The sequence below is a fragment of the Pseudomonas sp. B707 genome, from assembly GCF_022496685.1.
Lineage (GTDB): Bacteria > Pseudomonadota > Gammaproteobacteria > Pseudomonadales > Pseudomonadaceae > Aquipseudomonas > Aquipseudomonas paraglycinae.
The window spans coordinates 1-225316 of record NZ_WTVE01000025.1 but is presented as its reverse complement, the minus strand read 5'-3'; the positions used below and the strand labels follow the sequence as shown (position 1 = coordinate 225316).

Here is a 225316-nt window from a genome sequence, read left to right as displayed (position 1 = left end):
ATGACCTGACCCTGGAAGCCGACGTCGCCATTATCGGCAGCGGCGCCGGTGGTGGCACCACCGCGGAAATCCTCAGCGCCGCCGGCTATAAAGTGCTGCTGATCGAAGAAGGCCCGCTCAAGACCAGCAGCGATTTCAAACTGCTGGAAGACCAGGCCTACAGCAGCCTCTATCAGGAAGGTATCGGCCGCATGAGCAAGGATGGCGCGATCACCATCCTTCAGGGCCGCGCGGTCGGCGGCACCACGCTGATCAACTGGACATCGAGTTTTCGCACGCCCGAGCCGACCCTCGAACACTGGGCCAAAGAACACAACGTCAAAGGCCACAGCCCCGCCGACATGGCGCCGTGGTTCGAAAAAATGGAGCAGCGTCTCGGCGTCGCCCCGTGGATGGTGCCGCCCAACGCCAACAACGACGTGATCCGCAAAGGCTGCGAACAGCTCGGCTACAGCTGGCACGTGATCCCGCGCAACGTGCGCGGCTGCTGGAATCTCGGCTACTGCGGCATGGGCTGCCCGACCAACGCCAAGCAATCGATGATGGTCACGACCATTCCGGCAACGTTGGAAAAGGGTGGTGAGCTGCTTTATCTGGCCCGGGCCGAAAAGCTGTTGATCAGCGGCGAAAAGGTCACCGGCCTGCAATGCATGGCGATGGACGAACGTTGCGTCGAGCCGACTGGACGCACGATCACCGTCAAGGCGCGGCATTACGTGCTGGCCGGCGGCGGGATCAACAGCCCGGCGCTGCTGATGCGTTCGGATGCACCGGATCCGCACAAACGGCTGGGCAAGCGCACTTTCCTGCATCTGGTGAACATGTCCGCAGGGCGTTTCGACGAAGTCATCAACCCGTTCTACGGCGCGCCGCAGTCGATCTATTCAGATCATTTCCAGTGGAAGGACGGCACCACTGGCCCGATGGCCTACAAACTCGAAGTGCCGCCGCTGCACCCGGCGCTGGCCGCCACGTTGCTCGGTGGTTTCGGTCAGGAAAGCGCACAACACATGGCGAACCTGCCGCATACCCACGCGATGCTCGCACTGCTGCGCGACGGTTTTCACCCGGATAGCCAGGGCGGCAGCGTCGAATTGCGCGGTGACGGCTCGCCGGTGCTCGACTATCAGGTGTCGCCTTACACCTGGGAGGGTTTGCGCCGATCGTTCCACAGCATGGCCGAGATCCAGTTCGCCGGCGGCGCCAAAGCGGTGATGCCGATGCACGCCGATGCCCGCTACGTGAGCAGCCTGGCCGAAGCCCGCTCGTTGATCGACAGCCTGAGTCTGGAGCTGTATCGCACCCGCCTGGGCAGCGCTCACGTCATGGGCGGTTGCGCCATGGGCGAGGACCCGAAAACAGCCGTCACCGACAGCCTCGGCCGCCATCATCAACTGAGCAATCTGTCGATTCATGACGGCTCTTTGTTCCCCACCAGCATCGGCGCCAACCCGCAGTTGTCGGTGTACGGTCTGACGGCGCAACTGGCGACATCCCTCGGCGAACGGTTGAGAAACCCGTGAAAAAGGCGAAAATTCCGATCGTCTATAGTGCTTTCTTACCCAACAGGCGACTTTCCCGACCGGGACGGCTGCGATACCATCCGACTCCCCAACGGATTCCCGCCAGGACGACGCGATGAACCGAGTGTTGTACCCAGGTACCTTCGACCCTATTACCAAGGGCCATGGCGATCTGGTCGAACGCGCCTCGCGCCTGTTCGACCACGTGATCATCGCCGTCGCCGCCAGCCCCAAGAAGAATCCGCTGTTCCCGCTGGAACAACGGGTCGAGCTGGCCCGCGAGGTCACCAAACACCTGCCGAACGTGGAAGTGGTCGGCTTCTCGACGCTGCTGGCGCATTTCGCCAAAGAGCAGAACGCCAACGTGTTCCTGCGTGGCCTGCGCGCGGTGTCGGACTTCGAATACGAATTCCAGCTGGCCAACATGAACCGCCAGTTGGCCCCGGATGTGGAGAGCCTGTTTCTCACCCCGTCCGAGCGTTATTCGTTCATTTCCTCGACCCTGGTGCGGGAAATCGCGGCCCTGGGCGGCGATATCAGCAAGTTCGTCCACCCGGCGGTGGCCGAAGCTCTGACCCTGCGCTTCAAGAAGTAACGACCGTTCAAACGGCGCCCGCGTGCACTACGGGCGCCAATGCGGCACAATTGCGCGCATTGATTCATAGCGCCCGGGCTCCCCGCCCCGGCTGGAGTTAGCATGTCCCTGATCATCACCGACGATTGCATCAACTGCGACGTCTGCGAACCCGAGTGCCCGAACGCCGCCATTTCCCAAGGCGAAGAGATCTACGTGATCGACCCGAACCTGTGCACCCAGTGCGTCGGCCACTACGACGAGCCGCAGTGCCAGCAGGTCTGCCCGGTGGATTGCATTCCACTGGACGAAGCTCATCCGGAGACTGAAGAACAGTTGATGGAGAAGTACCGCAAGATCACCGGCAAGGCTTGAGCCACTGAATACGATCGCAGCTCCCGGCTGCGATCGCGTCATTCGCGCTGCTCGAATCCCTCCCCTGTGCAGCCCAGGCATCGCACGAACGCCGCTTTCGCCGGCGCCACCACCAGCGCCTCCCCCGCATCGCCAATCCCGCCACCCAGCGCGGTGAACGGCAACGACACCACGAACGCCCCGGCACCGATCACCGTTGCCACCACCAGCAATGGTCGGGCAATCAGCAGATCGCCGAGCATGGCGTAGGCCGGTGGATTCTGGATGGCGTAACGCGGATCACCGCTGCCGCCTTCCGTGGCCTGAACGGTCAGGCTGAAGCACAGCAGCAGGGCGACGATGAGGGTTTGCAAGGACTTCATGGCACGATCCTTCGAGCTGAACAGTGAGACAACTCACTATAGACCGTAGGACTTTTTCGGAGTCTTTGCTCAGCTCTGGCAGCGCGGGCACCAGACGCTCGCGCGCTGACCGAGCTTCATTTCCCGCAGGCCCGTTCCGCAGACCTTGCAGTGCTCGCCGCCGCGACCGTAGACAAACAGTTCCTGCTGGAAATACCCCGGCTGCCCGTCGCCACCGATGAAATCACGCAACGTGGTGCCGCCGCGCTCGATGGCGGCAGCGAGGATGCGTTTGATCTCGATCGCCAGCTTCAAATAGCGCGCCCGGGAAATGCCTTTGGATTCACGGCGCGGATCAATACCGGCGGCGAACAGCGCTTCGGTCGCGTAGATATTGCCAACCCCCACCACCACGGCGTTGTCCATGATGAACGGCTTGACCGCCATAGAGCGCCCGCGCGACAGCTGATACAAGCGCTCGCCATCGAACAGATCGGTCAACGGCTCAGGCCCCAGGCGGATCAGCAATTCGTGATTGAGCGGGTCGGTGCTCCAGAGCATCGCCCCGAAGCGCCGCGGATCGGTGTAGCGCAGGGCCAGGCCCGACTCCAGTTCGATATCGACATGCTCATGCTTGGCCGCCGGCATCCCGACCTCAACCAGCCGCAAGTTACCCGACATGCCCAAGTGGCTGATCAGCGTGCCGACTTCGGCGTTGATCAGCAGATACTTGGCGCGCCGCTCGACCAGCACGATGCGCTGCCCGGACAGGCGCACATCGAGGTCTTCGGGAATCGGCCAGCGCAGCCGCCGGTCACGCACGATCACCCGGCTGACTTGCTGGCCTTCCAGGTGCGGGGCGATGCCGCGGCGGGTGGTTTCGACTTCCGGCAATTCAGGCATGGGGGTCTCGAATCAGGTTGCTAAATCAGTGCGCGCCAAGTTCGCGGATGGTTTGCTTCAACGTTTCGAAGTCGTAATCCGAGAGGCCGATGTATTCCAGCACCAGCGGCCCGACGGCCTGCCATTCGAAGTCTTCGGTCTGATTGCCCAGCACCCGGTAAGACGCGCAGATGTGCTCGGCCATCTTCAGGATCGCCAGCAGGTTTTTCATCTGGCTGTTGCGCGAGGTCTCGTCGTTGAAGATCGCCAAGGCATTGTGATGGTTGGCGATCGCAGCGCTGACGTGTTCCGGGAGGCGCCACGACTTGGCGGTGTAGTAACCGACCACCGAGTGATTGGTGTTGTAGACGTCGTTCTCGGTGTCCACGACCCGGCGCTCGGCACTCGCATTGGCATAGGCCGTCTCCAGCGTGGTCATGTAGTCGGGGAAACGCTGAAGCATCAGCGGCACGCCGCAATCATGGAAAAGACCCAAGGCATAAGCCTCGTCGCTCGCCTCGGTGCCAACGCGCTTGGCCAGGGTCAGGCAGGTCATGGCCACGTCCTGGGCGGTGTCCCAGAAACGGTTGAGGGTGACGATGGTGTCATCGTTCATTTCGCCCTTGATCGACATCGCGTTGATCAGATTGATGATCGAGCGACTGCCCAACAGATTCACCGCGCGCTTGATCGAGGTGATCTTGTTGCTCAGGCCGTAATAGGGCGAATTGACGATTTTCAGCAGCGAGCCGGACAGGCCAGGATCCTGGGAGATCAGCTTGGCGATCGTCTCCAGGTCGGGGTCGGGCATGTACTGCTCCATTTGCAGATCCACCATGATCTGCGGCTGCGCGGGCACGCTGATGCCTTGCAGGGACTGTTGAATCTGTTCGGTGGTCAGCTCTTGGGACATAAGTACACACTCTGGGACAGGCCGCGATTCTAACCTCTAAAAACCGACGGACGACACACCAGTGGGCAATTCGCAGGAACTTTCACTTTCCACCAGCCTTCGGAATCTGTAGTGCCCGGAGCAGTTCCCCATCTGTCGCGGGCAGTAATTCCAACAGACTCAGGAGCTTAACGATGGCGACTTCTCTCAGCGGCAAGCGCGTCGCTTTTCTGGTAACCGACGGTTTCGAGCAGGTTGAACTGACTGGCCCCAAAAAGGCACTGGAGCAGGCGGGAGCGCAGGTTGACATCCTCTCCGCCGAAGCCGGCAGCGTCAAAGGCTGGAATCACGATAAACCTGCGGACGACTTCAAGGTCGACCAGACCTTCCAGGGCGCAAGCATCGATCAATACGATGCCGTGGTGCTCCCGGGCGGTGTGCAGAACTCTGACACCATCCGCATCGACCAGGACGCCCAGCACCTGGTCAAGACCGGTGCGTCCGCCGGCAAGCCGATCGCAGTGATCTGTCATGGCAGCTGGCTGCTGATTTCGGCAGGGCTGGTCAATGGCAAGACCATGACCAGCTACAAGACCGTCAAGGACGATCTGGTGAATGCGGGGGCGAACTGGGTTGATCAGGAGGTAGTGAAAGACGGCCACCTGATCAGCAGCCGCCAACCGGACGATATTCCGGCGTTCAGCAATGCGCTGATCGACGCGCTGTCGGCATAGAGCATAAGCGTATGGATACGGGGCGGGCCTGCTCGTGATGAGGTCAGCCGCGTTTCATCGCTCGCCAAACACGGCATAAGGCGCAACACGGTATACTCCCGCTCTTTTTTCCGGAGCGACGTCATGTCCCTGCCTAGCTTGCGCCTCAAAGCCAACGCCGACCGTCGCCTGCGCGCCGGTCACCTGTGGATCTACAGCAACGAAATCGACGTGGCCGCGACCCCGTTGCACGGCTTCAAGGCCGGCGACCAGGCGATCCTCGAAGCCGCCGGCGGCAAGCCGCTGGGCATCGTCGCCATGAGCCCGAATAACCTGATCTGCGCACGTCTGCTGTCGCGCGACATCAAGCTGCCACTGGACAAGTCGCTGCTGGTGCATCGACTGAACGTGGCCCTGTCGCTGCGCGAGCGCCTGTTCGACAAGCCATTCTATCGTCTGGTCTACGGCGATTCCGACCTGCTGCCGGGTCTGGTGGTCGACCGTTTCGGCGACATCCTCGTGGTCCAGCTCGCCTCGGCGACCATGGAAGCCCATAAAGATGACGTGATCGCGGCGCTGACCCAAGTGCTCAAGCCCAGCGGCATTCTGTTCAAGAACGACTCCGCCGCGCGCGATGCCGAAGGCCTCGAGCGTTACACCGAAACCGTGTTCGGCGTGGTGCCGGAATGGGTGGCGCTGGAAGAGAACGGCGTGAAATTCGAAGCGCCAGTGGTTCAAGGTCAGAAAACCGGCTGGTTCTACGACCACCGCATGAACCGCGCGCGCCTGGCCCCTTACGCCAAGGGCAAACGCGTGCTGGACCTGTACAGCTATATCGGTGGCTGGGGTGTGCAGGCCGCCGCATTCGGCGCCAGCGAAGTGTTCTGCGTCGACGCATCGGGCTTCGCCCTCGACGGCGTTGAGCGTAACGCCGCATTGAACGGCTTCGCCGACAAGATGACCTGCATCGAAGGCGACGTGTTCGAAGCCCTGAAAGAACTCAAGGCCAGCGAAGAGCGCTTCGACGTGATCGTTGCCGACCCGCCGGCGTTCATCAAGCGCAAGAAAGACCTGAAGAACGGTGAAGGCGCCTACCGTCGCCTGAACGAGCAAGCCATGCGCCTGCTCACCAAGGACGGCATCCTGTTCAGCGCTTCGTGCTCGATGCACCTGCCGGAAGACGACCTGCAGAACATCCTGCTGACCAGCGCCCGTCACCTGGATCGCAACATCCAGCTGCTGGAGCGCGGCGGTCAGGGTCCGGATCACCCGGTACACCCGGCCATCCCGGAAACCCGCTACATCAAGAGCATCACCTGCCGCCTCCTGCCTAACAGCTAACGGTATCGATGCGTATAAGAAGGGGGAACCACGGGTTCCCCCTTCTTTTTGCCATTAACTTGCGTTCCTACATTTATTGTCCTGCCGACTTGCAGGATATTTCCGCAAATACTTTATTTACTGAAATTTAACTTACACACTCACTTCCAGCCAAAGATCACTCCGACAAAAATACTGGATTATTCCTACTTAATATTTGCTTGCGATTAATCCATTACAAACTATTATTAAGTCGTCACCACGGAGGTGGCACCAACTAACCACGAAGCACCAATGAACAAGGAGTTCAATCATGAAAGCAATTACTCTGGAATCCCGCACCCTCGCAAACCTGGCTTTTCTTGTTGCACCTAAAGCCCGTTAAGTAAGGTGGGCGCTGGGCATGGCCGGCTACCCAGCGCCTCTGACAAAGCACCTATCCAGAGCAGCGTGCCCCAACATGTATATAAACCCTTATTTATTCATACTGCCGCGAACGCCCGGCCAGATCGTCTGGAACTATAAAGACCATACTCAACATGAACTTGATCTTGAATATGCGTCCCGACTGGCGCAACTCGTTCACGATCCTGACTTATATGACAACAGCAACATAATAGACACACAGTTATTAAATGCCGGAATACTGACTTCTTCAAAAATCTCAGCGCCTGCCTGGGGCTGGGATGAACTGTCCAGGATCTACCATATCGGGACTCGGGATATTCCTTGCGAACACACTCCACGAAACATTCAGGAATGGTCCAGGCAATACCTCGAACACTGCAACACAGTGCTTGCCACCCCACCGCCGGCCGACATCCCTGCGGATAAACGCCCGAACGCACTCATCGCCCTGCCCGAGCCGATGGCACTGAATGACGACAGCCTGTCGAGCTCACTGACCCGGCGAAAGACCTGCCGATCCTTCACCGGCGCCGCCGTGTCGCTGGGCCATGTGGGCACCTTGCTTTACCTGTCTCTCGGTTACCTGCGAGAACGCGAAGCCGATTGCGACGACAGCATCGCCGATGGACTCGGCGCGCGGCGCAGCAGCCCTTCCGGCGGCGGCCTCAATGCCTGCACCGGGTTCGTGTTTGTACAGAACGTCGACGGACTGGCACCCGGCGTTTATGCCTACCACCCCGCCGAACACGCCCTGAGCTTCATCAACCCTTTGCCCGACACCGCGCCCGGCAATTTGCTGGGGGGCCAGCATTTCATCAATAACCTGCCATTGGGGTTGTTCTTCACCGCCCGTTTCGACCGGCTCTGGTGGAAATACCCGCACTCGCGCGCCTATCGAATGGCGTTCGTCGAAGCCGGGCATCTGTCGCAGACGTTTCAACTGGTGGCGACAGCGCTCGGCATGAACACCTGGCTCACAGGCGCGTTTTCCGATGAGCAGGTCGAAGCGTTGCTGAAGCTCGAGAACAGTGCGGAACAACCCTTGTTCTTTGTCGGTTGCGGGGAAAGCGACGGCCAGGCGATGTGTCAGGAAATGCGCGACCTGTTGCGTGAGGCACAATCATGAGTGCCCTCGTCCCGGAACCGGTCTTTCAGTTCACCCTGAGCGACTGGAACAGCCGCGCCTCCGTTCGCGCCAGCCCCCACGATTACCGCTTGCCGGACAACGTGCAGGAGCAACTGGAGACCCGGCACTGGTTTCCGCCGGCATTCCTTCCTTACCTGGCCCACCCGGTGATTGAGGCCGCGGGCCGCTCGATGCTGCACCGGCTTACGGCCCGGCATCTGGTGCATTTTCTCGACTACACCACGTTGCTCGAACACCGGATCGTCAATCGCGCCGTCGAAACCATCGTGCATGGCGAACTGCCGGTCGAGGTTCCGACGTCGATGAAAACCGCCGCGCTCCAGCTCTACACCGACGAGGGCTATCACGCCCTGTTTTCCAGTCAGGTGGCGGAGCAGATCGCCAGCCTCTACGCCATCACCGGGCGCCCGGTCATGCCCAGACGGATCACCCGGATGAACCTGCTGATTGCGCGCACCGCACAGGAGCAACGGCCGCTGGCGTGCTTTCTTCTGGGCTTCGTTTCGGAAACGATCATCGCCCGTGAACTGCTGGATGTCTGTCGCGACAGCCTGGTGTCCGGCGTCAACGACATGTTGCGCGATCACCTCACCGATGAAGCGCGTCACAGCCGCTATTTCACCGAAGTGTTCCACTACCTCTGGTTGCACCTGAACCCGCGACAGCGAACGTTCACCGCGACGACCTTGCTCGACATTCTGGAAATCTTCTTCGAAGTGGATGAGCACTGGCTGCAGGAAAGCCTCTGTGGCGCGGGCATTGCAAATACGACGGTGACGGACATTCTCGGCACGATGACATCGACCCAGGCCAGTCGACGGCGGGCACGCGCCGGCAGCCTCGCTACGTTGAACGCATTGAAGAAAGCCGGATTTTTCGCCGAACCTCAAAACCAGACACTATTTGCCAGGGCGGGACTGATCGATGGATGACGGACAATCTGTGGTGACCCGACGACAGCGGCGCGGGGCTGTCAGTCTTTTGCTGGCAATGGTGTTGCTCGGCGTCTTTCCACTGGATGTCCTGCTGCCTTCGTTCCCGGCACTGGCCGAACACTTTCGCCGCACCCCGGCGGACATCGCCCTGTCGATCAGCCTGTTTGCGGTCGGAATTGCCTTCGCCCAGTTGCTGATCGGGCCGCTGTCGGATGTGATCGGACGCAAGGGGCTGCTGCTCGCCGGCATGAGCGTTTCCATACTCGGCGCCCTCGGTTGCGTGATGACCTCGGACTATTCGCTGTTTCTGATGTTCCGGGTGTTGCAGGCGCTGGGCTGCGGTTGCTTCGTGCTGTCACAGGCGCTGGTGCAGGACCTGTTCGAAGGCGAAGAACGTGACCGCCTACGGATTTTAATGGTCACCGCCGGCGGGATTTTCATCTCGATATCGCCGCTGGCTGGCACCTTTCTTCAGGCGACGCTGGGCTGGCGCGGCAGCTTCTGGGTGTTCATCGCATTATCAGCCGCAGTGCTGCTCAAGGCCTGGCTGTTTCTGGAGAACACCCGACCTACCGCCACTGGCACACGTACGAACTTCCTCACGGCCTATCGACGGGTTCTGGGAGATTTCGACTTCGTCGGTTACTGGCTGATTTCAGCGTTTGCATTCGCCTGCCATTTCTCATTCATCGTGATCTCGCCGCTGATCTTCATGGATCGGCTGCAACTGTCCGCTTACGAATTTTCGTTGATCCTGCTGATCTACGGTGCGGCTTACGTCACCGGGGGGATCCTCGCCAGCGTGCTGAGCAGGCGCATCAACAGCGGCCAGCAGATGGTCGTCGGCCTGAGCCTGATCCTGTTCGCCGGCGTGACCATGCTGTACCTGTCGTCGAACTTTGCACTGGCTCCGGCGACCGTGCTGATCCCGATGCTGATCTGCACCGCCGGCACCACCATTGCCCGGCCGGCCGCCACGTCCCGGGCCATGAGTCTGTTTCCGGAAAACGCCGGCACGTCGGCCTCGGCCGGCAGCACGATCATTTTCATCTGCGGCGGCTTGATCAGTGCCTTGATCAGCCTGAGCCCGACCAATCTGCAATCCACGCTGGGCTACAGCTTTGTGATACTCAGCGGGGTGGCACTGGCGTTGAACGCGCGGATCAGTCGCCGCAGCGATCTCGTGGGGCAACCGGACAGCGATTAATCCTGCCGGTCGTCATCCCGCACGCTTCGTCAGCACTGGAACAACGCTTTGCGCCATTCCCTCCTGACGCCAGCGGTGTAGAATCGCGAGATTCATCGCCATTCATCCCCGGCGGGTTTATGAGCTCAGGCTGAGACCAGCGGCGATCCCGCAACGTCATCGGCAACATCAGGACACACGGCCATTTCTGAGTGTTCCAGACGTCAATAGAAGCTCACTCCCTTTTGATACCTGATTAGCCGCCCGGAGTGCTCCATGCCAGATTACCGCTCGAAAACATCCACCCACGGCCGCAACATGGCCGGCGCCCGCGCACTGTGGCGCGCCACCGGGATGAAAGATGACGACTTCAAGAAGCCGATCATCGCCATTGCCAACTCCTTCACCCAGTTCGTACCGGGCCACGTTCACCTGAAGGACCTGGGCCAACTGGTTGCCCGTGAGATCGAACGCGCTGGCGGCGTTGCAAAAGAATTCAACACCATCGCCGTTGACGACGGCATCGCCATGGGCCACGACGGCATGCTCTATTCGCTGCCGAGCCGCGAGATCATCGCCGACTCCGTCGAGTACATGGTCAACGCCCACTGCGCCGACGCCATCGTCTGCATCTCGAACTGCGACAAGATCACCCCCGGCATGCTGATGGCCGCCCTGCGCCTGAACATCCCGGTGATCTTCGTCTCCGGCGGCCCGATGGAAGCCGGCAAGACCAAACTGGCCAGCCACGGTCTCGACCTCGTCGACGCCATGGTGATCGCCGCCGACTCCAGCGCTTCTGACGAGAAGGTTGCCGAGTACGAGCGCAGCGCCTGCCCGACCTGCGGTTCGTGCTCCGGCATGTTCACCGCCAACTCGATGAACTGCCTGACCGAAGCCCTGGGCCTCGCACTGCCGGGCAACGGTTCGACCCTGGCCACCCACAGCGATCGCGAGCAGCTGTTCCTGCAGGCCGGCCGCACCATCGTCGAACTGTGCAAACGCTACTACGGCGAGAACGACGAGTCGGTACTGCCGCGCAACATCGCCAACTTCAAGGCGTTCGAGAACGCGATGATGCTCGACATCGCCATGGGCGGTTCGACCAACACCATCCTGCACTTGCTGGCCGCGGCCCAGGAAGCCGAGATCAACTTCGACCTGCGCGACATCGATCGTCTGTCGCGCAAGGTGCCGCAGCTGTGCAAGGTCGCGCCGAACATCCAGAAGTACCACATGGAAGACGTGCACCGCGCCGGCGGCATCTTCAGCATCCTCGGTTCGCTGGCCCGTGGCGGCCTGCTGCACACCGACCTGCCGACCGTGCACAGCCGCAGCATGGAAGAAGCCATCGCCAAGTGGGACATCACCCAGACCGACGATGAAGCCGTGCACCATTTCTTCAAGGCAGGCCCGGCCGGCATTCCGACGCAAACCGCGTTCAGCCAGTCGACCCGTTGGGAAACCCTGGACGACGACCGTGAAAACGGTTGCATCCGCAGCTTTGAACACGCCTATTCGAAAGAAGGCGGCCTGGCCGTGCTGTACGGCAACATCGCCCTGGACGGCTGCGTGGTGAAAACCGCCGGTGTTGACGAGTCGATCCACGTGTTCGAAGGCAACGCCAAGATCTTCGAAAGCCAGGACAGCGCCGTGCGCGGCATCCTCGCCGACGAAGTGAAGGAAGGCGACATCGTCATCATTCGCTACGAAGGCCCGAAAGGCGGCCCGGGCATGCAGGAAATGCTCTACCCGACCTCGTACCTGAAATCCAAAGGCCTGGGCAAAGCCTGCGCCCTGCTGACCGATGGCCGTTTCTCCGGCGGTACTTCCGGTCTGTCCATCGGCCACGCTTCGCCAGAGGCTGCGGCCGGCGGCGCGATCGGTCTGGTGCAGGACGGCGACAAGGTGCTGATCGACATTCCAAACCGCTCGATCAACCTGTTGATCAGCGACGAAGAACTGGCGGCACGCCGGGTCGAACAGGACAAGAAAGGCTGGAAACCGGTCGAACAGCGTCCACGCAAAGTGACCACCGCCCTCAAGGCCTACGCCCTGCTGGCGACCAGCGCCGACAAGGGTGCCGTGCGCAACAAGGCGATGCTCGACGGGCTGTGATGCTTAACCGTCGCGCATAAAAATGCCCCGCCAAGTGCGGGGCATTTTTTTGCCTTCAGGTTTTGATCGTTCCCACGCTCCCGCGTGGGAATGCCTCAAGGGACGCTCTGCGTCCAGTGACGCGGAGCGTCACGGGCTGCATTCCCACGCGGACGGTTCGACGCCTCGACGTGGGAACGATCATCGCGCTCTGCTCGGGAGCAATCACCGTAGCAATTACTGGATTTCTTCAGGTTTGACGATCACCCAGTTCTTGTCCGCCGTCACCGGCAAACCTTCTTTCGCCTGGGCCGCCGCGTGCTTGGCCATCATGCCCTGAATCTGGGTCATGTACTTGTCCTTGCGGTTGACCCACAGGTGAATGCCGCCCTTGGCCACGTCCACATCGTGGAACAGCATGTAGCCGTCGCTGGTCGGCGTGTCGCCACCCACCAGTACCGGTTTTTTCCACTCGTCGATGTAGGTCAGGATCGCCGCGTGCTTGCCGGCCATCCAGGTCGCCGGGGTCCACAGGTACGGAGTCAGTTCGAGGCCGAGGTTGGCCTTCTCGTCATATTTGCCGGCGGTGATCTGCTTGCGCGCGGTGGTCAGCTCGCCGGTCTCGCGGTTCTTCAGCAACGTGGTCACGCCGATCACGTTCTGCGGTTTGACGTTGTAGCCGTACTTCGGATCGGCCGCGACCATGCGCACCAGTTCTTCGGAGGCGGCGGTCATCACGTAGACCTCGATGCCGTTCTCCATCAGCTTGTTGTACAGCTCTTTCTGGCCAGTGAAGATCTTCGGCGGATTCACATCCAGATTCTTGACCACGTCACCTTCGTAATAGGTCGCAGGCACCGGTTTGCCCGAGGCCATCAGCTCATCGACGTAGCCCTTGAGTTCCTTGAGGGTGAAGCCGGAAAACACCTGCGCGACCCATGGATAGCAGACCATGTCGTCGACTTCGCAGAGGCGGTAGTAGTAACTGAACAGGCTTTCCTTGTGGTCGGCGGTGTCCTTGAACGGCATCAGTTTCAGGGAGGGGTCGAGCTTGTCCCGGGTGATCAGGCCCTTGTTTTCCATGAACGGCAGCAACGACTCTTCGAGGTCGTAGCGGTAACTGGTGTTGTCCATGTCGAACACCGCGTAGTTACCTTTGTTGGCGTTGGCGGCGATCATCGCGTCCAGTGCCTTGGCCTGATCCGCGGGCCAGTGTTTCAGGTCGGTGGCGAACGCCTGAGTGGCCAGGCCCATCCCCACAGTCAGTGCGACAGCCAGAAATTTCGGTGCAAACTTCATTGGCGCTTCTCCCTGGGTCAAAGAAATCGACGCTAACAAATAAATGTGACAGTCCCCGTCTGTCAGCGACCGTCCACGTCCGTTTCGCGCCAGTTGCATCCCCGAGAACGACACCCGCTTATTCCAAAAACGACGGACGACCTTTGATTTCGGTATTAAATCATTGGAAATCAAACTGTTAGGCTTGCCGGTTCGCAACAGCCCCGGAAGGTTGTTGGCACAGTCTTTTCTGGAGTCCTCATGAATCTGCCCCTGATTCTCAACTTGCTGGTGTTCCTCGCCCTGCTCTTCGGCCTGGCGCAAACCCGTCACACCTCGTGGAGCCTGGCGAAAAAAGTCCTGCTCGCACTGGTGCTGGGCGTGGCATTCGGCGTCGCGCTGCACACGATTTACGGTGCCGGCAACCCGGTGTTGAAAGCCTCGATCGGCTGGTTCGATCTGGTCGGCAACGGTTACGTGCAACTGCTGCAAATGATCGTTATCCCGCTTGTGTTCGCCTCGATCCTCAGCGCCGTGGCCCGTCTGCACAACGCTTCGTCGCTGGGCAAGATCAGCTTCCTGACCATCGGCACGCTGCTGTTCACCACCGCAATTGCGGCGCTGATCGGCATCGGCCTGACCAACCTGTTCGGCCTGACCGCCGAAGGCCTGGTCGCCGGTACGCAGGAAATGGCCCGTCTGCAAACCATTCAGACCGACTACGCCGGCAAGGTCGCCGACCTGAATGTGCCGCAACTGCTGCTGTCGTTCATCCCGCAGAACCCGTTCGCCGACCTGGCGCGGGCCAAGCCGACCTCGATCATCAGCGTGGTGATTTTCGCTGCGTTCCTGGGGGTTGCCGCGCTGCAACTGCTCAAGGATGACGTCGAGAAAGGTCAGAAAGTGATCAACGCCATCGACACCCTGCAAGCCTGGGTGATGCGTCTGGTGCGTCTGGTGATGAAGCTGACCCCGTACGGCGTGCTGGCGCTGATGACCAAAGTGGTCGCCGGTTCCAACCTGCAGGACATCATCAAGCTCGGCAGTTTCGTGGTGGTGTCGTACCTCGGTCTGGGCCTGATGTTCGTGGTACACGGTCTGCTGGTGTCGGCGGCCGGGATCAACCCGCTGCGCTTCTTCCGCAAGATCTGGCCGGTGCTGACCTTCGCGTTCACCAGCCGCTCCAGCGCCGCGAGCATCCCGCTGAGCATCGAAGCGCAGACCCGTCGTCTGGGCATTCCGCAATCGGTGGCAAGCTTCGCTGCTTCGTTCGGCGCGACCATCGGCCAGAACGGCTGCGCCGGTCTGTACCCGGCGATGTTGGCGGTGATGGTTGCGCCAACCGTCGGCATCAACCCGCTGGATCCGCTGTGGATCGCGACGCTGGTGGCGATCGTGACCCTGAGTTCGGCTGGTGTGGCGGGCGTGGGTGGCGGTGCGACCTTCGCCGCGCTGATCGTGCTGCCGGCCATGGGCTTGCCGGTTTCGCTGGTGGCGTTGCTGATTTCGGTCGAGCCGCTGATCGACATGGGTCGCACGGCGCTGAACGTGAGCGGTTCGATCACCGCTGGCGCGATTACCAGCCAGGTGATGCAGCAGACCGACAAGGCACTGCTGGATGCCGATGAGCATGCGCAGCTAGCGAGCTAGCCAGCTGCAAGCTGCAAGCTGCAAGCTGCAAGCTGCAAGCTGCAAGAAGAGCATTCCAGCTTTTACTTGCGGCTTGCAGCTCGAAGCTTGTAGCTATCTTCTTTCCCAGACTTCGAAGTTGTAAGCCGGTTTGTCGCCTTCAGCCGGATTCGGCACGTTCGACACCAGTGTCCACTGGTTCAGATCGAACTCCGGAAACCACGCATCGCCTTCCGGGCTCAGTGCCACACGGGTCAGATACAGACGATCCGCCTGCGCCAGCCCCTGCGCATACAACTGCGCCCCGCCAATCAGCATCAACTCGTCGACGCCCTGCTCTTTCGCCCACGCTTCGGCGCGAACCACGGCGGCTTCCAGCGACGGATAGACTTCCGCGCCCTCCAGCACCAGACCGGCCTGACGGCTGACCACGATGTTCAAGCGGCCCGGCAACGGACGACCCAGCGAATCCCAGGTCTTGCGGCCCATGATGATCGGCTTGCCGAGCGTCGTGGCCTTGAAGTATTTGAAGTCTCCGGGCAGGTGCCAGGGCATGCTGTTGTCGACGCCGATCACACGGTTTTCACCGAGGGCTGCAATCAGGCTGAGGGAGAGTGATTTAGTCATGCCGGCGAGGATACCAGAGCCGCCCTTACCCCGATAAGCGCCACAGCGGTTATGCTCACGGCTCAATCAAGCAACGGGATGCCGCGTGACTGAACTGACTCCACTGCAAAACCTCTGGCTCACCGAAACCGTGCGCCTGCGCGAAGAACACGCAGGCCCGCTGGAGGATCTGGAAGCCAATCGCCTGGCCCGCGCGGCCGGCGGCGATCTGCCGGGACGCATTCAACGCCGGGCCTTGTGGCTGGCCGAGCGCGACGGCCTGACCTCGGCGCTCAAGCACTGGCTGCAAGGCGCGCGCCTGGCGCTGGTGCTGCTGGCGATCTTCGCCATATTGAGCGGCGCAGGGCTGGCCTTCGCCGCACTGGGCCAGACGCCGGTCAATGTGTTCTGGGCGCTGGGCAGTCTGCTCGGGCTGAATCTGATTCTGCTGTTGAGCTGGGCGCTGGGGCTGATCTTCGCTGGCGAACATGGCGCCACCCTCGGCCGCTTGTGGCTATGGCTCAGTGAAAAACTCGCCCGCGACGCCAAGGCGGCACAACTGGCGCCAGCCCTGCTGTTGATGCTGCAACGCAAGAGGCTCAATCGCTGGGCACTCGGTACGCTGGTCAATGGCCTGTGGTTGCTGGCGATGCTCAGCGCGCTGGTTTTGCTGTTGACGCTGATGGCGACCCGGCGCTACGGCTTTGTCTGGGAAACCACGATTCTCAGCGCCGACACGTTCATCAACATGACTCAGGCCCTCGGCGCCTTGCCGGCGCTGCTGGGCTTCAACGTGCCAACCGTGGACATGATCCGCGCCAGCGGCGACACCGCACTGAATATCGAAAGCGCCCGTCAGGCCTGGGCGACCTGGCTGGTCGGTGTACTGGTAGTTTATGGCGTGCTGCCGCGTCTGCTATTGGCGCTGTTCTGCTTCTGGCGCTGGAACAGTGGCAAAGCTGCGCTGCGTCTTGACCTGAACCTGCCCGGTTACGCCCAATTGCGCGAACGCCTGATGCCGACCAGCGAACGCCTCGGCATCACCGACCCGGAACCTGCGCAATTGCACCGCGTCGAAAGTACCGTCGGCGAACACGCCAGCGACGGGGCGTTGCTGGTGGCGATCGAACTCGATGATCAACACTCATGGCCGCCGACGCTGCCGAAAAACGTCAGCAACGCCGGCATCCTCGACAGCCGTGAATCGCGCAACAAACTGCTCGAACAACTCAGCCGCTTCCCGCCGGCGCGCCTCGCGATTGCCTGCGACCCACGGCGCTCGCCGGATCGCGGCAGCCTGGCGCTGATCGCCGAGCTGGCGCGCAATGCCGCCGCGACCCGCGTCTGGCTATTGCAGGCGCCGCAAGGTCAGGCGCTGGACGCCGAACGCCTCGGTGACTGGCACGTGGCGCTGCAACAGCTGGAGCTGCCGTTCGCCGATTGCGCCCCGTTGAACTGGCTGGAGCACGGACATGACTGATGCCTGGAAAGCGCCGCTGAAACTGGCGGTGGTCGGCCACACCAACGTCGGCAAGACTTCGCTGTTGCGCACCCTGACCCGCGACGTCAGCTTCGGCGAAGTCTCCCATCGCCCGAGCACCACGCGGCATGTCGAAGGTGCGCGGTTGTCGGTGGATGGCGAACCGTTGCTCGACCTCTACGACACGCCCGGTCTGGAGGACGCCATCGCCCTGCTGGATTTTCTCGAGCGTCTGGAACGCCCCGGCGAACGCCTCGACGGCCCGGCACGGCTGGCGCGGTTTCTCGATGGCAGTGAAGCGCGCCAGCGTTTCGAACAGGAAGCCAAGGTGCTGCGGCAACTGCTCGATTCCGATGCCGGCCTGTACGTGATCGACGCCCGCGAACCGGTGCTGGCCAAGTACCGCGATGAGCTGGAAGTGCTGGCCAGTTGCGGCAAGCCGCTGCTGCCGGTGCTGAATTTCGTCAGCAGCGCCAACCACCGCGAGCCGGACTGGCGCGAAGCACTGGCGCGTCTCGGCCTGCATGCATTGGTGCGTTTCGACAGCGTCGCCCCGCCCGAGGACGGTGAGCGGCGGCTGTATGAAAGCCTCGCACTGTTGCTGGAAAACGCCCGCCCACAACTTGAACGCCTGATCGCCGATCAACAGGCCCAGCGCCTCGCCCGCGAGCAAAGCGCCGCACGCCTGATTGCCGAATTGCTGATCGACTGCGCTGCGTGCCGACGCAGTGTGGCGAGCAACGCCGAGCAGGAACAACAGGCCATCAGCGAACTGCGCAAAGCCGTGCGTCAACGCGAACAGAAGTGCGTCGAGGCGCTGCTGAAGCTCTACGCCTTCCGCCCGCAGGACGCCGCCGCCAGCGATCTACCGTTGCTCGACGGACGTTGGGGCGATGACCTGTTCAACCCGGAAACCCTCAAGCAACTCGGCGTGCGGGTCGGCGGCGGGATTGCGGCCGGTGCAGCGGCCGGTGCGGGTGTGGATTTGCTGGTCGGCGGCATCACCCTAGGCGCCGCCGCGCTGGCCGGCGCCATTGCCGGCGGCGCCCTGCAAACCGCCCGCAGCTATGGCAACCGCTTGATCGGCAAGATCAAGGGGCAGCGGGAGCTGACGGTCGACGACAACGTGTTGCGCCTGTTGGCCCTGCGTCAGCGGCAACTGTTGCAAGCGCTGAATGCCCGCGGCCATGCGGCGATGGATGCCGTTCAGGTGGCGACGCCGCAGGACAAGACCTGGCGCGAGGGCAAGTTGCCGGAAGCACTGAACAAGGCGCGGGCGCATCCGCAATGGTCTTCGCTGAATCCGCATCCGAAGCTGAATCAGGCGGAGCGGCAGGAGCAGATTGAGTCGTTGGTCGGGAAGGTGCTTGAGCTTTAGATCCGCGCCCTCACCCGGTCGACAACAAAACTTCAGCCTTGCGCTTGAGAACGGCAAGATCCATCACCGGCACCGCCATTTCCTTCGCCAGTTCATCCCACTGGCGCATTCGCAGGCTGACGGCGCACAACGGATCCTGCTCGAACGCATCCGCTTCAGCCTCGGTCATCACCCCGCCCTGATATTCCAGGGTGCGGCGGCTGGCTTCGCTCAAGCGGTCGTAATAGCCCGACTCCCTGAGCGTCAGATAGCGCTTGGCCTGGACGTGATATTCCACCAGTCGCGCCAGGCGTTCGCTGAAGCCGGCCTCACGCAAGTAATCCGCGCCGAGGCGTTCGTGGCTGACCACGCCGTAACCGCCCATGTTCTCTGCGCCTTCGGCACACAAGTGGCCGATGTCGTGGAAGAACGCGGCAAGCACCACTTCGTCGTCGAAGCCTTCGACGATGGCCAGTTGCGCCGCCTGGGACATGTGCTCGATCTGCGACACCGGTTCGCCGATGTAGTCGCTGGCGCCGAAGCGCTCATAGAGGCCGAACACCCGGTCGATGACTTGCTCGTGACTCAACATCAGTGCTCTCCAAAAAGCTGTGCAACATTGCGCTCGGCCATGGCCGGGCCGACGCTCATGCCGACGCCGCTGTGCATCAGCGCCACACTCAGCCCCGGCGCCGGACGCAGGAACGAAAACGGCCCCGGACCCCGGGAACCATAGACGCCCTGCCAGCGCTCGAACACCTGCACCTTGCAACCGAGAGTCTGTTCGGCCAGTTCGAGCATCCAGTTGTCGACCTGCTCGGCGTTGAACGGTGATGGATCGCTGCCGTAATGGTGCGAGTCGCCGATGATCAGTTCGCCATACGGCGTCGGGCTGATCAGCAGGTGAATGCCGTTTTCCTGCAAGTGCGGTTGCTCGCGCAGGATTTGCGCCTGCACTGCGGCCGCTTCCGGCAGATCGGCGAAGGCGCCGTAATGCACGCAGCTGAGGCCGGTGAGCAAGGCGTGTTGCAGGTTCAGGTCGATCTGCGGCCGGGCGCGGAGCATTTGCAGTCGGCAGATTTGCGGGTCGAGGGCGGCAATCGGCTCGGCCAGCAAGGTCTGATAATCGTGGCCGGAGCAGACGATGATCTGCTTGGCGGAGAATGTGCCGGCAGTACTTTGCAGGCGCCCAGGCTCGACGTCGCGAACCAGCGTCGAGAAGTGAAACTCGACGTCGAGCTCGCGGCGCAGGTATTCGATCAGCGCCGGAATCGCTTCCCGGGAATACAGCTGTTGGTCGTCCATACCGTGCAGCGCGGCGCGGTGATGGCTGAACTGGCCGCCGTACAGATCGCGCAGTGCGGCACCGCGCAGCAGTTCGACGCGGTAGTCGTGCTCGACGGCGCGTCCGGCGCAGAAGGCTTCGAGCAAGTGCTCTTCGGCTTCGGTGCGGGCGAACAGGTACGAGCCGTTGCGCTTGAGTTGCAGGCCGGCGAGCTGCGCCCACTGGCCCCAGATTTCGCGGCTGGCCTTGGCCAGTTCGAGCATCGGACCCGGTGGCTGGCCGGTGACCAGGGCCTGGCCGAAGTTGCGTACCGAGGCGCCAATGGGCGTGGCGGTGCGCTCGAAAACCGTGACCTTGAGACCGCGCCGGGCGGCGGCCCAGGCGTGGGACAGACCCAGGATGCCGGCGCCGACGATCAGCAAGTCTTTGTGTTGTGTCATGCAGCTACCTCAATGATCGTTCCCACGCTCTGCGTGGGAATGAATACCGTGACGCTCTGCGTCACAGAGGACGCGGAGCGTCCTTGGCTGCATTCCCACGCGGAGCGTGGGAACGATCGGGTAAAAAGATTTACTTGGCAGCGACTTTCTCGGACTTGCCGTCATAACGCTTGCGCCATTCGGTCAGGATCTCGTCGCGGTTCTTCGAGGCCCAGGCGAAGTCGTTCTTGATCAGGCGCTGCTCGTAGTCAGCTGGCAGTTCGGTCTGCGGCTTGGCGATGCCCGGTTGGGCGAGGACGGCGAAGTTTTCCTTGTACAGATCCATCGCCGGGGCGCTGGCGGAGAAGTCGGCCAGTTTCTTCGCGGCTTCTTCGTGCGGCGTGCCTTTGATCACGGCGGTGGCTTCGATCTCCCAGCCGAGGCCTTCCTTCGGCAGGATGATGTCCAGCGGCGCGCCCTGACGCTTCAGCTGAACGGCCGGGTATTCGAAGGAAATCCCGATCGGGAATTCGCCCGCTGCCGCCAGTTTGCAAGGCTTGGAACCGGAGTGAACGTACTGGCCGATGTTCTGGTGCAGACCGTCCATGTAGGCCCAGCCCTGTTTCTCGCCGAAGGTTTGCAGCCAGGCGCTGACGTCGAGGAAACCGGTGCCGGACGAGGCCGGGTTCGGCATCACGATCTTGCCCTTGTACTCAGGCTTGGTCAGATCCTGCCAGCTCACCGGTTTGCTCAGGCCCTGCTTTTCGGCTTCGACGGTGTTGAAGCAAATCGTCGCGGCCCAGACGTCCATGCCGACCCAGGCTGGCGGGTTGGCGGCGTCGCGGTAGTTCGCGCCGATCTTGCCCAGATCCTTCGGCGCATAGCTTTGCAGCATGCCTTGCTGATCGAGGATCGCCAGGCTCGACGCCGCCAGGCCCCAGACCGCGTCAGCCTGCGGGCGATCCTTTTCGGCCAGCAGTTTGGCGGTGATGATCCCGGTGGAGTCGCGCACCCACTTGATCTCGACGTCCGGGTTGGCCTTTTCGAAGGCCTCTTTGTAGGACTTCAACTGCTCGGCTTCGAGGGCGGTGTACACCATCAACTCGGTTTTTGCCGCGAAGGCATTCAGGCTGAAAGTAGCGAGCACAGCAGCGGCCAGGGCCATAGGCTTGAACATGATCGTTTTCCTGTCGGTGAGTTGAGGCTGAAGGGATAAGTCGTGGATCAGTGGCCGGGCGCCGTTTGCCGCCAGGCCTGGGAACGGCGCAGCAAGCCGCGCGAAGCCCACGCCAGCAGCAAGGACACGCCCGCCGAGGTGAACAGAATCAGGGTCGACATCGCCGCAGCCCCGCCGACGTTGCCGGCGTCATCCATGTTCAGCACCGCCACCGCCGCGAGGATGGTGTCGGGGCTGTAGAGGAAGATCGCGGCGGACACGGTGGTCATGGCCGAGACGAACAGGTAGCGCACGATGTCCAGCAGCGCCGGCAGGCAGATCGGCACGGTGACCCGCAGGTAATGCCGGTACAGCGGCGCCTTGAGCGACAGCGCGGCAGCTTCGAACTCGGCGTCGAGCTGGCGCAGCGCGGTGGTGGCGGTCATCTGCGCGGTGGTCAGATAGTGAGCAATGGTGCAGACGATCAGCAGGGTCATGGTCCCGTACAGCACGTGCAGCGGGTTGCCGGTCAGGTTGAAGAAGAAGACGTAACCCAGACCCAGCACCAGCCCCGGCACCGCCATCGGTACGAAACTGAGCATTCGCAGTGTCAGATTCAGCCCGCGCTGGCTGCGGGTCTTTTCCATCAGGTAGGCGCCGGTGAAGATCAGCACGCTGCCAATCAGCGCCGTGCCCAGCGCCATCTTCAAACTGTTGCCGTAGGCCAGCCAGCCACCGCCGGCAGTTTCGTTGAACTGATAGTGGTTGAGTGACAGCGACAGGTTGTACGGCCAGAATTTCACCAGCGACGAGAATACCGCCATACCGAACACCAGCAGCAACGCGGCGCTGATCAGCAGCACAACGCTGAAATAAAAGGCGTCGCGCTTCTTCGACGGTGCCGGTTTGAACACCTGGGCGCGACCGCTCATGGAGTCGCCGTGACGCCGACGCAGCCAGGCATCGACGCCAAAACTGAACAGCGCTGGCAGCAGCAGAACCATGCCGATCAACGCGCCGCGACCGAATTGCTGCTGGCCGACCACCGCTTTGTAGGCTTCCAGCGCCAGCACCTGATAGTCGCCACCGACCACCACCGGCACACCGAAATCGGTGATGGTCAGGGTGAACACCAGACAGAACGCGGCGAACACGGCCTGGCGGGTCGCCGGCCAGGTAATGCTACGAAAGGCCTTTGCCGGACTGGCACCCATGCTCGACGCGGCGTCGAACAATCGCGCATCCGCCAGCGACAGGGCTGACAGCAAAATCATCAAGGCGTGTGGGAAGGTGTAGATCACCTCACCCAGAACAATCCCCCAGAAACCGTAGATGTTGTCCGACAGCAGCCCGCGCAACAGGCCCTGATTGCCGAACAGATAGACCAGCGCAATCCCCGGCAGCATCGACGGCGCCATCAGCGGCAGCAGGGAAATCCCACGCCAGATGCCTTTGCCGGAAATCAACGTGCGCTGCAAGGCGTAGGCAAACAGGTAGGCCAGCGGTACGACGATCGCCGCGACGCTGAGGGAAACTTTCAGGCTGTTACCGAGCAACCAGTGGAAATTGTCGCTGGTCACCAACTCCTTGGCGGCGAGCCAGCCACCGCCCTGCCCGGCTTCGCTGCTGAAGCCGCGCCAGAAGATCGCCAGCAATGGCAACAGCACCGCCACACCGAGCAGCACCAGCAGCAGAAGTTTGCCGCCGAGGACGAAGATCCGGTCGCCGACCTCGGCCCCGGACATCTGCCGCGCCTGCTTTTGCGGTAGCGGCAGTGCGAGGTTGCTGTTCATCAGGCAAACACCTGCAGGCTGCGTGGCGGCAAGGCGACCATGATCTGCTGGGCGCCGAGGCGTGGCATGGCTTCCGGTGCCAGTTCGGCGAGCAAGGGGTGGCCGGGCAACTGATCGAGTTCGAAGCTCATGCGGCAGCGGTTGCCGAGGAAAGTGATCTCGCGAACCTTGGCCGGGAACAGGTTTTCCTCGTGTACCAGCGGATTGACGTTGATCGCTTCCGGGCGGCAGAACAGCCGGCCCGACGCACTGTGGACGCTGCCGTCGGCCAGGCGCAGGTTCATCCCGCCGACCTTGGCGTGGCTGTCGCTGCTGCGCTGGAATGGCAACCAGTTGCCTTGGCCGACGAACTCGGCCACGAACGGCGTGGCCGGGCGGTTGTAGATTTCCTGCGGGGTGGCGTACTGCTCGACCTTGCCGTTGTTCATCACGGCAATGCGGTCGGCCATCAGCATGGCCTCGTCCTGATTGTGGGTGACCATCAAGGTGGTGATGCCGAGGTTGCGTTGCAGTTGACGCAGCTCGGTGCACAGATGCTCGCGAACCCGGGCATCGAGGGCCGACATCGGTTCGTCGAGCAACAGCAGCGACGGCGCCGGTGCCAGAGCCCGGGCCAGTGCCACCCGTTGCTGCTGGCCGCCGGACAACTGGCCCGGGTACTTTTTCTCACTGCCGGTGAGGCCGACCAGTTCCAGCATCTGACCGACGCGACGGCGCACTTCATCGCGACCGCTGCCGGCGAGGCCGTAGGCAATGTTCGCTTCGACGGTCAGATTGGGAAACAGCGCGTAGGACTGGAACAGGATGCCGTAGTCGCGGGCCTGCGGCGCGAGGTGGGAAACATCGCGCTCGCCCAGGTACAGCTCGCCGCTGTCCTGCTTCTCCAGACCGGCGATGCAACGCAGCAACGTGGTCTTGCCGCAGCCCGACGGGCCGAGCAGGCACACCAGTTCACCGGCCGCGACATCGAGGGAGACGTTATCCAGCGCAGTGAATGCGCCGAAGCGCTTCTGCACGCCGCGCACTTTCATCGGTGCGCCGGGGTTGGTCAGGGCAGTTGCGATTGCAGGGTTCATGGACAGGCCTCATCAAGCAGATGAGACGAATCCTAGAGTTGTAATGCGTCGGTCATATGGCAACAAGGCAAAATCGACCGATAGTGGTATTCAGGGATTTTGGTTCCCCGCAGAGCGTGGGAACGATCATTACGATCAGGCCGGGGACATTTCCTGCGCCAGTCCGAGAAACGCTGCCGGCAAGCGGGCGTTCTTGCGTTCCTTGAGGCAGTAGAGGTATTCGGGAATCTGCGGCGCATTTTCGAGGGTCAGCACCCGCAACTGCGGATCGTGCGGCACTTCCTGACGTGCAATGATGCTGATGCCGATGTTGCGCAGCACCGCCTCGCGAATCGATTCGCGGCTGCCGATCTCCAGCAACGGGCCGAAACTGACGCCGGCGCTGGCCAGCAATTCTTCGGTGAGGCGACGGGTAGTTGAGCCGGATTCACGCATCAACAAGGTATGCCCGGCCAGCGCACTCAGCGTCACATGCTCGTGCGCCGCCAGCGGATGATTGCGATGCACCGCCAGCACCAGCGGATCGCTGCCTAGCACTCTACGGATCAGCCGCGCATCGTCGAGCAATTGAGACGAGGCCGCGACATCCACCCGATAATCCTCCAGCGCTTCGAGCACCTGCTGCGAGTTGCCGATTTCCACCGACACTTCTACCTGTGGCAAACGCTCGCGGAACGTCTTAACCAGATCAAGGATGTAATACGGCGCGGTGGCGGCAATGCGCAGCGTGCCCTGCACCTGGCCGCTGTTGCGCAGGAAGAACTCGATATCGGCTTCCTGCTGCAACAAGGCTTTGACCATCGGCAACAGTCGCGCACCTTCGTCGCTGACACTCAAGCGCCGGCCGCCACGGTAGAACAACTCCACCGAATACTGGCTTTCCAGATTGCGGATCTGAGTGGTCACGGTCGGTTGGCTGAGGCCGAGCTTTTTCGCCGCCAGCGTGATGCTGCCCAGGCGGGCCACCATGTAAAACGCTTTCAGCTCGGCACTCAGCACAACCGTCCCTCTTCCTCTATTTGCGCAACAGGCGCAAACCGTTGAACACCACCAGCAGGCTCACGCCCATGTCGGCAAACACCGCCATCCACATGGTGGCGAGCCCGGCGAAGGTTACCCCAAGAAAGATCGCTTTGATCACCAGCGCCAGCGCGATGTTCTGTTTGAGGATAGTGGCGGTATGGCGCGACAGGCTGATGAAGGCCGGAATCTTGCGCAGATCGTCGTCCATCAGGGCGACATCGGCGGTTTCGATCGCGGTGTCGGTGCCGGCCGCCGCCATCGCAAACCCGATCTCGGCCCGAGCCAGTGCCGGTGCGTCGTTGATGCCGTCGCCGACCATGCCGACTCGACGGCCCTGCGCGTACAGTTCTTCGATGGCTTGCAGTTTGTCGGTTGGCAGCAAGTCGCCCTTGGCCTGATCGATCCCGACCTGCGCCGCAATCGCCTGCGCGGTGTGGACGTTGTCGCCGGTGAGCATCAGGGTTTTCACGCCCAGTTCGTGCAGTTGGCGGATCGCTTCGCGGCTGGTTTCCTTGACCGTGTCGGCCACGGCGAACAATGCCAGCGGGCCGGAACGGTCGAGCAGCAACACCACGGACTTGCCCTGTTTCTCCAGCGCGAACAGCTTTTCTTCCAGCTGCGGCGAGCACAGGCCCAGTTCTTCGACCAGACGATGGTTGCCCAAGTGGTAGACCTGACCGTTGACCTCGCCTTTTACCCCACGACCGGCCAGCGCTTCGAAGTTATCCACAACCAGAGCCGCGAACCCTTTATCCACAGCCGCATTGGCGATGGCCAGCGACACCGGGTGATCGGAACGCCCGGCCAGCGCGGCGGCAATCGCCGGGGCCGTGGCGTCGGCGGTCGGCTCGAGGGACAGGTAATCGGTCTGCACCGGTTTGCCGTGGGTGAGGGTGCCGGTCTTGTCGAGGGCCAGATAGTCGAGCTTGAAACCGCCCTCCAGGTACACGCCACCCTTGACCAGAATGCCTTTGCGCGCCGCAGCCGCGAGGCCGCTGACGATGGTCACCGGGGTGGAAATCACCAGTGCGCAAGGGCACGCGACCACTAGCAGCACCAAGGCGCGGTAGATCCAGTCGAACCACGCGGCGCCCATGAACAGCGGCGGGATGATCGCCACGGCCAGCGCCAGGACGAAGACCACCGGGGTGTAGATTTTCGAAAACTGATCGACGAAGCGCTGAGTCGGCGCTCGCGCGCCTTGCGCCTGTTCCACGGCGTGGATGATCCGCGCCAGAGTCGAATTGTTCGCCGCTGCCGTTACCGCGTATTCCAGCGAACCGGCCTGGTTGATGGTGCCCGCAAAGACCTTGTCGCCGACGGTTTTCTCCACCGGCAGGCTCTCACCGGTAATCGGCGCTTGATCGATAGTCGAACTGCCACTGACGACTTCACCGTCCAGCGCAATGCGCTCACCGGGTTTAACCCGCACGCGGGCGCCGAGATCGATGCTTTTGACGTCCAGTTCGACCCAGTTACCGTCCGCCTGCAACACCGTCGCCTGCTCCGGCGTCATCTGCATCAGGCCGCTGATGGCGTTGCGTGCGCGATCCAGCGAGCGCGCTTCGATCAGCTCGGCCACGGTGAACAGGAACATCACCATCGCCGCTTCCGGCCACTGGCCGATCAACACGGCGCCGGTCACGGCGATGCTCATCAAGGCGTTGATGTTGAGGTTGCGGTTCTTCAGGGCGATCCAGCCCTTCTTGTAGGTGGTGAGGCCGCCGCTGAGGATGGAAATCAGCGCAATGATCGCCACCACCCAGGTCGGGGCGGCGCTGGTGAAGTGGATCACTTCGGCAGCGAGCGCACCGACGCCGGACAGCGCCAGCGGCCACCAGTGTTTTTTCACCGGCGCCGTCGTTGGCGCTTCGACGCCCGCCTCCAGCGGCTCGGCCTGCATGCCCAGGGATTTGATCGCGTCGATGATCGGCGCGGTGTCCGGCAGATTGTGTGTCACACCGAGCACGCGGTTGATCAGGTTGAATTCCAGTTGCTGGATCCCGGCCAGTTTGCCGAGCTTGTTCTGGATCAGCGTCTGCTCCGTCGGGCAGTCCATCGCCTCGATGCGGAAGCTGCTCAGCCGGGCGTCAGCGCTTTTTGCCTCGCTCAGTTTCACCAGTGACGGCGCGGTGGCTTTCGACGAGCAGCACGAGTCTTCACTCGAATGAACCGGCGCAGGCGCAACGGTTTTCGACCCGCAGCAGGAGTCGCCGGCGTGGGCATGTTTATGCACAGGCTGCAGTTTGTGACTGTGATCGTGCCCGTCGCCGGGCTTGTGGGTGTGCAGGGAATCGCTCATTGGTCGCGTCCATGAAGGTGCCTGTTGCCAAGTAAAGACCCTGTAGCCACTATAGGGTCAAGCACCCTTTTGGAGATTGCCGTCATGAAGATCGGAGAACTGGCGAAACAAACCGATTGCGCCGTGGAAACCATTCGCTACTACGAACGCGAAAACCTGCTGCCGGAACCGGCCCGCAGCGACGGCAACTACCGCGTCTACACTCAGGCCCACGCCGAGCGCCTGACCTTCATCCGCAACTGCCGCACCCTCGACATGACCCTCGAAGAAATCCGCAGCCTGCTCGCCTTGCGCGACAGCCCGCAGGATCAGTGCGAAAGCGTGAATGCGCTGATCGACGAGCACATCCAGCATGTCAAGGCGCGGATCGATGGCTTACTGGCGTTGCAGACGCAATTGCTCGACCTGCGCCAGCGCTGTGGCGAAGGGCCGGAGGCGGATCAGTGCGGGATCCTGCAACGGCTGGAGGTGAGTGGCGGGGTTGTGGCAACCGAAGTCGAACATTCCCATGTGGGCAGAAGCCACGGCCACTAACGATTGACGCTCGTTCCCATGCTCCGCGTGGGAACGATCCTGCCGACTAGACCGCCATCGGCGCGGTCATCGGCGCATGGTGCTCGTAGCCTTCCAGCGAAAAATCACTCGGCTCAACCAGCTCCAGCCACTCCGGCTGATAAACACCGGTCTTGGCAAACTCCGGCACGCGATCCGAAATCTTCAGTTTCGGCATGGCGAACGGCTCGCGCTTGAGCTGTTCGTTGAGCATGTCCAGGTGGTTTTCGTAGACGTGGGCGTCACCGATGAAATAGGTGAACCAGCGCGGCGTGTAGCCGGTCAGGCGACCGATCAGGCTCAGCAGCGCGGCGCCTTCGGTGAGGTTGAACGGCGTGCCCAGGCCCAGGTCGTTGGAGCGGATGTAGAGGGTCAGAGAAATTTCCTTGGTCTCGACATTCGGGTGGAACTGGTACAGCAGATGGCACGGCGGCAGGGCCATTTCATCGAGCTGGGCGCAGTTCCAGCCGTGGAACAGGATGCGGCGGCTGCCCGGGTCCTTGATGATCGTGTCGACGCACTGGCGCACTTGATCGATGGCTTTGTACAAGACCACATAGGCCTGGCCGTCTTCTTCGCCTTGGGCAATCTGCTTGTAGCCGTTGCTCAGGGTTTGTTCGATGGCGGCGGTGTTGCTCAACGGGATCTGCTTGTACGCCGGCCATTTGCGCCATTGCACGCCGTAGATTTCGCCGAGGTCGTCTTCGCCCTGACGGAACGGATTGGCGAGCCACTGGGCGTTTTCGTTGGCGTTCTGATCCCAGACCTTGCAGCCCAGCGCACGGAATTCGGCGGCGTTGTTCACGCCACGCAGAAAGCCGCACATCTCGCCGATGGCCGATTTGAAGGCCATCTTGCGGGTGGTGATCGCCGGGAAACCTTCCTGCAGATCGAAGCGCAGCATGGCGCCCGGAAAGCTGATGGTGTTCACGCCGGTACGGTTGGCCTGTTTGGTGCCGTTGTTGATGACGTGTGACACCAGATCGAGATATTGCTTCATGAGTTACCTGTGTCCTTGAGCCCCGGCAAACGTCGCCGGGGTTCGAATATTTAAGCTGTCGGTGCAACCGGCGCCGCCGGGGCGCGGTGGTAGGCCAGCCAGATCAGGAACAGCCCGCCGATGATCATCGGTACGCAGAGTACCTGACCCATGGTCAGCCAGTTCCAGGCCAGGTAGCCCAGTTGCGCGTCCGGCACGCGGACGAATTCGACGATGAAACGGAAGATGCCATAAAACAGCGCGAACATGCCGGAGACCGCCATGGTTGGCCGTGGCTTGCGCGAGAACAGCCAGAGGATCAGGAACAGCGCCACGCCTTCCAGTGCGAACTGATACAGCTGCGACGGGTGACGCGGCAGTTGCGCCGGGTCGCTGAACGGCGGGAACACCATGGCCCACGGCACGTCGGTGGCCTTGCCCCACAGCTCGGCATTGATGAAGTTGCCGATACGCCCGGCACCCAGACCGATCGGCACCATCGGCGCCACGAAGTCCATCAGCTGGAAGAACGACTTGCCGTTACGCTTGCCGAACCACAACGCGGCCAGCATCACGCCGATGAAACCGCCGTGGAACGACATGCCGCCCTTCCACACTTCGAAAATCAGCGTCGGGTTGGCCAGGTAAGCGCTCAGGTCGTAGAACAACACATAGCCCAGACGCCCGCCGACAATCACACCCATCGACAGCCAGAACACCAGGTCGGACAGCTTTTCCTTGGTCCAGGTCGGGTCGAAACGGTTGAGCCGGCGCGATGCCAGCAGCCACGCGCCGCCGATGCCGACCAGGTACATCAGGCCGTACCAGTGGATTTTCAGCGGACCGATGGCCAGGGCCACCGGATCGATCTGCGGGTAAGGCAGCATTGCGACTCCTCGTTAGCATTCAAATCTTCAAAAATTCCCGGGCGACGCTGTCACCTCAGGATTAAGCCAGGATTGCGACCTGCCAAAACACACGGCTCAGAACAGAAAGCTCAGGCCCACGCAAAACAGCAAAGCCGCGAACAGCCGTTTCAGCAACTTCGGCGACAACCTGTGCGCCAGCCGCGCGCCGAGCCGGGCGAACACCATGCTCGTCAGGGCAATGCCCAAAAGCGCCGGCAAGTACACAAAACCGAGACTATGGGCCGGCAGCAACGGATCATGCCAGCCCAGAATCATGAAACTTATTGCACTGGCCACAGCAATCGGCAGACCGCAGGCCGACGAGGTCGCCACCGCCTGCTGCATCGGCACGCTGCGCCAGGTCAGGAACGGCACGGTCAGCGAGCCGCCGCCAATCCCGAAAATCGCCGATGCCCAGCCGATCACACTGCCGGCCACGGTCAGACCGAGTTTACCCGGCACCGTTCGGCTGGCCTTGGGTTTGACGTCCAGCGCCAGCTGCGCCGCGATCACCAGGGCGAACACACCGATGATCTTTTGCAGGTTGGGCCCGGAGATCGCTTCGGCGGTCAGCGCTCCGAAACCCGCGCCGAGCAGAATGCCAACGGTCATCCACTTGAAGATCGGCCAGCGCACCGCGCCGCGTCGATGATGCTCGCGCACCGCGTTGACCGACGTGAAGATGATCGTCGCCAGGGACGTGCCGACCGCCAGATGGGTCAGGATCGACGGATCGAAGCCCTGCAAGGTGAAACTGAACACCAGCACCGGGACGATGATGATCCCGCCGCCCACCCCGAACAGCCCGGCCAGTACGCCCGCACAGGCGCCCAGCGCCAGATAGAGCAGAAATTCCATGACTGCCTCCCAAGGCGCGTCCCCAAAACCGGAGCGGCATGGTAACGGATGGATACCCTTCGGCTCCACTGGCGATGGATGCACGGACGATGTCTGCGTAGAGTGGGCAAAAAACACACAAGGACCACCTTATGTGCCTGATTGTTTTCGCCTGGCGGCCGGGGCATGCCCAGCCGCTGATCGTCGCGGCCAACCGTGACGAGTTCTACGCCCGGCCCAGCCTGCCGCTGGCCCAGTGGCCCGAGTCGCCGCATGTTCATGCCGGTCGCGATCTTGAGGCCGGGGGCACCTGGCTCGGTCTGGGCGCCAACGGTCGTTTTGCGGCGCTGACCAACATTCGCGATCCGCATCAGCCGCCGGCCCGGCGCTCCCGGGGTGAACTGGTGGCGGGTTTTCTGACCGGAAACCTGTCGATCGATGACTATTTGTCCGACGTTGTCGCCCGTTCGCCGGACTATGCCGGCTTCAACCTGCTGCTGGGCAATGCCAACGAGCTGTGGCACTTCAATGCGCGGTCTTCGGAACCGGTGATGTTGCAGCCCGGGGTCTATGGTCTGTCCAACGCCGGGCTGGATACACCGTGGCCGAAACTGCTCAAGGCCAAGGCGGCATTGAGTGCGGTGCTGGATGATCCGCAGCCCGAGCGGTTGTTGGCATTGTTGGGGGATGCGCAAACGGCGCCGTTTGCCGAGCTGCCGGATACCGGCGTGGGGCTGGCGACCGAGTCGTTGTTGTCGAGTGTGTTTATTGCCAGCCAGAGTTACGGGACGCGGGCGAGTACGGCGTTGATCGTGCAGGCGGACGGGACGCGGCGGATGGTGGAGCGCAGTTTCGGGCCGTATGGCGGGCACTTGGGGGAAGTGGAGATCAAAATTTAAAAGCTACCCTCACCCCAGCCCTCTCCCGGAGGGAGAGGGGGCCGACCGAGGTGTCTTGAGCCTTACATCGACCTGAAAGATCGAGTCGATTATGGATTCAATACAACTCGTTCAAGTCGATGCATATCTGCAACATCCCGCGATCAGTCCCCTCTCCCTGCGGGAGAGGGTTAGGGTGAGGGTAAGCTTTTGATCTCAGGCTTTTGACTTCAGACCTTGACCGCCGCCGGATTGACCATCTTCGCCAACCCAAGATTCTTCAACGCCAGTTGCAGCGAGCTGTGGATCACCTGCGGGTTGTCGATGGTCATCAGTTCCGCCAGCAGATCCTTGGCCTTGCTCAGGTTGATCTGACGCAGCATCCATTTCACCTTCGGCAGGTTGGTGGCGTTCATCGACAGGCTGTCGAAACCCATCGCCATCAACAGCACCGCTGCCGCCGGGTCACCGGCCATCTCGCCGCAGATACTCACCGGTTTGCCTTCGGCATGGGCGTCGCGCACTACGGTTTGCAGGGCTTGCAGCACCGCGGGGTGCAGGTAGTCGTAGAGATCGGCCACCCGCGGGTTGTTGCGGTCCACCGCCAGCAGGTACTGGGTCAGGTCGTTGGAGCCGACCGACAGGAAGTCCACCATCCGCGCCAGCTCTTTGGTCTGGTAGACCGCCGCAGGAATTTCGATCATCACGCCTACCGGCGGCATCGGCACGTCGGTGCCTTCGTCGCGCACTTCGCCCCAGGCCCGGTGAATCAGGTGCAGCGCCTCTTCGAGCTCGTGGATGCCGGAGATCATCGGCAGCAGGATCCGCAGGTTGTTCAGGCCTTCGCTGGCCTTGAGCATCGCACGGGTCTGCACCAGGAAGATTTCCGGGTGGTCGAGAGTGACGCGGATCCCGCGCCAGCCGAGGAACGGGTTGTCTTCCTTGATCGGGAAGTACGACAGCGACTTGTCGCCGCCGATGTCCAGGCTGCGCATGGTCACCGGTTGCGGATGGAACGCGGCGAGCTGCTCGCGGTAGATCGCCAGTTGTTCCTTCTCGCTCGGGAAGCGCTGGTTGATCATGAACGGCACTTCGGTGCGGTACAGACCGACACCTTCGGCGCCGCGCTTCTGCGCTCGCGCCACGTCCGCCAGCAGGCCGGTGTTGACCCACAGTGGCATGCGGTGGCCGTCCAGGGTCACACACGGCAGGTCGCGCAGGGTATCGAGCCCCAGCGCCAGTTGCTTCTCTTCCTCCACCACCTCGGTGAACTGCTTGCGCAGCACTTCGCTGGGGTTGGTGTAAACCTCGCCCCGTGTGCCGTCGACGATCATTTCGATGCCGTCGACCTTGGCGTACGGCAGATCGACCAGACCCATTACAGTCGGGATACCCATGGCCCGGGCCAGGATCGCGACGTGGGAGTTGCCCGAACCGAGTACCGACACCAGACCGACCAGCGTGCCTTCCGGCACCTCGCCGAGCATCGCCGGCGTCAGTTCTTCGCTGACCAGAATGGTTTTTTCCGGGTAAACCAGGTTCTGCTGACGCTCTTCCTGCAAGTAGGCGAGCAGGCGTCGGCCCAGGTCCTTGACGTCCGACGCCCGCTCACGCAGGTACTCGTCGTCCATCAAATCGAAACGGTTGACGTGATCGGTCACGACCTGACGCAACGCGCCCTGGGCCCACTGGCCGGTCTTGATCACGTTGGTGATTTCGCTGCCCAGCGAGGCATCGTCGAGCATCATCAGGTAGACGTCGAACAGCGCACGCTCTTCCGGGCGCAGCTGGGTCGCCAGTTTGGCCGACAACGCACGCATGTCGGCGCGCACGCCTTCGATGGCGGTCTTGAACAGCGCCAGTTCGGCGTCGATGTCGGTGATGGTCTTGTCCGGCACCACGTCCAGATCCGCCGGTGGCAGCATGACCACCGCGGTACCGACCGCTGCGCCCGGCGAACCCGGGACGCCGACGAACTTGGCTTCCTGGATGCCCTTGCCCTGACGGCCCAGGCCACGGATGGAACCGGTGGCCTCGGCGTGGGCGATTACGCCCGCGAGCTGCGCGCTCATGGTCACGAGGAAGGCTTCTTCACCTTCATCGAACTGGCGGCGTTCTTTCTGCTGGATGACCAACACGCCGACGACGCGGCGGTGGTGAATGATCGGCGCCCCGAGGAACGAGGCGTAGCGCTCCTCGCCGGTTTCGGCAAAGTAGCGGTAGCGCGGGTGATCCGCGGCGTTTTCGAGGTTCAGGGGTTCTTCACGCGTGCCGACCAGGCCGACCAGACCTTCGTTGGGTGCCATGCTGACCTTGCCGATCGAGCGCTTGTTCAAGCCCTCGGTGGCCATCAGCACGAAGCGGTTGGTCTCCGGATCAAGCAGGTAGACCGAGCAGACCTGGCTGCCCATGGCCTCTTTGACGCGCAACACAATAATCCCCAACGCCGCCTTGAGATCCTTGGCGGAGTTAACTTCCTGGACGATCTTGCGCAGCGTATTGAGCATGGCTCGGGGTCGAACTCCGTCGTCAGTCGCGCGCTAAAAGGCGCGGGGCAAGCTCTTTGAGAGCGCGGCGATACACTTCGCGCTTGAATGTCACCACCTGGCCCAACGGATACCAATAACTGACCCAGCGCCAGCCATCGAACTCCGGTTTACCGGTCAAATCCATCCGCACCCGCTGCTCGTTGGAGATCAGGCGCAGGAGAAACCATTTCTGTTTCTGGCCGATGCACAGCGGTTGGCTGTGGGTTCGCACCAGACGTTGCGGCAAACGATAGCGCAACCAGCCCCGGGTGCAGGCCAGTATTTCAACATCTTCGCGTTCCAGGCCAACTTCTTCGTTCAGCTCGCGGTACAAGGCGTCTTCCGGCGTCTCCTCGGGATTGATTCCCCCTTGTGGAAACTGCCAGGCATCTTGATTGATACGGCGAGCCCATAGCACCTGGCCGGCGTCATTCGTCAGAATGATCCCGACATTAGGGCGGAAACCATCGGGGTCGATCACGGCAACAACCTCGCAAACGCATGTCGCCGCATTGTTCCACAAAGGTTGTGAAGGCGGCAACGAGGGTTCCGAGCTTATGTGCACTCTTGTGAAAAGACCGTATTCTTGTGGCCTTTTTACTGACTTTTCAGCGGGTAACTGCAATGCGCCTGGCTTTATTCGATTTGGACAACACCCTTCTGGGCGGCGACAGCGATCACGCCTGGGGCGATTATCTGTGCGAACGCGGCTTCCTCGACCCGATCGCGTACAAAGCGCGCAACGACGAGTTCTATCAGGATTACCTGGCCGGCAAACTGGATAACGCTGCCTACCTGAACTTCTGCCTGGAAATCCTCGGCCGCACCGAGATGGCCGTGCTTGAGCAGTGGCACAACGATTACATGCGCGACTGCATCGAGCCGATCATGCTGCCGAAAGCGCTTGAGTTGCTGAAAAAGCACCGCGACGCCGGCGACAAACTGGTGATCATCACCGCCACCAACCGCTTCGTCACCGCACCGATCGCCGTGCGCCTGGGCGTCGAAACCCTGATCGCTACCGAGTGCGAGATGCAGGACGGTCGCTACACCGGGCGCAGCACCGATGTGCCGTGCTTCCGCGAAGGCAAGGTGACACGCCTGAACCGCTGGCTGGAAGAAACCGGGCATTCGCTGGAAGGCAGCTATTTCTACAGCGACTCGATGAATGACCTGCCGCTGCTGGAGCAGGTGGCGAATCCGGTGGCGGTCGACCCGGATCCGAACCTGCGGGCCGAAGCCGAGAAACGTGGCTGGCCCGTCATAAGCCTTCGCGGCTGATACCGCCATCGCTGGCAAGGCCAGCTCCCACAAAGAATTTGTGAACGCGTCAGATCAATGTGGGAGCGAGCCTGCTCGCGAACGGGGTCGACGCGGTCCCAAGCCTTAAACCGGCTTCGCCCCCATCAACGCCGCAATGGCCAGAAATCCGACGCCGCTGACAATGGCCAGCGCCAGATTGAATTTCCGGTTGCCGACCCCGCTGGTCCATAGCCGATTAAGCCGAACAAGCAGCCAGACCGCGCTGAATGTGGCCACGGCATAGATCACGCTAGACCCCAGAATCCAGAACTGTCCCAACGGCCAGCCAATCAGGTGCACCAACCACCAGCCGGTGAAAGGCATGCTGAGCACGCCGATCAGCATCAGACACCAGACGAACAACCAGGGTCGCTGCATCGTGCTGGCCGGCCCCTCGCTGCGATTACGCCAGGAAACAGCGGCGAGCCCCAGCCCGCTCGCCAGTATCACCACGGTCGCCGCGACGTGAAGGACTTTCAGGGTGGTCAGGGTTTCCATGAATTTCTCTTTCCTTGTGCCATACCCATCAGCGTAGCCGTTCAGCCAAGAAACAGCTGATAGGCCGGGTTGTCGCTTTCGTCCCAGTACGGGTAGCCGATTTCCTCAAGGGCTGCGGGCACCAGATGACGTTCGTCGTGGGGCACTTGCAGGCCTGCGACCACACGGCCATCCGCCGCACCGTGGTTGCGGTAGTGGAACATCGAGATGTTCCAGCGACCGCCGAGCTTGTTGAGGAAGTTGAACAGCGCGCCCGGACGCTCCGGGAACTCGAAGCGCAGCACCACTTCATCGACCACGTGCGCCGCGCGACCGCCGACCATGTGACGGATGTGCAGCTTGGCCAGTTCGTTGTCGGTCAGGTCGAGCACCGGGAACCCCTGTTCGGTCAGGCTCGCCAGCAGTGCGCTACGCGGGTCGTTGTCCGGGTGGGTCTGCACGCCGACAAAGATGTGCGCTTCGCTGCCATTGTTGTAGCGGTAGTTGAATTCAGTGATCTGGCGCTTGCCGATGGCCTCGCAGAAGGCCTTGAAGCTGCCGGCCTTCTCGGGGATGGTCACGGCGATGATCGCTTCGCGGCCTTCACCCAGTTCGGCGCGCTCGGCGACGTGGCGCAAGCGGTCGAAGTTGACGTTGGCCCCGGAGTCGATGGCCACGAAGGTCTGGCCGCTGACGCCGCGCTGCTCGACGTACTTCTTGATCCCGGCCACGCCCAGGGCGCCGGCCGGCTCGGTGATCGAACGGGTGTCGTCGTAGATGTCCTTGATCGCCGCGCAGATTTCGTCGGTGCTGACGGTGATCACTTCGTCGACGTAATCCTTGCAGATGTCGAAGGTGTGCTGGCCGATCTGCGCCACCGCCACGCCGTCGGCGAAGATGCCTACAGTCGGCAGCACCACGCGTTCGCCCGCCGCCATCGCCGCTTGCAGGCAGTTGGAGTCATCGGGCTCGACGCCGATGACCTTGATGTCCGGCCGCAGGTATTTCACGTACGCCGCGATGCCGGCGATCAGACCGCCGCCGCCCACCGGAACGAAGATCGCATCCAGCGGCTGCGGGTGCTGGCGCAGGATTTCCATCGCCACGGTGCCCTGCCCGGCAATGGTGTGCGGATCGTCGTACGGGTGGATGTAGACGTAGCCTTTTTCATCGACCAGTTTCAGCGAGTAGGCCAGGGCTTCCGGGAAGGAATCGCCGTGCAGCACCACCTTGCCGCCACGGGAGCGCACGCCTTCGACCTTGATCTCCGGGGTGGTCTTGGGCATCACGATGGTCGCTTTCACGCCCAGCACTTTCGCCGCCAGGGCCAGGCCTTGCGCATGGTTGCCCGCCGACGCGGTGACCACGCCGCGAGCGCGCTCTTCGTCGCTCAACTGGGTCAGCTTGTTGTAGGCGCCGCGAATCTTGAACGAGAACACCGGCTGCAAGTCTTCGCGCTTGAGCCAGATGTCGTTGCCCAGCCGCTCGGAGAGCTGGCGGGCGTTCTGCAGCGGGGTTTCTACGGCAACGTCATAAACGCGCGAGGTGAGGATCTTCTTGACGTACTGTTCGAGCATCGGAAAGCATCACTGGCGATTGGGCGGGACCAGCGAGTCTAACCCGGCTTTCGGCCGGACGACCACACGAATGCAGAGGTTTTAGCCCGGCTTGAGGCTATAATGCCGGCCTTTCCGTTCTTACCTTGCCCGCTTCCGGAGCCCGCATGACCCAGGATCAACTCAAACAGGCCGTGGCCCAGGCCGCCGTCGACTTCATCCTTCCGAAACTCGACGACAAGAGCATCGTCGGCGTCGGCACCGGCTCCACCGCCAACTGCTTCATCGACGCCCTGGCCCAGCACAAAGGCGCGTTCGACGGCGCGGTCGCGAGCTCCGAAGCCACCGCCGCGCGCCTCAAGGGCCACGGGATTCCGGTGTATGAGCTGAACACCGTGAGCAACCTGGAGTTCTACGTCGACGGCGCCGATGAAAGCGACGAGCACCTGAACCTGATCAAGGGCGGCGGCGCAGCCCTGACCCGCGAGAAGATCGTCGCGGCTGTGGCCCAGACATTCATCTGCATCGCCGACGCCAGCAAACTGGTGCCGGTGCTGGGCGCGTTCCCGCTGCCGGTGGAAGTGATCCCGATGGCCCGCAGCCACGTGGCCCGCCAGTTGGTGAAGCTGGGCGGCGACCCGGTCTACCGCGAAGGCGTGCTGACCGACAACGGCAACATCATCCTCGACGTGCACAACCTGCAGATCACCGACCCGGTAGAGCTGGAAGCGCAGATCAACGCGATCGTCGGCGTGGTCACCAACGGTTTGTTCGCGGCGCGTCCGGCGGATCTGCTGTTGCTGGGTACCAGCGAAGGTGTGAAGACCCTGAAGGCTGAGTAACCTCAGGCTGCCTGCAAATTCGCGGGCAGACGACTAAACCCGTGGGAGCGAGCCTGCTCGCGAAAGCGCCAATTCAGCCAACATCTTCATTGGCTGACGCGACGCCATCGCGAGCAGGCTCGCTCCCACAGTGTTTTGCGGCGCGAATTATTTCTGCGCAGGCTTCCTGAAGACATAAAACAGATTCGGCTCGCTCACCAGATACAACGTCCCGTCGTCATCCATCGCGATACCTTCCGCCTGCGGCACGGTTTTCTTCAGGCCCTGCCGGCCACCGCTCAACGACATGGTGCTCAACGGGCGCCCGTCCACATCCAGTTCCAGAATCAGCCGTGACTCGTCGGACAGCGCCAGTAAATGGCCGCTGCGCTCGTCGTATTGCAGGCTCGACAGATCGCGCACGAACATCCCGGCATCGCGCTTGGGATTGTTGATCACGTGTACCGCGTAGGATTTTTCCGGATTGAAGTGCGGGAAACCGTGCACTTCATAGATCAGCATCGGATCCCGTTCCTTGGCCACGAACAGGCGCTTGCCCACCGAGTCGTAAGCCAGGCCTTCAAAGCCCTTGTTGCCGCTCATGTGCACACCGAGGGTCATTTGCTCGGCGTCCGCTGCATCGAGGAACGTGGTGCCGTGTTCCAGATGGATCTTGATCAGGCGTTGCTGGCGTTCATCGGTGATCACGTAGGTGTCGGCGCTGATGAACTCCACCGCCTCCGGATCACCGAAGCCGATCAAGGCGACACGGCGCAGGATCGTGCCATCCAGCGACAGCTCGACCAGTTCGGCATTCTTGTTGGTCACGGTGAACAGGCTCTTGCGCACCGGATCGTAGGTCAGCGCCGAGACATCGTCGTTCAGCCCGCCGATGACCTTCGCTTCAATCTCCACCCGGTATTGATCCAGCCCGATGGCCTCGCTGCTCATCGGCTGCCATAGCGTATGCAGGTTGAACCAGGCACGCTCGAACAGGCGCATGTATTGGCCGATCGCAATCAACGCGATCAGGGCAATCACCGACAGGATGATGAACAGAGGCTTGGGACGGGCAAGTCGACGCATTCGGGCAGGCTCGGAGTCAAAACAGGCGGATGAAATATCACGCCTGTCTGAACTGAAGCTTAATGGCCACTTGCCTCAGGCCACAACTGCACAGATCTGCAATTGCTGCAGGAGTCGTTACTTCTGCTTTTCGAAGCGGTAGAACAGGTTCGGCTCGCTGACCATGTACAGCGTGCCCGCCTCGTCCATGGTCACGCCTTCGGCGCGGGGAATGGTTTTCTTCAAGCCGTTGAAACCGCCGAGCAGGGTCATGAAGCTGACCTGCTCGCCCTTCTCGTCCAGCTCCAACAGTAAATGCGAATCGGCGGACAACACCAGGGTGTGGCCGGTGCGCGGGTCGATCGACAGAGCCGAAAGGTTGCGCAGGTCCAGTTCGTCGCTGTCGAGTTTCTGCTTGTCGCCCTTGAGCGTCTGGCTGCCGTCGCTTTTCCAGGTGAACAGCGCAGGCGGACGCTCTTCGCCCAGTAGCAGTTGCTGGTTGCGGGCGTCCCAGGTGATGGCTTCAAAAGCCTTGTTCTGGTCTTTCGACGGCCCCAAGTCGTATTTCGGGAAATCGTCGCGCTTGAGTTCGCGGGTCTCGGCATCGACCTTGACGATGGAGAGCAGGTGCTCGCGCTCATCGACAATCGCCATCAAGCCGTTTTCCATCACCGTCAGGCCTTCGGGATTGCTCCAGCCCACCAGCGGCATCTTGCGCAGCACGTCACCCTGCAGGGTCAGCTCGACCAGGAACGGATTCTTGCCCATCACCGAAAACAGGGTTTTGGTCTGCGGGTTATAGGACAGGTCCGAAGCTTCGTCCTTTTCCATCCCCGGCAGCAGCTTGGCGTCGATCACCACGCGGTAGTCCGGAAGCCAGACGCTTTCCTGTTTCTCGGCCGGGCTTTCAAAACGCTCCAGCACCCACAACAGGCCACGGTCATCCCAATGCATGGCAAACGCCAGCCCGTACGCAGCGACGGCTGCCAACACAATCCAGGAATACCAGCGCAGGGCGAAGCGCGAACGGCGGGCGGGTTTGAGCTGAGTTTGAGATGACATCAAAGGACGCGTTCCGAAAATTCAGGCTACGGGTAATAGCACAAAGAGGCCGGCTCAGACGCCAGAATGACCGGAATTATCCGGACAGAATGTGAAAAAAACGGCAAATGGCCGGAATGCCCTGCGTCTTTGCAGGTCGCATCACAAAACGAAAACGGGAGACTGCAGACTTGAGAGCTGAGCTCAAATCTGCAATCTCCCGCTCGGGAACGCGATATACGGATCAGCGGACGCTGCTGGTGAAGCGACTGGCGCCCGGCAGCTCCAGCACGATCTCATCACCAACGTTCAGCGGGCCGACGCCCACCGGCGTGCCGGTCAGGATCACGTCACCGGCCTGCAGCGAAAAGCAGCCGGCCATGTGCTGGATCATCGGCACGATCGGATTGAGCATCGCGCTGCTGTTGCCGTCCTGGCGCACTTCGCCGTTGATGGTCAGGCGGATGCCGATGTCGGTCAGGTCGGCGAAAGTGCTGCCGACCACGAACGGCGCAATCACCGCCGCGCCGTCGAACGACTTGGCGATTTCCCACGGCAGGCCCTTGGACTTGAGCTCGGCCTGCTTGTCGCGCAGGGTCAGGTCCAGCGCCGGGGCGAAACCGGAGATCGCGTCCAGCACTTCTTCACGGCTCGGCTTGGTCGACAGCGGCTTGCCGATCAACACGGCGATTTCCGCCTCGTAATGCACGGAGCCACGCTCGGTCGGAATGCTGAAACCGCCTTCCAGCGGCACCACGCAACTGCCCGGCTTGATGAACAGCAACGGCTCGGTAGGCACCGGGTTGTCCAGTTCCTTGGCGTGTTCGGCGTAGTTACGCCCGATGCACACCACTTTCCCCAGCGGAAAATGAATCCGCGTACCGTCGACATACTGGTGCTGATAGCTCATTACCGACTCCTGCCTTCATTGATTCATCAGGGATTGCCAATCAAACCGCGAAGATCTTGCCCGGGTTCATGATGCCGTTCGGGTCGAACACCGCCTTGACCGCTTTCATGTATTCGATTTCCACCGGTGAGCGGCTGTAGGTCAAGTAGTCGCGCTTGGTCATGCCCACGCCGTGTTCGGCGGAAATCGAGCCGTTGTACTTCTCGACGGTTTCGAACACCCACTTGTTGACGGTGGCGCACTTGGCGAAAAACTCGTCCTTGCTCAGGTTGTCCGGCTTGAGGATGTTCAGGTGCAAGTTGCCGTCGCCGATATGGCCGAACCAGACGATTTCGAAATCCGGATAGTGTTCGCCGACGATCGCGTCGATTTCCTGCAGGAAAGCCGGGACTTTCGAGACGGTGACCGAGATGTCGTTCTTGTACGGCGTCCAGTGGGAGATGGTTTCGGAGATGTACTCGCGCAGCTTCCACAGGTTCTGCAACTGGGTTTCGCTCTGGCTCATGACACCGTCCAGCACCCAGCCCTGTTCCACGCAATGCTCGAAGGTTTCCAATGCAGTGTTGGCCACTTCTTCGGTGGTCGCCTCGAATTCCAGCAAGGCATAGAAGGGGCAATCGGTTTCGAACGGCGCCGGGACATCGCCACGCCCCATGACTTTGGCCAGAGCCTTGTCGGAGAAAAATTCGAACGCAGTCAGGTCGAGGCGGCCCTGAAAGGCGTGCAGCACCGGCATGATCGAATCGAAATCGGCGGTGCCGAGGACCATCGCAGTCAGGTTTTTCGGCGAACGATCCAGGCGCATGGTGGCCTCGACCACAAAACCGAGAGTGCCTTCAGCGCCGATGAACAGCTGGCGCAGGTCATAACCGGTGGCGTTCTTGATCAGGTCCTTGTTCAGTTCCAGCACATCGCCCTTGCCGGTCACCACTTTCATGCCCGCCACCCAGTTGCGGGTCATCCCATAACGAATGACCTTGATCCCGCCGGCATTGGTGCCGATATTGCCGCCAATCTGGCTGGAACCGGCCGAAGCGAAGTCCACCGGGTAGTACAAGTCATGTTCTTCGGCGGCGTTCTGCAATTGCTCGGTGACCACGCCCGGCTGACAGACGGCGGTGCGGTCGGTCAGGTTGATATCCAGAATCTGATTCATGTAGTCGAACGACACGACCACTTCGCCATTGGCGGCCACGGCCGCGGCGGAAAGTCCGGTACGCCCGCCCGACGGCACCAGCGCCACTTTATGTTCGTTGGCCCAGCGGACGACGGCCTGCACCTGCTCGATGGTCTTGGGGAACACGATGGCGCTGGGCGCCGGGGCGAAGTGCTTGGTCCAGTCCTTGCCGTAAGCGTTCAGGGAGTCGGCATCGGTCAGGACTTTGCCAGGATCGACCAGGGTCTTCAGTTCATCAATCAGGGCAGGATTGGTCATCGACGGAACTCTCGAACAATTCATGGTCATCCTGAGAACGCTTCACGTCGCAGGAATGAGTGTTTAGCGGGGTGGCTATGCTAGCATACCGACCCCGCAGGCCAGTGCCCAAGGCCGGTTCTGCGGTGACGGCTTTCTTGTCGTCCAGGTCAATGTCTGTTGACCATTTCCTGCCATTTTTCTCCGGGATACAGGTTTACGCAGATGAGCAAGACTTCTCTCGATAAGAGCAAGATCAAGTTCCTTCTTCTCGAAGGCGTCCACCAATCGGCTGTCGACGTCCTCAAGGCGGCGGGCTACACCAGCATCGAATACCTGACAGGCTCCCTGCCGGAAGCCCAGCTCAAGGAAAAGATCGCTGACGCTCACTTCATCGGCATTCGTTCGCGCACCCAGCTGACCGAAGAGATCTTCGATCACGCGAAGAAGCTGGTCGCGGTCGGCTGTTTCTGCATCGGCACCAACCAGGTTGACCTGGAAGCGGCCCGCGAGCGCGGCATCGCCGTGTTCAACGCGCCGTACTCCAATACCCGCTCCGTGGCCGAGCTGGTGCTGGCCGAAGCGATCCTGCTGCTGCGCGGCATCCCTGAGAAAAACGCTTCCTGCCACCGTGGCGGCTGGATCAAGTCCGCAGCCAACTCTTTCGAGATCCGTGGCAAGAAACTGGGCATCGTCGGCTACGGCTCCATCGGTACTCAGCTGTCGGTCCTGGCTGAAGGTCTGGGCATGCAGGTGTTCTTCTACGACACCGTGACCAAGCTGCCACTGGGTAATGCCACCCAAGTCGGCAACCTGCACGAGCTGCTGGGCATGTCCGACATCGTCACCCTGCACGTTCCGGAAACCGCTGCGACCCAGTGGATGATCGGCGAGAAGGAAATCCGCGCCATCAAGAAGGGCGGCATCCTGATCAACGCTGCACGCGGCACCGTGGTCGAGCTGGATCACCTGGCTGCTGCGATCAAGGACAAGCACCTGATCGGCGCCGCCATCGACGTGTTCCCGGTCGAGCCGCGCTCCAACGACGAGGAGTTCGAAAGCCCGCTGCGTGGCCTGGATAACGTGATCCTGACCCCGCACATCGGCGGTTCCACCGCTGAAGCGCAGGCCAACATCGGTCTGGAAGTGGCAGAAAAACTGGTCAAGTACAGCGACAACGGTACTTCGGTATCGTCGGTGAACTTCCCGGAAGTGGCCCTGCCGGCTCACCCTGGCAAGCACCGCCTGCTGCACATCCACGAGAACATCCCGGGTGTGATGAGCGAGATCAACAAGGTCTTCGCCGAAAACGGCATCAACATCTCCGGTCAGTTCCTGCAGACCAACGAGAAGGTCGGCTACGTGGTGATCGACGTCGACGCCGAGTACTCGGAGCTGGCGCAAGAGAAGCTGCAACACGTCAACGGCACCATCCGTAGCCGCGTGTTGTTCTGATCCGACGCTGAGCGACAAAAAAGGGAGCCTTCGGGCTCCCTTTTTCATGCACGCGAAAACGTCATTCGACGTTGACGGTGATCTTCTTCGACACGATCGGTGGATCGAACGCCATGTGGCCGCTGTCACCCAGCTCCAGCTGCAGGGTGTGCTTGCCCGGCGCGAGCTTGATGTCGGCCTGGGTCTGCGCCTTGCCGAAGTGCATGTGGTTGGCGTCGGTCGGCACGACGGAGCCGGCCGGAACGATTTCCTTGGCATCGATCAGCAGATGGTGATGACCGGTGTTCTTGGTGACATCACCGGCCGGTGCCAGCGCGATGTCCTTTACACCGAACTTGACCGTGAAGGTCTGCGAAACCGTGGCTCCGTCCTCGGGAGAAACGATGAACACTTCGGCGCCCTTCGGTGCCGGTGTGGCCGCACTGGCCAGTACCGAAACACCCATCAGCACACCGGCCAACGCTGCACGTGACATAAAGCTTTTCATTTTCTTCTCCAGTTTTTCCGTAAAATCCGCACGGTCATGACAACTTCATGACCATTCGTTGTCGAAGGCACTCGACAACCATAGCAAAGCGAGCCTGGAAAACAGGCCGATATCGATTTCAAAGGAGTGACCATGCGTTTTCTGCCTGGCCTGATCTGCCTGCTTCCCCTTCTGAGCCCTCTGGCTCACGCCGAACTGATTGATGACGTCTACGACCGTGGCGAGTTGCGCATAGCCCTTGAGGCTAATACACCGCCCTTCAATTTCAAGGACGGCGACACGCTCACGGGGTTCGAGGTCGAGCTTGGGCAACTGCTGGCCAACGAACTGGATGTGCGCGCCGACTTCATCGTCACTGACGAAGCCGATCTGCTCCAGGGCGTTGAAAGCGGCAAGTACGACGTCGCGCTCAACCACATAGCACTGACACCCGAGCTCAAGGATCGTTTCGACGTGAGCGAGCCTTACACGCAGGTCAATGCGCAGTTGCTGGCGAAAAAGGACGAGCAACCTCGGCCGATGGTGCTGGTGCAGACGCTGACCGAGGAGAAACCGAAGGTCGGGCCGCCGGTGGATCTGGCGATTCCGTTTCAGAAGGGCAACCCGGCGTTTCACGCGAGTCTGGAAAATGCCTTGCAGCGGATCAGGGCGGATGGGCGGCTGGAGGCGTTGTCGAAGAAGTGGTTGAGTGTGCAGGCTACGGAAAACTGAAGTGAACGTGACTAGTCGAGCAAGCTGAGGGCCTGTGCGGCTTGCGGCAGTTCGAGTTCGCTGAAGACCTGCACCCCATGGCGCTTCAGCAACGCGGCGGTAACGCCCTCGCCACTCACCTTCACCCCACTGAACGTCCCGTCATAGGTCAACAGATTCCCGCACGAAGGGCTGTTGGCCTTGAGCACCGCCACCCGAATCCCGTGCTTCTGCACAAGCGCCAGCGCCTGCCGCGCACCATCCAGAAACTGCGCACTGACGTCTTCGCCCTCGGTGGTGATCACCGAGGCGAGTCCGTCCAGCACTTCGCTGCCCTGCCCGCCCGGAATCTCTGCCGCTGCCCGTGGCGTCGGCAAACCACCGGCGACTTCCGGGCACAGCGGCACTACCCGGCCTTCGCTGATCCACTGCTCCAGCAGATCGAACGGCCCGCTGGCTCCACCGTCATAACGCACGCGATGGCCAAGCAGGCAGCGGCTCACAAGAATCCTGTGCATCTCAGAACGGCTCGTTGCCACGGCGGCGGAACCAGCCTGTCAGCGACAGCCGCTCGCGATTGGCCGGCAACACTTCATGAGGGACTTCGCCGGAGAGAAACACCACCAGACACCCGCCTGTAGGCTGTACGTCGTGAACACGCTCATTCTCCAGGTACATGCGCAGTTGCCCGCCATCCTCCGGCAGCCAGCCGTCATTGAGGTAGATCACCGCCGAGACCATGCGCCGGTCATCGTCGCGGAAACGGTCGACGTGCTTGCGGTAGAACGCACCCGGCGGGTACAGGGCGAAGTGGCACTCGAAGTCTTCAAGCCCGAGGAACAGGCCCCGGTTGAGCGCTTCGCGCAAGCTGTCCATCAGGTTCAGGTAGCGGTCACTGGCCTCGGCCTGACCGGGGTCGATCCACTGAATATGGTCGCCACGAATCCCCTCGCGGATCTCCGAAAACGGGCCACGTCCGACCCCCGCCGGCGCCAGTTCACCTTCGGCGTCACGTTTGCGGCACTCGGCCGCCAGTGCGCGGGTCAAATCCGCAGGCAGGAAAATGTTCTGCTGCGACCAGCCGCGCTCGGCCAGGTCGTCGACGATACGTAACAGCAGCGGGTGATCAGAGGATATTTGCATGGCGCGCATAGTATGCCTGCGGCAAGAAATCCGACAGAGCCACGCGGCGGCTTGATACGAATTCTCGACAAGTACTGGCACCGCACGGAGAATAGTCGGCTGCCGACAGGAGTCCTTATGCGCCGTTTGCTTTTTTCACTGTTGATGTTCTGCGTTTTGCCCGCCTGGGCGGACGGCCACGACCAGTTGTATAAGGTCGCCGGCTGGCCAGAACAACGCGCGCATTTCAACGACGCCCTGAGTGCCGCGCAGCAGCGTTACCAGAACAGCCTGCCGCCGGCGGTGTTTCAGGCGCTGGTGAACAACAGCAACCAGCGCTTCGCCCCTCAGGCCGTGGATCAACGCGCCGAAGCGCAGCTGCGCAAGAACCTCGCCGATCCGAAACCGGCCCTGTCGTTCTTTCAGTCACCGCTGGGCAAGAAGATCGTCGCCGCCGAACTGCTGGCGACCCGTCGCGATCAATTGGCAAAGAACGCCAAGGGCCTGCCGAAGATGCCGGCCAGCGACAGTCGCCTGCTGATCATCGGCCACCTCGCCCAGGCCCTGCCCGCCCGTGAAGCCGGTGCCGAAGTCAGCCTGGCGATTGCCGGCGTGGCGGCGGACAGCCTGAGCTCGATGATCCCCGGCCTGCTCGGCGGCGGTCAGGCCCAAGGCATGTTGAACGGTCAACGCCAGCGCCTGATGGATCAGATCGGCGCCGACCTGAACAACACGCTGCTGTACGTCTATCGCGACCTGTCGGATGAAGAACTGGAAGAGTTCGCGACCTTTGCCGAATCCACCGAAGGCAAAGCCTACTATCAGGCCGCGCTGGCCGCGATTCGCGCCGGGCTGGCCGTCGGCCAGAGCACCTCGAACCTCAGTCAGTGATCTAGGGGTTGCGGCCCTTGATCCGCTTGCTCAGGAACTCGAAATACTCCTCGCGCATTTCCGCCGTCTCGTTGGCCAGGTGATGCCGCGCCTCGGCCAGCAACAGAATCTGCGGCCGGTCGAACTTCCACTTCATCACTTGCAGGTTGTGCTGCCAGTCCACGGTCATGTCCGCCTGGCCCTGAACGATCAGTGGCCGGCGTGGACTTTTCTTCGCGTATTCGACCCGGTTGATCCAGCGTGACAACGCCCCGACCCAGGCAGTCGGCAAGCGTTTGGGCTGCAACGGATCGGCCTGCAGGAACGGCAGGAAATCCGGATCGTTGGAGTTCTCGCTGAAACGTCGGGCGATGCCCCTGACAAAGGGCCGCAGCAGGTAATAACTGAACTGCGACCAGCCCCAGGCACGCGGACGCACCAACGGCGCCAGCAGAATCAACTGCCCCTGCGCCGGGCTGTTTTCACCATGATTGAGCACGTGATCGACAATGATCGCCCCGCCGGTGCTTTGCCCGCACAAGTGCCACGGCTGCGGCAGGGCAATCGAGCGCGCCTCGGCGAACAGGCCTTGCAGCGCATCCTGATACTCGGAGAAGTCGCGGATGCTCGCCCGCTCGCCGCTGGACAGACCATGCCCCGGCAGATCGCAGGCAATCACCGCGAAGCCCTGATCCAGCGCCCACTCGATCACATGCCGGTAAAGACCGGTGTGATCATAAAAACCGTGCACCAGGAACAGCGTGGCCCTGGCGGTTTCTGCCGGCCACCAGCAATGACTGACCAGTTGATAGCCATCGATGTCGAACCGGCCCATCCCACGCCAGACATCGCGCTCCGGAAAGTCAGTCTTGTAGAACCGCTGATACGCCTTCGCCTCCTCGGACAACGGCTGCCACTCGGCCAAAGGCTTGAGGCTCGCACGCAGATGATCGGGATCGAAGGCAACAGACATGGGCAATTCCAGAACGGTAAACGGACTTTATCGGCCTGCGATATTCATCTGTCGCGGCAAGCATGGCAAGCTAGCGCGCCTCTGAGGATCGAAAACCATGCGTTCGCCCTACCGCACCGCACTGTTTGCCAGCCTGCTCGCCATCGTGTGTGCCGGCGTGCTGTGGGCCGCGTACGACTGGTTTCAGGGCCGCTACTTGCGGGCGTTCAGCGAACACACCGCTGTGTTTTCCGGCGACCCGTTGCGCCTGCCCGACGACCTCGCCGGCCCCGGCAATATCCGTCTGGTGCACTTCTGGGATCCCGCCTGCCCGTGCAACGTCGGCAATCAACAGCACCTGAGCGAGATGGTCGAACAGTTCGGCCCCAAGGGCGTGGAATTATTCGCGGTGCAGAAGGCCGGCAGCCACGGCCAGTTGCCCGCCACCCTCAGCAATCTCAAAACCATCACGGTCCTGCCCGGCTCCGAACAGATTCCCGCCAGCCCGGCCGTGGCGATCTGGGACCGCAGCGGCAGACTGGCGTACTTCGGCCCCTACAGCGAAGGCCTGACGTGCAACTCCAGCAACAGTTTTATCGAACCGATCCTGCAAGCCTTGAGTGATGATCGTCCGGTCAATGCGACTCATACGCTGGCGGTCGGTTGTTACTGCCCGTGGCCGGCCGAGACGAAGTAAGGCATTCCGGACATTTCAAGGACGGCGATGCGCAGCACACGAGGCGTGTGCTAATTGTTTGCAGCCCGCACGGGCGGCAACCCCGAATGCACAAGGAGTCACCATGAAACGCGTCTTCACCGTTCTTGCCTTGCTCATCGTTGTCCTGCTCGCCGCCGGCGGGTGGTATGTCTACAGCAAGCAACCGACGCGTCAGGGCCAGGTGGAGTTGCGCAACCTGCAAGGCTCGGTGACCGTGCGTTATGACGAGCGCGGTGTGCCGCACATCCGTGCCGAAAACGAGACCGACCTCTACCGCGCCCTCGGATATGTGCACGCCCAGGATCGCCTGTTTCAGATGGAAGCCATGCGCCGTCTGGCCCGGGGCGAACTGGCCGAAGTGCTCGGGCCGAAACTGCTCGACACCGACAAGCTGTTCCGCAGCCTGCGCATCCGCGAGCGGGCCGCCAGTTACGTGGCCGGCCTCGACAAGCAGTCACCGGCGTGGAAGGCCCTGCAAGCCTATCTGGACGGCATCAATCAATATCAGGACTCGCACGCCGCCCCTGTCGAGTTCGACGTGCTGGGCATCCCCAAGCGGCCGTTCACCGCCGAGGACAGCATCAGCGTCGCCGGCTACATGGCCTACAGCTTTGCCGCCGCGTTTCGCACCGAACCGTTGCTGACCTACGTGCGCGATCAACTGGGCGCCGATTACCTCAACGTCTTCGACCTCGACTGGCAGCCCAAGGGCGTGCTCGCCAAAGGTCACGCCAGCAGCGCACCGGCCCTCGCCGCCGAAGACTGGAAAGACCTGAACACCCTCGCCCGCGTCAGCGAACAGGCATTGATCGACAACGGTCTGCCGCAGTTCGAAGGCAGCAACGCCTGGGTGATCGCCGGCAGCCACAGCAAGAGCACCAAGCCGTTGCTGGCGGGCGATCCGCACATTCGTTTTTCGGTGCCGTCGGTGTGGTACGAGGCGCAGCTGTCGGCGCCGGGTTTTGAACTCTACGGCCATCATCAGGCGCTGGTGCCGTTTGCGTTTCTCGGCCACAACCTGGATTTCGGCTGGAGCCTGACCATGTTTCAGAACGATGATCTGGACCTGATCGCCGAGAAGGTCAATCCGGACAACCCGGATCAGGTCTGGTATCGCGGCCAGTGGACCGACATGGTCAAGACCGAGCAGCAGATCGCCGTGAAAGGCCAGACGCCGGTGACCATAACCCTGCGCCAGTCGCCCCACGGGCCGATCGTCAACGACGCCCTCGGTACAGCCGCAGGGAAAACTCCGATTGCGATGTGGTGGGCGTTCCTCGAAACACCGAACCCGATCCTCGAAGGTTTCTACCAGCTTAACCGCGCCGACACCTTGGCCAAGGCTCGTGCCGCAGCCGCCAAGGTGCAGGCGCCGGGGCTGAACATCGTTTATGCCAACGCCAAGGGCGATATCGCCTGGTGGGCCTCGGCGCTATTGCCCAAGCGGCCGGCCGGGGTGAAGCCTGGCTTCATTCTCGACGGCAACAGCAATCAGGCGGACAAGGACGGCTACTTCCCGTTCAGCGCCAACCCGCAGGAGGAGAACCCGGCGCGGGGCTATATCGTCTCGGCCAACTTCCAGCCCGTGTCGCCGACCGGCATGGAGATTCCCGGTTACTACAACCTCGCCGACCGTGGCCAGCAGCTCAACCGCCAGCTCGCCGACAAGAGCGTGAAGTGGGACAACGAGGCCAACCAGAAACTGCAACTGGGCACCACCACCGGTTATGGCCCGCGTCTGCTGGCGCCGTTGCTGCCGGTACTGCGTGAAGTGGCGGGCAATCCCGCCGAGCAGAAGCTGATCGAACAATTGGCCCAATGGCAAGGCGACTATCCGCTGGATTCGGTCAGTGCGACGGTGTTCAACCAGTTCCTCTACGACCTCGCCTACGCGACAATGCGCGATGAGCTGGGCAATGATTTCTTCGAAACCCTGCTGTCGACCCGAGTGATCGATGCAGCCCTTCCTAGGCTCGCGGCGAATGCTGATTCACCGTGGTGGGACAACCGCAGCACGCCGAACAAGGAGACCCGCGTCGACACCGTGCGCGCCGCGTGGCAAGCGAGCATGGCGCACCTGAAGTCGACCCTCGGCGACGACGCTTCCGGCTGGCAATGGGGCAAGGCGCACACGCTCACCCATGGTCATCCGCTGGGTCAGCAGAAACCGCTGGACCGCATTTTCAACGTCGGTCCGTTCGCCGCACCGGGCTCACATGAAGTGCCGAACAACCTCTCGGCGAAGATCGGCCCCGCGCCGTGGCCGGTGACCTACGGCCCGTCGACCCGTCGGCTGGTGGACTTCGCCGACCCGGCTCACAGCCTGACCATCAACCCGGTCGGCCAGAGCGGCGTGCCGTTCGACAGTCACTATGACGATCAGGCGGAAGCGTATGTGGACGGGATGTATGTGCAGGCGCATTTCAGTGAGGAAGAGGTGACGGCGAATACGCGGAGTACGCTGAAGCTGCTGCCAAAGCGGGCTGAGCCATAAAAGCCGCCCTCACCCCAGCCCTCTCCCCGAGGGAGAGGGAGCCAACCGAGGTGTCTTGCGTCATACATCGACCTGAAAGATCGGAGTCGATTATGGATTCACAGCAGATCGTTCAGGTCGGCGTATCTCTCCAATATCCCCCAATCGGCCCCCTCTCCCTCGGGGAGAGGGCTGGGGTGAGGGGGTAGCGGTCTCAAGCCAACCTCGGCTCAAAGCATCGCCGCAAAATTCAACCGAAACTGCTGCGGCGTCACCCCCAGCCGCCGGTTGAACACGCTGCGCATGTGTTGCGCATCGCGAAACCCGCACTGATAGGCCACGGTCTTCAGCGGCGCCGTGGTGCTTTCAAGCATCACCCGCGCCGCATCCACCCGCGCCCGCTCGACGAATTCCGCCGGGGTGACCTTCGCTTCGCGGGCAAACACCCGAGAGAAATTTCGCGCACTCATGTTCGCCGCGTTCGCCAGATCGGCGATGGTCAGGTCGCCCGTGAGATTGGCCAGCACATACAGCTGCACCATCGCCACCGCTGACGTCGGTTCGGCATGAGGCGTAAGGAACGGGCTGAACTGCGACTGCCCGCCCGAGCGCTGGGTGAACACCACCAGCCGCTTGGCCACGCTCAGCGCCACCTCGGCCCCGTGATCTCGCGCCAGCAGGTACAGCGACAGATCGATCCCCGCCGTCACCCCCGCCGAGGTGTAGAGCTGGCCGTCCTCGACATACAACCGATCAGCCTCGACCCGGCTCGACGGGCACAACTGCGCCAGCGCCTCGGCGTCGTTCCAGTGGGTGGTGACCGTACGCCCGTCCAGCAATCCTGCACGGGCGAGCATGAACGCGCCGTTGCAGATCGAGCCGAATCGCCGCGCCCGTCCACAGGCCTCGCGCAGCCAGACATCGAACGCCTCGCCGAAATCCAGGAACGGCAACTGCGGCCCACCCGCCACCAGCAGCAAATCGTAAACCTGCAACGCTTCGCTGAAATGCCGATGCGCACTCAGGGTCAGCCCGTTGGAACACGCCATCGACCCGCGCTCGACACCGATCACGTCGAGCCGGTAATGATCCTCCGGCGCCAGGAAGCGGTTGGCCTCGGCGAACACATCCATCGGCCCGCTGACGTCCAGCGCCTGCACGCCGGGGAACACCACGATGGCGACGGTTCTGTTCATGGCGATGTCGGCTCCCGGGGAATGGCGGATCAGCGCCAACCCTAGCCAATCCTCGCCGCAGAAGCGAGCTGGCACGATTTGCAGGTGGAATGGCAAGGATCGCAGCCATGGATCGATTGTCCGGTTTTGCCCCCGGGAACAGACTTTCCCCATCAGCGCCGCGACGGCGTTTTCGACGAGGAAGCTCAACATGACCACGACCATCGCCGGTATCCGGATCCCCGACAGCGCCCTCGCCCGGGCCACCACCGAGTACATCCGCGACATCGAATCCGACCTGCTTTACCACCACTCGCGCCGGGTATTTCTGTTCGGCGCCTTGAGCGGTGAGCGCCAGCAACTGGCCTACGATCCGGAACTGCTGTACGTCGGCGCGATGTTCCACGACCTGGGTCTGGTCGAAGGTCACCGCAGCGATGACGAGCGCTTCGAAGTCGATGGCGCCAACGCAGCCGCCGCGTTTCTCAAGCCGTACGGGTTGAGCGATGACGACATCGAGCAGGTCTGGTTGTCGATCGCCCTGCACACCACGCCGGGGGTGCCGAAGCATCTGCGCCCGACCGTGGCGCTGGTGACCGCAGGCGTCGAGATGGACGTGCTGGGCATGGACTACGCGGCGTTCACCACGGTGCAGCGCGAGGCGGTGGTGCATGCGCATCCACGGGGCGAAGGTTTCAAGGAGTGCATCATCTGCGCGTTCGCCGATGGCTTGCGTCATCGCCCGCAGACGACGTTCGGCAATGTGAAGACCGATGTGTTGAAGGATCAAGCGCCGGGATTCAAGCCGATGAACTTCGTCGAAGTGATTCGCCAGTCGCCCTGGGTTTCCTGACGGGCATAAAAAAACCTCGCGACCGTTATCGGTCGCGAGGTTTTTTTGTACCGGGAGGCTTACGCCGCTTCCGGCGTCGGCGCCCGGCGCACGTCCGGTTGCTTCCACGAATCCGCAGCGCCTTCTTCGATGGCCTGCTGAATCGCTTTCTTGCGAGCTTCTTCGGCACGGCGGCTGAAGAACCAGACCAGGAAGGTCACCAGCGACACCGCCAGCAGAATCAGACTGGCCACGGCGTTGATCTCAGGCTTCACGCCCAGACGCACCGCCGAGAACACTTCCATCGGCAGGGTCGTCGAACCCGGGCCGGAGACGAAGCTCGCCAATACCAGGTCGTCCAGCGACAGCGCGAACGACATCATGCCGCCCGCTGCCAGCGACGGCGCGATCATCGGGATGGTGATCAGGAAGAACACCTTCCACGGACGCGCGCCGAGGTCCATCGCCGCTTCTTCGATCGACAGGTCCAGCTCGCGCAGACGCGCCGACACCACGACCGCCACATACGCCGCGCAGAACGTGGTGTGAGCGATCCAGATGGTGACGATGCCCCGCTCCTGCGGCCAGCCGATCATCTGCGCCATCGCCACGAACAGCAGCAACAGTGACAGACCGGTAATCACCTCAGGCATGACCAGCGGCGCGGTCACCAGGCCGCCGAACAGCGTGCGGCCCTTGAAACGGGTGATGCGGGTCAGCACGAAGGCTGCCAGCGTACCCAGCGCCACGGCGGCAATCGCGGTGTAGCAGGCGATTTCCAGCGAGCGCACCACCGAGCCCATCAGTTGCGAGTTGTCGAGCAGGCCGACGTACCACTTCACCGACCAGCCGCCCCACACCGTTACCAGTTTCGAGGCGTTGAACGAGTAGATCACCAGAATCAGCATCGGCAGATAGATGAACAACAGGCCGAGCACCAGCATCAGGCTGGAGAAACGGAAGCGCTTCATTCTTTACCCTCCATTTCCTTGGCCTGACTGCGGTTGAACAGGATGATCGGCACGATCAGGATCGCCAGCATCACGACCGCCAGGGCGGACGCCACCGGCCAGTCACGGTTGTTGAAGAACTCTTGCCAGAGCACTTTACCGATCATCAGGGTTTCCGGACCGCCCAGCAGTTCCGGGATCACGAACTCGCCCACCACCGGGATGAACACCAGCATGCAGCCGGCGATAATGCCGTTCTTGGACAGCGGCACGGTGATTTTCCAGAAGCTGTTGAAGGTGCTCGAACCCAGGTCGGAAGCGGCCTCCAGCAGGCTGGTGTCGTGCTTCACCAGGTTGGCGTACAGCGGCAGAATCATGAACGGCAGGTACGAGTAGACGACGCCGATGTACACCGCCAGGTTGGTGTTGAGGATCTGCAGCGGCTCGTCGATCAAGCCCATGCTCATCAGGAAACCGTTGAGCAGGCCGTTGTTGCTGAGGATGCCCATCCAGGCATAGACGCGGATCAGGATCGCGGTCCAGGTCGGCATCATGATCAGCAGCACCAGCACCGTTTGCAGCTCTTTGCGGGCGCTGGCGATGGCGTAGGCCATCGGGTAACCGATCAACAGGCACAGCAGCGTGCTGAAAAACGCCATCTTCAGCGAGCCGAGGTAGGCGGCGATGTACAGTTCGTCGTCGCCGAGCATTGCGTAGTTGCCCAGGTTCAGCAGCAGTTGCAGCTTCTGCTCGGCGTAGGTGTAGATCTCGGTGTACGGCGGGATGGCCACGTCCGCTTCGGCGAAGCTGATCTTCAAAACGATGAAGAACGGCAGCATGAAGAACAGGAACAGCCAGATGAACGGAACCCCGATGACCAACTGGCGGCCACCGGGAATTATTCGATTGAGCCGGCGTTTGAATTTGCGCATGTTCATGAGCGAAGTACCACGCCGCTGTCGTCTTCCCACCACACGTAAACCTGATCGCCCCAGGTCGGACGTGCGCCACGGCGTTCGGCGTTGGCCACGAACGACTGCACCAGCTTGCCGCTCGGCAATTCGACGTAGAACACCGAGTGACCGCCGAGGTAGGCGATGTCATGCACCTTGCCGCTCGACCAGTTGTATTCGCAGGTCGGCTGGTCGGCGGTGACCAGCAGTTTTTCCGGACGGATCGCGTAGGTCACGGACTTGTCCTGCACCGAGGTGCTGATGCCGTGGCCGACGTAGATCTGCCGGTCGAGGTCCTTGCAGGTGATGGTCGCGTGGCCTTCGGCGTCGTCGATCACTTCGCCTTCGAAGATGTTCACGTTGCCGATGAATTCGCAGACCAGACGGCTGGTCGGGGTTTCGTAGATGTCGATCGGGCTGCCGATCTGGGCGATCCAGCCCAGGTGCATGATCGCGATGCGCTCGGCCATGGTCATGGCCTCTTCCTGGTCGTGGGTCACCATCACGCAGGTCACGCCTACGCGCTCGATGATCTCAACCAGCTCGAGCTGCATCTGCGAACGCAGTTTCTTGTCCAGTGCGCCCATCGGCTCGTCGAGCAGCAACAGCTTCGGCCGCTTGGCCAGAGAACGCGCCAGCGCCACACGCTGACGCTGGCCGCCGGACAATTGGTGCGGCTTGCGCTTGGCGTACTGGCTCATCTGCACCAGCTTGAGCATCTCGGCCACACGGGCGTCGATCTCGGCCTTGGGAATCTTGTCCTGTTGCAGGCCGAACGCGATGTTCTGCGCCACGGTCATGTGCGGGAACAGGGCGTAGGACTGGAACATCATGTTGATCGGTCGCTCGTACGGCGGCATGTCGGTGATGTCGACGCCGTCGAGGAAAATGCGCCCCTCCGTGGGCCGTTCAAACCCTGCCAGCATCCGCAACAGAGTGGATTTGCCCGATCCCGAACCGCCGAGCAGGGCGAAGATCTCGCCCTTCTTGATTTCCAGGGACACATCGTCCACGGCAACCGTCTCGTCGAACTTCTTCGTGACCCGGTCGATTTTGACCAGCACCTGTTTCGGTGTCTGGTCGCCCTCGAGGGCTTTCTTATAGGCGCCGGAGGCAACTGCCATTTACAAAACTCCCAGAAAAAAAGAGTGCAGTTCGCCCACGCAAGACGAACCCAGGATAGTTTGTACGTTGAAGCTATTTACCCGACTTGACCTTGGTCCAGCTGCGGGTCATCAAACGCTGAATGTTCGGCGGCAACTCGATCGACACATAGGTCTTGTCGAGCACGGCCTGCGGTGGATAAACCGACTCGTCGGTGCGGATGGACTGCTCCATCAGCTTGTCCGAACCCGGGTTGGGGTTGGCGTAACCGACGTAATCACTGACCTGGGCGATCACCTCAGGTTTCAGCAAATAGTTGATGAAGGCGTGGGCCTCTTTGACGTTGGCCGAATCCTTCGGAATCGCCAGCATGTCGAACCACAGCGCGCCGCCCTCTTTCGGGATCGAGTAGGCGATGTTCACGCCCTTCTTGGCTTCTTCGGCGCGATTCTTGGCCTGGAAGATGTCGCCGGAGAAACCGATGGCCACGCAGATGTCGCCGTTGGCCAGATCGCCGATGTATTTCGAGGAATGGAAGTAGGTCACGTAAGGACGCACCGCCAGCAACTTGGCCGTGGCCCTCTCGTAATCCTTGGGATTGGTGCTGTTGGCGTTCAGGCCCATGTAGTTGAGCACGGTCGGCATCATTTCATCGGCCGAATCGAGGAACGCCACGCCGCAGCTGTGCAGCTTCTTGATGTTCTCCGGCTCGAACAGCACGCTCCAGGAATCGATCTTGTCGACGCCGAGCACGGCCTTCACTTTATCGACGTTGTAGCCGATGCCGTTGGTGCCCCACAGGTACGGCACCGCGTACAGGTTGCCCGGATCGTTCTGTTCCAGGCGCTTGAGCAGCACCGGATCGAGGTTGGAATAGTTCGGCAGTTGCGCCTTGTCGAGCTTCTGGAACGCGCCCGCCTTGATCTGCTTGCCGAGGAAGTGGTTCGACGGCACGACCACGTCGTAACCGGTACGCCCGGCGAGCAGTTTGCCTTCCAGGGTTTCGTTGGAATCGAACACGTCGTAGACCGGTTTGATCCCGGTTTCTTTCTGGAAATCGGCCAGAGTGGTCTCGCCGATGTAATCCGACCAGTTATAAATATGCACAGTACCGGCGGCTTGGGCACCGACAGCGAACGTCAGGCCGGCAGCGGCCAGCAGGGCATTGCGCAAAGAAGAAAAAATAGGCAAGTGGAGGTCCTCTAATTTAGTTGGGCCCAAGTTGCCCCGTGCTGCATGACAGTCACGGTTGCCCGGCAACAAAACCGGCGCGCAACTTACCTTCGAAAAACCGTTCCAGCAAAACTTTCTGTCATTTAATTGCACCACTGACCGCCCAGATGAAGGCGACGGCCAGCGGTGACTGCTTCAAACCGGCTTATTTACCGGATTTGATCTTGGTCCAGCTGCGAGTGATCAGGCGCAGGGTAGGTGCGTCCAGATCGCTGATCGCATAGAGCTGCTTCTTCACTTCAGCCGAAGGGTAGATGCTCGGATCGCTGGTGATTTCCTTGTCCACCAGGGCGGTGGCCGCCTTGTTGCCGTTCGGGAAACGCACGGCGTTGGTGATTTCGGCCATCACTTTCGGCTCGAGCAGGTAGTTCATGAACTTGTAGGCGGCTTCGACGTTTTCGGCATCCTTGGGAATGGCGACCATGTCGTAGAAAGTACCGGCACCTTCTTTCGGAATGGTGTAGGCCAGTTTGACCTTGTCACCGGCTTCCTTGGCGCGGGTCTTGGATTGTTCCAGGTCACCCGAGTAGCCGACCGCCACGCAGATGTTGCCGTTGGCCAGGTCCGAGATGTACTTCGAGGAGTGGAAGTAAGCCACCGAAGGACGGATCTTGAGGAACAGGTCTTCGGCGGCTTTCAGGTCAGCCTTGTCCTTGCTGTTGGTGGGCTTGCCCAGATAGTGCAGAGCCGCGGGAATCATTTCGGTCGGCGCGTCGAGGAAGCTCACACCGCAGCTTTTCAGCTTCTCGATGTTTTCAGGCTTGAACACGATGTCCCAGGAATCGATCTTGTCGATGCCCAGTGCAGCCTTGACCTTGGCCGGGTTGTAGCCGATGCCGATCGAACCCCACATGTACGGGAACGCGTGCTTGTTGCCCGGGTCGCTGGCGTCGCCAACGGCCTTGAGCAGGTCTTCGTCGAGGTTCTTCCAGTTCGTCAGCTTGGACTTGTCCAGTTCCTGATAAACGCCGGCCTTGATCTGCTTGGCCAGGAAGTTGTTGGAAGGCACCACGATGTCGTAACCGGATTTGCCGGCCAGCAGCTTGGCTTCCAGGGTTTCGTTGCTGTCGAAAACGTCATAGACGACCTTGATGCCCGTCTCTTTTTCGAAATTGGCAACCGTGTCCGGCGCGATGTAGTCGGACCAGTTGTAAACGTGCAACACCTTGTCGTCCGCCTGAACCGCACCCGCCATCACGCCCATCAGGGACATGGCGAGCAGAGTCTTGCCAGCGAGCTTTTTGCCTAATGCCTTCATGCGTTAATGCTCCAAATTTTTCTTTTTTGAACCACTTTGTTCAGCGGCCGAACCCGGACAACTGGAACCGCGGCTAGTCTGGCAAGATCCGAGGCGGTCTTTCAAGAAAAGACCAGCCTTTCTGACAGCTCCGAGCGACAGCGCAACAGCTCCATCGCTCAGAGCCTAGCACTTAGCCCTGCAACGCACTCAGGGTCAGGTCCAGGCACTTGCGTGCCTTTGTCACCAGCTCGTCGATCTCCGCCTTGCTGATCACCAGCGGCGGCGCGATGATCATGGTGTCGCCCACGGCACGCATGATCAGCCCGTTGTCGAAGCAGAACTGGCGGCAGATCATGCCCACACCCTTGCCTTCGTAACGCTTGCGAGTGGCCTTGTCCTGCACCAGCTCGATGGCCCCCAGCAGACCGACTCCGCGCACTTCACCCACCAACGGGTGATCGTTCAGTTCGCGCAGACGTTTCTGCAAATACGGTGCCGTTTCTTCATGGGCGCGTTCGATGATTTTTTCTTCGCGCAGAATCCGGATGTTTTCCAGCCCCACCGCCGCCGCCACTGGGTGACCGGAGTAGGTGAAGCCGTGGTTGAAATCGCCGCCCTCGTTGAGCACCGCCACCACTTCGTCGCGCACGATCAGGCCACCCATCGGGATGTAGCCGGACGTCAGGCCTTTGGCGATGGTCATCATGTGTGGCTTGAGGTCGTAGAAATCGCTGCCGAACCACTGGCCGGTACGGCCGAAACCGCAGATCACTTCATCGGCCACGAACAGGATGTCGTACTTGGCGAGGATTTCCTTGATGCGCGGCCAGTAGGTGTCTGGCGGAATGATCACGCCGCCGGCGCCCTGGATCGGCTCGGCAATAAAGGCACCGACGTTGTCCACGCCGACTTCCAGAATCTTTTCTTCCAGCTGATTGGCCGCCCAGATCCCGAACTCTTCCGGGGTCATGTCGCCGCCTTCGGCGAACCAGTACGGCTGGGCGATGTGGACGATGCCCGGAATCGGCAGGTCGCCCTGTTCGTGCATGTAGGTCATGCCGCCCAGGCTTGCGCCGGCCACGGTGGAACCGTGGTAGCCGTTCTTGCGGCTGATGATGACTTTCTTGTTCGGCTGGCCCTTGATCGCCCAGTAGTGGCGAACCATGCGCAGCATGGTGTCGTTGCCTTCGGAACCGGAGCCGGTGAAGAACACGTGGTTCATGCCTTCTGGCGCCACGTCGGCGATGGCCTTGGCCAGTTCCAGCGCCGGCGGGTGCGCGGTCTGGAAGAACAGGTTGTAGTAAGGCAGTTCGCGCATCTGTTTGGCGGCAGCATCCGCCAGCTCATCGCGTCCATAACCGATCGCCACACACCACAGACCCGCCATGCCGTCGAGGATCTTGTTGCCCTCGCTGTCCCACAGGTACACGCCCTTGGCGTTGGTGATGATCCGTGGACCCTTTTCTTTCAGCTGCTTGAAGTCGCTGAACGGGGCCAGGTGGTGATCGCTGCTGAGGGCTTGCCACTCACGGGTTTGCGGGTTGTTGCTGGTCATGCCAATTCTCCTTGTTATCGGTGAAGGCGCGGCGGCTGGCCACCGCGCCCGGCGTATCAGACGGCGAAGAGCAGGTACTCACGCTCCCAGGAACTGATCACGCGCTTGAAGTTTTCATGCTCGGCCCGCTTCACCGCGACGTAGCCGGTGATGAAGGTCTTGCCCAGGTATTTCTCGATGGTCGCGCTGTTTTCCATGCGCTCCAGGGCGTCCTCGATGGTCAGCGGCAGGCGCAGGTTGCGGCGCTCGTAACCACGGCCCACGACCGGCGCGCTCGGGTTGATCCCTTCGACCATGCCGATGTAGCCGCAGAGCAGGCTCGCGGCAATCGCCAGGTACGGGTTGGCGTCGGCGCCCGGCAGGCGGTTTTCCACCCGGCGGTTCTGCGGGCCGGCATCCGGGACGCGCAGGCCCACGGTGCGGTTTTCTTCGCCCCACTCAACGTTCACCGGTGCCGAGGTGTCCGGCAGGAAGCGGCGGAACGAGTTGACGTTCGGTGCGAATAGCGGCAGCAATTCCGGGATCAGTTTCTGCAGGCCACCGATGTGGTGCAGGAACAGCTGGCTCATGGTCCCGTCGTCATTGGAGAACACGTTCTTGCCAGTCTCGATGTCGATGATGCTCTGGTGCAGGTGCATCGCACTGCCCGGCTCGCCGGTCATCGGCTTGGCCATGAAGGTCGCGGCCACGTTGTGCTTGAGGGCGGCCTCGCGCATGGTGCGTTTGAACACCAGAATCTGGTCGGCCAGGGACAGGGCATCGCCGTGACGGAAGTTGATTTCCATCTGCGCCGTGCCGTCCTCATGGATCAGCGTGTCGAGGTCCAGCTCCTGCAATTCGCACCAGTCGTAGACGTCTTCGAACAGCGGATCGAATTCGTTCGCCGCTTCGATGGAGAACGACTGGCGACCGATCTCCGGACGCCCGGAACGGCCAACTGGCGGCTGCAACGGATAGTCAGGGTCGTCGCTGCGCTTGGTCAGGTAGAACTCCATTTCCGGCGCAACGATCGGCTGCCAGCCCTTGTCGGCATAGAGTTTCAGGACTTTCTTGAGGACGTTGCGCGGCGACAGCTCGATCGGGTTGCCTTGCTTGTCGTAGGTGTCGTGGATCACCTGGGCGGTCGGCTCGATGGCCCATGGCACCAGGTACACGGCGTTCTGGTCGGGACGGCAGATCATGTCGATGTCGGCCGGGTCGAGCAGTTCGTAATAGATGTCGTCTTCGACGTAGTCGCCGGTCACGGTCTGCAACAGAACGCTCTCTGGCAGGCGCATGCCTTTTTCGGCGATGAACTTGTTGGTCGGCGAGATCTTGCCCCGGGTGATGCCGGTCAAGTCGCCGATCATGCATTCGACTTCTGTGATCTTGTGGTCTTTCAACCAATCGGTGAGCTGGTCGAGGTTGTTACTCATAAATGCCTCTGGGCTGAGTCTCCTGACAGATGTCAGGCAATGTTTGACGCACCAGGCGTCGCGTTAAAGGGCCTTGCTTGCGCGCAGTGCCGGCTTACGCCCGGCACCGCGCATAGACAATGAAGGAGGAGCTTACCTGCCCTTTACGCTGGCGTTGCATTTCCTGTGCACATCCCGGGCGTGCAGAATCACGGGCACGGCGACGGACGCGGTGCAGGCCGGGAGCAGGAAAGAGATCTATATTGAAAGGAGAACCGCTAAAGAGGATGCCCTCGCACACGTCCAGAATATCGGACGCTGGCGCTCGATCTGCCATGGGCTGGGAGATCGCTGGCACGTTGCAGGCCTTGCTGGCCGCGCTGCGGACGGACGTGTCGCCACTGATGTGATAAGCATGCAGACCGGACTGCAAAGAGCAGTCGGTGACGCCGATTAACGGCAGGCGAGACATGAAGCACCCCGGTATTATTGCTGTTATGGGTTTGATCCGAGCTTAGCCTTGTTCATTTTTTTACACAACACCCCCGTAAAAAATACAACACGGCCTGCTCAAGCCTGCGGGTGGCGCGTCCTTCACGGATAAAAAAATGCCCCAAAGTGCCCCATAAATGCCCTCGTGGCGCTTTTTCAGGGCAGAAAAGGCCTCGCTTGACTTCGGCAGGCCGTTCGGGTTGACTGAAACCAGAAAAGATCAATGATTGATATTTTTAACAACAAAGGTGTTGCATCATGTCGGTACCCCCGCGTGCCGTTCAGCTTAACGAAGCGAACGCGTTCCTTAAGGAACATCCTGAGGTTCTGTACGTTGACCTTCTGATTGCGGATATGAATGGTGTGGTGCGCGGCAAGCGCATCGAACGCACCAGCCTCCACAAGGTTTACGAGAAAGGCATCAACCTGCCGGCCTCTCTATTTGCTCTGGATATCAATGGTTCGACGGTGGAAAGCACCGGCCTGGGCCTGGACATCGGCGACGCCGACCGTATCTGCTATCCAATCCCCGATACCCTGTGCAACGAGCCATGGCAGAAGCGCCCGACCGCGCAACTGTTGATGACCATGCACGAACTCGAAGGTGACCCTTTCTTCGCCGACCCGCGCGAAGTGCTCCGTCAAGTTGTTGCAAAGTTTGACGAGCTGGGCTTGACCATCTGCGCCGCGTTCGAACTCGAGTTCTACCTGATCGACCAGGAAAACGTGAACGGCCGCCCTCAGCCGCCACGCTCGCCGATCTCCGGCAAACGCCCGCATTCGACCCAGGTTTACCTGATCGACGACCTCGACGAATACGTCGACTGCCTCCAGGACATTCTGGAAGGCGCCAAAGAGCAAGGCATCCCGGCCGACGCCATCGTCAAGGAAAGCGCCCCGGCGCAGTTCGAAGTGAACCTGCACCACGTCGCCGACCCGATCAAGGCGTGCGACTACGCGGTCCTGCTCAAGCGTCTGATCAAGAACATCGCCTACGACCATGAAATGGACACCACTTTCATGGCCAAGCCGTACCCGGGCCAGGCAGGCAACGGTCTGCACGTCCACATTTCGGTTCTCGACAAAGAAGGCAAAAACATTTTTGCCAGCGAGGATCCCGAGCAGAACGCCGCGCTGCGTCACGCGATCGGCGGTGTGCTCGAGACCCTGCCCGCGCAGATGGCTTTCCTCTGCCCGAACGTCAACTCCTACCGCCGTTTCGGCGCACAGTTCTACGTGCCGAACTCGCCGAGCTGGGGCCTGGACAACCGCACCGTGGCCCTGCGCGTACCGACCGGCTCCGCCGACGCGGTCCGCCTGGAACACCGCGTTGCCGGCGCCGACGCCAACCCGTACCTGCTGATGGCTTCGGTCCTGGCGGGCGTGCACCACGGCCTGACCAACAAGATCGAGCCACCGGCTCCGACCGAAGGCAACAGCTACGAGCAGAACGAGCAGAGCCTGCCGAACAACCTGCGCGATGCCCTGCGCGAGCTGGACGACAGCGAAGTGATGGCCAAGTACATCGATCCGAAATACATCGATATCTTCGTCGCCTGCAAAGAGAGCGAGCTGGAGGAGTTCGAACACTCCATCTCCGACCTCGAGTACAACTGGTACCTGCACACCGTTTAAGCGGACTGCAGCAAAGGAAAACGCCGTTGGCTTCTCAGCCAGCGGCGTTTTTTTATTGGCCTCTGTGGCAGACATTCAAGCTCTGCGTACAATGCCCGCTGCCCCGCAGGAGACTTTCATGACGCGTCCCGCCCCCGTCCGCAAACCCCGTGCCCGCAGTCAGGCACGGATCGATTCGATACTCGACGCCGCGCGCACGCTGCTGGCCGCCGAGGGCGTGGCGAGCCTGTCGATCTACAGCGTTGCCGAGCGCGCACAGATTCCGCCCTCCTCGGTCTACCACTTCTTCGCCAGCGTCCCGGCGCTGCTCGAAGCCCTGACGGCCGATGTACACGCAGCCTTCCGCGCCTGCCTGCAAGCGCCGATCGATCACGATGCCCTGCGCGACTGGCGTGACCTGTCGCGGCTGGTCGAGGAGCGGATGCTGGAGATCTACGGCGAGGATGCCGCCGCCCGCCAGCTGATCCTCGCGCAGCACGGCCTCACCGAAGTCACTCAGGCCGACCGCCAGCACGACCTCGAACTCGGCGACCTGATGCACAAGCTGTTCGACCATCACTTCGAACTGCCGCGACTGCCGGATGACGTCGACGTGTTCGCGCTGGCCATGGAACTGGGCGACCGCGTCTATGCCCGTTCGGTGCAGCAGCACGGACAGATCACCCCGCGCATGGCCGAGGAAGGCATGCGGGTGTTCGATGCCTATATCGGGCTGTATCTGCCGCCCTATCTGCCCAAGCGGGTTCTCTAGCGCGGCACGCGACAGGCACAAAAAACCCCGAAGGGCTCACACCCTTCGGGGTTGTTTTTGTCCCACGCCCTTACAACTTGGCGATGGACACCTCGGTGGATTTCACGAAGGCGATCACTTCGCTGCCGACCTCCAGTTCCAGCTCCTTGACCGAACGGGTGGTGATCACCGACGTGACGATGCCGGAAGCGGTCTGCACGTCGATTTCCGACAGCACGTCGCCGAGAACGATCTCCTTGATCGCGCCTTTGAACTGGTTGCGTACGTTGATGGCTTTGATAGTCATGGCATTGATTCCTGTCGTTTGCTTGAGTTATTGAGCCCAACGCAGTTGCGTAGGCAAGGGTGAAACGGGTTCCGGCGCCGGCGGTTCGCCGGGCAGGGACAACACACGGTTGAGCACTTCGGTTTCCAGCGCCGCCAGGCGATGGGAGCCACGCACCCGAGGGCGCGGCAGCTCCACTTGCAGGTCGAGACCGACTTCGCCGTCCTCGATCAGAATCACCCGGTCGGCAATCGCCACCGCTTCGCTGACGTCGTGGGTCACCAGCAGCACGGTGAAACCATGCTGTTGCCAGAGACGCTCGATCAGTTGCTGCATCTCGATCCGGGTCAGCGCATCCAGCGCGCCCAGCGGCTCGTCGAGCAGCAACAGACGCGGTTGATGGATCAGCGCCCGGGCCAACGCCACACGCTGCTTCTGCCCGCCGGACAATGCCGCCGGCCATTCATTGGCGCGATCGGCGAGGCCGACTGCATCCAGCGCCTGCAAGGCTTGCGGACGCCAGTCGCCCTTGAGACCGAGACCGACGTTGTCGATGATCTTTTTCCACGGCAGCAGCCGCGCTTCCTGGAACATCAACCGGGTGTCATCCCGCGCATCGCTAAGCGGTGCAGCCCCGGCCAGCAAATCGCCGCCGGTGGGTTGATCGAGACCGGCGAGCAGGCGCAGCAAAGTACTTTTGCCGCATCCGCTGCGCCCGACCACAGCGACGAATTGCCCCGCCGGAATGTGCAGATCGATGTCACGCAGCACTTGCCGCGAGCCGAAGGTCTTTTGCAGGTTGCGCACCGCCAGCGGAATCCCGCGCAGCAGGCGTGGAGGTTGTTGAGCGGTCATGCCGCACCTCCTTTCGCCACTTGATACGCCGGATGCCAGCGCAGCCACACACGCTCAAGGCCACGGGCCGCGAGGTCGGCCAGCTTGCCGAGCACCGCGTACAGCAGAATCGCCAGCACCACCACGTCGGTCTGCAGGAACTCGCGGGCGTTCATCGCCAGGTAACCGATGCCGGAGCTGGCAGAGATGGTTTCCGCCACGATCAGGGTCAGCCACATGAAGCCCAGAGCGAAACGCACGCCGACCAGAATCGAAGGCAACGCACCCGGCAGAATCACCTGCCAGAACAGGCTGAAACCGGACAGGCCATAACTACGCGCCATCTCAACCAACGCCGGGTCGACGTTGCGGATGCCGTGATAGGTGTTGAGGTAGATCGGGAACAGCGTGCCCAATGCCACCAGGAAAATCTTCGCCGACTCATCGATGCCGAACCACAGGATCACCAGCGGAATCAGCGCCAGGTGCGGCACGTTGCGGATCATCTGCACCGAGCTGTCGAGCAGGCGTTCGCCCCACTTCGACAGGCCGGTGATGAAGCCCAGCACCAGACCGATGCTGCCACCGATGGTGAAGCCCAGCGCGGCGCGCCAGCCGCTGATCGCCAGGTGCGTCCAGATTTCGCCGCTGCGCACCAGGCTCACGCCGGCTTCGATCACCGCCACCGGCGCCGGCAGAATCCGTGTCGACAACCAGCCTGCCGACACCGACAACTGCCACACCGCCAGCAACAACACCGGCAACGCCCAGGGCGCGAGGCTGTGGATAAATTTCTTCATGGCAGCGCCTCAGCTCTGGGACGCGGCTTTGGGGAGAATGTCGTTGGCCACCATCTCGCCGAACGGGCTGACGTAACCTGCGCTTTTCGGCAGTTCCGGACGCTCGACGTCAAGGTGCGGGAACAGCAGCTCGGCCACCCGATACGATTCTTCGAGGTGTGGATAACCGGAGAAGATGAAGGTATCGATGCCCAGATCCGCGTATTCCTTCACGCGCGCCGCCACGGTCGGGCCATCGCCGACCAGCGCCGTACCGGCACCGCCGCGCACCAGGCCGACGCCGGCCCACAGGTTCGGGCTGACTTCGAGGTTGTCGCGGCTGCCACCGTGCAGCGCAGCCATGCGTTGCTGGCCGACCGAATCGAACCGCGCCAGCGAAGCCTGGGCACGTTTGATGGTGTCGTCGTCCAGATGCGAGATCAGGCGATCCGCCGCCTGCCAGGCTTCAGCGTTGGTTTCCCGCACGATCACATGCAGACGAATGCCGAAGCGTACGGTGCGCCCGAGCTTGGCTGCTTTGGCGCGAACCTGTTCGATCTTTTCCGCCACTGCCGCCGGCGGCTCGCCCCAGGTCAAGACCATTTCCACTTGTTCGGCGGCCAGATCCTGCGCCGCTTCCGACGAACCGCCGAAATACAGCGGCGGACGCGGCTGCTGGATCGGCGGATAGAGCAATTTGGCGCCCTTCACACTGATGTGCTCGCCGTCGTAATCCACGGTTTCGCCTTCCAGCACCCGACGCCAGATCCGGGTGAATTCCACCGAGGCCTGATAGCGCGCTTCGTGATCGAGGAACAGACCGTCGCCGGCCAACTCTTCCGGATCGCCACCGGTTACCAGGTTGAACAGCGCACGACCGCCGGACAGGCGATCCAGCGTTGCCGCCTGACGCGCCGCCACCGTCGGGGAAATGATCCCGGGGCGCAGTGCGACCAGAAACTTCAGACGCTGGGTCACCGGGATCAGCGATGCCGCCACCAGCCACGAGTCCTCGCAGGAGCGGCCGGTGGGAATCAGCACGCCGCCAAAACCCAGTCGATCCGCCGCTTGCGCGACCTGTTGCAGATAGCCGTGGTCGACGGCGCGGGCGCCTTCGGCGGTGCCAAGGTAATGGCCGTCGCCGTGGGTAGGCAGGAACCAGAAGATGTTGAGGCTCATGGAGTGGTCTCCTTGGGGATTCGATTTACTGGGCTTGGGTGACCGAGCTTTGGGCCACAGCGGCCGGTGGGGTCCAGATCACGTCCTTGATGCTCAACGGCTTGGGAATCAACTTGAGCTGGTAGAAGGTGTCGGCGATTTTCTGTTGTGCGGCGACCACTTCCGGGGTCAGGAACAACGCGCCGTAGCCCTGGCGTTTCACCGAGGTCAGGGTGATGTCTGCCGGCAGGCCGAGCAGCGGCGACACCTGTTGGGTCACGTCTTCCGGGTTGGCCTTGGACCACTCGCCGACGGCGCGCACTTCTTCCACGAGGGTCTTGATCACCTCTGGATTTTTCTGTGCGTAGGGTTTGGTCGCCAGGTAGAACTGGTGGTTGTCGACGATGCCTTTGCCGTCACGCAGCGTGTGCGCTTGCAGCTGTTTCTCGGCGGCGGCCTGGTACGGGTCCCAGATGACCCAGGCGTCGACGCTGCCACGTTCGAACGCGGCGCGGGCATCGGCCGGCGGCAGGAATACGGTTTGAATGTCGGTGTACTTGAGGCCGGCGTCTTCCAGCGCACGCACCAGCAGGTAGTGAACGTTGGAGCCTTTGTTCAGGGCGACTTTCTTGCCCTTGAGATCCGCCACCGATTTGATCGGCGAGTCTTTCGGCACGAGGATCGCTTCGCTGTTCGGCGCTGGTGGCTCGTAAGCGACGTAGAGCAGATCGGCACCGGCAGCCTGGGCGAAAACCGGCGGGGTTTCGCCAGTGACGCCGAAGTCGATCGAGCCGACGTTCAGGCCTTCCAGCAGTTGCGGGCCGCCGGGGAATTCAGTCCATTGCACGTCGACGCCTTGGGCGGCGAGACGCTTTTCCAGCGTGCCTTTGGCTTTGAGCAGCACCAGCGTGCCGTATTTCTGATAACCGATCCGTAGCGTCTCGGCTTGAGCTTGAGTGATGGCGCCGAAGGACACAGCCGCAGCAAACAGAGCGACCAGACCACGACGCAAAAATACAGTGCGCATAGCGCTCTCCTTTTTGCTGTTGGGTTTTGGCTGCACCTGCTTGGCCGTTGGCGGCTGAGTAAGGTGAGTACTTCAAGTTTCGGTGTGGTTCAAATGCTCCAGCGAGCACTCAACAAACGTTCGTTCAACAGCCCCGGCTCCAGCGGCTTCGGCCGGCGGGCCATGGCGCTGACAAACTGGTCCAGCGCTTCATGCAACCGCTGCTCCAGCGCCGGCGCCAACTGCGCCTGGGCACTGCCTTCGCCGTAGGCGATCTGGCTGTCCTCGGCAAAAATCCCTTGCAGCATTTCCTGGGCCTTCAACGCCGACAGCACAGGCTTGAGGGCGTAATCGACCACCAGCATGTGGGCGATGCTGCCGCCGGTGGCCATCGGCAAAACGATCTTGTGGTTCAGCGCACGCTCGGGCAGCAGATCCAGCACGGTCTTCAGGGCGCCGGAAAACGACGCCTTGTACACCGGCGTGGCGATCAGCAGGCCATCGGCGTTTTCAATCTGTTGCAGCAGGTCGAGCACCTTCGGGCTGTCGAAGCGGGCGTGGAGCAGGTCTTCGGCCGGGAAGTCCCGCACCTGATAACTCACCACTTCCACCCCTTGCTGCTGCAACCAGCGTTGCGAGCGCTCCAGCAACACCCCGGAGCGGGAACGTTGACTGGGACTGCCACCGAGTGAGACGACCAGCATTCAGACGATTCCTTGCGCGTTACAGGCGATTCGCGGGTTGCGATCTCGCTTCGATGTCAGTGACCTTACCAGTTGATTCATATATCCATAAATCATATTTATTCATTTGGTTATTCTTTATGGAGATATGCATTTCATTTTCTTGCGGCAAAAAAACAGGCCGTCAAAGCGGCCTGAAACCCTGCATCGTGGTTACAAATTGGATGCGCGCGGCGCATTCGACGCCGCCATCGCCAGCAGGCTGGCTCCCACATGGAATGCCCACTTGTGGGAGCCAGCCTGCTGGCGATTGGACTTTATTTGTTCGGCTGTGGGGTGAGGCGCAGGTACGGTTTCACCGCGCGATAGCCCTTCGGAAAGCGCTGCTTGATTTCGTCTTCGTCCTTGAGCGACGGCACGATCACCACTTCTTCACCGTCCTGCCAGTTGGCCGGGGTGGCCACCTTGTAGTTGTCGGTGAGCTGCAGCGAATCGATCACCCGCAGGATCTCGTGGAAGTTGCGCCCGGTGCTCGCCGGGTAGGTGATGGTCAGGCGGATCTTCTTGTTCGGATCGATCACGAACAGCGAACGCACGGTCAGGGTGTCGTTGGCGTTCGGGTGGATCAGATCGTACAGATCGGACACCTTGCGATCGGCATCGGCCAGGATCGGGAAGTTGACGATGGTGTTCTGGGTTTCGTTGATGTCCTCGATCCACTTGTGGTGCGAGTCCACCGGGTCGACCGACAGGGCAATGGCTTTCACGCCGCGCTTGCTGAACTCGTCCTTGAGCTTGGCAGTGAAGCCCAGCTCGGTGGTGCAGACCGGGGTGAAGTCCGCCGGGTGGGAAAACAGCACGCCCCAGCTATCGCCCAGCCATTCGTGGAAACGAATCTTGCCGGCGCTGGAATCCTGTTCGAAATCGGGGGCGATATCGCCAAGTCTGAGGCTCATGGTGCGGCTCCTGATGAGTGGTTGGAGACCTCAACTGTAGCTCGGGATTCGATCTTCTGAAAAAGAATAAATAACTAGATATTTATATCTTTATAGAATATTAAACATCTGTTCACTGGACGTCCCGCAGCATCGCGACGAACATCGCCCTCAAGGTTCGAGAAGGCCTTGAGTTGCTGTAAAGAGGGGAACATCGGGAAAGGCTTACGGGGGTGAGCCGGACCCGAAAACGCAAAAGCCCCGTCCGGCGCGATGCCGGACGGGGCTTTTTTTACATCAGGCTTTTTACATCAGTACAGGAGCGCGCTATTACAGCAGCGGGATCGAGTAGCTGACGATCAGACGGTTTTCGTCCTGGTCGCGTTGACCCGGAATGTCGTTGCGCCAAGTAGCGTTTTTCCACATCAAGCCCAGATTCTTCAGCGGACCTTCTGGAACGACGTAACCAACGGTCAGGTCGCGTTCCCACTCGGAGCGGCCAGTGGCGTTGACACTGACCTGGTTGAAACCGACGCGGCCGGTGGTGTCGATATTATCGCCACGCAGGTAAACCACACCGGCGGTCAGGCCAGGCAGGCCGACTTTGGCGAAATCATACGAGTAGCGAGCCTGCCAGGTACGCTCGCCAGCACGACCGAACTTCTGGATTTGCATGTCAGTGATGGTGTAGTTCGAAGAACCGTCACCCTGGTTCAGCCACGGGAAGTCGCTGTTGCCGTTGCTGACCTGATAACCGCCACCGAAGGTGTGACCTGCAACGGTGTACAGGAACAGACCGCTGTACAGGTTGTTGTCGACTTTACCTTTGGTGATGCCAGTGCCGTAGTCACCGGAGGTGTAGTAGTTGGCATCGGTGCCATTTTTACCGTCGTCACGGCTGTTGAAGTAACGGAGATCAGACTTCAACACGCCCGGGCCGATTGCCCAGTTGTGCACCAGACCCAGGAAGTGTTGCTTGTAGAACTGGTCCAGATTGCCGTAGTAGTACTGGGCAGTGAGGTCTTTGGTGATTTTGTAGTCACCGCCAGCATAGATGAACTTGTTGCTGTCACGGCCATTCGCAGTACGACCGTTGGCGCCAGCGATCGACAGTTCTTCGTTGTTGCTGGAGTTACGACCTTTGACGTGCTCGATCTGACCGCCAACGAGGGTCAGGTCCTTGATGTCGCCCGAAGTGATCTGACCACCTTGGAAAGTTTGCGGCAGCAGACGACCATCGTTTGTAACGATAACCGGGTTTTTAGGCTGCAGAGTACCCAGCTTCAGTTCGGTCTGGGAGATCTTGGCCTTGGCAGTCAGACCCAGGCTGGAGAAGTTATCAACCGCTTCGCCATTGGATTTGCTCGGGAAAACAGTGCCGCCGTAGGAGCCGTAGTTGGTCGCTGTCGCCGGGGAAGCGCCGTTAGTGCCACCACCCGAGTCCAGACGCACGCCCAGCAGGCCGATGGCGTCGATACCGAAGCCTACGGTGCCTTGGGTGTAACCGGAGATGAAGCGCAGATCGAAGCCTTGGCCCCATTCTTCCTGCTTGCTTTGAACGCCTGCACGCTTGTTGGCAGGAGCGTTGACGTCGCCATCGCGGTTGTCAGTGTTGATGTAGAAGTTACGCAGCCCCAAGGTGGCCTTGCTGTCTTCGATGAAACCGGCGGCGCCTGCCTGCTGCGCCAAAACCCCTACGGCCACGGCCAGGGCCAAGGTGGACTTGTTCATGTTTCGCTCCTCTCGTTTCTAATTCTTGTGTTCCTGGTCCGGGGTCTGATGCCCCTGGATCCTAAGATGCGCGATTAGCGCCAGACCGTGACTGACAAGTCAATCGTAACCTTGTATGTCTACGACCAAGGTCTAATCGCAGTGATTTGGTCCCTGCAGGGTAAAGACTTCCTGATAAACCCAAAAAGAATTTATTAATTCTTTTTGATACCTTTCAGCTATATGGCCAGCTATTTGCCATCCTCACCGGATACAGCGTATCGGCGACTAAGCTCATTACTAAATGGTATTTGTTAGCCTTTTTTTAGATCGATTAGCTTTGACGCAACCCCGATTCGTCAAACCCTATCGAAAAGGCGACGCCATGATGGCCAAACGCGCACTATCTAGTCAATTTGTTACAGTTTGTGTGTCGGCGCTGATTTCTTTTTCAGCCCATGCCGCCAACCTCACCGTCGGCTACCAGACCGGTATCGACCCGAGCAAAGTCCCCCAGGCCGACGGCGTGTACGAGAAGGCCATCGGCGAGAAAATCGACTGGCGCCGGTTCAACAGCGGCCCGGAAGTTGTGACAGCCATCGCCTCCGGCGATGTGCAGATCGGCAACCTCGGCTCCAGCCCGCTGGCGGCCGCTGCTTCGCGCAATCTGCCGATCGTGGCCTTTATCGTCTCGGCGCAGATCAATGCCGCCGAAGCACTGGTGGTGCGTAACGGCAGCGGTATCAACAAGCCCGAAGACCTGATCGGCAAGACCATCGCCACCCCGTTCGTTTCCACCTCCCACTACAGCCTGCTCGGTGCGCTCAAGCACTGGGGCCTGGACACCTCGAAAGTCAAAGTGGTGAACCTGCAACCCGCAGAAATCGCGGCAGCCTGGAAGCGTGGCGACATCGACGGTGCCTTTGTCTGGTCGCCGGCGCTGGGTGAAATCCGCAAGACCGGCAAGACCCTGACCGATGCCGCGCAGGTCGGCCAGTGGGGCGCGCCGACCTTCGAAGTCTGGGTCGCGCGCAAGGACTTTGCCGAGAAGCATCCTGAAGTCGTGGCCAAGTTCGCCAAGGTGACTCTGGACTCGTTCGCGGATTACGCCGCCCATAAAGACAGCTGGACAGCCGACTCGGTGCCTGTACAAAAAATCGCCAAACTGACCGGTGCCAATGCTGCCGACGTACCGGAATTGCTCGCGGGTTCGGCCTTCCCGGACGCCCAGGCGCAACAGACCACGGCGCTGCTGGACGGCGGCACGGCGAGGGCGATTGGTGAGACGGCGAAATTCTTGAAGGAACAGGGCAAGGTCGAAAGTGTTCTGCCTGACTACTCGCCGTATGTCAGTGCGAAGTTTGTAGCCGAATAAACGCTATCGCGAGCAAGCTCGCTCCCTCACAGGCTCAGTGAACCTTTGTGGGAGCGGCCCTGCTCGCGATGAGGGCGTCACATCACAGAGACTTTTCGAAGATCTTCGAATTGCGCTGATAGTTATAAAGAGAAGCCCGAGCTGCCGGCAGGCGCTCGACGCTGCTCGGTTCGAAACCGCGCTCGCGGAACCAGTGGGCAGTGCGGGTGGTGAGGACGAACAGAGTCTTCAAACCCTGCGCCCGGGCACGGGTCTCGATGCGTTCGAGCAATTCGTCGCCGCGACCGCCATGGCGATACTCGGGATTCACCGCCAGGCACGCCAGCTCGCCGGCATCCGAATCGGCAATCTGATACAGCGCCGCACAGGCGATGATCATCCCTTCACGCTCGACCACGCTGAACTGCTCGATTTCGCGTTCCAGCACTTCGCGCGAGCGACGCACCAGAATGCCCTGCTCTTCCAGCGGGCTGATCAGATCGAGCAAACCGCCGACGTCTTCGATCGCCGCCTCGCGCACCAGTTCGAATTGCTCCTGGGCCACCAGCGTACCGCCACCGTCACGGGTGAACAGTTCAGTCAGCAGCGCACCATCCTCGGCATAACTGACGATATGGCTGCGCGCCACACCGCCACGGCAGGCTTCAGCGGCGGCATCCAGCAGTTCCGCCTGATAGTTGCTGCCCAGACGCTGCAAATGCGCCGGCACCTGCTGCGGACGCAGCTCGCGCACCAGTTTGCCGTTTTCGTCGATCAGACCGAGGTCGGCACCGAACAGCAGCAGCTTGTCGGCGCCCAGATCGATGGCGGCGCGGGTGGCGACGTCTTCGCAGGCCAGGTTGAAGATTTCACCGGTCGGCGAATAACCCAGCGGAGACAGCAGCACGATGGAGCGCTCGTCGAGCAGGCGGTTGATGCCTTTGCGGTCGACCCGGCGCACTTCGCCGGTGTGGTGGTAGTCGACGCCTTCCAGCACGCCGATCGGCCGCGCCGTAACAAGGTTGCCGCTGGCCACCCGCAGGCGCGAGCCCTGCATCGGCGAGGAAGCCATGTCCATCGACAGCCGCGCTTCGATAGCGATGCGCAACTGGCCGACCGCGTCGATCACGCACTCCAGCGTCGCGGCATCGGTGATGCGCATGCCGTGGTGGTAATGCGGGGTCAGGCCGCGGGCGGCAAGGCGGGTTTCGATCTGCGGACGGGAACCATGAACCAGCACCAGCCGCACGCCGAGGCTGTGCAGCAGCACGATGTCATGGACGATGTTGCCGAAATTCGGATGCTCCACGCCGTCGCCCGGAAGCATGACAACGAAGGTGCAATCGCGGTGAGCATTGATATAAGGAGACGCGTGGCGAAGCCAATTGACGTATTCGGGCATGAACCTGGGCCTGTAATAAATAGCAGCCGGAAAAAGGGCAGAACGGAAAACGCACAGCGGGCTGATGGTTATCGTCGGAACAGGCTTGGCGACACGCGCGCTCTCCTCATGAATACGGGTGGGTGTGTGGGCAATTTATACAGCTTTGAGACAGTAATGTTCGATCAACTGCCGCAATAGATGCACGGTAGGCTGCAAACGTGACATTTCGAGGTACTCGTCCGGCTGGTGCGCACAGGCGATGTCGCCAGGGCCGAGCACGATGGTTTCGCAGCCAAGGCGCTGAAGATAAGGCGCTTCGGTGCCGAACGCTACCGCTTCGGCCGTATGGCCGGTGAGTTTTTCGGCAATTCGCACCAGTTCCGCGTCTTCGGCCTGCTCGAACGGCGGCACTTCGGGAAACAGCGGCGCGTAATCGATTTTCACCTGATGGCGTTCGGCGACCGGGTTGAGTTTGCGCAGAATCTCGCTGCGCAAGAGCTTGGGGTCCATTCCCGGCAACGGCCGCAGGTCGAACTCCAGCGAACACTGACCGCAGATGCGGTTGGGGTTGTCGCCACCGTGGATGCAGCCGAAGTTCATGGTCGGCTGCGGCACGCTGAACTGCGGGTTGTTGAATTCGCGCTGCCACAGCAGGCGCAGGCCGCGCAGTTCGCCGATGGCATCGTGCATCGCTTCGAGGGCGCTGTGCCCCAGGCGCGGATCCGACGAATGGCCGCTCTGCCCAAGGATATCGATGCGCTCCATCATGATGCCTTTGTGCATGCGGATTGGTTTGAGCCCGGTCGGCTCGCCGATCACCGCAGCCCGGCCCAGCGGTCGCCCCGCTTCGGCCAGCGCACGGGCACCGGACATCGAGCTTTCTTCATCGCAGGTGGCGAGGATCAGCAGCGGTTGTTTGAACGGCTGATCGAGCAGCGGTTGCACGGCTTCGATGATCAGGGCGAAAAAGCCCTTCATGTCGCAGCTGCCGAGGCCGACCCAGCGGCCGTCGACTTCGGTGAGTTTCAGCGGGTCGGTTTTCCACAGCGCATCGTCGTACGGCACCGTGTCGCTGTGCCCGGCCAGCACCAGCCCGCCGGGGCCGCTGCCAAAACTGGCGAGCAGGTTGAATTTTCCGGAGCTGACCTGCTGGATGTCGCAGCTGAAACCGAGGTCGCCGAGCCAGCCCGCGAGCAGATCGATCACCGCCCGGTTGGACTGATCGAGCCGCGGCTGAGTGCAACTGACCGACGGCGCGGCGATCAGTGCAGCGAACTGGTCTTGCATGGACGGCAAAGGCATCGCTGACTCCAACTCCCGGATTGAGGTTCATCATAGAACCATCCGGCGCCGAGAATAAACCGCCGCAAAGCGTAGGAAGGTTCAGTCCTGTACACTGCACGGCCTTGGCAGCCACACATTCCCCCGGCTGCGCTCCCGATCCTGGATTTTCCGGCCATGCAGAAAGAAACCGAAATCAAACTCCGCGTCAGCCGCGAAACCCTCGCCGCCCTGCGCGAGCACCCTCTCCTGAAAAAACGCAACAAAAGTGGCTGGGAACGCCGTGAGTTGATGAATCAGTACTTCGACACGCCTGAGCGTGACCTGGCCCGGGCCAAGGTTGCCCTGCGCCTGCGCAAGGACGGCGAAGAGGTGATTCAGACCCTCAAGACCCGTGGCCAGAGCGTTGCCGGTCTGTCCGAGCGTAACGAGTACGACTGGAACCTGCCCAAAGCCAAGCTCGACGTGAAGAAACTCGACGGCGAATGCTGGCCCGAGTCCCTCGCCGAGCTGGACAAGAAAACCCTGAAGCCGATCTTCACCACCGATTTCGTCCGCGAGCGCGCCGAAATCGCCTGGGGCCGTGGCAAGACCAAAGTGGTCATTGAAGCTGCGCTGGACCTGGGCCACGTGGTGGTCGGCAAGCAGAAAGAAGAAATCTGCGAGCTGGAACTGGAATTGCGCGAAGGCGAACCTGCCGCGCTGCTGGAACTGGCCGCCGAGCTGGCCGAAACCCTGGCCCTGATGCCGTGCGACATCAGCAAGGCCGAGCGCGGCTACCGCCTGTACGACGCCAACAGCTACTCGCTTAGCCTGCCGGCGCCGGCCATTACCGCTGAAACCCCGCTGGACGACGCCTTCGCCGCCCTGGCCTGGCACTTGCTCGGCAGCAGTCAGCGTCTGGCCGAACAGTATCGTTTCAACGGCCACTGGCGCCTGTTGCAGGACTGGGTCGAGAACCTCGCGGAAATGCGTGCCCTGCTGAGCAGCCTCGGCCAGGCCGCACCGCGTCCGTCGACCCACGACTTGCGCGTGGCGCTGGATGCCCTGCTGGAAGACTGGCGCCCGCTGGTGCAGGTCGGCATCGAAGACGAAGACGTGCGCAAAGCCGCACCGGAGCAGTTCCTCGAAGAACTGGAAGATCCGCGCTGGGGCCTGTTCTCGCTGAACGCTTCGCGCTGGTTGCTGGCCCGCACCTGGGCGGCTGACCGCAACACCCGTGGCAATCGCCAGGGTGCCGCGCAGTTGCAAAGCTGGCTGCCGCGCCTGCTGGGCGAAGAAGCCACTTCGCTGCAATTGCAGCGTTATCAGCAGCAGCCGGAAGATCTGGCCGAGCAACTGCCGCGCATTGAACGCATACAGGTCTGGCTGCACCACGCGCGCAACGTGCTGGACATCCCGGAAATGGATCGGCTGTACGGCGAGCTGAACAAACTGGCGCAACTGGCCAACGAGCCGACCATCACCGACGAACTGCTCGATGCGCGCAAGCATCAGGCGATTGCGGTGTACCAGAATCGCGCCTGGAAAATGCTGCTGCGCATGTAACACCGGCGAAAGATCGTTCCCACGTCGAGGCGTCGAACCGCCTGCGTGGGAATGCAGCCCGGGACGCTCCGCGTCCCAAAGCGGACGCAGAGCGTCCATTGAGGCATTCCCACGCGGAGCGTGGGAACGATCATCCCCTGCGTGATCAGCGCAGTACCGGCAAACTGGTCGTGGACTTGATCTCCGACAGCGCCACAATCGAGTTCACTTCCTGAATCCCCGGCACCAGTGACAGCTTCTCGAAGAAGAACCGCTCATAAGCCTCGATGTCCGCCGCGACAATCCGCAACAGAAAATCCACCGCTCCCATCAGCACGTAACACTCCAGAACTTCGGGAAAACCGCGAATCGCCTCGGTGAATTCGGTGAAGTTCGAACGGCCGTGGGCGTTGAGTTTGATCTCGGCAAAGATCTGCGTGTTCAGACCGATCTTCTTGCGATCGAGCAAAGTCACCTGGCCACGAATGATCCCCTCCTCCTTCATCCGCTGAATCCGTCGCCAGCACGGCGATTGCGACAGCCCCACCTGCTCGGCGATCTGTGCGCTGGACAAGGAAGCGTCCTCTTGCAGCAGGGCGAGAATGCGCCGGTCGTAGCTGTCCAGCTCGCTGTGCATAAATAATCCTCAAAAGAAGCCAATAGCGAATTGATTCCACCAATCAACCGCCTGATCAGCTCATCTTAGACAAGAAATGCCCGGCATCGGATGTAAAAATTCCTCCACTGATTCCGGAGACCTCCCATGCCACACCTCGAAGCCGTCAACACCCCTGCGCCCCGTGCCGATGTGTGGAACGCCAGCAACGCCCATTGCCTCGCGCAGTACCAGATCCTGGCCGAGGCCGAGCCGGATTTGCTGGTGCGGGTCCTGAACCTGTTCGCCTTGCAGTGCCTCACCCCGGAACAGGTCAATGTCCAGCGGCTGGACGATCTGCTGTCGATCGACATCGTCATGAGCGGCCTGAGCTGGCACCGCGCCCAGGTGATCGCGGAAAAACTTCGTAACCTGATCAGCATCTGCTCGGTGAACCTGCAAAACCCCGACGCGGCGTGGGATGCACCGGCGCAGGCGGCCGGCTGACAAGAACCGAAACGTCTTCGTCGGGTAGTGGCCCAACGGTCGGCAGGGCCACGACTATCCTTTGCGCACTGTCGTTCAAAAGGAGCCCGCATGTCCGTTCAACTCGCCACTCAGGACCGCTGGCTGGATCTCAATGAGGTACTGCGTGAACTGGTCGCCCAAGGGTTCATCTGCCAGGACTCGGCCGAGCAGGCGCTGAATGCCCGGCGCCGGCATGCCGCCCACGGCCAGAAGCACCCCCTGGAATTCATCGCCAGCCAGCAACTGGACGACCTCAGCCGTCCGGGCAAACACCTCGACCTGGAAAGCCTGACCCTGTGGCTGGCGCAGCAGGCCGGCCAGCCGTACCTGCGGATCGATCCGCTGAAGATCAACGTCGCGGCCATCACGCCGCTGATGTCCTATGCCTTTGCCCAGCGCCACAAGATTCTCGCGGTGTCGGTCGACCGCGACGCGGTGACCGTGGCCAGCGCCCAGCCCTATGTCAGCGGCTGGGAGGCGGACCTGACTCACGTCCTGAAACTGCCGATCAAACGGGTGGTGGCCAACCCGGCGGACATCCAGCGTTTCAGCGTCGAATTCTTCCGCCTCGCCAAATCGGTCAGCGGCGCCAGCAATGCCGATGCGCAGAGCGGCAACCTCGGCAACTTCGAACAACTGCTCAACCTCGGCGCCAGCGATCAGGAACCGGACGCCAACGACGCGCACATCGTCAACATCGTCGACTGGCTGTTCCAGTACGCCTTCCAGCAGCGGGCGAGCGACATCCACATCGAACCCCGGCGCGATCAAGGCACCGTTCGCTTTCGCATCGACGGCGTGCTGCACAACGTCTATCAATTTCCGCCGCAGGTGACGATGGCCATTGTCAGCCGCCTGAAAAGCCTTGGCCGGATGAACGTCGCCGAGAAGCGCAAACCCCAGGACGGCCGCGTCAAGACCAAAACCCCGGACGGCGGTGAGGTCGAGTTGCGCCTGTCGACCCTGCCCACCGCGTTCGGCGAAAAAATGGTGATGCGGATCTTCGACCCGGAAGTGCTGCTCAAGGATTTCGATCAGCTGGGGTTTTCCACCGAAGACCTGAGGCGCTGGCAGGACATGACCCGCCAGCCCAACGGCATCATCCTGGTCACCGGCCCGACCGGCTCCGGCAAGACCACGACGCTGTACACCACACTGAAAAAACTGGCGACTCCGGAGGTCAACCTCTGCACCATCGAGGACCCGATCGAGATGGTCGAGCCGGCCTTCAACCAGATGCAGGTCCAGCACAACATCGACCTGACGTTCGCCGCCGGCGTGCGCGCGCTGATGCGGCAGGACCCGGACATCATCATGATCGGCGAGATCCGTGACCTGGAGACCGCCGAAATGGCGATCCAGGCGGCGTTGACCGGGCACCTGGTGCTCTCGACCCTGCACACCAACGATGCGCCGAGCGCCATCAGCCGTCTGCTGGAACTCGGCGTGCCGCATTACCTGATCAAGGCCACCGTGCTCGGCGTGATGGCGCAACGATTGGTGCGAACACTGTGCCCGCACTGCAAGGCGCCGCTGACTCTTGATGAAGAAGACTGGCAAACCCTGACCCGGCCGTGGCAGGCGCCGCTGCCGGGCAATGCGCAACGGGCCATCGGTTGCCTGGAGTGTCGCGACACCGGTTATCACGGGCGCGCCGGGGTCTACGAAATCATGCAACTGACCGACAGCCTCAAGGCCTTGATCAGCCCCGACACCGACCTCACCGCGATCCGCCGACAGGCGTTCAAGGAAGGCATGCGCAGCCTGCGATTGTCCGGCGCGCAGAAAGTTGCTGCGGGGCTGACAACCCTTGAGGAAGTGCTGCGGGTGACGCCACAGAGCGAGCAGAAATAGCCGCTCACGGAACCGGATCGGGGAAACGGCGATCCAACCGGTTATTCAACACCAGTGGAGTCACCCAACATGCGTCTCAAACTTGCTGTCGCCACCCTTGCCCTGCTGTCTCTGCCCGTCGGTTCGGCAATGGCCGACAGCTTTTGGCGTAACGTCATTTCGTCCGGTGCCACCACCGGCTCGACCTACCTGACCTTCAAGGATCACAAACTGATCGTTGCCGCCCAGGACGATGCCGGCAGCTTCGTCGCCAGCGACGGCGGTATCCGTGGCCCGTACCTGGAAGCCGCGATGCAGAAAGTCCGCGCCGACAACCCGGGCCTGCAGGCAACGGACATGGAACTGGCGAACGCGATTCTGGCGAAGAACGCCGTGGCGTCGGAATAACCTTCCGGACAGACAAAAATGCCGCTCACACGAGCGGCATTTTTTTGCCCGCTGTTCAGCGGTAATCGTCCACTGGCACGCAGGCGCAGAACAGGTTGCGGTCGCCGTAGACGTTATCGACCCGGTTCACTGCCGGCCAATATTTGTGCGCTTTGGTGTGCGCATCCGGCGTGATGCCCTGCTCGATGCTGTACGGCCGCTCCCACACGCCGGTGATATCGGCCAGGGTATGCGGCGCCCGTTTGAGCGGGTTGTCCTCGGCCGGCCAGTTGCCGTTCTGCACCTCGGTGATTTCTGCGCGGATGCTCAGCATCGCGCCGATGAAACGATCCAGTTCGGCCTTGGACTCGCTCTCGGTCGGCTCGACCATCAAGGTGCCCGGCACCGGGAACGACATGGTCGGCGCGTGGAAGCCGTAATCCATCAGGCGCTTGGCGACGTCTTCTTCGCTGATGCCGGTCTGCGCTTTCAGCGGCCGCAGATCCAGAATGCACTCGTGGGCCACCCGATCATTGCGCCCGGTGTAGAGCACCGGAAAGGCACCGGACAGGTGCTGCGCCAGGTAATTCGCCGCGAGGATCGCCACCTCGCTGGCATCCGCCAATTGCGGCCCCATCATCGCGATGTACATCCAGCTGATCGGCAGAATGCTTGCGCTGCCCCACGGTGCGGCGCTGACCGCTCCGTTCTGCGGTTGCGGCCCGTCGATCGGTATCACCGGATGATTGGCGACGAACGGCGCCAAATGCGCGCGAATACCGATAGGCCCCATGCCCGGCCCGCCTCCGCCGTGGGGAATGCAGAAGGTCTTGTGCAGGTTCATGTGTGACACGTCGGCGCCGATGTCCGCCGGCCGCGCCAGCCCGACCTGGGCATTGAGGTTGGCGCCGTCCATATACACCTGACCGCCATGCTTGTGGATAACTTCGCAGATTTCGCTGATGCCTTCCTCGTACACACCATGAGTCGACGGGTAGGTCGCCATCAGGCACGACAACTTGCCCCCGGCCTCGGACGCCTTGGCTTTCAAGTCCTCCAGATCGACGTTGCCGGCGTCGTCACACTCGACAATCACCACGCGCATCCCGGCCATCTGCGCCGAGGCCGGGTTGGTGCCGTGGGCCGAAGAAGGAATCAGGCAGATATCCCGTCCACCCTGCTGGCGGCTCTCGTGATATTTGCGGATTGCCAGCAGCCCGGCGTACTCGCCCTGGGCGCCGGAGTTGGGCTGCATGCAGATTGCATCGAACCCGGTAATTGCGCACAGCCAGCGCTCCAGTTCCTCGATCATCAGCGTGTAACCAACGGCCTGCTCCCGGGGCACGAACGGGTGCAGGTTGGCGAATTGCGGCCAGGTGATCGGGATCATCTCGCTGGTGGCGTTGAGTTTCATGGTGCAGGAGCCCAGCGGGATCATCGACTGGTTGAGCGCCAGATCCTTGCTCTCCAGCTGCTTGAGGTAGCGCAGCATCTCGGTTTCGCTGTGGTGGGCGTTGAACACCGGGTGGCGCAGGTAAGGCGTGCTGCGCTGCAGCGTCTCGGGAATGCCGGAAGCCAGCGGTTCTCCGTCGAGATCATCGACGCTCAACCCGTGATCAGCGCCCAGCAGCACATCGAACAGTCTGGCCACGGTGTTTTCATCACAGGTCTCGTCGAGGCTCAGACCGAGTTGGCCACGACCGAGGATGCGCAGGTTGATCTGCGCGGCCTGGGCGCTTTCGATGATCGCGGTTTGCGCGCCGCCCACGTCCAGCGTGAGGGTGTCGAAGAAATATTGGTTGAGGCGCTGGATGCCGTGGCGTTCAAGCCCGGCGGCGAGAATGCAGGTCAGCCGGTGCAGCCGCTGGGCGATTCGTTTCAACCCTTCCGGGCCGTGATAGACCGCGTAGAAACTGGCGATGTTGGCCAGCAACACCTGGGCGGTGCAGATGTTCGAATTGGCCTTCTCCCGGCGAATGTGCTGTTCGCGGGTTTGCAGGGCCATACGCAGCGCGACATTGCCGCGGGCATCTTTCGACACACCGATGATCCGGCCGGGAATCGCCCGTTTGTATTCTTCGCGACTGGCGAAAAACGCCGCGTGCGGGCCGCCGTAACCCATCGGCACGCCGAAGCGCTGGGATGAACCGAACACCACGTCGGCACCCAGTTCGCCCGGCGGGGTCAGCAGCAACAGACTGAGCAGATCGGCCGCCACGCAGGCCAGCGCCTGCTGCGCGTGCAGGTGATCGATCAGTGGCCGCAGGTCGCGGACTTCGCCGTGGGTGTCGGGGTATTGCAGCAGTGCGCCGAACACCTGGTGCTGCTTCAAGTTGTCCACAGCGTCGACGATCAGCTCGAAGCCGAAGCCTTCGGCGCGGGTCTGCACCACGGAAATGGTTTGTGGATGACAGTTTTCGTCGACGAAGAACAGATTGCTTTTCGACTTCGCCACGCGCTTGGCCAGGGCCATGGCTTCCGCCGCAGCGGTGGCTTCATCGAGCAGCGAAGCATTGGCCAGTTCAAGGCCGGTGAGGTCGATGGTCAGTTGCTGAAAGTTGAGCAACGCTTCGAGCCGGCCTTGGGCGATTTCCGGTTGGTAAGGCGTGTAGGCGGTGTACCAGCCGGGATTTTCCAGCACGTTGCGCAGGATGACGGTCGGGGTCAGGGTGCCGTGGTAGCCCATGCCGATCAGGCTGGTCCAGACCTGGTTCTGCTCGGCATAACCGCGCAGCTTTGCCAGCGCCGCCTGTTCGTCCAGCGCCGGCGGCAGGTCCAGCTCGCGGTTGAGGCGAATGCCCGGCGGCACGGTCTGTTCGATCAGTTCGACCCGGCTGCCGAGGCCGAGGCTGTCGAGCATCGCCTGCTGCTCGGCGGCATCGGGGCCGAGGTGGCGGCGCAGAAAGGCATGGGGGTCGCGTAACTGGCTCAAGGATGGCAACTGGGACATGACGGGCTCTCTCTTGGCTGGCGGCTCGGCGTCAATGCAACACGGTCAAACCAGCATAGCAGCCACCCCGACGGCAAAAGTCCCGGGCAGAAAAAAGCCCCGACGGGTCGGGGCTTTGGGGTCTGGCCTGCAGCTTATTCGCCGATGGCAGCCTTGTAGCCGGCAGCGTCGAGCAGCTTGTCCAGCTCGGCCTTGTCGCTTGGCTTGAGCTTGAAGATCCAGGCACCGTAAGGATCAGAGTTCAGCAGCTCCGGCGAGCCGCTCAGCTCTTCGTTGACGGCAATCACTTCACCGCTGATCGGAGCGTAGATATCGGAAGCGGCTTTCACCGACTCAACGACACCGGCCTGGTCTTCGGCAGCGAAAACCTTACCCACTTCGGTCAGTTCAACGAACACCACATCACCCAACGCTTCCTGGGCGTGATCGCTGATGCCCACGGTGACGGAGCCGTCGGCTTCCAGACGCGCCCATTCATGACTTTCGGCAAAACGCAGTTCAGCTGGGATGTTGCTCATGCTCGGTGTCCTCAAGAAATTGTCAGCGGTCGTGCCCGCCGGAAAAGGTTTAGATCAAGGTTTTGCCGTGACGGACAAAGGTCGGTTTGACCACGCGTACCGGATACCACTTGCCACGGATTTCCACTTCGGCGCGGTCGGCAGTCGCCATCGGTACACGCGCCAGGGCAATCGACTTGCTAAGCGTAGGAGAGAAACTACCACTGGTGATCTCCCCTTCGCCAACATCAGCGATACGAACCACCTGATGGGCCCGCAAAACCCCGCGTTCCTCAAGCACCAGGCCGACCAGTTTGTGCTGCACGCCGGCGGTTTTTTCCGCTTCCAGCGCGTCGCGACCGATGAAGCGGCGCGTGGCCGGTTCCCAGGCGATACTCCAGGCCATGTTCGAGGCCAGTGGCGAAACGTCCTGGTGGATGTCCTGACCGTAGAGGTTCATGCCGGCTTCGACCCGCAGTGTGTCGCGGGCACCGAGGCCGATGGGGGAAATGCCGGCGCCCACCAGATCGTTGAAGAAGCCGGGGGCCTGATCGGCTGGCAGGGCGATTTCCAGACCGTCCTCACCGGTGTAACCCGTGCGCGCGATGAACCAGTCGCCGTCGATGTGACCTTCGAAAGGCTTGAGCATCTGGATCAGGTTGGCGCGGGACTGGGTCACCAGTTCGGCAATCTTGTGCCGGGCATGGGGGCCTTGAATGGCGAGCATCGCCAGCTCGGAGCGTTCGTGCATATGCACATCGAAGCTGCCCAGCTGTGCCTGCATCCAGGCCAGGTCCTGATCGCGGGTGGAGGCGTTGACCACCAGACGATAACCGTCTTCGAGGCGGTAGACGATCATGTCGTCGACGATGCCGCCGCGCTCGTTGAGCATGGTGCTGTACAACGCACGGCCTGGGCTGTGCAGGCGTTCGACATCATTGGCCAGCAGATGCTGGAGCCAGGCCTTGGCCTGGGGGCCGGTGACATCGATCACGGTCATGTGGGAAACATCGAACACCCCGCAATCGCGGCGCACCTGATGGTGTTCCTCGACCTGCGAGCCGTAATGCAGGGGCATGTCCCAACCGCCAAAATCGACCATCTTCGCGCCGAGGGCGAGATGCAGGTCATACAGAGGCGTACGCTGTCCCATGGGTTTCTCCTTCCGGGCGTGGCGAAGGTGCGGAGCGCTGCTGCACGGATCGGAAAGCCCTGTAAAAAAGGGCTTTCAGCCGATTTCAGCGACAGGGTCTGTCAGACGGACCGCACCGAATGCCGCGCATTGTAGCCGCATGATTCAGGACTGACGACTAAGTGTTTCTGTGCGCCGAGCGCCGGATCAAACCGATAACCGGCAACAGACCGACCAATACCAGGGTCAGCGCCGGCAACGACGCCCTCGCCCATTCGCCTTCGCTGGTCATTTCGAAGATCCGCACCGCCAGCGTGTCCCAGCCAAACGGGCGCATCAGCAGGGTTGCGGGCATTTCCTTGAGCACATCGACGAACACCAGCAACGCGGCGCTGAGCGTGCCGGGCAGCAACAGCGGCAGATACACTTTGAAAAACAGTCGCGGCCCGCTGACGCCCAGGCTACGTGCCGCTTCAGGCAAAGATGGCCGTATACGCGCCAGACTGCTTTCCAGCGGACCATAGGCCACCGCCACGAACCGCACCAGATACGCCAACAGCAACGCCGCCAGACTGCCCAGCAGCAGCGGTTTGCCCGCACCGCCAAGCCAGCCGGACAGCGGAATCACCAGCTCCCGATCCAGATAACTGAACGCGAGCATGATCGACACCGCCAGCACCGAACCCGGCAAGGCATAACCGAGATTGGCCAGACCGACCGCAGAATTGATCGCCCGGGTAGGCGCCAGACGCCGGGCGAAGGCCAGCAACATCGCCACGCTGACCGTGATCAACGCCGCCATGCCGCCCAGATACAACGTGTGGAGAATCAGCCCGGCGTAGCGCTCATCCAGATCAAATCGCCCGCGCTGCCAGAACCAGACCACCAGTTGCAGCACCGGAATGACAAACGCACAGGCGAACACCAGACCGCACCAACCGGTCGCCGCCCAGGCCTTGGGCCCGCGCAGGTGATACAGCGCCTTGACCCGTGGTCGCTCGTTACTCGCCCGATTGGCGCCGCGCGCGCGACGTTCGCCGTACAGCACCAGCATCACCACCAGCAGCAACAGGCTGGCCAGTTGCGCAGCACTAGGCAGGCTGAAGAAGCCGTACCAGGTCTTGTAGATCGCGGTGGTGAAGGTGTCGAAATTGAACACCGACACCGCGCCGAAATCCGCCAGGGTTTCCATCAGTGCCAGCGCCACGCCGGCACCGATGGCCGGCCGCGCCATCGGCAATGCCACACGCCAGAATGCTTGCCACGGCGACTGCCCGAGCACCCGCGCGGCTTCCATCAGTCCTTTGCCTTGCGCCAGGAACGCGGTGCGCGCCAGCAGGTAGACGTAGGGATAAAACACCAGCACCAGCACCAGAATCACCCCGCCGGTGGAGCGCACTCGCGGCAGGCGCAGGCCGGTGCCGAACCATTCGCGCAGCAGGGTTTGCACGGGGCCCGCGAAGTCCAGCAGGCCGACGAACACGAACGCCAGCACGTAGGCCGGGATTGCGAATGGCAGCATCAGCGCCCAGTCGAGCCAGCGGCGGCCGGGGAATTCGCAGAGGCTGGTGAGCCAGGCGAGGCTTACGCCGATCAGCGTTACACCGATGCCTACGCCGAGGACCAGCGTCAGTGTGTTGCCCAGCAGACGCGGCATCTGGGTTTCCCACAGGTGCGACCAGATCTGGTGGTCGATGGTTTGCCATGAGAGCAGGAGCACGCTGAGGGGGAGCAGCACCAACGCGGCGATGGCGAAGACGATGGGGTACCAGCGGCGTTGGGCGGGGTGGGCCAAGGAAACAGTCTCGTTCAAATGATTGTGCCCACGCTCTGCGTGGGCACACATTCTGTGACGCTCCGCGTCACGCTGTCGATGATGCGACGCAGAGCGTCGAGGGCTGCATTCCCCCGCAGAGCGTGGGAACGATCAAACAGTGCTGTCAGGAAAGACTCAATTCCAACCCGCCCGATCCATCATCCGGATCGCTTCAGCCTGGCGCTTGCCCGCCACTTCAACCGGCAACGTATCAGCCACGAACTGCCCCCACGCCGCCACTTCTTCCGAAGGCTTCACCGCCGGATTCGCCGGAAACTCCTGGTTCACGTCGGCAAAGATCTTCTGCGCTTCAGGCGTGGTCATCCACTCCACCAGTGCCTTGGCGGCTTCCGGATGCGGCGCATGTTTGGTCAGGCCGATGCCCGACAGGTTGACGTGCACACCGCGATCCGCCTGGTTCGGCCAGAACAGTTTTACCGGCAGCTCCGGCTTCTGCTTGTGCAGGCGTCCGTAGTAGTAGGTGTTGACGATGCCGACGTCACACTGACCGGCGTTGATCGCCTCCAGCACCGCAACGTCGTCGGAGAACACGTCAGTGGACAGGTTATTGACCCAGCCCTTGAGGATCTTCTCGGTCTTCTCGGCGCCGTGGACTTCGATCATGGTGGCGGTCAGCGACTGGTTGTAGACCTTCTTCGCCGTGCGCAGGCACAGGCGGCCTTCCCAGTTCTTGTCGGCCAGCGCTTCGTAGGTGGTCAGTTCGCCCGGTTTCACCCGTTCGGTGGAGTAGGCGATGGTCCGCGCGCGCAGGCTCAGGCCGGTCCAGGCGTGGCTGGACGAGCGATATTGCAGGGGAATGTTGGCGTCGATGGTTTTCGAGGTGAACGGCTGAAGAATGCCCATCTGCTCGGCCTGCCAGAGGTTGCCGGCATCGACGGTCAGCAGCAGGTCGGCGGTGGCGTTCTCGCCCTCGGCCTTGATCCGCTGCATCAGCGGCGCTTCCTTGTCGGTGATGAACTTGATCTTCACCCCGGTCTTGGCGGTGTAGGCATCGAACACTGGCTTGATCAGCTCATCGATACGCGAGGAGTAGACCACCACCTCGTCGGCGGCCTGGGCGGCAGTGCTGCCGATCAGGGTCAGGGCCAGTGCGGTCAGAACACGCTTGGATGCCAACATGGGAGCGGTCTCTCGGTCGGGAAAAGTGGCCCAAATGATAAGGACTCACATTTACGAGCTCAATCGAACACTTTCCCAAGGAGTTACCAGATGTTGCACGATACTCGTCAGGCCTTGGCGAGGGCCGGCAAGTCCCCGGTCAGCCCCAACGCTTCACGCACGAACAACGCCTTGGCCTCGGGCATCTGCTCGACGATTTTCAGCCCGGTATTACGCAACCAGCGCAGCGGCAACGGATCGGCCTGGAACAACCGCTCGAAGCCTTCCATCGCGGCCATCAGCGCCAGATTGTGCGGCATGCGCCGGCGCTCGTAGCGGCTCAGGACTTTCACGTCCGCCAGGCGTTCGCCGCGTTCGTTGGCTTGCAACAACACTTCGGCCAGCACCGCGGCATCGAGGAAGCCGAGATTCACGCCCTGCCCCGCCAACGGGTGAATGGTGTGTGCGGCATCGCCGATCAGTGCCAGCCCTTCTGCCACGTAGCGCTTGGCGTGGCGTTGACGCAGCGGCACGCACAGGCGTGAGTCGGCGCTGATGACGTCGCCAAGGCAACCTTCGAAAGCGCGTTCGAGTTCACGGCAGAAATCCGCCTCATCCAGCGCCATCAGCCGTTCGGCTTCGCTTGGCGTGGTCGACCAGACGATCGAGCACCAGTCCTGCTGACCGTCACGCTCCAGCGGCAAAAACGCCAGCGGCCCGTGATCGGTGAAGCGCTGCCACGCGGTCATGCGGTGCGGTTTGCTGCTGCGCACGCTGGTGACGATGGCGTGATGCAGATAATCCCACTCGCGAGTGGCAACGCCGGTCAGACGGCGCACAGCGGAGTTGGCACCGTCCGCCGCGATCACCAGCGGCGCACGCAAGGTGCGGCCATCGGCCAGGGTCAGCAGCCAGTCGTCACCGGAACGGCGCATCTGCTCCAGTCGCGCGTTGGCCAGCAGACCCATATCGCAATCGTGCAGACGGTCGAGCAAGGCATCCTGCACCACGCGGTTTTCGACGATATGGCCGAGCACATCGGCGTGCACGCTGCTGGCCGAGAAGTGGATCTGGCCGGTGCCGCTGCCGTCCCAGACGTGCATGTCGGTGTAAGGGCTGCTGCGTCGGTTGACGATGCCATCCCACACGCCGAGGCGATCGAGGATCCGCTGGCTGGCCGCCGACAGTGCGCTCACCCGTGGCTCGAACGGTGCGTCGCCATTGAAGGGTTTGACGCTCAACGGACTGCCGTCGAGCAGCAGCACTTCCAGCCCGCTGCCCTGCAACGCCAGCGCCAGGGCGCTGCCGACCATTCCGGCTCCGACAATCAGCACATCCGCGCGCATTTCCATGCTTTAAGCCTGTCTCGCTGGCGGCTTGAGCCGCACGTAAAGGGTTTTACCGACCCGCGCCACCAGATTGCCGGCGCCGTCATGAATGTCGACCTGCAACTGCGGCAGGTATTTCTCGCCACTGGCGGTCTGCCGACGGATCTCGTCGAGCAGGGTGTCGTCGATGTTGAACCGGGCGAACACCGGGCCTTTGCCCGGCGATATGAAATCAATGTCGGCGGCCTTGTCCCAGACGATGTACCGCGAGCCGAGGTTCTCCATGAGCATCAACATGAAGAACGGATCGACCATCGAATACAGACTGCCGCCGAACTGGGTGCCGACGTAATTGCGGTTGTACCAGCCCAGGCCCATCGAGACCTGAATGTCACGAAAGTCATCGCTGATGTGCTGCACCCGGACACCGGCGCCGAAGTACGGCGGGTAGAACGTCATGATCCAGCGCATCAGCCGCGCCTTGCCAAACCGTTTGATCAGCCACTCACGCATCCGGCCGCGTCCCCAGCCCCATGGCCTGACGGGCGAACCAGCGCTTGGCCGGCGGCAGCAGATCGAGGCCGAGCAGGCCGATGTTGCGCCCCAGCGACACCAGCGGCTGAGTGCTACCGAACAGGCGCGTGACCTGATCGGAGAAACCCACGGTGAGATCCTGATCGAGACGCTGACGCTCGCGATAGGCCTGCAACGTGGCGAAATCCCCCAGCGGTTTGTCGCTGGCCAGCAGCGCGGCGGCCAACGCATCGGCATCGCGCAGGGACAGGTTGAAACCCTGCCCGGCAATCGGGTGCAGGCTGTGGGCGGCGTTGCCGAGAACGGCCAGATGCGAGCGCACCTGCTCTTCGGCTTCCACCAGCGACAGCGGATACAGATGCCGCGCGCCAACTTGTTTCAACGTACCGAGACGGTAGCCGAACACACCTTGCAGCTCGCTGAGGAAATCACGCTCGCTCAGGTCGGCCAGCCGTTGCGCGTCCATGCCCAGTCGGGTCCAGACCAGCGCGCAGCGGTTTTCCGGCAGCGGCAGCAGCGCCATCGGGCCTTCGTCGGTGAAGCGCTCGAACGCCATGCCGTTGTGCGCTTCGCTCGGCGTGATGTTGGCGATCAGCGCGCTCTGGTTGTACGGGCGCTTGCGCACGTTGATGCCCAGCTGTTCGCGCAGACCGGAACGGCCGCCATCGGCGAGCACCGCCAGATCGCACTCGACCGTGGTTTCGTCGTTGAGGGTCAGGCGATAGCCGTCCGGCAACGGCTCCATGCGGGTGACTTCCGCCGGGCAGCGCCAGCTGATCACGTCTTTGTCGAGGTGCTGCCACAGACACTGGCCGAGCCAGGCGTTTTCCACGACATAGCCGAGCGCAGGGACGCCCTCTTCCATCGCCGAAAGTCGGGCGGTGGAGAAACGACCACGGTCGGATACATGAATCTGCTTGATCGGTTCGGCTCGGCGGGAGATTTCCTGCCACACGCCCAACCGCTGATAAATCTGCCGCGAGCCGAAGGACAGCGCCGAGGAGCGCGCGTCGTAGCTTGGTTGCCAGGTGTCACCCGGGGCGAACGGCTCGATCAGCACGATCTTCCAGCCACGGGCCTTGGCGCCGGCCTGCAAGGCCAACGCCAGACTGGCGCCGACCAGACCGCCACCGATGATTGCCAGATTGACCCGACTCATGCCGCGCAGGTCCGTGCTTGCGCCATCAGGGCTTCGATCTCGGCGACGGTTTTCGGCACGCCACCCGTCAGGATTTCACAACCGCTTTTGGTCACTACCACGTCATCCTCGATGCGCACGCCAATGCCGCGCCATTTCTTCGCTACGTTCTGATTGTCCGGGGCGATGTAGATGCCCGGCTCCACGGTCAGCGCCATGCCGACTTCCAGCACCCGCCATTCGCCGCCGACCTTGTACTCGCCGACGTCATGCACATCCATCCCGAGCCAGTGGCCGGCGCGATGCATGTAAAACGCCTTGTAGGCCTCGGAGGCGATCAACTCGTCGACTTCGCCCTGCAACAACCCGAGCTTCACCAGCCCGGTGGTGATGACCCGAACCGTGGCTTCGTGCGCCTGGTTCCAGTGCTTGTTCGGAGCGATTTCGGCGAATGCCGCTTCCTGCGAAGCCAGCACCAGTTCGTAGATCGCTTTCTGTTCAGCGGAAAACTTGCCGTTGACCGGCCAGGTGCGGGTGATGTCGCTGGCGTAGCAGTCGATCTCGCATCCGGCGTCGATCAGCACCAGGTCACCGTCCTTGAGCAACGCGTCATTCTGCTGGTAATGCAGGATGCAGCTGTTGCGCCCGGCGGCGACGATCGAGCCGTAGGCCGGCATCTTCGCCCCGCCCTTGCGAAACTCGTAATCGAGTTCGGCTTCGAGGCTGTACTCGTACAGCCCGGCACGGCTGGCCTGCATCGCCCGGATGTGGGCCTGGGCGGAAATCCGCGCGGCCTCGCGCATCACCTTCACTTCTGCCGCCGATTTATACAGGCGCATGTCGTGCAGCAGGTGATCCAGGGCAACGAATTCGTTCGGCGGCTGGGCGCCGAGGTGCGCCTTGGAGCGGATCACGTTGATCCAGTCCATCAGGTGGCGGTCGAATTCCGGGTTGCTGCCCATCGCCGAATACACCCGGTCGCGGCCTTCGATCAGGCCCGGCAGAATGTCGTCGATGTCGGTAATCGGGAAGGCGTCGTCGGCGCCGAAATCGCGGATCGCGCCTTCCTGGCCGGCGCGCAGGCCGTCCCAGAGTTCGCGCTCGGCGTTGCGTTCACGGCAGAACAGCACGTACTCGCCGTGTTCGCGACCGGGCATCAGGACGATGACCGCCTGTGGCTCGGGGAAACCGCTCAGGTACTGGAAATCGCTGTCCTGGCGATAGACATGCTCGACGTCACGGTTGCGGATGGCGACCGCGGCGGCAGGCAGGATCGCGATGCTGTTGGGTTCCATCTGCGCCATCAGCGCCTTGCGGCGCCGGGCGTATTCCGCTTTCGGGATATGGATCATGGGCAGATGGCTTTCCCTGGCACGCGATCAGTGCAGCGACGGCTTGGCCGCTGGCGGCACGTCGGCCTTTTTGGTTTCGGAGAACAGCAGCAGCGGAGCGACACGCAGGTACTCCATGACTTCCATATAGTCGCTTTCGCCGTCTTCGGATTCTTCCAGTGCGTCTTGCACCTGGGAGATCGCTGCCAAATCCTGCAACACTTCGGTGGCTTCGGTGCTCAGCATGCTGCTGTCGCGGCAGTTCAGGCCGAAACCGGTAAGGAAGCCCTGGCACCATTCGCCCAGTGCGGCGGCGCGCTCGGCCAGTGGCGCGTCATCGTTCGGCAGTAGCAGAACCACGGTGACGTCATCGCCGGTGAGTTCGCTCTTGACCATCTCCTGCAGACCGATCAGCGCGTTGCGGACGTTGTCCTGCGGCTCGCTTTCGAGCAGCTCGGCGGCATCGATCAGCCATTCTTCGGCAGTGAAGCCGGCGCCAGCGCAACTGCGGCCCAGCAACAGGCCGTGCAGTTCGGCAGGCGAAACGGAGTGACCGCTGGAGTTCAGCAGGGTGGCAAAGCCTTGGTACGGGGAATTCTGAATGGGCATGGGCAGCTAGGCGCCAGACGGCGCTATGTCTAGAATGAAGGCCTTGTATCCTACATCGACAGACTCGCCAAGACCATTAAAGGCTGTCCGCCAGCCAAACCCATCAGACCGAATCAGTGGACACAATGGAAGACACCGACCTGCAAGCGCTGATGGCCAGACTCGAACTGCTGATTACCCGAGTCGAGCAACTAAAGAGTCAAAATGCACTCTTACTTGCTCAGGAAAAGACCTGGCGCGAGGAACGCGCGCACCTCATTGAAAAAAACGAAATCGCCCGGCGTAAGGTCGAATCGATGATTTCGCGCCTCAAGGCCCTGGAGCAAGACTCATGAGTTCAAGCAATAGCGTTACCGTGCAGATCCTCGACAAAGAGTATTCGATCATCTGTCCCCAGGAAGAGCGCAGCAATCTGATCAGCGCCGCCCGCTACCTGGACGGCAAGATGCGCGAGATCCGCAGCAGCGGCAAAGTCATCGGCGCCGACCGCATCGCCGTGATGGCCGCGCTGAACATCACCCACGATCTCTTGCACAAAGAAGAGCGCCCGGACATCCAGGCCAGCGGTTCGACCCGTGAACAGGTGCGAGACTTGCTCGATCGTGTCGATCTGGTGCTGGCCGACGATCCGGACATCAGCAAGGGCTGATTCGCCAGGCCGCTTGAGTTATACTCGCCGCACTCCCTGGGGTGCTTGCCAGTTGACGATGTCCCTGAGCCGATTTGCACTACCCTGGGGGTTGCACGTTGGGCTGGTGTGCATGTCCGCCAGACGGAAAGCCTTAAAGCCTACTGCATCCTCCACCTTGAACTCTCGGGTTCAAGGGCTAAGTCGACAGCGGCTCATCCGGGGAGCCTGATTCGAATCCGATGCCGGTGAATGCCGGCATCGGATTTTTTATGCGTACGTTTTCGTCCCACCCTGCCGAAGCCGAACCATGACCGAACCCGCGTTGTTGCCCCGCCCCCAACTGCGCCGCCTGCTGCGCAAGGCCCGCCGCTCGCTGACGCGAAGCGAACAACGACAGGCCGCCGAAGGTCTGTACAAGCAACTGGCACAAGATCCGCACTTTCGCCGGGCCAAACACATTTCCCTGTACCTGCCCACCGACGGTGAAATCGACCCGCGCCTGTTGCTGCGCGCCGCCCAGCGTCGGGGCAAGAAAACCTACCTGCCGGTACTCAGTGCCTGGCCGCGGACCAAAATGGTCTTCCAGCAAATCCGCCCCGGCGAAAAGCTCAAACCCAACCGTTTCCGCATCCTCGAGCCGCGCGCCAATCTGGCCCATCAGCGCAAGGTCTGGGCACTGGATCTGGTGTTGTTGCCCCTGGTGGGATTCGACGATGTCGGCGGGCGCCTGGGCATGGGCGGCGGATTCTACGATCGCAGCCTGGCGTATCTGGCCCGACGCCAGAACTGGCGCAAGCCGACGCTGCTGGGCCTGGCCCATGAATGTCAGAAAGTCGAACGTCTCGCGCAAGCGAGCTGGGATGTACCGTTGCAGGGAACGGTGACGGACAAGGCGTGGTATTTCGCGAGATAGACGCCGCGCGGATCAGCGGCGTCGAAAAGGCAGTGTCAGCGCTTGAAAGCTGTCGACTGTTGTACTTGTTGCGCCACTTCAATCGGAGCATCGGCCTTGTTGGCCCACAGACTTTGCGCATAACCGGTGGTCACGACGCCCAGACCGAACAAAATTACCAAAGTCCACAGCAAATCCGGTTTGCGTTTCATCGATTGCCCCCCTCAAGGCACATCATCACGATGACAGCAGCGGTTTCCATTCGTAGGCCGTGCAGCAGCGTCAAGCTTTAAAGGCCGGCATTTTGCGACAACGTGAACCTCTGCGCAAATGCTGACGTCAACCGACCGTCGGTTTGTCATAAAATTGCCGGACAACCTGCCCAATGACCGCTTGAGGAGCACACACCATGGCCTACTGGCTGATGAAATCCGAGCCCGACGAGCTCTCGATCAAGGGCCTGGAAAAGCTCGGCAAGGCGCGCTGGGACGGGGTTCGCAACTATCAGGCACGCAATTTCCTGCGGGCCATGGCAGTGGGGGACCAGTTCTTTTTCTACCATTCCAGCTGCCCGGAGCCGGGGATTGCCGGAATCGGCAAAATAATCGAAGCCGCGTACCCGGATCCCACCGCACTGGAACCGGAAAGCCATTACTTCGATCCGAAAGCCACGCCGGAGAAAAACGCCTGGAGCGCGATTGATGTCGCCCACGTCGAAACGTTCAGCCGGGTCTTGAAGCTGGATTACCTGAAACAGCAGACCGCGCTGGCCGAGATGCCGCTGGTGCAAAAGGGTTCGCGACTGTCGGTGATGCCGGTGACGGCCGAGCAGTGGGCGGCGGTGATCGCGCTCAAACCCTGAGTCATTTGTCGCCTGACAAAATGCCATCGCTGGCAAGCCAGCGATGGGGACCGCCCGGACAACGAATGTCTTATTGAATGATCAGGTTGTTGAACAACAGATCTTCAACCACCGGCTTGCCGGTCTCGTCATTCATCACTTGCTGGGTCTGCTTCAAGGCTTCCTGACGCAGTTTTTCCTTGCCTTCGATGCTGCCCATCGCATCGGTGGTCTGCTGGGTGAACAGCGCCACCAGTTGATTGCGGATCAGCGGCTCGTTGGCCTTGACCAGTTTGGTCGCCTCTTCACCGGTCACCCGCAGTGCCACGTCGGCCTTGTAGACCTTGAGCTTCGGGGTGCCATCGAGCCCGTAGTTGCCCACAAACGGCGGGCTCAGGGTGATGTAGTTGACCTTCGGCGCCTCGCCTTCTTTGGCTTCTTCGGCCAGCGCTGCCACAGGCAGAGACAGGGCCAGCAACAACATGATCCACGCTTTCACAATTCGCTCCTTATCCGGTTTGCGGCCTAGCATAACGACCCGCCGCGCAAGCACAAGCTTATGGCGGACTATCAGGGCCGGGCATGCTCGTTGACCCGTTGACTGCCACACCTACACTTATCGGCCATCACTCCCAAAGGAATAGCCCTGATGAAAGCCGTGCTGTGCAAAGCCTTCGGCCCTGCCGAATCGCTGGTGCTGGAGGACGTCGCCAGTCCTGTCGCCAAAAAGAACGAAATCCTGCTGGACGTGCACGCCGCCGGGGTCAATTTCCCGGACACGCTGATCATCGAGGGCAAATACCAGTTCAAGCCGCCCTTCCCGTTCTCGCCGGGTGGCGAAGCTTCCGGTGTGGTCAGCGAAGTGGGTGAAAAGATCAGTCACCTGAAGGTCGGCGACCGGGTCATGGCCCTGACCGGCTGGGGCAGCTTCGCCGAGCAGGTCGCGGTCCCGGGCTATAACGTGCTGCCGATCCCGCCGTCGATGGATTTCAACACCGCCGCCGCCTTCAGCATGACCTACGGCACGTCGATGCACGCCCTCAAACAGCGCGGCAACCTGCAACCGGGTGAAACCCTGCTGGTGCTCGGTGCTTCTGGCGGTGTTGGCCTGGCCGCCGTGGAAATCGGCAAAGCCATGGGCGCCCGGGTGATCGCCGCTGCCAGCAGCGCGGAAAAACTCGCCGTGGCCAAGGCTGCCGGAGCCGACGAACTGATCAACTACAGCGAAACCAGCCTCAAGGACGAGATCAAGCGCCTGACCGACGGCCAGGGCGCCGACGTGATCTACGACCCGGTCGGCGGCGACCTGTTCGATCAAGCCATCCGCGCCATCGCCTGGAACGGCCGTCTGCTGGTGGTCGGTTTCGCCAGCGGCCGCATTCCCGAACTGCCGGTCAACCTCGCCCTGCTCAAGGGCGCCGCGGTACTCGGCGTGTTCTGGGGCTCCTTCGCCCAGCGCCAGCCGCAGGACAACGCGGCGAACTTCCAGCAACTGTTCGGCTGGTTTGCCGAGGGCAAGCTGAAGCCGCTGGTGTCACAGGTCTATCCGCTGGGCAATGCCGCGCAGGCGATCAATGATCTCGGGCAGCGCAAGGCTGTCGGGAAAGTCGTAGTGCAAGTGCGCTGAGCTGATCGGGCGATCCGGAATTGATGGCCACTTCCGGATCGCTCTTCAGAGCACTCCAGCCCTACATCAAACTGCGAATATCCTCCGGCAACAGGCTCATGTACGTCCGGACCGGGCTGCTACGGCAACTCCTTACAATCGATGGAATCCGCTTGTTCAGTCTGGCGATCATCGCCAGCCGCTGTTCGTCCGGCAGCTGCGCTTTGTGGAACACATTGGAAAGGTAGGCCCTGGTGTAAACGAACACCTTGGTATCGATCCATGATTGCTCCGCAATGTTGCCGAGGTATTCGTTCAAGGTGCGGCACTTCAAGGCTTTCAGTTGCTGGTTGATGTGGATGGGTTGATCCAGATCCAGCCTGAATACCATCGGTGCGAAGACCCGCGTCTGTGCCGGTTTGTCGCCCTCGACGATCCACGGTTTGAAACGCCATTGCTCGACAGCCGCCCTGACCGCTTCGATCAGCTCCGGATGGCTGCTTGGCGCAAAGCTGATCCGGTCGACTGAACCGTCGGCATGGACGGTGAACTCGGCGCCCACTTCACCGACCACGCCAGCCCTGAAAAGCCCTCGCGGATAGACCGGCCTCGGGTTGTTTTCCGGAATCAGCAGCACCTCTGACGCCCACGCACCTCCCGATGCCATCAGCAAAAACAGCAACACACACCACCGCATGAGCCCTCCCCCTTTACCGCTCGAATGCCCGATTGGCACCATCAAAAGGGTAGAGCCCGGCAGCCTGAAACAGAACGCCGCGCCTTCTGCATTGTTCGCAGGACATTTCCCAAACCTGCGCCCTACAAAGCCATGAAACCCGGCAGGAAGACGTCGAAGTAACATTTCCCACAGCGCCCCGCACTTATATCTGAGCGACATGTTCATAAAGGAACGCGCGACTTCCAACATTTCCGCTGTTTTGCCGATGGGAAGCGGTGCTATTTTCGGTAACGAAACTGTAACATTCGCATCCGCAGTCAAAACAAGAAATCTGGAGCTCTTGAATGTTTGCTTTCTTTCGTCCTGCCGCACATCAGGCTCCATTGCCTGAAGAAAAAATCGACAGCACCTACCGACGCCTGCGTTGGCAGATCTTCGCCGGCATCTTCTTTGGCTACGCGGGTTACTACCTGCTGCGCAAGAACTTCTCGCTGGCCATGCCGTACCTGATCGACGAAGGCTATAGCCGTGGTGATCTGGGTCTGGCGATGTCGGCCATCGCCATTGCCTACGGTCTGTCCAAGTTCCTCATGGGCCTGGTGTCCGACCGCTCCAACCCGCGTTACTTCCTGCCATTCGGCCTGCTGGTATCGGCCGGGGTGATGTTCATTTTCGGTTTCGCGCCTTGGGCAACCTCCAGCGTGACCATGATGTTTATCTTGCTGTTCATCAACGGTTGGGCCCAGGGCATGGGCTGGCCGCCGAGCGGACGCACGATGGTGCACTGGTGGTCGCAGAAGGAACGTGGCGGCGTGGTATCGGTGTGGAACGTGGCGCATAACGTCGGTGGTGGTTTGATCGGCCCGCTGTTCCTGATCGGCATGGGCCTGTTCAACGACTGGCACGCGGCGTTCTACGTCCCGGCTGCCGTGGCCCTGGCGGTAGCGGTGTTCGCCTTCGTGACCATGCGCGATACCCCGCAATCGGTCGGCCTGCCGCCGATCGAGAAGTACAAGAACGACTACCCGGAAGGCTACGACGCCAGCCACGAAGACGAATTCAGTGCCAAGGAAATCTTCGTCAAATACGTGCTGCGCAACAAAATGCTCTGGTACATCGCCATGGCCAACGTCTTCGTTTACCTGTTGCGCTACGGCGTGCTGGACTGGGCGCCGACCTACCTGAAGGAAGCCAAGGGTTTCACCGTGGATAAAACCTCGTGGGCCTATTTCTTCTACGAGTGGGCGGGGATTCCGGGCACGCTGCTGTGCGGCTGGATGTCGGACAAGATCTTCCGTGGCAACCGTGGCCTGACCGGCATGGTGTTCATGGCACTGGTGACCGTGGCGACGCTGGTGTACTGGCTGAACCCGGCCGGCAACCCGACCGTCGACATGATCGCGCTGTTCTCCATCGGCTTCCTGATCTACGGCCCGGTGATGCTGATCGGCCTGCAGGCGCTGGAACTGGCGCCGAAGAAAGCCGCCGGCACTGCCGCAGGCTTCACCGGTCTGTTCGGGTATCTGGGTGGTTCGGTCGCGGCCAGTGCAGCGATGGGCTACACCGTGGACCACTTCGGCTGGGATGGCGGTTTCGTGCTGCTGGTGGGCGCTTGCCTGCTGTCGATGGCCTTCCTGGCCCCGACCCTGTGGCACAAGCAAGTCGCCAGTCAGAGCCGCGAAGCAGTCGCCTGATCGGTCTTTGACTTACAGCGCTTGAGCCGCGCCTCCAGATTCCGGTCTGGCATGGCGTGGCTGCGCAGGGCGTGGGCGGTCTGCTCGACATAATCGCGAGTGGTGCCGTAACGCCCGCAAGCGCTTTCGAACACCTGGCTCAGCACATGATCCGGCAAGTTGCCGGCATAGCTGGGCAGGTGTCGCTCCAATACGAATCCCAAGGCCTGAACCTGGCTGCCATCTTCGAGTCGGCAGTTGAGCCAGTGTGGCCGATAGGACGGGAACGGCATCTCGCGCTTCCATAATGCATACAGCGCGCTGTCCAGATTGTCTTCCGGCAACCGGTAGGCGAAGCCGCTGCACGAGCCGCCACGATCCAGACCAAAGACCAGTCCCGGCATTTCCGGCGTGCCGCGATGCTCGTGGGACCACAAGTACAAGCCACGGTGATAGCCATGCACGCGCCCACGCACCCGCTCCACGGCTGTGCATTCCGGCCGCCAGATCAGCGAACCGTAGGCGAACAGCCACACCGGCCCGCCCTTGTGGCGCGCCATGGTCGATTGCATGGAAGCGAGAAGTTGTTCGTGCGTCAGCTGCGGCCCAAGATCGAGCCGCGGAGGGTAAGCCAGGTTCAGAAAAGCGTTTTCAATGGCGCTCATGGCGAATAGCGTTCAGCTCCCCGCGGGTGAAGAATTACTTAATAGAACGCACCGCTGTAACAATAAGGCACATATGTTTTAAGGCAATTTGAGTGCCATGGCACAGTTCTTAATTGATTGCCTGATTGATATATAACCTACCGGCATTTATGCAATTACATAAATACCGATCGGCTATATGAAGAGTTATAACGAACTCAGGCGCGGGGTGCGTAAGCAAACACATCCGCACGCATCTGATGAGCATCCATCCCTGCTTCGACCAACGCATCCAGCGTGCCGTAGACCATGGAGGGCGAGCCGCTGGCATAGACGTGCAGCGGTTTCAGATCAGGGAAATCCTCGCACACCGCCTCATGCAACATGCCACAGCGCCCTTCCCAGCCGCACTGGTCACTGACGACCTTGTGCAGGAACAGATTGGGCAACTTCAGCCATTCGTCCCAATGTTCGATTTCGTAGAAATCTTCCGGACGACGCACGCCCCAGTACAAGTGCACCGGATGCTTGAAGCCGCTGGCCCGGCAATGTTCGATCAGGCTATGGATCTGGCCCATGCCGGTGCCGGCGGCGATCAGCACCAGCGGCCCGTCCGGCAGTTCCGCCAGGTGGGTATCGCCGAATGGCAGTTCGACCCGCACCATCGGGTTGCGCGTGAGCTGATCGATCAGGTTCAGCGCACTGGATTCGCGCGCCAGCACATGGATTTCCAGATCGCGCCCGCCGTGGGGCGCCGAGGCCATGGAGAACGCCGACTTCTCGCCGTTCTCGCGCTCGATCATCAGATACTGGCCAGCGTGGTAGCGCGGCGGCTTGCCGGCTGGTGCCCGCAGGCGCACACGAAAGGTATCGCCACCGACGTCCCGGCATTCGATGACCTGACACGACAAGCTGCGCACAGGCAGTTCTCCCAGCGCGAGCACGCCATCCCACAGCACGATGCAGTCTTCCAGCGGCTCCGCTATGCAAGTGTAGAACTCACCGTGGTCGTGCACCTTGCCGGCCTGTTCGACCCGGCCTTCCACCAGCAGCGCCGCACACACATGGCAATTGCCGTTGCGGCAGCTTTGCGGGCATTCGTAGCCCAGGCGCCGCGCACCATCGAGAATCCGCTCTCCGGGCCGTATCTCGAGTACCGCTCCGGAGGGCTGCAGGGTTACACGCATCAATCTATTCCTAACTGATTCCAGATGGCATCGATCCGTTGGGTGACGGCGTCATCCTTGACGATGACGCGGCCCCACTCGCGAGTGGTTTCGCCCGGCCACTTATGGGTGGCGTCCAGGCCCATCTTCGAGCCGAGCCCCGACACCGGCGAGGCGAAGTCGAGGTAGTCGATCGGCGTGTTGTCGATCATCACCGTGTCGCGCTTGGGGTCCATGCGCGTGGTGATGGCCCAGATCACGTCGTTCCAGTCCCGCGCGTTGATGTCGTCGTCGGTGACGATAACGAACTTGGTGTACATGAACTGTCGCAAAAACGACCAGACACCCAGCATCACGCGCTTGGCATGCCCCGGATACGACTTCTTCATCGTCACCACGGCCATGCGGTACGAGCAGCCTTCCGGCGGCAGGTAGAAGTCGGTGATCTCCGGGAACTGCTTCTGCAGGATCGGTACGAACACTTCGTTCAGCGCCACGCCAAGAATCGCCGGCTCATCCGGCGGACGGCCAGTGTAGGTGCTGTGGTAGATCGGCTTGATCCGGTGGGTGATGCGCTCGACGGTGAACACCGGGAAGCTGTCGACTTCGTTGTAATAACCGGTGTGGTCGCCGTACGGGCCTTCATCGGCCATTTCGCCCGGATGGATCACGCCTTCAAGGATGATTTCTGCCGTGGCCGGCACTTGCAGGTCGTTGCCACGGCACTTCACCAGTTCCGTGCGGCTGTCGCGCAGCAGACCGGCGAAGGCGTATTCGGAGAGGCTGTCCGGCACCGGAGTAACGGCGCCGAGAATGGTCGCCGGATCCGCACCAAGGGCCACGGACACCGGGAACGGCTGACCCGGATGCTTCTCGCACCACTCTCGAAAGTCCAGCGCGCCGCCACGGTGGCTGAGCCAGCGCATGATGACCTTGTTGCGACCGATCACTTGCTGGCGGTAGATGCCGAGATTCTGCCGGTCCTTATTCGGGCCCTTGGTGACGGTCAGGCCCCAGGTGATCAGCGGCGCCACGTCGCCCGGCCAGCAGGTCTGTACCGGCAGCATCGCCAGATCGACGTCGTCGCCTTCGATGACCACTTCCTGGCACGGCGCGTCTTTGACGACTTTCGGCGCCATCGCGATGATCTTGCGGAAGATCGGCAGCTTCGACCACGCGTCCTTCAAGCCCTTCGGCGGCTCCGGTTCCTTGAGAAACGCCAGCAGCTTGCCGATTTCGCGCAGTTCGCTGACCGACTCGGCGCCCATGCCCATGGCCACCCGCTCGGGAGTACCGAACAGGTTGCCGAGCACCGGGATGTCATAACCGGTCGGTTTCTCGAACAGCAGCGCCGGGCCCTTGGCCCGCAGCGTGCGGTCGCACACCTCGGTCATTTCCAGCACCGGCGAGACGGGAATCTGGATGCGTTTCAACTCTCCGCGCTGCTCAAGCTGCTGCACGAAATCCCGAAGATCCTTGAATTTCATTGACGATGGCACCCTCAAAATAGGCGTACATCCTACCTGCTCTGTCGGCCGCTGGCAGCTATCGTGGCTCTGCAAACAGCAATCAGTGTCTCCCGGAAGGTCGGGGCAGCCGAACCGTGGCAAAAAAAATGGCGCCCTCCAGGGGCGCCATTTTTCTGAACCGACCAGCGATGTTACTTGCGTTTCATCGACAGGAAGAATTCGTCGTTGGTCTTGGTCGTTTTCAGCTTGTCGACCAGGAACTCGATGGCGGCAACTTCATCCATCGGGTGCAGTAGTTTGCGCAGGATCCACATACGCTGCAGTTCGTCGTCGGCGGTCAGCAGCTCTTCGCGACGGGTACCGGACTTGTTGATGTTGATGGCCGGGAACACACGCTTCTCGGCGATACGACGGTCCAGTGGCAGCTCCATGTTGCCGGTGCCCTTGAACTCTTCGTAGATCACTTCGTCCATCTTCGAGCCGGTTTCAACCAGCGCGGTGGCGATGATGGTCAGCGAGCCGCCTTCTTCGATGTTGCGCGCAGCGCCGAAGAAACGCTTCGGTTTCTCCAGGGCGTGGGCATCGACACCACCGGTCAGCACCTTGCCGGAGCTCGGGATCACGGTGTTGTAGGCACGGGCCAGACGGGTGATGGAGTCGAGCAGGATCACCACGTCCTTCTTGTGTTCTACCAGGCGCTTGGCCTTCTCGATCACCATTTCAGCCACTTGCACGTGACGGGTCGGCGGCTCGTCGAAGGTCGAGGCAACCACTTCGCCGCGCACGGTGCGCTGCATTTCGGTCACTTCTTCCGGACGTTCGTCGATCAACAGCACGATCAGGTGAACTTCAGGGTTGTTACGGGCGATGTTCGCTGCGATGTTCTGCAGCATGATCGTTTTACCGGCTTTCGGCGGTGCAACGATCAGACCGCGCTGGCCTTTGCCGATCGGGGCGCACAGGTCGATCACACGACCGGTCAGGTCTTCGGTGGAACCGTTGCCGGCTTCCATCTTCATGCGCACGGTCGGGAACAGCGGGGTCAGGTTCTCGAAGAGAATCTTGTTCTTCGCGTTCTCAGGACGATCAAAGTTGATCGTGTCGACCTTGAGCAGGGCGAAATAACGCTCGCCTTCCTTCGGCGGGCGGATCTTGCCAACGATGGTGTCACCGGTGCGCAAGTTGAAACGGCGGATCTGGCTCGGCGAGACGTAGATGTCGTCAGGGCCGGCGAGGTAGGAAGCGTCAGCGGAGCGCAGGAAGCCGAAGCCGTCCTGGAGAATCTCCAGCACGCCATCACCGGAGATTTCCTCACCGCTTTTAGCGTGCTTTTTCAGCAGGGAGAAAATCACGTCCTGCTTGCGCGAACGGGCCATATTTTCTATGCCCATCTGTTCGGCCAATTCGAGCAGTTCGGTAATCGGCTTTTGCTTGAGTTCAGTCAGATTCATATAGGAATGACGTAATCATTTATGGAGGGGGGAAATTAAGCTTTTGGCTTAATGAGGCCGCGCCGCGGAGAAGGCGACAGGATCGCGTACTTATTCGAAAAGGAGTGCGTCGGCGACGGCTAGCAGGGGGCAGTGGAGAAACCAGTGCGGGGCCGAATGTATCACCTGAGTTTCGGAGCGTCTAGCCCTGAATACGCAAAAAGCCCCGCAATTTGCGGGGCTTTTTGAGGACAATCTTTACAGCGACGCTTAGATGTTGGCGTCGAGGAAAGCAGCCAGTTGCGACTTCGACAGAGCGCCGACCTTGGTCGCTTCAACGTTGCCGTTCTTGAACAGCATCAGGGTCGGAATACCACGTACGCCGTGCTTGGCAGGGGTTTCCTGGTTTTCGTCGATGTTCAGTTTGGCAACGGTCAGCTTGCCTTTGTAAGTCTCTGCAATCTCGTCCAGAACCGGAGCGATCATTTTGCAAGGGCCGCACCATTCAGCCCAGTAGTCGACCAGGACAGCGCCTTCGGCCTTGAGTACGTCGGCTTCGAAGCTAGCGTCGCTAACGTGTTTGATCAGATCGCTGCTCATGGAATTCTCCAGGTTGTAAGCAAAAAAACGTGGCCCATCATAGCCGCCCTTCCCTTGTTCAGGAAGCCGCAGATGATTGAGTCTTGCTATGGCACTCGATGAGTTTGGGTATAGCTCAAGTCACGCGCTGGCGGGGGCGATGAATGAAATTCCGGTGCGCAGGGCCGCATTGCGCACGTGCTCCTGCATGGCTTTCTGCGCGGCAGCGGAAGCCCTGCGAGCCAGGGCGCGAAGGATCTTGCGGTGTTCCTGCCAGGTTTCCATGGCCCGTTCGGCGCGGATGAACGGTAGTTTCTGGCTCTCCAGAAAGATGTCGGCACTGGCGGTGAGGATGCTCAGCATCGCCTGATTGCCGCTGGCCAGCAGGATTCGCCGGTGGAATTCGAAATCCAGTTTCGCCGCTGCCTCGAAGTCGCCGGCGCGCAGTTGCTCGCGCATGGCGGCGACGTTGTCTTCCAGTTCGTCCAGATCAAACGTGCTCAACGTCACCGCCGCCAGCCCGGCGGCAAACCCTTCCAGCGCATAGCGCAACTGAAAGATTTCCAACGGCGAAGCCTGGGCTGCGAACGGCCAGGCCGGGGCGCCCTCGCCGCGCGGCAACTCGACCGGCGCCTGCACGAACACGCCCTTGCCCGGCTGAATGCTGACCACGCCCAGCGCACTCAAGGACGACAACGCCTCACGCAATGACGCGCGGCTGACGCCCAGCTGAACCGCCAGATCCCGTTGCGAAGGCAGCGCATCGCCGGGGCCGAAGCCCTGCTCGGTAATCAGTTTGCGGATCGCTTGCAGCGCCACTTCGGGTACGGCGCGGGAGATCGAGTTCATGGTTTTCCAGACGGACCAGGCCAAGGTGCGGCCAGTTGTAATGCTATTCGAGGCATCAGGCAAGTCGTGCCCCAGCGGGGTTCGACGGTGCGCGTCGATGCGCTATCGCAGTGCGAAACCCGACCTGACTGTTCAGACCAGTAAGACCGAACAAACCCGCTAAACCCGTGGCTTTGCGGGGCCGAACCTCAGTCTTGGCACGGCCCATGCTCTGTCCGATCGCAGAATTCACTTCCCGCCGATCCGGAGATTGTCCATGACGAAGCGTTACAGCGCCCTCCTCGCCGCCCTGTTTGCCGGCCTGATGCTCAGCCAGGCCCCCGCCCATGCCGACGGTCTGGATGACGTGGTCAAACGCGGCACCTTGAAAGTCGCGGTGCCTCAGGACTTCCCGCCGTTCGGCTCGGTCGGCCCGGACATGAAGCCGCGCGGCCTCGATATCGATACGGCGAAACTGCTGGCCGAGCAGCTCAAGGTCAAACTCGAACTGACCCCGGTCAACAGCACTAACCGCATTCCGTTCCTCACCACCGGTAAGGTCGATCTGGTGATTTCCAGCCTCGGCAAGAATCCCGAGCGCGAGAAGGTCATCGATTTCTCCCGCGCCTACGCGCCGTTCTACCTCGCCGTGTTCGGCCCGCCGGACGCAGCCGTCAGCACCCTCGACGACCTGAAGGGCAAGACCATCAGCGTCACCCGTGGCGCCATCGAAGACATCGAGCTGACCAAGGTCGCTCCCGAAGGCGTGACCATCAAGCGCTTCGAAGACAACAACTCGACCATCGCCGCCTACCTCGCAGGCCAGGTCGACCTGATCGCCAGCGGCAACGTGGTGATGGTCGCGATCAGCGAAAAGAACCCGAAACGCGTCCCCGCGCTGAAAGTGAAGCTCAAGGATTCGCCGGTCTACGTCGGCGTGAACAAGAACGAGCCGGCACTGCTGGGCAAGGTCAACGAGATCCTGGCCACCGCCAAGGCTGACGGCGCGCTGGAAAAGAACGCGCAGACCTGGCTCAAAGAGCCGCTGCCGGCCGACCTCTGACCGGCGACGCGGGAGACTTTCATGGCCTATCAGTTCGATTTCTTGCCGGTGGTGGAAAACACCGACCTGCTGCTGCGCGGGGCGTTGTTTACCCTTGAGCTGACGGCCATTGGTGCGTTGCTCGGGGTCGGCGTGGGCATCATCGGGGCGTTGGTGCGGGCGTGGGAGATCCGCCCGTTCTCGACGATCTTCGGCGTTTATGTGGAGTTGATTCGCAACACGCCATTTCTGGTGCAACTGTTCTTCATCTTCTTCGGCCTGCCGTCCCTTGGCGTGCAGATTTCCGAGTGGCAGGCGGCGGTGCTGGCGATGGTGATCAACCTCGGCGCGTACTCGACCGAGATCATCCGCGCCGGCATCCAGGCGATACCGCGCGGGCAGTTGGAAGCTGCGGCGGCATTGGCGATGAGCCGCTTCGAAGCGTTCCGCCACGTGGTGCTGCTGCCGGCGCTGGGCAAGGTCTGGCCGGCACTGAGCAGCCAGATCATCATCGTCATGCTCGGTTCGGCGGTGTGTTCGCAGATCGCCACCGAGGAGTTGAGCTTCGCCGCCAACTTCATTCAGTCGCGCAACTTCCGCGCCTTTGAAACCTACGCCCTGACCACCCTCATTTATCTGTGCATGGCGCTGCTGATCCGTCAGCTGTTGAACTGGCTCGGCCGGCGTTACCTGTCGAAAAGCAGTGCAAGGAGCAGCCAATGAGCGACTTCACGTTCTGGGACATCCTGCGCAACCTGCTCACCGGCCTGCAATGGACGCTGGCGCTGTCGCTGGTGGCGTTCATCGGTGGCGGGATCGTCGGGTTGCTGATCCTGATCATGCGCATCTCGAAAAACCCGCTGCCCAGCAGCATCGCCCGCACCTGGATCGAACTGTTCCAGGGCACCCCGCTGTTGATGCAGCTGTTTCTGGTGTTCTTCGGCGTGGCGCTGGCCGGGGTGGAGATTTCGCCGTGGATGGCAGCGGCGATTGCCCTGACGCTGTTCACCAGCGCCTACCTGGCGGAGATCTGGCGCGGCTGCGTCGAGGCGATTCCCAATGGTCAGTGGGAAGCTTCGTCGAGTCTGGCGTTGAATCCGCTGGAGCAACTGCGCTACGTGATCCTGCCGCAAGCGCTGCGGATTGCCGTGGCGCCGACCGTGGGTTTCTCGGTGCAAGTGGTCAAGGGCACCGCCGTGACCTCGATCATCGGCTTCACCGAACTGACCAAGACCGGCGGCATGCTCGCCAACGCCACTTTCGAACCGTTCATGGTCTACGGCCTCGTTGCCTTGGGCTACTTCCTGCTCTGCTACCCCTTGTCCCTCAGTGCGCGCTATCTGGAAAGGAGACTGCATGCCTCTGCTTAGAATTTCCGCCCTGCATAAATACTACGGCGATCACCACGTGCTCAAAGGCATCGACCTGAGCGTCGAGGAAGGCCAGGTGGTGGCGATCATCGGCCGCAGCGGCTCGGGCAAGTCCACCCTGCTACGCACCCTCAACGGTCTGGAGTCGATCAACGACGGCGTGATCGAAGTCGACGGCGAATACCTCGACGCCGCCCGCGCCGATCTGCGCAGCCTGCGGCAGAAAGTCGGGATGGTGTTTCAACAGTTCAACCTTTTCCCGCACCTGACGGTGGGCGAAAACGTGATGCTCGCGCCACAGGTGGTGCAGAAAGTGCCCAAGGCCAAGGCGCAAGAACTGGCGCGGCAGATGCTCGAGCGCGTCGGTCTGGGCGAGAAATTCGATGCGTTCCCGGAACGCCTCTCGGGCGGCCAGCAGCAACGGGTGGCGATTGCCCGTGCGCTGGCGATGTCGCCCAAGGTGCTGCTGTGCGACGAGATCACCTCGGCGCTGGACCCGGAGCTGGTCAACGAAGTGCTCAGCGTGGTCCGCCAGCTTGCGAAAGAAGGCATGACATTGATCATGGTCACCCACGAAATGCGCTTCGCCCGCGAGGTTGGGGACAAGCTGGTGTTCATGCACCAAGGCAAGGTTCACGAGGTGGGGGATCCGAAAGTGCTGTTTGCCGATCCGCAGACTCCGGAGCTGGCGAATTTTATTGGCAGCGTCGAAGCGACAGCCTGAAGGATTTTCAGAGACTTTTCTGGCCTCATCGCGGGCGAGCCCGCTCCCACAGGGTTCTCTAGCGGGATACGGTTTTGTGTTCGACACAAAACCTGTGGGAGCGGGCTTGCCCGCGAATGGCCGCGCCGCGGTCTTGAGACTTTATGCGCTGAATCAAGGGTTTGAACCATGCGCGTTGGCGGCAGCGTTTGATCGTGGCACGATGTCGGGGTTATCGACCGAGACCCCCACACCATGCCGCAATCCCAAGCCAAGAATCTGTCCCTGATCGCCGCGATCGACCTGGGCTCCAACAGCTTCCATATGGTCGTGGCCAAGGCCCAGAACGGCGAAATCCGTATTCTCGAACGGCTCGGTGAAAAGGTTCAGCTGGCCGCCGGCATCGACGATGAGCGTCAGCTCAACGAAGAATCCATGCAGCGCGGCCTCGACTGTCTCAAGCGCTTTGCTCAACTGATCAACGGCATGCCACTGGGCGCCGTGCGGATCGTCGGCACCAACGCCCTGCGCGAGGCGCGCAACCGTGGCGAATTCATCCGCCGCGCCGAAGAAATCCTCGGCCATCCGGTGGAAGTCATCTCCGGCCGTGAAGAGGCCCGCCTGATCTACCTTGGCGTGTCCCACACCCTCGCCGACACCCCGGGCAAACGCCTGGTCGCCGACATCGGCGGCGGCAGTACCGAATTCATCATCGGCCAGCGTTTCGAACCGCTGCTGCGCGAAAGCCTGCAAATGGGCTGCGTGAGTTTCACCCAGCGCTATTTCAAGGACGGCAAGATTACCCCGGCCCGCTACGCTCAGGCGTACACGGCGGCGCGGCTGGAAATCATGAGCATCGAACACGCCCTGCACCGCCTGACCTGGGATGAGGCCATCGGCTCCTCGGGCACCATCCGCGCCATCGGCCTGGCGCTGAAGGCCGGCGGTCATGGCACCGGCGAAGTGAATGCCGAAGGTCTGGCGTGGCTCAAGCGCCGCCTGTTCAAGCTCGGCGATGTCGACAAGATCGATTTTGAAGGCATCAAACCTGACCGTCGCGCGATCTTCCCGGCGGGTCTGGCGATTCTCGAAGCGATCTTCGACGCCCTCGAACTGCAACGCATGGATCACTGCGAAGGCGCGCTGCGTGAAGGCGTGCTGTATGACCTGCTGGGTCGCCATCACCACGAAGACGTGCGCGAACGCACCCTGACCTCGCTGATGGAGCGCTACCACGTCGACCTCGAACAGGCTGCACGGGTCGAGCGCAAAGCCTTGCACGCGTTTGATCAAGTGGCCGTGGACTGGGAGCTGGACGACGGCATCTGGCGCGAACTGCTGGGCTGGGCGGCGAAAGTGCACGAAGTCGGGCTCGACATCGCTCACTATCACTACCATAAACACGGCGCTTACCTGATCGAGCACTCGGACCTCGCCGGGTTCTCCCGCGAAGATCAGCAAATGCTCGCCCTGCTGGTGCGTGGCCACCGCCGCAACATCCCCAAGGACAAGTTTGCCGAGTTCGGCGACGACGGCGACAAGCTGATCCGCCTGTGCGTGCTGCTGCGTTTCGCCATCCTGTTCCACCACATCCGTGGTACCCAGGCGATGCCGCAAGTGGCGTTGCATGCCAACGGCAACAACCTCGACGTGGAATTCCCGGAGAACTGGCTGGATGAGAATCAGCTGACTCAGGCGGATTTCGGGCTTGAGGCGGAGTGGCTGACGCGGGTGGGGGTTGTTCTGACCGTGCATTGAGTAACGGGCAGGCACAAAAAAGGCGATCCGGATGGATCGCCTTTTTTATGGCGTTGAAACCTGCGGTCAGCTGCTCACCGGCAGAATCGGGCTGCCCAACCGCTCCAGCAGCGTCGCCTGGGCACTGCGCGGGTTCTGGTTGCCGGTCGGCGTGTTGCGGATGTAGCGGCCGTCCGATTGCAGGCTCCAGCTGTGGGTGTTGTCGGTCAGATACAGCTCCAGCTCTTTCTTGACCCGGGTCAGCAGCTTCTTGCCTTCCACCGGGAAGCAGGTCTCGACGCGCTTGTCGAGGTTGCGCTCCATCCAGTCGGCGCTGGACAGGAACATCTGCTCCTCGCCACCGTTGAGGAAGTAGAACACCCGGGTGTGCTCGAGGAAGCGACCGATGATCGAGCGCACGTGAATGTTGTGCGAAACCCCGGCGATGCCCGGACGCAGGCAGCACATGCCGCGCACCACCAGATCGATGCGCACGCCGGACTGGCTGGCCTTGTACAGCGCGCGGATGATCTTCGGATCGGTCAGCGAGTTGAACTTGGCGATGATGTGCGCCGGTTTGCCGTCGAGCGCGAATTGCGTCTCGCGCAGGATCATGTCGAGCATGCCCTTCTTCAGGGTGAACGGCGCATGCAGCAGCTTCTTCATGCGCAGCGTCTTGCCCATGCCGATCAACTGGCTGAACAGTTTGCCGACGTCTTCGCACAAGGCGTCGTCGGAGGTCAGCAGGCTGTAGTCGGTGTACAGACGGGCGTTGCCGGCGTGGTAGTTACCGGTGCCGAGGTGCGCGTAACGCACGATCTCGCCGGCCTCGCGGCGCAGGATCAGCATCATCTTGGCGTGGGTCTTGAAGCCGACCACGCCGTAGATCACCACCGCACCGGCCGCTTGCAGACGGCTGGCCAGCTGCAGGTTGGATTCTTCGTCGAAGCGCGCACGCAGCTCGATGACCGCCGTCACTTCCTTGCCGTTACGCGCGGCGTCCACCAGCGCATCGACGATTTCCGAGTTGGCGCCGGAACGGTACAGGGTCTGGCGCACGGCCAGAACATGCGGGTCTTTCGCGGCCTGACGCAGCAGGTCGACCACCGGGGTGAACGACTCGAACGGGTGCAGCAGCAGGATGTCCTGCTTGCTGATCACGCTGAAAATGTTTTCGCTGTTTTGCAGCAGTTTCGGAATCTGCGGCGTGAACGGCGTGTATTGCAGCTCCGGATGGCTGTCCAGACCGGTGATGCTGAACAGACGCGTCAGGTTCACCGGGCCGTTGACCTGATACAGCTCGGTCTCGCTCAGGTTGAACTGCTTGAGCAGGTAGTCCGACAGGTGTTTCGGACAGGTGTCGGCGACTTCCAGGCGCACGGCGTCACCGTAACGACGGGAGAACAACTCGCCACGCAGGGCGCGGGCCAGGTCTTCGACGTCTTCGGAGTCGAGCGCAAGGTCGGCGTTCCGGGTCAGACGAAACTGGTAGCAGCCCTTCACCTTCATGCCCTGGAACAGGTCATCGGCGTGGGCGTGGATCATCGACGAAAGGAACACATAGTTGTCGCCAGGGCCGCCGACTTCTTCCGGCACCTTGATGATCCGCGGCAGCAGACGCGGCGCCGGGATGATCGCCAGACCGGAGTCGCGGCCGAAGGCGTCGATACCTTCGAGCTCGACGATGAAGTTCAGGCTCTTGTTCACCAGCAACGGGAACGGGTGCGTCGGATCGAGGCCGATCGGAGTGATGATCGGCGCGATCTCGTCGCGGAAATAGCGGCGCACCCAGGTCTTGAGCTTGGTCGTCCAGTTGCGACGACGGATGAAGCGCACCTGATGCTTTTCCAGCTCCGGCAGCAGGATGTCGTTGAGGATCGCGTACTGACGGTCTACGTGACCGTGCACCAGCTCGCTGATGCGGGCCAGGGCCTGATGCGGTTGCAGGCCATCGGCGCCGGCCTGTTCACGGGCGAAGGTGATTTGTTTCTTGAGGCCGGCGACGCGGATTTCGAAGAATTCGTCGAGGTTGCTGGAGAAGATCAGCAGGAACTTCAGCCGCTCCAGCAACGGGTAGGACTCGTCCAGCGCCTGTTCCAGCACGCGGATGTTGAACTGCAGTTGCGACAACTCACGGTGGATGTACAGGCTGCTGTCATCCAGGCCGGGAATCGCGATCGCCGGAACCGCCGTGGCAGGCTCGGTTGCCGGCGCGGGTGGCGCAGGCTCCAGTTCCGGCGGGGTTTCGGTAATCTGCTCGACCACGGGTTGAGCTTCTTTTACGGCAACTTCAGTGAGTCCTTCGGTATTCATCGAATGTTCCTGGGAGGGCTATTTCTGCTCTCGTAACAATTGAGCGGCACGGACAGCAAAGTAAGTCAGGATGCCATCAGCGCCGGCACGTTTAAAGGCGGTCAGGGATTCGAGGATCACGCCTTCGCTCAACCAGCCATTCTGGATCGCCGCCATGTGCATGGCGTATTCGCCGCTAACCTGATAGACGAAGGTCGGCACTTTGAAGGCATCTTTTACCCGGAACAAAATGTCCAGATACGGCATGCCGGGTTTGACCATGACCATGTCCGCGCCTTCAGACAAGTCCGCGCCCACTTCGTGCAGCGCTTCGTCGCTGTTGGCCGGGTCCATCTGATAGGACGCCTTGTTCGCCTTGCCCAGGTTCGCGGCCGAACCCACGGCATCGCGGAACGGGCCGTAATAGGCGCTGGCGTACTTGGCCGAGTAGGCCATGATCCGCACGTTGACGTGCCCGGCCAGCTCCAAAGCTTCGCGGATCGCCTGAATGCGGCCGTCCATCATGTCCGACGGGGCAACCACCTGGGCGCCGGCAGCGGCGTGAGACAAGGCTTGCTTGACCAGTGCATCGACGGTGATGTCGTTCTGCACGTAGCCTTCTTCATCGAGAATGCCGTCCTGACCGTGAGTGGTGAACGGGTCGAGGGCGACGTCGGTGATCACGCCCAGCTCGGGGAATCGGTCACGCAGGGCACGGGTGGCGCGCTGGGCGATGCCTTCGGGATTCCAGGCTTCGGCGGCATCGAGGGATTTGAGTTCAGGTGGCGTGACCGGGAACAGCGCCAGCGCCGGAATTCCCAGTTCGACCCATTTGGCGGCTTCTTCAAGCAGCAGGTCGATGGTCAGGCGCTCGACACCCGGCATCGAGGCCACGGCTTCGCGGCGGTTTTCACCGTCGAGCACGAACACCGGCAGGATCAGGTCATCGACCGTCAACACATTCTCACGCACCAGCCGCCGGGAAAAATCATCACGGCGATTACGACGCAGGCGGGTGGCAGGGAACAGACGGTTGGCTGGGGTAAAGCTCACGGCAGACTCCTGAGCCCGCGCAAACGGGCGAGCGTGACAGTTATAGACGGCCATTATGACGAACAGATGACAGTTGTGTGAGACCTGTGACGTGTAGCCGCATTCCATTCTCAGCGTAGGAAATGTTCACGTCGAGACACATTTCGACACTTTCCTGAATGTGTCCGAAGGGTTAGGCTGCGCGTTCATTTCGCCAGCACCCAGACAATGCTCCAACAATTTCTGCATGACTTCGGCTACTTTGCCCTGTTTCTCGGGACGTTTTTCGAAGGCGAAACCATCCTGGTGCTCGCGGGCTTCCTCGCGTTCCGTGAATACATGGACATCAAACTGGTGGTGGTCGTGGCGTTCTTCGGCAGCTATGCCGGCGATCAGCTGTGGTACTTCCTGGGCCGCAAACACGGGCGCAAATTGCTGGCGCGCAAACCGCGCTGGCAGATGATGGGCGACCGCGCGCTGGAACACATCCGCAAGCACCCGGACATCTGGGTCCTGAGCTTTCGCTTCGTGTACGGCCTGCGCACGGTGATGCCGGTGGCGATCGGCCTGTCGGGCTATCCGCCGGGACGTTATCTGCTGCTCAACGGTATCGGCGCTGCGATCTGGGCCACCGCCCTGGCCGCTGCCGCCTACCACTTCGGCGCCGTGCTCGAAGGCATGCTCGGCAGCATCAAGAAGTATGAGTTGTGGGTACTGGGCGCGCTGCTGGTGCTTGGCCTGGGCCTGTGGCTGCGCCGCCGGTTCAAGAATGCCCGGCTGGCGAAAAAGGTCTACGAAGAAGAACAGGCCGAGCAATTGGCCAAGGCCGAACGGCACAAAGCCGAAATGGCCAAGACCGCCGACCCTAAGACGCCAGCCGAGTAAGTCGCTGGCGGCAGCAATACAGCCCGATACCGCTGAGCAGGCTGTAACTGAGCAGGCCGACCCACATTCCCGGGCTGGCCGGCCAGAGTCCGACCAGCGGCGCCAGCCACACCAGCGGCAGATTCGAGGCCAGCCGCAGCACTTCCAGCCTCCCCGCCCACGGGCGATTCTCAAGGGCCACGCCCAACACGAACAAACCGAACGCCACCGCGCCCCAGCCGAGCAGTAATGCGCCGGTGGGCAGACTGCGTTCCAGATTCAGCAGATAGCTGCCCAGCGCGACATAGACGCCGAACTGCAACCCCACGTACCACTGCTGACGGCAGTCCAGCGGCACCTCGAACTTGCGGAACTGACTCAGGTCCGGCTTGCTCATCGGGTACTTCGCCGCGACGTCCGCCGGACGCCAGCCAGTGCGCATGAACCAGATCCGGATCTTGTCCCAGGTGCGCTCGGCCCGGCGTGCGTCATCCCATAGCTGCACGTAGAACTGCAGGTTGGCCCATAACGGATTCCAGCTCGCCAGCGGCGTGGTCACGCCGAAAATCACCGGTTCGTTGTCGTCCTCTTCCTGAAACGAGCCGAACAGACGGTCCCAAATAATGAACACCCCGCCGTAGTTGCGATCCATGTAGAGAGCGTTCTGTGCATGGTGGGCCCGATGATTGGATGGCGTGACGAAGCACCACTCGAACCAGCCGAGCTTGGGAATGTGCCGGGTGTGGACCCAGAACTGATACAGCAGATTCAGCGCCGCGACACTGACGAATACCAGCAACGGCACCCCGAGCACAGCCATCGGCAGGTAGAAGATCCAGCTCAGCAGGAACCCGGTGCTGGTCTGGCGCAAGGCCGTGGAAAGGTTGTAGTCCTCGCTCTGGTGATGCACCGAATGCGCGGCCCAGAGGATGTTGCGTTCATGGCCCATGCGATGCAGCCAGTAATAGCAGAAGTCATAGCAGACAAAGGCAAACACCCAGACCCAGACGCTGTCCGCAGGCAACCTGACCAGCGCCAGATGCTCAAGGGCAAACGCATAGGTCACCAGGCCCACACCCTTGGTCAACAGGCCGGTGGTGGTCGACAACACCCCGGTGCTGATGCTGTTCACCGCATCGGCCAGGCGATAGTTGCTCACCCCGCGCCAGCGGTCGGCGATGAGCTCCGCCGCCATCAATACGAAGAAAAACGGCACCGCATACAGAATGAAGTTCATGTCGCGCCCTGGTCGGAATCTGTAGCACAGATCCTAGGTGTAGCCGCGGCTTGATCCTATGGCAACGAACGACAAATTAGAGGACATTTAGCGCCATGAATCTGGAGAGAAACCCATGAGCAAAAAAGTTGCAGTGATCCTGTCCGGTTGCGGCGTGTACGACGGCGCCGAGATCTACGAAAGCGTCATTACCCTGTTACGCCTTGACCAGCGCGGCGCACAGGTGCAGTGCTTCGCCCCGAACATCGCGCAATTGCATGTGATCAACCACCTGACCGGTGAAGAAATGCCCGAATCGCGCAACGTGCTGGTGGAATCGGCACGCATCGCCCGGGGTAACGTCAAGGATCTGCGTGAGGCCGATGTCGAGGACTTCGATGCGCTGATCGTGCCAGGCGGTTTCGGTGCGGCGAAGAATCTGTCGAACTTCGCCATCGAAGGCGCCGGCTGCACCGTACAACCGCAAGTGCTGGCGCTGGCCGAAGCCTTTGCCGAAGCGGGCAAACCGGTGGGCCTGATCTGCATCTCCCCGGCTCTGGCCGCGAAAATCTACGGCCCGGGCGTGACCTGCACCATCGGCAACGACGCCGACACGGCTGCCGCCATGAACAAGATGGGCGCCACCCACGAGGACTGCGCGGTGACCGATATCGTCGAAGACAAGGCGCGCAAACTGGTGACCACCCCAGCGTATATGCTGGCGCAGTCGATCAGCGAGGCGGCTTCGGGGATCAACAAGCTGGTGGATCGGGTGTTGGAACTGACCCACGAAAACGACGCCTGACCGGAGACCGTGATCGTTCCCACGCTCTGCGTGGGAATGCAGCCTTGGACGCTCCGCGTCTGCTTTGCATCGGTGGTGAGGCTGGGACGCGAAGCGTCCCGAGAGGCATTCCCAGGCAGAGCTTGGGAACGATCATCCACTCAGGATTGGCGCGCCAGCCGTGTCAGGATCCGGTCCAGCGCATTGGCGAACGCCTGCTTCTCGCGGTCACCGAACGGTGCCGGGCCGCCAGTGACCTGGCCCTGTTCACGCAGGTCGGTGAACAGGTTGCGTGTCGCCAGCCGCTCACCCATGTTTTGCGCGTCGAACTCCTTGCCTCGCGGGTCCAGCGCCGCCACGCCCTTCTTCACCAGCCGGTCGGCCAGCGGGATGTCACTGCAGATCACCAGTTCACCCGGCACCGCGTGTTCCACCAGATAATCATCCGCCGCATCCGGGCCGCTCGGCACCACGATCAGCTTGACGATCGCCAGCGCCGGTTTGCTCTGCGGCTGCCCCGCCACCAGCACCACTTCGAAGCGACGCTTGAGGGCGAACTTGACCACCAGCTCCTTGGCCATCTTCGGGCAGGCGTCGGCATCGATCCATACGCGCATCATCTCAAGCCGCCATGCGGCGCTTTTCAGCCACCCAACTGCGACCGTACAGCACGATAATCGCCGCAATCGCCACGGCCTGCGCCGTCAGCGAATAGGCATCGGCATGAATGCCCAGCCAGTCGAAATCGAAGAACGCCACCGGCCGGGTGCCGAAGATCCCGGCTTCCTGCAACGCCTTCACGCCGTGGCCGGCGAATACCACCGACAACGCACAGAGCAGCGCCGCGTTGATGCTGAAGAACAGCGCCAGCGGCAGTTTCGCCGAGCCGCGCAGAATCACCCACGCCAGACCGAACAGCAGCACCAGCGCCGTCGCGCCGCCGGCGAGTACCGCGTTATGCCCGGCAGGGCCGGCCTGCAGCCAAAGGGTTTCGTAGAACAGGATCACTTCGAACAGTTCGCGGTACACCGAGAAGAACGCCAGGATCGCGAAACCGAAACGCCCGCCTCCGCCAACCAGGCTCTGCTTGATGTAATCCTGCCAGGCCGCCGCGTGCCGACGGTCGTGCATCCACACCCCGAGCCACAACACCATGACGCTGGCGAACAGCGCCGTGGCGCCTTCGAGCAGTTCACGCTGGGAACCGCTGACGTCGATCACATACGCCGCCAGTGCCCAGGTGCCGAGGCCGGCCAGCAGCGCCAGCCCCCAACCGACGTTGACGCTGCGCACCGCCGATTGCTGGCCGGTGTTGCGCAGGAACGCGAGGATCGCCGCCAGCACCAGTATCGCTTCCAGACCTTCGCGCAGCAGAATCAGCAGTCCGGAGATGTAGCTCAGCGACCAGCTCAGACCATCGCTTCCCAACAGGCCGGCGGATTCCTTGAGTTTGGCCTTGGCCGCGTCCAGACGCTGCTCGGCCTGCTCCACCGGCAAGCCGTCCTGCAGCGATTGCCGATAGGCCATCAGGGATTTTTCGGTGTCCTTGCGCACGTTGGCGTCGACGTTGTCCAGCGAGCTTTCGACCAGTTCGAAGCCTTCCAGATACGCCGCCACCGACAGGTCATAGGCCTGATCGTGCTCACCGGCGCGGTACGCCGCCAGGCTCTTGTCCAGCGTCGCGGCGGTGTAGTCGAGCAACTGCGCCGGGCCGCGCTTGACCTGCGGCGGCTGCGCCCGTTGTACACGGAAGATCGCGGCGGCTTCAGCGCCTTCGGCAGCCTGCACTTCGGCCGGGGTCTGGCGGGCCAGGTCGGCGATGTTGTAGGTCTTGTCGGATTTGGCCGTGGCCGGATCGGCGCTGAACTGTGCGATGTAGGTCGCCAGGTCCCAACGCTGACGGTCATCCAGTTGATCGGCGAACGCCGGCATGTCAGTGCCTTCGACGCCCTGGCCGAGGGTGCTGTAGATCGCGTACAGGCTCAGGTGATCCATCCGCGCAGCGTCGCGCAGATTGGCCGGCGTCGGCGTCATGCCGAGACCCGCCGGGCCGTCGCCGGCACCGGTGTCGCCGTGACACACCGAGCAGTTTTGCGCGTACAACGGCGCACCACGGGTCGGATCAGGGGTGATGATCGGGGCCTGGCTGACTTCATAAGCCACCGCCAGTTTCGCGCCCAGTTGCCGGGCCTGACGGGCGACGTCTGCGCCGTCCTGTTTCGCCGTGATCGCGGCGTGCAAGGCAGTCACGCCTTGTTCCAGCGCCGCTTTTTCCGGCTTGGCTGGCAGGCCGGCGATCAGCCCTTGCAGCACCTGGGTGAACTCCAGCTGCTCGCGGTACTCGCCGTCGTCGATGACCTTGCCTGCCGCTACCGTTGGCGGGTAATCGGCGCTGATGTAATCGAGCAGGTGCAGCGCTTGCGGCGCGCCTTCCACGGTGTCGGCCAGCAGATTGAAGCTGCTCAGGGCGCACAACGGGAACACCAGCCAGGCCAGAAATCGGGACGCGGCAGTCATGAATGAGTCTCAAGTGGAAATGCGAAGTTACATATTGTTCACGTCGAGCGCGTTTCCCTCAAGCTTTCTTGGCGGCCCGACGGCTTTTAGCGCAAGGGTGCACTCGCCTTGCGGTAGTGTTCCGCCATGAATTCGACGAACACCTGCACCTTCAGCGCCACATGCCGGGCGTGAGGATAGAGCGCGTAGTAATGCCGCTGACCGAGGCTGTAGTTGGGCAGGATCTGCACCAGCCGGCCACGCAACAGATCGTCCTGCACCGTGGTCCGGGTGAACGCGGCAATCCCGACACCGGCCAGCGCCGCCGCATGCAGCGAGCTGATCGAGTCCGCCTTGAACCGCCCCTGAGCCCGCACCGCTGTCGTCAGCCCGCGCGCATCGGTCAGCGACCAGTCGCCACCGCCGGCGAACGCGAGCAATTGATGTTCGGCCAGCTCACTGACCTGGCGCACCAGACCGTGTCGCGCGACGTAGGTCGGCGAGGCCACCAGCACCAGCTCGGATACCGTCAGCAGACGCGCCACCAAGGATGAATCCGCCAGCGGCCCGCAGATGCGCAGCGCGACATCGAAGCCTTCGGCGATCAGGTCGACAAAACGGTCATCGCAGGACAGATCGACCTCAACCTCCGGATATCGCTGCTGAAACGCCGGCAACCAGCACGCCAGCTCCAGCGTGCCGATCACCACCGGCGCGCTGATGCGCAAAAGCCCACTGGGTGTCTCACGGGCCTGCCCGACCGCCAGTGCGGCCTGATCGACGCGATCGAGAATGTCCACGCACGCGGCATAATACTGCTGCCCGGCCGTGGTCAGGCTGAAGCGCCGGGTGTTGCGGTTGATCAGGCGCGTGCCGAGCTCCGCCTCCAGTTGCTGGAGCTGGCGGGAGATCGTCGAATGCGTGGTGTCGAGCCGCTCGGCGGCGGCAGTGAAGCCGCGACACTCGACGATGCAACGGAACGCGCGCATGGCCAACAGCTGATTCATCGAAGCCCTCAGTCGAGTGGCAGGCGAACGATCTGCTGCGTGGTCATGACGTCACCGAAGGTGTCTTCGATTTCGGCCAGCGCCGCGCGGTGCAGGCTGTCCTTGTCGACGGTGTCGCCGTTGACGCGGGTGATCGCCCGGGTCGCCGAAGCATCGGATGCTACCACGACCTGATAGCCCAACGGCGCAGCGTCCCGGGCACCGCCGGCAACGCAGGCGTGGGTCATCAGCCCGGCGAAAATCACGGTCTTGATGCCGGCCTGCTTGAGCTGCCGATCGAGATCGGTGCTGGCGAACACGCTGACCGTTGTCTTTTGCAGCACGTGATCCTGCGCCCTCGGCTGCATCAGCGGATGAAACTTCACGGTCTCGCCGCCCTGTGCGAACACTGGCGAACCGGCGGGCGCGACGTGCTGGACCTGGAACACTGGAATCTTCGCCTGATCGGCAAAGCGGATCAGCTCACGGGCCTTGTTCATGGCTGCGATGCCGTCGGGAATCGGCAGGCGTCCGCTGAAGTACTCGTTCTGGAAATCGATCACCACCAGCGCGGTGGTCTTCGGGTCGAGGCGTTCGATCGGCGCCGCGCCGGATATTGCACGAAGGGTTGGATGAGCATCCGGTGCAGTACTGGCCATCGCACTGCTGACCGCAGCGAGACCAAGACTGGCGAACAGGATTCTGAAAACTGAGCTGCAGCGATACGTTTGCGAGAGAGTCATGACGCGGTTCCTGTAGAGAGGCGTATAAGTCGGGCCAAGTCTAGAAATCCGCAAACGCCCTGACCACGGCAGTATTGGCACATGATCTGTGCAACTTTTGCACAGATCATGTCAAAAATTCTGCCCGGCAATTAGCCATCATCTCCCACTATAATGCGCCACTTCAGCCGCCCTTCTGTTCAAGGAAGAACCCCTCGCCATGCGCCATTGCCTGCTGTTTTCCCTGTTGTTCAGCATCGTCTTGCAATTGAGCGGTTGCGGGGCCTACCGCAATTACGACCTGGAACTGCAACAGACCACCGATCAGTTGAAAGCGGGCGACACCAACGGTGCGCTGGCCCTGATCGAGGCGCATAACCCGGATGAAGAAAAAGACCTGCTGTATTACTTCGAGAAAGGCGCGGTACTCAGCGCTGCCGGAGAGTTGCCGCAAAGTCAGGTCGCCTGGCGCAGCGCCGAACAGATGGTGATCCAGCGTCAGGACACCATAGAAACCGCCGGCGACAAGTTGCTGTCCGCCCTGGGCAATCAATGGGGCAGCATCATCAACGACAAGATTCGTCGCTACGATGGTTACGACTATGAAAAGGTCATGCTGACCACGCAAATGGCCCTGAATCAGTTGGCCGTGAATGACTTCGACGGTGCCCGTGCGGACATCAAGAAAACCCACGAACGCGAAACAATGATCGCCCGGCAACGGGAGCTGGAATACGAGCGCATTGAAAACGCCGCCAAGGCCCAAGGCGCGCGTGTGCATTACAAGGATCTGCAAGGTTACCCGGTGGTCATGCTGGACTCGCCGGCGGTCATCGCGCTGAAGAACGGCTATCAAAGTGCGTTCAGCCACTATCTGGCCGGCTTCACTTATGAAGCCCTGGGTGAAAAGGATCTGGCCGCACCCGGTTACCGTCAGGCCATAGAACTGCGTCCTGACATGCCGTTCTTCCAACAGGCATTGCATGACCTCGACAGCCCCGGGCTCAAGGCGGGCGAAAGCGATGTGCTGATCATCGTGCAAAGCGGGCTGGCGCCGGCTCGCAGTTCGGTGCGAGTGCCGTATCCGGTGAAGCTTGAGGACGGTCAGGTGATCGTGGCCAATGTGTCGTTTCCGGTGATGGTGCCCGACACGTCCACCCCACCCTTCGATCAGATCAGCCTCGACGGTCGTCCAAAGAAGCTGATCACGGTCAACAACATTACCGACATGTCCTTGCGCACTCTGCGTGACGACATGCCCGGGATCATCCAGCGCACCACGTATCGCGCGTTCCTGGCGGCAGACGTCCAGGGCACCGACAATCGGCGCAACCCGGCCAAGGCGTCCTATGTGACCCATTACGATGGATTCGAGCACGCAGACACCCGCACCTGGCGCACCCTGCCCAACCTCACCCAGGTACTGCGCCTACGGCTGAAGAAAGGCGAGCACATGATCAATCTGCCTACCGCACCCGGTGTCGCACCGCTTAAAATCCGCATCGATCAGGATCGTCAGATCATCGGCCTGCGCGCCCTGGGCGACAGAATCTATGCCAACGGCAGCGCTTTCCAGGCCTCCACATCGCCGGAAAGCCGCGTGGTATCCGGCCTGAAATAAGTAATGGCACCTTACTAACCGGTGCAATTAAAAAGCTATTACATAGCCAGCACCGCCCGCTTATAATGCCGCGCCCGCGCTATCGCGTTGCGGCATTAAAGCTCCTCTTGTTATGAGGAATTGGCAGGAGGCCAGCGCCACTGTCGATCGGTCCCAGCAGCCCGACCCGCACCCGAGGCTGTCGCTACTCATGGAAGAAGTACCCCATGGCATTCCGCGCTCCCACTCTGATCGCGCTCAGCGCTGTCACCCTGCTGTCCGGCTGTTCGGCGTTTCGCAACTACGATTCCGAACTGGCCCAGACCAACCAGCAACTGGCCACCGGCAACGTCGACGCCGCCCTGACCCTGCTGGAAAAGAACAACACCGGCCCGGACAAGGACCTGCTCTATTACTTCGAGAAGGGTGAGCTGCTGCGCGCCAAGGGCGACCTGTCCGGCAGCCAGAATGCCTGGACCAGCGCCGACCAGGTGGTGGGCAAGTGGGAAGACTCGGTCAAGCTCGACACCGACAAGTACCTGGCCCAGTTCGGCAGTTTCCTGGTCAACGACAAGGTCCGCCGCTACGAAGGCTACGACTACGAAAAAGTCATGCTGACCACGCAGATGGCTCTGAACCTGCTGGCGGTCAACGATTTCGACGGCGCCCGCACCGCGATCAAGAAGACTCACGAACGTGAAGCGGTGATCGCCGACCTGCGCGACAAGGAATACCTCAAGAGCGAAGAGGAAGCCGAGAAAGAAGGCATCAAGACCGAATACAAGGACTTGCAGGGCTACCCGGTCGCCAGCCTCGACGCGCCGGAAGTGGTCGGCCTGAAAAACAGCTACCAGAGTGCGTTCAGCCATTACCTGGCCGGTTTCGTTTATGAAGCCCTGGGCGAGAAAGACCTCGCTGCGCCGGGCTATCGCAAGGCTGCCGAACTGCGCCCGAACACGCCGCTGCTGGAGCAGGCGCTGGTCAACCTCGACAAGCCGGTCAAGAGCGACGACAGCGACATCCTGATCGTGGTGCAAAGCGGTCTGGCGCCGGCCCGCGATTCGATCCGCGTGCCGCTGCCGCTGCCAATCTCCAACAACGTAGTGATCACTCCGCTGTCGTTCCCGATCATCAAACCTGACACCTCCACCGCGCCATTCGCGCAGATCGGTGTCGATGGCCAACAGGTCGACCTGACCGCGCTGAACAGCACCACCGCCATGTCCCGCCGCGCCCTGCGCGATGACATGCCGGGGATCATCCTGCGCACCACCGTGCGCGCAATCACCAAAGGTGTGGCCCAGAAGAAGATCAACGAAACCAACCCGCTGGCCGGTCTGGCGGTCGGTATTTCTTCAGCTGTGCTCGAAGGTGCCGATACCCGTACGTGGCGCACCCTGCCGGACACCACTCAAGTGGTACGTCTGCGCTTGAAGAAAGGTGAGCACCAAGTCACTCTGCCGAGCGCCGTCGGTGGCTCTCAGGTCAAGGTGACCGTCGATCAGCGTTATCAGGTGATCACCCTGCGCGCCGTCGGCAATCAGGTGTTCGCCGCAGGCCTCGCCGCCCACGTGACCCCGAGCGCTGGCGCCACCGCCGTGGCCAGCCTCAAACAACCTTAAGAACGGAGTCTTTGCATGCGCTTCAAACTCATCGCCGTCGCCGCCCTCGCCCTGTTGGCGAGCGGTTGCGCCACCCCGCCACCACCGGAGCCGGGCAGTGCCGCGAGCAAGGTCGTGGCCATGGGCCCGCAGAAACACATCGTGGTCGGCGCGATGCGCGTGGCCCGCGAAAACGGCTTCATGACCGTCAACGTGCAGTTGAGCAACACCCTCAACAGCAACAAGACGTTCTACTACCGCTTCGCCTGGCTCGGGCCGGAAGGTTTCCCGATCGCCGAAGAAGAAGTCTGGAAGAGCCAGATGATGTACGGCGCCCAGACCAGCTTCATCCAGGGCATCGCCCCGACGCCGAAAGCCGTGGATTTCCGTCTGGAACTCAAGACGCCTTAAGCCCGACACCCTATTCCCGATTCAGAGAGCATTCCCATGTTTGCACGCTTTTCCTTCATCGCCGTCCTCGCCCTGCTGGCCTCCGGTTGCGCCAACACTTCGCCGACCCTGGGCAGCAAGAACATCAGCTACGGCGACACCAAGGCCGTTGAAACCGTGACCAACGAGTTCGGTTCGACCGACCTGCAGATGATCGCCGAGTCGATGACCCGTTCCCTGGCCCAGTCCGGCATTCTGCAGGGTCGCCCTGTGGTGCAGGTCTACGACGTGAAGAACAAGACCAGCGAATACATCGACACCCGCGAAATCACCACCAGCATCAAGACCCAGCTGATGAAGTCCGGTACCGCCCGTTTCGCCAGCGACAACACCGCGATGCAGAGCCAGGTCGACCAGCTCAAACTGCAAAACCAGAGCGGCCTGTACAAGAAGAGCACCGTGGCCAAGACTGGCAACATGATCGCTGCCAAATACCGTCTTGAAGGTTCGATCAGCTCGATCGTCAAGCGCAGCAGCGACTACAAGGACGTCTTCTACAAATTCAGCCTGCAACTGATCGACGTTGAAAGCGGTCTGGCCGAGTGGATGGACGAGAAAGAGATCCGCAAAACCACGGAGCGTTAATCGATGCGCACATGGATTGGCATGATGGCCCTGGCTTGCGCGTTCAGCGTGCAAGCGGCCCCGAAAGTCGCGGTAACGGATCTGGCGTACCAGGAACGTGTGGAGCAATACATCCACATCGTTTCGTCGAAGAACAACTACCGCGAGGGCTACTACAGCTCCAGCGGTTCTTCGAGCTACGACGAATTCGAAGCCAACACCAGCTACATCGAACAGACCGAACTGCGTAAGTTCACCGGCGACATCAAGGGTGAAATCCTGCGTACCGGCATGTTCCAGCTGGTGCAGGGCACGCCGTACACAGCGTCGTCCAAGGGTGACATCTACGATGTGATCAAGCGGATCAAGGCCGGCAACTTCAAGGGTGCCGACTACGTGCTGTTCGGCACCGTGTCGGACATCGACTTCACTCAGGACATGAACGAGCTGGCGCACACCGACAGCTATTCGGCCGTGCTGGGCCTGACGCTGGTGGCCGACTTCAGCCTGATCAATACCAAGACCTACGAAATCACCTCGGCCTTCACGGCGATGGGTGAAGCGCAGGACACCAAACTGGTGAACCACCGCGACATCAGGATCTCACTCAACCGCCCGCGGGTGGTGCGTGAAGTCTCGAAGGCACTGGGCGAAGACGTGGCCGGACAACTGAGCATGCAGCTCGGTGGTGGTGGTTACGAGCAGCCGCGCGAACCGCAGCAGCGCAACAATCTGCCGCGTGATACGGCGCCAGTGATTCTTCACTGACCGATGATCGTTCCCACGTCGAGGCGTCGAACCGTCCGCGTGGGAATGCAGCCCGGGACGCTCTGCGTTCCAGACACAAAAAAAGGCGACCTGAGAAGGTCGCCTTTTTTGTGCCTGTACGCTTTACACGGCGGCTTTGCGCAACGTCGCCATGAACGCCGCGGCGCCAATGAACAGTCCGGCAAACGTGCGGTTCATGCGTCGCTGCTGTGTCGGTGTGCGCAACAGGCGCAGCACCTTCGACGCCAGACCGGTGTAGCCGGCCATGACGATCAGGTCGACCGCGATCATGGTCACGCCGATCACCACGTACTGGATCAGCAGCGGCGCATGCGGATTGATGAATTGCGGCAGCACCGCGAGCATGAACACCAGCGCCTTGGGGTTGCTGATGTTCACCAGAAAGCCACGGAACACCAGAGCCAGCGGTTTGCCGATCGGGCGTACCGCTGCGTCATCGCTCATGTCCATAGGTAATGCGCGCCACTGCTTGATCGCGAGATAAACCAGGTAGGCGACACCGAACCATTTGATCGCATGGAACGCGGTGGCGGAAGCCGTAAGGATCGCGCCGACACCGGCGCCGACGATGGCAATCTGCACAGCCAGGCCGATCTGCAGGCCCAGGGCATTCCAGTAGCCGCGCCAGAAACCGTATTGCAGGCCGCTGGACATCGACGCAATGGCGCCGGCACCCGGAGAAAGACTGATCACCCAGCAAGCGGCAAAAAACGCCAGCCATGTTTGAAGCTCCATCGCACACCTCGACTTCGGACTCGTGACAATCCTCAAAGCTAATGCGGATTTGGCTGAATGACTACCGATTTTTTGCAGGATGTTGCGGCCGCCGACCAACGTGGCCGGCGCCCGATCACTTTTCGAAACCGCTGGAAGGGAAGATATCCGTGCCGCGCCAGCGGCGCACCGAGCGCTGGAAGAACAGGCTGTTGGGCACTTGCACCATGGCGCTGCCGGTGCCGAGCTCTTCAGCCTCGATCAACGTGGTGTAGAGCAGATTGATCGCCACCACCCGGCCTTTGACGCCGGGCTTGTCGGTGGTGTCGACCAGTTCGACCACATCGCCAAGACGGAACGGGCCGACGGTGAAGATCAGAATCGCGCAGAGCAGGTTCGACAGCACACTCCACATGGCGAAGAACGCCACCGCCGCCACCGCGACGAAGCCCGACAACGCAGTCCACAGCACTGTGGCCGAGACCCCGAGGCGTTCCAGCACGAAGATCAGCGCACTGCCCATGATCAGCCAGCGCAGTCCGCCGCGCAGCGGCATCAGCAGCTGCGGCGGAAACGGATACTTCTCGCCCAGGCGGGTCAGGAATCGGGCGACGACGCGCTGGGCGAAGTAGCCGGCCAGCAGGATCAGCAGAATCTGCACGCCGAGCCAGATCGGCTCGACCCACATCGCCGGCAATGGAAGTTTGAAGGCTTCCATCAGGACAACGCCTCCAGCTCCGCCTGCATGCTTTCCAGCGTTTCCAGGGCTTCCATCCACGCTTCTTCAAGTTCGCCTTCGCGGACTTTCAGCTTGGCCTGTTCGGCCAGCAGGTCTCGCAATTCGTTCTTGCGCGCCGGCTCGTAAATGTCGCTGTCGCCAAGGCTGGCATCGACCTTCGCCAGCTTCTCGTGCAGCTTGCCGAGCTCGGCTTCGAGCTTGTCGGCTTCGCGCTTGTGCGGCGCCAGTTGCTGACGCAACGCAGCGGCAGCCTGACGCTGGGCCTTCTTGTCGGTCTTGTCCGGGTTGACCGGTGTGTTGCTGACCGGGGCATTGCGCTGACGGTATTCCACCAGCCAGCGGGCGTAGTCCTCGAGGTCGCCGTCGAACTCTTCGACCTTGCCGTCCGCGACCAGGAAGAAGTTGTCGGTGGTGCTCTTGAGCAGGTGTCGATCGTGGGAAACCACCAGCACCGCGCCGCTGAATTCCTGCAACGCCATGGTCAGCGCCAGGCGCATTTCCAGGTCGAGGTGGTTGGTCGGTTCGTCGAGCAGCAGCAGGTTCGGCCGTTCCCAGGCGATCAACGCCAGGGCCAGACGGGCCTTTTCGCCACCGGAGAAATTCAGCACCGGCTCATCGATGCGCGCGCCACGGAAGTCGAAACCACCAAGGAAATCGCGCAGGGTCTGCTCGCGCTCGGTCGGCGCCAGACGCTGCAAGTGCAGCAACGGACTGGCCTTGGCGTCCAGCGAATCAAGCTGATGCTGGGCGAAGTAACCGACCACGGTGTTCTCACCGCGAGTCAGGCGCCCGGCCAGCGGTTCGAGCTCACCGGCGAGGTTTTTGATCAGGGTCGATTTACCCGCGCCGTTGGGGCCGAGCAAGCCAATCCGCGCGCCGGGGGTCAGTTGCAGCTTGACCTTCTCCAGCACGGTTTTCTCGCCATAGCCCAGACGCGCATCGGACAGGTCGATCAGCGGGCTGGAGATCTTGGTCGACTCGCGGAACACGAAATCGAACGGCGAATCGACGTGGGCCGCCGACAGTTCTTCCATGCGCTCGAGGGCCTTGATCCGGCTCTGGGCCTGACGGGCCTTGGTGGCCTGGGCCTTGAAGCGGGCGATGTAGCTTTCCATGTGCGCACGCTGCGCCTGCTGCTTCTCGTAGGCCTGTTGCTGCTGGGCCAGACGCTCGGCACGGGCGCGTTCGAACGCGGTATAGCCGCCACGGTAGAGCGTCAGCTTGCGCTGATCGACGTGGGCCACGTGATCGACCACCTCATCGAGGAAGTCCCGGTCGTGAGAAATCAGCAGCAAGGTGCCGGGGTAACTTTTCAGCCACTCTTCGAGCCAGATGATGGCGTCGAGATCCAGGTGGTTGGTCGGTTCGTCGAGCAGCAACAGGTCTGATGGGCACATCAAAGCCTGCGCAAGGTTCAGACGCATCCGCCAGCCACCGGAGAAATCTCCTACCTGACGATCCATCTGCTCGTTGGTGAAACCGAGGCCGGCCAGCAATTTGCGCGCACGGGCGTCAGCAGTGTAACCATCGGCGCTGTCGAGTTCGGCGTGCAGGCGGGCCAGCGCGGTGCCGTCGTGGGCCTCTTCGGCTGCCGCGAGCTCACGCTGCACTTCGCGCAGGCGCATATCGCCGTCGAGCACATAGTCGACCGCCAGGCGTTCGAGCGTGTCGACCTCCTGGCGCATGTGGGCGATACGCCAGTCGGCCGGCAACAGGCAGTCGCCCGAGTCCGGGTGCAACTCACCGCGGAGCAAGGCGAACAGGCTGGATTTGCCGGCGCCGTTGGCACCGATGAGGCCGGCTTTGTGGCCGGCGTGCAGGGTCAGCTCGGCGTCTTCTAGCAGACGTTGCGGACCACGCTGTAAAGTCAGGTTCTGAAGTCGGATCATAATGGCGGCGGAGTCTACCAGCTTCCCCCGCAACTGGCGCGAGTAGCACGATGTCCTCTGACCTGTGGAGCTTTGCCCTTGCCGTCTACGCCCGTCCCGGCGTGGAGGATGCCTGCCTGCGCCTGCAATCGGCGGGGGCCAACGTGTGCCTGATGCTGTGCGGTTTATGGCTGGAACAACGCGATGCGACCTGTGACGAGGCGCGTGCCCGGCAGTTGCTGCAACTGACAGAGCCCTGGGACCGGGAAGTGGTCCAGCCGTTACGCGCATTGCGCATGCAGTGGAAAACCCTGGCCGACACCGATCCGGTGCTCAAGGGCATGCGCGAGCAGATCAAGGGATTGGAGCTGGAGGCGGAGCGTGCGCTGCTGTCACGACTGGAAGGTGCCGCGCAAGGCTGGAAGCGTCATTCGAAGGAATCGAGTGACTGGCTGGAAGTGCTGGCCGGCCCTGCGGCCAACCTGAACCGCGACGCGCTGCAAGTGCTGCGCGTCGCGGCGACCGACACTTAGGAAGCGCTGGACGGGTTGCTGGTGACGCTCGACACCGGCGCCGACGATGGCGTGGTTGCGGTGGTCGAGGTAGTGGCGGCGGATGCCGGTGCTGCGGTCGGAGCCGGGGTTGCCGGTGCGGCAGGTTTGGCAGCAGGTGCAGTGGCCGGTTTTGCTGCAGCTGGTCTTGCTGCTGGCTTGGCGGCAGCTGGCTTGGCGGTAGCCGGCTTGGCGGTAGCCGGCTTGGCAGCGGCAGGTTTTTTCACTGCTGGTTTTGCAGCAGGTTTCGCGGCTGGCTTGGCGGCCGGTTTTGCAGCGGCCGCTGGCTTGGCGGCGGTCGTTGCAGGCTTCGCTGCAGCAGCCGGTTTGGCCGCTGGTTTTGCAGCGGGTTTTGCCGCAGGCTTGGCCGCTGGTTTCGCCGCCGCTTTGGCTGCAGGTTTGGCAGCAACCGGCTTGGCAGCGGTTTTCGCCGCAGGCTTGGCAGCAGCAGTTTTAGCGGCTGGTTTAGCGGCTGGTTTAGCGGCGGCTTTAACGGCTGGTTTTGCTGCCGGCTTGGCGGCTGCTTTGGTGGCTGGCTTGGCAGCTGGTTTTGCAGCGGCAGTTCTTGCCGGAGCCGCTTTCGCAGCAGCGGTTTTCGCCGCAGGCTTGGCAGCTGGTTTTGCAGCAGCCGGCTTGGCGGCAGCTGGTTTGGCCGCTGTGGTTTTAGCCGCAGTTTTGGCAGCGCTGGCTGCTGCGGGTTTCTTCGCGGCTGGTTTTGCAGCGACTTTCACTGGCGCTTTGGCAGGCGATTTGGCCGGTGCTTTTGCAGCAGGTTTGGCGGCCGCTTTTTTCGCAGGTGCCGCTGCAGGTTTAGCCGAACGCAGGGACAACGCCTTGCCGACAGCCTCTTGAACACGACCGACACCCTGGGCCAGTTTCAGGCTTTCCTGGGCATCGCGTTTGAGTTGCAGAATGTAGCTGCGGGTATCGGACTGACGATCCTTCAGCGCATCGAGCAGGTCTTCGAGTTCCTTCACGGCAGCCTTGGCCTTGGTCTGCGCCTTGGCTTTACCGGCTGCTGCTGCGTCCTGCAATTTGGTGCGGGATTTGTGCAGTTTTTCTTGCGCCTTGCCGCGTTGCTTTTCCAGTTTGGCGAGCAGTTTTTCAGCATCAGCCAAGGCTTGGGAGCAAGCGTTTTCCAGATGCTCGAGCAGGCTGCCCGAGAGTTGTTGGAGTAAATGCAACGGAGTGTTTACAGGCTTCTTGGTGGCCGACATGGTTTACCTCCTGGCTGACGTGAGTGCGGCTCATACTAGACCTCTGCTGCTACCGCCGCTAGGGCATGTTGACAGTATCGAAAGCACTCGGTTGCAGGCTTGCGAAAAACTTCTGTGCATTGGCAAAAGCAGTTCACCGTTGCAGACGTTCGCGCTGGCATAATCCACCGCAATTCAGGACGGAGAGTGCCCATGTCGCGCTACCTTTTTTTATCCCTCTGCATGATTTCTTCCGTGGCTCAGGCCGACGAAAAAACCACCGCGAATGACGCTCACGATCTGGCTTACAGCCTTGGTGCCAGCCTCGGCGAACGGCTGCGTCAGGAAGTGCCGCAGCTCCAGATCCAGGCGTTGATCGAAGGCCTGCAACAGGCCTATCAAGGCAAGCCGCTGGCATTGAGCGAAGCACGCATCGAGCAGATCCTCGCCGATCACGAATCGCAGACAGCCGAGCAGGCGGCGATGCCTTCGACTGAAGCGGCGATGGAAAGCGAGCGACGTTTTCTCACCGCCGAAAAAGCCAAACCGGGTGTGAAGGAGTTGGCCGACGGCATCCTGCTGACCGAGCTGGCGCCGGGGAATGGCACGAAGGCCGGTCCGGATGGAAAAGTGCAGGTGCTGTACATCGGTCGATTGCCCGACGGCACCGTGTTCGATCAGAACAGCCAGCCGCAGTGGTTCAATCTCGACAGCGTGATCGCCGGCTGGCGCACCGCGTTGCAGAACATGCCGGTCGGCGCGAAGTGGCGTCTGGTGATTCCATCGGATCAAGCGTACGGCGCCGACGGTGCCGGCGACTTGATCGCGCCGTTCACACCGCTGGTGTTCGAAGTGGAATTGCGCGGCGCGACCAGTTGATCGCCCAATAAAAAACGGTGCGCTGTGGGCGCACCGTTTCTGTGTCTTGCGAAGTCCGATTCAGGCCTGAACCGAATCCTCTTCCTTGTGTGCGGTATGCAGCACTTCGATCAGGCAGTCTTCCAGTTCGAAGCGCTCGTGGAGCAGGCCGCCCAGCTCCTTGAATTTCTCCGCAACGCATCTGCCTTCATCGCAAAGGTCGTTGAACGCGAGCAGTTTTTCGGTGATGACATCGATCCGCGGATAGATCGTCTCGGCCAGTTCCAGGCCGCGCTTGTCGTTGAAGGCCTTGGCCTCGCCCGTCAGCTGTTCGTAGATCTCGAAGTGGCCGGCCGAGACGTAATCGACCAGCACGCCGCAGAATTCCTGCAAGGGCTTTCGATCCTCGGACAGTGCCTGAGGTTTGGCGCCCAGCTTGTCATAGGCAGCGATCAATTCCTCACGCTCCTGCAGCCAGCGGTCGATCAGCAGATGAACTCCACCCCAACGTTCCTGAGCATTCTGACAACTTTCGAGCATGGCGATCTCTCTTCCCTTGTGGGTCATGCTGCTCTACACCCGCGCCCCTTCTTGTGAATATTGCTTTGAGAGGCGGCCAGGCAGAGCGTCATCGAGCAACACAATTCCAATGACACGTGCGGGCCAGATTATGCCCGCACGCCTATGGCTTCAAGGTACGCAGGAGAGAAAGTTCATACAAGTGTTTAATCCCTGACCAGCACCGGGTGCGACGGTTGGCCGCTGAGCGGTTGCTGCAACGCCATCCAGACCTGCCGCAGCAACTGGTAAACGGCCAGGATCGACATCCCCACAAAAAACAGCAGGCTCCACTCCGGAATGCTCAGATCGAACAGCGTCCAGGACAATTCCGCGCAATCGGCCGTATCGTTGAACATCCGCATCAGCGCGCATAACCACGGCAGGCTGCTGAACATTTCTTCCGGACCCGGCGCGCAATGCGCCAACCTTTGCAGGGAATCACCTTGCAGCAGCACTTGCCGCCACGCCGCTGTCGTCCCGCCAAGACTGGTGAGCAACGCCATCATCCAGTAAAGCGACAGACCGACACGTTGCGGCCCATGGATCGCAGCCACACCACAACAAAGGGTGAGGACGCTCATGAACAGACGCTGGACCAGACACAGACTGCAAGGCACCAGACCGACCGCATATTCAAGGTAATAGGAAGCTCCCAGGGCCAGAATCCCCGCAGTAAAAGCCATAAAGAACAGGGAGCGTGAGCAGGCCAACGACATGGCTTATCCGTAACAATAAAGACAGGCAGTTACGGTAGAGGAAAGGGCCTCGGGCTTTCAAGGCAGGTCACTGGCGACACTTCAGCAGAAGTGTAGGGAAATCCCGACAGGCACCGAAGGATTCGGTGTAGCCCTCTGTAGGACGTTGCTCTGGAGGAGATTTAACGGTAACTATTCCGTCATCGGAAAGAAAAGGAGGAGCACGCTCCTCCTTTCTGATCACGCCCGAACGGCTACGGGCAATGGCGAAGCCAAAAGTCGTTCATCCAGCATACCGAGCCCTTCCTGGAACAGCAGGTTGCTGCGCTCGGTGTCACCCAGCCGGGCCAGCAGGCGCGCCAATTCGGCGCACGCTTCCGGATTGCGCTGTACTCGCAGGCTGCTTTCCAGATAGTCCCGTGCCTTGCCCCACAGGCTGGCTTGCAGGCACAGGCGCCCCAGCGTCAGCAGCAGGCTGGCATCACCCGGATGATCCTTGAGCCAGCCTTCGGCCGTCTGCAACTGACGCGCCGGATCGCTGCCGCGCACCAGACCGTAAAGGCGCGCCAGATGGCTGTCGTACTTGCGCTTGAGCGCCGTGCGCAGCACTTCTTCCGCTTCGACCTGAGCACCCAACTGACGCAATTGCTCGGCATAGGCCAACACCAGCGCCGGCTCCTGGCGCTGGGCAGAAGTCAGTTGCTGCCAGGCGCGGTTGAGCGACTGCAAACCGACGGCTCCATCCTCTTCACGCTGGGCCGCCAGGGAAAGGTTTTCCCCCCAGGCACGACGCTCGAGCTCGGACAGTTCGGCCGGTGGCAGAACTTTGTCTTTGCGCAGCTCCGGCAACAGCCGGATCACCGACGACCAGTCACCGCGCTGCTGATGCAGACGCTGCAATTGACGCAAGGTCTGGACATTGTGCGGATGGCGCTCGTGCATCGCCTGCAAGGTGACCAGCGCCGCATCGGTATCACCACGATCAGTCTGCAACTGCGCATGGCTGAGAGCGATCGCCAGCTCGGCCTGCGGCTGACGCTCGAGGGCGCGCTCCAGCAGGCGATCGCTTTCCTCGTAGTTACCTTGTTCGTTGGCGGCGCGGGCGGCACCCAGGTAATACAGCAACGGCTGGCGCTCGGCTTCGGCGGCCCGGTAAAGGTGACGCTGGGCACTGGCCCAGCGGCCTTCGGCCAGATCGAGCTGACCATGCTCGATGGCCACCTGAACACGACGGCTGCGGTTGCGACGCGACCAGGGATTGACCACGCCGCCCGAGGTCAGCACCAGTTCGACCAGCGCCTTGATACCCCAGACCAGCAGCCACAGCACCGCCACCACCGCCAGGGTCGCCCACAGGCTCGATTCATAACGAAAGCTTTTGTAGGCGACCAGCACGTATCCGGAATGCTCGGCAATCGCCAGGCCCAGCGCCGCCGTTGCCGCGATCACCAGAAACACGATCACATACAGGCGCTTCATGGTGTCGCCTCCTGAGCGGTGCTGGCGGCTGGTTTGGCGAAGGGTTTCACCGAGTCTTCGGCGTTGACGTTACGGCGCTCCAGATACGCCTGAACCGCACTCAAGGTTCCAGCGAGATCCGGCGTGTTGACGGTAACCGGTTGCTTGCTCAATTCCGCGACCTGCTCGAGCATGATCTTGCTCTGCGGGTTGTCCGGATTGAAGTTGCCCGTGAGGACGTCACGCGCTTCTGCAAGGGCCTGGGTGTACACCGGCGCCTGACCGTTAAGCGCGGCCCATTGCGCCTGTTCGAGCGAAAGGCTCAGGGCCAGACGCACCTGGCTCAGACTCTGGCCAGCAAGCAGCGGCCGAACATTTTTGTCAGCGTTGAAATCGATGCGGATGTAGCGCGAGATCTGATCCCACCACTGCGCCCAGCGACTGGCGCCGTCGCCATCGGAGGTCAGGCCCAGCAGCGAATCGCCGCGATCCTTGTATTCCGGCGCCAGCTCGGTGAGGCCGACGACCTGATCACGCAAGGCGCCCAGGCGCAGGAACAGCCCGGTGCGATCCGGTTGCTCGGTGCTGCGCAGCGCCACCAGGGTTTTCGCCACTTGCTCACGAGCGGCGAACGAGCCGGGATCATTCTGCTCGCGCAGGATTTCATCGGCACCCTGCACCAGCGCCTGGGCGCTGCTGATGTCCTGGAGGGCGGAAAGACGCAGGCTGGCCAGACGCAGTAAGTGCTCGGCCTCGGCCAGACGCCAGTCCTTGCGGCTGGCGCCAAGGACGGTTTCCAGACGTTGATTGAGGCGCTGCTGATCGCCCTGAAGTTGCGACACCAGACGCTGGCGATCGGCAAGTTCATCGGCGCCGGGCAATTGCGCGAGGCGCTCGGTCAGTCGTTGCTCATTGAGCTTCAGGGTCTGGGCCTGATCGTTCAACGCCTGGACCTGGCTCAACTGATTCTGAGTGCTGGTCTGCAGGTGTCGCACCTGCCAGACACCCCAGCCACCCACCGCAACACCGGCGGCGCCGAGCAGCAGCGCGAGAATGGCCAATCCGTTGCCTCGGCGCGGTTCCGCGGCCGGTGGCGGTGCATCAACCGGTGCATCGATCACAGGTTGAACGTCATCTTTAGGCAAGGCTGTTTCGCTCACGTATCCATCCTTTGCATTAGAGAACGGGCACGGGATGCTCCCGTAACGCCGTCAGCAAGGCCGCGGCACTCGCGCCGCGACAATCCACAACTGTTCGGGCCCCGGCGGCACTGGCCTGCTCGGCAACCCTTGGGCTTGGAACAAACAACGGCAACTGCGCAAGTACAGGCCAGCTGTCGCCAGCCAGTTGGCGCAGGTGCTCGAAACCCTGTCCACTGCTGACCACCAGCCCGTTCAGGCGTTCCGCTGCAATCCTGCGGGGCAGCTCCTGCGGCGGATAGTCCGGCAGGTCGCGACGGTACAACTCCAAGTATTCGACACTAGCACCAAGCGCGCGCAGGCGCTCGGCCAGCAGCTCGCGTCCGCCCTCCCCGCGCAGGATCAACACCTGCGAGCCGGGCTCTGCCACCGCCGCCAGCAGACGCGGCAATTGCAGCAAGGCTTCGCTGTCGTCACCCGCGTCGGGGAAGCTCACATCCAGTCCTCGATCCCGAAGGATAGCGGCGGTCGCCGCGCCCACGCTGAACCACGGCATCGTCAGAGTCGCCAGACCCAGAGCGTCGAGCAGATCCACCGCGATCCGCGCCGCCGGTTTGCTGACCACGATCACCGCGCTGTAACGCGGCAGTTGCGTGATCGTGCGGCGCATTGTGTCAGAGACCGGCAGTGGCGCGATTTCCAAAAGCGGCAGACAGCTGCTGAAAATCCCTTGTTCGGCCAGCACGGTGGCGAGCGCCGAACAGTCCTCCGCCGGGCGCGTCAGCAGCAGGCGCCAGGCGGTCACTCGTGACCTGCCTCGCCGTAGACTGCCTTGAGAATATCGTCGGCGCCCTGACTGAGCAGGTCTTCGGCCACCTGCACACCCAGCGTCTCGGCTGCGGCACGCGGTGCACGAGCCTGTGCGCTGAGCAGCTTGCCGCCGCTCGGCTCGCCCACCAGGCCGCGAAGCCACAACTGATCGCCTTCGAGCACGGCGTAGCAGGCGATCGGCACCTGGCAGCCGCCATTCAGATGTTTGTTGAGGGCACGCTCGGCGGTGACACGGTCGGCGGTGTCGGCGTGATGCAGGGGCGCGAGCAAGGCATGAATCTCAGTGTCGGCGCTGCGGCATTCGATACCGACGGCGCCCTGGCCACCGGCCGGCAGGCTATCGTCGACGCTGATGGCCGAGGTGATGCGGTCTTCGAAACCGAGGCGGATCAGACCGGCTGCCGCGAGGATGATCGCGTCGTACTCGCCGGCGTCGAGCTTTGCCAGACGGGTGTTGACGTTACCGCGCAGGAAACGGATCTCGAGATCCGGACGGCGCGTCAGCAACTGTGCCTGGCGACGCAGGCTGGAGGTGCCGACGATGCTGCCGGCTGGCAACGCATCGAGGCTGGAATACGTATTGGAGACAAACGCGTCACGCGGGTCTTCACGCTCGCAGATGCAGAACAGACCTAGGCCTTCGGGGAAATCCATCGGCACGTCTTTCATCGAATGCACGGCGATGTCGGCTTCGTTTTCCAGCAGCGCGGTTTCCAGTTCCTTGACGAACAGGCCCTTGCCGCCGATTTTCGACAGGGGCGAATCAAGCAGCTTGTCGCCGCGACTGACCATGGGCACCAGCGTCACCAGCAGGCCCGGGTGGGCTGCTTCCAGACGGGCTTTGACGTATTCGGCCTGCCAGAGGGCCAGAGCACTTTTGCGGGTGGCGATGCGGATTTCGCGAGAGGACATGGATCAATCCGTACTGAATAGATACGGCGGATAATAACAGCTCAGCCAAATCCACTTTGACCTGAATCAGAAACGGCGTGGCCTCCCTGGCCTGCGATGCCTGGTGAATGAAACGAAGAACCGCCCGGAGCCTGCGGACTAAAGCCCCTGCATCATTTTGCGCACGCCCGCCACATGCCGGCGGCTGACGATCAGCGCATCTCCGTTGAGGCCCTTGAGGAACAACTGGAAGTGGCCCAGCGGTGTGCGCTGCAATCGCTCGATGCGGTCGCGGGCGACCAGCGCGTTGCGGTGGATCCGCACGAAGCGCTCGCCGAATTCGTCTTCCAGCGCCTTGAGCGGTTCATCCAGAAGGACTTCGCCACCTTCGTGGCGCAAGGTCACGTATTTGTGGTCGGCAATGAAGTACACCACCTGATCCAGCGGGATCAATTCGATGCCTTTGCGGGTCCGGGCGCTGATGTGGCTGCGCGGGCCGTTACCGCTTTCGGCGGCAGGACGGGTCAGGGCCGAGAGCTGGGCCCGGTTGGGACGTTCAGCCCGTTTCAGGGCGTCATGCAGATGTTCGGTTCGCACGGGTTTCACCACATAGCCCACGGCGCTGGCCTGCAGGGCTTCCACGGCAAATTCATCGGGACCTGCGCAAAACACCACGGCTGGCGGGGTTTCGCGTTCGCACAGACGGGCAGCCACCTGCAGGCCATCGAGGCCCGGCATGCGGATATCGAGCAGCACGATATCCGGCTTGTGGCTGTCGATCAGCGCCAACGCCTCTTCGCCATTGGTGGCGCTGGGCTCCAGGACTGTGTAGCCCTCGAGCTCGCTCACCATTCGGCTGAGTCGCTCGCGGGCCAGTGGTTCGTCATCAACGATCAGGACATTCATATTGCGCTGGATTCCTGCGTGAGTCTCGCACAAGGATAGCGTAGACAAGTGGAGTGACGTCCGTCACCGCGATCCACGCTAAGACTAGCGCGAGCGCCAAAAAGTGCCGTACGTCGGCCGGCAATATTTGCCGACACCTGCAACGTACCGCCTGACGCCCGTCGCCGACTGCGTTTTACGCAGGGTATGCCAATGGCCAATACACCCACCCCTCTCTCTTCTTATAGTCGGTGGCCGGACCTTTGCGCGATCCGCCGCCACGTCGACCCCTATGTCCTACTGTAGACGCTCGTCGGGCCGATATTGCTCAATCGAAAAATATCCTTGCGCAAATCCCCCGGCGACACCGGCGACTATGGATCAGGTCATGAGAAAAAAACGTATCGACCAGTGTCAGCGACAGGATTGGCAACCCTGTTATTATCCGCGCCAGCGTTTCACGCCTTCTTTCTTCAAGCCGATACGAGCGAATTCATGAGCACTGACAAGACCAATCAGTCCTGGGGCGGCCGCTTCAGTGAACCCGTCGACGCCTTCGTCGCCCGCTTCACCGCCTCCGTCACTTTCGACCAGCGCCTGTATCGCCACGACATCATGGGCTCGATCGCCCACGCCACCATGCTGGCCAAGGTCGGCGTGCTGACGGATGCCGAGCGCGACAGCATCATCGATGGCCTGAAGACCATCCAGGGCGAAATCGAGGCCGGCCAGTTCGACTGGCGCGTCGACCTCGAAGACGTGCACATGAACATCGAAGCACGCCTGACCGACCGCATCGGCGTCACCGGCAAGAAGCTGCACACCGGCCGCAGCCGCAACGACCAGGTCGCCACCGACATCCGCCTGTGGCTGCGTGACGAGATCGACCTGATCCTGAGCGAAATCACCCGCCTGCAAAAAGGCCTGCTGGAGCAGGCCGAGCGTGAAGCCGCCAGCATTATGCCGGGCTTCACCCACCTGCAGACCGCTCAGCCAGTGACCTTCGGGCACCACATGCTGGCCTGGTTCGAAATGCTCAGCCGCGACTACGAGCGTCTGGTCGACTGCCGCAAGCGCACCAACCGCATGCCGCTGGGCAGCGCCGCGCTGGCCGGCACCACTTACCCGATCGACCGCGAATACACCGCGCAACTGCTGGGCTTCGACGCCGTCGGCGGCAACTCGCTGGACAACGTGTCCGACCGCGACTTCGCCATCGAATTCTGCTCGGCCGCCAGCATCGCGATGATGCACCTGTCGCGCTTCTCCGAAGAGCTGGTGCTGTGGACCAGCGCGCAGTTCCAGTTCATCGATCTGCCGGACCGTTTCTGCACCGGCAGCTCGATCATGCCGCAAAAGAAAAACCCCGACGTGCCAGAGCTGGTACGCGGCAAGACCGGCCGAGTGTTCGGTGCGCTGATGGGCCTGCTGACCCTGATGAAAGGCCAGCCGCTGGCCTACAACAAGGACAACCAGGAAGACAAGGAACCGCTGTTCGACGCCGCCGACACCCTGCGCGACTCGTTGCGCGCCTTTGCCGACATGATCCCGGCGATCAAGCCTAAGCACGCGATCATGCGTGAAGCGGCGCTGCGCGGCTTCTCCACTGCCACTGACCTGGCCGACTACCTGGTACGCCGTGGCCTGCCGTTCCGTGATTGCCACGAGATCGTCGGTCATGCCGTGAAGTACGGCGTCGACACCGGCAAGGATCTGGCGGAAATGAGCCTGGAAGAACTGCGCCAGTTCAGCGACCAGATCGAGCAGGACGTGTTTGCCGTGCTGACCCTGGAAGGCTCGGTGAATGCCCGTGACCACATCGGCGGCACTGCGCCGGCGCAGGTCAAGGCTGCCGTGGTTCGTGGTCAGGCGCTGATCGCCAGCCGCTAAAAGCCAAAAACATCGCTGGCAAGCCAGCTCCCACAGGTTCAGTGTCGAACATGCAATTGTGTTTCAACCGAAAACCCTGTGGGAGCGGGCTTGCCCGCGATGACTGATTTCAAAACGCTACAAAATGCTACTTTTTGGCTGCGATCATCGCCAAAAACGCCGGCATCGCCGCATCCTTGTCCGCTGCAATCTTCTGCACATTTGGATTCTGCTCAAGTCGCTCCAGCAGTGCCTTGGCCTTCGGCATCTGCGCCAGCAAATCCAGACCGAACAGCTTGTGCCCCACGGCAACTGCCAACGGCACGCTGTAGAGGAAATACAAATCCGCAATGCTCAAGCTGTCGCCCGCTACATACGGGGCGAACTTGCCGTGGCGCCCCAGCGCCGCAAAGCCCAGCAGCAATTCAGCCTTGGTTTTCTCCTTGATCGCCTCCGGCAGCGCCGTACCGAAAAACGCTTCGCCGTAACAGGCTCGTGCCGGCAGCTCGATATACAGCTCGATTTCCTTGGCCACTGCCAGCACCTGAGCACGGGCAAACGGCTCGGTCGGCAGCAGCGGGACACCCTTTTGACTGCTTTCGAGGTATTCGAGCATCACCATCGTTTCGTTGATGTAACCACCTTCGGCCCCCAGCACCGGCACCTTGCCACGCGGGCTGATGGCCAGAGACTCAGGCGTAGGCGTCGGGTAGAACGTGACCTCCTCGAACGGCAGGCCTTTTTCCAGCAGCGCCAGTTTGACCATGTTGTAGTAGTTGCTGACGGAGAATCCATAGAGCTTGAACATCACATAGCCTCCAGGCCGTGCGGGGTGGGCAGTGCCTGTTTATAGATCGCACCAGGGATTCGCGCCAGCAGCATCACGCTGCTGAATGCGGGTAAACTGGCGCCTTTCCTTGAGGAGCCTGCCATGAGCGAGCCGACTGACATCGACAATGATGAAGAAGAGTTCACCGAATCGACGCTGATCGAAGCGATCGAGAACCAGATCGAAAGCGACAACCCGCCAGCGGCCAAGGCAACCTTCAACAAGCTGACGCTGGTCGGTTACGAGCGTGATGACATCCTGAATCTGATGGCCCACGTGCTGGCCTGTGAAATCGACGCGATGCTCGACGAAGACCGTGCTTTCGATACCGAGTGGTACGAAACCGCGCTGCGCGCACTGCCGGAACTGCCACCGGAAAAGCAGTAAACGGCCCCACCCTGTGGGAGCAGGCCTGCTCCCACACAATTTGTCACCCATCTGCCCGGCCTTCTGCTGCCCCCTGACTACACTGGAATCCACCCCGGAATAAAAACCCTGACACGCGCACTGGACAGGCCGCGCCGGCAGGTTCACCTTAGGGGCGCTGTCGTCCAATTCCTAGAAAGTCTGGAGTCCTTATGTCGCTTACCCCTGAGTTGGTTGCCGAACTGGAAGTCCTCGCACTCTTCAACCTGGACAGTTCCCAGGAAGGTCTGAAAATTCATCAGACCGCTGCCCCGAAGCACATTGCCGCCGCACAACGCCTGTTCGAAAAAGAACTGACAGACCAGCCTGATGGCGGTTACCTGACCAGCCTCGGTCGCGATGCCGCACAGAACGTGCAAACCGTACTGACGATTCTCAAAGAGCAACAAACCGCCTGATCCTCCCGACTTTGCCCACGGAAACCCCTGCCACGGGATTTCCGCGGGCCAGCCATGAACGTCGACCATCGCCGCGCGATAGAAATCTGACGTCAAAAAACAAATTCAGCTTAAAACTCCTGTCGCTCAGGCGCTAAACTCCCGGACACCCGAGACCCTTTGCCTCCGAGCCCTGCGCGCCGGTTTGAGCCGACATGACCCGCACCCATGAAATCCGCCCCGACCTGGACGAAGGCATCGACCGCAAGGTACTCAGCCAGCTACGTGCACGTTTTCTCAAACTCAATGAAGGCCGCCTGAACCGGGCGCTGGAAGGTCTGTCGACGCGCCAGCAAAGCGTGCTCACGCTGCTGCCACTGTTTTTCCACGTCAATCATCCGCTGCTGCCCGGCTATGTCTCGGGCAGTACGCCGGCCGGGCTGTCGAATTACGAACCCGACGCCGATGTGCTGGCCGAAGCTCAGCGCCTGACGCGCTCGTTCTCCTATAAGCCGCGTCACGGCAGCAACCCGCCACGGCCGATTCACGGACTGTTCCTGATGGGCAGCCTCGGCACGCTGGCCCAGGCCGACCAGAGCGACATGGATGTGTGGGTCTGCCACGCCCCCGACCTGAGCGACAGTGAACTGGCCGAGCTGCGCAAGAAATGCCAGGTGCTCGAAACCTGGGCCGCCAGCCAGGGGGCCGAGGCGCACTTTTTCCTGATCGACCCGGTGCGTTTCGTCAAAGGCGAACGCGACACCCAGCTCAGCTCCGAAGATTGCGGCACCACCCAGCATTACCTGCTGCTGGACGAGTTCTACCGCACCGCGATCTGGCTCGCCGGGCGCACGCCGATCTGGTGGCTGGTGCCGGTCTACGAAGAACGTGCCTACGACGCGTACACCCACACGCTGATTTCCAAACGTTTCATCCGCAATGATGAAACCCTCGACCTGGGGCCGATGGCGCACATTCCGCCGGGCGAGTTCGTCGGCGCCGGGCTGTGGCAACTGTTCAAGGGCATCGAGTCACCTTACAAATCGGTGCTCAAGCTGCTGCTGACCGAGGTTTACGCCAGCGAACATCCGCAGGTGCAATGTCTGAGCCTGCGCTTCAAGCAGGCGGTGTTCGCCAACCGGCTGGATCTCGACGAGCTGGACCCGTACATGGTGGTCTACCGGCGGATCGAGGAATACCTCACTGCGCGCAACGAGCCGGAGCGCCTGGAGTTGGTACGCCGCGCGCTGTACCTCAAGGTCAACCGCAAGCTCACCGGCAACACCCGCACCCAGAGCTGGCAGCGTTCACTGCTGGAAAGACTGGCCAGCGAATGGCATTGGGATCAGCGGCAACTGGCGCTGCTCGACAGCCGCAGCCAGTGGAAAGTCCGCCAGGTCAGCGCCGAGCGCCGGGCGCTGGTCAACGAACTGAATTACAGCTACCGCTTCCTGACCCAGTTCGCCCGCAGCGAGCAGACTGTCAGCCTGATCAACAAGCGTGACCTCAACGTTCTAGGCCGGCGCCTGTATGCGGCGTTCGAGCGTAAGGCCGACAAGGTCGAGTTCATTAATCCCGGCATCGCCCCGGACCTGGCCGAAGACACCCTGACCCTGGTGCAATCGCCGAACAAAAAGGAACCGGGACAAACCCAGTGGGGCCTGTACAACGGCAGCCTGACGGCGCTGGAGTGGGAACACTTCGCGCCGATCAAGCGCAGCCGCGAGTTGCTCGAACTGCTGACCTGGTGCCACCGCAACGGCGTGATCGACAGCAGCACCCGACTGGCCCTGCACCCCGGCACCAGCGATTTGAGCGAGTTCGAGCTGTTCAACCTGCTCGGCAGCCTGCAACAAAGCATCGCCCTGCCCTTGTCGACCGTCGCCGAAGAACCGCTGCTGCGCGCCGCCGTGCCGAGCGAAGTGCTGATGCTGGTGAATGTCGGGGTCGACCCGCTCAAACATCACCGCGACCTCAACATCCTGATGACCACCGAACGCACGGACTCCCTGAGCTACGCCGGCGTGCGCGAAAACCTGGTGCTGACCCTGGATCAGGTCACGCTCAACAGCTGGAACGAAGTGCTGGTCAATCGCTTCGACGGCCCGCATGCCTTGATGGACTGCCTGCGCGATTACCTCAACAACCTGCCGCGTGGATCGCAGCAGCCGTCGCTGCGGGTGCGCTGTTTCTGTCACAACCGCGCGCAGTTCATCGCCCGCCGGGTGGAGGAAATTGTCGATACCGCGCAGACCCTGTTGCTCAGCGATCTGAATCACCGCTACCTGATTCAGGTGCAGCAGCATTACCACGTGCTGGAGCTGGTGCCGGGCCAGGTCAGCCATGTCGCCCTCGCCACCCTGCCGGCGCTGCTCGATTACCTGGGTGAGGAACAGCCGCGCTACAGCCCGCTGCACCTGGACCCGATGGCACTGGAAGACCACGACCTGGCACTGATCCTGCCGATGGGCCAGCCCGAATGCATTCAGGTGTTCTACCGGATCACCGAACAAACCGCCGAGCTGTACGTGCTCGACGAGTTCAATGCGTTGTGGCAACAGCACTTGCCCTATCACGACGAGCAAAGCCTGTTGGTGCCGCTGCAGCGGTTCCTGCAATCGATCCAGTTCCGCCGCGAAGCGCTGCTGCCGATGGATGCGGGCCATGCCGCCAGCCTTGAAATCTTGTATTACCAGTTATTGCCGTCAGGGCCGGGACGCGCGCGACGGGTCGAAATGCGCCCGGCGCCGCAGACGCCGGTCAACAAACCGTTCTACGACGTGCAGGCGATCGTCGGCAAAGCCGCACCCGGCGAGGTGCAAGTCACGCTGTATTGCAATCAACGGGAATTCAGCGAGCTGGAACATGGCGACCAGCTGTTCAGCGTGGTCGCCCGGGAGATTGTCGGGCAGCGCCGGGAAACCGAGCGCTACCGCTGCTACATCACCGACCTGGACCTGTCGGGTGTGATCGGTGACGGGCAGAGTTCGAGCAATCTGTATCTGCGCTACAAGGCCGACCTGGAACGCTCTCTGAACGAGGCGCTCGAGCAGGTCTGAGGCGGGTTACTCCGGGAAATCACCGCCATTGGCCGGCTGCGATTCGACTTCGAGCAAGGTCAGCTTCAGGGTTTTGCCACCCGGAGCCGGCCAGTCGATGTGCTGACCAACCTTCAGGCCCAGCAACGCACTTCCGACCGGAGCGAGGATCGAGACTTTGCCTTCGTCGGCGTTGGCGTGCTTCGGATAGACCAGGGTCAGGTGGTAGTCCTTGCCACTGCTTTCTTCGCGGCAGTGCACACGGGAATTCATCGTCACGACATCGGCAGGCACTTCATCGTGACCGACCAGGGTATCGGCGCGGTCCAGTTCGGTTTGCAGCGCGATCACGCCCGGCAGCGTGTCATCCAGGCTGTCGATCAGGCGCTCCAGACGTTGCACGTCCAGACGGGTAAGGGTGATGGAAGGTGCGGTCATGATCCGGGCAGACTCCTTTCTTCTGCACACAAAAAAAGCAAAACCCCGCCAAAAAAGACGGGGTTTTCACCAGGCCTCGATGGGTTGAGGCGTTTCCGGACACTATCACAGCTCAAAAAATATACAAGCTACGCTCCGGCGAGCTGCCGGCGCTGAGCGGCCTGCGCACAAATCACCCGGCGGCGCTCGTCATCGGCCGAACGCCATTCGCGGATGTCTTCGACATGGCGCATGCAACCGAGGCAGACCTTCTGCTCATCCAGCCGGCACACTCCGGTGCACGGCGAAGGGACGGCCGGGCTGACGTTGCTGTAAAGCGGCTTCGGCGGACGGACGGGTGCAGTATCAGTCACGAAATCACAGGCCTTCGAAATCGAATTCGGTGCCGGCCTGTTGCTTGACGATGCGCTCGAGCATTTCGCCCAGCTGTTCTTCGCTCTTGTCGCACATCCAGCGTTCGCTTTCTTCGTCGTAGTCGAAGTGGAAACCGCCGGACACCGCGGCCAGCCACAGCTGACGCAACGGTTCCTGACGACTGAAGATCAGCTGGGTGCCGTTCTCGAACTTGACGGTCAGCACACCGGCCGAGTTCTCCATGTCGATGTCCAGGTCGCTGTCGTCGAAGATGTCTTCCAGTTTTTCCTGGGTTTCATCGACCAGATCGTGGAAACGGGCTTCGGACAAACTCATTGCGGCAACCTCAAAAAATGTCTGATCAGGCTCAAGCGCCGCAAGATACGGACGCTGCCAGCCGATTGCAAAGGATAACGACCAAGCGCCCTGCCCGGCGACGAAATATCCACCCGCCACGCGGGAAAAGTTTCCGCGCCGCAGCCCGAGCCCCGCCGGACGGGAGTTCCGTCGCATAGGCAAGCTGCCGGGTGGCCGGTATACTCCGGCGCAATTAACGCATTTTCAAGGATTTCGCCATGAAGCGCCTGATCTCTTCCCTTGCTGCGCTCGTCGCGGTTGCCTGTCTCGTTTCGGCCTGCGGTCAGAAAGGCCCGCTGTACCTGCCCGATGAAGATCAGGACCCGGCCGAGCAAGCCCAGTCTTCGCAAAAGCAGCCTGTCTCCAAGGCACACAAGCACGACGTTTACTAAGGGATCGCCATGGACGCTTTTAACTACCGTGGCGGGGAACTGTTCGCGGAAGGTGTGGCGCTGTCCGCCATCGCCGATCGCTTCGGCACACCGACCTACGTCTACTCCCGCGCGCACATCGAGGCCCAGTACCTGGCCTACGCCGATGCGCTGGCCGGCATGCCGCACCTGGTGTGCTTCGCGGTCAAGGCCAATTCCAACCTCGGCGTCCTGAATGTCCTGGCCCGTATCGGTGCCGGTTTCGACATCGTTTCCCGTGGCGAGCTGGAGCGTGTTCTGGCCGCCGGCGGCAGCCCGGACAAGATCGTGTTCTCCGGCGTCGGCAAGACCCGTGACGACATGCGCCGTGCGCTGGAAGTCGGCGTGCATTGCTTCAACGTCGAATCCACCGACGAGCTCGAGCGCCTGCAAGTGGTCGCCGCCGAACTGGGCGTTCGTGCGCCGATCTCGCTGCGCGTGAACCCGGACGTCGATGCCGGCACCCACCCGTACATTTCCACCGGTCTCAAAGAGAACAAGTTCGGCATCGCCATCGCCGACGCCGAAGACGTGTACGTGCGTGCCGCGCACCTGCCGAACCTGGAAGTGGTCGGCGTCGACTGCCACATCGGTTCGCAACTGACCACCCTGCCGCCGTTCCTCGATGCCCTCGATCGCCTGCTGGATCTGGTCGATCGCCTCGGCGATTGCGGCATCCACCTGCGTCACATCGATCTCGGTGGCGGCCTGGGTGTGCGTTATCGCGATGAAGAGCCGCCGTTGGCCGCCGATTACATCAAGGCTGTACGCGAGCGTCTGGTCGGTCGTGATCTGGCGCTGGTGTTCGAGCCAGGCCGCTTCATTGTCGCCAACGCCGGTGTGCTGCTGACTCAGGTCGAGTACCTCAAGCACACCGAGCACAAAGACTTCGCTATCGTCGACGCGGCCATGAACGACCTGATCCGCCCGGCGCTGTACCAGGCCTGGATGGACGTGACCCCGGTCAAGCCACGCGATACTGCTGCGCGTACCTACGACATCGTCGGCCCGATCTGCGAAACCGGCGACTTCCTCGCCAAGGAACGCGAACTGGCGCTGGAAGAAGGCGATCTGCTGGCCGTGCATTCGGCCGGTGCCTACGGTTTCGTGATGAGCTCCAACTACAACACCCGCGGCCGTGCCGCTGAAGTGCTGGTGGATGGTGATCAGGCATTTGAAGTGCGTCGCCGCGAAACCGTGGCCGAGCTGTTTGCCGGCGAAAGCCTGCTGCCGGAGTAACCCGATGCTGCTGCGTTTTACCAAGATGCACGGCCTGGGCAACGACTTCATGGTTCTCGACCTGGTCAGCCAGCACGCGCATATTCAGCCCAAGCACGCAAAAATGTGGGGCGACCGGCACACCGGCATCGGTTTCGACCAGTTGCTGATCGTCGAAGCGCCGAGCAATCCGGATGTGGATTTCCGTTACCGGATCTTCAACTCCGACGGTTCCGAAGTGGAGCAGTGCGGCAACGGTGCGCGCTGCTTCGCCCGCTTCGTGCTCGACAAACGCCTGACCGCCAAACGGCAGATCCGCGTCGAGACCAAGGGCGGCATCATCGAACTGGACGTGCGTAACGACGGCCAGATCGGCGTTAACATGGGCGCCCCGCGCCTGGTGCCGGCGGACATTCCGTTCCAGGCGCCGGAGCAGGCCCTGAGTTATCAGGTCGATGTCGACGGTGCGCCGGTCGATCTGGCCGCGGTGTCCATGGGCAACCCCCATGCGGTGCTGCGGGTCAGCGATATCAACACTGCACCGGTGCATGAACTGGGGCCGAAAATCGAACACCATCCGCGCTTTCCGGCGCGGGTCAACGTCGGTTTTCTCCAGGTCATCGACCGCCATCGCGCGCAACTGCGCGTCTGGGAACGCGGCGCCGGGGAAACCCAGGCCTGCGGCACCGGTGCCTGCGCTGCTGCTGTAGCGGCGATCAGTCAGGGGTGGATGGATTCGCCACTGCTGATCGACCTGCCGGGCGGGCGTCTGTCCATTGAGTGGGCAGGCCCCGGCCAACCGGTGTTGATGACCGGCCCGGCAGTGCGCGTATACGAAGGACAAGTGCGTCTTTGAGTGAGCAGAAGCCATGACCGATAAGCCTCAGGTACCCGCCCGACAGTCCGGTGAATCAGCGTCCGAGAGCCTGGAGGCGGCAGCGGTTGCCGCGTACCTGGAGGCTCATCCGGACTTCTTCGTCGAGCATGAAGAACTGCTGCCGTCCCTGCGCATCCCCCATCAGCGAGGCGATACCGTCTCGCTGGTCGAGCGTCAGATGGCCATCCTGCGCGACCGCAACATCGAGATGCGTCATCGTCTCTCGCACTTGATGGACGTCGCCCGGGACAACGATCGCCTGTTCGACAAGACCCGCCGCTTGATCCTCGCCCTGATGGACGCCGCCACTCTGGAAGACGTGGTGATCAGCGTCGAAGACAGCCTGCGTCAGGATTTTCAGGTGCCCTTCGTCAGCCTGATCCTGCTGGGCGACAACCCGGCCCCGGTCGGCCGCTGGGTGACCCACGCCGACGCGCAAACCGCCATCGGCGGATTGCTCACCGAAGGCAAGAGCGTCAGCGGCAGTCTGCGTGAACATGAACTGGACTTCCTGTTCGGCGAAGAACAGCGCAAGCAGATCGGCTCCACCGCCGTGGTCGCCGTCAGCCATCAGGGCATCCACGGGATCCTGGCCATCGCCAGCCGTGATCCGCAGCACTACAAGAGTTCGGTCGGCACGCTGTTCCTCAGCTACATCGCCGAAGTCATGGGTCGCGTGCTGCCACGGGTCAACAGCTCCCTGCGCTCGGTACGCTGAGCATGGAACGACAACTGGACGCTTACTGCGAACACCTGCGCAGTGAGCGGCAGGTGTCGCCGCACACGCTGTCGGCCTACCGACGCGACCTCGACAAAGTCCTCGGCTGGTGCAACAAACAGAACATCGGTAGCTGGCAGGCGCTGGACATCCAGCGCCTGCGCAGCCTGATCGCCCGCCTGCATGCCCAGGGCCAGTCCTCACGCAGTCTGGCGCGCCTGCTCTCAGCGGTGCGCGGGCTCTATCACTATCTGAATCGTGAAGGTCTCTGCGATCACGATCCGGCCACCGGCCTGGCACCGCCCAAAGGCGAACGCCGGCTGCCGAAAACCCTCGACACCGATCGCGCCCTGCAACTGCTTGAAGGTGCCGTGGAGGACGATTTCCTCGCGCGGCGCGATCAGGCGATTCTGGAGTTGTTCTATTCCTCCGGACTGCGTCTGTCGGAGCTGACCGGGCTCAATCTCGATCAGCTCGATCTGGCCGACGGCATGGTTCAGGTACTCGGCAAGGGCAGCAAGACGCGCCTGTTGCCCGTCGGCAAAAAGGCCCGGGAAGCCCTGGAGCAATGGCTGCCGCTGCGGGCGCTGACCAACCCGGCAGACGACGCAGTATTCGTCAGCCAGCAAGGCCGACGCCTCGGCCCGCGCGCGATTCAGGTTCGGGTCAAACTCGCCGGCGAGCGCGAACTGGGGCAGAACCTGCACCCGCACATGCTGCGACACTCCTTCGCCAGCCATTTGCTCGAGTCCTCTCAGGACCTGCGAGCGGTGCAGGAACTGCTCGGCCACTCGGACATCAAGACCACCCAGATCTATACCCACCTGGACTTCCAGCACCTGGCGGCGGTCTACGACAGCGCCCACCCACGGGCCAAACGCATGAAAGGCGACGATTCATGAGCATCCAGTTGATCACCTTCGACCTCGACGACACCTTGTGGGACACCGCCCCGGTGATCGTCAGCGCCGAAGCGGTTTTGCGCGAATGGCTGAGCGAACATGCGCCGAATCTGGGCGCGGTGCCGGTCGAGCATCTGTGGTCGATCCGCGAGCGGGTGCTGGCCAACGAACCGGGCCTGAAGCACCGCATCAGCGCGTTGCGCCGGCGCGTGCTGTTCCATGCGCTGGAAGAAGCCGGGTACGCCCACGGCGAAGCGTCGGATCTGGCGGACAAGAGTTTTGAAGTGTTTCTGCATGCGCGGCATCAGATCGAGGTGTTCCCGGAGGTCGAGCCGATCCTGGAAACCCTCGCCAAGCATTACGCCCTCGGGGTGGTCACCAACGGCAACGCCGATGTCCGTCGTCTCGGGCTGGCGGATTACTTCAAGTTTGCGTTGTGTGCCGAAGACATCGGCATAGCCAAGCCGGATGCTCGACTGTTCCATGAAGCTTTGCAGCGCGGCGGCGTGAGCGCCGAAGCCGCTGTGCATATCGGCGATCACCCGGGGGATGACATCGCCGGGGCGCAGCAGGCCGGTCTGCGAGCGATCTGGTTCAACCCGGCCGGCAAGGACTGGGAAGCGGAGCGCCTGCCGGATGCCGAGATTCGTAGCCTGAACGATCTGCCCGCGGTGCTCGCCCGCTGGAACAGCCGCGGCTAACTTTCTTTCGCCCATGAAAAAGCCCGCAGCGACGGCGGGCTTTTTCAGCAAGCAAGCGACACGCCTCAGATAGGGCGGCTGCCGTACTTGTTGTCCGGCTTCTTGGGCGGATCGGCGACCACGTTGGCCTCCACTTCCTGCACCTTGCCGCCGCGCGCAAGGAACTCTTCCATGGCCTTGGCCAGGGCATCGCGCTCCTTGTTCTTGGCTTCGATGCTCGGCAACTCGTCGACCGACACCGCAGCCTTGGCCTTGCCTTTGGCAGCCGGGGCCGGCGTATCGTCACCGCCATCGTCTTCAGCAACGTCTTCCGCTGCTGCTTCCAGACCGTCTTCGGCCTCGTCTTCGTCGCCTACTTCGAGGTCGTCGTTTTCCAGATCATCGTCGCTCATGTTCTACCTCATGACTTGCGAAAAGCAGATTAGTTATAGACCAGCTTTGGCGACTGTCGAAAGTCGCCGGAAAAAAATCGGTAACCATTGGTGACCAACGGTTTATGCCCCTTCACCGTGCAAGGTGGCGAGGACTTTACGGGCACCGCCATGATCACGGTGCTCGCCCAGGTAAACGCCTTGCCAGGTGCCCAGTGCCAGTCGGCCCGCCGTTACCGGCAAACTGATCTGGCAGCCCAGCACGCTGGCCTTGAAGTGCGCCGGGAGGTCGTCCAGGCCTTCGTCGTTATGCTCATAGCCGTCTGCTCCTTGTGGGATCAGACGATTGAAAAATCGTTCGAAGTCGCGACGTACCGCCGGATCGGCGTTCTCGTTGATGGTCAACGACGCCGAGGTATGCTGCAGCCACAAATGCAACAGACCGACCCGGCATGCCTTGAGTTCAGGCAGGCCGGCGAGCAACTCGTCCGTCACCAGATGAAAGCCCCGGGGCCGTGCCCGCAGGGTTATCAGAGTCTGTTGCCACATACAGTTCTCCGCACGTTCGGGGCGCATTCTAGCGCGCTCTGGAAAAAAACAAAGGCCCTAATATTCCTTCAATGATGTAAGCCTTTGGCCGCAGAAAAACACTCGTCGTAAACACGACCAAAGCAGTACGAAAAATCCTTTCAGCTGTATCAGGGAAGACAAATTCCAGACAAAAAAATGCCCGGCGAGCCGGGCAAGTTTTTTGTGGCGCGTGCTTACAGGTTGTAGCCGCGCTCGTTGTGTTGTGCCAGATCCAGGCCGACCGATTCTTCTTCCTCGGTCACGCGCAGACCCATCACGGCATCCAGCACCTTGAGGATGATGAAGGTGACGATGGCGGTGTAGATCACGGTGAAGCCGACGCCTTTGCACTGAATCCAGACTTGTGCGGCGATGTCGGTGACGGTGCCGAAGCCACCCAGCGACGGTGCAGCGAACACACCGGTCAGGATCGCGCCGAGGATACCGCCGATACCGTGCACGCCGAAGGCGTCCAGGGAGTCGTCATAACCGAGTTTGCGTTTCAGGGTGGTGGCGCAGAAGAAGCACACCACGCCTGCCGCCAGACCGATGACCAGGGCGCCCATCGGGCCCACGGTGCCAGCGGCCGGAGTGATCGCGACCAGACCTGCAACGACGCCGGATGCGATACCCAGTGCGCTTGGTTTGCCGTGGGTGATCCACTCGGCGAACATCCAGCCCAGTGCCGCAGCGGCGGTCGCAATCTGGGTCACCAGCATCGCCATGCCGGCGGTGCCGTTGGCGGCCGCAGCGGAACCGGCGTTGAAGCCGAACCAGCCAACCCACAGCATCGCTGCGCCCATCAGGGTGTAACCCAGATTGTGTGGCGCCATCGGGGTGGTCGGGAAGCCTTTGCGTTTACCCAGTACCAGGCAGGCAATCAGACCGGCCACACCGGCGTTGATGTGCACCACGGTGCCGCCGGCGAAGTCGAGTACGCCCCAGTCCCACATCAGGCCGCCGTTGCCGGACCAGACCATGTGCGCGATCGGTGCGTAGACCAGGGTGAACCAGATGCCCATGAAGATCAGCATCGCGGAGAACTTCATCCGCTCGGCGAACGCACCGACGATCAGCGCCGGGGTGATGATCGCGAAGGTCATCTGGAAGGTGATGAAGACCGCCTCGGGGAACAGCGCCGCCGGGCCGGTCAGGCTCGCTGGGGTGACGCCGGCCAGGAACGCCTTGCCGAAACCGCCCACGAACGAGTTGAAGTTGACGACGCCCTGCTCCATGCCGGTGGTGTCGAACGCGATGCTGTAGCCATAAATGACCCACAGGACGCTGATCAGACCGGTAATGGCGAAGCACTGCATCATCACGGAAAGAATGTTTTTCGACCGAACCATGCCGCCGTAGAACAGCGCGAGGCCAGGAATGGTCATGAACAGCACGAGGGCTGTGGAGGTGAGCATCCAGGCGGTGTCGCCGGAGTTCAGGACTGGAGCTGCCACTTCGTCTGCCGCCATGGCCAGGCCGGGCATTACGATAGACAACAGGGCTCCTAGCCCTGCGAATTTACGCAGAGTCATATTGTTTTCTCCTGGGGCGTTGGGTTTGTGGCGGCGTTTAGATCGCGTCGGTATCGGTTTCGCCGGTACGGATGCGGATCGCCTGTTCCAGATTGACCACGAAGATCTTGCCGTCACCGATCTTGCCGGTGTTGGCAGCCTTGGTTATCGCCTCGATAACCCGATCCAGATCCTTGTCGTCGATGGCCACGTCGATTTTCACCTTGGGCAGAAAATCGACCACATACTCCGCGCCGCGATACAGCTCGGTGTGACCCTTCTGCCGACCGAAGCCTTTGACTTCAGTAACGGTAATGCCCTGCACGCCGATTTCGGACAGCGACTCGCGCACGTCGTCCAACTTGAACGGCTTGATGATGGCAGTGACTAGCTTCATGAAACTCTCTCCCGAATTGGTGGACTTGCCCCAGGAAAACAAACCCGACTCAAGTCTAAGCGCAGTGCCTGGCTTTGTAACGCTTCGTTGTCGACGCCAGCTAACCGCTCCAGACGAAACTCCCCGCTCCGTCTGCTGCACTGCATTCGTCACAGCGACTGCATCAGTGCATGGGTCGAAGGTGACTAAGCAGAAAGCTTGCCATCTCGCCAAAAACCACTGATTTCAATCCCTTGGCCGCTGCCGCAGATGCCATCACCCAAATGGCACTCGGGATACGCACAACAACGGTGCGTGGCCGTGCATCCAGTTGCGCGAAAAGCGTGCATCCGTGCCTGCACCAATGACTATAGACACTGCGTGATACACTGCCGGCCATAGTTTCCAGGACATATCCCATGCTCGCGCCCAAAGACTTCCTCGACGCCCTGAGCGGCACCGCCTCCCGCCTGTTCAGCGGCGACACGCCCTTGCCAAAAGCCGAAATCGAAAGCCAGTTCAAGATGCTGCTGCAAAGTGCCTTCAGCAAACTGGACCTGGTGAGCCGCGAAGAGTTTGACAGTCAGATGGTAGTGCTGGCGCGCACTCGCGCCCGGCTCGAGAGCCTTGAGGCGAAGATGGCGGAGATGGAAGCGAAGCTGACGCCGCCGGCTGAGTAACACCTCGTGTCTTTGTGAATGCGGTCCCTTGTGGGAGCGGGCTTGCCCGCGAATGAAGGTCGGAACGACCTTCCCGCGATTCAGGATTCGCTATCGACTCCCGGCAGAATCCTACAGATTGCAACCCCGCCGTCCGATTGCGCCGTGAAGCCCTGATTCCTAAGCTCACCCAATGCTGAATGTTCAGCACTGGGTTTGGCGACCCGGAAAGCTTAAGGCGCACGAAAACCATGATGGCGGCTATGTTTACCGCCACATCGAGTCATGGCGGTTGTGCGTGGGAGACCTTCGGGTCTGCCGGGTTCCTTTTGCTCCGGTTCGCCAACCCGCGTACGACTGCCACCCAATTGTTTGGCGACAATTGAGGGCAGCCCTAAAGCAAAAGGAGCTGTTCAATGAATAACGAAGATACGTATCTCACTCCTCAGGTTTTCATCCGCCACAAACTCCCCCTCCACGCCCTGCTCATCCAGAACCAACCCTGGTTCTCTGCCCGCGACCTGGGCCGCCTGCTGCACATTTACCTCAACGAACGCATGCTGCGAAAACTCGACCCCGACCAATACCAAACCCGCAAAACCCTGATCCACAACCAGATCGAAAACACCCTCCTGATCAGCGAATCCGGCATCTACGCCCTCCTCGTCTATCACTACTGCCCCGAATACCGAGCGCTACGCGAATGGCTCACCCATCAAGTCATCCCCACCCTGCGCGACGCCCAGCACCCCACCACAAACGAACGCCCACAGCTAAGCCTGCTGAATTGGCCCGAGATGTCGTTGAGTTTGCTGCACTGGAATAACCAGCCGTGGATTCGGTTGCAGGATGTGCCATTGATGGTGGTAGAACGGGAAAAGCTAAAGCGCCCAGAACCGGGCACTTGGTGGAAGAGGGCTTCGCGGATGCTGCAATCGCTATAGGCCCGCATGCCGGAGCTGAGCCCTGCGTAAATCGTAAGTCGACTGAAGATTCATCCAGAACTCAGGTGTGGTGTTGAGGTGGATGGCCAGCCTGATTGCCAAATCGGCGCAGATCCTGAGCTGGCATTTCACAAGCTTCTCGATTTCGGTTTCAGGCCAGTTCGCGGGCATGGCCAAGTCCAAGACCGTCATGCCCAATGGCTCCATGAATTCCTTGTTCAGAACTTCGCCGGGATGAATCGGGCGCATACCATTGCGGTTCATTTTTCGCCTCCAGAGGCTGTATTGAGCGGCAAAACTGGAGCATCCAATTCGGCTATTCAAGACCTCCGGCAACGTTTCGCCGACGTCCTACAACCATTGAAGCATGGCCCTACAAGAATCAGCTCCCGCGCCCGATTACGTGATTTTTTACTTGTAGTTACGCTCGTAGCCATCACCTACGCTGATCGATCCAACACGTCGAGTTTCAGAAGGATCACATTGATTGCCAGACATTCTGTTTCTGGACTCCGTCTTGTCTGATTTGCTCACACAAAAAGAAAACACGCTAGTTCAGCACCCAGATGGCAGTTACATCTTTGGTGCGATCCCCGACATGCCAAAATTCGGCTTGCCAGGTGGGAAGATTTATTTGCGAATAGGTATTCACCGCCGAGCGAATAGTGGTTTTGGCGTAGTACACATATGGGAAGCGCACAGAGCCGATTTGCTCAAGCATGGTTGCCAGACTGTCGATGGGGTAGCAGCGATTGTTGCGAAAATGATCGTCCCAGGAGCGCAAATCTATTGCGAGTTCAAAGAACAGCGATGCGGAAACAGGGTCGCGGTACTGAGAACATCCATGGGAACACTGATTCTTGAACCGCGACACGAGCGCGCCACAGGATTTGGTTACTTCGTGGTGACTTGGTACCCGCAAAAGCGCGCACATGGCACGTTGGTGGGGCAAATACCACGAGCATCATCCAACAAGAAATAAAAAAGGCGTCCTAAGGACGCCTTTTAAATATTTTTTGAGGAGTAGTCGCAGCGATTCTTTAGCTCCCGGTTTTAAAGCCATGGGTTCAGAATCCGACAGGCTATCCCGTCGTCACTACTTCAGAGAAACCAGCTTTCTCTGCTGCCAAAAATGCGGGGGAGCTTTTGCTGGTGCCCAGTCCCGACGAATGCGCAGTTGCAGTCCTCGAACGGGATGATCCGTCAATGCCGGCCGTGAGTCAACGCTCCAATTCAGGGAAGCAGTGACACTGCCGTCAGGTCTTGATACGTCTTGTAAACCTCAATTCATACACTGAAACCCCGCTCAACTACCCTTCAAAAACCCGCAGGAAGCGGCCCCTGTCTTTTCAAGGAACGACCATGTCACTCGCCATCGTCCACAGCCGCGCCCAGATTGGCGTGGATGCTCCCGCCGTCACCGTCGAAGTCCACCTGGCCAACGGCCTGCCCTCGCTGACCATGGTCGGCCTGCCCGAAGCCGCGGTGAAAGAGAGCAAGGACCGGGTGCGCAGTGCGATCATCAATTCGGGGCTGCAGTTTCCGGCGCGGCGGATCACGTTGAATCTGGCGCCGGCGGATCTGCCCAAGGATGGCGGGCGGTTCGATCTGGCGATTGCGCTGGGGATTCTGTCGGCGAGTGTGCAGGTGCCGACGTTGACGCTGGATGACGTGGAGTGCCTTGGCGAACTGGCGTTGTCCGGCGCCGTGCGGGCGGTGCGCGGGGTGTTGCCGGCGGCACTGGCAGCGCGCAAGGCCGGGCGGACGCTGGTGGTGCCACGGGCGAATGCCGAGGAGGCTTGTCTGGCATCTGGGCTGAGGGTGATCGCGGTGGATCATCTGCTGGAGGCCGTGGCGCATTTCAACGGGCATACGCCGGTCGAGCCTTATGTCTCGGATGGGCTGATCCATGCCGCGAAACCCTATCCCGACCTGAATGAAGTACAGGGCCAACTGGCCGCCAAACGGGCGCTGCTGATTGCCGCCGCCGGTGCCCACAACCTGCTGTTCAGCGGGCCACCGGGGACGGGCAAGACGTTGCTGGCAAGTCGATTACCCGGTTTGCTGCCACCGCTGGCCGAGAGCGAAGCGCTGGAGGTGGCGGCGATTCAATCCGTCGCCAGCGGCGCACCGTTGACCCACTGGCCGCAGCGCCCGTTTCGCCAGCCGCATCACTCGGCCTCCGGGCCGGCACTGGTCGGTGGCAGCTCAAAACCGCAACCCGGCGAAATCACGCTCGCCCATCACGGCGTACTGTTTCTCGATGAACTGCCCGAGTTTGATCGCAAGGTGCTGGAGGTTCTGCGCGAACCGCTGGAATCCGGCTGCATCGTCATCGCACGGGCCAAGGAAAGGGTGCGGTTTCCCGCGAGATTCCAGCTGGTGGCGGCGATGAATCCCTGTCCCTGTGGATATCTTGGCGAACCGAGCGGCAAGTGTTCGTGCACGCCGGACATGGTGCAGCGCTATCGCAACAAACTGTCGGGGCCGTTGCTGGACCGGATCGATTTGCACCTGACGGTGGCGCGGGAGGCGACAGCGTTGAACCCTGCGGTGAAACCGGGAGAGGACAGCGCCAGCGCGGCCACATTGGTCGCAGAGGCCCGCGATCGTCAGCAAAAACGCCAGGGCTGTGCCAATGCATTTCTCGATTTGCCGGGGCTGAAGAAGCACTGCAAGTTATCCACAGCCGATGAAACCTGGCTGGAGACGGCGTGCGAAAGACTGACCTTGTCGCTGCGCTCGGCGCATCGGCTGCTCAAGGTCGCGCGGACGCTGGCGGATCTGGAGAAGTGCGCGGATATCAGTCGCGAACATCTGGCCGAAGCGTTGCAGTATCGGCCGGCGACTCAGTAAGTGTCGAGGTCGTGGCGGGCCCAAACGCAAGCAGGCTCGCTCTCACAGGTCCAACAAAAAACCTGTGGGAGCGAGCCTGCTCGCGATAGCTATTTCAGAGACGCCTCACCGGAAGCGGTCGACTTCCTGGCGCAGGTCGGCTGCGAGGCCTTCCAGTTCCTTGGCGGTGATTGCCAGGTTCGATACCACTTCGCGCTGCTCGCTGTTGGCCATCGCGATGCTCTGCAAGTTGCTGCTGAGCAAAGTCGCGGTGCTGCTCTGCTCCTGAGTCGCGGTGGTGATCGCGGCAAACTGCTCACCCGCCGAGCGGCTTTGCTCGTCAATGCGCGCCAGCGCCGACGCCACATTGGCATTGCGCGACAGGCCTTCCTGCATCAGCAGGTTGCCCTGCTCCATGTTGCTGATGGCGTTGCCGGTTTCCTGCTGAATGCTGTGAATCATGCTGGAAATTTCATCCGTCGCCTGACGGGTACGCGAGGCGAGGCTGCGCACTTCGTCGGCCACCACGGCAAACCCGCGACCTTGTTCACCGGCACGGGCCGCTTCGATGGCAGCGTTGAGTGCCAGCAGGTTGGTCTGTTCGGCAATCGAGGTGATCACGCTGACGATGCCGCCGATTTCCTGGGAGCGCTGACCGAGCGTGTTGATCACGGTCGCGGTGGTGTTCAGTGCGCCGGCAATCTGCTCCAGCGAGGAAGACGCTTCTTCCATCGACGTGCGACCGATCTGGGTCTGCTGGGCGTTTTCCTGGGCCAGACGCTGGGTGTTGCCCATGTTGTCGGCAATGTTCAGCGACGTGGCGGAGAACTCTTCAACGGCGCCGGCCATGCTGGTGATTTCGCCAGACTGTTGCTCCATGCCTTCATAGGCGCCGCCAGACAGACCGGACAGCGCTTGAGCCCGACGGTTGACCTCTTCCGAGGCGCGGCGGATGTGCTCGACCATGGTCGACAGGGCCTGGCTCATCTGGTTGAACGCGCGGGCCAACTGGCCAATCTCGTCGTTGCTCGACACACTCAGGCGCACGCTCAGATCGCCGGCGCCCAGGGCTTCAGCCTGGCGGACCAGATCGCCCAGCGGTGCCAGTTTGCTGCGCAGCAACCAGACCACGGAGCCGACCGCCAGCAGCATCGCCAGCAGACTGCCGATGGCCAGCTGAGTGCCGACGCTCCAGGTCACCGCGCGGATCTCGGCTTTCGGCATGCTCGCCACCACCGACCACGGGCCACCCTCGAACGGCACGGCGATGCTGTAGAAGTCTTCGGACTTGTCGCTCCAGAACTGTCCTTTACCCGGCGTTTTCGCCAGACCGTTGATTACAGGAACCGCTTGATCCAGCGCCTGCACACCGGCCGGCGCCACCAGCCACTGGTTCTTCTCGTCCAGCAGCGCCAGCGAGCCGGTCTGGCCGATACGGAAGCGCTTGAGATTGGCGAACTGGGCGTTCTGCGCGTCGGTGTAATCGAAGCCGACGAACAACACCGCGATTACCTTGCCGCTACTGTCACGCACCGGGGTGTACTGAGTCATGTAGGAGCGATCGAACAGCAAGGCGCGACCGACGTAACCCTGCCCCGCCATCAATTTCGCATAGGCCGGGTGAGCGTGGTCGAGCACGGTGCCGATGGCGCGGGTGCCGTCTTGTTTGCTCAGAGAGGTGCTGACGCGAATGAAGTCTTCGCCGCTGCGCACGAACAGCGTGGCAACGCCCGCCGTCATCTGCTTGAACTCGTCGACTTCCTTGAAGTTGTTGTTCAACACCTCGCTGCCCAAGTGCAGGCCCGGGGTCTGGGTGCCCGCAACATTGACCGGCTCGCTCGGGTGAATGCTCAGGCCCGCAATGAAGCGCTTCTCGAACAACCCGCTCAGGCGCTGGGTGCTTTCGCGCAGCGTGCCGTGAAAAGTGCTCAGCTGGTCGGCGAGCAGGCGTGCCTCGCTGGCCAGGTGTTCTTCACGGGTGGCGAGGTTGGCGGTGTCCAGCGAACGCAGGGCGAACACCGTACTGCCGCTGATGACTATCGCCAGTATCACGGCGAGCGCGAGGCCCAGCTGCGAGGCGATCCGAGCGCGAGGTTGAGACATGGACAGCTCCTGGCCGAACTTCCGATCCTCCTTGATCGCAGCTCGGGTAATTTTCTAATGGGGGTAAATCGTGGCCACCGGCACGACGGTTCCACATGCACGTATTCGGCGGTAAAACCGAATACTTGAGCGAACAGCAGGGTTATGGCGAAAGGCCGGCATTGTGCAGGCTCGAACGTTTCAGCTCAAGCGCGTGACCGCCGGCAGCGCCATGGCGCGGACTTCGCCTTGCAGGAAGTCGCTCAGACGGCGCAAACGTTCACCTCCCGGACGAGTCTTTGGCCACACCAGGTAATAATTCAGGCCGCTGGCGACCGCCGTCGGCCACGGCAGACTCAAGCGTCCTTGCGCGACATCCTCGGCCACCATCAGCAGATCGCCCATGGAAACCCCATAGCCCCGAGCCGCCGCAATCATCCCCAGTTCCAGAGTATCGAACACCTGTCCGCCCTTGAGCGACACCTGATCCGACAGCCCCATGTGCTCCAGCCAACTGCGCCAGTCGCGGCGGTCCGGCGTCGGGTGCAGCAATTCGGCGCTGGCCAGCCGCGCCACGTCCCACGGCTGATCGTTGAGCAGATTCGGCGCGCCGACCGGAATCAGCTCCTCCGGAAACAGCAGGCTGGCTTCCCAGTCCGGCGGGAAATGCCCGTCACTCAACAACACCGCGCAATCGAAGGGCTCGTTATTGAAGTCCACCGAATCCACGTCCATCCACGCGCTGGTCAGTTGCACCTCGTTACCTGGCTGCAGATGACGAAAGCGACTGAGCCGCGCCAGCAACCAGCGCATGGTCAGGGTCGACGGGGCTTTCATGCGCAGGATGTCATCTTCGGCGCGCAAGGTATTGCAGGCACGTTCCAGCGCGGCAAAGCCATCACGGATGCCCGGCAGCAGCAGGCGTGCCGACTCGGTCAGTTGCAGATTGCGCCCGCTGCGGTGGAACAAGCGGCAGGCGAAGTGCTCTTCGAGCGTGCGGATGTGCCGGCTCACCGCACTTTGAGTGATCGACAACTCTTCGGCTGCCCGGGTGAACGAACTGTGGCGGGCCGCCGCTTCGAATGCGCGCAGGGCATACAAGGGTGGAAGACGACGGGACATGCACAACGCTCCAATGGGGGGATTGCGCCAACTTAGCAGAATCGCGACAGGATGAGTTTTAATCATGCTACCCATCCTTTTTATCCCTTTGTGCAACCCGCGCCAAACCCTGAGAATCGACGGTTTCTTGCTCCCTCTTTTATAAGGATGTGAAAACATGCAGCGTCCTGTGCGTACCGAACTCTGGGCCATCCTGCGGCTGGCGGGGCCGTTGATCGCCTCGCAGTTGGCGCACATGCTGATGGTGCTGACCGACACCCTGATGATGGCGCGCCTCAGTCCCGAAGCGCTGGCCGGTGGCGGTCTGGGCGCGGCGAGCTATTCGTTCGTGTCGATCTTCTGCATCGGCGTGATCGCGGCGGTCGGCACTCTGGTGGCGATTCGTCAGGGCGCCGGCGACATCATCGGCGCCGCCCGCCTGACCCAGGCCGGGCTATGGCTGGCGTGGCTGATGGCACTCGGTGCCGGGCTGCTGTTGTGGAATCTGAAACCGGTGCTGTTGCTGTTCGGCCAGACCGAGACCAACGTCAACGCCGCCGGGCAATTTCTGATCGCCCTGCCGTTCGCCCTGCCCGGCTACCTGAGTTTCATGGCCTTACGCGGTTTCACCAGCGCCATCGGCCGGGCAACGCCGGTGATGGTCATCAGCCTCGCCGGCACGGTGGCCAACTTCCTGCTCAATTACGCGCTGATCACCGGCATGTTCGGCCTGCCGCAGCTCGGGCTGACCGGTATCGGCCTGGTCACGGCGATTGTCGCCAACTGCATGGCACTCGCACTGGCCTGGCACATTCGCCGGCATCCGGCCTACGACGCTTACCCTCTGCGTGAAGGCCTGTCGCGGCCGAACCGGCAGTACCTCAAAGAGCTCTGGCGCCTGGGTCTGCCGATCGGCGGGACCTACGCGGTGGAAGTCGGGCTGTTCGCCTTCGCGGCGCTGTGCATGGGCACCATGGGCAGCACGCAACTGGCGGCGCACCAGATCGCTCTGCAAATCGTCTCGGTGGCGTTCATGGTTCCGGCGGGGATGTCGTATGCGATCACCATGCGCGTCGGCCAGCATTACGGCGCCGGGCAATTGAGCGATGCGCGGATGTCCGGGCGGGTCGGCATCGTCTTCGGTGCAGTGGTGATGCTGGGGTTTGCGATAGTGTTCTGGTTGCTGCCGAATCAGTTGGTCGGCTTGTTCCTCGACCATAACGACCCGGCGTTTGCCGAGGTGATTCGTCTGGCGGTGAGCCTGCTCGCCGTGGCAGCGTGGTTCGAGCTGTTCGACGGCACGCAGACGATTGCCATGGGCTGCATCCGCGGGCTCAAGGATGCCAAGACCACATTTCTGGTCGGGCTCGGTTGCTACTGGCTGATCGGTGCGCCGGCGGCGTGGCTGATGGCGTTCCATCTGCACTGGGGGCCGACCGGCGTCTGGTGGGGTCTGGCGCTTGGGCTGGCCTGTGCGGCGGTGAGCCTGACGCTGGCATTCGAATGGAAGATGAAGCGAATGATTCGGCTTGAGCCGCAACCTCAAGGCTTCAAGATCGCTCAGCCGGAATGAGTTTCCCTGTGGAAGCAAGCTCGCTCCCACAGGGACTTGAGGCTAAACCACAATGCCCAGCGGCGGCTGACTGGCATCAGCCACCAGGTAATCAACCAGTTCCGTCAACGGCAATGGCTTGCTGATCAGGTAACCCTGCACCTGATCGCAACCGAACCCGCGCAACAGATCCAGTTGCTCGCGGGTTTCCACCCCTTCGGCAACCACTTCCAGGTGCAGGTTGTGCGCAAGGTTGATCATCGCGTGCACCAGTTTGCGGTTCTCTTCGCGCTGCTCCATGCCGCCGACGAAACTCTTGTCGATCTTCAGCAAGGTGATCGGCAGGCTGTTGAGATGCACGAACGACGAGAACCCGGTGCCGAAATCATCCAGCGAGAAACGCACGCCGAGGCGACCGAGCGCGTCCATGGTCTGCTTGACCAGATCGCTGCGGCGCATCACAGCGGTTTCGGTGAGTTCGAATTCCAGCCACTGCGCTTCGACTCCGCGCTCGGCGATCAGACGGCTGAGCGTCGGCAGCAACTGGCTGTCCTGAAACTGGCGGAACGACAGGTTGATCGCCATATGCAGCGCCGGCAATCCGCGTTCGCGCAACGCCTGCATATCGCGCAGGGCCCGGGAAATCACCCAGTAACCCAGCGGCACGATCAGACCGCTCTGCTCGGCCAGCGGCACGAATTCGCTCGGTGGTAGCAGGCCGCGTTCGCTGTGGCGCCAGCGCACCAGCGCTTCGAGGCCGACGATCTGGCCGTCCTGCAGGTTCAGGCGCGGCTGGTAATGCAGCTCCAGCTCGTCACGACGCAAGGCCCGGCGCAGTTCGCTTTCGAGGTCGGCCATGCTCCGCGCGTTGCGGTTGATTCGTTCGTTGAAAATGTGAAAGGTGCAGCCCTGAGTGCTCTTGGCCTGCTGCATGGCGATGTGCGCGTGCCACATCAGCGGATCGGCACCGCCCTGGGCGCGGGCATGGGCGATGCCCAGGCTGGAGCCGATCAAAAGGCTTTCGCCGTCGACCCAGTAAGGTTCAGCCAGGGCCTCGGTGATGCGTTCGGCCATCCATTCGGCCCGTTGCGGGGCGCGGCGGGTATCGATCAGCAAGGCGAATTCATCGCTGCCGAGGCGCGCCAGTTGATCGCCGACTTCCAGCTGGCTTTTCAGGCGTGCGACGACTTGCAGGATCAGGCGGTCGCCGGCCTGGTGGCCGAGGGCGTCGTTGGCGTGGCGGAAGTTGTCGAGATCAAGATGCCCGAGGGCCAGGCCGCGGCCGTCATTTTCGGCGAGGCGCGCCGTCAGAAGAGTCTGGAAACCCTGACGGTTGGCGATGCCGGTCAGCGGATCCTGCTCGGCCAGGCGTTGCAGGGTGTTTTCCAGCACGCCGCGTTCGCGCACATGCCGCAGGCAACGCCGTAGCATGCCGGCATCGAGGGCATCGAATACCAGCCAGTCGCTGACGCCGTCGGGCGCGGTCGCCGGCTCGTGTTCCAGAAGCAATACCGTCGGCAGGCTGCAACGGCCGGGCGCCGGCTGCAACGCGGGAACGGTCAACAACACCGCGTGGCGGTTGTCTTCGAACAGACTGCTGACCGACTCCCAGCTCGGCGCGCTGATCAGCACCGCCGCACTTCCCAACGGAGCCAGACACTCGCGCAATAACGCTGTCCACGCTGGCTCTTCGGCCAGTAGCAGCAAACGCAAGGGTTCGACAGGCGTAGTCAAGCTGACTCCCTAGACTCTGCAATGATGTGGGCGGCGGGCATTATGCCGTTGCGGCTACCAATGACCAAACGACAACGGTTATCAAAACGTTATTTTGTGTCACGAATGAGAACATTAGCCGCAAAATCACCGCGCATCCTGCGTGAAAGTAACAAAACCGGCAAATTTGAATCGCGTGCTGCGTCACAAGTCGGAGAGAGCAGCACAAATCGCTGAGCCTGTTAAAATGCCGGCCCATTTCGTCAACGACTCCCGAATTTTCGTATGTCCCGACTCAATCCCCGGCAGCAAGAAGCCGTGAACTACGTCGGCGGCCCTCTATTGGTGCTCGCCGGTGCTGGCTCCGGCAAGACCAGTGTGATCACGCGCAAGATCGCGCACCTGATCCAGAACTGCGGCATCCGTGCCCAGTACATCGTCGCCATGACCTTCACCAACAAGGCCGCGCGTGAGATGAAGGAACGGGTCGGCACCCTGCTGCGTGCAGGCGAAGGTCGCGGCCTGACGGTCTGCACCTTCCACAACCTGGGCCTGAACATCATCCGCAAGGAACATGAACGGCTGGGCTACAAACCCGGTTTCTCGATCTTCGACGAAACCGACGTCAAGTCGCTGATGACCGACATCATGCAGAAGGAATATGCAGGCGACGACGGCGTCGACGAGATCAAGAACATGATCGGCGCCTGGAAAAACGACCTGATCCTGCCGGCCCAGGCCCTGGAAAACGCCCGTAACCCCAAGGAACAGACCGCCGCCATCGTCTACACCCACTATCAGCGCACGCTCAAGGCGTTCAACGCGGTGGACTTCGACGACTTGATCCTGCTGCCGGTGAAACTCTTCGAAGAGCACGCCGACATCCTCGAAAAGTGGCAGAACAAGGTGCGTTACCTGCTGGTCGACGAATACCAGGACACCAACGCCAGCCAGTATTTGCTGGTGAAAATGCTCATCGGCAAGCGTAACCAGTTCACCGTGGTGGGCGACGACGACCAGTCGATCTACGCCTGGCGCGGCGCGCGGCCGGAAAACCTGATGCTGCTCAAGGACGACTATCCGTCCCTGAAAGTGGTGATGCTGGAACAGAACTACCGCTCCACCAGCCGCATCCTGCGCTGCGCCAACGTGCTGATCTCGAACAACCCGCACGAATTCGAAAAGCAGTTGTGGAGTGAAATGGGCCACGGCGACGAGATCCGCGTGATCCGCTGCCGCAACGAGGACGCCGAAGCCGAGCGCGTGGCCATGGAAATCCTCAGCCTGCACTTGCGCACCGACCGCCCGTACAGCGATTTCGCGATCCTCTATCGCGGCAACTACCAGGCCAAGCTGATCGAGCTGAAACTGCAGCACCATCAAGTGCCATACCGTTTGAGCGGCGGCAACAGCTTCTTCGGGCGTCAGGAAGTGAAAGACCTGATGGCCTACTTCCGCCTGATCGTGAACCCGGACGACGACAACGCCTTCCTGCGGGTGATCAACGTGCCGCGCCGTGAAATCGGCTCGACGACCCTGGAAAAACTCGGCAACTACGCCACCGAACGCAAGATCTCGATGTACGCCGCCACCGACGAACTCGGCCTGGGCGAGCATCTGGACAGCCGCTTCACCGATCGCCTGTCGCGCTTCAAGCGCTTCATGGACAAGGTACGCGAGCAATGCGCCGGCGAAGACCCGATCTCCGCCCTGCGCAGCATGGTCATGGACATCGACTACGAGAACTGGCTGCGCACCAACAGTTCCAGCGACAAGGCTGCGGACTACCGGATGAGCAACGTCTGGTTCCTGATCGAAGCCTTGAAGAACACCCTGGAAAAAGACGAAGACGGCGAAATGACCGTCGAGGACGCCATCGGCAAACTCGTCCTGCGTGACATGCTGGAACGTCAGCAGGAAGAAGAGGACGGCGCCGAAGGCGTGCAGATGATGACCCTGCATGCGTCCAAGGGCCTGGAATTCCCCTACGTGTTCATCATGGGCATGGAAGAGGAAATCCTCCCGCACCGTTCCAGCATCGAAGCCGACACCATCGAAGAAGAACGCCGCCTGGCCTACGTGGGCATCACCCGCGCGCGCCAGACTCTCGCGTTTACCTTCGCCGCCAAGCGCAAACAGTACGGCGAGATCATCGACTGCGCGCCAAGCCGCTTCCTCGATGAACTGCCGCCGGACGACCTGGCCTGGGAAGGCAACGACGACACACCGACCGAAGTCAAAGCCGTGCGGGGCAATAGCGCACTGGCTGATATACGCGCGATGTTAAAGCGCTAGAATTGACCACTTTTTACTAGACCTTCGACGCACAAAGCGTCAAATGAGGACAGCTTCATGGAAGCATTGCACCAGAAAATCCGCGAACAAGGCATTGTGCTTTCCGACCAGGTCCTGAAGGTCGACGCCTTCCTGAACCACCAGATCGACCCGGCCCTGATGAAGCTGATCGGCGACGAATTCGCCACGCTGTTCAAGGATTCGGGCATCACCAAGATCGTCACCATCGAAGCCTCGGGCATCGCCCCGGCGATCATGACCGGTCTGAACCTCGGCGTGCCGGTGATCTTCGCCCGCAAGCAACAGTCCCTGACCCTGACTGAAAACCTGCTGTCGGCGACCGTTTACTCGTTCACCAAGAAGACCGAAAGCACCGTGGCCATCTCCCCGCGTCACCTGACCAGCAGCGACCGCGTGCTGATCATCGACGACTTCCTGGCCAACGGTAAGGCGTCCCAGGCGCTGATCTCGATCATCAAGCAGGCCGGCGCCACCGTCGCGGGCCTGGGCATCGTGATCGAGAAGTCGTTCCAGGGCGGCCGTGCGGAACTGGATTCGCAGGGTTACCGCGTCGAGTCGCTGGCTCGCGTGAAGTCGCTGAAGGATGGCGTGGTGACTTTCATCGAGTAACCCGGCTTCATCGCATTATCCCTGTGGGAGCGGGCAAGCCCGCTCCCACAGTTGGTTTTACGGTGAACATTATTGCGCAGTAGCTTTGAGGCCAGTAAGCAACAACCGCTGAAACAGGTCTTCCTTCAGACCTTCCGGATCAGTGAGCTGCATGCGCGCCAGATGCTCCGGATACAGCGAAGCCTCAGGCGCATCCAGCGCCGCCTTGCCCAGCTCCAGAATCTCGGTCAGCTTGAATTTGCTCTTGAGCCAGTTCAGCGCCCGCAACAGATCCTTCTCGACCTCAGTGAAATCACAGCCCAGCGGATACTCCGGAAACAGGTTCGGATGCCGCGCGGCAATCGCCTGCAAGCGTTGCGGGGTGTTGTCGGCAAAACGAGGATCGAGACGGAAATCCTTCGGCAGCTTGCCGACCTTCTGCGCCTGCTCGATCAGGCCCTGCTGGAAGCGTGAATCGCTGATATTGAGCAACGCCTCGATCACCACCGCATCCGACTTGCCGCGCAGATCGGCGATGCCGTACTCGGTGACCACGATATCGCGCAGGTGCCGTGGAATCGTGCAATGGCCGTATTCCCAGACAATGTTCGAGCTGACATCGCCACCGGATTCGCGCCAGCTGCGCAGCAGCAGGATGGAGCGCGCATCGTGCAACGCATGCCCCTGGGCAACGAAGTTGTATTGCCCGCCGACGCCGCTGAGTACCCGCCCGTCTTCCAGTTGATCCGCCACCCCGGCACCCAGCAGGGTCATGGTGAACACGGTGTTGATGAACCGCGCATCCAGACGCTGCAGACGTTTGAGTTCTTCCTGACCGTACAGCTCGTTGATGTAGCTGATGCGGGTCATGTTGAATTCAAGCCGTTTGCTCAGCGGCAACTCACGCAAGCGTTCATAGAAACTGCGCGGCCCGAGGAAGAAACCGCCGTGGATCGACAGGCCGTCGGTTTGCGCCGCTTCGTCGAGGGTCCCGGCGTTGGCTTGCTGCTGAGTCTGTACATCCGGGTAGACCTTGCGCCGGATGATCCCGGCTTCGGCCAGCACCAGCAGGCCGTTGACGAACATTTCGCTGCAACCGTACAGGCCTTTGGCGAAGGGTTCGATGCCGCCCTCGCGTTCGATCAACTGCGCCCACTGGCTGAGGTTCACATCGGCCAGCAAGTCCTGGTATCCGGCGTTGTCGGCCTGGCGGGCCAGCAATGCAGCGGTCAGCGCATCGCCCATAGAGCCGATGCCGATCTGCAAGGTACCGCCATCGCGTATCAACGTACTGGCGTGCAACCCGATGAAGTGATCCTGAAACCCGACGGGCATGTTCGGCGTGGAAAACAGCGTGCTGCTGTCTTTCTCGTCGATCAGCAGGTCGAAGGTATCGATGTCGACTTCGGCGTCACCCGGCATGTACGGCAACTCGGTGTGCACCTGGCCGACCAGCAGGATCGTTTCCCCCGCTGCCCGGCGTTTGGCGATCATCGGGAACAGGTCGAGGGTGATGTCCGGATTGCAACTGAGGCTCAGACGATCCGGGTGTTCGCTGCTGCTGGCGAGCAACTGCGCCACCAGGTTCAGGCCGGCGGCGTTGATGTCGCGGGCGGCGTGGCTGTAGTTGCTGCTGACGTAATCCTGCTGGGCCGGCGCGCTGTTAAGCAGGCTGCCGGGCTGCATGAAGAATTGCTCGATGCGGATGTTGGACGGCAGGCTGTCGCGGTGCAGGTCGGCGAGGAATTCCAGTTCCGGGTAATCGCCGAACACCCGCTCGACGAAGGGTTCGATGAAGCGCTTCTGCAAACCATCGCCCAAGGCCGGACGGCCGAGGCACAAGGCGGTGTAGATCGTCAGCTGACGTTCGGGCAATCCGGCAACCCGCCGGTACAGCGCGTTGACGAAGGGATTGGGTTTGCCCAGCCCCAGCGGCAGGCCCATGTGGATGTGCGCCGGCAACCGCGCCAGCACGTCGTCCACTGCCTGTTCGATCGAACACAACTGCACCATCTGAAGCCTCCTGCCCGTTCCGTGAATAGAGGTACGACCGAGATTGCCGGTTGTTTGCTGCAAAGAACAGCCTCAGGCCTGAATCGCGGGCACAAAAAAACCGTCCGGAGACGGTTTTTTTCGTCAGAAGCGCGGCTTATTTCAGGCCGGACATCTTCTGGATGGCGCCCTTCAGCTCGTCGTCCGAGCAATCGGCGCAGGTGCCTTTCGGCGGCATGGCGTTGATGCCGGTGATGGCCTTGGCCAGGATGCCGTCGAGGCCGCCCTGGTGATCGGCGCGCTCTTTCCAGGCTGCGGTGTCACCGATTTTCGGCGCGCCCAACAGGCCGGAGCCGTGGCAAGCGTTGCAATGTTTGGCAATCACTTCGTCCGGCGTCTTGGCGCCGCCACCGCCGCCTGCCGAAGCAGCGACTTCCATCCCCTTGCACTCTTGCCCTTGAACACACACCTGGCCGACCGGCTCGAGGCGTTTGGCAATGTCGTCATTCGTCGCAGCTTGAGCGCTGACAGCCCAGAGGGCCAGTACGGTTGCTGGTGCAGCCAGCATTTTCATAATTAGGTTCACGCGTTCACCCTCAATGGTGGCTATTCACGCCTGCGGCCACGGTTCGCAGGCGGGCGCAAGTATAGCGGTTAGCCCGCTTCACTGAAACAACCCCAAAGTCGAAGGGGTTATATCGCGCTGTGGAAAAACGTTTCGGGTGCCTTCGCCGGTATGGCCTGGCGCCTCTTTGTTTAAAAATTCGCCGGCGTGGCTGCGCTGATTAGTCGCGCCGGTGCATCGAACGGATTACGGAAACGATGCGGCTTGGTACTTTCAAAGTAGTAGCTGTCGCCGGCTTCGAGGATAAAAGTTTCAAGACCCACCACCAGCTCCAGGCGCCCTTCCACCAGAATTCCGGTTTCCTCGCCTTCGTGGGTGAGCATTTCCTCGCCGGTATCCGCGCCCGGCGGGTAGATTTCATTGAGGAACGCGATGGCCCGGCTCGGGTGCGCGCGGCCGACCAGTTTCATGGTCACGGCGCCGTCGGAAATGTCGATCAGCTCGTTGGCCTTGTAGACGATCTGGGTCGGTTTTTCCTGCAGGATCTCTTCGGAAAAGAACTCGACCATGGACATGGGAATCCCGCCAAGAACTTTCCTCAGCGAACTGATCGAAGGGCTGACGCTGTTCTTTTCGATCATCGAAATGGTGCTGTTGGTGACGCCCGCGCGCTTGGCGAGTTCACGCTGGGAAAGCCCTTTGAGCTTGCGGATCGATTGCAGTCGTTCACCGACGTCCAAGGCTGGAGCCTCCTGATGTTGTAGAAATATTGAGCGTTATCATGGCGACAGCGTTCAGTATTTACAACACTTGGGCCCCGCTAGCGCTTCAACCCTCGGAATAGAGCCTTGGCACCCGGCGCAGGTTGCAGAAGATCTGGTACGGAATGGTGTCCGCCCACTTCGCCACGTCGCTGGCGAGGATGTTCTTGCCCCACAACTCGACAGTCGATCCGAGGCCGGCTTGCGGCACGTCAGTCAGGTCGATGCACAGCATGTCCATCGACACCCGGCCAAGAATGCGGCTGCGCTGACCGGCCACCAGTACCGGAGTGCCGGTCGGCGCCTGACGCGGATAACCGTCGGCGTAACCCATGGCGACCACGCCGATGCGCATCGGTTTGTCGGTGATGAATTTCGCACCGTAACCCACCGGTTCGCCGGCCGGCAGCTCGCGCACGCTGATGACTTTCGATTCCAGGGTCATCACCGGTTGCAGGCGCTCGGCCACGGCGTTGGCTTCTTCGAACGGAGTGGCGCCGTAGAGCATGATGCCCGGACGCACCCAGTCGCTGTGAATCTGAGGCCAGCCCAGCACCGCCGGCGAATTGCGCAGGCTGACTTCAGCGGCCAGGCCCTGACGCGCGGCTTCGAACACGGCAACCTGCTCGGCGCTGCTCTGCTCGTGCAGCTCATCGGCCCGGGCGAAGTGGCTCATCAGCACGACTTTCGCTACGTTGCCGCTGGCCAGCAGACGCTGATAAGCCGCCGGGTAGTCCTTGGGATGCAGGCCCACACGGTGCATGCCCGAATCGAGCTTCAGCCACACGGTGATCGGTTTGCCCAACGCCGCCTGCTCGATCGCTTCGAGCTGCCACAGCGAATGCACCACGCACCAGAAATCGTGCTCGACGATCAGCGCCAGCTCATCGGCCTCGAAAAAGCCTTCGAGCAACAGCACCGGCGCGCGAATCCCGGCGGCACGCAGTTCCAGGGCTTCTTCGATGCACGCCACCGCGAAGCCGTCCGCTTCAGCCTCCAGCGCCTGGGCGCAACGCACTGCGCCATGGCCGTAGGCATCGGCCTTGATCACCGCCAGTGCCTTGGCACCGGTGACTTCACGGGCGATACGGTAATTGTGACGCAGGGCTTGAAGGTCAATCAGGGCACGGGCAGGACGCATGGCAGCAGACTTCTTGGCGGTCATGGGAATAAAAACCGGCGCTGGCTGACGGCGTGAACCGCCAACAGCACCGGGAGAGGGATCTTTACAACGGGTTACGGCAGCGCGGCGACGATGGAGATCTCGACCAGGATGCTCGGCTTGGCCATCTTCGCTTCAACCGTGGCACGGGCCGGGGCGGCGCCTTTGGGCAGCCACTGATCCCACACCGAATTCATGCCGGCAAAGTGCGCCTCGATGTCGTTCAGGTAGATCGTCGCCGACAGCAGGTGCTGTTTGTCGGTGCCGGCCAGATCGAGCAGTCGCTCGATGTTGGCGAGGACGTCGCGGGTCTGCTGTTCGACACCGGCGTTGAAGTCATCGCCGACCTGCCCGGACAGATACACCGTACCGTTGTGGCTGACGATCTGACTCATGCGCTCATTGGTGAGCTGGCGCTGGATTGCCATGCTTTGCGGACTCCTGGGTGGTGTTGCCATAACGGGAAATATCGAGGCCTTCGGCGCTGATCTGTGGCTTTTTCTTCGCCATCAAATCAGCCAGCAAGCGACCGGAGCCGCACGCCATGGTCCAGCCGAGGGTGCCGTGACCGGTGTTCAGGAACAGGTTCTTGAACGGGGTTGCGCCGACGATCGGCGTGCCATCCGGGGTGGTTGGACGCAGGCCGGTCCAGAAACTCGCTTCGGCCAGATTGCCGCCCTGAGGATAAAGGTCGTTGACGATCATCTCCAGGGTTTCGCGCCGACGCGGGTTCAGCGACAGGTCAAAACCGGCGATCTCCGCCATGCCGCCGACGCGGATGCGGTTATCGAAACGGGTGATCGCGACTTTGTAAGTCTCGTCGAGAATGGTCGAAGTCGGGGCCATCGCCGGGTTGGTGATCGGCACGGTCAGCGAGTAGCCCTTCAACGGATACACCGGGGCCTTGATGCCCAGCGGCTTGAGCAGTTGCGGCGAGTAGCTGCCGAGGGCCAGCACGTAGCGGTCAGCGGTTTCCAGCTTGCCGTCGATCCAAACGCCGTTGATGCGGTCACCGGCGAAGTCGAGCCGCTGGATGTCCTGGCCGAAGCGGAACTCCACACCGAGCTTGGTGGCCATTTCGGCGAGGCGGGTGGTGAAGATCTGGCAGTCGCCGGTCTGGTCGTTCGGCAGGCGCAGGGCACCGGCGAGGATGTCGGTGACACCGGCCAGAGCCGGTTCGACGCGGGCAATGCCGGCACGATCGAGTACTTCGAACGGTACGCCTGACTCTTTCAATACAGCGATGTCCTTGGCGGCGTTATCCAGTTGCGCCTGGGTGCGGAACAACTGGGTCGTACCGAGGCTGCGGCCTTCGTAGGCGATGCCGGTTTCGGCGCGCAATTCGTCGAGGCAGTCGCGGCTGTACTCGGACAGACGCACCATGCGCTCCTTGTTCACCGCGTAACGGTTGGCAGTGCAGTTGCGCAGCATCTGCGCCATCCACAGGTACTGGTCGATGTCGGCGGTGGCCTTGATCGCCAGCGGTGCGTGGCGTTGCAGCAGCCACTTGATGGCTTTGAGGGGTACGCCCGGCGCGGCCCACGGCGAGGCGTAGCCCGGCGAGACCTGGCCGGCGTTGGCGAAACTGGTCTCCATGGCCGCGGCGGGCTGCCGGTCGACCACCACCACTTCAAACCCGGCACGGGCCAGATAGTAAGCACTGGCGGTACCGATGACGCCGCTACCCAAGACCATAACGCGCATTTTGTATCCCTCATCGCGGCGTGCCGCGTACGTCTGTTGTTAGAGCAATGATGCGCGCAGTGTAAAAAAGATTTGCCAGTGCTTTTCACTGTATAAGCGCCTATATTTGGCGACAATTCTCGGCAAAAACCCTTTTCACGGAGGCGCATCCCCTATGCGTACCAACACTCAGACCAAACGTGAGCTGGACAAGATCGACCGCAACATCTTGCGGATCCTGCAGGCGGACGGGCGGATTTCATTCACCGAGCTGGGCGAGAAGGTCGGGCTCTCCACCACGCCTTGCACGGAGCGGGTGCGGCGCCTGGAGCGCGAGGGGATCATCATGGGCTACAACGCCCGCCTGAATCCGCAGCACTTGAAGGGTAGTCTCCTGGTGTTCGTCGAGATCAGCCTCGACTACAAATCCGGCGATACTTTCGAAGAGTTCCGACGTGCGGTGCTGAAATTGCCCCACGTGCTGGAATGCCATCTGGTGTCAGGGGATTTCGACTATCTGGTGAAGGCGCGGATTTCCGAGATGGCCTCGTACCGCAAGCTGCTGGGCGACATCCTGCTCAAGCTGCCGCACGTGCGTGAATCCAAGAGCTACATCGTGATGGAAGAAGTGAAAGAGAGCCTGAGCCTGCCGATTCCGGACTGATCGCTCAGACCAGTACCTGCCCACTGGATCGTTCCCACGCTCCGCGTTCGGCTTTGGAAGGGACGCGGAGCGTCCCGGGCTGCATTCCCACGCAGAGCGTGGGAACGATCAGAGTCAGACCAGCACCTGCCGGTTTTCGGCCATGTACTCGAACACCTGCTTCTCGACCCGTGGATGAATCAGTTCCACCGGTCGCCGGCCGTTGGGGCACGGCAAGGTCTGGGTGGTGCCGAACAACCGGCAGATCAGCGGCCGTTCGTCATACACCGTGCAGCCATTCGGTCCCAAGTGCACACAGTTGAGCTCTTCCATCGCTGCGTCCTGCTCGGCGCGGGTCTTGCGCGGCAGGCGGGACATTTCCTCGGGCGAGGTGGTCACCGGCCCGCAACAGTCATGGCAGCCCGGCACGCATTCGAACGTGGGAATCTGCTGACGCAGGGTGCGGATTTTCTGACTTTTGCAGCTCATTGCAGCGGTAACCGGAGCGAAATAGGCGGCAATTGTGCCGCAAAAGCCGTGATCCAGACACCACGGGCCGACCAATGTTGCCCGGCCTCGGGCCTGCGGCTTATGCTCCGTCAAATTTTCTCGACACCCGCTCAGGATGACGCCCATGAATGCCCGCGCCCAAGCCACCGCGAGCCAACCCCACGTTGCCTCTTATTACGCCGCCAGCAGCCTGCCGCAACCCGACCATCCGGTGCTGCAAGGTGAACTGATTGCGGACGTGTGCGTGGTCGGCGGCGGTTTCTCCGGGCTGAGCACCGCTTTGGAACTGGCTGAACGGGGTTTGAGCGTGGTGCTTCTGGAGGCGCACCGGATCGGCTGGGGCGCCAGCGGTCGCAACGGCGGGCAGCTGATTCGCGGGGTCGGTCACGGCCTCGATCAGTTCGCCAACGTGATCGGCGCCGACGGCGTGCGTCAGATGAAACTCATGGGCCTGGAAGCGGTGGAAATCGTCCGCCAGCGCGTCGAAAAATTTCAGATTCCCTGCGACCTGACCTGGGGTTACTGCGACCTCGCCAACAAACCTTCCGATCTGGAAGGCTTTGCCGAAGACGCCGAAGAGCTGCGCAGCCTCGGTTACCGCTACGAAACCCGCCTTCTGCAAGCGAACGAGATGCACACCGTAGTCGGCTCCAACCGCTACGTCGGCGGTTTGATCGACATGGGTTCCGGGCATCTGCACCCGCTGAACCTGGCACTCGGAGAAGCCGCAGCGGCGCAACAACTGGGCGTCAAACTGTTCGAACAATCGGCGGTCACCCGCATCGACTATGGCCCCGAAGTAAGGGTGCACACGGCGCAAGGCTCGGTACGGGCGAAGACGCTCGTGCTGGGCTGTAACGCGTACCTCAACAATCTGAATCCGCAACTCAGCGGCAAGGTGCTGCCAGCCGGCAGCTACATCATCGCCACTGAACCCCTGAGCGAAGAACAGGCCCACGCCCTGCTGCCGCAGAACATGGCGGTCTGCGACCAGCGTGTAGCGCTTGATTACTACCGGCTCTCGGCGGATCGTCGTCTGTTGTTCGGCGGCGCCTGCCATTACTCGGGGCGTGATCCAAAGGACATCGGCGCCTACATGCGGCCCAAGATGCTGGAGGTGTTCCCGCAGCTCGCCTCGGCGAAGATCGATTATCAGTGGGGCGGGATGATCGGCATCGGTGCCAACCGTCTGCCGCAGATTGGCCGGCTCGCGAATCAGCCGAATGTGTATTACGCCCAGGCTTATTCTGGTCACGGCGTGAATGCCACGCACCTGGCGGGCAAGCTGCTGGCCGAGGCTATCAGCGGCCAGCACAGCGGTGGCTTCGACCTGTTCGCCAAAGTGCCACACATCACCTTCCCCGGCGGCAAGCATCTGCGCTCGCCGCTGCTGGCGTTGGGGATGCTGTGGCACCGGCTTAAAGAGTTGGTCTGAGATCGTTCCCACGCAGAGCGTGGGAACGATCCCTCTAAATCCGCCAGAACGGCTTCAACCCTTCCTCCAGCGCCTGCTCGCGGGTCAGCCCGATGTCCTTGAGCTGTTCCGGCGTCAGGCGCAGCAACGCCTTGCGCGTGTGCAGACGATGCCAGAACAGGTCCCAGCGACTCAGGCCGGACGGTGCGTTGCACATGCTCTCGTTGCGCGCTTTGTCCTGTTGCCCTGCCTCCAGTTCCTGACTGTGTAACGTCAGCCGCACATCGCTCAAACCGTTCATTTTCATTGCTCCTGTTTACTTGGGTAGCCAGAGATTCCATGATGCGCGGGCGAGCAAAAGCATTACAGATTCAACACATCTGTATTATTTCCATACAGATTTGCTGTCTCTGAGACTGAATTGTCGATTTACGCCGCATCTGTACTGGTTTAACGAATCATCTGCATCGAGGCAGTGCCATGACGCTCTATGTGAATCTCGCCGAATTGCTCGGCACCCGCATCGAACAAGGCTTCTACCGTCCTGGTGATCGCCTGCCCTCGGTGCGCGCCTTGAGCGTAGAACACGGAGTCAGCCTGAGCACGGTGCAGCAGGCCTATCGGATGCTGGAAGACAGCGGCCTGGCCACGCCGAAACCCAAATCCGGGTACTTCGTGCCGGTCGGGCGTGAGTTGCCCGAACTGCCGGCAGTCGGGCGCCCCGCGCAACGGCCGGTGGAAATTTCCCAGTGGGATCAGGTGCTGGAACTGATTCGCGCCGTGCCGCGCAAGGACGTGGTGCAACTCGGTCGCGGCATGCCGGACATCTCGTCGCCGACGATGAAGCCGCTGCTGCGCGGGCTGGCCCGTATCAGCCGCCGTCAGGACATGCCCGGTCTGTATTACGACAACATCCACGGCACCCTCGAACTGCGCGAACAGATTGCCCGACTGATGCTCGATTCCGGCTGCCAGTTGAGCGCCAGCGATCTGGTGGTCACCACCGGTTGCCATGAAGCGCTGTCTACCAGCATCCACGCAATCTGCGAGCCCGGTGACATCGTCGCGGTGGATTCGCCGAGCTTCCACGGCGCCATGCAGACCCTCAAAGGGCTGGGCATGAAAGCCCTGGAAATCCCCACCGACCCGCTCACCGGCATCAGCCTCGAAGCGCTGGAACTGGCGCTGGAGCAATGGCCGATCAAGGTCATCCAGCTCACGCCCAACTGCAACAACCCGCTCGGCTACATCATGCCGGAGTCGCGCAAACGTGCCCTGCTCAACCTGGCCCAGCGCTTCGACGTGGCGATCATCGAGGACGACGTGTATGGCGAACTGGCCTACACCTACCCGCGTCCGCGCACGATCAAATCCTTCGACGAAGATGGCCGAGTCTTACTCTGCAGTTCATTTTCCAAGACGCTCGCGCCGGGATTGCGCATCGGCTGGGTCGCGCCCGGTCGCTACCTCGAACGCGTGCTGCACATGAAATACATCAGCACTGGCTCCACTGCGCCCCAGCCGCAGATTGCTATCGCCGAATTCTTAAAAGCCGGGCACTTCGAACCGCATTTGCGGCGGATGCGCACGCAATACCAGCGCAATCGCGACGTGATGATCGACTGGGTGACGCGTTACTTCCCGGCCGGTACCCGCGCGAGCCGTCCGCAAGGCAGCTTCATGCTCTGGGTCGAACTGCCGGAAGGTTTCGATACGCTGAAACTGAATCGTGCGCTGCACGATCAGGGCGTACAGATTGCCGTCGGCAGCATCTTTTCCGCCTCGGGCAAGTACCGCAATTGCCTGCGCATGAACTACGCTGCCAAACCGACAGCTTTGATCGAAGAGGCAGTGCGCAAGGTCGGTGCGGCAGCGATCAGACTGCTGGCCAAAGCCGACTGACTTTTCACGAGCAAACAGCGTCCATATGCCCAACCCTGCCGCCAACCGGAACGATCCCACGTGAGCTTCAGACAGCCCCTACTCGCTCTGCTGGTACTCTCCACGTTCCTTGGCGGTTGTGCGTCTATCGACGTACCGCGCGAACCGAGCCAGGCGTTGCCGGCGGCCGACTCCGCGTTCGGCCGTTCGATCCAGGCCCAGGCGGCGCCCTACAAGGGCCAGTCCGGCTTTCGCCTGCTGTCCAACAGCACCGAAGCCTTCACCGCTCGCGCCGAGCTGATCCGCAACGCACAACGCAGCCTCGACTTGCAGTACTACATCGTCCATGACGGCATCAGTACGCGAATGCTGGTGGAGGAAGTGTTGAAGGCCGCCGATCGTGGCGTGCGGGTGCGGATCCTGCTGGACGACACCACCAGCGACGGCCTCGACCTGATCATTGCCACACTGGCGGCACATCCGCAGATCCAGATTCGCCTGTTCAATCCGCTGCACCTGGGGCGCAGCACCGGCGTAACCCGGGCGGCCGGGCGGCTGTTCAACCTGTCGCTGCAACACCGGCGGATGCACAACAAGTTGTGGCTGGCGGACAATAGCGCGGCCATCGTTGGCGGGCGCAATCTGGGCGACGAATATTTCGACGCCGAGCCCAACCTGAATTTCACCGATATCGACATGCTGAGTGTCGGGCCGGTCGCCGAACAGCTCGGGCACAGTTTCGACCAGTACTGGAACAGTGCCCTGAGCAAGCCGATCGACGAATTCCTCTCCAGCAAACCCTCGGCCAAAGACCTGCAGAACACCCGCACACGCCTGGAAGAATCCCTCGAAGAAACCCGCAAACAGAATCACGCGCTGTATCAGCAGTTGATGACCTACCGCACCGACCCGCGCATGGATATCTGGCGCAAAGAGCTGATCTGGGCCTGGAACCAGGCGCTGTGGGATGCGCCGAGCAAGGTACTGGCCAAGGGCGAACCCGAACCGCAATTGCTGCTGACGACCCAACTGGCACCGGAGCTCACGGGTGTCAGCAAAGAACTGGTGATGATTTCTGCCTACTTCGTGCCGGGACAGCCGGGACTGGTCTACTTGACCGGTCGCGCTGATGCCGGCGTGTCGGTGAGCTTGCTGACCAACTCGCTGGAAGCCACTGACGTGCCGGCGGTGCACGGTGGTTATGCGCCGTACCGCAAGGCGCTGCTGGAACATGGCGTGAAGCTGTTTGAGCTGCGGCGCCAGCCTGGGGATAACTATGGCAGCGGCCCGCACCTGTTTTACAGCAAGTCCTATCGTGGCTCGGATTCGAGCCTGCACAGCAAGGCGATGATCTTCGACGGGAAAAAATCGTTCATCGGCTCGTTCAATTTCGACCCGCGCTCGGTGCTGTGGAACACCGAAGTCGGGGTGTTGGTGGACAGTCCCGAACTGGCAGCCCACGTACGCGAACTGGCCTTGCAAGGCATGGCGCCAGCGCTCAGCTACGAAGCGAAACTGCAGGACGGAAAAGTGGTGTGGGTCACCGAGGACAACGGTCAGATGCACACGCTGACCAAGGAGCCGGGGAGTTGGTGGCGGCGCTTCAATGCGTGGTTCAGCACCACCGTGGGACTGGAGCGGATGCTGTAACAGCCCGCTCCAGCCGGCATATCAGGCGGGTTCCGGCACCTTGCCGAACGCCCCTTGCCGCGACAGCAGAATCACCAGCCCGAACGCCCCGGCCGCCATCAGCCACGGCAATGCGTGCCCGCTGATCCACTGACTGCCAGCCCCCGCCATCAACGGCCCGATCAGACAACCGACACCCCACAGCTGAGCAACATGCGCATTTGCCCGCACCAGCGCATCGTCGCGGTAGCGCTCGCCGATCAAAATCAGCGAAAGCGTAAACAAGCCACCGGCACTGGCGCCGAACAGCACCCACAGCGGCCAGATCAGCAAGGTGTCCAGCAACATCGGGATCGCCAGACTCGACAGCATCAACACCACAGCGCAGCCGGTGAACAAAGTCCGCCGCGACAGGTAGTCGGCCAGCGCACCGATGGGCAATTGCAGCAGCGCATCGCCCACCACCACGGTGCTGACCATCGCCAGCGCAATTTCGGCGGTGAAGCCCTGTTGCAGGCAATACACCGGCAACAACGTCAGGATCATCGCTTCGAACGCGGCGAACAGCGACACCGCCCAGGCGATGGCCGGCAGTTCGCGCGCAAAGCCCCACAAATCGCCGAAGGTCACGCTGCTGGCCTCGCTGCTTGGCGCGCCGCTGCGACCCAGCAGCAGAAACGGCGAAGCGATCAGCAGACCGACACCCACCCAGAAACCGTAATCGTGATCGGTGCCCAGTGCGCCCAACAGCAACGGACCAGACAGTTGGCTCAACGCATAACTGCTGCCATACAGCGCCACCAATCGACCGCGCCAGTGCTCGACCACCAGTTGATTGATCCAGCTCTCGCCGAGGATGAACACGATGGTCAGGATCACCCCGATCATCAGCCGCAGCACCAGCCAGATCGGGTAGCTCGGCAGCAGCGCCAGCAGACCGATGGACAGTGCCCCGGCCCACAGGCACAGGCGCATCAGGTTCGCCGTGCCGAAACGCGCCGCCAGATGACTGGAAATCTTCGCCCCCAGCAACACGCCAATGGCCGGCATCGCCGCCATCACGCCAATGGCGAACGAGCCGTAGCCCCAACCTTCCAGGCGCAACGACACCAGCGGCATGCTGACACCGAGGGCCAGGCCAACACTCAAGACAGACGCCAACACGGCGAAATACGTCGCCCAACGCATGGTCCACGCTCCTGTGGATAATTTTTATGTGCACCACAAAACACTGTGGGAGCGAGCTTGCTCGCGATAACGGTTTCACATTCAGCAAATGTGCTGACTGATACACCGCTTTCGCGAGCAAGCTCGCTCCCACAGGGATCTTTGTATCGTTCGGGAGCCCACCTCGGCAGGCTCCCTCAGCGATTTACAGCTTGATCCAGGTCGCCTTCAGCTCGGTGTATTTGTCGAAGGCGTGCAGCGACTTGTCGCGACCGTTGCCCGACTGCTTGAAGCCGCCGAACGGTGCGGTCATGTCGCCGCCGTCGTACTGGTTGACCCACACACTGCCGGCACGCAGGGCCTTGGCGGTCAGGTGCGCCTTGGAAATGTCCTGAGTCCAGACCGCTGCCGCCAAGCCGTAAGGCGTGTCGTTGGCGATGTTGATCGCTTCTTCAGCGGTATCGAACGCAATGACCGACAGCACCGGGCCGAAGATCTCTTCCTGGGCAATCTTCATCGCGTTGCTCACGCCGTCGAAAATCGTCGGCTCGACGTAGGTGCCACCGGTTTCCTGAAGAATGCGCTTGCCGCCGGCCACCAGTTTGGCGCCGTCGGTGTGTCCCGACTCGATGTAGGAAAGCACGGTGTTCATCTGTTGGGTATCGACCAGCGCGCCAACGTTGGTGGCCGGATCCAGCGGGTTGCCAGGCTTCCAGGTTTTCAGCGCCTCGATCACCATCGGCAGGAACTTGTCCTTGATCGAACGCTCGACCAGCAGACGCGAACCGGCGGTGCAGACTTCGCCCTGGTTGAAGGCGATGGCGCTGGCGGCGGATTCGGCGGCGGCTCGCAGATCCGGAGCATCGGCAAACACGATGTTCGGGCTCTTGCCGCCGGCTTCCAGCCAGACGCGCTTCATGTTCGATTCGCCGGAATAGATCATCAGTTGCTTGGCGATCTTGGTCGAACCGGTGAACACCAGGGTGTCGACATCATTGTGCAGCGCCAGCGCCTTGCCGACGGTGTGGCCGTAACCTGGCAGTACGTTCAGCACGCCTTTCGGAATGCCGGCTTCAACGGCCAGTTCGGCAATGCGGATGGCGGTCAGCGGGGATTTTTCCGACGGCTTGAGGATCACCGAGTTGCCGGTCGACAGGGCCGGGCCGAGTTTCCAGCAGGCCATCATCAGCGGGAAGTTCCACGGCACGATAGCGCCAACTACGCCCACTGGCTCACGGGTCACCAGACCCAGTTGATCGTGCGGCGTAGCGGCGACTTCGTCGTAGATCTTGTCGATCGCCTCACCGCTCCAGCTCAGGGCTTGCGCAGCGCCCGGCACGTCGATGTACAGCGAATCGCTGATCGGCTTGCCCATGTCGAGGGTTTCGAGCAGGGCCAGTTCTTCGGCGTGCTGCTTGAGCAGGCCGGCGAAACGGATCATGGTGGCTTTGCGTTTGGTCGGCGCCAGGCGCGACCAGACGCCGGAATTGAACGTGGCGCGGGCGTTTTCCACGGCGCGCTGAGCGTCGGCGGCGTCACAGCTGGCAATCTTGCCCAGCAGACGGCCATCGACCGGACTGATGCACTCGAAGGTCTCGCCGGAGACGGCATCGGTGTACTCGCCATTAAGGTAGGCGCGGCCTTCGATCTTCAGGTCGCGGGCGCGTTGTTCCCAGTCGGCACGAGTCAGGGTGGTCATTCGAGTGTCCTCCTCTTGTTCAATACGAGCGCCGCGATCGTCGCGGTCGTCCTCAGGAATACTGCCCGGCCAGCCTGCTTTTCGGCCCAAGGCATCCGCCACCCTAAACCAGCGACCGGGGTTGTTTCAATATATTTGACATAAGCTCGCCATACGGCCTTGCGGCGTTCAATTTAATCAACATAGACTTTGGCCCTTTCACGCCATCGCGCCGTCATCACGGGAGAAAACAACAATGAACATCCAGAACGTCGTCGACATCAGCCTGACCACAACCGAAGCCGAACGCTATCGCCCGGACACGGCCAAAGTGCTCAAGGGTGATCCCGAGCAAGCGGTGTTCAATCAGTACGACAGCCCTTGCGGGCAAATGGGTGTCGGCGTGTGGGAAGGTGCGGTAGGTCAGTGGACGGTGAATTACACCGAGCACGAATACTGCGAAATCCTGCAGGGCGTATCGGTGCTGCGTGACAGTGAAGGCAATGCCAAGACCCTGCGTGTCGGCGACCGCTTTGTGATTCCGGCCGGCTTTCGTGGCACCTGGGAAGTGCTGGAGGCTTGCCGCAAGATCTACGTGATCTTCGAAGAAAAATAACTATGTAACGCACGACCGAATGCTGACGGGTTGAAAATCGGGTCGTCCATAAGGACATTCCCGTCACGTATAAGGAAATGCGGCATGACCAAAATAGAAGCTTTCAACAAGATTCACCACTTGATCGGCACCCCGTATGTAGAGACCGTAAAGGCCTATATCAACGAACTGACCGGTTTCACCGCCAACGGGCCAATTCAAGGGCCAGATAACCTCCGGGCCAGGTATAGGACCGTAGACATCTTCATCTGCAACGAGGGCAAGATCCTGTCGTTTCAGATCCACGAATAATTGGCGCCACTGAAAGGCTTACCTTTCGAAGGCCTGCATCGCGAGATGCAGGCCTTTTTTGTCGCGATCCCACCGGCCACCACAATTGCCGGACAACAAAAAAGGCCCGTATCGTGAGATACGGGCCTTTTTCGTAAGCCGGGAAAAATCAATTACTTGATTTTGCCTTCCTTGTAGATCACGTGCTTGCGAACAACCGGATCATATTTCTTGATCTCGATTTTGTCCGGGGTAGTACGCTTGTTCTTGTCGGTAGTGTAGAAGTGACCAGTACCGGCGCTCGAGATCAAACGAATCAATTCACGCATGATTAGCTCCCTTAAACCTTGCCGTCGCGACGCAGCTCGGCCAGCACAACGCTGATGCCACGCTTGTCGATGATACGCATGCCTTTGGCGGAAACGCGCAGGCGTACGAAACGTTTCTCTTCTTCAACCCAGAAGCGGTGATGCTGCAGGTTCGGCAGGAAACGACGACGGGTTTTGTTGTTTGCGTGGGAAATGTTGTTCCCAGTCACCGGACCCTTACCGGTAACTTGACATACTCTAGACATGCCTCAGCCCTCTAAAACCACATGCCCAACCCGGCATGGGTTGGCCGCTTAATCTCTAGTCATTGTGGCGCCAGGCGCCGCGATTCTTTAGAGGTCTTACCGGCTACACCTACAAGCGAAGGAACCGGGCCCCTAGAAAAGAGCGCTGCTTTATACCAGAAAGACCACGGAGCAACAACTTTCCGTGTGCAAAGAATGGCTAAAAAGCCGCTTTTCCCGGCCGCAAGCGCCTTGGACAAAGGCCGCCGGCAATTTTTACCATTCGTCGAAGAAAACCGATCATACCCGCGATCGAGACTTTTCCCATCGTCTCTTCCGACAAATCCTCCACCGCGCAGCCCCGAAAATGCAAAAAGGGGATAGTCATTTGCAATCGCGACCACTAGGGTAGGCCTTTTCCAGACTGCACTTGCAGATGGGCCTTCGATCTGTAAAGGAAGCCGACCATGCGCCTCGCTGCCCTCCCCCTGCTCTTCGCCCCGCTGTTACTGAGTCCACTGGCCCAGGCCGCCGCCCTGAGCGTCTGCACCGAGGCCAGCCCCGAAGGGTTCGACGTGGTGCAATACAACTCGTTGACCACCACCAACGCCTCGGCGGACGTGCTGATGAATCGCCTGGTGGACTTTGACACCGCCAGCGGCAAGGTCGTCCCTAGCCTGGCCGACAGCTGGGAAGTCAGCACTGACGGCCTTACCTACGTGTTCAAGCTGCACCCGCAGGTGAAGTTCCACAGCACCGACTACTTCAAGCCGACCCGCGAACTGACTGCCGAAGACGTCAAATTCAGCTTCGACCGCATGCTCGACCCGGCCAACCCGTGGCACAAAGTCGCCCAGAGCGGCTTCCCACACGCCCAGTCGATGCAGCTGCCGAGCCTGATCAAGAAGATCGACGCGCTGGATCCGCTGACCGTGCGTTTCACCCTCGACCACCCGGACTCGACGTTCCTCGCGACCCTGAGCATGGGTTTCGCCTCCATTTATTCTGCTGAATACGCCGACAAGCTGCTGAAGGCCGATGCCACCGACAAGCTCAACAGCCAGCCGGTCGGCACCGGTCCGTTCGTGTTCACCCGGTTCCAGAAAGACGCCTCGATCCGCTACAAGGCCAACCCGGACTACTTCCGTGGCAAGCCTGCGGTGGACCCACTGATTTTCGCCATCACTCCGGACGCCAACGTGCGCCTGCAAAAGCTGCGGCGCAACGAGTGCCAGATTGCCCTGTCGCCAAAACCGCTGGACGTACAGGCCGCGAAGCAGGAGCCGACGCTGAAAGTCGAAAAAACTGACGCGTTCATGACCGCATTCGTTGGCATCAACAGCCAGCATCCGCCGCTGGACAAACCGGAAGTGCGCCAGGCGATCAACCTCGCGTTCGACAAGGCCAACTACCTCAAGGCTGTATTCGAAGACACCGCCGAAGCCGCCAACGGTCCATATCCGCCGAACACCTGGAGCTACGCGAAGAACCTGCCGGGTTACGCCCACGACGTGAACAAGGCCAAGGCCCTGCTGGCCAAGGCCGGATTGAAGGACGGTTTCCAGACCACCATCTGGACCCGCCCGTCCGGCAGCCTGCTGAACCCGAATCCGAGCCTCGGCGCACAACTGCTGCAATCGGATCTGGCGGAAATCGGCATTCAGGCAGAAATCCGCGTGATCGAATGGGGCGAGCTGATTCGTCGCGCCAAGGCTGGCGAACATGACCTGCTGTTCATGGGCTGGGCTGGCGACAACGGCGACCCGGACAACTTCCTGACCCCGCAGTTTTCCTGCGCGGCGGTGAAGTCCGGCACCAACTTCGCCCGCTATTGCAATGCCGATCTGGACAAACTGATCAGCGCCGGCAAGACCACCAGCGAGCAAGGCGTACGCACCAAGCTCTACGAACAGGCACAGGCGCAGATCCAGCAGCAGGCGTTGTGGCTGCCGCTGGCGCATCCTACGGCGTATGCGCTGACGCGTAAGGACGTTCAGGGTTACTCGGTCTCCCCGTTCGGTCGGCAAGACTATTCCAAAGTCACCCTCAAATAACCCGCCACAACACAAAACCTGTTGGAGCTGGCTTGCCAGCGATAGCGGACTGACAGCCAACATTGTGCTGAATGTGCCGCCGTCATCGCTGGCAAGCCAGCTCCCACAGGGTTTTGCATTCTCCCCTCGGATCTACATCCAGCCACACTCCGCCATCGACAACGGTTCGCCATCGCCAACGATGAAGTGATCCAGCACCCGCACGTCGATCAGCTCCAAAGCCTTCTGCAAACGCTTGGTCAATAATCGATCAGCCTGACTCGGATCGCTGTTCCCCGACGGATGGTTGTGGCACAGGATCACCGCCGCCGCGTTGTTGGCCAGGGAACGTTTCACGACTTCCCGGGGATGCACGGCGGTGTTGTCGATCGAGCCGCGAAACAGCGTCTCGAAGGTCAGCACCTGATGTTTGGAGTCGAGAAACAGGCAACCGAACACCTCGTGCGGTTCGTGGCGCAGCATGGCTTTGAGGTAATCACGTACGACCTGCGGGTTTTCCAGCGCCGTTTTCTGGCGCATGCGCTCGGCCAGGTGTCGCCGGCCCATTTCCAGCACGGCCTGCAATTGGGCGAACTTCGCCGGGCCCAGGCCCAATTGCTCACTGAACGTTGCGAGATCGGCCTCAAGCAAGGCTCGCAAGCTGCCGAACTGACCCAACAGGTGTCTCGCGACATCCACCGCGCTTTTGCCGGATACACCCGTGCGCAGAAAAATCGCCAGCAATTCGGCATCGGAAAGACTTCCCGAGCCCTGTTCCAACAGCTTCTCCCGCGGCCTTTCAGCCGCCGGCCAATCGCGAATACTCATACACCTTCCTTGTCTGTGGGCGCCGCTGTTCCGTAGCGGTCGCTGTGATATCGTAGCCCATCTTTTTTGCGGGCGAATTCACTCTGGGGAGGGGGTTTCGCCACGTATGTCACCAACGAAATGTAAAGGCAGACCTATGCAGCGGCTGTATCGGAAACGCATCGTTCTGGGCGTCGGCGGCGGCATTGCTGCCTACAAGAGCGCCGACCTTGTGCGCCGCCTGATCGACCAGGGCGCCGAAGTGCGCGTGGTCATGACCCGCGGCGGCAGCGAATTCATCACCCCGCTGACCATGCAGGCCCTGTCCGGCCACCCGGTTCACCTGGACTTGCTCGACCCGGCTGCTGAAGCCGCAATGGGCCACATCGAACTGGCCAAATGGGCCGATCTGGTGCTGATCGCCCCGGCGACCGCCGACTTGTTGGCCCGTCTGGCCCAAGGCATTGCCAACGACCTGCTGACCACGCTGGTGCTGGCCACCGACGCCATCGTCGCGGTCGCCCCGGCCATGAACCAGGCCATGTGGCGCGACCCGGCGACCCAGGCCAACCTGCAACTCCTTGAAAGCCGTGGCCTGAAGACCTTCGGCCCGGCCTCCGGCAGCCAGGCCTGCGGCGACGTCGGCATGGGCCGCATGATGGAAGCCACCGATCTGGCCCAGCTCGCGGCGGACTGCTTCCAGCGTCAGGCGCTGACCGGCAAGCACGTGGTCATCACCGCCGGCCCGACCCAGGAAAACATCGACCCGGTGCGCTACATCACCAACCACAGCTCCGGCAAAATGGGTTTCGCCCTGGCGGAAGCGGCGGTGGAAGCCGGCGCCCGCGTCACGCTGATCAGCGGCCCGGTGCATTTGCCGACGCCGGATCGCGTCACCCGGATCGACGTGGTCAGCGCCCGCGACATGCTCGCCGCGTGTGAAGCCGCGATCCCTTGCGACATCTTTATCGCCTCGGCGGCGGTTGCGGACTACCGTCCGGAAGTCGTCGCCCCGCAAAAATTGAAGAAAGACCCTACGAGCGGCGACGGCTTCGTCCTGCAAATGGTGCGCAATCCGGACATCCTGGCCACCATCGCGACCCGTCCCGACCGTCCGTTCAGTGTCGGCTTCGCCGCCGAGACCGAACACCTGCTCGACTACGCTGCACGCAAGCTGAAGGACAAGAATCTCGATCTGATCGTCGCCAACGACGTCGCCAACCCGAGCATCGGTTTCAACAGCGAAGAAAACGCCTGCAGCGTCATCGACCGTGCGCTGCACGCCACGGTTTTCGCCCAGACCAGCAAGAGCAAGATCGCTCGCCAACTGGTCACTTTTATCGCCGAACGTCTGAACCAGGTTTAATTTACATGCACGCTTTGCAAGCCAAGATCCTCGACCCACGCATCGGTACCGAATTCCCGCTGCCGCAATACGCCACACCGGGCTCCGCCGGCCTCGACCTGCGCGCCATGCTGCAAGAGGACATCGTGATCAAACCGGGTGAAACCGTGCTGATTCCGACCGGTCTGTCGGTCTACATCGGCGATCCGAACCTCGCAGCGCTGATCCTGCCGCGCTCGGGCATGGGCCATAAGCACGGCATCGTGCTGGGCAATCTGGTCGGCCTGATCGACTCCGACTACCAGGGCCCGCTGATGGTCTCCTGCTGGAACCGTGGCCAGACCGAATTCACCATGCCGGTCGGCGAGCGCCTGGCGCAGCTGGTGCTGGTCCCGGTGGTTCAGGCGCACTTCGAAATGGTTGAAGAGTTCGTCGAAACCGAACGCGGCGCTGGCGGTTTCGGCCATTCCGGCACCAAGTGATTGGCTTTATAGCGAGGGAGCCTGCTCCTTCGCCATAAAAATACGCAGAATCATCTGCAAGCTTTACCGCTGAAAATCAAGGCATTGACAGGCCAAAGCCACGCCGTACAAGGCGTCATGGCCCTTTCACACCACGAACTCTCTGTGAAAACCGCCGTCATACCCTTCAGTTTGAGCTTGCCGTCGAATGAATCGTCGGTGTGTCCAGCCACTTTCGAGATGGAGCATTTTTGCAGATGAGCACCCCCGCCCAAGTCGCCCCGAAGCTTCCCGACAGCATCTTCCGCGCCTACGACATTCGCGGCACCGTGCCGGAATTCCTAAATGCCGAAACCGCCTACTGGATCGGCCGCGCCATCGGCTCCCAGAGCTTGGCCCAGGGCGAGCCGAACGTGTCCGTCGGTCGTGACGGCCGCCTGTCCGGCCCGGAACTGGTTGCCGAACTGATCCGCGGTATCGCCGAAAGCGGCTGCCACGTCAGCGACGTCGGCCTGGTGCCGACCCCGGCGCTCTACTACGCCGCCAATGTGCTGGCCGGCAAATCCGGCGTGATGCTCACCGGCAGCCACAACCCGTCGAACTACAACGGCTTCAAGATCGTGATCGCCGGCGACACCCTCGCCAACGAACAGATTCAGGTCCTGCATGAACGCATCAAGACCGGCAATCTGAGCAGCGGCACGGGCAGCGTGACCCAGGTCGAGATTCTCGACCGCTACACCACCGAAATCGTCCAGGACATCAAACTGGCCCGCCGCCTGAAAGTCGTGGTGGATTGCGGCAACGGCGCGGCCGGCGTGATCGCCCCGCAATTGATCGAAGCGCTGAACTGCGAAGTCATCCCGCTGTTCTGCGAAGTCGACGGCAACTTCCCGAACCATCACCCGGATCCGGGCAAGCCTGAGAACCTCGTCGACCTGATCGCCAAGGTCAAGGAAACCCAAGCTGACATCGGCCTGGCCTTTGACGGTGACGGCGACCGCGTCGGTGTGGTGACCAACACCGGCACCATCGTCTTTCCGGACCGTCTGCTGATGCTGTTCGCCCGTGACGTGGTGGCGCGCAACCCGGACGCGGAGATCATCTTCGACGTCAAATGCACCCGTCGCCTGATCCCGCTGATCAAGGAATATGGCGGTCGGCCGCTAATGTGGAAGACCGGTCACTCGTTGATCAAAAAGAAAATGAAACAGTCCGGCGCACTGCTGGCCGGCGAAATGAGCGGGCACATTTTCTTCAAGGAACGCTGGTTCGGTTTCGACGACGGCATTTACAGCGCCGCACGGCTGCTGGAAATCCTCAGCAAGGAAAAATCTTCGGCCGAGGAGCTGTTCGCGACCTTCCCGAACGATATTTCCACGCCGGAAATCAATATCCATGTGACCGAAGAGAGCAAATTCAGCATCATTGATGCACTGCACGATGCGCAGTGGGGCCCAGGCGCCGACCTGACCACCATTGACGGCGTGCGGGTCGACTACGCCAAAGGCTGGGGCCTGGTGCGCGCGTCCAACACCACACCGGTGCTGGTGCTGCGCTTCGAGGCCGATGACGAGGCGGAACTGCAGCGCATCAAGGCTGTGTTCCATGCCCAACTGAAACGCGTTGCACCTGATCTCCAACTACCGTTCTGATTGCTGATTCACCCGGAGCCCTGAATGACCCTCGAACGCGATGCCGCCGCCAACACTGCCAAGGTCCTGTCCGAAGCGCTGCCTTACATCCGCCGATACGTCGGCAAGACCCTGGTGATCAAATACGGCGGCAACGCGATGGAAAGCGAGGAGCTGAAAACCGGCTTCGCCCGCGACATCGTGCTGATGAAGGCCGTGGGCATCAACCCGGTGGTCGTGCACGGCGGTGGCCCGCAGATCGGTGATCTGCTCAAACGCCTGTCGATCGAAAGCCATTTCGTCGACGGCATGCGCGTCACCGATGCCGCGACCATGGACGTGGTGGAAATGGTCCTCGGCGGCCAGGTCAACAAAAGCATCGTCAACCTGATCAACCGTCACGGCGGCAGCGCCATCGGCCTGACCGGTAAAGACGCCGGGCTGATTCGCGCGAAGAAGCTCACCGTCACCCGCCAGACCCCGGAGATGACCCAGCCGGAAATCATCGACATCGGCCATGTGGGCGAAGTGGTCGGAATCAACACCGAACTGCTGAACCTGCTGGTCAAAGGCAACTTCATCCCGGTGATCGCACCGATCGGTGTGGGTGAAAACGGCGAGTCGTACAACATCAACGCGGACCTGGTGGCCGGCAAGGTTGCTGAAGCGCTGAAAGCCGAGAAGCTGATGCTGCTGACCAACATCGCCGGCCTGATGGACAAGTCGGGCACCGTACTGACCGGCCTGAGCACCCAGCAGGTCGACGACCTGATCGCCGACGGCACCATCTACGGCGGCATGCTGCCGAAGATCCGCTGCGCGCTGGAAGCGGTACAGGGCGGCGTTGGCAGTTCGCTGATCATCGACGGTCGCGTGCCGAACGCGATCCTGCTGGAAATCTTCACCGACACCGGTGTGGGTACGCTGATCAGCAATCGCAAGCGTCCATAAGCGCTCGCGCAAACAAAAAGACCCCGCTCAGCCTGGCTGAGCGGGGTCTTTTTTTGCCTGAAGCTGCGATCAGACGCCGAACTGGGCGCGGTATGCTTCAACGGCTGGCAGGTGCTGCTTGAGCTGCGGATCGTCAGCCAGGAATTCCAGCACCTGGTTCAGCGACACGATGCTGATGACCGGGATACCGAAATCACGCTCGACTTCCTGAATCGCCGACAGCTCGCCGTTGCCGCGCTCCTGACGGTTCAGGGCGATCAGCACACCGGCGGCCTTGGCGCCGTCCTGGGAAGCGATGATCTGCATCACTTCACGGATCGCGGTGCCGGCAGTGATCACGTCGTCAATGATCAGCACTTCACCGGTCAGCGGTGCGCCGACCAGGCTGCCGCCTTCGCCGTGGGCCTTGGCTTCCTTGCGGTTGAAGCACCATGGCAGATCACGGTTGTGGTGTTCGGCCAGCGCCACGGCAGTGGTTGCCGCCAGCGGGATGCCTTTGTAGGCCGGGCCGAACAGCACGTCGAACGGAATGCCGCTCTCGGCGATGGCTGCGGCGTAGAAACGCCCCAGCTGCGCCAGCGCGGAACCCGAGTTGAACAGGCCGGCATTGAAGAAGTAAGGACTGGTGCGCCCGGACTTCAGGGTGAACTCACCGAAGCGCAAAACGCCGCGATCGATGGCAAAACGAATGAAATCGCGCTGATACGCTTGCATGAAAAAAACCCCAAATACCACGGATTTAGCTAATTAGCTTGACGCCGTGTATCATACACGCACGCGATTTTTGGGGCCATTTATGCGGATCATCAGTGTGAACGTCAATGGTATTCAGGCTGCAGTCGAGCGCGGTTTGCTCAGTTGGCTGCAGGCACAGAATGCCGACGTCATCTGCCTGCAGGACACCCGTGCCTCCGCCTTTGAACTGGACGACCCAGCCTTCCAACTGGATGGCTACTTCCTTTATGCCTGCGATGCTGAAGTCCCTGCCCAAGGCGGCGTGGCTTTGTATTCGCGGTTGCAACCGAAGGCTGTCATCAGCGGTCTCGGTTTCGAGACGGCCGACCGCTACGGGCGCTACCTGCAAGCAGATTTCGACAAAGTCAGTATTGCCACCTTGCTGCTTCCTTCGGGGATGAACGGCGATGAGGACTTGAACCAGAAGTTCAAGCTCATGGACGACTTCGGCAAGTACCTGGACAAACAGCGGCGCAAACGTCGCGAGTACATTTATTGTGGCTCGCTGTACGTCGCGCAGCAGAAGCTCGACATCAAAAACTGGCGCGACAGCCAGCAATCACCGGGCTTCCTGGCGCCGGAACGCGCCTGGATGGACGAGATTGTCGGCAACATGGGCTACGTAGATGCCCTGCGCGAAGTCAGCCGCGAAGGCGACCAGTACAGCTGGTGGCCGGACAACGAACAGGCCGAGATGCTGAATCTGGGCTGGCGCTTCGACTACCAGATCCTGACTCCAGGGCTGCGGCGCTTCGTGCGCAGCGCACGCCTGCCACGTCAGCCACGGTTCTCGCAGCATGCGCCGCTGATCGTCGACTACGACTGGACGCTGACCATCTAAGCGGCCTTTCGCAGACACAAAAAAACCGACATCACTGTCGGTTTTTTTGTGGGCGATCGTTCGTTATTTGATCAACCGCCAGGTGAACGGATAACGGTACGGGAAACCTTCGTTGGCTTTCACCCCGCCGATAATCGTCAACACCAGCGCCGCGATGGCCAGCAGGCCAAACAGCACGAACCCGATGAGCAACAGCATCAGCACGAAGCAGATCATCGAAGCGATCGCCACAGTGATCTGAAAATTCAGCGCTTCCTTGCCCTGGGCGTCGATGAACGGATCGGTCTCGCGCTTCATCTGCCACAGAACCAGCGGCCCGATCAGCGTGCCGAACGGAATCCAGATCCCCAGCAAGGCGGACAAGTGACAAAACATGGCCCATTGGCGAACCTCCTGGCTCGGTTTGGGCAGCAACTCTTGCTCATCACTCATTGCGTCCTCCTTGCGGGTTACGAACCTGCTCAGTCGGCCAGTGCAGCCTTTTGCAGTTCGAAGATTTCGTTCATGCCTTTCTTCGCCAGTTCCAGCATCGCGTTCAGCTCTTCAGGCTGGAACGGGGCGCCTTCGGCAGTGCCCTGCACTTCGATGAAACCACCGGTGCTGGTCATCACCACGTTGAGGTCGGTCTCGGCGGCGGAATCTTCAAGATAGTCCAGATCCAGCACCGGCTCGCCCTGGTACATGCCCACGGAAACGGCGCCAATCATTTGCTTGAGCGGGTCGCCGCCTTTCAGGCCGCCGCGCTTCTTGATCACTTTCAGTGCATCGACCAGCGCAACCATGGCGCCGGTGATCGACGCGGTGCGGGTACCGCCATCGGCCTGGATCACGTCGCAGTCGACGTACAGGGTGACGTCGCCCAGCTTGGACATGTCCAGCGCAGCGCGCAGGGAACGGCCGATCAGGCGCTGGATTTCCAGGGTACGACCACCCTGCTTGCCACGGCTGGCTTCACGCTGGTTACGCTCGCCAGTGGCGCGCGGCAGCATGCCGTATTCGGCGGTCAGCCAACCCTGGCCCTGGCCTTTAAGGAAACGCGGCACGCCGTTTTCGACGCTGACGGTGCAGATGACTTTGGTATCACCGAATTCGACCAGTACGGATCCCTCGGCGTGTTTGGTGTAGTTGCGGGTAATGCGGATCGAGCGGAGCTGATCGGCAGCGCGACCACTTGGACGTTTCATAGGAGATACCTGTACTGGGGACGGAAAACTGCGGAGCATTATAGAGCCGCGCACCGCGCCTGGGCACTCGTTAAAAAATCCGGCCGACGACCGAAGGCCCTGAAACGCGCTTCGCCGACGGCCTGCAGCCCTTTGTCACACCGTGTGTTTGGGCGCATCTGCCGCACTGCGCTACAATCCTGCGCCTTTGCTGCCAGTCGGCTTAAATTCATTGATATCGAGCTGCGGAGCTTCCATTCGCGCCGATCTGTATCGCGAGGTCACCCCATGGTGCACAGCATGACCGCCTTCGCCCGCGTCGAAAAAGCCGGCGTTCAGGGCACCCTGAGCTGGGAACTGCGCTCGGTCAACAGCCGCTACCTGGAACCCCACCTGCGCCTGCCGGAGTCGTTTCGCGACCTCGAAGGCGCCGTCCGCGAAGCCCTGCGCCAGGGCCTGTCGCGCGGCAAACTGGAATGCACCCTGCGTTTCACCGAGGAAAGCACCGGCAAGCCGCTGCAAGTGGATCGCGAGCGCGCCGCGCAACTGGTCGCCGCGGCCGAAACCGTTGCCGGCCTGATCAAGAACCCGGCCGCGCTGAACCCGCTGGAAGTGCTGGCCTGGCCGGGCGTACTGGTCGCCGACGCCACCGACCCGCAGGCGTTGAACGCCGAGGCGCTGGCTCTGTTCAATCAAGGCCTGAAAGACCTCAAGGCCGGCCGCGAGCGCGAAGGCGCGGAGCTGGCCCGCCTGATCAACGACCGCCTGACCTCCATCGAGGAAGACGTGGTGACCCTGCGCGAACTGGTTCCGCAGATGCTCGCCACCCAGCGCCAGAAAGTCCTCGACCGTTTCGCCGACATGAAGGCCGAGATGGACCCGCAGCGTCTGGAACAGGAAATGGTCATGCTCGCACAAAAGAGCGACGTGGCCGAAGAACTGGATCGCCTGAGCACCCACATCATCGAAGTTCGCCGGGTGCTCAAGTCCGGCGGTGCCGCCGGCCGGCGCCTGGACTTCCTGATGCAGGAGCTCAACCGCGAAGCCAACACACTGGGCTCCAAGGCCTTCGACCCGCGCAGCACCCAGGCGGCGGTCAACCTCAAGGTGTTGATCGAGCAGATGCGCGAACAAGTGCAGAATATTGAGTAAGGCTACCCCCGACATGACCCACAGCACCGGCACCCTGTACATCATTTCCGCCCCTTCAGGCGCGGGCAAGAGCAGCCTGGTCAAGGCCCTGACCGACGCCAACCCGGAAATCCGCGTCTCGATTTCCCACACCACCCGCGCCATGCGCCCGGGCGAAGTGGACGGCGTGAACTATCACTTCGTAACCCGCGAAGAGTTCGTGAAGATGGGCGAGCACGGCGACTTCCTGGAACGCGCCGAAGTCTTCGGCAACTTCTACGGCACCTCACAAAGCCGCCTGCAGCAGACCCTGGACGAAGGTCACGACCTGATTCTCGAGATCGACTGGCAAGGCGCCGAGCAAGTGCGAAAGCTGATGCCGCAGGCCCGTTCGATCTTCATCCTGCCGCCATCGCTGCAGGCCCTGCACCAACGCCTGACCAACCGTGGCCAGGACAGCGACGAGATCATCGACGGCCGGATGCGTGAAGCGGTCAGCGAGATGAGCCACTACGTCGAGTACGACTACCTGATCATCAATGACGATTTCGCCCACGCGCTGGACGATCTGAAAGCGATTTTCCGCGCCAATCAGCTGCAACAGAAACGCCAACAGGTGCGTTTCGGCAAATTGCTGGCTGAATTGCTGGGCTGAAACAGCACTTCCCAAAACCGCTGCAAGGGCTTTACATTGGCACTTGCAGCGCGTTGAAGAGTCTGGTCAAAAAATCAGCGCTTCCCTAATCGCTGGTGATTTTTTAAACTGTTGAGTCCGCTCGCCCAACCGGGCAGCGCGCATATTGCATTCGCTCCGAGGAATACCATGGCCCGCGTAACCGTTGAAGACTGCCTAGAACACGTGGAAAACCGCTTTGAGCTGGTCATGCTCTCTACCAAGCGTGCCCGTCAACTGGCCACCGGCGGCAAAGAGCCCCTGGTTCAGTGGGAAAACGACAAACCGACCGTAGTTGCGCTGCGTGAAATCGCTGAAGGCCTGATGAGCTACGAGTTCATCGCCGAGCAGGAAATCGTTCACGAAGACCCTGTCTTCGCTGCGTTCGAGGACGAGTCCAACGAGGCCGTCTAAGCCTATGCCTGGTCGACGTAGCACGGCGCGGGATCACAGCCTACGGCAGGAGACATCATGCCGAGCATAGACGCCCTCGCCGATCGCTTATCGACCTACCTCGGCAATGACCAGGTCAACCTGGTCCGCCGAGCGTATTTCTACGCCGAACAAGCCCACGACGGCCAACGCCGCCGTAGCGGCGAGGCGTACGTCACGCATCCTCTTGCCGTGGCCAATATTCTTGCCGACATGCACATGGACCATCAGAGCCTGATGGCCGCGATGCTGCATGACGTGATCGAAGACACCGGTATCGCCAAGGAAGCGCTGCAAGCGCAGTTCGGTGAAACCGTGGCCGAACTGGTCGACGGGGTCAGCAAACTGACCCAGATGAACTTCGAAACCAAGGCTGAAGCCCAGGCGGAAAACTTCCAGAAGATGGCCATGGCCATGGCGCGCGACATTCGCGTGATCCTGGTCAAGCTCGCCGACCGTCTGCACAACATGCGTACGCTGGAAGTGCTGTCCGGCGAAAAACGCCGGCGTATCGCCAAGGAAACCCTCGAGATCTACGCCCCCATCGCCAACCGCTTGGGCATGCACGCGATCCGCATCGAATTCGAAGACCTCGGCTTCAAGGCGATGCATCCGATGCGTTCCGCGCGGATCTACCAGGCCGTCAAACGCGCCCGGGGCAACCGCAAGGAAATCGTCAACAAGATCGAAGAGTCCCTTGGCCACTGCCTCGCCATCGACGGCATCCAGGGTGAAGTCAGCGGTCGCCAGAAACACCTCTACGGCATCTACAAGAAAATGCGCGGCAAGCGTCGGGCCTTCAACGAGATCATGGACGTCTACGCGTTCCGGATCATCGTCGACAAGGTCGATACCTGCTACCGCGTGCTGGGTGCCGTACATAATTTGTACAAACCGTTGCCGGGGCGATTCAAGGATTACATCGCGATCCCCAAGGCCAACGGCTATCAGTCGCTGCACACCACGCTGTTCGGCATGCACGGTGTACCGATCGAGATCCAGATCCGCACCCGCGAAATGGAAGAGATGGCCAACAACGGCATCGCCGCCCATTGGCTGTACAAATCCAGCGGCGACGAGCAGCCGAAAGGCACCCATGCCCGCGCCCGTCAGTGGGTCAAGGGCGTGCTGGAGATGCAGCAACGCGCCGGCAACTCGCTGGAATTCATCGAGAGCGTAAAGATCGACCTGTTCCCGGACGAGGTTTACGTGTTCACGCCCAAAGGCCGGATCATGGAGCTGCCCAAAGGCTCCACGGCGGTCGACTTTGCCTACGCGGTACACACCGACGTCGGCAACAGCTGCATCGCCTGCCGGATCAACCGTCGTCTCGCACCGCTGTCCGAACCGCTGCAAAGCGGCTCCACGGTCGAGATCGTCAGCGCCCCCGGCGCGCGGCCGAACCCGGCGTGGCTCAACTTCGTGGTCACCGGCAAGGCGCGCACACACATCCGCCATGCGCTGAAACTGCAGCGCCGCTCCGAATCCATCAGCCTCGGCGAACGCCTGCTGAACAAGGTGCTCAACGGCTTCGACAGCGCGCTGGAACAGATTCCGGCCGAACGCGTGAAGGCGATGCTCACCGAGTACCGCCTCGAACTGATCGAAGACTTGCTGGAAGACATCGGCCTCGGCAACCGCATGGCCTACGTCGTGGCGCGCCGCCTGCTCGGCGAAGGCGAGCAACTGCCAAGCCCGGAAGGCCCGCTGGCGATTCGCGGCACCGAAGGTTTGGTCCTCAGTTATGCCAAATGCTGCACGCCGATCCCGGGCGACCCGATTGTCGGTCACCTGTCGGCGGGCAAAGGCATGGTCGTGCACCTGGACAACTGCCGCAACATCAGCGAAATCCGCCACAACCCGGAAAAATGCATCCAGCTCTCGTGGGCCAAGGATGTCACCGGCGAATTCAACGTCGAACTGCGCGTCGAGCTGGAACACCAGCGCGGCCTGATCGCCCTGCTGGCCAGCAGCGTCAACGCAGCCGACGGCAATATCGAGAAAATCAGCATGGACGAACGCGATGGCCGCATCAGCGTTGTCCAGTTGGTGGTCAGCGTCCACGACCGTGTGCACCTGGCCCGCGTGATCAAGAAACTGCGCGCCCTGACCGGGGTGATCCGCATCACCCGCATGCGTGCATAACTCAAACATTACAAGGAGTCATACATGACCAAGACCGTTATCACCAGCGACAAGGCCCCGGCCGCCATCGGTACTTACTCCCAGGCGATCAAGGCCGGTAACACCGTTTACATGTCGGGTCAGATTCCCCTCGATCCAAAAACCATGGAACTGGTCGAAGGCTTCGAAGCCCAGACCGTCCAGGTGTTCGAGAACCTGAAAGCCGTGGCCGAAGCCGCCGGCGGTTCGTTCAAGGACATCGTCAAGCTGAACATCTTCCTCACCGACCTGAGCCACTTCGCCAAGGTCAACGAGATCATGGGCAAGTACTTCGACCAGCCGTACCCGGCGCGCGCCGCCATCGGCGTGGCAGCCCTGCCAAAGGGTTCGCAGGTTGAAATGGATGCCATTCTGGTCATCGAGTAATGCGCACGGCGCGGTCTAATACACCGCGCCGACTGCTCTGCGGTAAAGAAAAGGTTTTGAAAGGATTCCACCATGCGCAAAGCGCTTGCTCTCTCGCTGCTCGCCATTTTCCTCGGCGGTTGCGCCAGCAACCCTGCCGACCGTGACATCAGCGGCACCTGGATCAATCAGGTCGCCATCGATGCCGCTGCCAAGGGCGGCCCCCTGCGCGAAGCGCTTCAGGCTTACGGCCCGAACCTGGAGTGGGACGTCAACACCAAGGCCGGTCAGGCCCGCTACACCAACGGTTTCGAAAACGTCGAAGGTCGCCTGCTCGGCGAACAGTCCGGTGCCTGGAAAGTCGATTTCTATGGCAGCTCCGCCAGCGAGCTGAAACGTGATGGTGGTCAACTGCAACAAGCCGCCAATGAAAACGAACCGGAACAGGTCTTCGACCGCGCACAGATTCCGGTGCCGGAAGGCGCACCGATCGGCGCCAGCTTCGAACGCGCGCTGTATTCCGCTTATCTGGGCGGCAACTGGACGATCACCAGCGGCCAGGGCGAAGGCGCCACCGTGCAATTCCAGGCTGACGGACAAGTCTCCGGCCTGCCGGGTGCCGACCGCTATGCGTTGTGCCTCGCCGGCGATTGCGCGTCGATGAGCAGCGGCAACGACAGCATGTGGTTGCAGCAGAACGGTCAGGGCAATAACTGGATCTTTGTGCGCAAGGGCAAAGAGCTGGAAATCCTGCAGGCCGTGAACACCGCGCTGGCGGACGAACAACCGCAGTTCACCCCGGGTGAACGCAAGTGGTTGCTCGAGAAGCAGTGATCGGCGCTTGAGACAAAAAAAGGCGGGAGCAAACATTTGCTCCCGCCTTTTTTACGCCTGAAGATCAGCAGCGCCCCTCAAGAATCGCGGCATACCCCTCGCGATAACTCGGATACTTCGGCACCCAACCCAGCGCCTTCGCCCGGGCATTGCTGCAACGCTTGCTGCCGGTGCGACGCACGCTCTCGTCTTCCGACCATTCGGTGACACCCAGATAATCACGCAGCCACGCCACCACTTCGGCCAGCGGCGCTGGCGCATCGTCCACGCCGATATAGATGTCATCCAGCGCCCCGCCCTTGCGAGCCGCTTCCAGTAGAAACGCCATCAACCCCGCCGCGTCATCGGCATGGATGCGATTGCCATACAGCGGCGGATCGATCGCCACCCGATAACCACGACGTACCTGAGTCAGCAGCCACTCACGGCCGGGGCCGTAAATGCCGGTCAGGCGCACGATGCTCGCGGGAATGCCGCTGTTGAGCGCAACCTGCTCGGCCTCCAGCATCACCCGACCGGAATAACCGGCGGCGACGGTTTCGGATTTTTCATCGACCCATTCGCCGTTCTGCTGCCCGTAAACACTGCTGCTGGAAACGAACAGCAGCCGCTCCGGCTCCTGACCGTAATCGTTCAGCCAACCCAGCACATGCTGCAAACCCTGCACATACGCCGCGCGATAACCGGCCTCATCGTGATCGGTGGCCGCCGCGCTATACACCAGGTAATCGATAGCGCCCACCGGCCACGTCTCGGGGCAATCCTCATTGAACAAGTCACCGGCCACACCGATAACGCCGTCCGGCAAACGTGAAATATCACGGCGCAGGCCATAGACCTGGAAGCCGACAGCCAGCAATTGCGTGGCCAGACGGCTGCCGACATCACCGCAACCGGCGATCAAAACAGAAGGCGCGGACATCAAAAATCTCCCATCGGAAAGCGACAGACTAGCCTCGACAAGGGACGAGCGGCTAGCAATGAAGGAAAAAAAGCAACTCTATTACTTCTGTTAACAAGAATTACTTGCAATAATGAACGCCACTTTTGTTCTCGGCCTCACGAGGCCTGGAAGAGCATTACCGTTTTTCTATCTCAGGTCCGGCCAGCATGACACGCATTCAAAACTCCGCTTCGCCAACCAACCGACCTCGCGCCTGGAGCGCCGTGGCTGCCCTGATGCTCAGCCTGATGCTCGCACCAGTCGCCGCATTCGCTGACGCCCAGGCCCCGGCCGCGCCAGCCGCCACCGAGCAAAGCGCTCCGGCCGCCGCACCCGCGACCGACCCGGTGCAGGCCGTAGAGGCCAGCGCCGCCGACGCGCCGGAAGTCCTCGAAGCCGACAACACTCTGGGCATGGCCCACGACCTGTCGCCATGGGGCATGTACCAGAACGCCGACGTGATCGTTAAAGCCGTGATGATCGGCCTGGCCATCGCCTCGATCATCACCTGGACCATCTGGATCGCCAAGGGCTTCGAGCTGATGGGCGCCAAGCGTCGTCTGCGCGGCGAGATTGCCGCCCTGAAAAAAGCCGCCACGCTCAAAGAGGCCAGCGCCACCGCCGCGAAGGAAGGCACCCTCGCCAACCTGCTGGTACACGACGCGCTGGAAGAAATGCGCCTGTCGACCAACGCCCGCGAGAAAGAAGGCATCAAGGAACGCGTCAGCTTCCGCCTCGAGCGCCTGGTTGCCGCCTGTGGCCGCAACATGAGCAGCGGCACCGGCGTCCTCGCCACCATCGGTTCCACCGCACCGTTCGTCGGTCTGTTCGGTACCGTGTGGGGCATCATGAACAGCTTCATCGGCATCGCCAAAACCCAGACCACCAACCTTGCCGTCGTAGCACCGGGTATCGCTGAAGCGCTGCTGGCTACCGCACTGGGTCTGGTAGCCGCGATTCCTGCCGTGGTCATCTACAACGTCTTCGCCCGCTCCATCGCCGGTTACAAGGCTCAGGTGTCCGATGCGTCAGCTCAGGTGCTGCTGCTGGTCAGCCGCGACCTCGACCACCAGCCTGAGCGCAACAGCTCGCAACCGCACATGGTGAAAGTGGGGTAATCGGCCATGGGCCTGCATTTGAAAGAAGGCGCAGACGACGATCTGGCCGAGAACCACGAAATCAACGTCACGCCGTTCATCGACGTGATGCTGGTGCTGTTGATCATCTTCATGGTGGCCGCGCCGCTGGCCACCGTGGACATCAAGGTTGACCTGCCTGCCTCGACCGCCAAACCGGCGCCGCGGCCGGAGAAACCGGTGTTCCTCAGCGTGAAGGCTGACCAGCGCCTGTTCATTGGCGATGACGAAGTGAAAGCCGAAACCCTCGGCGCCGTCCTCGACGCCAAGACCCAGGGCAAGAAAGACACGACGATCTTCTTCCAGGCCGACAAAGGCGTGGATTACGGCGACCTGATGAGCGTGATGGATAACCTGCGCGCCGCCGGTTACCTGAAGGTCGGTCTGGTCGGACTCGAGAGCGCAGTCAAGAAATGATCACGACGCGCCATAAGCTGACGCGTTACAGCGGTAGCCTGGCCGTGGTGCTGGGTGTTCACGCGCTGGCCATCGCGCTGGCGCTGAACTGGACCGCCCGCCCGCCCATCGAATTGCCGCCGCAGGCAATGATGGTCGAGCTGGCACCGGTTCCGGCCCCACCACCGCCCGCACCGCCGAAAGTCGTCACGCCACCGCAGCCACCGGCTCCGGTTGAAGAACTGCCGATCCCGAAACTGGCCGAAGCGCCGAAAGCCGAGATCGCGGTGCAGAAACCGAAACCCAAGCCGAAACCCAAACCGCCGAAGCCGATCGAGAAGAAACTGCCCGATCCGCCGAAGGAGAAACCGTCCGAAGAGAAGCCGGCCGATACCCAGCCGACTCAGGCCCCGACGGAGAAATCAGTCCAGCCTGCACCGGGCCCGTCGCCTGCACAATTGGCCGCCAAGGCCAGCTGGCAAGGCACCCTGCTCGCGCATCTGGCCAAATACAAGAAGTACCCGGCCAGCGCTCAGGCACGGGGCAAGGAAGGCTTGAACCGGTTGCGTTTCGTGGTCGATGGCGAAGGCAACGTGCTGTCGTTCGAACTGGTGGGCCGCTCCGGCAACGCCGATCTGGACCGGGCCACCCTGGAAATGATCCGCCGCGCCCAACCGCTGCCCAAGCCGCCGGCCGACATGCTGACCAATGGCGCGATCGAAATCGTTGCGCCGTTTGTGTACTCGCTGGAACGCCGCCGCTGATCCGCACTCGCGGATCCCGGCCTGATCCAGCCCAAAAGGCACCGAAAGGTGCCTTTTGCTTATCCATCCACGGCAAACCGGCATTGCCCGGTGTCGCATTCATCACTCAGTCTGATAACGTGCGTCTATCGATTGCAGCCGGTATGCTTGGCCCGCATCTTCATGGACGCTTGCTATGACCCTCACAGAATTACGCTACATCGTTACCCTCGCCCAAGAGCAGCATTTCGGCCACGCGGCCGAGCGTTGCCACGTCAGCCAGCCGACCCTGTCGGTGGGCGTGAAAAAGCTTGAAGACGAACTCGGTGTGCTGATTTTCGAGCGCAGCAAAAGCGCCGTGCGCCTGACCCCGGTCGGCGAAGGCATCGTCGCCCAGGCGCAGAAAGTGCTGGAGCAGGCCCAGGGCATTCGCGAACTGGCCCAGGCCGGCAAGAACCAGCTGACCGCCCCGCTGAAAGTCGGCGCGATCTACACCGTCGGCCCGTACCTGTTCCCGCACCTGATTCCGCAACTGCACCGGGTCGCCCCGCAGATGCCGTTGTACATCGAAGAAAACTTCACCCACGTGCTGCGCGACAAATTGCGCAACGGCGAACTGGACGCGATCATCATCGCCCTGCCGTTCAACGAAGCCGACGTGCTGACCCTGCAACTCTACGACGAGCCGTTCTACGTCCTGATGCCTGCCCAGCACCCGTGGACCCAGAAAGAATCCATCGACGCCGCGCTGCTCAATGACAAGAGCCTGCTGCTGCTCGGCGAGGGCCATTGCTTCCGCGATCAAGTGCTGGAAGCCTGCCCGACCCTGACCAAGGGCAACGACGGCGCCAAGCACACCACGGTCGAATCCAGCTCGCTGGAAACCATTCGCCACATGGTCGCGTCCGGTCTGGGCATCTCGATCCTGCCGCTGTCGGCGGTGGACAGCCATCACTACGCCCCGGGCGTGATCGAAGTGCGCCCGCTGTCGGCACCAGTGCCGTTCCGCACCGTGGCCATCGCCTGGCGCGCCAGTTTCCCACGGCCGAAAGCCATCGAGATCCTCGCCGACTCCATTCGCCTGTGCTCGGTCGCCAAACCTGCCGCGCCGGTCACGGCCGGTTAAGCCAGCGTCATGACGGAGCTGTCGCAGGTGTCGGTCACCGCACTCAAGGGTGTCGGTGAAGCCATGGCCGAGAAACTGGCCAAGGTCGGTCTGGAAAACCTCCAGGACGTACTGTTCCACCTGCCACTGCGTTATCAGGATCGCACCCGCGTGGTGCCGATCGGCGCGTTGCGGCCGGGGCAGGACGCCGTGGTCGAAGGCACCGTCAGCGGCGCCGACGTGGTCATGGGCCGACGCCGCAGCCTCGTCGTGCGCTTGCAGGACGGCACCGGCGGACTGAGCCTGCGCTTCTATCACTTCAGCAACGCGCAGAAAGAAGGCCTAAAGCGCGGCACGCGGATTCGCTGCTACGGCGAAGCCCGGCCCGGTGCCTCGGGGCTGGAGATCTACCACCCGGAATACCGCGCCATCAATGGCGACGAACCGCCGCCGGTGGATGAAACCCTGACCCCGGTCTACCCGCTGACCGAAGGCCTGACCCAGGCGCGTCTGCGTCAGTTGTGCATGCAGACCCTGACCCTGCTCAAACCGGCCACCCTGCCCGACTGGCTGCCGACCAAACTGGCCCGCGACTATCAACTGGCGCCACTGGCCGACGCGATCCGCTACCTGCACAACCCGCCCGCCGATGCCGACGTCGACGAACTCGCCCTCGGTCATCACTGGGCCCAGCATCGCCTCGCTTTCGAGGAACTGCTGACTCACCAGCTATCGCAGCAACGCCTGCGAGAAAGCATGCGTTCCCTGCGTGCACCGGCGATGCCGAAAGCCACCAAGCTGCCGGCGAAATACCTGGCCAACCTCGGCTTCAACCCGACCGGCGCGCAACAGCGGGTCGGCAACGAAATCGCCTACGACCTCAGTCAGCACGAACCGATGCTGCGACTGATTCAGGGCGACGTCGGTGCGGGCAAAACCGTGGTCGCCGCCCTCGCTGCGCTGCAAGCGCTGGAAGCGGGTTATCAGGTCGCCCTGATGGCGCCGACCGAGATCCTCGCCGAGCAGCACTTCATCACCTTCAAACGCTGGCTCGAACCGCTTGGCATCGACGTGGCGTGGCTGGCCGGCAAGCTTAAGGGCAAGAACCGCGTCGCCGCGCTGGAGCAGATCGCCAGCGGCACGCCGATGGTGGTCGGCACCCACGCGCTGTTCCAGGACGAAGTGCAGTTCAAGAATCTGGCGCTGGTGATCATCGACGAACAACACCGCTTCGGCGTGCAGCAACGTCTGGCGCTGCGGCAGAAAGGCGTTGGCGGGCGCATGTGTCCGCATCAATTGATCATGACCGCCACGCCGATTCCGCGGACGCTGGCGATGAGCGCCTACGCCGACCTCGACACCTCGATCCTCGACGAACTGCCGCCCGGCCGAACTCCGGTCAACACCGTGCTGGTCACCGACACCCGCCGCGTCGAAGTCATCGAGCGGGTGCGCAGCGCCTGCGCCGAGGGCCGTCAGGCCTATTGGGTGTGCACGCTGATCGAAGAGTCCGAAGAGCTGACCTGCCAGGCCGCCGAAACCACGTTTGAAGACCTGACCGCCGCCCTCGGCGAGCTGAAGGTCGGGCTGATCCACGGCCGCATGAAACCCGCCGAGAAAGCCGCCGTCATGGCCGAATTCAAGGCCGGCAACCTGCAACTGCTGGTCGCCACCACCGTGATCGAAGTCGGCGTGGACGTACCCAACGCCAGCCTGATGATCATCGAAAACCCCGAGCGCCTGGGCCTTGCGCAACTGCACCAGTTGCGCGGTCGCGTCGGCCGGGGCAGCGCCGTCAGCCATTGCGTGCTGCTCTACCATCCGCCGCTGTCGCAGATCGGCCGCCAGCGCCTGGGCATCATGCGCGAGACCAACGACGGTTTCGTCATCGCCGAAAAAGACCTTGAACTGCGCGGCCCCGGCGAAATGCTCGGCACCCGCCAGACCGGTCTGCTGCAATTCAAGGTCGCCGACCTGATGCGCGACGCCGATCTGCTGCCCGCCGTGCGCGATGCCGCCCAGGCCTTGCTCGAACGCTGGCCTACCCACGTCAGCCCGTTGCTCGACCGCTGGCTGCGACACGGGCAGCAATACGGCCAAGTGTGAGCACCGTCGCAGTTTCTGACAGCTCGTTCCAACCAAGCTGGTTATACTCCTGCAATTGTTTCAAAAACGGATACAGACCATGACCGAAGCTGCTCTCGCCCCCGAATCACCGCACGCTCCGTCTGTTATTCGGCTGCTGCTCAACAAGCTGGGCGTCGCCTACGAAGAAGTGCTCGACCACCACGGCCTCAATGCCTCGCGCAAAGTGCAGGCCGTGTTGCTGGACGACGCGGTCGGTGCGCTGATGGTGCTGTTTCCACAGAGCCAGTTGCTGGATCTCAACCGCCTCGCCGAGCTGACGGGCCGTCGCCTGACCGCCGTGTCCACCGAGCGCCTGGAAAAGATGCTCGGCAAACACAGCCTGAGCCTGCTGCCGGGCCTGCCGGCGCTGACCAGCTCGCCGTGCCTCTACGAAGAAGGCCTGCTGCGCGAGCCGAAGTTGCTGATCAACTCCGGCGAGCCGGGCCTGCTGCTGGAAATCGCCAGCGAAGACTTCAAGACCATGCTGACCAAGGCCAGCGCCGCCAACTTCGGCGAAGCCCTGAGCAGCATCCGCCCGAACCTCGACCGCCCGGACGATGACCGCGAGGAAATCACCCAGGCCGTGCAGGCGTTCACCGCGCGGCGCATCCAGCAGCGTCTGGAAGCTACCATCGAAATTCCGCCGCTGGCCGAAACCGCACAAAAAATCATCAAGCTGCGCGTCGACCCGAACGCCACCATCGACGACATCACCGGCGTGGTCGAAACCGACCCGGCGCTGGCTGCGCAAGTGGTGAGCTGGGCGGCGTCGCCGTACTACGCCTCGCCGGGCAAGATCCGTTCGGTGGAAGACGCGATCGTCCGCGTGCTGGGCTTCGATCTGGTGATCAACCTGGCGCTGGGCCTGGCCCTTGGCAAGACCCTGAGCCTGCCCAAGGATCACCCGCAACACACCACGCCGTACTGGCAGCAGTCGATCTACACCGCTGCCGTCATCGAGGGCCTGACCCGCGCCATGCCGCGCGCCCAGCGTCCGGAATCCGGCCTGACCTACCTCGCCGGCCTCCTGCACAACTTCGGCTACCTGCTGCTGGCCCACGTGTTCCCGCCGCACTTCTCGCTGATCTGCCGCCACCTGGAGGTCAACCCGCACCTGTGCCACAGCTATGTCGAGCAACACCTGCTGGGCATCAGCCGCGAACAGATCGGCTCCTGGCTGATGCGCTACTGGGACATGCCGGACGAACTGGCCACCGCCCTGCGCTTCCAGCACGACCCGAACTACGACGGCGCCTACGCCGAATACCCGAACCTCGTCTGCCTGGCCGTGCGCCTGCTGCGCAGTCGCGGGATCGGCTCCGGGCCGGATGAAGACATTCCGGATGCGCTGCTGGAGCGTGTTGGTTTGACTCGCGACAAGGCCAATGACGTTGTCAGCAAAGTCCTGGAAGCCGAAGTCCTGCTGCGCGAACTGGCTTCGCAGTTCAGCCAGGCCTGATTTGCGCTCATAAAAAAGGCCCCACACTCAACCGAGTGTGGGGCCTTTGTATTTGATCGTTCCCACGCTCTGCGTGGGAATGCAGCCCATGACGCTCCGCGTCACAGCCTCACGCAATACTCAAGCAGCCTTGGCCTTCGCCTTCCGCGGCTTCAAATACTTCATCAACCCCTGAAACCACATCACCAGCGCCGGATTGCCCTTGAGCTGGATCGACTTGTCCTGAATCCCCTGCATGAACGCCAGCTGCTTGTTCTTCGCCTGCATCGTGGCAAACCCGAACGCCGCGTCTTTAAAGGCAATCGCAAACGCCGGCTCCGCCACCACCCCGGACTTGCTGGTAATGCGCTGATCCTTCACCACGAAATGCCGCGCCACTTTCCCGTCCAGAGTCTGTAGCTGAAACACCAGATCCTTGTCACCCAACTGCTGCTGGAACGCAGGATTTGTCCGACTGGCCTTACCCATCAACAGACCCAGCATCCACAGAAGAAAACGAAATTTCATGCGCACAGCCTCAAAAGGAAAATGAACGGCTGGGGGAGTGTAAGGGATTCGGACGGAATCGCCACTATCCAAGACTGATAGAAGACGATGCAGCGCTTTTCCTGCCAGATGACTACCAAGTCACGATTTCCATCCCTAGCCTTGATCGTTCCCACGCTCCGCGTGGGAATGCATCCCGTGACGCTCCGCGTCACACCATCCCCCCTTCCTACACCTGAAGAAACACATTCCTGTAGGAGCTGACGGAGGCAGCGATCTTTTGATCTTCTACCTCGCAAATCCTTGGGAAATGTCCTTCAAACTGCGGTGCTGTCCATGAACTAGGCAGGCTGGATCATCGTCGATAGCCTCTGTGTGTCACCGCAAAATCGGTGACTCGGACGTGCAAGTCCGGTTCAGGTGCACAATCGCAATGGCATTTCGCCGAGCCTTTTCCTATGCTCGCGGATCGTTATGGCGGCTGTGCGTCGGAGACCTTCGGGTCTGCCGGGCACCTGGACCGGTCTTGCACACCAACGCACAGCTGCCACCTATTTCGAAGTGCAAAGCGAAACGGTGTCAGCGTCTTAACTCCAGGGATGACATCCATGATCAAACCAACACCCAATCCCCCAGAAACACCCGAAACCTCCCCCTACGAATCCCTCGATTCAAAGAAACTCCACGAAGCCGCCGAACGCGCCCTCGACCACCACTTCAAACCCAGAGCCTCACGCCCCAAACGCCTGGGCGGCCTGTTCGCCCTCTGCCCCGACACCGACGCCGAAGCCCTCATGGCCAACGCCTCCGAAGACCTCCTGTCCATCAGCGCCATCGCCGCCAACCTGGCCGACGACCTCGACGGCCCCCGCCGCTCGATGGCACTGGGCCTGAGCAGAATGGCGGACGGCGTGCGGTTGATGGTGGAAGGCACGCTCGATCACATTGAGTTTCGGGAGTATCAGGCCAAGCCGTAGCTGAATCGCGGGCGGAAAAAAGGGGACGTTGAGTCCCCTTTCTCAAATACCTGAGTCACCACTGGCAGCCGGTTTCAGGCAAAGCACTCATATTGCTATCGTGCTCGAATATATATTTCTTTCCGGACTTGCGGTTTGTGTAAACGATTCCGTAAATGAAGGGATCCTGGCTCGCCATTACATAATCACCAGTCACCATGCCTCCGGACACCTCCACCCACTTCGTCGTGATTTCGGGAGGGCGGTTAGGGTTTGGAAACTCTTCTTCCGCGCCGCCATAAACGAGCGCAATTGCCTCTTTCGACTTGCTGTACTTGACGCTCGCACCTTGCCATTTGACGGTCGAGTCGTAATAGGTCCGCAATTCAAAATTGATGCTCTTGCCCTCTTGTGAGCGGAAGCAATAGACCTCCGTTTTGACCTCGCTGTGAGCCGTCACAGGAAAGAGGAACGACAGCGTAACGAACAATGCGCGCATTGATTTCAAACCGGTCATCCCTTCAACGGTTCAGAGGCAGCTGAAAGCGCATTCGCGCCGTGCAATAGACTGAATCTTCCCGGAGCACACGTTCGCTCATTTCGCAGTGCCCACTAGCGTATTGCTTAAATAGCGGATCATCGAGCTCAGCCCCTCCCAGTCGCTCGATTGAAGCCACCATTTCCCTCTCCCGGTTCTCACCGGCCCCGGCCATTACAGATGCCGATTTGTAGAAGCCATCAATCATCATCCCAGTCTGCAGAGCAACCAATTCCCCCAACCGGGCATTGGTTGTTTGCACCAGGCACCCAAGCCTTTCGATAGGCGCCTCTGCACCGGGCAAGGCCGACTGATAGATATCCTCGCAATACGCCTCTTTAAAGCGCACCCACTTCTTTTGCACATCGGTCAGTTGCTTCTTGTCAGCCGGCGCCAAACTGACCAGCGCTTTCTTGTATTGCTCATTCAGCACTGCATCGACTTTTTCGAAAGTCTGTTGACCGCAAATGATCATATCGGGATTGGAAAAGCTGTCGGGATTGCAGGTTTCCTGGGCATGCGCAGGAACCAGCAAAGCAGCCAAAGAAACACCCGCGACCAGCCCAAAAAACGCCTTGAGTTTGATCATGATCCGGATACTCCGGTGCTGCGCTCAGCTACCCGTCCAGATACCTTCGAGGCACCGAGCTCGGAGGCGCCGCACTTCAGCTCTTTGATTTGCTCGTTCTGAATTGGAATTACACAGGTGAGGCGCTTTTCGCCGATAGGACGAAGCTCTGTCAGGCTAAGTGTCACGTGCAAACCGTCGTCCGCAAATACGTGCCCCTCAAATCCCGCGTCGGCATAACCCGACCAAAACGACTTGCCATCAAAACTGCAAAAACGCTTTGAAGAAAGCACTCTCCAACCGCCGTTAGGCGCCAGAATCTGAACTGTCAAACAAGGACTGCCAAAGGTGCTGACATAACGCGCCACGACATCGCCGAAGCGCTGGGAGCCGGACAGGAACACCTTGTTGAGATCAACCACATTCCCCGGCTCGTCAGCGACGATTGTGTCCAGATAAGCCGCACGCTCCAGGCTCATTCTGGCAATGCAGTTGTTGATGGTCGTGACATGCGCTGCCATCCCCGGCTCAATTTCCGTGGCTTCGAGCGGGCACGTGGTGTCGCGCAGCTTGATCCAGGCGCGCTGGGATTCTCTGGTCATGGCAACCAGCGTCTTGCCCTGCTCCGGATCGCTCTGTTGCTGAGACTCGAAGCGCGCCAATAACTTCTTGTAGCTGATATTGAGCTGTGCATCGGCTTCCTTGCGGGCCGCCTCCACGCAGCGATCAACCTGCGAGCTCACGGTGATCTCTTTGCAGTTCTCCTCGGCCATCGCAAAGGAGGCAAACAGGCATCCGAAGGACAACGCTATAACGCGCACAAACATGTTCATTTTTTCATTCCCTGAATAACGGATCGCTCAACTGCACGTTGAGGTATTTTCTGCGCCTTACCGTCGGCACTCATTGCGTCGCGGTACTGGCTGTAATAGCGCTGCGCTTCGTCTTTGCGATCAAGGCGCCAGAGTGAATCGGCGATGTTCAACATCAGCACGGTGCGTTTACCGACGGCCTCAACGCCGCGATAAAACTTCAGTGCAAGCTCATCTTTGCCGCCCTCGGCCAGGTAAAAGCCTAGGTCGTTATAGGCCTGAACATTTTGCGCCGGGGGATGACACGCCATGTAAGACTCCGGACTTAAAAAGACCAGACCCCATTCGATGGACTCTGCGCGGGACTGCGCCGGTTCGTTACTTGAGACATGTTTCAGCAAGTCCTTTGGAGACCTCGTCTCCAGGGCGGGAGTGAGCACATCGCCGTCGCCGGTAACCCACTGATTGCCCTTCCACTGGCCGACACAAAAAGTGGCCGAACGATCAGCCAGCACACAACCGGTCTCCATGGAGATCACCGTGCAATGCTGTTGCGACACTAGCTTCTCTTCACCGTTTTCGTCCGACAACATGCCGAAGATCACCGGGTCGAGCAGCAAGGTTTTCTTGTCAGGACTGAGCATATTGGAGTGCCCATCGGCGCCAATATCGGCGCCAAAGAGCGGGAAGGTTTTGCCATTGGCGGTGAACCATGCAGTCGCCGAATCCACACCGGGCATCGCCCATTCTGTAGCCCGAAATGACACCGTGTTCCCGTTGACACCAACTATTGGCGGGTCTTCGGCAAACGCGCTCATAGCTCCGAACAGACAGCCGATCATCGATACCCACTTAAGGCTGTCCATAGTCGATCCTTTTCACTGACGGACTTTCCGACTGCAGCTGCCTCTTCGTCACGCCATAAGCCTTGATCAGCTCTTCCCAGGAGCCCTTCGAACCAAATGAGCGCTGGGTATTATCGAAGCTGTATTGCTCCAATCGCCCCGCCGTCGAGTAATACCCGCGCCATTCAGGGCAGGCGCCGCAACCGCCATAACCACCTATCGAAACAAGACTGCCCTTGGTGCCTTTCACACAATCCATCGCCACGACAACGTTACTCAGCATCTTCGCTTTCTTACCGTCAGACGTGAGCTGTGAAACCTTGTCGATGTTGCGGCGCAACACTTTGCCGCCAATGTTGATCGCCTGGTCGGAGCAAACCGGGATGAGGTGGGTTTCTGCGGCATCCACCGTCACGGATCGGCAGGACGACACCATCACCACTTCAACGCCGCCACATTGCATGACATCGCGCTGGGTGTAGGCATCCTTGGGAACGGCGAATGCTGGAAGCGAGAGCAGCAGCGAAAGGCTGCCCGCGAGTAGTCGGTTCATCCACTCATTCCTCATCAATCGACGGCGATTCCACGTCGGTCATGCCAAGCAGCCGGAACTCGTTGTTCACGAATTCGTAGTACCGATCCCGGTTACGGTTTTCCAGAGGATTTCCCTGGGCGTCTTCTTCGCCATCGAGCGTGACGCCGGAAATGATGATCAAGCGACTATCGGGCAGGTACGTCGTGTCGAAAGTGCTGCCGTCGTAGGCATTCGGAAGACCGCCAACGACATCACCGTTGTGGGCGTCCAGCACTTCGCCACAAATGGCGCCGCCGCCACAGCCGAACCTGTACAGGATGTAATGGCCGGCGAAGTTGACCTTGCCTTGCAGGGCCTTCGCACGGGTGCTGTCCATGACCGCGTTGCTTTGTTCTTGCTGCACCGGCTCATGGTTGGGGCCGCTGAAAACGGGGGTGACGGCGTAATCCTTAAAGTCGGGATCGGCGGCGAATGCCATGGAAGTGGCAGCTGATAGCAAGCTGCCGAGAACAATCGAAAATCCTTTCAAGTACTAACTCCATAACTGCAGTGAAAACCGTTGGCTTACTCAGACTGACCTTCATAACGCTGTGTCTGCGGGTTGAATTGCCACAGATGTGGTCGGGTCATGCCCTCTTCGCCCTTGTAGCGAATCCGCCCTCGCTTGTCCCTGATGTAGGAGTAGATCTCGATGTCCTTGAATTCACCGCCACCTTTGGGCGGACCGTCCAGAACTTTGACTCCGGCGAAGTAATCGCCACCCGAATACTTCAAGTAACCACGGCACTGGATCAGGAAGGCGAATGTGCTGTCCATCGATGAGCCAATGCCTACGCGGGAATTGAAGATGAAGTCTTCAATACCATCGCCATTTAGGTCGCCACGGAAGACCACGTGGCCTGGCTCGATAGAGAATTCTTTTCCATCGAGACTGGAAAGTATGTCTTCCGGATCTGCGCCGCTCTCCGGCCATTGCGATAAGAAATATTTGGAGTCAGTTTCCTGATTGCAGACACCTGCCGCCAGAACGGCCATTGGCAACCAGCTCATGCATAACACCAGCAGTCGTTTCACTTCACATCCTTCGAATTCATCAATTCCAATTCCCCATCCCGATACAACACTTCGCACCCCACCCAGGCCAGATCCACCTGCGGCATCACCGCCGACGGTTTGCGCAATTCCCGCAACAACGTCGAACCATGCGACAACCGTCCACCCATCCGCGCAATCACCGCCCGCGCTGACTGATAGTGCGCGTGGCGCCCCGGATCGAGGGTGTCTTCCAGCAAGATGTCTTCGCCAAGGATGCCCCGCACCTGCCCCGGGTAAATCATGAATCCGGTGGCTTGTTCGGCACCTTCGCGGCCGTCCTGCCAAAAGCTGCCGTCGCGCGTGCGGATGTCCGGGTGCGGCGCAAACCAGTGTTCGCGATCCGCCAGCGGCATGGCGTGATGCAGGCGGAAGAAGATGCGCATCAGGTTGTCGCGATACCACTCGCGCACTTGCAGGTAGTAACCACGCAGGCCTGGCAGGCCGGTTGAATGGGCGAGGCGGATCAGCCCTGACCATTGCGGGAAGGCCTGTAGTGGCAGCGCGCTCGACGCGGGTCGAGGTGTGGCCGGATCGGTCTCCCACGGCAGTCGATGGGGGCTGTTTTCCAGGTTGTCGTAAGCGGTGGGCGGTCGGCCCAGCCAGTGTCCGCCACTGCTGGCCAGCGCCGTGGCGATGCACAGATTGCCCTGCACCACGAACACATAGAACCGGGTGAACCAGTCGGCCAGTTGCTGACCGTCAGCACCCTGGGCGACGAGGTCGGTCAGTTCTTGGTCGAAGCGCCGCAAGCCGTGTTCAAGGCTCAGCAAATGCCCGCGAGCGATTCGCTGCATGCGCAGAAACAATGGCAGCGACCACAACATCCGCAGCGGTCGCCACGGCAGATGCGGGGTCGCGCCGCCGACTTCACCGGCATAGTTGCTGGCGCTGATGCCCCAGTCGGCCAACCGTGCGAGAAACAGGTCGTTGTTGATGTAGGACGCGCCGCCAAATACAGCCGTGAACGGCTCGTTGTCCTGCAACACCCGCGTATCCCAACGGGCCATGATCGCCGGAATGCTCGCGGCGGCCCGGCGCTGGGCGTACTCCACCAGCACGCTGGGTTGCGGCGGCAGGATCTCGGCGATGTTGGCGGCCGTCAGGTGACGGCGCCAGCCGTAGTCGCTGATCGGCCGGTATTGCAGCAGCCACAGTTGCGTACCGTCCCAGGCCCATTCGACATCGCCCGGCACATAGTGAAATACCCGCAAGACATCTTGGAGAAAGCGCCACAGCACATCTTCGGTCAAACCGTGGGCGGCTGTGAACGTGCCGCTGCGCCAGGCATCGCCGAGCCGCGAAAGCGTCGCCCGTTCCGGGCTGATCTGACCGTCGGCAAGGGACTCAAGATGACCTTCAACCCACTCGAGTTCCACCGACAGATGACGCACAAACGCGATGCCGGACACCTGCGGCGTGATGAAGCGCTGCACCACCACTTCCTCGACACTTTCGGCAGTCAGCTCGGCAATGCGCGCCGGCACGTTGGCGGCCGGCTCGCGCAGGTAGGTCGTGCTCAAACCGGCATTCGCCGAGTCGGCCTGATCTTCGCCATAACTGGAGGAACGCACCGCCCAGACCGCCTGTGGTTGGCTGGCGAGAAAGGTCGGTAGTCGCGGATCGTTGCAATCGTTGAGGGTCAGCGCCGCCGGCACCGGTTGCCGGGCCAGTTCCGCCAGACGCAAACGCCCGCCCTTGGTGTGCGCGACGAAGCCGCGTTCGCCCGACTCCAGCCACTGCGCAAACTGCGCGGGCGCGTCGATCCACGGGTAATGACCCCAACCGGGTTTGAGGCTGATAGTCAGGTCTGCGCGCGCAAGAATCGCCGACCATGCTGCCGCTTGCTCGATGCCGAGCACCTTGTCCTGATCGCCCCAGACCAGTTCGACCGGGTCGGTGATCCACTCCAGCAAGGGCAGCGCGGTGTCGGCACGGATCAGATCCCAGTGCGGCACAAACGCACGGCAGCGCGCATAACCGGCGCCCATGCGCTGATACTGCGCGGGCGTCCAGGTCTGGTTGGAGAACTTGCGCGCGAACAGCGTGGGTCTGTTCGACAGCAGCCAGTGAATGGACTTGCGGATCGGCAGCGGTGACATCAGCGCCGGCAATCGGCGCTGCCACAAAAAGGCGCCCACCGGCGCCAGCAACACACTGCGAGAAAAGTGCCCGGGCCGACGTTGCAGCGCATGCAGCACCAGCAATGCGTTGACCCCGACGGCCATGATCGCGCTGCCTTTTTGCGTCATCGCCAACAAGGTTTGGGCGTAAGCCGCCAGATCCTCGCAAGGCGGCTGCGGGTTGGCGCCGAAGCCCGGCAGCTCCAGCGGCACCACGTCGTAACGCTGAAAATGCGGCAGCGCATCATCCCACCAATCGGCGGCGCTGCCGTTGCCGGCCAGCAGGTACATCAGAGGCTTGTTCATGGGCGATTCTCAGGCCAGATCGCGCAGCGCGGCGTCGAGGGTCGGATAGCGAAACGTGTAACCCGCCTCGCTCAAACGCTGCGGCACCACGCGCTGACCGTCGAAAAACAGCTGAGCCATTTCCCCAGCCAACGCACGCACGGGCGCGGCTGGAATGTGGAACCACACCGGACGCTTGAGGACTTTGCCGACGTTCTCGGCAAAGGCTGCCTGACTGACGGTTTCGGGCGCGACCATGTTGTAGGTGCCGCGCAAATTTTCATCGTGGAAGGATCGAGCGATCACCTGAATCACATCGTCGCGGTGCACCCAGCTCATGATCTGCTGACCATCGCCCATGCGACCGCCGAAACCCAGGCGGAACGGGATCAGCAATGGCAACAACGCACCGCCCGGCCCGAACACCACGCCGAGACGCAGCACCACCTGACGCACGCCAAACTGCGTCGCGGGTTGCGCCGAAGCCTCCCAACGCGCACAGAGTTCGGCCATGAAACCGTCGCCCTTTCTGGCTTGTTCATCGAGGCTTTCGCTGGCATCGCGCACGCCGTAGAAACCGATGGCCGAGGCCTGAATCCACAGCGCCGGTTTATGGCTCGTGCACTTCAGCCAGGTCATCAAGGCTTCGGTGGTATCGACCCGACTGGCGAGCAGTTGCGCCTGCCGTTTGGGGCTCCAGCGTGGACCGGCGACCGGTGCGCCGGCGAGGTTGATCACTACGTCGAAGGGTTCGTCACGGCCGAGTTCGCTCAACGACCGTACACAGCGGACGCGACCGTCGAACAGGTTCGCCGCTTTCAGCGGATCACGCGCCAACACGCTGACGGTGTGGCCGGCATCGAGTAATTGATTGACTACGGCTTCACCGATAAACCCGGTGCCACCGGTGATCAGTACCCGCTTGTAGGCGCCGCCGGCAAACGGGTTGGATTTGCTCACGGCCCTTTCTGGCGGGGATGACCGACGATCATGGCGCAGCAACCAGATCAGCGGCGGCAACAGCACCAGCAGCGCAAAACCGTCGAGCCACAGATGCGACCAGACCTGTTGTTGAGCTGAAAGCCACATGTCCTGCGGCGCCCATAACAGAACACCAGCCATCAACCAGCCCCAAATTGCGGGAGCTTTAAAACGGTTGCCGAGGTGCACCAACGCAAGCATGTACAGCGAATAACTTTGCAGCGTCGCGCCGAACAGCGCGAGCCACCATACCTGCTGCTCGTGACCGGCGGCAGGGACCGCATCGGCGCCCCAGAATGCGAGTTCGAGGGTGTTCAAATAGCCGTCGAGTAATCCGGAATGACCGGCCCAGGTCAGCGTGAGACCGGCGAGCACATGCACGATCGCGGCGGCATACAGCCAAAGCACCATCGCGGAGCGAAGAGAGAAAGAGGGGGCTGGCATTCCGTGTCCTGAGCGCGTTCCTTGAGGGCGGGGAGTTTAAAGGAAAATGGGGGTTGTCAGATGCACAAGCGTTAAACGTTTACCGTGACAGGCTCACGCCCAACAAGTGCGGAAGCGCATCAAGCATGAACCCGAAATTCAAATGCAGTGGCTCGCCTTGATCGGCTCTGGACCTTGCGACTTCAATCGCGCCACGTTGTCGATGCTCAACCGATGACCTTTGTCAGCCGCCATTTGATAACAGGCTAATGCTCGGGACATATCCTTTGTTCCCAACTCGCCACCCTCAAAGGTAGAAGCCAGATAACTCATTCCCTCTATGGAGCCCATGTTGATTGCTCGAATGACCTGCTCTTCTGCCTGCTTGGGATGAAGACAAGGACCGTTATAGTCGGTGGAGTTTCCTGAACAAAGAAACGTGGCATAGCCCAACGCACCACTCGGTATTTTCGAGGCCGCTTTGAACAACGCCTCAACCTTGCTCGTTTCCAACTGAGACGCCATCTGCGAAAGGCTCAAGCTTGCCGCTGAGAGACTCGCCTGTGGGTCACCCGACTCTGCTGCACAGACATAGTTTTCCAGAGACGCTTCAATCAACTCCCCAGTCAGAGGGTATTGCTCAAGAAAACCTAACCCTCCTAAAGCTTCAGCACGCTGTTCGCAGAAATTCTCAGCGCGGCTCATTCCGGGGTTACGAGTTGCGACAAGATCCTTCTCACTCACTGACCAATCCTCAATCCCCTCAAGCACCCAACATGCCTGACGAGAGAAGTTGAAGATTTTCACATTGCTGTTGCCCGCCCGCTTATCGACCACGTTGACGTGACTGTCATCGACCTCTTCAATCTCGACTCCAGGTGTCTTGCCGGGTGTGATGGCGGCCATCAGCGGGTAGGTGAAGGAAGCTCCGCTGACGCCCGAGGTCGAAGGCTCAAAGGTACTACGGTCCTTGCCTGCTACCGGCTTCAAAACAAGCGACTTGACCGTCATCGCAGTGAGACGGCGCTGTAATTCACTGCTGGCGGAAAAGGCTGTCAGGAAAGCAGGGAACTCCTCCGAAGGACAAGCGCCGTTGGCCGGCGCTGTCGAAGTACTCTTGTCGGATGCAAGAGCAGGGACGATCTTGTCCAGATACGCCGAGCGTTCGCGACTCATTCTGGCGATGCACGAGTTGACCGCGAACACATGCGCTGGCATCCCCGTCTCGATCTCGAATGCCTCCAACGGACAATTCGCATCGCGCAACTTCAGCCATGCACGTTGCGACTCTTTAACCTTCGCCGCGTACTCCGCGCCCAATGCCGGATCTGCTCGATAGTCAGACTCAAGCCGCGCCATCAATTGCTTGTAGCTGACGTTCAGCTGCGTATCGGCAGCCTTCTTCGCCGCCTCCGAGCACGGCACCATTTCCAGGCTAGAGGTGACATTGCTGCAGCCATCCTGCGCATACACTGCTGAAACAGGCAGCAGCACGGCCAGCAGGGTAAAAACAAAACGTTTCACTATGTTCTTCCTTGAGTCATTCAGGCTTTGCGTTTGGCGAACCGGGTGACGCATTGCTTGGCTATGTTCATTTCCCAATAGGTGCTGAGCAAAGCTTTACGTTTTTTATCGACACGCAAATTAACGAAGCCATCGCCACAGTCCGGCTGTAACTCTTTGAAGGTGCCCGTTCTGGCTTGGTAAATGAATACCCGGTAGTAGTCGTAAGTGCCCATGCCGTCATCGAGCTGCCGGACCGCGAAATCCTTGGCGCCGTCAAAATTGAAATCATCGACCTGCACATGGAGTTCGTTTTCGGCTTGAAAATCGATTGTCCGCGACTCGTTATGCGTTTCGCCTTTAACCGCGATGTTCAGCGTGGAGCCTTCGAGAACCAGCGCCGCCTCGACGCCTTGGGTTGGGCTGAACGTCGACGTCTCGGCAAACGCCTGGAGGGTCCACATCAAGCCGAGCAGTGGTACCGCTAGATTTTTGAATTGCATGTACTTGCCTAACTTTCACTGAAAAACGCGGCTCGTCTCAATTGCAGTTTTCCCGAGATTTCGCCGCCTGTGGAATACGTCCACCTTTTCCGTTTTTTGTCATTTGCGCGATGTATTCCTTATAAAGCGGACATGCGTCGGACCTCATTCCTATATCCCAATAGGCATCTGCCAAATTTAGTGTTGCAACGACTCTCTCCGGGAATTTTTTATGAATCTCCCTCAAAAGCAAAGCAGCTAAAACATTGTTTTTGCTGCGATACAAATAATAAGCATAGTCATTTAAAGGTCCGACATTATCATCAGCAACAATCAAAGTCAGCTCATACACCAGCTCTTGGGGAATGTTCCGCCTTACCTTATTCCCGCTATCATCGAGCCCATAAAATAATTCTCCTTTTTCACCCTGAGGAAGCTTGCTAAGGATATATTTGAAGTCTTTCCTGATTTCTGCAAGCTGAGTCTCATCACTCAAATAGCTAAAATTCGGTGCACTTTCTGAGAATTGAGAGAACAAAGTGCAACACGCTATACGCTGAACATTAAATTGCTGAGGAAATAGCAATTCAATTGGCGCCTTCTCACCACTCAAGGTATATTTTTCATCTCTACTAGGCTCCACCCAAGTAGATTTTTTATAGAGAACCCAATCTTGCTGCGCAGAACTCCATTTAAAACTGAACTGCGTGAGATCTGTATTACGAGTATAAAAATCCAGCAGCAACGAGAATTCACTTGGTAAATAACCTACAGACAACCCACCGTCTCCAAGCTCAAAATTTCCCGAAACAGACTTATTACTCCCGCCAATATCGATAGTGATTCGCGAAATTGTGCCGTCATCCTCGAGTGGGCTAACACTATACGGATCGCAGATTCCATCTCCATTCAGGTCAGCCTCGCAGCCAGAGCTCGCACTTGCCGCTGTTGCCATGAACGTGAGAATAAAAAAAACAGCTACTTTGATCATAAGGTCCCCCCAAGTGCGACGATACGCGCTTCCGCGTACTGTTTAGCTACCGATGCTATTCGTCCTGACGCATAGTAAGTGGTATTGGTATTACCACTAACAGACGAGTCCGAGTTATATAAATCCAAGAACCTTTTATATCCGATTATTGCTTGCGCAGCATCCGGTGTCTTCCCAGCTTTTCCACCCGCGGGATCGCTCCACAGACCCCAAGCAAAGGAAAACTTAGCTTTATTATATGCCTTGCTATCGAGCAAATCATAGGCGCCAGATTTATTCAACTTCGCACAACCTTTAATATCCAAGGCTTTCAAAGCATTGTTCAAAAACAACAATCTTTCATCATAATGGTTCAAACCACCATTCACTAAAATCGTGCAATATATAAAATCATCGGCATCCGAGTGCGTGAGTATTTTTTTATAGTCAACCCAATACCATCCCGCCGACAGTACGCTATGCGGCAACTGACCGAGTTTGTTATAATTTGGCGCACCTATAAAACTCTCACCGGCAAACTGCCCATAGGCCTCATAATTGACTCTATGGGTAATTTGCATAAGACCACGACCAATGTAAGGGTGATATGTAGGCAAAGGTTTATCTGGGTCGAGACCTTCTACTGTGTAGTGCAGATGTCCGCTCTCGTGCAGCATTTGCGCAAGGATATGCGCCTTACTTATACACTTAGCTACCCCAGACCTCTCAAACATCTCACCTAAAAGATCTGTATATTTATCAATATTAGCCTGAGTCGCTGAAGGATCGATCAATTTCATTTGATCTTTAGTAATGGTATCCGAGCAGCTACAACCACCTGCATGTGCAAATGACGAAATTAGCCCAATAGGATGAATATGTTGCACACTCGCATTGCTGGTAATTCCATGCTGACCCAACAGCTTGCTCCACCAACTTAGCTTCTCAATTCGCGCCTTTTCTTCTACCCATTCTTCATGGGGTTCAGAATCGCTATGCCCAATTATTTCGTCTAGGGCATCCCACTTATCTTTTTTAAAGTCCCACTCATTTTCATAACGGGTGACCATTTGCGATATTGGCTGAGAGAACCAAGGTTTGTTCAATGCTTCTGCAATCTCAGTCGGGGCGATTTTTTTATCCCCGTCCCGATCAAGTATTTTATACAGCTTCTCGTTAACGGAACCCGCAATAGCCGCCTCCACGTTTGGCAAATAGCCTTCACGCTCCTGCTCACTGAGATTCTCTTGGGCATGTAAAAACGCTGCAAAGTGATCAGCGTTGCTGGTGGTCTCTTCGATAAAATCGAAGCCATTCCACTCAAATGGTGAATGTCGCGAAATGACTATGTCTTGCTCCGCAAACCACCCATCAATCCCGTTACCGTCCTTGTCCCCCAAAAGACCATCTAGACGCCACCAATACGTGGTTGTCGTTGACTGCCCCATTGTGACTGTTTGTTTTATTTTTTTGTCCGCAGGTAGCGTCTCCAGCAATCCTACAGGGACATAAAAATCGTACCCCACATCATTCCCAGCGTCTGATGCTTTAGGAGGATTTGTAGCGTTCATACCTTGCACGTGGGTAATAAGCTTGGTGCCTACAGGTATTTTGACTATCGATTTCTCAGCGACGGGGGCCCCTGCGGCTTTAGCTTTACTCTGCTCAGTGAACGCCTTCACATCCTCACAGCTGAAAACCTCTAGGTGCAAGAGATTCTTCGGAGCTGCATCTGAATGGTTCTGATACTTGCCAACATGCCCCAGAATCTCACCAGCTTTGATCTTGTATGTCGGAGAGAGAACAACAACATCTCCCATTGGGCTGTGCGGCTCACTCTTTGGCGTAAGTGACTGCAACCAAATAAACCCAGGAAGCTTCCCATCCGCACCGGGCGCTAAGGCCGGAGTCGCCTGGCCACTGACGATTTCGGCGAGTTTACGAAAGTTGTTAGGTGTCGCTTCGTCACCAAGCCGTACTTGTGCGCCTGCTGGTAAGTGGCTAAGCGGGAGGCCGCTGGTATGGGCGCCGCGGATATTCGCTCCGTGCTGAGCGCCTCCAGGGACAGGATCTTGAGCTTCGTTACCCACAAAATACTTGCCACCTCCCAAGTCTTTCAATTGCCCCTTATATACCCATCCGCCCGCAGGCAAGCCTGCGATTTCAGGACTAACGCTGATAACCGCAACCCACATTTGATTCGCTGGGGCAGGTTGTGTAACCACGGTCGTCCCCCGGGGCAAAACTGCCAAGACGGGAAAGTGCCCGGCGTTACCACTTCGCATCCGGATACCCAAAGGCTTGTCTGGAGCATTGGCCTTAACTTCATAAAGCCCCTTTCCCCAAAAGCCCGGCCGGTCTTTAAGCGTAGGGTTCGCTTTGTAACCCTCCCAATCCAGCAAGTGCATATAGAGGCTGAAAAACGTCAGGCTTGGCCCTGCCACTGGCGAGCTTGCCGGGGCCGCCCCGGCTGCAGGCGCCGGAGGTGCCGGTAACTCAAGTCGATGCTTAACCAGCACAAACCCCGTCGAATAAACCGAGTGCGTCGAGCCAAAATCCGAAGTCGGATATTTCTCGTCAATACGGTAGGCGACGACTTCTCCATCAGCGATGCACCTGACCTCCGTCAGATCCTTCACCAACCCCGAAGCTTCATCGAAATGAACACCACCATGCCAAAGACCATTGGCCCCCAATGGGTAGTAACCATCCTTCGCTTTAGCTAACGCTTTGTAGAACTGCTGCGGATCGGTCGCTTCAGCTGTTCCAACTTTCAGGGGATACGACCATTTTTGAATTTTGTTCGTTGTCTCTGTCATTACCAATTACCTAAATTCTGATCCCTGGTGGCTTGGATTGCCGTCGATGTCTTAACCGGAAAAATTGAGCATGCGTTTTGGCTTGCGTTTGGCCTGTTCTTCAGGCGCATTCAACAACGCCTGATCCATCAAACTCCCCGCCTTATCCTTATCCGCCGCCCCCGGCAGCACCGGCGGTTTAATACCGATCCCGGTGCCACTCCCAGCCGACCCGCCAGCATTAATCTTCACCACCGGCCCAACCACCGTCACACCACCGCCATCGAGCTTGATGAAACTGCCACCGCCGAGAATCGTCAGCTCAGTTCCCGCCTCAATGACAATCTTGTCCCCCGCCTTGATGTGAATCTCTTTGCCGACGCTGGTCAGTTGCGCCGTCCCGAGCTTCACATGCTGGCTCTCACCAATGGTCAGGTGGTCATCCATACGCGCTTCGATCTTGCGGTCGGAAATCGTGGTGCGGTGTTCTTCAGCCTTCAGCTCGGTGTAGGTGTTCTTCACCACGGTGTCGTGACGTTCATTCCCGACCCGAATCTTCTGATCGTGCTCAACGTTTTCATCCCAATCGCTCTGGGCGTGGATGAATATTTGTTCGGCGCCTTTTTTGTCTTCGATGCGCAGTTCGTTGTAGCCACCGCCGCCCGGGGAGCTGAGGGTTTTGAAGACGCTGCGGGTTTTGTTCGCCGGGAGGGCGTACGGCACCGGGTTTTCCTTGTGGTACAGGCAGCCGGTGACCAGTGGCTGGTCGGGGTCGCCTTCGAGGAAGGTGACGAGGACTTCCATGCCGATGCGCGGGATGGAGATGGCGCCATAGCGGTCGCCGGCCCAGGAGCTGGAGACGCGCAGCCAGCAGCTGGTCTTGTCGTCGGCCAGGCCTTCGCGGTCCCAGTGGAATTGCACCTTGATGCGGCCGTATTGGTCGCAGTGGATTTCTTCGCCTTTGGGGCCGGTGACCATGGCGGTCTGGCTGCCGAGCACGCGGGGTTTCGGGTGCTCCAGCGCGGGGCGGTAGAACACGTCCCACGGGGTGGCGAGGAAGGTGTTGCGATAGCCCTGGTGGAAGTCGTCCTTGTTGTCGGTGGTGTCGCTGGTCACCGACTCTTCGAGGACTTGCGGCTGTTTGCCTTCGTGGAAGATTTCGGTGAGCAGCCACAGGTCGTTCCACTCGCTGCGCGGGTGGTCCGACATTTCCATGAAGTGGCCGCTGACGAGTCTGGTCTGGTCGCCGCGACCTTCGGCCTGGCGGTAGTCGGCACGGTGGCGTTCGAGGGCGCGCTGGCTGAGGAACTTGCCGCGCGCGCGGTCGATGAAGCGGCCGGGGTAGTCGTAGTCTTCCAGATCCGGTTCAGCGTTTTTGCTATCGAGAGCGCCGTCCGGTTTGTACGCCGCCTCCATTTGCAGGCGCGGTTTCTCGAAATCGTAGTCGCGGCGGGTGGTGCGGCTGGTGCGGGTTTCCAGGCGCAGCTTGAAGCCTTTGATCACCGGCTCTTCGGCGACCATGCCGCTGCCCTGCACGTACGCGGTCGGTTGGCCGAGGTTCGGGAATACGGTCTGGTCATCGCCGAACACCAGCAGGTGGCCTTTCTTGCTGTGCTGGAAGTGGTAGTGAATGCCTTCTTCTTCGCACAGGCGCTGGACGAAGTGCAGGTCGGTTTCGTCGTACTGCACGCAGTAGTCGCGATCCGGGCACGGCTGGCTGAGCTGGAAGCTGTAGGCGTTGCCCTTGATGCCGTGCTCGTCGAGGATCAGCGCGATGATTTTCGGCGCCGACATCTGCTGGTAGATGCGCTGGTTGGTGCGGTGATGCAGGTATTGCAGCTGCGGCACCAGCGA

218 protein-coding genes, 1 other RNA gene and 1 pseudogene (1 of these 220 cut by a window edge) are annotated in these 225316 nt (G+C 61.2%); 92 read left to right on the top strand and 128 right to left on the bottom strand.

The window, feature by feature from the left end; genetic code table 11:
- The 3 genes from GQX66_RS13650 to GQX66_RS13640 form a co-directional block, all read left to right on the top strand.
- Positions 1 to 1523, top strand: partial view of a GMC family oxidoreductase gene (locus GQX66_RS13650; protein WP_240869693.1) — the 3' portion only. Its footprint begins 73 nt before the window's first position; only the last 1523 of its 1596 coding nucleotides appear in the window; its start codon lies beyond the left edge, outside the window; the stop codon is at positions 1521 to 1523.
- A gap of 115 nt (positions 1524 to 1638) precedes the next feature.
- On the top strand, positions 1639 to 2118 hold the full coding sequence (coaD, locus tag GQX66_RS13645; protein WP_007953414.1) for a pantetheine-phosphate adenylyltransferase: 480 nt from the start codon (positions 1639 to 1641) through the stop codon (positions 2116 to 2118).
- Positions 2119 to 2220: 102 nt separating this feature from the next.
- Positions 2221 to 2472 carry a YfhL family 4Fe-4S dicluster ferredoxin gene (locus GQX66_RS13640; protein ID WP_003195146.1) on the top strand — a complete coding sequence of 84 codons (252 nt, stop codon included), beginning with the start codon at positions 2221 to 2223 and terminating at the stop codon, positions 2470 to 2472.
- 38 nt (positions 2473 to 2510) lie between these two features.
- Here the strand turns inward: GQX66_RS13640 and GQX66_RS13635 are convergent, their stop codons facing one another.
- The 3 genes from GQX66_RS13635 to GQX66_RS13625 form a co-directional block, all read right to left on the bottom strand.
- Positions 2511 to 2834 (bottom strand): hypothetical protein, encoded by a 324-nt coding sequence (locus tag GQX66_RS13635; RefSeq protein ID WP_007953415.1) that lies wholly within the window; start codon positions 2832 to 2834, stop codon positions 2511 to 2513.
- A 69-nt stretch (positions 2835 to 2903) separates the two neighbouring features.
- On the bottom strand, positions 2904 to 3716 hold the full coding sequence (gene mutM / locus GQX66_RS13630) for a bifunctional DNA-formamidopyrimidine glycosylase/DNA-(apurinic or apyrimidinic site) lyase (protein WP_240869691.1): 813 nt from the start codon (positions 3714 to 3716) through the stop codon (positions 2904 to 2906).
- A gap of 25 nt (positions 3717 to 3741) precedes the next feature.
- Complete coding sequence (locus GQX66_RS13625; RefSeq protein WP_165369518.1) at positions 3742 to 4554, bottom strand: HDOD domain-containing protein; 813 nt, start codon at positions 4552 to 4554, stop codon at positions 3742 to 3744.
- A gap of 227 nt (positions 4555 to 4781) precedes the next feature.
- Here GQX66_RS13625 and GQX66_RS13620 point away from each other — a divergent pair, with 227 nt between their 5' ends.
- The 6 genes from GQX66_RS13620 to ilvD all read left to right on the top strand — a co-directional run bounded on the left by GQX66_RS13620 (position 4782) and on the right by ilvD (position 12414).
- A complete protein-coding gene (locus tag GQX66_RS13620; RefSeq protein WP_085746705.1) occupies positions 4782 to 5321 on the top strand; it encodes a type 1 glutamine amidotransferase domain-containing protein in 540 nt (179 codons plus the stop codon).
- 123 nt (positions 5322 to 5444) lie between these two features.
- On the top strand, positions 5445 to 6641 hold the full coding sequence (locus tag GQX66_RS13615) for a class I SAM-dependent rRNA methyltransferase (protein WP_085746706.1): 1197 nt from the start codon (positions 5445 to 5447) through the stop codon (positions 6639 to 6641).
- 439 nt (positions 6642 to 7080) lie between these two features.
- Positions 7081 to 8154 (top strand): SagB family peptide dehydrogenase, encoded by a 1074-nt coding sequence (locus tag GQX66_RS13610; protein ID WP_240869689.1) that lies wholly within the window; start codon positions 7081 to 7083, stop codon positions 8152 to 8154.
- Positions 8151 to 9107 carry a diiron oxygenase gene (locus GQX66_RS13605; protein WP_240869688.1) on the top strand — a complete coding sequence of 319 codons (957 nt, stop codon included), beginning with the start codon at positions 8151 to 8153 and terminating at the stop codon, positions 9105 to 9107. The genes GQX66_RS13610 and GQX66_RS13605 overlap by 4 nt, the downstream gene beginning before the upstream one ends.
- The gene (locus tag GQX66_RS13600; protein ID WP_102716705.1) at positions 9100 to 10317 is read left to right on the top strand and encodes a multidrug effflux MFS transporter; all 1218 of its coding nucleotides are present in this window, start codon (positions 9100 to 9102) and stop codon (positions 10315 to 10317) included. Before GQX66_RS13605 ends, GQX66_RS13600 begins: the two co-directional genes overlap by 8 nt.
- A 255-nt stretch (positions 10318 to 10572) precedes the next feature.
- A complete protein-coding gene (gene ilvD / locus GQX66_RS13595; protein WP_085746710.1) occupies positions 10573 to 12414 on the top strand; it encodes a dihydroxy-acid dehydratase in 1842 nt (613 codons plus the stop codon).
- 216 nt (positions 12415 to 12630) lie between these two features.
- Here ilvD and GQX66_RS13590 read toward each other — a convergent pair whose 3' ends face one another.
- Positions 12631 to 13692 carry a phosphorylcholine phosphatase gene (locus GQX66_RS13590; protein ID WP_085605918.1) on the bottom strand — a complete coding sequence of 354 codons (1062 nt, stop codon included), beginning with the start codon at positions 13690 to 13692 and terminating at the stop codon, positions 12631 to 12633.
- Positions 13693 to 13932: 240 nt separating this feature from the next.
- Between GQX66_RS13590 and GQX66_RS13585 the strand changes: the two genes are divergently transcribed.
- Entirely contained in the window at positions 13933 to 15321 is a 1389-nt protein-coding gene (locus tag GQX66_RS13585; RefSeq protein ID WP_102685795.1) for an L-cystine transporter, read from the top strand.
- Positions 15322 to 15414: 93 nt separating this feature from the next.
- On the opposite strand, the gene GQX66_RS13580 is transcribed toward GQX66_RS13585, so the two are convergent.
- Positions 15415 to 15927 (bottom strand): dihydrofolate reductase, encoded by a 513-nt coding sequence (locus tag GQX66_RS13580; RefSeq protein ID WP_240869685.1) that lies wholly within the window; start codon positions 15925 to 15927, stop codon positions 15415 to 15417.
- Between the two features lie 85 nt (positions 15928 to 16012).
- Between GQX66_RS13580 and GQX66_RS13575 the strand changes: the two genes are divergently transcribed.
- Together GQX66_RS13575 and GQX66_RS13570 are read left to right on the top strand one after the other, a co-directional pair.
- Entirely contained in the window at positions 16013 to 17386 is a 1374-nt protein-coding gene (locus GQX66_RS13575; RefSeq protein ID WP_240869678.1) for a DUF2868 domain-containing protein, read from the top strand.
- Positions 17379 to 18764, top strand: coding sequence for a GTPase/DUF3482 domain-containing protein (locus tag GQX66_RS13570; RefSeq protein WP_240869677.1), 1386 nt, complete (start codon positions 17379 to 17381; stop codon positions 18762 to 18764). Before GQX66_RS13575 ends, GQX66_RS13570 begins: the two co-directional genes overlap by 8 nt.
- A 10-nt stretch (positions 18765 to 18774) precedes the next feature.
- Here GQX66_RS13570 and GQX66_RS13565 read toward each other — a convergent pair whose 3' ends face one another.
- From GQX66_RS13565 to GQX66_RS13535, 7 genes are all read right to left on the bottom strand, one after another.
- Entirely contained in the window at positions 18775 to 19335 is a 561-nt protein-coding gene (locus GQX66_RS13565) for a phosphonate degradation HD-domain oxygenase (RefSeq protein ID WP_240869675.1), read from the bottom strand.
- Positions 19335 to 20468 (bottom strand): TIGR03364 family FAD-dependent oxidoreductase, encoded by a 1134-nt coding sequence (locus GQX66_RS13560; RefSeq protein ID WP_240869674.1) that lies wholly within the window; start codon positions 20466 to 20468, stop codon positions 19335 to 19337. The genes GQX66_RS13565 and GQX66_RS13560 overlap by 1 nt, the downstream gene beginning before the upstream one ends.
- A 130-nt stretch (positions 20469 to 20598) precedes the next feature.
- Positions 20599 to 21624: a putative 2-aminoethylphosphonate ABC transporter substrate-binding protein gene (locus tag GQX66_RS13555; protein WP_134022610.1), complete on the bottom strand. Its 1026-nt coding sequence runs from the start codon at positions 21622 to 21624 to the stop codon at positions 20599 to 20601.
- A gap of 47 nt (positions 21625 to 21671) precedes the next feature.
- Positions 21672 to 23396 (bottom strand): putative 2-aminoethylphosphonate ABC transporter permease subunit, encoded by a 1725-nt coding sequence (locus GQX66_RS13550; RefSeq protein WP_134022612.1) that lies wholly within the window; start codon positions 23394 to 23396, stop codon positions 21672 to 21674.
- Positions 23396 to 24472, bottom strand: coding sequence for a putative 2-aminoethylphosphonate ABC transporter ATP-binding protein (locus GQX66_RS13545; protein WP_102685803.1), 1077 nt, complete (start codon positions 24470 to 24472; stop codon positions 23396 to 23398). Before GQX66_RS13545 ends, GQX66_RS13550 begins: the two co-directional genes overlap by 1 nt.
- A gap of 135 nt (positions 24473 to 24607) precedes the next feature.
- A complete protein-coding gene (locus tag GQX66_RS13540) occupies positions 24608 to 25471 on the bottom strand; it encodes a LysR family transcriptional regulator (RefSeq protein WP_085646996.1) in 864 nt (287 codons plus the stop codon).
- Positions 25472 to 25487: 16 nt separating this feature from the next.
- Positions 25488 to 27797 carry a heavy metal translocating P-type ATPase gene (locus GQX66_RS13535; protein ID WP_240869672.1) on the bottom strand — a complete coding sequence of 770 codons (2310 nt, stop codon included), beginning with the start codon at positions 27795 to 27797 and terminating at the stop codon, positions 25488 to 25490.
- Positions 27798 to 27881: 84 nt separating this feature from the next.
- On the opposite strand from GQX66_RS13535, the gene cadR reads away from it, so the two are divergent.
- A complete protein-coding gene (gene cadR / locus GQX66_RS13530) occupies positions 27882 to 28331 on the top strand; it encodes a Cd(II)/Pb(II)-responsive transcriptional regulator (protein ID WP_064600182.1) in 450 nt (149 codons plus the stop codon).
- 46 nt (positions 28332 to 28377) lie between these two features.
- On the opposite strand, the gene GQX66_RS13525 is transcribed toward cadR, so the two are convergent.
- The 3 genes from GQX66_RS13525 to GQX66_RS13515 form a co-directional block, all read right to left on the bottom strand.
- Positions 28378 to 29349: a thymidylate synthase gene (locus GQX66_RS13525; protein ID WP_011336420.1), complete on the bottom strand. Its 972-nt coding sequence runs from the start codon at positions 29347 to 29349 to the stop codon at positions 28378 to 28380.
- Between the two features lie 50 nt (positions 29350 to 29399).
- A complete protein-coding gene (gene lgt / locus GQX66_RS13520; RefSeq protein ID WP_039767887.1) occupies positions 29400 to 30215 on the bottom strand; it encodes a prolipoprotein diacylglyceryl transferase in 816 nt (271 codons plus the stop codon).
- 96 nt (positions 30216 to 30311) lie between these two features.
- Positions 30312 to 31094 carry a sulfite exporter TauE/SafE family protein gene (locus GQX66_RS13515; RefSeq protein WP_064380026.1) on the bottom strand — a complete coding sequence of 261 codons (783 nt, stop codon included), beginning with the start codon at positions 31092 to 31094 and terminating at the stop codon, positions 30312 to 30314.
- A gap of 131 nt (positions 31095 to 31225) precedes the next feature.
- Here GQX66_RS13515 and GQX66_RS13510 point away from each other — a divergent pair, with 131 nt between their 5' ends.
- Positions 31226 to 31972, top strand: coding sequence for an NRDE family protein (locus tag GQX66_RS13510; RefSeq protein ID WP_240869671.1), 747 nt, complete (start codon positions 31226 to 31228; stop codon positions 31970 to 31972).
- Positions 31973 to 32181: 209 nt separating this feature from the next.
- Here GQX66_RS13510 and ptsP read toward each other — a convergent pair whose 3' ends face one another.
- The gene (ptsP, locus tag GQX66_RS13505; RefSeq protein WP_074690101.1) at positions 32182 to 34458 is read right to left on the bottom strand and encodes a phosphoenolpyruvate--protein phosphotransferase; all 2277 of its coding nucleotides are present in this window, start codon (positions 34456 to 34458) and stop codon (positions 32182 to 32184) included.
- 22 nt (positions 34459 to 34480) lie between these two features.
- Positions 34481 to 34960, bottom strand: a complete 480-nt coding sequence (locus GQX66_RS13500; protein WP_003229203.1) for an RNA pyrophosphohydrolase — start codon at positions 34958 to 34960, stop codon at positions 34481 to 34483.
- 143 nt (positions 34961 to 35103) lie between these two features.
- On the opposite strand from GQX66_RS13500, the gene GQX66_RS13495 reads away from it, so the two are divergent.
- Positions 35104 to 35760: an HAD family hydrolase gene (locus GQX66_RS13495; protein WP_011336424.1), complete on the top strand. Its 657-nt coding sequence runs from the start codon at positions 35104 to 35106 to the stop codon at positions 35758 to 35760.
- A gap of 105 nt (positions 35761 to 35865) precedes the next feature.
- Here the strand turns inward: GQX66_RS13495 and GQX66_RS13490 are convergent, their stop codons facing one another.
- Positions 35866 to 36279, bottom strand: coding sequence for a DUF2269 family protein (locus GQX66_RS13490; RefSeq protein ID WP_011336425.1), 414 nt, complete (start codon positions 36277 to 36279; stop codon positions 35866 to 35868).
- Positions 36280 to 36320: 41 nt separating this feature from the next.
- Positions 36321 to 37835: a threonine ammonia-lyase, biosynthetic gene (gene ilvA, locus GQX66_RS13485; RefSeq protein WP_011336426.1), complete on the bottom strand. Its 1515-nt coding sequence runs from the start codon at positions 37833 to 37835 to the stop codon at positions 36321 to 36323.
- 146 nt (positions 37836 to 37981) lie between these two features.
- Here ilvA and rpiA point away from each other — a divergent pair, with 146 nt between their 5' ends.
- Positions 37982 to 38656, top strand: a complete 675-nt coding sequence (rpiA, locus tag GQX66_RS13480; RefSeq protein WP_240869670.1) for a ribose-5-phosphate isomerase RpiA — start codon at positions 37982 to 37984, stop codon at positions 38654 to 38656.
- A 147-nt stretch (positions 38657 to 38803) separates the two neighbouring features.
- On the opposite strand, the gene GQX66_RS13475 is transcribed toward rpiA, so the two are convergent.
- The 4 genes from GQX66_RS13475 to GQX66_RS13460 all read right to left on the bottom strand — a co-directional run bounded on the left by GQX66_RS13475 (position 38804) and on the right by GQX66_RS13460 (position 43086).
- Positions 38804 to 39721, bottom strand: coding sequence for an SdiA-regulated domain-containing protein (locus tag GQX66_RS13475; protein WP_240869669.1), 918 nt, complete (start codon positions 39719 to 39721; stop codon positions 38804 to 38806).
- A gap of 117 nt (positions 39722 to 39838) precedes the next feature.
- Complete coding sequence (locus GQX66_RS13470) at positions 39839 to 40762, bottom strand: SdiA-regulated domain-containing protein (RefSeq protein WP_240869668.1); 924 nt, start codon at positions 40760 to 40762, stop codon at positions 39839 to 39841.
- Between the two features lie 223 nt (positions 40763 to 40985).
- The gene (locus GQX66_RS13465; protein WP_007953483.1) at positions 40986 to 41651 is read right to left on the bottom strand and encodes a fumarylacetoacetate hydrolase family protein; all 666 of its coding nucleotides are present in this window, start codon (positions 41649 to 41651) and stop codon (positions 40986 to 40988) included.
- Between the two features lie 40 nt (positions 41652 to 41691).
- A complete protein-coding gene (locus tag GQX66_RS13460; RefSeq protein WP_240869667.1) occupies positions 41692 to 43086 on the bottom strand; it encodes an FAD-binding oxidoreductase in 1395 nt (464 codons plus the stop codon).
- A 204-nt stretch (positions 43087 to 43290) separates the two neighbouring features.
- Between GQX66_RS13460 and serA the strand changes: the two genes are divergently transcribed.
- A complete protein-coding gene (gene serA, locus GQX66_RS13455) occupies positions 43291 to 44520 on the top strand; it encodes a phosphoglycerate dehydrogenase (protein ID WP_007953487.1) in 1230 nt (409 codons plus the stop codon).
- A 61-nt stretch (positions 44521 to 44581) separates the two neighbouring features.
- Here serA and GQX66_RS13450 read toward each other — a convergent pair whose 3' ends face one another.
- A complete protein-coding gene (locus GQX66_RS13450) occupies positions 44582 to 45007 on the bottom strand; it encodes a DUF4399 domain-containing protein (protein ID WP_085647002.1) in 426 nt (141 codons plus the stop codon).
- Positions 45008 to 45139: 132 nt separating this feature from the next.
- Here GQX66_RS13450 and GQX66_RS13445 point away from each other — a divergent pair, with 132 nt between their 5' ends.
- Positions 45140 to 45718 carry a transporter substrate-binding domain-containing protein gene (locus GQX66_RS13445; RefSeq protein WP_085647003.1) on the top strand — a complete coding sequence of 193 codons (579 nt, stop codon included), beginning with the start codon at positions 45140 to 45142 and terminating at the stop codon, positions 45716 to 45718.
- 11 nt (positions 45719 to 45729) lie between these two features.
- Here the strand turns inward: GQX66_RS13445 and GQX66_RS13440 are convergent, their stop codons facing one another.
- Positions 45730 to 46215 carry a DUF523 domain-containing protein gene (locus tag GQX66_RS13440; RefSeq protein ID WP_240869665.1) on the bottom strand — a complete coding sequence of 162 codons (486 nt, stop codon included), beginning with the start codon at positions 46213 to 46215 and terminating at the stop codon, positions 45730 to 45732.
- A 1-nt stretch (position 46216) separates the two neighbouring features.
- The gene (locus GQX66_RS13435; RefSeq protein ID WP_085746727.1) at positions 46217 to 46849 is read right to left on the bottom strand and encodes a 2OG-Fe(II) oxygenase; all 633 of its coding nucleotides are present in this window, start codon (positions 46847 to 46849) and stop codon (positions 46217 to 46219) included.
- Between the two features lie 108 nt (positions 46850 to 46957).
- Here GQX66_RS13435 and GQX66_RS13430 point away from each other — a divergent pair, with 108 nt between their 5' ends.
- Positions 46958 to 47710 (top strand): DUF2059 domain-containing protein, encoded by a 753-nt coding sequence (locus tag GQX66_RS13430; protein ID WP_039765403.1) that lies wholly within the window; start codon positions 46958 to 46960, stop codon positions 47708 to 47710.
- Between the two features lies 1 nt (position 47711).
- On the opposite strand, the gene GQX66_RS13425 is transcribed toward GQX66_RS13430, so the two are convergent.
- A complete protein-coding gene (locus GQX66_RS13425; protein ID WP_115079581.1) occupies positions 47712 to 48662 on the bottom strand; it encodes an alpha/beta hydrolase in 951 nt (316 codons plus the stop codon).
- A 97-nt stretch (positions 48663 to 48759) separates the two neighbouring features.
- Here GQX66_RS13425 and GQX66_RS13420 point away from each other — a divergent pair, with 97 nt between their 5' ends.
- Positions 48760 to 49338 (top strand): DUF6436 domain-containing protein, encoded by a 579-nt coding sequence (locus tag GQX66_RS13420; RefSeq protein ID WP_240869663.1) that lies wholly within the window; start codon positions 48760 to 48762, stop codon positions 49336 to 49338.
- A 103-nt stretch (positions 49339 to 49441) separates the two neighbouring features.
- Positions 49442 to 51853, top strand: coding sequence for a penicillin acylase family protein (locus GQX66_RS13415; RefSeq protein WP_240869660.1), 2412 nt, complete (start codon positions 49442 to 49444; stop codon positions 51851 to 51853).
- A 209-nt stretch (positions 51854 to 52062) separates the two neighbouring features.
- On the opposite strand, the gene GQX66_RS13410 is transcribed toward GQX66_RS13415, so the two are convergent.
- Positions 52063 to 53028, bottom strand: coding sequence for a GlxA family transcriptional regulator (locus tag GQX66_RS13410; protein WP_236188271.1), 966 nt, complete (start codon positions 53026 to 53028; stop codon positions 52063 to 52065).
- A 190-nt stretch (positions 53029 to 53218) separates the two neighbouring features.
- Between GQX66_RS13410 and GQX66_RS13405 the strand changes: the two genes are divergently transcribed.
- Positions 53219 to 53860, top strand: a complete 642-nt coding sequence (locus GQX66_RS13405; protein WP_039765393.1) for an HD domain-containing protein — start codon at positions 53219 to 53221, stop codon at positions 53858 to 53860.
- Between the two features lie 59 nt (positions 53861 to 53919).
- Here GQX66_RS13405 and GQX66_RS13400 read toward each other — a convergent pair whose 3' ends face one another.
- From GQX66_RS13400 to GQX66_RS13365, 8 genes are all read right to left on the bottom strand, one after another.
- Positions 53920 to 54810: an ABC transporter permease subunit gene (locus tag GQX66_RS13400; protein ID WP_007953503.1), complete on the bottom strand. Its 891-nt coding sequence runs from the start codon at positions 54808 to 54810 to the stop codon at positions 53920 to 53922.
- Entirely contained in the window at positions 54807 to 55688 is an 882-nt protein-coding gene (locus tag GQX66_RS13395; RefSeq protein ID WP_170844921.1) for an ABC transporter permease subunit, read from the bottom strand. The genes GQX66_RS13400 and GQX66_RS13395 overlap by 4 nt, the downstream gene beginning before the upstream one ends.
- 35 nt (positions 55689 to 55723) lie before the next feature.
- Positions 55724 to 56866 (bottom strand): polyamine ABC transporter ATP-binding protein, encoded by a 1143-nt coding sequence (gene potA / locus GQX66_RS13390; RefSeq protein WP_007953506.1) that lies wholly within the window; start codon positions 56864 to 56866, stop codon positions 55724 to 55726.
- Positions 56867 to 56939: 73 nt separating this feature from the next.
- Complete coding sequence (locus GQX66_RS13385) at positions 56940 to 58037, bottom strand: polyamine ABC transporter substrate-binding protein (RefSeq protein WP_276613479.1); 1098 nt, start codon at positions 58035 to 58037, stop codon at positions 56940 to 56942.
- A gap of 187 nt (positions 58038 to 58224) precedes the next feature.
- Positions 58225 to 59337: a polyamine ABC transporter substrate-binding protein gene (locus GQX66_RS13380; RefSeq protein WP_085746731.1), complete on the bottom strand. Its 1113-nt coding sequence runs from the start codon at positions 59335 to 59337 to the stop codon at positions 58225 to 58227.
- Between the two features lie 172 nt (positions 59338 to 59509).
- A complete protein-coding gene (locus GQX66_RS13375; protein WP_011336447.1) occupies positions 59510 to 60874 on the bottom strand; it encodes an aspartate aminotransferase family protein in 1365 nt (454 codons plus the stop codon).
- A gap of 56 nt (positions 60875 to 60930) precedes the next feature.
- Positions 60931 to 62289, bottom strand: a complete 1359-nt coding sequence (locus tag GQX66_RS13370; RefSeq protein ID WP_011336448.1) for a glutamine synthetase family protein — start codon at positions 62287 to 62289, stop codon at positions 60931 to 60933.
- Positions 62290 to 62383: 94 nt separating this feature from the next.
- Positions 62384 to 62740, bottom strand: coding sequence for a gamma-glutamyl-gamma-aminobutyrate hydrolase family protein (locus tag GQX66_RS13365; RefSeq protein ID WP_129972266.1), 357 nt, complete (start codon positions 62738 to 62740; stop codon positions 62384 to 62386).
- 278 nt (positions 62741 to 63018) lie between these two features.
- Here GQX66_RS13365 and GQX66_RS13360 point away from each other — a divergent pair, with 278 nt between their 5' ends.
- Together GQX66_RS13360 and GQX66_RS13355 are read left to right on the top strand one after the other, a co-directional pair.
- Positions 63019 to 64395: a glutamine synthetase family protein gene (locus GQX66_RS13360; protein ID WP_011336449.1), complete on the top strand. Its 1377-nt coding sequence runs from the start codon at positions 63019 to 63021 to the stop codon at positions 64393 to 64395.
- Between the two features lie 118 nt (positions 64396 to 64513).
- Positions 64514 to 65146 carry a TetR/AcrR family transcriptional regulator gene (locus tag GQX66_RS13355; protein WP_085746732.1) on the top strand — a complete coding sequence of 211 codons (633 nt, stop codon included), beginning with the start codon at positions 64514 to 64516 and terminating at the stop codon, positions 65144 to 65146.
- 70 nt (positions 65147 to 65216) lie between these two features.
- Here the strand turns inward: GQX66_RS13355 and GQX66_RS13350 are convergent, their stop codons facing one another.
- The 8 genes from GQX66_RS13350 to GQX66_RS13315 all read right to left on the bottom strand — a co-directional run bounded on the left by GQX66_RS13350 (position 65217) and on the right by GQX66_RS13315 (position 72537).
- Positions 65217 to 65432, bottom strand: coding sequence for a TOBE domain-containing protein (locus GQX66_RS13350; RefSeq protein WP_007953520.1), 216 nt, complete (start codon positions 65430 to 65432; stop codon positions 65217 to 65219).
- A 27-nt stretch (positions 65433 to 65459) separates the two neighbouring features.
- Positions 65460 to 66266, bottom strand: coding sequence for an aliphatic sulfonates ABC transporter ATP-binding protein (ssuB, locus tag GQX66_RS13345; RefSeq protein ID WP_102685820.1), 807 nt, complete (start codon positions 66264 to 66266; stop codon positions 65460 to 65462).
- Positions 66263 to 67045, bottom strand: a complete 783-nt coding sequence (gene ssuC / locus GQX66_RS13340; protein ID WP_011336451.1) for an aliphatic sulfonate ABC transporter permease SsuC — start codon at positions 67043 to 67045, stop codon at positions 66263 to 66265. The genes ssuB and ssuC overlap by 4 nt, the downstream gene beginning before the upstream one ends.
- 9 nt (positions 67046 to 67054) lie before the next feature.
- Positions 67055 to 68203 (bottom strand): FMNH2-dependent alkanesulfonate monooxygenase, encoded by a 1149-nt coding sequence (gene ssuD / locus GQX66_RS13335; protein WP_011336452.1) that lies wholly within the window; start codon positions 68201 to 68203, stop codon positions 67055 to 67057.
- A 25-nt stretch (positions 68204 to 68228) separates the two neighbouring features.
- Positions 68229 to 69209, bottom strand: a complete 981-nt coding sequence (locus tag GQX66_RS13330; protein ID WP_007953529.1) for a sulfonate ABC transporter substrate-binding protein — start codon at positions 69207 to 69209, stop codon at positions 68229 to 68231.
- 89 nt (positions 69210 to 69298) lie between these two features.
- Positions 69299 to 69892 carry an NADPH-dependent FMN reductase gene (ssuE, locus tag GQX66_RS13325; protein ID WP_011336454.1) on the bottom strand — a complete coding sequence of 198 codons (594 nt, stop codon included), beginning with the start codon at positions 69890 to 69892 and terminating at the stop codon, positions 69299 to 69301.
- Between the two features lie 296 nt (positions 69893 to 70188).
- Positions 70189 to 70827 carry a peroxiredoxin gene (locus GQX66_RS13320; protein ID WP_016772650.1) on the bottom strand — a complete coding sequence of 213 codons (639 nt, stop codon included), beginning with the start codon at positions 70825 to 70827 and terminating at the stop codon, positions 70189 to 70191.
- A 309-nt stretch (positions 70828 to 71136) separates the two neighbouring features.
- Positions 71137 to 72537 carry an OprD family porin gene (locus GQX66_RS13315; RefSeq protein WP_102717349.1) on the bottom strand — a complete coding sequence of 467 codons (1401 nt, stop codon included), beginning with the start codon at positions 72535 to 72537 and terminating at the stop codon, positions 71137 to 71139.
- Positions 72538 to 72904: 367 nt separating this feature from the next.
- On the opposite strand from GQX66_RS13315, the gene tauA reads away from it, so the two are divergent.
- Positions 72905 to 73891: a taurine ABC transporter substrate-binding protein gene (gene tauA, locus GQX66_RS13310; RefSeq protein ID WP_240869849.1), complete on the top strand. Its 987-nt coding sequence runs from the start codon at positions 72905 to 72907 to the stop codon at positions 73889 to 73891.
- A gap of 82 nt (positions 73892 to 73973) precedes the next feature.
- Here the strand turns inward: tauA and argA are convergent, their stop codons facing one another.
- Positions 73974 to 75272 (bottom strand): amino-acid N-acetyltransferase, encoded by a 1299-nt coding sequence (gene argA, locus GQX66_RS13305; RefSeq protein ID WP_007951778.1) that lies wholly within the window; start codon positions 75270 to 75272, stop codon positions 73974 to 73976.
- Positions 75273 to 75407: 135 nt separating this feature from the next.
- On the bottom strand, positions 75408 to 76556 hold the full coding sequence (gene argE, locus GQX66_RS13300) for an acetylornithine deacetylase (protein ID WP_240869658.1): 1149 nt from the start codon (positions 76554 to 76556) through the stop codon (positions 75408 to 75410).
- Between the two features lie 156 nt (positions 76557 to 76712).
- Between argE and GQX66_RS13295 the strand changes: the two genes are divergently transcribed.
- The gene (locus GQX66_RS13295; protein WP_240869656.1) at positions 76713 to 78083 is read left to right on the top strand and encodes a CYTH domain-containing protein; all 1371 of its coding nucleotides are present in this window, start codon (positions 76713 to 76715) and stop codon (positions 78081 to 78083) included.
- Positions 78084 to 78228: 145 nt separating this feature from the next.
- Here the strand turns inward: GQX66_RS13295 and GQX66_RS13290 are convergent, their stop codons facing one another.
- A complete protein-coding gene (locus GQX66_RS13290; protein WP_007951785.1) occupies positions 78229 to 78699 on the bottom strand; it encodes an Lrp/AsnC family transcriptional regulator in 471 nt (156 codons plus the stop codon).
- A gap of 126 nt (positions 78700 to 78825) precedes the next feature.
- On the opposite strand from GQX66_RS13290, the gene GQX66_RS13285 reads away from it, so the two are divergent.
- The 3 genes from GQX66_RS13285 (at position 78826) to GQX66_RS13275 (ending at position 81426) form a co-directional block, all read left to right on the top strand.
- Complete coding sequence (locus GQX66_RS13285) at positions 78826 to 79164, top strand: hypothetical protein (RefSeq protein ID WP_240869654.1); 339 nt, start codon at positions 78826 to 78828, stop codon at positions 79162 to 79164.
- A gap of 90 nt (positions 79165 to 79254) precedes the next feature.
- On the top strand, positions 79255 to 81039 hold the full coding sequence (locus GQX66_RS13280) for a type II/IV secretion system protein (protein ID WP_240869652.1): 1785 nt from the start codon (positions 79255 to 79257) through the stop codon (positions 81037 to 81039).
- A 69-nt stretch (positions 81040 to 81108) separates the two neighbouring features.
- Positions 81109 to 81426, top strand: coding sequence for a DUF2388 domain-containing protein (locus tag GQX66_RS13275; RefSeq protein ID WP_007951791.1), 318 nt, complete (start codon positions 81109 to 81111; stop codon positions 81424 to 81426).
- 55 nt (positions 81427 to 81481) lie between these two features.
- On the opposite strand, the gene gcvP is transcribed toward GQX66_RS13275, so the two are convergent.
- The 10 genes from gcvP to GQX66_RS13225 form a co-directional block, all read right to left on the bottom strand.
- The gene (gene gcvP, locus GQX66_RS13270; RefSeq protein WP_240869601.1) at positions 81482 to 84355 is read right to left on the bottom strand and encodes an aminomethyl-transferring glycine dehydrogenase; all 2874 of its coding nucleotides are present in this window, start codon (positions 84353 to 84355) and stop codon (positions 81482 to 81484) included.
- A 134-nt stretch (positions 84356 to 84489) separates the two neighbouring features.
- Positions 84490 to 84873 carry a glycine cleavage system protein GcvH gene (gcvH, locus tag GQX66_RS13265; RefSeq protein WP_102685828.1) on the bottom strand — a complete coding sequence of 128 codons (384 nt, stop codon included), beginning with the start codon at positions 84871 to 84873 and terminating at the stop codon, positions 84490 to 84492.
- 49 nt (positions 84874 to 84922) lie between these two features.
- On the bottom strand, positions 84923 to 86005 hold the full coding sequence (gene gcvT / locus GQX66_RS13260; RefSeq protein WP_102685829.1) for a glycine cleavage system aminomethyltransferase GcvT: 1083 nt from the start codon (positions 86003 to 86005) through the stop codon (positions 84923 to 84925).
- A 157-nt stretch (positions 86006 to 86162) separates the two neighbouring features.
- Positions 86163 to 87779, bottom strand: a complete 1617-nt coding sequence (locus tag GQX66_RS13255) for an iron ABC transporter permease (RefSeq protein ID WP_102717344.1) — start codon at positions 87777 to 87779, stop codon at positions 86163 to 86165.
- A 156-nt stretch (positions 87780 to 87935) separates the two neighbouring features.
- Positions 87936 to 88940, bottom strand: coding sequence for an extracellular solute-binding protein (locus GQX66_RS13250; protein WP_085746745.1), 1005 nt, complete (start codon positions 88938 to 88940; stop codon positions 87936 to 87938).
- A 107-nt stretch (positions 88941 to 89047) separates the two neighbouring features.
- Positions 89048 to 90265 (bottom strand): 2-octaprenyl-3-methyl-6-methoxy-1,4-benzoquinol hydroxylase, encoded by a 1218-nt coding sequence (locus GQX66_RS13245; RefSeq protein WP_166673439.1) that lies wholly within the window; start codon positions 90263 to 90265, stop codon positions 89048 to 89050.
- 9 nt (positions 90266 to 90274) lie between these two features.
- Positions 90275 to 90760 (bottom strand): DUF4442 domain-containing protein, encoded by a 486-nt coding sequence (locus GQX66_RS13240; protein WP_102685833.1) that lies wholly within the window; start codon positions 90758 to 90760, stop codon positions 90275 to 90277.
- Complete coding sequence (ubiH, locus tag GQX66_RS13235; RefSeq protein WP_085606016.1) at positions 90753 to 91940, bottom strand: 2-octaprenyl-6-methoxyphenyl hydroxylase; 1188 nt, start codon at positions 91938 to 91940, stop codon at positions 90753 to 90755. Before ubiH ends, GQX66_RS13240 begins: the two co-directional genes overlap by 8 nt.
- On the bottom strand, positions 91937 to 93271 hold the full coding sequence (gene pepP / locus GQX66_RS13230; protein ID WP_039765352.1) for a Xaa-Pro aminopeptidase: 1335 nt from the start codon (positions 93269 to 93271) through the stop codon (positions 91937 to 91939). Before pepP ends, ubiH begins: the two co-directional genes overlap by 4 nt.
- A gap of 27 nt (positions 93272 to 93298) precedes the next feature.
- Complete coding sequence (locus GQX66_RS13225; RefSeq protein ID WP_085746749.1) at positions 93299 to 93859, bottom strand: YecA family protein; 561 nt, start codon at positions 93857 to 93859, stop codon at positions 93299 to 93301.
- Positions 93860 to 93984: 125 nt separating this feature from the next.
- Here GQX66_RS13225 and GQX66_RS13220 point away from each other — a divergent pair, with 125 nt between their 5' ends.
- The 4 genes from GQX66_RS13220 (at position 93985) to GQX66_RS13205 (ending at position 95403) form a co-directional block, all read left to right on the top strand.
- Positions 93985 to 94194: a TIGR02449 family protein gene (locus GQX66_RS13220; RefSeq protein WP_007940359.1), complete on the top strand. Its 210-nt coding sequence runs from the start codon at positions 93985 to 93987 to the stop codon at positions 94192 to 94194.
- Complete coding sequence (locus tag GQX66_RS13215) at positions 94191 to 94508, top strand: cell division protein ZapA (RefSeq protein ID WP_007951811.1); 318 nt, start codon at positions 94191 to 94193, stop codon at positions 94506 to 94508. Before GQX66_RS13220 ends, GQX66_RS13215 begins: the two co-directional genes overlap by 4 nt.
- Positions 94509 to 94538: 30 nt before the next feature.
- Positions 94539 to 94717: non-coding RNA, 6S RNA (gene ssrS, locus GQX66_RS13210), on the top strand.
- Between the two features lie 80 nt (positions 94718 to 94797).
- The gene (locus tag GQX66_RS13205) at positions 94798 to 95403 is read left to right on the top strand and encodes a 5-formyltetrahydrofolate cyclo-ligase (RefSeq protein WP_240869595.1); all 606 of its coding nucleotides are present in this window, start codon (positions 94798 to 94800) and stop codon (positions 95401 to 95403) included.
- Between the two features lie 35 nt (positions 95404 to 95438).
- Here the strand turns inward: GQX66_RS13205 and GQX66_RS13200 are convergent, their stop codons facing one another.
- On the bottom strand, positions 95439 to 95594 hold the full coding sequence (locus tag GQX66_RS13200) for a hypothetical protein (protein ID WP_007911192.1): 156 nt from the start codon (positions 95592 to 95594) through the stop codon (positions 95439 to 95441).
- Between the two features lie 197 nt (positions 95595 to 95791).
- Between GQX66_RS13200 and GQX66_RS13195 the strand changes: the two genes are divergently transcribed.
- Complete coding sequence (locus GQX66_RS13195; RefSeq protein ID WP_085746751.1) at positions 95792 to 96244, top strand: EVE domain-containing protein; 453 nt, start codon at positions 95792 to 95794, stop codon at positions 96242 to 96244.
- Positions 96245 to 96314: 70 nt separating this feature from the next.
- On the opposite strand, the gene GQX66_RS13190 is transcribed toward GQX66_RS13195, so the two are convergent.
- Positions 96315 to 96722 carry a flagellar basal body-associated protein FliL gene (locus GQX66_RS13190; RefSeq protein ID WP_007951814.1) on the bottom strand — a complete coding sequence of 136 codons (408 nt, stop codon included), beginning with the start codon at positions 96720 to 96722 and terminating at the stop codon, positions 96315 to 96317.
- Positions 96723 to 96872: 150 nt separating this feature from the next.
- Here GQX66_RS13190 and GQX66_RS13185 point away from each other — a divergent pair, with 150 nt between their 5' ends.
- Entirely contained in the window at positions 96873 to 97850 is a 978-nt protein-coding gene (locus GQX66_RS13185; RefSeq protein ID WP_102685835.1) for an NADPH:quinone oxidoreductase family protein, read from the top strand.
- A 61-nt stretch (positions 97851 to 97911) separates the two neighbouring features.
- Here the strand turns inward: GQX66_RS13185 and GQX66_RS28565 are convergent, their stop codons facing one another.
- Positions 97912 to 98880 (bottom strand): energy transducer TonB, encoded by a 969-nt coding sequence (locus GQX66_RS28565; RefSeq protein WP_309295554.1) that lies wholly within the window; start codon positions 98878 to 98880, stop codon positions 97912 to 97914.
- On the opposite strand from GQX66_RS28565, the gene glpT reads away from it, so the two are divergent.
- Positions 98853 to 100202: a glycerol-3-phosphate transporter gene (gene glpT / locus GQX66_RS13175; protein ID WP_007951819.1), complete on the top strand. Its 1350-nt coding sequence runs from the start codon at positions 98853 to 98855 to the stop codon at positions 100200 to 100202. The two genes, GQX66_RS28565 and glpT, sit on opposite strands and share 28 nt — an antisense overlap.
- Here the strand turns inward: glpT and GQX66_RS13170 are convergent.
- The 6 genes from GQX66_RS13170 to GQX66_RS13145 form a co-directional block, all read right to left on the bottom strand.
- On the bottom strand, positions 100178 to 100846 hold the full coding sequence (locus tag GQX66_RS13170) for a gamma-glutamylcyclotransferase (RefSeq protein WP_085746754.1): 669 nt from the start codon (positions 100844 to 100846) through the stop codon (positions 100178 to 100180). The genes glpT and GQX66_RS13170 overlap by 25 nt on opposite strands.
- A gap of 197 nt (positions 100847 to 101043) precedes the next feature.
- Positions 101044 to 102012: a CDP-6-deoxy-delta-3,4-glucoseen reductase gene (locus GQX66_RS13165; protein ID WP_240869592.1), complete on the bottom strand. Its 969-nt coding sequence runs from the start codon at positions 102010 to 102012 to the stop codon at positions 101044 to 101046.
- Positions 102012 to 103478, bottom strand: coding sequence for a 4-hydroxy-3-polyprenylbenzoate decarboxylase (gene ubiD / locus GQX66_RS13160; RefSeq protein WP_007951823.1), 1467 nt, complete (start codon positions 103476 to 103478; stop codon positions 102012 to 102014). Before ubiD ends, GQX66_RS13165 begins: the two co-directional genes overlap by 1 nt.
- A 173-nt stretch (positions 103479 to 103651) precedes the next feature.
- Complete coding sequence (gene rho, locus GQX66_RS13155) at positions 103652 to 104911, bottom strand: transcription termination factor Rho (protein WP_011336486.1); 1260 nt, start codon at positions 104909 to 104911, stop codon at positions 103652 to 103654.
- A 249-nt stretch (positions 104912 to 105160) separates the two neighbouring features.
- Positions 105161 to 105490: a thioredoxin TrxA gene (gene trxA, locus GQX66_RS13150; RefSeq protein WP_003206727.1), complete on the bottom strand. Its 330-nt coding sequence runs from the start codon at positions 105488 to 105490 to the stop codon at positions 105161 to 105163.
- Between the two features lie 120 nt (positions 105491 to 105610).
- A complete protein-coding gene (locus tag GQX66_RS13145; RefSeq protein ID WP_007951828.1) occupies positions 105611 to 106318 on the bottom strand; it encodes an FCD domain-containing protein in 708 nt (235 codons plus the stop codon).
- 256 nt (positions 106319 to 106574) lie between these two features.
- On the opposite strand from GQX66_RS13145, the gene GQX66_RS13140 reads away from it, so the two are divergent.
- The 5 genes from GQX66_RS13140 (at position 106575) to ppx (ending at position 111170) form a co-directional block, all read left to right on the top strand.
- Positions 106575 to 107360 carry a transporter substrate-binding domain-containing protein gene (locus tag GQX66_RS13140; RefSeq protein WP_085689913.1) on the top strand — a complete coding sequence of 262 codons (786 nt, stop codon included), beginning with the start codon at positions 106575 to 106577 and terminating at the stop codon, positions 107358 to 107360.
- 21 nt (positions 107361 to 107381) lie between these two features.
- Positions 107382 to 108062 carry an amino acid ABC transporter permease gene (locus tag GQX66_RS13135; protein ID WP_134022783.1) on the top strand — a complete coding sequence of 227 codons (681 nt, stop codon included), beginning with the start codon at positions 107382 to 107384 and terminating at the stop codon, positions 108060 to 108062.
- Entirely contained in the window at positions 108059 to 108709 is a 651-nt protein-coding gene (locus GQX66_RS13130) for an amino acid ABC transporter permease (RefSeq protein WP_007951832.1), read from the top strand. The genes GQX66_RS13135 and GQX66_RS13130 overlap by 4 nt, the downstream gene beginning before the upstream one ends.
- A complete protein-coding gene (locus GQX66_RS13125; protein ID WP_102717336.1) occupies positions 108696 to 109433 on the top strand; it encodes an amino acid ABC transporter ATP-binding protein in 738 nt (245 codons plus the stop codon). Before GQX66_RS13130 ends, GQX66_RS13125 begins: the two co-directional genes overlap by 14 nt.
- A 234-nt stretch (positions 109434 to 109667) precedes the next feature.
- Positions 109668 to 111170, top strand: a complete 1503-nt coding sequence (ppx, locus tag GQX66_RS13120; protein WP_102685840.1) for an exopolyphosphatase — start codon at positions 109668 to 109670, stop codon at positions 111168 to 111170.
- Between the two features lie 66 nt (positions 111171 to 111236).
- On the opposite strand, the gene ppk1 is transcribed toward ppx, so the two are convergent.
- Both ppk1 and hemB read right to left on the bottom strand, forming a co-directional pair.
- Positions 111237 to 113462, bottom strand: coding sequence for a polyphosphate kinase 1 (gene ppk1 / locus GQX66_RS13115; protein ID WP_085746759.1), 2226 nt, complete (start codon positions 113460 to 113462; stop codon positions 111237 to 111239).
- A gap of 18 nt (positions 113463 to 113480) precedes the next feature.
- Entirely contained in the window at positions 113481 to 114494 is a 1014-nt protein-coding gene (hemB, locus tag GQX66_RS13110; RefSeq protein WP_007951836.1) for a porphobilinogen synthase, read from the bottom strand.
- Positions 114495 to 114701: 207 nt separating this feature from the next.
- Between hemB and GQX66_RS13105 the strand changes: the two genes are divergently transcribed.
- Positions 114702 to 115358 carry a DedA family protein gene (locus GQX66_RS13105; RefSeq protein WP_085746760.1) on the top strand — a complete coding sequence of 219 codons (657 nt, stop codon included), beginning with the start codon at positions 114702 to 114704 and terminating at the stop codon, positions 115356 to 115358.
- On the opposite strand, the gene GQX66_RS13100 is transcribed toward GQX66_RS13105, so the two are convergent.
- Entirely contained in the window at positions 115339 to 116574 is a 1236-nt protein-coding gene (locus GQX66_RS13100; RefSeq protein ID WP_240869589.1) for a sterol desaturase family protein, read from the bottom strand. The genes GQX66_RS13105 and GQX66_RS13100 overlap by 20 nt on opposite strands.
- 115 nt (positions 116575 to 116689) lie before the next feature.
- Here GQX66_RS13100 and elbB point away from each other — a divergent pair, with 115 nt between their 5' ends.
- Complete coding sequence (gene elbB / locus GQX66_RS13095; protein ID WP_102685843.1) at positions 116690 to 117358, top strand: isoprenoid biosynthesis glyoxalase ElbB; 669 nt, start codon at positions 116690 to 116692, stop codon at positions 117356 to 117358.
- 140 nt (positions 117359 to 117498) lie between these two features.
- On the opposite strand, the gene GQX66_RS13090 is transcribed toward elbB, so the two are convergent.
- The 4 genes from GQX66_RS13090 to GQX66_RS13075 form a co-directional block, all read right to left on the bottom strand.
- On the bottom strand, positions 117499 to 117954 hold the full coding sequence (locus GQX66_RS13090; RefSeq protein WP_102717355.1) for a YaiI/YqxD family protein: 456 nt from the start codon (positions 117952 to 117954) through the stop codon (positions 117499 to 117501).
- 4 nt (positions 117955 to 117958) lie between these two features.
- Positions 117959 to 119854: an FTR1 family protein gene (locus tag GQX66_RS13085; RefSeq protein ID WP_240869587.1), complete on the bottom strand. Its 1896-nt coding sequence runs from the start codon at positions 119852 to 119854 to the stop codon at positions 117959 to 117961.
- An 86-nt stretch (positions 119855 to 119940) separates the two neighbouring features.
- Positions 119941 to 120840, bottom strand: coding sequence for a LysR family transcriptional regulator (locus GQX66_RS13080; protein WP_240869585.1), 900 nt, complete (start codon positions 120838 to 120840; stop codon positions 119941 to 119943).
- A gap of 8 nt (positions 120841 to 120848) precedes the next feature.
- Positions 120849 to 121562 (bottom strand): isochorismatase family protein, encoded by a 714-nt coding sequence (locus tag GQX66_RS13075; protein WP_236188245.1) that lies wholly within the window; start codon positions 121560 to 121562, stop codon positions 120849 to 120851.
- A 199-nt stretch (positions 121563 to 121761) separates the two neighbouring features.
- On the opposite strand from GQX66_RS13075, the gene GQX66_RS13070 reads away from it, so the two are divergent.
- The 5 genes from GQX66_RS13070 (at position 121762) to GQX66_RS13050 (ending at position 126524) form a co-directional block, all read left to right on the top strand.
- Positions 121762 to 123162 carry a hypothetical protein gene (locus tag GQX66_RS13070; protein ID WP_085746765.1) on the top strand — a complete coding sequence of 467 codons (1401 nt, stop codon included), beginning with the start codon at positions 121762 to 121764 and terminating at the stop codon, positions 123160 to 123162.
- 206 nt (positions 123163 to 123368) lie between these two features.
- A complete protein-coding gene (locus tag GQX66_RS13065) occupies positions 123369 to 124763 on the top strand; it encodes a hypothetical protein (RefSeq protein WP_007951845.1) in 1395 nt (464 codons plus the stop codon).
- A 15-nt stretch (positions 124764 to 124778) separates the two neighbouring features.
- Positions 124779 to 125153, top strand: a complete 375-nt coding sequence (locus GQX66_RS13060; RefSeq protein ID WP_011336502.1) for a YcfL family protein — start codon at positions 124779 to 124781, stop codon at positions 125151 to 125153.
- A gap of 36 nt (positions 125154 to 125189) precedes the next feature.
- Positions 125190 to 125777: a penicillin-binding protein activator LpoB gene (gene lpoB, locus GQX66_RS13055; protein ID WP_007951848.1), complete on the top strand. Its 588-nt coding sequence runs from the start codon at positions 125190 to 125192 to the stop codon at positions 125775 to 125777.
- Positions 125778 to 125780: 3 nt separating this feature from the next.
- Positions 125781 to 126524, top strand: coding sequence for a penicillin-binding protein activator LpoB (locus tag GQX66_RS13050; protein ID WP_240869583.1), 744 nt, complete (start codon positions 125781 to 125783; stop codon positions 126522 to 126524).
- A gap of 123 nt (positions 126525 to 126647) precedes the next feature.
- On the opposite strand, the gene GQX66_RS13045 is transcribed toward GQX66_RS13050, so the two are convergent.
- The 3 genes from GQX66_RS13045 to GQX66_RS13035 all read right to left on the bottom strand — a co-directional run bounded on the left by GQX66_RS13045 (position 126648) and on the right by GQX66_RS13035 (position 129887).
- Positions 126648 to 127280: a LysE family transporter gene (locus GQX66_RS13045; RefSeq protein ID WP_102685847.1), complete on the bottom strand. Its 633-nt coding sequence runs from the start codon at positions 127278 to 127280 to the stop codon at positions 126648 to 126650.
- A 115-nt stretch (positions 127281 to 127395) separates the two neighbouring features.
- On the bottom strand, positions 127396 to 127977 hold the full coding sequence (locus tag GQX66_RS13040; protein WP_085606057.1) for a mechanosensitive ion channel family protein: 582 nt from the start codon (positions 127975 to 127977) through the stop codon (positions 127396 to 127398).
- The gene (locus tag GQX66_RS13035; RefSeq protein ID WP_240869581.1) at positions 127977 to 129887 is read right to left on the bottom strand and encodes an ATP-binding cassette domain-containing protein; all 1911 of its coding nucleotides are present in this window, start codon (positions 129885 to 129887) and stop codon (positions 127977 to 127979) included. The genes GQX66_RS13040 and GQX66_RS13035 overlap by 1 nt, the downstream gene beginning before the upstream one ends.
- A gap of 50 nt (positions 129888 to 129937) precedes the next feature.
- Here GQX66_RS13035 and GQX66_RS13030 point away from each other — a divergent pair, with 50 nt between their 5' ends.
- Positions 129938 to 130399 (top strand): TIGR02444 family protein, encoded by a 462-nt coding sequence (locus GQX66_RS13030; RefSeq protein ID WP_134022777.1) that lies wholly within the window; start codon positions 129938 to 129940, stop codon positions 130397 to 130399.
- On the opposite strand, the gene GQX66_RS13025 is transcribed toward GQX66_RS13030, so the two are convergent.
- Positions 130396 to 131634, bottom strand: coding sequence for an AlgP family protein (locus GQX66_RS13025; protein ID WP_240869579.1), 1239 nt, complete (start codon positions 131632 to 131634; stop codon positions 130396 to 130398). The two genes, GQX66_RS13030 and GQX66_RS13025, sit on opposite strands and share 4 nt — an antisense overlap.
- A 192-nt stretch (positions 131635 to 131826) precedes the next feature.
- On the opposite strand from GQX66_RS13025, the gene GQX66_RS13020 reads away from it, so the two are divergent.
- Positions 131827 to 132492, top strand: coding sequence for an FKBP-type peptidyl-prolyl cis-trans isomerase (locus tag GQX66_RS13020; RefSeq protein ID WP_240869577.1), 666 nt, complete (start codon positions 131827 to 131829; stop codon positions 132490 to 132492).
- A 60-nt stretch (positions 132493 to 132552) separates the two neighbouring features.
- Here the strand turns inward: GQX66_RS13020 and rsd are convergent, their stop codons facing one another.
- From rsd to GQX66_RS12985, 7 genes are all read right to left on the bottom strand, one after another.
- On the bottom strand, positions 132553 to 133011 hold the full coding sequence (gene rsd / locus GQX66_RS13015; protein WP_102685851.1) for a sigma D regulator: 459 nt from the start codon (positions 133009 to 133011) through the stop codon (positions 132553 to 132555).
- A gap of 185 nt (positions 133012 to 133196) precedes the next feature.
- A complete protein-coding gene (locus tag GQX66_RS13010) occupies positions 133197 to 133748 on the bottom strand; it encodes a disulfide bond formation protein B (protein WP_085746773.1) in 552 nt (183 codons plus the stop codon).
- A gap of 219 nt (positions 133749 to 133967) precedes the next feature.
- Positions 133968 to 135206, bottom strand: coding sequence for a heme biosynthesis protein HemY (locus GQX66_RS13005; protein WP_240869574.1), 1239 nt, complete (start codon positions 135204 to 135206; stop codon positions 133968 to 133970).
- Positions 135203 to 136345, bottom strand: coding sequence for a uroporphyrinogen-III C-methyltransferase (locus tag GQX66_RS13000; protein WP_102717325.1), 1143 nt, complete (start codon positions 136343 to 136345; stop codon positions 135203 to 135205). The genes GQX66_RS13005 and GQX66_RS13000 overlap by 4 nt, the downstream gene beginning before the upstream one ends.
- A 16-nt stretch (positions 136346 to 136361) precedes the next feature.
- Positions 136362 to 137129, bottom strand: coding sequence for a uroporphyrinogen-III synthase (locus GQX66_RS12995; protein WP_134023005.1), 768 nt, complete (start codon positions 137127 to 137129; stop codon positions 136362 to 136364).
- Entirely contained in the window at positions 137126 to 138067 is a 942-nt protein-coding gene (gene hemC / locus GQX66_RS12990) for a hydroxymethylbilane synthase (RefSeq protein WP_007951874.1), read from the bottom strand. The genes GQX66_RS12995 and hemC overlap by 4 nt, the downstream gene beginning before the upstream one ends.
- 138 nt (positions 138068 to 138205) lie before the next feature.
- The gene (locus tag GQX66_RS12985; protein ID WP_007951875.1) at positions 138206 to 138952 is read right to left on the bottom strand and encodes a LytTR family DNA-binding domain-containing protein; all 747 of its coding nucleotides are present in this window, start codon (positions 138950 to 138952) and stop codon (positions 138206 to 138208) included.
- Between the two features lie 474 nt (positions 138953 to 139426).
- On the opposite strand from GQX66_RS12985, the gene argH reads away from it, so the two are divergent.
- Complete coding sequence (gene argH, locus GQX66_RS12975; RefSeq protein ID WP_011336517.1) at positions 139427 to 140821, top strand: argininosuccinate lyase; 1395 nt, start codon at positions 139427 to 139429, stop codon at positions 140819 to 140821.
- 127 nt (positions 140822 to 140948) lie between these two features.
- On the opposite strand, the gene GQX66_RS12970 is transcribed toward argH, so the two are convergent.
- Positions 140949 to 141608 carry a glutathione S-transferase gene (locus tag GQX66_RS12970; RefSeq protein ID WP_102685855.1) on the bottom strand — a complete coding sequence of 220 codons (660 nt, stop codon included), beginning with the start codon at positions 141606 to 141608 and terminating at the stop codon, positions 140949 to 140951.
- A gap of 123 nt (positions 141609 to 141731) precedes the next feature.
- Between GQX66_RS12970 and GQX66_RS12965 the strand changes: the two genes are divergently transcribed.
- From GQX66_RS12965 to GQX66_RS12955, 3 genes are all read left to right on the top strand, one after another.
- Positions 141732 to 142016 carry a hypothetical protein gene (locus tag GQX66_RS12965; RefSeq protein ID WP_007951881.1) on the top strand — a complete coding sequence of 95 codons (285 nt, stop codon included), beginning with the start codon at positions 141732 to 141734 and terminating at the stop codon, positions 142014 to 142016.
- Positions 142017 to 142207: 191 nt separating this feature from the next.
- A complete protein-coding gene (locus GQX66_RS12960) occupies positions 142208 to 142453 on the top strand; it encodes a TIGR02647 family protein (RefSeq protein WP_007951883.1) in 246 nt (81 codons plus the stop codon).
- A gap of 194 nt (positions 142454 to 142647) precedes the next feature.
- On the top strand, positions 142648 to 145491 hold the full coding sequence (locus GQX66_RS12955) for a class I adenylate cyclase (RefSeq protein WP_240869571.1): 2844 nt from the start codon (positions 142648 to 142650) through the stop codon (positions 145489 to 145491).
- A gap of 6 nt (positions 145492 to 145497) precedes the next feature.
- Here GQX66_RS12955 and rnk read toward each other — a convergent pair whose 3' ends face one another.
- From rnk to cyaY, 3 genes are all read right to left on the bottom strand, one after another.
- A complete protein-coding gene (gene rnk, locus GQX66_RS12950; protein WP_007951886.1) occupies positions 145498 to 145908 on the bottom strand; it encodes a nucleoside diphosphate kinase regulator in 411 nt (136 codons plus the stop codon).
- Between the two features lie 128 nt (positions 145909 to 146036).
- Positions 146037 to 146261 (bottom strand): DUF1289 domain-containing protein, encoded by a 225-nt coding sequence (locus GQX66_RS12945; RefSeq protein WP_045121669.1) that lies wholly within the window; start codon positions 146259 to 146261, stop codon positions 146037 to 146039.
- Positions 146262 to 146265: 4 nt separating this feature from the next.
- Positions 146266 to 146598 (bottom strand): iron donor protein CyaY, encoded by a 333-nt coding sequence (cyaY, locus tag GQX66_RS12940; RefSeq protein WP_007951887.1) that lies wholly within the window; start codon positions 146596 to 146598, stop codon positions 146266 to 146268.
- Between the two features lie 239 nt (positions 146599 to 146837).
- Between cyaY and GQX66_RS12935 the strand changes: the two genes are divergently transcribed.
- From GQX66_RS12935 to GQX66_RS12910, 6 genes are read left to right on the top strand one after another with little or no spacing between them, the layout of a single operon-like run.
- Complete coding sequence (locus GQX66_RS12935) at positions 146838 to 147011, top strand: lipoprotein (protein ID WP_007951888.1); 174 nt, start codon at positions 146838 to 146840, stop codon at positions 147009 to 147011.
- A 9-nt stretch (positions 147012 to 147020) separates the two neighbouring features.
- Complete coding sequence (gene lysA / locus GQX66_RS12930; RefSeq protein WP_102685858.1) at positions 147021 to 148268, top strand: diaminopimelate decarboxylase; 1248 nt, start codon at positions 147021 to 147023, stop codon at positions 148266 to 148268.
- A 4-nt stretch (positions 148269 to 148272) separates the two neighbouring features.
- Positions 148273 to 149103, top strand: coding sequence for a diaminopimelate epimerase (dapF, locus tag GQX66_RS12925; RefSeq protein WP_102685859.1), 831 nt, complete (start codon positions 148273 to 148275; stop codon positions 149101 to 149103).
- A 13-nt stretch (positions 149104 to 149116) separates the two neighbouring features.
- Complete coding sequence (locus tag GQX66_RS12920) at positions 149117 to 149842, top strand: DUF484 family protein (protein ID WP_007951894.1); 726 nt, start codon at positions 149117 to 149119, stop codon at positions 149840 to 149842.
- A 2-nt stretch (positions 149843 to 149844) separates the two neighbouring features.
- Positions 149845 to 150744: a tyrosine recombinase XerC gene (xerC, locus tag GQX66_RS12915; protein ID WP_007951897.1), complete on the top strand. Its 900-nt coding sequence runs from the start codon at positions 149845 to 149847 to the stop codon at positions 150742 to 150744.
- Positions 150741 to 151445 carry an HAD-IA family hydrolase gene (locus GQX66_RS12910; RefSeq protein WP_085746783.1) on the top strand — a complete coding sequence of 235 codons (705 nt, stop codon included), beginning with the start codon at positions 150741 to 150743 and terminating at the stop codon, positions 151443 to 151445. The genes xerC and GQX66_RS12910 overlap by 4 nt, the downstream gene beginning before the upstream one ends.
- 65 nt (positions 151446 to 151510) lie before the next feature.
- On the opposite strand, the gene sutA is transcribed toward GQX66_RS12910, so the two are convergent.
- The 4 genes from sutA to glnK all read right to left on the bottom strand — a co-directional run bounded on the left by sutA (position 151511) and on the right by glnK (position 154294).
- Positions 151511 to 151837, bottom strand: a complete 327-nt coding sequence (sutA, locus tag GQX66_RS12905; protein WP_007951900.1) for a transcriptional regulator SutA — start codon at positions 151835 to 151837, stop codon at positions 151511 to 151513.
- Between the two features lie 102 nt (positions 151838 to 151939).
- A complete protein-coding gene (locus GQX66_RS12900) occupies positions 151940 to 152365 on the bottom strand; it encodes a secondary thiamine-phosphate synthase enzyme YjbQ (protein ID WP_011336526.1) in 426 nt (141 codons plus the stop codon).
- Positions 152366 to 152580: 215 nt separating this feature from the next.
- Entirely contained in the window at positions 152581 to 153918 is a 1338-nt protein-coding gene (locus GQX66_RS12895) for an ammonium transporter (RefSeq protein WP_007951904.1), read from the bottom strand.
- Between the two features lie 37 nt (positions 153919 to 153955).
- Positions 153956 to 154294, bottom strand: coding sequence for a P-II family nitrogen regulator (gene glnK, locus GQX66_RS12890; protein ID WP_002555808.1), 339 nt, complete (start codon positions 154292 to 154294; stop codon positions 153956 to 153958).
- Positions 154295 to 154692: 398 nt separating this feature from the next.
- Here glnK and GQX66_RS12885 point away from each other — a divergent pair, with 398 nt between their 5' ends.
- Together GQX66_RS12885 and GQX66_RS12880 are read left to right on the top strand one after the other, a co-directional pair.
- Entirely contained in the window at positions 154693 to 154953 is a 261-nt protein-coding gene (locus GQX66_RS12885; protein WP_240869568.1) for an accessory factor UbiK family protein, read from the top strand.
- 395 nt (positions 154954 to 155348) lie between these two features.
- Positions 155349 to 155876 carry a Bro-N domain-containing protein gene (locus tag GQX66_RS12880; protein ID WP_085746784.1) on the top strand — a complete coding sequence of 176 codons (528 nt, stop codon included), beginning with the start codon at positions 155349 to 155351 and terminating at the stop codon, positions 155874 to 155876.
- On the opposite strand, the gene GQX66_RS12875 is transcribed toward GQX66_RS12880, so the two are convergent.
- Positions 155871 to 156140 carry a HigA family addiction module antitoxin gene (locus GQX66_RS12875; RefSeq protein ID WP_240869566.1) on the bottom strand — a complete coding sequence of 90 codons (270 nt, stop codon included), beginning with the start codon at positions 156138 to 156140 and terminating at the stop codon, positions 155871 to 155873. The two genes, GQX66_RS12880 and GQX66_RS12875, sit on opposite strands and share 6 nt — an antisense overlap.
- Before the next feature lie 223 nt (positions 156141 to 156363).
- Between GQX66_RS12875 and GQX66_RS12870 the strand changes: the two genes are divergently transcribed.
- Positions 156364 to 156858 carry a hypothetical protein gene (locus GQX66_RS12870; RefSeq protein ID WP_240869554.1) on the top strand — a complete coding sequence of 165 codons (495 nt, stop codon included), beginning with the start codon at positions 156364 to 156366 and terminating at the stop codon, positions 156856 to 156858.
- Between the two features lie 380 nt (positions 156859 to 157238).
- On the top strand, positions 157239 to 158732 hold the full coding sequence (locus tag GQX66_RS12865) for a YifB family Mg chelatase-like AAA ATPase (protein ID WP_085746788.1): 1494 nt from the start codon (positions 157239 to 157241) through the stop codon (positions 158730 to 158732).
- 105 nt (positions 158733 to 158837) lie between these two features.
- Here GQX66_RS12865 and GQX66_RS12860 read toward each other — a convergent pair whose 3' ends face one another.
- Positions 158838 to 160814: a methyl-accepting chemotaxis protein gene (locus tag GQX66_RS12860; RefSeq protein WP_102717317.1), complete on the bottom strand. Its 1977-nt coding sequence runs from the start codon at positions 160812 to 160814 to the stop codon at positions 158838 to 158840.
- A gap of 180 nt (positions 160815 to 160994) precedes the next feature.
- On the bottom strand, positions 160995 to 161915 hold the full coding sequence (locus tag GQX66_RS12855) for a LysR substrate-binding domain-containing protein (protein WP_085746790.1): 921 nt from the start codon (positions 161913 to 161915) through the stop codon (positions 160995 to 160997).
- A gap of 157 nt (positions 161916 to 162072) precedes the next feature.
- On the opposite strand from GQX66_RS12855, the gene GQX66_RS12850 reads away from it, so the two are divergent.
- Positions 162073 to 163467 (top strand): NorM family multidrug efflux MATE transporter, encoded by a 1395-nt coding sequence (locus GQX66_RS12850; protein WP_240869547.1) that lies wholly within the window; start codon positions 162073 to 162075, stop codon positions 163465 to 163467.
- Positions 163468 to 163509: 42 nt separating this feature from the next.
- Here GQX66_RS12850 and GQX66_RS12845 read toward each other — a convergent pair whose 3' ends face one another.
- On the bottom strand, positions 163510 to 165180 hold the full coding sequence (locus GQX66_RS12845) for a bifunctional diguanylate cyclase/phosphodiesterase (protein WP_085746792.1): 1671 nt from the start codon (positions 165178 to 165180) through the stop codon (positions 163510 to 163512).
- Between the two features lie 264 nt (positions 165181 to 165444).
- Here GQX66_RS12845 and rep point away from each other — a divergent pair, with 264 nt between their 5' ends.
- On the top strand, positions 165445 to 167454 hold the full coding sequence (rep, locus tag GQX66_RS12840) for a DNA helicase Rep (protein ID WP_007954499.1): 2010 nt from the start codon (positions 165445 to 165447) through the stop codon (positions 167452 to 167454).
- Between the two features lie 57 nt (positions 167455 to 167511).
- On the top strand, positions 167512 to 168084 hold the full coding sequence (locus tag GQX66_RS12835; protein ID WP_003229440.1) for a xanthine phosphoribosyltransferase: 573 nt from the start codon (positions 167512 to 167514) through the stop codon (positions 168082 to 168084).
- 69 nt (positions 168085 to 168153) lie between these two features.
- Here GQX66_RS12835 and GQX66_RS12830 read toward each other — a convergent pair whose 3' ends face one another.
- From GQX66_RS12830 to dadA, 6 genes are all read right to left on the bottom strand, one after another.
- The gene (locus GQX66_RS12830) at positions 168154 to 170076 is read right to left on the bottom strand and encodes an acetyl-CoA hydrolase/transferase C-terminal domain-containing protein (protein ID WP_085746793.1); all 1923 of its coding nucleotides are present in this window, start codon (positions 170074 to 170076) and stop codon (positions 168154 to 168156) included.
- A gap of 136 nt (positions 170077 to 170212) precedes the next feature.
- On the bottom strand, positions 170213 to 170629 hold the full coding sequence (locus GQX66_RS12825; RefSeq protein ID WP_085746794.1) for a c-type cytochrome: 417 nt from the start codon (positions 170627 to 170629) through the stop codon (positions 170213 to 170215).
- Between the two features lie 182 nt (positions 170630 to 170811).
- Positions 170812 to 171360 carry a cupin domain-containing protein gene (locus GQX66_RS12820; protein WP_003229444.1) on the bottom strand — a complete coding sequence of 183 codons (549 nt, stop codon included), beginning with the start codon at positions 171358 to 171360 and terminating at the stop codon, positions 170812 to 170814.
- Positions 171361 to 171448: 88 nt separating this feature from the next.
- The gene (gene alr / locus GQX66_RS12815; RefSeq protein WP_085746795.1) at positions 171449 to 172522 is read right to left on the bottom strand and encodes an alanine racemase; all 1074 of its coding nucleotides are present in this window, start codon (positions 172520 to 172522) and stop codon (positions 171449 to 171451) included.
- 95 nt (positions 172523 to 172617) lie between these two features.
- Complete coding sequence (locus GQX66_RS12810) at positions 172618 to 172971, bottom strand: RidA family protein (protein WP_039765240.1); 354 nt, start codon at positions 172969 to 172971, stop codon at positions 172618 to 172620.
- Positions 172943 to 174247, bottom strand: coding sequence for a D-amino acid dehydrogenase (gene dadA, locus GQX66_RS12805; protein WP_007954487.1), 1305 nt, complete (start codon positions 174245 to 174247; stop codon positions 172943 to 172945). The genes GQX66_RS12810 and dadA overlap by 29 nt, the downstream gene beginning before the upstream one ends.
- Before the next feature lie 154 nt (positions 174248 to 174401).
- Here dadA and GQX66_RS12800 point away from each other — a divergent pair, with 154 nt between their 5' ends.
- The gene (locus GQX66_RS12800) at positions 174402 to 174890 is read left to right on the top strand and encodes an Lrp/AsnC ligand binding domain-containing protein (RefSeq protein ID WP_003177284.1); all 489 of its coding nucleotides are present in this window, start codon (positions 174402 to 174404) and stop codon (positions 174888 to 174890) included.
- A 114-nt stretch (positions 174891 to 175004) separates the two neighbouring features.
- Here the strand turns inward: GQX66_RS12800 and GQX66_RS12795 are convergent, their stop codons facing one another.
- Positions 175005 to 175358, bottom strand: a complete 354-nt coding sequence (locus GQX66_RS12795; RefSeq protein WP_129973031.1) for a YkgJ family cysteine cluster protein — start codon at positions 175356 to 175358, stop codon at positions 175005 to 175007.
- 145 nt (positions 175359 to 175503) lie between these two features.
- On the opposite strand from GQX66_RS12795, the gene GQX66_RS12790 reads away from it, so the two are divergent.
- A complete protein-coding gene (locus GQX66_RS12790) occupies positions 175504 to 176814 on the top strand; it encodes an FAD-binding oxidoreductase (protein ID WP_102717314.1) in 1311 nt (436 codons plus the stop codon).
- A gap of 34 nt (positions 176815 to 176848) precedes the next feature.
- Here GQX66_RS12790 and GQX66_RS12785 read toward each other — a convergent pair whose 3' ends face one another.
- Positions 176849 to 177094: a DUF1127 domain-containing protein gene (locus tag GQX66_RS12785; RefSeq protein WP_102685867.1), complete on the bottom strand. Its 246-nt coding sequence runs from the start codon at positions 177092 to 177094 to the stop codon at positions 176849 to 176851.
- 179 nt (positions 177095 to 177273) lie between these two features.
- On the opposite strand from GQX66_RS12785, the gene GQX66_RS12780 reads away from it, so the two are divergent.
- Both GQX66_RS12780 and GQX66_RS12775 read left to right on the top strand, forming a co-directional pair.
- Positions 177274 to 178695, top strand: coding sequence for a PLP-dependent aminotransferase family protein (locus GQX66_RS12780; RefSeq protein ID WP_240869544.1), 1422 nt, complete (start codon positions 177274 to 177276; stop codon positions 178693 to 178695).
- Positions 178696 to 178755: 60 nt separating this feature from the next.
- The gene (locus GQX66_RS12775) at positions 178756 to 180324 is read left to right on the top strand and encodes a phospholipase D family protein (RefSeq protein ID WP_240869541.1); all 1569 of its coding nucleotides are present in this window, start codon (positions 178756 to 178758) and stop codon (positions 180322 to 180324) included.
- A gap of 21 nt (positions 180325 to 180345) precedes the next feature.
- On the opposite strand, the gene GQX66_RS12770 is transcribed toward GQX66_RS12775, so the two are convergent.
- Both GQX66_RS12770 and GQX66_RS12765 read right to left on the bottom strand, forming a co-directional pair.
- Positions 180346 to 181491, bottom strand: a complete 1146-nt coding sequence (locus GQX66_RS12770; protein ID WP_007954456.1) for an MFS transporter — start codon at positions 181489 to 181491, stop codon at positions 180346 to 180348.
- A 184-nt stretch (positions 181492 to 181675) separates the two neighbouring features.
- The gene (locus tag GQX66_RS12765; protein WP_102685870.1) at positions 181676 to 183169 is read right to left on the bottom strand and encodes an aldehyde dehydrogenase; all 1494 of its coding nucleotides are present in this window, start codon (positions 183167 to 183169) and stop codon (positions 181676 to 181678) included.
- 235 nt (positions 183170 to 183404) lie between these two features.
- Here GQX66_RS12765 and GQX66_RS12760 point away from each other — a divergent pair, with 235 nt between their 5' ends.
- On the top strand, positions 183405 to 183764 hold the full coding sequence (locus tag GQX66_RS12760) for a cupin domain-containing protein (protein ID WP_240869538.1): 360 nt from the start codon (positions 183405 to 183407) through the stop codon (positions 183762 to 183764).
- Positions 183765 to 183848: 84 nt separating this feature from the next.
- Positions 183849 to 184055 carry a hypothetical protein gene (locus GQX66_RS12755; RefSeq protein ID WP_085746801.1) on the top strand — a complete coding sequence of 69 codons (207 nt, stop codon included), beginning with the start codon at positions 183849 to 183851 and terminating at the stop codon, positions 184053 to 184055.
- A 152-nt stretch (positions 184056 to 184207) separates the two neighbouring features.
- Here GQX66_RS12755 and rpmG read toward each other — a convergent pair whose 3' ends face one another.
- Together rpmG and rpmB are read right to left on the bottom strand one after the other, a co-directional pair.
- Positions 184208 to 184363, bottom strand: a complete 156-nt coding sequence (gene rpmG, locus GQX66_RS12750; RefSeq protein ID WP_003177274.1) for a 50S ribosomal protein L33 — start codon at positions 184361 to 184363, stop codon at positions 184208 to 184210.
- Between the two features lie 11 nt (positions 184364 to 184374).
- On the bottom strand, positions 184375 to 184608 hold the full coding sequence (gene rpmB / locus GQX66_RS12745; RefSeq protein WP_003177273.1) for a 50S ribosomal protein L28: 234 nt from the start codon (positions 184606 to 184608) through the stop codon (positions 184375 to 184377).
- Between the two features lie 446 nt (positions 184609 to 185054).
- Between rpmB and GQX66_RS12740 the strand changes: the two genes are divergently transcribed.
- The gene (locus GQX66_RS12740) at positions 185055 to 186641 is read left to right on the top strand and encodes an ABC transporter substrate-binding protein (RefSeq protein WP_102685871.1); all 1587 of its coding nucleotides are present in this window, start codon (positions 185055 to 185057) and stop codon (positions 186639 to 186641) included.
- Between the two features lie 132 nt (positions 186642 to 186773).
- Here GQX66_RS12740 and radC read toward each other — a convergent pair whose 3' ends face one another.
- A complete protein-coding gene (gene radC / locus GQX66_RS12735) occupies positions 186774 to 187448 on the bottom strand; it encodes a DNA repair protein RadC (RefSeq protein WP_007954447.1) in 675 nt (224 codons plus the stop codon).
- 136 nt (positions 187449 to 187584) lie between these two features.
- Here radC and coaBC point away from each other — a divergent pair, with 136 nt between their 5' ends.
- From coaBC to argB, 4 genes and pseudogenes are all read left to right on the top strand, one after another.
- Positions 187585 to 188793 carry a bifunctional phosphopantothenoylcysteine decarboxylase/phosphopantothenate--cysteine ligase CoaBC gene (coaBC, locus tag GQX66_RS12730; RefSeq protein ID WP_085606127.1) on the top strand — a complete coding sequence of 403 codons (1209 nt, stop codon included), beginning with the start codon at positions 187585 to 187587 and terminating at the stop codon, positions 188791 to 188793.
- A gap of 5 nt (positions 188794 to 188798) precedes the next feature.
- Positions 188799 to 189254, top strand: a complete 456-nt coding sequence (gene dut / locus GQX66_RS12725; protein ID WP_007954445.1) for a dUTP diphosphatase — start codon at positions 188799 to 188801, stop codon at positions 189252 to 189254.
- 257 nt (positions 189255 to 189511) lie between these two features.
- Positions 189512 to 190888 (top strand): annotated as a pseudogene (locus GQX66_RS12720) (phosphomannomutase/phosphoglucomutase); the annotation flags it as partial.
- 24 nt (positions 190889 to 190912) lie between these two features.
- Positions 190913 to 191818 carry an acetylglutamate kinase gene (argB, locus tag GQX66_RS12715; RefSeq protein WP_007954443.1) on the top strand — a complete coding sequence of 302 codons (906 nt, stop codon included), beginning with the start codon at positions 190913 to 190915 and terminating at the stop codon, positions 191816 to 191818.
- Between the two features lie 69 nt (positions 191819 to 191887).
- Here the strand turns inward: argB and pyrE are convergent, their stop codons facing one another.
- Entirely contained in the window at positions 191888 to 192532 is a 645-nt protein-coding gene (gene pyrE, locus GQX66_RS12710) for an orotate phosphoribosyltransferase (protein WP_007954442.1), read from the bottom strand.
- 82 nt (positions 192533 to 192614) lie between these two features.
- On the opposite strand from pyrE, the gene GQX66_RS12705 reads away from it, so the two are divergent.
- Positions 192615 to 193394 (top strand): exodeoxyribonuclease III, encoded by a 780-nt coding sequence (locus GQX66_RS12705; protein WP_007920349.1) that lies wholly within the window; start codon positions 192615 to 192617, stop codon positions 193392 to 193394.
- Positions 193395 to 193457: 63 nt separating this feature from the next.
- Here the strand turns inward: GQX66_RS12705 and GQX66_RS12700 are convergent, their stop codons facing one another.
- Positions 193458 to 193826 carry a DUF4870 domain-containing protein gene (locus GQX66_RS12700; RefSeq protein ID WP_007954441.1) on the bottom strand — a complete coding sequence of 123 codons (369 nt, stop codon included), beginning with the start codon at positions 193824 to 193826 and terminating at the stop codon, positions 193458 to 193460.
- A 29-nt stretch (positions 193827 to 193855) separates the two neighbouring features.
- The gene (rph, locus tag GQX66_RS12695) at positions 193856 to 194578 is read right to left on the bottom strand and encodes a ribonuclease PH (RefSeq protein WP_003229494.1); all 723 of its coding nucleotides are present in this window, start codon (positions 194576 to 194578) and stop codon (positions 193856 to 193858) included.
- 267 nt (positions 194579 to 194845) lie between these two features.
- Between rph and GQX66_RS12690 the strand changes: the two genes are divergently transcribed.
- From GQX66_RS12690 to GQX66_RS12665, 6 genes are all read left to right on the top strand, one after another.
- On the top strand, positions 194846 to 195709 hold the full coding sequence (locus tag GQX66_RS12690) for a YicC/YloC family endoribonuclease (protein WP_007954440.1): 864 nt from the start codon (positions 194846 to 194848) through the stop codon (positions 195707 to 195709).
- 13 nt (positions 195710 to 195722) lie between these two features.
- Positions 195723 to 196343, top strand: coding sequence for a guanylate kinase (gmk, locus tag GQX66_RS12685; RefSeq protein ID WP_003229498.1), 621 nt, complete (start codon positions 195723 to 195725; stop codon positions 196341 to 196343).
- A gap of 168 nt (positions 196344 to 196511) precedes the next feature.
- Complete coding sequence (gene rpoZ, locus GQX66_RS12680) at positions 196512 to 196775, top strand: DNA-directed RNA polymerase subunit omega (RefSeq protein ID WP_003229503.1); 264 nt, start codon at positions 196512 to 196514, stop codon at positions 196773 to 196775.
- Positions 196776 to 196832: 57 nt separating this feature from the next.
- Entirely contained in the window at positions 196833 to 198938 is a 2106-nt protein-coding gene (spoT, locus tag GQX66_RS12675) for a bifunctional GTP diphosphokinase/guanosine-3',5'-bis pyrophosphate 3'-pyrophosphohydrolase (protein WP_007954439.1), read from the top strand.
- A gap of 24 nt (positions 198939 to 198962) precedes the next feature.
- The gene (locus GQX66_RS12670) at positions 198963 to 199343 is read left to right on the top strand and encodes a RidA family protein (RefSeq protein ID WP_003229509.1); all 381 of its coding nucleotides are present in this window, start codon (positions 198963 to 198965) and stop codon (positions 199341 to 199343) included.
- A 72-nt stretch (positions 199344 to 199415) separates the two neighbouring features.
- Complete coding sequence (locus tag GQX66_RS12665; RefSeq protein ID WP_007954437.1) at positions 199416 to 200156, top strand: hypothetical protein; 741 nt, start codon at positions 199416 to 199418, stop codon at positions 200154 to 200156.
- Between the two features lie 64 nt (positions 200157 to 200220).
- Here the strand turns inward: GQX66_RS12665 and GQX66_RS12660 are convergent, their stop codons facing one another.
- Positions 200221 to 201078 (bottom strand): SDR family oxidoreductase, encoded by an 858-nt coding sequence (locus GQX66_RS12660; protein WP_240869536.1) that lies wholly within the window; start codon positions 201076 to 201078, stop codon positions 200221 to 200223.
- Positions 201079 to 201266: 188 nt separating this feature from the next.
- Here GQX66_RS12660 and exbB point away from each other — a divergent pair, with 188 nt between their 5' ends.
- From exbB to GQX66_RS12630, 6 genes are all read left to right on the top strand, one after another.
- Positions 201267 to 202217, top strand: coding sequence for a tonB-system energizer ExbB (gene exbB, locus GQX66_RS12655; protein WP_134023019.1), 951 nt, complete (start codon positions 201267 to 201269; stop codon positions 202215 to 202217).
- A 6-nt stretch (positions 202218 to 202223) separates the two neighbouring features.
- Positions 202224 to 202652 carry a TonB system transport protein ExbD gene (exbD, locus tag GQX66_RS12650; RefSeq protein WP_039765185.1) on the top strand — a complete coding sequence of 143 codons (429 nt, stop codon included), beginning with the start codon at positions 202224 to 202226 and terminating at the stop codon, positions 202650 to 202652.
- Positions 202649 to 203395, top strand: coding sequence for an energy transducer TonB (locus GQX66_RS12645; protein ID WP_129973039.1), 747 nt, complete (start codon positions 202649 to 202651; stop codon positions 203393 to 203395). Before exbD ends, GQX66_RS12645 begins: the two co-directional genes overlap by 4 nt.
- A 175-nt stretch (positions 203396 to 203570) precedes the next feature.
- Complete coding sequence (locus GQX66_RS12640) at positions 203571 to 204500, top strand: hydrogen peroxide-inducible genes activator (RefSeq protein ID WP_007954418.1); 930 nt, start codon at positions 203571 to 203573, stop codon at positions 204498 to 204500.
- 9 nt (positions 204501 to 204509) lie between these two features.
- Positions 204510 to 206585, top strand: coding sequence for an ATP-dependent DNA helicase RecG (gene recG / locus GQX66_RS12635; RefSeq protein ID WP_240869533.1), 2076 nt, complete (start codon positions 204510 to 204512; stop codon positions 206583 to 206585).
- Between the two features lie 79 nt (positions 206586 to 206664).
- On the top strand, positions 206665 to 208065 hold the full coding sequence (locus GQX66_RS12630) for an aminoacyl-tRNA deacylase and HDOD domain-containing protein (RefSeq protein ID WP_039765182.1): 1401 nt from the start codon (positions 206665 to 206667) through the stop codon (positions 208063 to 208065).
- Positions 208066 to 208185: 120 nt separating this feature from the next.
- Here the strand turns inward: GQX66_RS12630 and GQX66_RS12625 are convergent, their stop codons facing one another.
- On the bottom strand, positions 208186 to 208572 hold the full coding sequence (locus GQX66_RS12625) for an SCP2 sterol-binding domain-containing protein (protein WP_007954413.1): 387 nt from the start codon (positions 208570 to 208572) through the stop codon (positions 208186 to 208188).
- 587 nt (positions 208573 to 209159) lie between these two features.
- Between GQX66_RS12625 and GQX66_RS12620 the strand changes: the two genes are divergently transcribed.
- Positions 209160 to 209528 carry a DUF6124 family protein gene (locus tag GQX66_RS12620; protein WP_240869515.1) on the top strand — a complete coding sequence of 123 codons (369 nt, stop codon included), beginning with the start codon at positions 209160 to 209162 and terminating at the stop codon, positions 209526 to 209528.
- 55 nt (positions 209529 to 209583) lie between these two features.
- Here GQX66_RS12620 and GQX66_RS12615 read toward each other — a convergent pair whose 3' ends face one another.
- The 14 genes from GQX66_RS12615 to GQX66_RS12550 form a co-directional block, all read right to left on the bottom strand.
- The gene (locus GQX66_RS12615) at positions 209584 to 210024 is read right to left on the bottom strand and encodes a hypothetical protein (RefSeq protein WP_240869507.1); all 441 of its coding nucleotides are present in this window, start codon (positions 210022 to 210024) and stop codon (positions 209584 to 209586) included.
- A 4-nt stretch (positions 210025 to 210028) separates the two neighbouring features.
- Positions 210029 to 210634, bottom strand: a complete 606-nt coding sequence (locus GQX66_RS12610) for a lysozyme inhibitor LprI family protein (RefSeq protein WP_134023027.1) — start codon at positions 210632 to 210634, stop codon at positions 210029 to 210031.
- Positions 210631 to 211440, bottom strand: a complete 810-nt coding sequence (locus GQX66_RS12605) for a lysozyme inhibitor LprI family protein (protein ID WP_134023037.1) — start codon at positions 211438 to 211440, stop codon at positions 210631 to 210633. Before GQX66_RS12605 ends, GQX66_RS12610 begins: the two co-directional genes overlap by 4 nt.
- A gap of 2 nt (positions 211441 to 211442) precedes the next feature.
- Entirely contained in the window at positions 211443 to 212291 is an 849-nt protein-coding gene (locus tag GQX66_RS12600) for a tetratricopeptide repeat protein (protein ID WP_134023029.1), read from the bottom strand.
- On the bottom strand, positions 212278 to 212823 hold the full coding sequence (locus tag GQX66_RS12595; protein WP_134023031.1) for a hypothetical protein: 546 nt from the start codon (positions 212821 to 212823) through the stop codon (positions 212278 to 212280). The genes GQX66_RS12600 and GQX66_RS12595 overlap by 14 nt, the downstream gene beginning before the upstream one ends.
- A gap of 4 nt (positions 212824 to 212827) precedes the next feature.
- Positions 212828 to 213283 (bottom strand): hypothetical protein, encoded by a 456-nt coding sequence (locus GQX66_RS12590; RefSeq protein ID WP_039765437.1) that lies wholly within the window; start codon positions 213281 to 213283, stop codon positions 212828 to 212830.
- Positions 213284 to 213369: 86 nt separating this feature from the next.
- The gene (locus GQX66_RS12585) at positions 213370 to 213879 is read right to left on the bottom strand and encodes a hypothetical protein (RefSeq protein WP_111539323.1); all 510 of its coding nucleotides are present in this window, start codon (positions 213877 to 213879) and stop codon (positions 213370 to 213372) included.
- Entirely contained in the window at positions 213876 to 216326 is a 2451-nt protein-coding gene (locus GQX66_RS12580) for an alpha/beta fold hydrolase (RefSeq protein ID WP_240869502.1), read from the bottom strand. Before GQX66_RS12580 ends, GQX66_RS12585 begins: the two co-directional genes overlap by 4 nt.
- Positions 216327 to 216335: 9 nt before the next feature.
- On the bottom strand, positions 216336 to 217730 hold the full coding sequence (locus tag GQX66_RS12575; protein ID WP_240869498.1) for a TIGR01777 family oxidoreductase: 1395 nt from the start codon (positions 217728 to 217730) through the stop codon (positions 216336 to 216338).
- 138 nt (positions 217731 to 217868) lie between these two features.
- Complete coding sequence (locus GQX66_RS12570) at positions 217869 to 219233, bottom strand: lysozyme inhibitor LprI family protein (RefSeq protein WP_064600451.1); 1365 nt, start codon at positions 219231 to 219233, stop codon at positions 217869 to 217871.
- A 20-nt stretch (positions 219234 to 219253) separates the two neighbouring features.
- The gene (locus tag GQX66_RS12565; RefSeq protein ID WP_064600452.1) at positions 219254 to 219715 is read right to left on the bottom strand and encodes a hypothetical protein; all 462 of its coding nucleotides are present in this window, start codon (positions 219713 to 219715) and stop codon (positions 219254 to 219256) included.
- 37 nt (positions 219716 to 219752) lie between these two features.
- A complete protein-coding gene (locus tag GQX66_RS12560; RefSeq protein ID WP_172829512.1) occupies positions 219753 to 220685 on the bottom strand; it encodes a hypothetical protein in 933 nt (310 codons plus the stop codon).
- Positions 220682 to 223483, bottom strand: a complete 2802-nt coding sequence (locus GQX66_RS12555; protein WP_064600453.1) for a hypothetical protein — start codon at positions 223481 to 223483, stop codon at positions 220682 to 220684. The genes GQX66_RS12560 and GQX66_RS12555 overlap by 4 nt, the downstream gene beginning before the upstream one ends.
- 51 nt (positions 223484 to 223534) lie before the next feature.
- Positions 223535 to 225316, bottom strand: a 1782-nt coding sequence (locus GQX66_RS12550) for a type VI secretion system tip protein VgrG (RefSeq protein ID WP_240869494.1), incomplete at its 5' end; no start/stop codon positions are given.

Coding starts and splice junctions, on each gene's coding strand:
- coaD (WP_007953414.1), top strand. CDS start 1,639: ATGAACCGAGTGTTGTACCCAGGTACCTTCGACCCTATTACCAAGGGC.
- GQX66_RS13640 (WP_003195146.1), top strand. CDS start 2,221: ATGTCCCTGATCATCACCGACGATTGCATCAACTGCGACGTCTGCGAA.
- GQX66_RS13635 (WP_007953415.1), bottom strand. CDS start 2,834: ATGAAGTCCTTGCAAACCCTCATCGTCGCCCTGCTGCTGTGCTTCAGC.
- mutM (WP_240869691.1), bottom strand. CDS start 3,716: ATGCCTGAATTGCCGGAAGTCGAAACCACCCGCCGCGGCATCGCCCCG.
- GQX66_RS13620 (WP_085746705.1), top strand. CDS start 4,782: ATGGCGACTTCTCTCAGCGGCAAGCGCGTCGCTTTTCTGGTAACCGAC.
- GQX66_RS13615 (WP_085746706.1), top strand. CDS start 5,445: ATGTCCCTGCCTAGCTTGCGCCTCAAAGCCAACGCCGACCGTCGCCTG.
- GQX66_RS13610 (WP_240869689.1), top strand. CDS start 7,081: ATGTATATAAACCCTTATTTATTCATACTGCCGCGAACGCCCGGCCAG.
- GQX66_RS13605 (WP_240869688.1), top strand. CDS start 8,151: ATGAGTGCCCTCGTCCCGGAACCGGTCTTTCAGTTCACCCTGAGCGAC.
- GQX66_RS13600 (WP_102716705.1), top strand. CDS start 9,100: ATGGATGACGGACAATCTGTGGTGACCCGACGACAGCGGCGCGGGGCT.
- ilvD (WP_085746710.1), top strand. CDS start 10,573: ATGCCAGATTACCGCTCGAAAACATCCACCCACGGCCGCAACATGGCC.
- GQX66_RS13590 (WP_085605918.1), bottom strand. CDS start 13,692: ATGAAGTTTGCACCGAAATTTCTGGCTGTCGCACTGACTGTGGGGATG.
- GQX66_RS13585 (WP_102685795.1), top strand. CDS start 13,933: ATGAATCTGCCCCTGATTCTCAACTTGCTGGTGTTCCTCGCCCTGCTC.
- GQX66_RS13580 (WP_240869685.1), bottom strand. CDS start 15,927: ATGACTAAATCACTCTCCCTCAGCCTGATTGCAGCCCTCGGTGAAAAC.
- GQX66_RS13570 (WP_240869677.1), top strand. CDS start 17,379: ATGACTGATGCCTGGAAAGCGCCGCTGAAACTGGCGGTGGTCGGCCAC.
- GQX66_RS13565 (WP_240869675.1), bottom strand. CDS start 19,335: ATGTTGAGTCACGAGCAAGTCATCGACCGGGTGTTCGGCCTCTATGAG.
- GQX66_RS13560 (WP_240869674.1), bottom strand. CDS start 20,468: ATGACACAACACAAAGACTTGCTGATCGTCGGCGCCGGCATCCTGGGT.
- GQX66_RS13555 (WP_134022610.1), bottom strand. CDS start 21,624: ATGTTCAAGCCTATGGCCCTGGCCGCTGCTGTGCTCGCTACTTTCAGC.
- GQX66_RS13550 (WP_134022612.1), bottom strand. CDS start 23,396: ATGAACAGCAACCTCGCACTGCCGCTACCGCAAAAGCAGGCGCGGCAG.
- GQX66_RS13545 (WP_102685803.1), bottom strand. CDS start 24,472: ATGAACCCTGCAATCGCAACTGCCCTGACCAACCCCGGCGCACCGATG.
- GQX66_RS13535 (WP_240869672.1), bottom strand. CDS start 27,797: ATGAGCGATTCCCTGCACACCCACAAGCCCGGCGACGGGCACGATCAC.
- cadR (WP_064600182.1), top strand. CDS start 27,882: ATGAAGATCGGAGAACTGGCGAAACAAACCGATTGCGCCGTGGAAACC.
- GQX66_RS13525 (WP_011336420.1), bottom strand. CDS start 29,349: ATGAAGCAATATCTCGATCTGGTGTCACACGTCATCAACAACGGCACC.
- lgt (WP_039767887.1), bottom strand. CDS start 30,215: ATGCTGCCTTACCCGCAGATCGATCCGGTGGCCCTGGCCATCGGTCCG.
- GQX66_RS13515 (WP_064380026.1), bottom strand. CDS start 31,094: ATGGAATTTCTGCTCTATCTGGCGCTGGGCGCCTGTGCGGGCGTACTG.
- GQX66_RS13510 (WP_240869671.1), top strand. CDS start 31,226: ATGTGCCTGATTGTTTTCGCCTGGCGGCCGGGGCATGCCCAGCCGCTG.
- ptsP (WP_074690101.1), bottom strand. CDS start 34,458: ATGCTCAATACGCTGCGCAAGATCGTCCAGGAAGTTAACTCCGCCAAG.
- GQX66_RS13495 (WP_011336424.1), top strand. CDS start 35,104: ATGCGCCTGGCTTTATTCGATTTGGACAACACCCTTCTGGGCGGCGAC.
- GQX66_RS13490 (WP_011336425.1), bottom strand. CDS start 36,279: ATGGAAACCCTGACCACCCTGAAAGTCCTTCACGTCGCGGCGACCGTG.
- ilvA (WP_011336426.1), bottom strand. CDS start 37,835: ATGCTCGAACAGTACGTCAAGAAGATCCTCACCTCGCGCGTTTATGAC.
- rpiA (WP_240869670.1), top strand. CDS start 37,982: ATGACCCAGGATCAACTCAAACAGGCCGTGGCCCAGGCCGCCGTCGAC.
- GQX66_RS13475 (WP_240869669.1), bottom strand. CDS start 39,721: ATGCGTCGACTTGCCCGTCCCAAGCCTCTGTTCATCATCCTGTCGGTG.
- GQX66_RS13470 (WP_240869668.1), bottom strand. CDS start 40,762: ATGTCATCTCAAACTCAGCTCAAACCCGCCCGCCGTTCGCGCTTCGCC.
- GQX66_RS13465 (WP_007953483.1), bottom strand. CDS start 41,651: ATGAGCTATCAGCACCAGTATGTCGACGGTACGCGGATTCATTTTCCG.
- GQX66_RS13460 (WP_240869667.1), bottom strand. CDS start 43,086: ATGACCAATCCTGCCCTGATTGATGAACTGAAGACCCTGGTCGATCCT.
- serA (WP_007953487.1), top strand. CDS start 43,291: ATGAGCAAGACTTCTCTCGATAAGAGCAAGATCAAGTTCCTTCTTCTC.
- GQX66_RS13450 (WP_085647002.1), bottom strand. CDS start 45,007: ATGAAAAGCTTTATGTCACGTGCAGCGTTGGCCGGTGTGCTGATGGGT.
- GQX66_RS13445 (WP_085647003.1), top strand. CDS start 45,140: ATGCGTTTTCTGCCTGGCCTGATCTGCCTGCTTCCCCTTCTGAGCCCT.
- GQX66_RS13440 (WP_240869665.1), bottom strand. CDS start 46,215: ATGCACAGGATTCTTGTGAGCCGCTGCCTGCTTGGCCATCGCGTGCGT.
- GQX66_RS13435 (WP_085746727.1), bottom strand. CDS start 46,849: ATGCGCGCCATGCAAATATCCTCTGATCACCCGCTGCTGTTACGTATC.
- GQX66_RS13430 (WP_039765403.1), top strand. CDS start 46,958: ATGCGCCGTTTGCTTTTTTCACTGTTGATGTTCTGCGTTTTGCCCGCC.
- GQX66_RS13425 (WP_115079581.1), bottom strand. CDS start 48,662: ATGTCTGTTGCCTTCGATCCCGATCATCTGCGTGCGAGCCTCAAGCCT.
- GQX66_RS13420 (WP_240869663.1), top strand. CDS start 48,760: ATGCGTTCGCCCTACCGCACCGCACTGTTTGCCAGCCTGCTCGCCATC.
- GQX66_RS13415 (WP_240869660.1), top strand. CDS start 49,442: ATGAAACGCGTCTTCACCGTTCTTGCCTTGCTCATCGTTGTCCTGCTC.
- GQX66_RS13410 (WP_236188271.1), bottom strand. CDS start 53,028: ATGAACAGAACCGTCGCCATCGTGGTGTTCCCCGGCGTGCAGGCGCTG.
- GQX66_RS13405 (WP_039765393.1), top strand. CDS start 53,219: ATGACCACGACCATCGCCGGTATCCGGATCCCCGACAGCGCCCTCGCC.
- GQX66_RS13400 (WP_007953503.1), bottom strand. CDS start 54,810: ATGAAGCGCTTCCGTTTCTCCAGCCTGATGCTGGTGCTCGGCCTGTTG.
- potA (WP_007953506.1), bottom strand. CDS start 56,866: ATGGCAGTTGCCTCCGGCGCCTATAAGAAAGCCCTCGAGGGCGACCAG.
- GQX66_RS13380 (WP_085746731.1), bottom strand. CDS start 59,337: ATGAAGGCATTAGGCAAAAAGCTCGCTGGCAAGACTCTGCTCGCCATG.
- GQX66_RS13375 (WP_011336447.1), bottom strand. CDS start 60,874: ATGACCAGCAACAACCCGCAAACCCGTGAGTGGCAAGCCCTCAGCAGC.
- GQX66_RS13370 (WP_011336448.1), bottom strand. CDS start 62,289: ATGAGTAACAACCTCGACCAGCTCACCGATTGGTTGAAAGACCACAAG.
- GQX66_RS13365 (WP_129972266.1), bottom strand. CDS start 62,740: ATGTCTCGCCTGCCGTTAATCGGCGTCACCGACTGCTCTTTGCAGTCC.
- GQX66_RS13360 (WP_011336449.1), top strand. CDS start 63,019: ATGTCGGTACCCCCGCGTGCCGTTCAGCTTAACGAAGCGAACGCGTTC.
- GQX66_RS13355 (WP_085746732.1), top strand. CDS start 64,514: ATGACGCGTCCCGCCCCCGTCCGCAAACCCCGTGCCCGCAGTCAGGCA.
- GQX66_RS13350 (WP_007953520.1), bottom strand. CDS start 65,432: ATGACTATCAAAGCCATCAACGTACGCAACCAGTTCAAAGGCGCGATC.
- ssuB (WP_102685820.1), bottom strand. CDS start 66,266: ATGACCGCTCAACAACCTCCACGCCTGCTGCGCGGGATTCCGCTGGCG.
- ssuC (WP_011336451.1), bottom strand. CDS start 67,045: ATGAAGAAATTTATCCACAGCCTCGCGCCCTGGGCGTTGCCGGTGTTG.
- ssuD (WP_011336452.1), bottom strand. CDS start 68,203: ATGAGCCTCAACATCTTCTGGTTCCTGCCTACCCACGGCGACGGCCAT.
- GQX66_RS13330 (WP_007953529.1), bottom strand. CDS start 69,209: ATGCGCACTGTATTTTTGCGTCGTGGTCTGGTCGCTCTGTTTGCTGCG.
- ssuE (WP_011336454.1), bottom strand. CDS start 69,892: ATGCTGGTCGTCTCACTCGGTGGCAGTCCCAGTCAACGTTCCCGCTCC.
- GQX66_RS13320 (WP_016772650.1), bottom strand. CDS start 70,827: ATGAGCCTCAGACTTGGCGATATCGCCCCCGATTTCGAACAGGATTCC.
- GQX66_RS13315 (WP_102717349.1), bottom strand. CDS start 72,537: ATGAACAAGTCCACCTTGGCCCTGGCCGTGGCCGTAGGGGTTTTGGCG.
- tauA (WP_240869849.1), top strand. CDS start 72,905: ATGGCCAAACGCGCACTATCTAGTCAATTTGTTACAGTTTGTGTGTCG.
- argA (WP_007951778.1), bottom strand. CDS start 75,272: ATGCCCGAATACGTCAATTGGCTTCGCCACGCGTCTCCTTATATCAAT.
- argE (WP_240869658.1), bottom strand. CDS start 76,556: ATGCCTTTGCCGTCCATGCAAGACCAGTTCGCTGCACTGATCGCCGCG.
- GQX66_RS13295 (WP_240869656.1), top strand. CDS start 76,713: ATGCAGAAAGAAACCGAAATCAAACTCCGCGTCAGCCGCGAAACCCTC.
- GQX66_RS13290 (WP_007951785.1), bottom strand. CDS start 78,699: ATGCACAGCGAGCTGGACAGCTACGACCGGCGCATTCTCGCCCTGCTG.
- GQX66_RS13285 (WP_240869654.1), top strand. CDS start 78,826: ATGCCACACCTCGAAGCCGTCAACACCCCTGCGCCCCGTGCCGATGTG.
- GQX66_RS13280 (WP_240869652.1), top strand. CDS start 79,255: ATGTCCGTTCAACTCGCCACTCAGGACCGCTGGCTGGATCTCAATGAG.
- GQX66_RS13275 (WP_007951791.1), top strand. CDS start 81,109: ATGCGTCTCAAACTTGCTGTCGCCACCCTTGCCCTGCTGTCTCTGCCC.
- gcvP (WP_240869601.1), bottom strand. CDS start 84,355: ATGTCCCAGTTGCCATCCTTGAGCCAGTTACGCGACCCCCATGCCTTT.
- gcvH (WP_102685828.1), bottom strand. CDS start 84,873: ATGAGCAACATCCCAGCTGAACTGCGTTTTGCCGAAAGTCATGAATGG.
- gcvT (WP_102685829.1), bottom strand. CDS start 86,005: ATGGGACAGCGTACGCCTCTGTATGACCTGCATCTCGCCCTCGGCGCG.
- GQX66_RS13250 (WP_085746745.1), bottom strand. CDS start 88,940: ATGTTGGCATCCAAGCGTGTTCTGACCGCACTGGCCCTGACCCTGATC.
- GQX66_RS13245 (WP_166673439.1), bottom strand. CDS start 90,265: ATGCGCGCGGATGTGCTGATTGTCGGAGCCGGAATGGTCGGCAGCGCC.
- GQX66_RS13240 (WP_102685833.1), bottom strand. CDS start 90,760: ATGCGTGAGTGGCTGATCAAACGGTTTGGCAAGGCGCGGCTGATGCGC.
- ubiH (WP_085606016.1), bottom strand. CDS start 91,940: ATGAGTCGGGTCAATCTGGCAATCATCGGTGGCGGTCTGGTCGGCGCC.
- pepP (WP_039765352.1), bottom strand. CDS start 93,271: ATGATCCATATCCCGAAAGCGGAATACGCCCGGCGCCGCAAGGCGCTG.
- GQX66_RS13225 (WP_085746749.1), bottom strand. CDS start 93,859: ATGCCCATTCAGAATTCCCCGTACCAAGGCTTTGCCACCCTGCTGAAC.
- GQX66_RS13220 (WP_007940359.1), top strand. CDS start 93,985: ATGGAAGACACCGACCTGCAAGCGCTGATGGCCAGACTCGAACTGCTG.
- GQX66_RS13215 (WP_007951811.1), top strand. CDS start 94,191: ATGAGTTCAAGCAATAGCGTTACCGTGCAGATCCTCGACAAAGAGTAT.
- GQX66_RS13205 (WP_240869595.1), top strand. CDS start 94,798: ATGACCGAACCCGCGTTGTTGCCCCGCCCCCAACTGCGCCGCCTGCTG.
- GQX66_RS13200 (WP_007911192.1), bottom strand. CDS start 95,594: ATGAAACGCAAACCGGATTTGCTGTGGACTTTGGTAATTTTGTTCGGT.
- GQX66_RS13195 (WP_085746751.1), top strand. CDS start 95,792: ATGGCCTACTGGCTGATGAAATCCGAGCCCGACGAGCTCTCGATCAAG.
- GQX66_RS13185 (WP_102685835.1), top strand. CDS start 96,873: ATGAAAGCCGTGCTGTGCAAAGCCTTCGGCCCTGCCGAATCGCTGGTG.
- glpT (WP_007951819.1), top strand. CDS start 98,853: ATGTTTGCTTTCTTTCGTCCTGCCGCACATCAGGCTCCATTGCCTGAA.
- GQX66_RS13170 (WP_085746754.1), bottom strand. CDS start 100,846: ATGAGCGCCATTGAAAACGCTTTTCTGAACCTGGCTTACCCTCCGCGG.
- GQX66_RS13165 (WP_240869592.1), bottom strand. CDS start 102,012: ATGCGTGTAACCCTGCAGCCCTCCGGAGCGGTACTCGAGATACGGCCC.
- ubiD (WP_007951823.1), bottom strand. CDS start 103,478: ATGAAATTCAAGGATCTTCGGGATTTCGTGCAGCAGCTTGAGCAGCGC.
- rho (WP_011336486.1), bottom strand. CDS start 104,911: ATGAATCTGACTGAACTCAAGCAAAAGCCGATTACCGAACTGCTCGAA.
- trxA (WP_003206727.1), bottom strand. CDS start 105,490: ATGAGCAGCGATCTGATCAAACACGTTAGCGACGCTAGCTTCGAAGCC.
- GQX66_RS13145 (WP_007951828.1), bottom strand. CDS start 106,318: ATGAACTCGATCTCCCGCGCCGTACCCGAAGTGGCGCTGCAAGCGATC.
- GQX66_RS13140 (WP_085689913.1), top strand. CDS start 106,575: ATGACGAAGCGTTACAGCGCCCTCCTCGCCGCCCTGTTTGCCGGCCTG.
- GQX66_RS13135 (WP_134022783.1), top strand. CDS start 107,382: ATGGCCTATCAGTTCGATTTCTTGCCGGTGGTGGAAAACACCGACCTG.
- GQX66_RS13130 (WP_007951832.1), top strand. CDS start 108,059: ATGAGCGACTTCACGTTCTGGGACATCCTGCGCAACCTGCTCACCGGC.
- GQX66_RS13125 (WP_102717336.1), top strand. CDS start 108,696: ATGCCTCTGCTTAGAATTTCCGCCCTGCATAAATACTACGGCGATCAC.
- ppx (WP_102685840.1), top strand. CDS start 109,668: ATGCCGCAATCCCAAGCCAAGAATCTGTCCCTGATCGCCGCGATCGAC.
- ppk1 (WP_085746759.1), bottom strand. CDS start 113,462: ATGAATACCGAAGGACTCACTGAAGTTGCCGTAAAAGAAGCTCAACCC.
- GQX66_RS13105 (WP_085746760.1), top strand. CDS start 114,702: ATGCTCCAACAATTTCTGCATGACTTCGGCTACTTTGCCCTGTTTCTC.
- GQX66_RS13100 (WP_240869589.1), bottom strand. CDS start 116,574: ATGAACTTCATTCTGTATGCGGTGCCGTTTTTCTTCGTATTGATGGCG.
- elbB (WP_102685843.1), top strand. CDS start 116,690: ATGAGCAAAAAAGTTGCAGTGATCCTGTCCGGTTGCGGCGTGTACGAC.
- GQX66_RS13090 (WP_102717355.1), bottom strand. CDS start 117,954: ATGCGCGTATGGATCGATGCCGACGCCTGCCCGAAGATGGCCAAGGAG.
- GQX66_RS13085 (WP_240869587.1), bottom strand. CDS start 119,854: ATGACTGCCGCGTCCCGATTTCTGGCCTGGCTGGTGTTCCCGTTGTGC.
- GQX66_RS13080 (WP_240869585.1), bottom strand. CDS start 120,840: ATGAATCAGCTGTTGGCCATGCGCGCGTTCCGTTGCATCGTCGAGTGT.
- GQX66_RS13075 (WP_236188245.1), bottom strand. CDS start 121,562: ATGACTCTCTCGCAAACGTATCGCTGCAGCTCAGTTTTCAGAATCCTG.
- GQX66_RS13070 (WP_085746765.1), top strand. CDS start 121,762: ATGCGCCATTGCCTGCTGTTTTCCCTGTTGTTCAGCATCGTCTTGCAA.
- GQX66_RS13065 (WP_007951845.1), top strand. CDS start 123,369: ATGGCATTCCGCGCTCCCACTCTGATCGCGCTCAGCGCTGTCACCCTG.
- GQX66_RS13060 (WP_011336502.1), top strand. CDS start 124,779: ATGCGCTTCAAACTCATCGCCGTCGCCGCCCTCGCCCTGTTGGCGAGC.
- lpoB (WP_007951848.1), top strand. CDS start 125,190: ATGTTTGCACGCTTTTCCTTCATCGCCGTCCTCGCCCTGCTGGCCTCC.
- GQX66_RS13050 (WP_240869583.1), top strand. CDS start 125,781: ATGCGCACATGGATTGGCATGATGGCCCTGGCTTGCGCGTTCAGCGTG.
- GQX66_RS13045 (WP_102685847.1), bottom strand. CDS start 127,280: ATGGAGCTTCAAACATGGCTGGCGTTTTTTGCCGCTTGCTGGGTGATC.
- GQX66_RS13040 (WP_085606057.1), bottom strand. CDS start 127,977: ATGGAAGCCTTCAAACTTCCATTGCCGGCGATGTGGGTCGAGCCGATC.
- GQX66_RS13035 (WP_240869581.1), bottom strand. CDS start 129,887: ATGATCCGACTTCAGAACCTGACTTTACAGCGTGGTCCGCAACGTCTG.
- GQX66_RS13030 (WP_134022777.1), top strand. CDS start 129,938: ATGTCCTCTGACCTGTGGAGCTTTGCCCTTGCCGTCTACGCCCGTCCC.
- GQX66_RS13025 (WP_240869579.1), bottom strand. CDS start 131,634: ATGTCGGCCACCAAGAAGCCTGTAAACACTCCGTTGCATTTACTCCAA.
- GQX66_RS13020 (WP_240869577.1), top strand. CDS start 131,827: ATGTCGCGCTACCTTTTTTTATCCCTCTGCATGATTTCTTCCGTGGCT.
- rsd (WP_102685851.1), bottom strand. CDS start 133,011: ATGCTCGAAAGTTGTCAGAATGCTCAGGAACGTTGGGGTGGAGTTCAT.
- GQX66_RS13010 (WP_085746773.1), bottom strand. CDS start 133,748: ATGTCGTTGGCCTGCTCACGCTCCCTGTTCTTTATGGCTTTTACTGCG.
- GQX66_RS13005 (WP_240869574.1), bottom strand. CDS start 135,206: ATGAAGCGCCTGTATGTGATCGTGTTTCTGGTGATCGCGGCAACGGCG.
- hemC (WP_007951874.1), bottom strand. CDS start 138,067: ATGTCCTCTCGCGAAATCCGCATCGCCACCCGCAAAAGTGCTCTGGCC.
- GQX66_RS12985 (WP_007951875.1), bottom strand. CDS start 138,952: ATGAATGTCCTGATCGTTGATGACGAACCACTGGCCCGCGAGCGACTC.
- argH (WP_011336517.1), top strand. CDS start 139,427: ATGAGCACTGACAAGACCAATCAGTCCTGGGGCGGCCGCTTCAGTGAA.
- GQX66_RS12970 (WP_102685855.1), bottom strand. CDS start 141,608: ATGTTCAAGCTCTATGGATTCTCCGTCAGCAACTACTACAACATGGTC.
- GQX66_RS12965 (WP_007951881.1), top strand. CDS start 141,732: ATGAGCGAGCCGACTGACATCGACAATGATGAAGAAGAGTTCACCGAA.
- GQX66_RS12960 (WP_007951883.1), top strand. CDS start 142,208: ATGTCGCTTACCCCTGAGTTGGTTGCCGAACTGGAAGTCCTCGCACTC.
- GQX66_RS12955 (WP_240869571.1), top strand. CDS start 142,648: ATGACCCGCACCCATGAAATCCGCCCCGACCTGGACGAAGGCATCGAC.
- rnk (WP_007951886.1), bottom strand. CDS start 145,908: ATGACCGCACCTTCCATCACCCTTACCCGTCTGGACGTGCAACGTCTG.
- cyaY (WP_007951887.1), bottom strand. CDS start 146,598: ATGAGTTTGTCCGAAGCCCGTTTCCACGATCTGGTCGATGAAACCCAG.
- GQX66_RS12935 (WP_007951888.1), top strand. CDS start 146,838: ATGAAGCGCCTGATCTCTTCCCTTGCTGCGCTCGTCGCGGTTGCCTGT.
- lysA (WP_102685858.1), top strand. CDS start 147,021: ATGGACGCTTTTAACTACCGTGGCGGGGAACTGTTCGCGGAAGGTGTG.
- dapF (WP_102685859.1), top strand. CDS start 148,273: ATGCTGCTGCGTTTTACCAAGATGCACGGCCTGGGCAACGACTTCATG.
- GQX66_RS12920 (WP_007951894.1), top strand. CDS start 149,117: ATGACCGATAAGCCTCAGGTACCCGCCCGACAGTCCGGTGAATCAGCG.
- xerC (WP_007951897.1), top strand. CDS start 149,845: ATGGAACGACAACTGGACGCTTACTGCGAACACCTGCGCAGTGAGCGG.
- GQX66_RS12910 (WP_085746783.1), top strand. CDS start 150,741: ATGAGCATCCAGTTGATCACCTTCGACCTCGACGACACCTTGTGGGAC.
- sutA (WP_007951900.1), bottom strand. CDS start 151,837: ATGAGCGACGATGATCTGGAAAACGACGACCTCGAAGTAGGCGACGAA.
- GQX66_RS12900 (WP_011336526.1), bottom strand. CDS start 152,365: ATGTGGCAACAGACTCTGATAACCCTGCGGGCACGGCCCCGGGGCTTT.
- GQX66_RS12895 (WP_007951904.1), bottom strand. CDS start 153,918: ATGACTCTGCGTAAATTCGCAGGGCTAGGAGCCCTGTTGTCTATCGTA.
- glnK (WP_002555808.1), bottom strand. CDS start 154,294: ATGAAGCTAGTCACTGCCATCATCAAGCCGTTCAAGTTGGACGACGTG.
- GQX66_RS12885 (WP_240869568.1), top strand. CDS start 154,693: ATGCTCGCGCCCAAAGACTTCCTCGACGCCCTGAGCGGCACCGCCTCC.
- GQX66_RS12880 (WP_085746784.1), top strand. CDS start 155,349: ATGAATAACGAAGATACGTATCTCACTCCTCAGGTTTTCATCCGCCAC.
- GQX66_RS12875 (WP_240869566.1), bottom strand. CDS start 156,140: ATGAACCGCAATGGTATGCGCCCGATTCATCCCGGCGAAGTTCTGAAC.
- GQX66_RS12865 (WP_085746788.1), top strand. CDS start 157,239: ATGTCACTCGCCATCGTCCACAGCCGCGCCCAGATTGGCGTGGATGCT.
- GQX66_RS12860 (WP_102717317.1), bottom strand. CDS start 160,814: ATGTCTCAACCTCGCGCTCGGATCGCCTCGCAGCTGGGCCTCGCGCTC.
- GQX66_RS12855 (WP_085746790.1), bottom strand. CDS start 161,915: ATGTCCCGTCGTCTTCCACCCTTGTATGCCCTGCGCGCATTCGAAGCG.
- GQX66_RS12850 (WP_240869547.1), top strand. CDS start 162,073: ATGCAGCGTCCTGTGCGTACCGAACTCTGGGCCATCCTGCGGCTGGCG.
- rep (WP_007954499.1), top strand. CDS start 165,445: ATGTCCCGACTCAATCCCCGGCAGCAAGAAGCCGTGAACTACGTCGGC.
- GQX66_RS12835 (WP_003229440.1), top strand. CDS start 167,512: ATGGAAGCATTGCACCAGAAAATCCGCGAACAAGGCATTGTGCTTTCC.
- GQX66_RS12830 (WP_085746793.1), bottom strand. CDS start 170,076: ATGGTGCAGTTGTGTTCGATCGAACAGGCAGTGGACGACGTGCTGGCG.
- GQX66_RS12825 (WP_085746794.1), bottom strand. CDS start 170,629: ATGAAAATGCTGGCTGCACCAGCAACCGTACTGGCCCTCTGGGCTGTC.
- alr (WP_085746795.1), bottom strand. CDS start 172,522: ATGCGTCCTGCCCGTGCCCTGATTGACCTTCAAGCCCTGCGTCACAAT.
- GQX66_RS12810 (WP_039765240.1), bottom strand. CDS start 172,971: ATGGCAATCCAGCGCCAGCTCACCAATGAGCGCATGAGTCAGATCGTC.
- dadA (WP_007954487.1), bottom strand. CDS start 174,247: ATGCGCGTTATGGTCTTGGGTAGCGGCGTCATCGGTACCGCCAGTGCT.
- GQX66_RS12800 (WP_003177284.1), top strand. CDS start 174,402: ATGCGTACCAACACTCAGACCAAACGTGAGCTGGACAAGATCGACCGC.
- GQX66_RS12795 (WP_129973031.1), bottom strand. CDS start 175,358: ATGAGCTGCAAAAGTCAGAAAATCCGCACCCTGCGTCAGCAGATTCCC.
- GQX66_RS12790 (WP_102717314.1), top strand. CDS start 175,504: ATGAATGCCCGCGCCCAAGCCACCGCGAGCCAACCCCACGTTGCCTCT.
- GQX66_RS12785 (WP_102685867.1), bottom strand. CDS start 177,094: ATGAACGGTTTGAGCGATGTGCGGCTGACGTTACACAGTCAGGAACTG.
- GQX66_RS12780 (WP_240869544.1), top strand. CDS start 177,274: ATGACGCTCTATGTGAATCTCGCCGAATTGCTCGGCACCCGCATCGAA.
- GQX66_RS12770 (WP_007954456.1), bottom strand. CDS start 181,491: ATGCGTTGGGCGACGTATTTCGCCGTGTTGGCGTCTGTCTTGAGTGTT.
- GQX66_RS12765 (WP_102685870.1), bottom strand. CDS start 183,169: ATGACCACCCTGACTCGTGCCGACTGGGAACAACGCGCCCGCGACCTG.
- GQX66_RS12760 (WP_240869538.1), top strand. CDS start 183,405: ATGAACATCCAGAACGTCGTCGACATCAGCCTGACCACAACCGAAGCC.
- GQX66_RS12755 (WP_085746801.1), top strand. CDS start 183,849: ATGACCAAAATAGAAGCTTTCAACAAGATTCACCACTTGATCGGCACC.
- rpmG (WP_003177274.1), bottom strand. CDS start 184,363: ATGCGTGAATTGATTCGTTTGATCTCGAGCGCCGGTACTGGTCACTTC.
- rpmB (WP_003177273.1), bottom strand. CDS start 184,608: ATGTCTAGAGTATGTCAAGTTACCGGTAAGGGTCCGGTGACTGGGAAC.
- GQX66_RS12740 (WP_102685871.1), top strand. CDS start 185,055: ATGCGCCTCGCTGCCCTCCCCCTGCTCTTCGCCCCGCTGTTACTGAGT.
- radC (WP_007954447.1), bottom strand. CDS start 187,448: ATGAGTATTCGCGATTGGCCGGCGGCTGAAAGGCCGCGGGAGAAGCTG.
- coaBC (WP_085606127.1), top strand. CDS start 187,585: ATGCAGCGGCTGTATCGGAAACGCATCGTTCTGGGCGTCGGCGGCGGC.
- dut (WP_007954445.1), top strand. CDS start 188,799: ATGCACGCTTTGCAAGCCAAGATCCTCGACCCACGCATCGGTACCGAA.
- argB (WP_007954443.1), top strand. CDS start 190,913: ATGACCCTCGAACGCGATGCCGCCGCCAACACTGCCAAGGTCCTGTCC.
- pyrE (WP_007954442.1), bottom strand. CDS start 192,532: ATGCAAGCGTATCAGCGCGATTTCATTCGTTTTGCCATCGATCGCGGC.
- GQX66_RS12705 (WP_007920349.1), top strand. CDS start 192,615: ATGCGGATCATCAGTGTGAACGTCAATGGTATTCAGGCTGCAGTCGAG.
- GQX66_RS12700 (WP_007954441.1), bottom strand. CDS start 193,826: ATGAGTGATGAGCAAGAGTTGCTGCCCAAACCGAGCCAGGAGGTTCGC.
- rph (WP_003229494.1), bottom strand. CDS start 194,578: ATGAAACGTCCAAGTGGTCGCGCTGCCGATCAGCTCCGCTCGATCCGC.
- GQX66_RS12690 (WP_007954440.1), top strand. CDS start 194,846: ATGGTGCACAGCATGACCGCCTTCGCCCGCGTCGAAAAAGCCGGCGTT.
- gmk (WP_003229498.1), top strand. CDS start 195,723: ATGACCCACAGCACCGGCACCCTGTACATCATTTCCGCCCCTTCAGGC.
- rpoZ (WP_003229503.1), top strand. CDS start 196,512: ATGGCCCGCGTAACCGTTGAAGACTGCCTAGAACACGTGGAAAACCGC.
- spoT (WP_007954439.1), top strand. CDS start 196,833: ATGCCGAGCATAGACGCCCTCGCCGATCGCTTATCGACCTACCTCGGC.
- GQX66_RS12670 (WP_003229509.1), top strand. CDS start 198,963: ATGACCAAGACCGTTATCACCAGCGACAAGGCCCCGGCCGCCATCGGT.
- GQX66_RS12665 (WP_007954437.1), top strand. CDS start 199,416: ATGCGCAAAGCGCTTGCTCTCTCGCTGCTCGCCATTTTCCTCGGCGGT.
- GQX66_RS12660 (WP_240869536.1), bottom strand. CDS start 201,078: ATGTCCGCGCCTTCTGTTTTGATCGCCGGTTGCGGTGATGTCGGCAGC.
- exbB (WP_134023019.1), top strand. CDS start 201,267: ATGACACGCATTCAAAACTCCGCTTCGCCAACCAACCGACCTCGCGCC.
- exbD (WP_039765185.1), top strand. CDS start 202,224: ATGGGCCTGCATTTGAAAGAAGGCGCAGACGACGATCTGGCCGAGAAC.
- GQX66_RS12645 (WP_129973039.1), top strand. CDS start 202,649: ATGATCACGACGCGCCATAAGCTGACGCGTTACAGCGGTAGCCTGGCC.
- GQX66_RS12640 (WP_007954418.1), top strand. CDS start 203,571: ATGACCCTCACAGAATTACGCTACATCGTTACCCTCGCCCAAGAGCAG.
- recG (WP_240869533.1), top strand. CDS start 204,510: ATGACGGAGCTGTCGCAGGTGTCGGTCACCGCACTCAAGGGTGTCGGT.
- GQX66_RS12630 (WP_039765182.1), top strand. CDS start 206,665: ATGACCGAAGCTGCTCTCGCCCCCGAATCACCGCACGCTCCGTCTGTT.
- GQX66_RS12625 (WP_007954413.1), bottom strand. CDS start 208,572: ATGAAATTTCGTTTTCTTCTGTGGATGCTGGGTCTGTTGATGGGTAAG.
- GQX66_RS12620 (WP_240869515.1), top strand. CDS start 209,160: ATGATCAAACCAACACCCAATCCCCCAGAAACACCCGAAACCTCCCCC.
- GQX66_RS12615 (WP_240869507.1), bottom strand. CDS start 210,024: ATGACCGGTTTGAAATCAATGCGCGCATTGTTCGTTACGCTGTCGTTC.
- GQX66_RS12610 (WP_134023027.1), bottom strand. CDS start 210,634: ATGATCAAACTCAAGGCGTTTTTTGGGCTGGTCGCGGGTGTTTCTTTG.
- GQX66_RS12605 (WP_134023037.1), bottom strand. CDS start 211,440: ATGTTTGTGCGCGTTATAGCGTTGTCCTTCGGATGCCTGTTTGCCTCC.
- GQX66_RS12600 (WP_134023029.1), bottom strand. CDS start 212,291: ATGGACAGCCTTAAGTGGGTATCGATGATCGGCTGTCTGTTCGGAGCT.
- GQX66_RS12595 (WP_134023031.1), bottom strand. CDS start 212,823: ATGAACCGACTACTCGCGGGCAGCCTTTCGCTGCTGCTCTCGCTTCCA.
- GQX66_RS12590 (WP_039765437.1), bottom strand. CDS start 213,283: ATGGCATTCGCCGCCGATCCCGACTTTAAGGATTACGCCGTCACCCCC.
- GQX66_RS12580 (WP_240869502.1), bottom strand. CDS start 216,326: ATGAACAAGCCTCTGATGTACCTGCTGGCCGGCAACGGCAGCGCCGCC.
- GQX66_RS12575 (WP_240869498.1), bottom strand. CDS start 217,730: ATGCCAGCCCCCTCTTTCTCTCTTCGCTCCGCGATGGTGCTTTGGCTG.
- GQX66_RS12565 (WP_064600452.1), bottom strand. CDS start 219,715: ATGCAATTCAAAAATCTAGCGGTACCACTGCTCGGCTTGATGTGGACC.
- GQX66_RS12560 (WP_172829512.1), bottom strand. CDS start 220,685: ATGATCAAAGTAGCTGTTTTTTTTATTCTCACGTTCATGGCAACAGCG.
- GQX66_RS12555 (WP_064600453.1), bottom strand. CDS start 223,483: ATGACAGAGACAACGAACAAAATTCAAAAATGGTCGTATCCCCTGAAA.